Genomic DNA, 230,686 nt, shown 5'->3' with positions numbered 1-230,686 from the left:
TTGAGTTACCGCTTGGGTTTGACCCAATGAAGGGCGAAAGACTTCGGTCTTTCGCCCTTTTTATTTTCGGTCACATGGTGATTTTTAGAAATGCACGGCGCTGTAAGACGAGTGCTGACAGCACGATTATGGGAAGCAGCAGGCAGTAGACCACCAATGGCAGGGGGGTGCCCCCGTCAAACAAAACTACCACGCTGGTTCCTACAAGCCCCGTGATCAGACTTTGAATGCAGAAGTAGTAGGCTACAGCGGAGCCAGCCCTATCAGCAAAATCGGCGAGGGCGCCATTCGCTGTAACCGATCCCGTCAGCACGATGCCAGCAGCGATAATCCACATCGGCAAAACAAAGCTCGCAAATGATAGGGCGAAAAACAGCTGGCTGATAAAAAGCACAATCGCTCCGGTAATAATTGTCAGCATTCCTCGTATTAAACAGTCCGCAATGCCCCATCTGGCGACGACGTGTTTAACGAAATAGCCGGTAATGATCATCACGACTGCAACAGTTGCGAAGATAAGGCTGAAATGAATTTCGCTATACTTCGCATTGTTAATCAGAACTCTCGGCGCTGTTGAGAAGAATACAAAGAATGCTCCCATTGCTGCACTGAATCCCAGTGTATAGGTCCAGAATGTCAAACTGCCCAAGATGGGTAAGATCGACCTGTCCTTTGAGGATCGTTGAGGCGGGCTGGTTTCGTGCCACATGAAAACAGCCCTCAAGCCCGCAAATATTCCGATACAACCCAGTGCCAAGAATATAGCCCTCCAGCCGAGCATGTTCGCAATGAGGGCGCCTGCGATGGGACCAAGTGCCGGCACGAATGCGAGCATTGACGTAAACATCCCATAGATGATCGTGCTTTCCGGTCGTTCACCATAGACATCTCGAACCGTGGCAAATGTGGCGACCAATACCGCCGATGCGCCGATTGCCTGTAGAGTTCGAAACAGCAGGAAGGGCAGTGGCGTGGACGAGAGGGCGAGGCAAAATGATGCTCCGGTAAAAAGCAGGGCGCCTGTAAGCAGGATCGGCCGCCTGCCGATCCTGTCGGATAAAGGTCCGAACACGATTTGTCCAAGTCCTAAAAGAACCATGTAAAGACTAAGGGAGAGCTGGATGACGTTTGAAGTCGTTCCCAAATTTCTTGGCATTGCAGGAACGACGGGAAGGTAAATGTCCATTCCAAGTGAAGCCAGAATGTCAAATGGCACCATCAGCAGGAGGGTAGCCGGGAGCGAGTAAGCCCAAATTTGTCGTTTGATAGGCATGATTATATGTCCGCTAAATGAATTCATTTGGCGGCGTCTGCCTGCGATCAAAATGATGGATGGTCTGACAGATGCACCGCAACAACGAAAGGTTGCTGCGGCTTACTTGTCCGAGGTTTTCTGTGCACCCATTTGTGCTGCTCCAAAAGAGACGTGGTAGTCGCTATTTGACTAGCAGTCAGCGGTGTGAAGCGCAACCGGTGCGATATGGTATGCAACTATTTGCATAGCTATTATGCATATTTGAAGGTAGCAAAAATTTTAGGCTTTGCTATCTTGAACTTGTTGGGCTCTTTCCTCCCAGATATCCCAACGTCGAATGTACTGCACCTCCTCCCGCGGTACATTTACAATCAGGACCGCTGCACCTCCTCCCGCAGCGGTCCTTTTTTGTTTTAGCCTTCTTCAGAATCGCGTTTGCCAGGTTGCAGGCCTCTTGCGGCTTTTCTCAAATGCACGACTTCCCGCTCGCAAAGCTCATCTATTTTCTGGTGCATTAGTTCAATCTTCTCATGAAGAAGCTCAATTTCGAGCTCAGCCTTGATGTTGATCTTATAGTCGTTGGCGGCTTCTTTCCGGTCTATATCCTGTTGCCTGTTTTGGCTCATCATAATGAATGGTGCAGCATAAGCTGCCTGAAATGACAGAGCCAGATTGAGGAGGATAAAGGGGTAAGGATCCCACTCCCGCACATAGGCGGTAACGTTCAGCACAATCCAAAAGAACAATATTGTGGTCTGGATAATGATGAATTTCCATGAGCCCATGGTCGCAGCAACAGCATCCGCAATTCTTTGACCACGAGTAAGCTGGTCTTCTATTTCCGCCGGTTTGTGGCTTCGTATTCTGCGGCGAACCGTGCGTAGCTGCTGGAGCAGCTTCCGCTCGGCATCATGAAGGCCCTTCGTCACATCATCCGTTTCGGCCATCGCTTCTCTCCAAAGCGGCAATTTGTTTGCTCATATTGATGCCTGTCACGTGGAACCCACAGGCATCATAAAGATTTTTCGCACGAGGATTATTGGCGGCAACCCGTAATTTGATTTGCCGAACCCCCGCTTTTACCGCCTCATTTTCGAGAAGGCTTAGTGCTTGTTTACCGTGCCCCTTGCCCTGCTCGGATGGAAAAACGTAGAAGTCGCAAATATGAATCTCCCCCATTTTTGTATCTACTTTATACCAAAGATAACCCACGACACGTTCGGTGTTCGCTTGCAAATCGACGAGACAGACCAAACTGTGCCCGGGCGTATCAATGCCCTGTTCCAAATCGTGATTGATTTCATCGATAGCGCGATCTTTTGCAACAGAATGCTCAAGGCCATAATTGGCCGCAATCTCCGTCGCGTAGTCGGCGATGAAATAATCCAGAAAATCCGAATAGTCGTCCGCGCGCATTGGTTTAAACATAAGCATCGGCTGCTTCCTATTGCGTGTGCTAAGCGCTGTACGCGCAAGCGGATGGAACCGAAACGACGCACTTACGTTTATGGTTAATAAAAACGGAGGCTGATATGAAAGAACATAGCTGGTCTACCATAATCGGAATAGTTGCGGGCCTGTCGATAGGCGCAGGCATTGGCGAAACTGTTATGGGCAACATGTTGCTTGGGCTCCTCATTGGCTCGGCAATGGGAGCTTTCATCGGTTCAAATACCCACATTCATCGTAATTATTAACAAGTTCCATTCGCTCAGCTGTGCAACGCCCGCAGACGCGTTGTGTTCAACAGACCCTGTTCTTCAAGGACAGGATAGGCCATGGATGCGAGCAGCGAGTTAATCTGCTTGAGGTCTCGTATGGTGTCGAGATGAATTGAGCTGGTTTCCAGGCTACGGACTGTCCCTTCACGCAATCTACTGAAGTGGCGTTGACTGCTCTGCTTCTCCAGGTCACGCAGGTGGTCCTTTTCCAAAACCAGCTGATGTGCGGTTTCCCGATCGCGAGATACCAGCACATTGAAAGCCATACGGGCATTAACCAATACTTTTGCGTGGAAGTTGCTGAGTTCCAGCCAGCCTTCATCAGTAAATTTAAGTTTGCGATCCATTTTTTTCTGAACGAGGGCGAGCATATTGCGGACAATGATGTCGCCCACCTGTTCAAGCTTGACGCAGGCACCCAATAGTTCCTGAGCACGGGCCACCTCAAACTCGGACAGTTTTCTCGTTGTTAGTTTGGCCAGATAAAGTTTGATGGCTGCATGTTTGCGGTCCACCTTATCGTCAAGCATCGATAGTTCGTTGATGCGATCCTGTTCCGGGTTTTCATAAAGCGCGATAACGCCGCGAAGCATTATTTCCACAGTTTCGCAGACCATCACGGTTTCCCGGGTGGCATTTGTCAGTGCCAGGCTTGGTGTGTCCAACACGCTTTCATCCAAAGCACTGAGCTCTGCTTGAACAAGAGAGGGCGCTTGCTCGACAGGTGCGTTCAACGCAACAACCGCCTTGGTTACGCGTAAAACCAGTGCTGACAGAGGGACACCCGCCAGCAGAATGATGATATTGAACAAGATATGACCATTGATGACTTGGTCCGCCGGTGACGAGCCAAGGAAGGCAATAGAGGGTTTGAATGTCATGAAGAGAATGAGGATCACGATTGATCCAGCGCCCCGCATCAGCAGGTTTCCCATCGGCACGATCCGAGCCTGTGGGGCAGCTGATCGAGTGAGGAGGGGGGCAATGAACGATGACCCGAGATTTACGCCAAAGATCATCACAATTCCGAGCTCAGGTTGGATAAGACCCCGCGAGGCAAAGGTGACCAGCAAAAGCACGGCAGCAATGCTGGAGTGGAATAGCCAGGTCATGATCGCCGCAAGCAGAAATGCTGTAACCGGATCGGTGCTGAGATAACCAACAATAACGGGCAGCAAGTCGCTGTTGCGTAGCGGTTCGGTCGCTTGCCCTGTCATTTCCAGCGAAAGCACCAAAAGACCAATGCCAACAAGAATGCGGCCAATCTGCCGCCAATTGCTGCGCTCCGTGGACATGAAGATTACAGTGCCTGCGACAAGGCAGAGCGGTACCAGCAAGGTTAGGTCAAAGCTGAGAATCTTTACGACCAGAGCGGATCCGACCTCAGCGCCGCGAACGGCCATCAAGCCTGCAACGCCACTGACAAAGCCTGAACCGACGAAAGACCCGACAAGGAGGCTGACTGCTGTCGAACTCTGCAATGCGATTGAAAGCATCAAGCCCCAGAGAACAGCAAGAATGGGATTGTGAAGGACGCCGCGTAGACTTTGACGCATGCGCTCGCCATAGGCGCGCTCGACGCCTGTTCGAACCATTCGTGTTGCCCAGAGCAGGAGCGCTACAGCACCTGCCAAATGCAACAAAATTGCGGAACCGTTCACTTGCTACAATCCTGTCGTGTTGAGAGAAGCGAGAATAGCAACCATGCCAAGTTTGATTGCAATTTATTAATATAAGATATCACTCAAAAAGCGAAAAAAATATGTTCCGGCTAAGAAAAAATATGTCGTTCTTAGCACAAATACGCTGGCAGAAGATAATTCAGACCTGACACGCTGATAATTTGCCGGCTTTGTAAAAACCAAATCCCTTCATGCTTTGATCGAACAGTATGAGTCGGGGATGAAGTGCTTGAAGGCCTTTCATAGCAGTCTTATTTAAGGCACAATGAACCTGGACCTCAGACGTGAGTGTTGAGCACTCCATATCCCGCAGCAGAGTTTAATTTAGAACGAACATCCATATGCGATTTCCGCCATCTTTTCTCGACGAGATCAGGGAGCGTGTGCCGATATCCAGCGTCATCGGGACACGCGTTTCGTTTGATCGCAAGAAGACAAATGCCCAGAAAGGCGATTTCTGGGCCTGCTGTCCATTTCACGGCGAGAAATCACCTAGCTTTCACTGTGAGGATCGCAAAGGGCGGTATCATTGTTTCGGATGCGGGGTCACAGGCGATCATTTTCGTTTTCTGACTGAACTTGAGGGCCTGAGCTTTCCGGAAGCGGTCGAGCGTGTTGCGGATATGGCGGGTGTTCCCATGCCCGCGCGCGATGCCGAAATGGAGATACGCGAGGCAAAGCGCGCCACGCTCTATGATGTCATGGAAATGGCAACGAAGTTTTTCGAGGACCAGTTGCAAACGGCCGGTGGTGCAAAAGCGCGGGCTTATTTGCGCGATCGCGGGCTCAGCGCTGCAACGCAGCACTCTTACCGTCTCGGCTATGCACCGGAAAGCCGTAATGCCCTGAAAGAACATCTGGCCAGCAAAGGGGCTACAAAGGATCAGATAGAAGCCTGCGGCTTGGTGGTATATGGCGATGACAAGCCAGTTTCCTTTGATCGTTTTCGTGATCGCATCATGTTTCCGATTGAAGATTTACGGGGGCGTATCATTGCCTTTGGCGGGCGAGCGCTGGCTCCCAATGCCATCGCAAAATATATGAACTCCAATGAAACCGAGCTTTTCCACAAAGGAAAAATTCTGTTCAACGCATTGCGCGCCCGCAAGGCAGCACAGCCGCAAGCGGGACAGCCAGCCAAAGCTGTCATTGCGGTGGAAGGATATATGGATGTTATCGCCTTGGCGCAGGCGGGGTTCACACATGCGGTTGCGCCGTTGGGTACAGCGCTGACGGAGGATCAGCTGGGTCTTCTTTGGCGAATGTCACCCGAGCCCGTACTTTGTTTTGACGGCGACAGTGCCGGCATAAAGGCGGCGCATAGGGCAATCGACTTGGCTTTGCCGGTTTTGAAGCCGGGATATTCGCTCCGTTTTGCTGTGCTGCCAGAAGGCAAAGATCCCGATGACCTCGTTAAGTCGTCAGGGCCACAGGCTTTTCAGGAAGTCCTTAATGATGCCCGCCCCTTGGCGGACATGCTATGGAGTCGTGAGACATCAAGCGGTGTCTTTGATACGCCTGAACGTCGGGCCGAGCTTGAATCTCGCTTAAAACAGATGACTGCTTTGATTGCCGATGAGAATGTCCGGCGTCATTATGGCCAGGATGTACGTGAGCGAATCCAGCAGTTTTTCGGGCCTAACCAACGTAACAATGGTGAGCGCGGCAACAATCAGAATGCCTATGGTCAGCCCAGATATGGTTCTCGCGGAAAAGGTGCTGCCACCGGGCGGTTTGCTGTCAGTGATAATCTGACAAAGTCGGCATTGGGCGCTCGCTCGTCATCAAAGCTTCCTGTTAGAGAAACAGCTATTCTGATGACCTTGTTCAACCATCCCCGTCTGATTGAAGATGACTTTGAAACGGTTGTTGATCTTGAATTGGAGCATCCGGACCTGAAGCGTTTTCATGCTGCTATGCTCGATGCGATGGCGGAGCATCATGTCTCCAGTGGAACAGAGATGCGCAAGGCAATCGCGGATCAGGGATTGGCAACGCTGGTGGAGGCGCTTGAAGCTATTATCCGACGCAACCGTGAATGGTCTGCTTCTGCTGAAGCTGCAGAAGAGGACGCCAGAGAAGCTTTGCGGCAGGCGATCCACTTGCATCAGCGCGCTCGCGCACTACATAAAGAACTAGAATTGGCTCGGGTAGCTTTGGGTGCTGACGCGACCGAGGAAAACTTTAACAGGTTACTCGATATACAGAACGATATCCGTAACGCGCAGGCTACGGAGGCGCTGATCGAAGGGTTTGGAATCCCCTCTGGACGCTCCGCGAAGGGTTTTTGACCGAATTGATTCGCTTTTTTGACCCGAATCAGTTGAGTCGGGGTTGACGTGGGTCAATAATGACGGAATCAGATTGCGCAGAATTGTAGATATTGCGTTGATGTTTGTGGGTTTTGCAGAAATACCGGCAAATTCGACAAATATGCAGCGTGCTCGCCACCGGAATAACAGGGTTAATCCGCCATTAACAGGATTTCGGCTAGTCGATCATTTAATACCTTGATTGATGTAGGGGAACCGGTGCGCTGCTGCACTCGTTGTTCTCATGCATGAAAAAAGCGAACGTCGCTTGGAGATATAGAATATGGCAACGAAGGCAAAGGAAAATGAAGAAGTAGAAGTCGAGCGCGAAGGCGCGCCAGACGGTCCGCTTCTCGACCTTTCCGATGACGCTGTCAAGAAGATGATCAAGCTCGCTAAGAAGCGCGGCTATGTGACGATGGACGAACTCAATGCAGTTCTGCCATCCGAAGAGGTCACTTCAGAACAGATCGAAGACACAATGGCGATGCTCAGCGATATGGGCATCAATGTTGTTGAGGATGACGAGCAAGACGCGGACGCCGAAGAGGCGGATAATAGCGCCGATGATGAAAGCGATGCGCGCGAGCTCGCCGAGTCGACCGGTACGGCTGTCGCTCCGACTGTCACCAAGAAAGAACCAACTGACCGCACAGATGACCCTGTTCGCATGTATTTGCGTGAAATGGGCACTGTTGAGCTCTTGTCGCGTGAAGGCGAGATTGCGATCGCCAAGCGTATCGAGGCTGGTCGTGAGACTATGATCTCAGGCCTATGTGAAAGCCCGCTGACGTTTCAGGCGATCATCATCTGGCGCGAAGCGCTGAATGAATCGCAGATTCTTCTGCGCGAAATCATTGATCTGGAAACGACCTATGCTGGCCCTGAAGCCAAGCAGGCACCGGTAATTGAGCGCGTCGAAGAAGAAAGACCTGCTCCAGGAAATGATCGTTCGCGCAGCCGCCGCGATGATGACGACATTACAAATGTTGGTGGCGATACGCAGGTCGAAGACGACGATGATGAGGATGATGAGGCCAATCTGTCGCTTGCAGCGATGGAAGCCGAATTGCGTCCGCAGGTCATGGAAACCCTTGACGTTATTGCTGACACTTACAAAAAGCTTCGCAAGCTTCAGGATCAGCAAGTTGAAAATCGCCTTGCTGCATCGGGTTCGTTGTCACCAAGCCAGGAGCGCCGTTATAAGGAGCTCAAGGACCAGCTGATCAAGGCAGTGAAATCGCTGTCGCTGAACCAGAATCGTATTGAAGCTCTGGTGGCTCAACTTTATGACATCAACAAGCGTCTCGTGCAGAACGAGGGCCGGTTGTTGCGTCTTGCGGAGTCCTATGGCGTACGTCGTGAAGACTTTCTGAAAGAGTATCAGGGCAACGAACTTGATCCGAACTGGCTGAAAGCTGTTTCCAACCTGACGACACGCGGTTGGAAAGAGTTCACGAAGAACGAAAAAGAGACGATCAAAAATCTGCGTACCGAAATTCAGAATATGGCGCAGGAAACTGCAATTTCCATTTCGGAGTTCCGCCGCATCGTCAACCAGGTGCAAAAGGGTGAGCGCGAAGCCGCTCTTGCCAAGAAAGAAATGGTTGAGGCAAATCTGCGTCTCGTCATTTCCATCGCCAAGAAGTACACCAATCGCGGGTTGCAGTTCCTTGATCTTATTCAGGAAGGCAATATTGGTTTGATGAAAGCGGTCGATAAGTTTGAGTATCGCCGTGGGTACAAGTTCTCGACCTATGCGACATGGTGGATCAGGCAGGCGATTACCCGTTCTATTGCCGACCAGGCACGTACAATCCGTATTCCGGTGCACATGATTGAAACGATCAACAAGATCGTTCGTACGTCGCGCCAGATGCTGCACGAAATCGGCCGTGAACCGACACCGGAAGAATTGGCTGAAAAGCTGGCTATGCCACTTGAGAAGGTGCGCAAGGTCCTGAAGATTGCCAAGGAACCAATCTCGCTCGAAACACCGGTAGGTGATGAAGAAGATTCGCACCTCGGTGATTTCATCGAGGATAAGAATGCGCTTCTGCCTATCGATGCTGCGATTCAGGCGAACTTGCGCGATACCACTACGCGGGTGCTGGCATCACTGACACCGCGTGAAGAACGTGTCCTGCGTATGCGTTTCGGTATCGGCATGAATACGGATCATACGCTGGAAGAAGTTGGACAGCAGTTTTCGGTTACGCGTGAGCGCATTCGTCAGATCGAGGCCAAAGCATTGCGCAAGCTCAAGCATCCGAGCCGTTCGCGCAAGCTGCGCAGCTTCCTCGACAGCTAAGCGATCCTTATCTGCAAAAATAGAGAACGGGATGGGCGAAAACCCATCCCGTTTTGCATTAGCGGGTGGGCGAGTCACAGATAATGCTGACGATACGACGAACGACAGGCAGCACCATTAAAAGTGTTGGAAATGCAACAACCCACGACAAGGCCCAAGCTGTTACCCAATTGTAAGGCAGGTCGGCGTGAAGCCCGAGATTCTTTACTGTCGCAATGAATGACACCACTAAAGTCATGAGCACCGAGAGAATAAGCGGTGTAATGACAGCAATGTACTTCGCTGGCAACTTGCGACGAAAAGACAGTTTCTGATTATAGTTCATGGTTTTTCCGTAAGTATGCGGTCTCATGTGCAACGATCCTTGGCCGATAAAAGCCACGCCGGTTAGAGACCGGAGGAGATGCGTTGCCTGACGTAAGACGCTTACGGTAGGGCTGAAAGTTCAACCTACGCTTGTCCTTTACACGCGGCATAGACGTGTTGGCAATAAAAAAGCCCGGCTGACCGGGCTTTTTTGTTCAGAGCGATGGCTCGTGGGATTTTTTGTCGCCTTTATCCTTGACCATGAGTTTGTCGATATAGGCGAGGAACAAGGCCGAAAACACGAAGGCAAGGTGGATAATTGTGAACCACATCAGTTGTTCGTGGCTGTACTGCGTCAGGTTCAAGAATATCTGCAACAGATGGATCGATGAAATCGCCACGATGGTCGATGCGACTTTGATTTTAAGTGATCCAGCGTCGATTGTACCGAGCCAGTGCACTTCATCTGCTTGGTCGAACCGCGATACGAAATTTTCGTAACCGGAAATGATGACCATGACCACAAGACTTGCAACGAGGGCTGCATCGATAAGGCTGAGCATTTTGAGGATCGTGTCGGTTTCGTTCAGGATCATGACTTTGGAGACGAAATCGACGAGCTTCCCGGCAAAAGAAAAAGCATAGATCGCCAGTGCAATCGCCAGCCCGAGATAAAAGACGACCAGAAGCCAACGTGAAGCGAGGATGATGTTTTCGATAAAGATTTCTATGCGTTTCATTTGCTCATTCCGATAGAAGTACAGGTTCAAACAACAAATAACGAGCATCTGCGTGAACTCAAGGCGCAAACGCAAAAAACCCGGGCTTTTGCCCGGGTCCGATTGTTTCGAAAGGGATTAATTATTGCTTGCCATCGGGGCAACCAACGGCGTGATCCTGCGGATTGCAACACGGCGATTCTGTTGCTCAGGACCCTCTGATTTAATCTTCAGATAGTTCTCGCCATAACCTTGTGTGGCCATGTTCTCTGGCGGAATATCGAAGACATTGGTCAATGCCTGTGCGACTGATTCAGCCCGTTTATCCGACAGAACGAGATTGGCCTGATCCGAACCCACGGCATCCGTATGGCCTTCGATGAGGAATGTCTCTGCAGGATTCTTCTTCAATATCTGGGCCATGGCCTTCGCGACGCTTTCAATGCGCGCGATCTGATCTTCACCGATTTCGGCAGAACCGAAAGGAAAGGTGATGGTGTCGAGATCAACACGGCGTACTTTGTCGCGGATACGTGCAGAGCGCTTTACCTCGTCTATGGAATAGAGACGCTCGACACGTTCGACCGGAGGCTGAGTGAAGAATTCGTAGACTTCTTCCTCGGGCACTTCTTCCGCGTCCATAATGTATTCGCGTACAGGGATCGTGAGACGCAGGGGTGGCAGATCGTCACCCGGATCGCGCCACACGAGGCGTTCTTCGCGATCATAGTCGGGCGCGTAGCTAAGAACCACCTCACGCCCGTCAGGCATCAGCCGTGAGCGTTGGATCACATCTCCATACCGATTGCGAACCGTTATGATTTGGACGCCATTTTCACGAATAATGGTTTCTCGCGTGCGATTGCGCGGCAAGTCTTCGTAATACACGTCCTGTGCGTCCCGAGACATGCGGGGGCGATCCGAACTTTCAACGAAGATATTATTATTCACTTCGACAATCGTGCGATTATCAAACTGCTTGATAACCTGTACGTCATCGGGACGTTCATCCCGTCTAGGTTCCTTGGTGCGTACGCCTTTTTCTGTTCGTACTGGCTCGATCTTGACCGGAGCAAGTTCTTGCTGAACATCTGCGTCAGTTTTTGGCGGCGCGACGGGAGCAGTTTCCGGTGTTTGGCTGGCTGGCTGCTCCTGTGAAGCTTCGCCTGTCACTTGGCCCTGTTTGCTGCCCTTTTCTCCGCGACCGCCCTTCCGAGGCTTATCGCTATCGAGCACAGGTGCGGCATTTTCTGGAAGCGGTGATGCTTCCTGTTGTTCCGGTTTAGCTGCCTGTCCCGAAGGAGCTTCGGTAGTTCCATCGGCAGGCTTTGCATTTTGATCTGGCGTTACAGGCGTAGCCTCCTGCGAGGGTACTGCCGGAGTTTCGCCCGTAGGCTGGCTAGGCGTCGTTTCAACAGGAGATTTCTGTTCGACGGCTTCAGGTGAGGTTTGCTGGGCGGGCGTTTCCTTGGCTGCTTTGTCTGCAGCCTTCTTGGCTTCTTCGGCGGCCTGATCTGTTTGTTTCTCGGCAGCTTTCTGAGCACTGTCTGCTTTTTTCCGTGCTTCTTCTTCAGCTAATTTTTGAGCTTCTGCTGCCTTGTCAGTTTCTTGTTGAGCAGCTTTCTTAGCCTTTTCCGCTTCCTTGGCAGTTTCTTTCTCAGTTGCTTTGACCGCTTCAGATTCTTCTGCCGCCTTCGCGCGTGCAGCTTCTCCTACAGCTTTCTGCTCTTCGGCCGCCTTATCAGCTTCGGCCTGAGCATCGCGCTTAGCCTGTTCGGCATCCTTGGCAGCCTTCTTTTGTGCAGATTCGACGGCCGCAGCTTCATCAGCCGCCTTTTGTTTAGCCTCCGATTCGATTGCCTTTTGCTTCTCCGCAGCTTTGTCAGATTCGGCTTGGGCATCCCGTTGGGCTTGTTCTGCCTTGGCAGAGGCTTCCGCTTCGGCATCCTTTGCGGCCTGATCGGCTTGCTCTTTTGCCTGCTCTGCGGCCTGCTTTTGTGACTCGGCAGCTGCATCGGACTCTTCGGTCGCGCGCTGCTTGGCATCGTCTACTTGTTCCTCAACCGGGCGCTTTTTCTTGACAGGCTCTTCAGTTGTTTCAGCTTCAGGCTGTTGCTCTTCAACTTGAGCGAGCAACATTTGGGGATCATTGGTGTTCGATGAAATATACGGCCTGTTCAAAGCGGGTTGCTCCGCCATCGCATGCGGCGACGAAAAGAGAATTGCTGTTGAGGCGAAAAAAAGTGCTGTCCGTTTCATGTCCATCCCTGTCTCGCATTTCAAAAGCTTGAAACACGTCAAATGTTCTTAACCGCAACCTGTTCCCATTTTATGGCAACCTTTTGTGGCGCGATCATCGTTTTTCCGGCCATGGCGACCGAATTCGAAAGATGCAGCATTCCACTACCCGCCTGTATGCGGTGTGAAGGCGCTGTTCATCTTGCATTCATGGACAACTACCGGTCGCTACTATGGACGGGAGCATATCAGCGTTGTATTTGATGGTATGCCTAGCGAACCATTCTGGAAAACCAAAACACTTGATGAGCTTAATCGCGCTGAATGGGAAAGCCTCTGCGACGGTTGCGGCCGTTGTTGCCTTCACAAACTTGAAGATGAAGATACGGAAGAAATCTACTTCACGACAGTGGCGTGCACGCTGCTTGATGCGGGCACATGCCAATGTTCCGACTATGTTGATCGGAAAAAGAAGGTGCCCGACTGCGTGTTTCTGACGCCTGAAATTGTCAGGACTGTCGACTGGCTCCCTGAAACCTGTGGCTATCGGTTAATAGATGAGGGCCAGGATCTCTATTGGTGGCATCCCCTCGTCTCCGGTACCAGCGAGACTGTCCATGAAGCCGGAATCTCTGTTCGGGGCCAAGTAACGGCGTTCGATCATGATCTGAAATCTGACGAAGATTACTTTGAACATATGGTAAGAGTTGCCGGCAATTAACTATTTGTAACCTGGGAACAAAGTGGACTTGTTGGACCTTTATGGTGTGTCCGGTTTGACGGACTAAATGACAGGGAGAAACGTTCAATGGCTCGTGTTTCATTAAGAATCCTGGCACTCGGTGCCGCGATTGGTATCTCTTCCGTATTTGGGCTTGGGGTCGCGTCTGCTACGCCTTCGGTCCAAACACTCGGAATTGCGAATTCGGAAACCATCAATGTCAATCACCGGCCAGGACACTGGGGGCCGGGTTATCGGCGCGCCTGCACAGCTGGCCAAGCAGCAAGTAAAGCACGCCGTATGGGGCTGCGTAACCCGACGGTAACAGTGCGCAGAAACGTTTTACGAGTAACGGGCTGGAGATATGGCCATCGCAGCGCAGTGGTGTTTGCGAGAGCCAGAGGATGCCCGATTATCCGCTGATCAGCGATAAAATATAAAAAGGGTGCTTTGAAGCACCCTTTTTATTGCTGGCTGTGTAGATTGATCAGTTCTTTAGTTCAAAAGTAACATCCACAGTTACGTTGTAGGTGTTCTCGCCAGCAGCGACCGGGACAGAATCTGCAGCCATTGCCATCATCTTGCTTTGCGCCATTGGCATGGGACGAGGGTTTCGCGATTGCTCGCTAATCTGTACAATTTTGCCAAGTTCAACGCCCGCAGCTGTGCTGAGAGTTTTCGCTTTTGAAATAGCACTGGCAACGGCTTTTTTTCGTGCTTCTTCCAGGATCGCATCCGGCTTGTCGTTGGTGAATACGAGATTGCCACCCTGATTAACGCCAAGTGACACAGATTGGTCCAAAATTTCTCCAACCTTCTTCAAATCGCGGACACGCACAGAAAGCGAATTGGACACTGCATAGCCAACGATTTTTGGTGCTTCAGGCTGTTGTTTGCCGTCCTTGTTTTCCGGATAAACATAACGCGGTTCAATGTTGAAGCCGGAGGTCTGGAGATCGCGATCTGCGATTCCTGCCTTCTTCATTCCGTCCAGAACCTTGGCCATTGATTCATTGTTGGCTGTCAGCGCTTCCCGTGCCGTTGGTTTCTCCTCCATAACAACCAGCGAAAGAACCGCTGTGTCAGGTGCAATCGCAGCTTCGCCTTCGCCGGTTACGATGATGCGTGGGCGCGGAGTTTCATCCGCAAGAGCAGCAAAAGGAACAGCAATCATCGCAGTCGTTGCAAGGGCTAGGGTCAGGATTTTAGATGTCATGGATATCTCCCCAAATGACGTGAAGCTGCTGACTCGCAGGTCATTATGGGTGGATTAGGGCAAAAAGCAAAAAATCTCCGACTGCATAAAATGCATCCAAAAGCGTTGTTCGACGTTCCTGAACAACCAAAGGAGTGCATTATGACCGACGAAAGAGAGAAAATTAGCGGCAAACAGCCGGAAAAGCAGGAAAAGCCTGACAGAACACCAATCGAAACCCAGGATTGGGATGAGGTTGGTGTGACTGAAGTGCAGGCCGATGATGAGCTGGCAATACTGGGGGAGCGGCAAACCGAATCCGAAGATGCCGGCGATCTGTCCGAAGACGACGATGATAATCCATATCAGGAAAGCGATGCAGCTCTGCCTGATGACGAGGAGGAAGCTGAGATCGCATTTGATCCGGAGCGAGAGGGTCACCGGTTTGGTGACTAAACAGCAGTAACTTTGCTGGAAAGACAACGCCTCGTTAAGGGGCGTTTTCTTTTTCTACAGCATCGCAAGTTGTGGACATAGGTATTGACTAAGATACAAATGTTCATTACTCGATATGCAGTGCTGCCATGTCTTTCGGGTCGCGAGCAGCGTAATTCGACAATCAGTCAAGGAGTCCCGGGATGGCTTCCGCCAGAACGTCAAATGCCAAGCTCAAGGACGACGGCAGCAACCTTCCATTCGCCTTTCGGCACTACACGCCAGATCAGTTAAAGGAAGCCTTGCGCAAAATGTATCTGATACGCCGTTTTGAAGAGGGCGCTGAGGAATCGTACACACGCGGGCTGATCCACGGTACGATGCACCTTTCAATCGGTCAGGAGGCGAGTGCCGTCGGTATATCCATGCCGCTTGCCGAAAATGACATGATCACCTCTACACATCGTGGTCATGGTCATTGCATTGCCAAGGGCGCGGACGTTGCAAAAATGTTTGCTGAGTTCTTTGGCAAAGAAACCGGTTACTGCAAGGGGCGTGGTGGCTCCATGCATATTGCGGACGTTTCCAAAGGCAATCTTGGTGCAAATGGCATTGTCGGCGGAGGCATTCCTATCGCCGTGGGCGCAGCGCTGTCAGCCAAGAAACAGAAAAACGGTAAGGTCGTTGTTTCCTATTTCGGCGATGGTGCAAACAATGAGGGTGCCTTTCATGAGGCCCTCAACATGGCCTCGGTATGGAAGCTGCCTGTTGTTTTCGTCTGCGAGAATAATGGTTATGGCATGTCTACTTCCACCGCACGTTCTACTGCTGTCGCCAATGTGGCAGACCGGGCGGTCGCCTACAACATGCCGGGTGTAATCGTCGACGGTAATAATCTTTCAGACGTTGCCGAGGCCTCTCACAATGCAGTGGAGCGGGCGCGGCGCGGCGAAGGGCCCACTCTTGTCGAATGCAAGACCTATCGGCATCGCGGACATTCGAAAAGTGACCGCAACCGCTATCGTACCAAAGAGGAAATCGAGGAGTGGATCAGCAATCGTGACCCCATTCATCTATTTGAGGATCAATTGAAAGAGTTTGGTTTCCTTGATGACAACCAGATCGCTGACCTTCGCGATAGTGTAGCAAAGGAGATCGCCGACGCGATCGAATTTGCCAAGGACAGTCCATCACCGGACCTCAATAATCTCACGCGTGACGTATATACGGACTGATCACATGAATGAAGTAGTGCGCGAACTGAGCTATTCGCAGGCGATCCAGGAAGCGATGGCAATCGCCATGGAGGCTGATGACCGGGTGTTCCTTATGGGGGAGGATATAGGCGTCTATGGCGGCGCCTTTCAGGTAACCGGTGATCTGGTGCAACGTTTCGGCGAAGATCGCGTCATGGACACACCCATTTCAGAACTGGGTGGGGCGGGTGTTGCTGTGGGCGCTGCTCTGACAGGCATGCGGCCCATATTCGAGTTTCAGTTTTCTGATTTTGCCGCGCTGGCGATGGAACAGATCGTCAATCAAGCAGCGAAAATGCGCTATATGCTCGGCGGTGCGGTATCAGTTCCGCTGGTCATGCGGTTTCCTGCGGGCTCCGGCACGGGAGCGGCAGCACAACACAGCCAAAGCCTCGAAGCATGGTTCGGGCATGTCCCCGGATTGAAAGTTATCCAACCCTCGACACCCTATGATGCCAAGGGCATGCTTCTTGCTGCAATCGAGGATCCTGATCCTGTCATGATCTTCGAACATAAGCTTCTTTACAAGATGAAGGGGCCGGTTCCCGAGGGCCATTACATTGTCCCTATAGGCAAGGCAGCTACTGTGCGCGAAGGCACTGACCTCACGATTGTTGCGTCGGCGATCATGGTTCACAAGGCGCTTGAAGCGGCCCAGGAATTGGCCAAAGAAGGCATCAACGTTGAAGTCGTCGATTTACGAACTGTGCGTCCGATGGACAAGGACACCATTATTGCCAGCGTAAAGAAAACGTCGAAGCTCATGTGCGTATATGAGGGTGTGAAAACACTTGGCGTAGGTGCCGAGGTGAGCGCCATGATTGCCGAAAGTGAAGCATTTGACTATTTGGACGCGCCAATCGTTCGTCTTGGCGGCGCCGAAACTCCCATTCCTTATAATCCCGATTTGGAGAAGGCGACAGTTCCTCAAGTGCCCGGAATTATCCAGAGCGCGCGCGATCTCGTAAAAGGGGTGCGATAGGTTATGCCAGTCGAAGTTATCCTGCCAAAGGTCGATATGGATATGGAAAGCGGCCAAATTTCGCGATGGTATGCGAAGGAGGGGGACTCGATAACAAAAGGTCAATTGCTTTTTGAAATTGAGACTGACAAGGCGGCGATGGAAGTTGACGCGCCGGCATCCGGTGTTTTGCGTAATGTGACAGCACAGGAAGGATCCACCGTTCCTGTAGGACAAGCTGTTGGCTGGATATACGCTGAAGATGAAAGCTATGACGCGGCCATCGCTCCTGTAGAGACGGAAGTGCAAGCTACAGTGCCGCAGCAGCAACTAGAGGTAGTGTCGCAAGATGTTCCGGCGAAACCTACGGACGTGGCCTCTGCCTCACATGAAAACGACGGTATCCGCGCAACTCCTCTGGCCAGGCGCATTGCGCGCGAAGCAGGTGTCGATCTGGCCTCAATCGCCGGTTCCGGACCAAAAGGCCGAGTGCAAAAGAAAGACGTTGAACTGAAAACCTGCGTCAAGACACCTGCTGCCATGCCTAAAGCCAGCCAGACACAAGCCAGCAATGGAGATATGCTCAAGACCGCTTGGTTGCGGGAGGGCAAAGACAAGTCGCTTGCGCCGGTTGTGCTACTTCATGGCTTTGGCGCAGATATGAATAGCTGGCGACCGATGCTCGGCGGTGGCGGTATTGATAACCCAATTTTCGCCGTCGATCTGCCTGGTCATGGCGGGTCCACATGCTCTATTCCCGGCGAACTTGAAGCGATTGCCGAAATGGTTGAGCAGACCATTGCCGCGCAACATTCCGGACCACTCATACTCGTTGGGCATTCGTTCGGTGGAGCTATTGCTGCTCTGATTTCTGGTCGCGGAAATTTGGACGTTCAAGCTTTGGTCTTGATAGCGCCAGCTGGATTAGGCCCGGAGATCAATGGTTCATTCCTTGCTGGTTTCGTGCGCGCCCGGACTGAAGCCAGCTTGACTGCATGGATGAAGCAGCTGGTTGAAGATGAGAGCCTTCTAACCAAGCCCTTTGTTGCTGCAACTTTGCAACAGGCAGAGAACGATGATCTGCGTGAAGCGCAAAGGCTGATCAGTGACCGCTTTTTTGCCGACGGCACTCAGGTTTTCGACATAAGGCCGACCTTGAATCGTCTCTCTATTCCGGTCCGCATTATTTTCGGTGCTGCTGATCGTATCATTCCGGCAAGCCATGGCGCTGGCCTACCGGGCGAGATCGCTTTGCATATGTTTGGTCAAACAGGTCACATGCCGCAATTGGAGCGGCGTGAAGTTGTTATGCGCCTCCTGAAGGAAGTCAGCCAGTCGGTAAAATAGGATTGGCAGCCCTTTTACCGAGCGTGGCGCGCCGGATGGCGCTCCGTGCGGATGCGAGATTTGGTGTGATCCAATTGGGCTCGATGCCGATGAATTTGTCGAGAAAAGCAATCGCGTAATCGGGTATTTCAGCAACATTCTCGCGATAAGACCACCAAGTTCGTAAATCCTCGGCGCATTTGCTGGTCTCCGGTGCTGTGCCAAACTCCTGTTGGCAGATGGCGGCAATCGCACCCACGCAATAGTTTGTGTAGAGAAAGCCCTCTGGCCAAAACGCAACAATTTCGCGCATTTCCGGTTGTGACAGGGCATTTTCGCTCGTCTTTCCGGTGAGCTTTGCAGGCTCCTCTTTAATCAGTTCCTTAAGTGCGATACCTGCCGCGAAGATGATGAAGTCTTTCCGATCGATATCAGCGTATGATTTTTGCAATTCGACGGTTTCAATCCAGTTGAGAAAGGCTCGCGTCAATTTGGTATCGTCGATCGAAAAGTGATAGCCAAAATGCTGGGTGATAAGCGCAGCGTTTTTGCGAAAAGCCATGCGAAACCAGCGCAATTGACGCAGGCGATGCCGCAGGTCCGGCACATGGACAAGTTCATCCTTAAAAATAAAGCTCATTCCTGTTCACCTGCCTGCGTTTAGCTTGGACTTATGTATTATACATATTGACACTTTAAAGAACAAATGTTCTATTTTTTCTGTTCACTGTCGGTATTTTCGATCATCGCCATTCCCTTTTCAAAAACCCGTGACGGTTTTTCAGGTTATAGGCTAATCATAACACATCGTACGGTGAAACAGGGAGGAGAGTTGGTATGGTCATGTGGCAATGGGGGTTGCTCGCGCTCGGTCTTTTGTGGGCTTTGCAATCGCTGGGCGTCTGGTACCAGATGCGCCACTATACCGACGTCATGAAGGGGATCACGTCGAAGTATAATGATGGTTTTGTTGGAGCCGGCAATGTTCGCGGTCGCCTTGGCAAGGGCATGATCGTACTGATCGTAACAAATGCAGATCTGGCAATTCAACGATTTCTGGTCATGAGTGGCCGTTCGGTTTTTGCGAAGTTCAGGCGACGCCCCGAATTTGAAAATATGTCGATTGAGGCTTTGCGAACAAGTTCAATGATGACGACAGAGGAAGATCGTGCGCTCGCAAAAGCGACAGAAGTTGCGATAGCTCAGATCGATAGAGCAAAGGCTGAGCCGAAGAGTAAGGGTCTTACCGGTATAAAGGCTGTCAACGCATAGGGATGGTCACTTCGAGGGGGTGACCAAAAGGAGGAGGGAAACATGTCAATTCTAACAATTTTGGCACAGCATGCGGATATCGCCGCCCACCATATATCGGTGGCCGGGTCGATGGTATCGGATGCGGCCTTGCATGGGAAACATGCAATCGATCATGCGGGAAATGATCTTGTCATTCTTGCACAGTCAACCGGCGACATTTCCGTCGAAGAATTCAAGCAGAAGCTGCAGAATGTACAGCAAGAAGAGCAACTTGGCTGGCTGACAAGTATCGGTAAATATTTCATCGGTATTTTTCAAAAGGGTGGTGAGGTTTTCGCCGGTTTCGTGACCGGTATCATCCCTACTCTGGTCGTGCTGATGACGGCGTTCTATGCTCTGACGGAGCTAGTGGGAGAAGAGCGAGTCCACGGTATCGCACGTGGCGCTGGGCGTATCGCACTTACACGTTACACAATTCTGCCGCTCCTTTCGGTGTTTTTCCTTACCAATCCAATGGCCTATACGTTCGGCTCCTTCCTTGAGGAAAAGCATAAGCCTGCATTCTACGATGCGGCTGTTTCTTATGTGCATCCACCTCTTGGGCTTTTCCCGCATATCAACCCGGGCGAGTATTTCGTTTGGGGTGGTATTCTGGTGGCGCTTCTGGAGCTTGAGAAAAAAGGTGCTGTCCCCGCCGGCTATCACATCAACGTCGCGATCTGGTACGCGATTGTTGGACTGGTAGTCATTTTGCTGAAGGGCATGCTGACTGAGCGGATAACGGCCATCATGGCGCGCCGTCAGGGCATTGAGCTTTAGTCTGGGGGGAACAGATAATGTCAAAAACTTATACGCCAGTTAAAATCTCTCGCGGCAAGAACGGATGGGGCGGTCCACTCGTGATCCAGCTGACACCGGAGCGGAACAAAGTTGTTTCCGTTACCGGAGGTGGTATTCATCCAGTCGCAAGGCGAATTGCCGAGCTTACCGGTGGTGAGGCGGTTGACGGCTTCAAGGCCCCGCCCGTTGAAGGTGAAATGGGTGTTGTTGTTGTCGATTGCGGTGGTACGGCGCGTTGCGGCGTTTATCCTCGCAAGCGCATTCCGACGGTTAATCTGACATCGGTTGGGCAAGCTGGACCTTTGGCACAGTTCATAACCGAGGACATTTATGTATCGGGCGTGAAAGAAGCCGATATCGAGCTTGCGGACGGATCTCAGTCTAGCACGGTTGCAGGCGCATCAGCTTCACGATCAGCACCTCCGACGCCGGCAGAGCTTGCCGCTTCGATGGGGGCTTCTGATGCAGGACAGTCCAGCGAGGGCGGTCTAATTGGCCTGATCAGTGCTGTCGGTCGTGTGATGGGCCGTGTCGTTGGCATTTTCTTTAATGCCGGTCGCCGTACAATTGATCAGGTCGTTCGTAATGTTCTGCCTTTCATGGCGTTCGTTACCATGCTCATCGGCTTCATCCTCTATACCGGTATTGGCGATGTACTGGCACAGCCTATGGGCCCTCTTGCCAATAATATTGTTGGTTTGCTGATACTTTCCGCGATTTGCGGTTTGCCGTTCCTATCACCAATATTAGGGCCGGGCGCCGTTATCGCGCAGGTTATCGGGGTTGCAATTATCGGTCCACAGATCGCCAATGGCACTATATCGCCTGCGATGGCTCTGCCGGCGCTCTTTGCCTATAATACGCAAGTTGGCTGTGACTTCGTTCCGGTTGGCCTGGCGCTGGGTGAAGCCAAGCCAAAGACCATTGAAATTGGTGTCCCCGCTGTTCTGATCAGCCGCCAGATCATGGGACCCGTATCGGTGCTGATCGCTTGGGTCGTCAGCCTGATCGTATTTTAAACCAAAAGAAGAGATAGAGGTTCGCCATTATGTCAGTCCAATTCAAAACACGGATAACAGCCGTCGGGCCTGAAGTGGCGGATCTTGCGGAAGGAGGCGTCGTCATTCTTTTTGCCGACGGCGCTCCTCCCGAGCTTGCCGAGGTCTCCGTTCTCCATCTTGCGGAAACAGAGGCTTCTGATTCCAGTCCTCCCGTCGGCTCAGTCATTCAGATCGGCGATATCTCCGCCAAGATTACCGGAATGGGTGATTATGCATGGCAAAAGGTCAAGGAAATTGGCCATGTTGTTATTACTTTTAATGGCGCCAGCAAGGTGGAGCGACCTGGGGAAATTTGTGCTGCTGAAATATCAGCTGACAGGCTTGTAGCCGCCCTGAAAGTGGGAACCGTAATTACCATCGGTTGATTGCCGGAAAACACATCGAATACCGAAGAGAGAATTGAATGGAACGCTCGACTATCGTCCGGGTGCATGATGGATTGCATGCCCGACCAGCCACTCGATTTGTAAATCTTGCCAAAGGTTTCGAATGCGATATCGAATTGATCAAGGCTGACAAGTCGATCAATGCGAAAAGCTCAGTGAAGTTGATGCTGCTTGGCGTCAAGGAAAATGACGAGATAACTGTTCGTGCTACTGGAGCAGATGCGGCCGAGGCCATTGAGGCGCTTATCGGCTTTCTCGAAAATCCACACTCAGGCACATTTGAAATCAATACAGCCGAAAAAATCAAATCGGTTGAGGTCGCGCCGGTTGCAAACAACACCGTGTCGCACAGCCATCTGCGCGGTGTTGCGGCAAGTGAAGGCTTGGCAATCGGGAAGGCCTTTGGTTTTTTTCCGGCCGTAATTGATCAGGAAAACCGGACAATCACGAAAGACGCCATACCAGCCGAACTCGCCCGGTTGAACCAGGCTTTTGCAACAGTGCAGGATCGCATGAATGCATCGCTTGAAATTGGTAATCTTGCCGCAAGCGATAGAGGGATCATTGCGGCGCTAAAAGATATTGCTTGTGACCAAGATCTCGTCGACGGTGCCACAACACTTGTTGAAAGTGGAATGGATGCAATATCGGCCGTGATTGGCACGACATCCAGAATAGCCTCAGATTTTGCTGCTATCGATGATCCTTATTTGAACGCGCGCGCTGACGACATGAACGCTGTCGGCCGCCAGATATGCCTGGCTCTGCTTGGCCAAAACGATGTCAATTTGGACGCAATTCCAGAGGGATCAATCCTGATAGCCGAAGATATAGGGGCTTGGGATTTGGCGCGTGCGCCCTTGAAGCGCATTGCAGGTATTGTATGCGGCCGCGGAGGAGCTACTTCGCATGTGGCCATTATTGCGCGCGCTCACGGTGTTCCTGCGGTGCTCGGACTTGGATCGGATGTGCAACGACTAAGCAATATTGGCACCGTTGCAATCGATGGTAATAGCGGCGAAGTGTTTGAAGATCCGGATCAGGAGATTGTCGCAAGGTTTCAAAGAAAAATCGCAGAAGCTACAGCCGAGAAACATGCGCTGAGCGTCTTCAAAGACTTCATTCCCAAACGCGCAGATGGAACGATTATCGAAATTGCGGCTAATATAGGCTCGCTTGAGGAAATTGAAGCAGCGCAGGAAGCCGGTGCAATGGGTGTCGGGCTTTTCCGGACCGAGCTTTTGTTTATGCGGCACATGCATCTGCCATCAGAAGATTTTCAGATAGAAACCTATGCAGCGTTAGCCACTGCTTTTGCACCTTATCCGGTTATTGTCCGCACACTTGATATTGGCGGAGACAAGGCCGTTTCGGGCATTGATTTTCCTGACGAGGATAATCCATTTTTAGGATGGCGCGGAATTCGCATGTGTCTTGATCGGCCCGATGTGTTTAAACCCCAGCTGCGTGCGCTTTTGCGGGCTTCCGCGAAGGGAAATATCAAAGTCATGTTGCCAATGGTCTCAAGCATCGATGAGGTGCATGCCACGCGAGCGCTGATTGATGAGTGCATCGCTGAACTGAAGGCTGAGGGCCAGGAATATGCATTGTTTGATTTGGGAGTGATGATCGAGACGCCAGCCGCCGTATTGATCGCTCCGGCATTGGCACGCGAAGTGGCATTTTTCTCTATAGGGACGAATGATCTGACCCAATATATCATGGCTGCTGACCGTCTCAATCCCACGGTTGCCAAGTTGAATGATGTAACCCATCCGGCTGTCATGACCGCAATTGAGATGACAACCACCGCCGGTGTTCAGGCGGGCATAATGGTCGGAATGTGCGGTGAAGCAGCAGGCCGTCCTGATCTCATCCCGACTTTCATTAAAATGGGCCTAACCGAGCTGAGTATGAGTCCTGCGTCGATACAAAGGGCTAAAAAATGCGTACAGGACTTTGGTTAGCTTAAGGCAGGTGTGGTATCAGAAACGCGAACAGGTCGGATAATGCGTGAAGCTTATCCCGTGCCATTATAGCCTGTTCGAGTTTTTCGGGGCGAGCCTGTAAGGCCAATAAGGTTGTTTCTACCAACTTCTCCCCGTCGGGTTGATGATTTGAATATGTTGCCAGACCTATAGCTAAAGCGAGTGCAGAGAAGCACAAAAATGATCTCATTTGATCTGTCGCCTGCTGGGTGAACAGAGCGGTGCTCCGGTAGCGCGCGTGCAGTTCAATAGCCAATGCGGCGCATGCATTTGCAATCGCCTTCGGATCACCGCTTTTTGTTGCGGAAAGCAAGGTGGCATGCCGGCGAATCATGGTGGCATGGACGGATGCGAAGCCCGCTTCATGAACGAGCGCATTGGATTCATGGAGTGCCTTCAAAAGATATTTTGTCAGGTAATAAGCGTCGCGGCAGAACAATGCTTCGCCAGCATCGCCATTCTCAAAGAAGTAGGCGGCCAAGCTACGCGCCTCCGGAGCGCCCGAATGAGCAGTCGGATCGTGTGAAATTAACGAAATTGACACTGTTTCTGCTGATGTGAACGCCTTATCCAAAACGCGCGCGACCTTATCGAGCATGAATTCCGGGAGTTCTTGAGGCGTCAATTTCACATCTTGCCGGCTGGCTCTTATGAGATGGCGAACATCTCGGAGCCTGTCTTTAAGATTGACGACGAAATCGTTTTGAATGTCCCGTAGCATATTGGCAATCCCGCGCAGGAAAGTGGATAAGACTTTGTATCTTTTTTTCGTGGCTTGCTAAATAACATTCTGGTGGAGTTGTATAATAATGACCACGCAGGTGATTTGCCTGCAGGTATAGGGGGGAGATGATTGACCGATCGACGCAAGCGACCGAATAGTGCTGCCGGCAGCCCGAAAAAAGCAGCGCTCGATGTGGGCCAGCCTGATACAAAAATCAGCCGGATGCGCATGCGTGCTGCATGGATGTATTACATAGAACAGATGACGCAGAACGAGATTGCCGAGGTCCTCGGGGTTGGACGCGTGACAATTGTGCGCATGCTGGCAGAGGCGAGGGCGCGCAATGAGGTCAAAATCGGTATCCAGGGTTATCTTTCTGATCTCATCGCGTTGGAGCGCGAAGTAGAGCAGCAATTCGGCTTGGAGAAGGTGATTATCGCACCCTTGTCCCAAGCGGAAAGCGATCCGATACCTGCCATCAGCGCTGCAACTGGCGCATATCTATCCGATGTTGTCAGTAATGGCATGCGCGTGGGGGTGGGCTGGGGCCGCACATTGCTCAGCACGCTCTCATTCATTGAGGCGCGCGCGCTGGAAGACTTCACCGTGATCTCGCTTTTGGGTGGAATCAGCCAACCGCGCCGATTCAATCCGGCGGAATTTGCATGGCAATTCGCCCAGCTTTTTCAGGGTGAAGGCTATCTTATCCCCGCTCCGGCAATGGTGGACAGCATTGAAACCCGAACCGCGCTCATTGAGCGATGCGGATTGAAAAGCGTGTTCGAAATGGCGGAAGACCTGGATATGGTGCTGCTCAGCGTTGGCGCCATCGAAACTGCATCAAGCACACCTTATCGTATCGGGTTTCTCAATGAGGGGCATCAAGCCTCACTGGCTGAAAGAGGCGCGGTTGGCGATCTGTTATTCCATTTTTATGATAGGCAGGGAAATCTGGTCGATCACCCGGTTCATGATCTCGTCATGTCTGTCGGCATCGACACCATACAAAGGGTGCCAGTGCGCGTGCTTACATCGGGCGGGCGGGAAAAGATCAATGCGCTTCATGGAGCTATGAAGCTCATTCGGCCAACTGTATTTATCACCGATGAAGAAAGCGCCCGACAATTGCTTGCGCTGGCCGATGGCGAAACGGCGCGAACCGAAATTTCTGTTAGAAAAAGTTGAGGTAATTGGACTGTTTGGCAAGTCGGGGATTGCATTCAGGATTTTTCCCGTTATTGATCCCCGCACGGCTTGCGTGTCTTGCAACGCTGCCTCAGGTGGGGCCTGTAGCTCAATTGGTTAGAGCCGGCGGCTCATAACCGCTTGGTTGGGGGTTCAAGTCCTCCCGGGCCCACCATTTTTCCATTAGACAAGTGATTTCCATGGAATAGCGCTTTGGATTACCAAGCGTCGGCTTTGATCTTTTCAAAGCTCTCTCCCGCAACATCCGATTGATAAATTCTGCTCGGAGTTAGAGTCTTTCATCGCCTAAGTGTAATTCACACCCAACAAGTCTTTTAATGCCTTTATATGATGAGCGTTAGAGGGCAAATCTGGACAGTGGTGCCGTTTGGACACGTATTGATGGAGCGCATTCAAGCATTGATCCACCCACCTCCACAACACGCTCCGACTATGAGCATAATAGTTGGCGATTGCAGTCAGGGCTGGACGGCAAGCTGCATGAAACCGAATTCGGCATCTTGATGGGCGGTGTCACCGTCCATTACGGACAAGTTTCAACCAATGCTTCCTCAGTACTCGACGATGGTTCGATTGACACGGACGGATATGGCTTTGGCGGCACGCTGACCTGCTGGCGCAAAACGGCTTCTATGTTGATGGTCAGGTCCAAGTCACATGGTATGAAACCGACATTGGTTCCGATATGCTGGGACGCAGCCTGGCCAATGACAATGATGGTTTTGGTTACTCGCTAAGCCTCGAAACAGGCAAGCGGATTGCCCTTGATGGAAACTGGTCAGTCACGCCGCAGGCGCAGCTGGCATATTCCAACGTGGACTTTGACCGCTTTACCGACCCGTTTGGCGCTCGAGTCTCGATGGACAGAAGTGAGAGCCTTAAGGGGCGCGTCGGGGTTGCAGCTGAATATCAAAACGCTTGGCAGGATGGCGCGCAGTAATGTTTACGGCCTTGCCAATCTTTACCATGAGATCCTTGATGGATCGGATGTTGATGTGGCTGGTGTGAACTTTGCCAATGAAACAGATCGGACGTGGGGCGGCACCGGTGCTGGCGGTTCTTATAGCTGGGCCGATGACAAATATTCCATCTTCGGTGAGGTTTCGCTGAATACCAGCCTGAGCAATTTTGCCGACAGCTATAGCGTCAACGGAACAACAGGCTTCAGGGTGAAGTTCTGATTGCTTGATTTGAATAATGTTGGCGGGCCGGAGCAATTCGGCTCTTGAGCGTTGATTACCTATTGGCGTGGCGCATCTTTGAAGGCCTCAAAAATGCGCGTTGCCTATCTGAGAATTTTCACATATTGGACGGAGCATAATCAGCGCCGGTGCAATGAGGCAATAATGCAGGCTAGAAAGCGATCTTCAAGATTTGTGCTGCTAGAGGCATTATTCATGACCCTGCTTTTTGTTATCCTCGTTGCCATTGCATTTGGCGGGTTTTATTTCTTTATCGCCAATCCATATTATTTTACCTCCCCATCAATGTAGCTGATCACCGTTGCCATCATAGGAATTTGCAAGCGCGTGCCCGGCGATTTCAAATGCAGGTGATGAGCACATCTTGTCGCGTGTGCGCCATGATGGTTGCTGCACGCCTTTTGCCTGTTGATCAGCTTCTACACTGTATGCAGTATAGGCTTGAACAGGGAGGATAAGTGATGCCAATCGCCAAAAACACAATATGCATTTGGTACGACAAGGATGCTGAGGCTGCTGCACGCTTCTATGCAGAAATTTTCCCCGACAGTTCAGTTACAGCTATTCACCATGCTCCCGGTGACTTTCCGTCCGGTGAGAAGGGAGATGTACTGACTGTTGAATTCACTGTCGCTGGGATACCGTGCCTCGGTCTCAATGGTGGCCCGGCATTCAAACATAATGAAGCTTTCTCGTTTCAAATCGCTACGGATGATCAGGAAGAAACAGACCGTTATTGGAACGCAATAGTAGGGAATGGCGGACAAGAGAGCGCATGCGGATGGTGCAAGGACAAATGGGGCGTGTCATGGCAAATCACGCCACGAGTACTTACTGAAGCTTTGTTTGCCGGAGGCGATGGAGCTAAACGCGCATTTGCAGTGATGATGGACATGAAGAAAATCGACGTCGCCGCAATCGAAGCCGCCCGCCGAGGCTGATAAATAGGGCCGCAGCGGGCAGGAGCCGTCCTTTATGCTCAGGCAGTCATAAGACCACCGTTCGGCTTTGCTTTCATGATCCAGGGCATCACAGCAGCTGGATCTTCAAGGATTTTTGCCTTTCGCGCAAAGCCTTCGAATGCCGAGTGGGCCACACTTAACGGTTTGTGACCATCAAATGCTTCATGGCAGATTCGCGTCGCGGTTTCATGAATGAGGTCGCGATTTCTTTCCGGCCAATTGTCCAAAAATTCGATCGCCTCATTGAGGGTTACGATTTCTTGAACGATCATCGACCCATCTTTTACGAAGATCGGGCTTTCAAAATATAAGTTCATCAAGTCCTCCTGAATGGGAAACCGAGAGTTCGTGAGCTTTGACCTCAGGCTTTACCCAACCTTATGCGGCGACGCATACAGCCACCTTTGGCTTTGCGGAGGATTTGGGAGATCGTTTCAGGCGGTGCATAGTCTCGAGCCACCTGAGCCTTGATTTGTTTAAGGAGCTCCGGTGAAGCCACGCGATTAGTAGTTTTTAGAGTCAGTCCTTCCATGTTTTGCCACTCCCTGAAGAATAACAAACTGCACCCACGGATTAAGCGTGGTGTAGGTTTTGGGTTGTTTGGATGGCGTAAATTATAATTTTGAGAAGTAAGGGTTTCAAGACTTTTGTACAAATTTCATTTCCTATGCGGGCTGGAAAAACGGTTGCGTCGAAGTAACGAAAGAGGACAATCCTATTCGCCCCGTGTGTGGCATGTCGGAACCATAATCATTTTCGATGGTTCATCTTTCAAACGGAAGGAGGCAGTCATGACCGATACGCGCTCATCGAGCCATAATGTGAAAGAAACCGGGAAAGAGGCAAGGCAGGGCCCACTGGGCAAGCCGATATTGTATGTTTTAATAGGCGGGCTGCTTCTTGCATTGATTGCTTGGGGCGGTGCCGAATTGTTCGGAGAAGGTACTGACAACAGTGCAACTATAACCGAGCAAGAAAATCCTGCAGCCGGTCAGAATAAACCTTCCGATCAGGCAACACCTCCGTCTGGCGATCAACCCACCACCAATCCGCCAGCCGAAAATGCCAGGCCGCAGACCGGCACTGGTGGGGGAACGCAAGCAAACCCTCCAAGCGCCACGCCGCAGTGATGCTGAACAGATATGGATCTCGAAAGGAACATTACGTTGACAGAAAAATTGGGTAAGGATGACCCGAAAAAAGACGCCAAAGGTCAGTTTGCAAAAACTCGGCATGGCGCGAAAAATGATGGGGTCTCCAGCGCCAACCCGCGAATTATGTCCGGCAAGGAAGATGGTGATGCCACATTCAAATCAAGCGCAAAAGAAAACGAACGTGATCGGCAAGCGCCAGCTAAGTAGTCTCAAGCAGATGCTGTCAGATCCGTTCAGCCGGAACTGCATCAAGCTGGCGATGCAATCGCTAAAACGATTGCGATTATTAGCAATAAAGGTCCCATCCATTTGAAATGAGGAACGATGTTTGCAAGCCAAGCATTCTTGGCGCTTTGATCGGGAGTTGGAAATGAAAGATAACGGAAGCCCACACCCGTCATCCATAATCCGGCACAAAACATAATCACTTCGTCAATATAAGCGGCGATCATCAACTTGCCCTCTTTGTTACAGCGCAATCTAACCGTGTAGCCAAGTGGAAAACAAGAGGGTGCACGCCGGGGTTTGAAGGCAAGACTATTGGTTCAATTATCGTTATTGCCCGGATTGATCTAACGCATGCGGTGATGGTTGTTGCCCGGTCGTGCGATTTTCAAGCGGATTGATAATAATGAATGCAGCCGTCGCGATTACGACAACAGCGGCGCAGATCCAAGCTATTCTTGTTGTCACGTCCCGTCTCCTTTTCCTAACCTTACGTCGATTGCAACAGCGCGCTCCGGTCGGCGAGCCATGACCTGAATTTTGTTGAAGGAGCAAACCTCTTGAGTTGGAAACGGTTCCTGCAATGAATCAGTTCCCTTGGCTGCAACCCTTGCTCGATAAAAAGGTTGTAGTAGCTGGGAGGACTGATCATGGAACAGCCAGATCTGGTTTCGAAATACAGAGCTTCTTTGAAAGAAGGGGATGATGTGAAAATTCTCAGGCACGAGTTGGCCTCGGGTTGCCCAGACGATAGCAAGTGGAGGCAGGCGAAAGTCATTTCAAGTTCGGAAACAGCGCTAACAGTGGTTTATGATGATGGCAGTCAGGAGGTTGTCGAATGGAATTCAGGCCGTGTGCATTCCGCTGCCTGAAGGGAACAATTTTATGCTGATTTGAGCGTGATCTGCGTTCGCAAATTTAACCACGTCCTTCAACGTTACACTGTATTGTTGACATGGCTTCGGGATTGAGATTCGGACCTATCGGAGAAAACACTGTGCATCTGTGTGTGGATATGCAGTGCCTTTTTACAGGCTCGAGCCCTTGGGCGATGCCGTGGTTTGAGCGCGTTTTACCCAATGTGTGCCTGCTGGTTGAGAAGCGGCCTACTCATACAGTGTTTACGAGGTTCATACCTCCTTTATCGCCGGAAAATTCGGGCGGAGCTTGGGCTCGGTATTATAATAAATGGCGTTGCATGACGCTTGACCAGCTTCCTCCTGAAGATGTGAATCTGGTCGCTGAACTCGAATTATTTGTTCCGCCAGCGCGCGTCGTTGATAAGAGCGTTTACTCTCCTTGGCACTTTACCCAACTCCACCAGACGCTGCGGATGGCGAATGTCGATACGCTATTGATTTCGGGAGGAGAGACGGATGTCTGCGTCTTGGCAACTGTTCTTGGCGGCGTTGATCTGGGCTATAGGGTAATTCTGGTCAGTGACGCAGTTTGCAGCTCGTCGGATCAAGCTCACGATGCGATGCAGGGTTTTTATGCTGGACGGTTATCTCTTCAAGTCGAGACAGCAGAAACGCAGGTCATTTTAAGCAATTGGTGATGCTAATCCAAGCGTTCAATCTGTCCATCATTCATTTTGAAGACGCCGTCCTGACCGCCCTGCCGGTTGAAGTCCCGTTCCAACTCTTCCCACCGCCCAAGCAAAACCCCGCATGTGCTGCAATAGATTGGCGTGTCGCTTTGCACATCTTTCGGAATTTTCAGATAGATGGTGCCGCAGTCTTTACAGTCCAATTTATGATCCAGGCGTTCCATGATGTCACCTCCAAGCGGAGATTGCGCTTGGTTAAGAATGAAGTCTATAGGCAATCATGGCCGCTTTCTTGTACCACATCAATGCCATGTAAACCGGCATTTTTTTGAGGGACGACGCTGCCAATTATCTGCAGGCAAATGCTGGGGTTTCAGCTTTTTTCGCCTTTTGCCATGCGTTCTGCTGGCGTGCTGACGGCAGGATGACGATCACGTGTGTAGGTGTCTATCCTTTGAAGATCATCGTCAAACTTCACCCAGGGCAGATGCATGCTCCAATACCCGTGAACGGAGGGCGGAAACCTCTCGGGACGGTCAAAAAATCCTATTGTGAGGTAAAGTTCGTCGGCAATTCCGGTGTCTTGATATCCGATGGATGTGCCGCAACGTCCACAAAAACTACGCTCAATGCCAAGCGTTTTGGAAAAGGTTTTGAGTTCACCAGAAAGGAGTTGAAACTGCGATGGCCGATAACCAACCCATACAGTGAGTGGGCTGCCAATCGCCTTCCGGCAATCGTCATCGTGGTCGAAATTAACCCAGAAAGGCTCTCCCTTAAGTTCCGCTTTGATTTCTCCGCAAAAACACGAGCATGTTTCGATACGTTCACTCACGGCCCGACCTCTGTTTTTCAATCGATCAGCAACAGACATTACGCCAGAGCAGAGCTCAGCGAACGTGGTGAGTTTAATGTCGTTATTCCTGGTGTCTATACAGCCAAGAGCACTGCCATCACTGCAAAAGCTCCGAACAAAATCATGGAGCAGGTTATGCCGTTGGAAAGGTCACCATTTTGCTTTATGTGCCGCATCATATCGACTCCTCCTGAGCGAAACTGGATAATCCAGAATGTCCTCAAACGATCACGTGACTACCTTGGCTAGCGCCAATGTCGTTGGTCGATTTCATGATCCTGTTTCCGTTTGGCTGCAAAATACTGTTTTCGCGCTTCAGATACCGGAGACGCAACTATAATCATTTTATTAATCTTGTTCAATTTTTACGGGCCTAATACATCATCACATTTTGATGTGCGTCATGAAAGATCGTGATGCAGTTTAAGCCGCAGAGGTTTCAACAAGTCTAGGAAAGACCATTCGCATCAGTGCGCCGCGTCCGCCATGAAAGTTTGCGGGCGCGTCGAGCAGTTCCAGATGGCCACCATGGTCTTCAATGATCTTATTAACGATTGCCAGACCAAGTCCGGTGCCTTTTTCTCGGGTCGTAACGTATGGCTCAAGCAGTTGATGGCGGTTTTCCGCGGGTAATCCCTTGCCGTTGTCCAGCACTTCGACCACGATTGAGGCGCCGGAGCCCTTTGCACGAACAAGAATGTGTCCTTGATCAATGATGCCTTGCTCAAGTACCGCATCGATTGATTCAGATGCGTTCTTGATGATATTCCCGAAAGCTTGGCCGAGCAGGCGATTGTCGAAATTGCCAAGAAGCGGCTCATCGTCGAACTCATGCTCGAATGTGATGCGATTATTGCTGATTTCAACGAGGAACGAAGCGTCTTTAAGCACGTCTACTACATTTGTGGTGACGAATTCCGGTTTTGGCATTCGAGCAAAATCTGAAAACTCGTCAACCATACGGCCAATGTCACCAACCTGACGAATAATCGTGTCGGTGCATTGATCAAAAATTGCGCGATCTTCAACAATAACTCTACCATAGCGGCGGCGGATGCGTTCGGCAGACAATTGAATGGGGGTAAGCGGGTTTTTGATTTCGTGTGCGATACGTCGGGCCACATCTGCCCAGGCAGACGAACGATGGGCTGCTACGAGATCAGTTATGTCATCAACTGTAACGACATAAGAAGCGTTTTTGGCGTCGGCATCTTCGCGCGTTATTTGAACATTGAGCGAGCGGGCAATGCCATTGCGGGTAATGCTGATCTGTCTGCGGCTTGATGATCGATCGTTGATACCGGCCAGAGCAAAAATTTCGCTGATCTCCGGAAACACCGAGGTAAGCTGCTGACCGAGGGTTTCCGATACATTGATATCAAGCATGTTTTCAGCAGGGCGGTTCAAACCCGCAATTTCGCCATTTGCATTGACGCTGATAACACCGGCGGTGACGCCCGATAGCACCGCCTCCGTAAAACGCCTACGTTCGTCGATCTCATCCTTGGCTGACGTGAGATCATCGTGCTGGGTTTTTAGCTGTCCGACCATGTTGTTGAATGTCTGCGACAAAGCTCCAATATCGCCGTCGGAACCTTTTACAGGCACGGAAATATCGAAATTGCCAGTCGCCACCTCTTCTGCTGCGCTAATAAGGGCGCGGATCGGCTGCACGACACGATTTGCAACAGCGATACCTGTCCAGACAGCCGTCAATAGAAGCAACAAGGTTAGTTCGGTGTATAGGAGCGCATAGGCAATTTGTGTATTAGACCTGTTACTGGCAAGTAATTGATATTCCGTATTATTATCGTTCATAATACGCATATTGTTGAGGGCGGACGAGTCTACCGAGCGTATTGTGTAAAGGTAGAGATCAGGCAGAGCCTGCGTTTTGATCACAGCCCCTACAAGATTGGTTGATCCTGGCGGAATCAAAACTGGGCGATCACCGGCTGCACCGCTAATCGCTTTCAGGGGCACCGCCGGCAAGACCAAATCGTTGAACAATCGCGCGCTGACGACGACTTCTCCCGTGGATTTAACGAGTGAGGCACCCAGCAGATTATTGCGATCAGCGTCATATGTTAGCCAATCCGAAAAAGCGCCCCTATCAAGATTGTAGAGCAGCCTGCGCTGATCAAGTTCGATGACCATCGATAAGGTCGTGGACAAAAGGCTTTGGGCATTGTCTTCGGTATAAGACTGCGCAGCTTTGATCGACATGTCGATGATCTGATTATTCTCGGGATTAATCCAGGAATTCAGCCGGTTGTCGAGAACGATAAGCGAGAAGCAAGCAACTATAATTGATGGAATCGAGGCAATCAGAGCAAAGATAATAGTGATGCTGGTATGCAGGTCACGATTCTTCTCTTTGCTCTTGAAAAAAATCAGTTTTCTTAACGTTGCATAAGACAGATAAATGAGCACGAGAATTGATATAGCATTCGCCCCGACGATGACCTGCGTAACAGTCTTCGTCGGAGAAATTCCGGTTATACCCATCATGACGACAAAGGAGATGATCGTGGTCGCCAGAACCAAGAGCGTCATTCCTAACGCACCCTTGGGTAATACCTGCGGTTTCAATATGCTTTTGTCGCCCGGCATCCGTCAGCCTCTTTGTGCCGCTCAAATTTATCCGAGCGACGACATTTCGATTATCGCTCCCAGCTTCCCTTGTAAAGCAAGCTTCCTGCAGGACATTGCGCTATAGCGGCGAGAAAGGTTATTTCATGACCTCTCTCGCCCATCTGCCTAATGGAGAATTGCGTTGACAAGAAGAAGGGTTTTAACGTTTCCGGATGCTGGTTTGCGAGCGATTGCCAAGCCCGTGAAAGAGTTCAATCAACATTTGCAGGAATTGGCAGATGATCTCCTGCAGGCAATGCGAGCGGCACCTGGAATTGGTATTGCTGCCCCTCATATTGGTGTGCTGGAACGCGTTATTGCCATAGAGATTCCTGGAGGGGCGGGACCATCAATTTATGTTAATCCCATGGTGGAATGGTCGTCCAGCGAAACGGCGCGGTATGACGAAGGAAGCATTTCCATGCCGGGCGTCACGGAATCCATAGAGCGCCCTGCTGCAATCCGGATACGTTATCAGGACTTGTCGGGCCGCGAGCAAACGGAAGCCGCCGATGGTCTGCTTGCAGTTTGTCTGCAACATGAGATTGATCAACTCGATGGGATTTTCTGGATTTATCGATTATCCAAATTGCGACGGGATCGGATCGTCAAGCGCTTCGGTAAGATCGGAAACATTATAGAATAATTTTCTGGCACCGTGGCGATCTATTGGGTAGCTGATTTGATCTAGAACAATCTATCGGCGCAATCACATAGTATTATTCTTGACTGCACCTTTCTTCTTTAGGCAATGTGAGGTTGCAAAGTGGAAGTAGAGCCATGCCAATCAGCAAGTCGCGACAATCACCCTTCAATATAGCGAATGAAAGTGGTGGTGATCGTTTGCTTCAGATTGAAGCAGTCTATGACAGGGTGCCGGTCGGCCTTTGCTACCTCAATCAAGATGGATTGATTGTCACGATCAATGACCAACTGTCTCGCTTGCTAGGTGTGGAAAGCAAGATAGCTGTTGGCCGTAACATAGAGGACATTGTTCCACTCCACGCTCCGCTTTTGCGCAAAGGCTTGGCAGCGGCCAAGAGTGGAGAAGTCATTGCGGATGGTGAAGTCGAGATCGCTGAAGAAAGCTTCATGGTTTCTGCTGCTGCTGTGATGAATGATCTGGGCCAGTTTGCCGGTATTTCAGTTGCCTATACCAATATTACCGAATTACGCCGGGCCACCCGCAAGTTGCAGGAAACTGAACAGCGGACTGCCTATGCCCTTGAGAATGCCGGCCAATGGATATGGGATCTGAATATACCAGCCAACCAGGTGTGGCGCTCACCACAATATCGCATTCTACTCGGGCTTGACCCGAATGCGGCTGAAAAGCCAAGCGTTGGCTGGGACATTCTGCACCCGGACGACCGGGCACACACACTCCAGGCATTCGATGATGCACTCAGTGGCAAGAACCCGCTTTTTGAAGCAATCTATCGCGTAAAACGGCCTGATGGCGGCGATACTTGGATATTAAGTCGCGGCAAGATTGTTGAATATGACGCCAACGGTGCGCCGTTGCGCCTGCTGGCGACCAGTGTCGACATCAGCATGCAAAAGCGTATCGAAGAACAACTTTCGAGCACGGTCGAATTGAGATTGAAGCTCGAAGAGAAACTCTTGGCTGCTAATCGCAAGCTCAGGAATCTTTCTGAGCGCGATCATCTCACCAATTTGCCGAACAGACGAAAATTTGCTCATCTTTTGCGGCAAGCATTTGGACAGGCTCATGATGTCCACAAGGATCTCGCCGTGATAATGGTCGATATTGATCACTTCAAAACCTATAATGACTTTTACGGGCACCTCGCAGGCGATGACTGTCTTATTCATGTCGCTCGCAGCTTGAACAAGGTTGTAAAACAGACAAGCGGATCGCTGGCTCGTTTCGGGGGTGAAGAATTCGCCGCGCTCTTATCCGGTGTTTCCAAGCACGAGGTGATGAAAACCGCAACTCAGATGCTTAATTCCGTCACTGCAATGAAAATTAAACATGAGGCGAGCCCGAGTGGATTGGTATCGATTAGCCTCGGTATAGCGATACTTGACGAAAACAACAGAGCGGCAATCGCCGGGCCGGACGATCTTTTGAACCTGGCCGACACTGCACTCTACCAGTCCAAACGCAATGGACGTGGGAGAGTTAGTCTTTGGGGAGCATTCAGCTAACTTGCTGATGATTGCCTCGAACGGTTTTTCGCCAAACCAGGGGAGCATTGAAAGTCTGGGATTTGACGTTCTGGGTATCGGCGGCTTCGCTCAACCACAACAGGCTCGCCTGAACGATTTGATCAATCGGTTGAGTAAAAGTGGTCAGTTCATAGGAAGACCAGCTAGCTTGCTCAATGTCGTCGAAGCCGATCACGCAAAGATCTTCGGGTATCCGGACGCCAAAATCTTGCCTGGCACTATCTATAAATCCGAGCGCCATCAAATCATTGACACAAAAAACGGCATCCGGTCGGTCAACACTGGTTAGAAGGGAGTGCGCAGCATGCCTGCCACTCTCGTAAACCGTATTACCATGGCGGGTAACTGTCACATTGAGACCAAAACTTGCTGCCGCAGCCAGGAAGCCGTTTTCCCGGGCCATCAGGCTCGGCGTTCCCACTTCTGAGTTGACAAACGCAAGTGCACGGCAACCCGCTCTTAAAAAGGCATTTACAGCTACCTTGGCTGCCTGATGGTCGTTGAGATTGATGTGAAAAGGACCATTAATGTTATCGTCGCGATTGATGAGAACGATCCTCTGTCCGCTGTCGAGGCACAGCTTTGTGATCGCTTTGTCAGGAAGTCCCGAAAGCAATATTGAAGCATCAGCGCGATAGTTCAATGTTTGCCGTAAAGCTGCATCAACACCGCCGTCTGAACGATCGGTATTGATGAGCATTGATATTTTTCCGGCTTTTTGCAGTTCGTGAGAGAAAGCGCGAACGAGCCGTGCACGATATGGCGTGTCCATTTCAGATACGACGAGACAGACAATACCGCTTTCGCTGCGCATGAGGCCCCGCGCGAGCTGATTGACGTGGTATCCCAGAGTTTGAGCCGAATTCATGACGCGTTTGCGCGTATCTTCTGAAACGCTCGCGCCAGGCGTAAACGCGCGAGAAACTGCTGATCGCGATACGCCCGCATGACGTGCGACGTCATTAGCGCTGACAAATGACTTGCTCAAAAAGCCCTCCCTTTGCGTAATTTGCACACGCTTGCGTACAACATAACTGCATTCATATGCAAATTTATCGGAAGTATTCAAGTTCCTTACTTGACAACAGGACTTTGCATGTGAAACTTTTGCACACGCTTGCAAAATGCGTGCGGCATGGAGGTGCCGTGTTATCCAGGGAGGAATAATGATGCGTTCAGTGTTCGCAATTGCCGCTGCTTTTGCTTTTGGACTTCAGATGGTGCCGGGCGAAGCCAAGGCAGCTGGAAATCTCAATTTGATCTGCTCGGCCGATGTCGTTATCTGCGAAATGATGAAGGACAGGTTTGAGAAAGAAAAGGGGATTTCCGTGAATATGGTGAGACTCTCGTCTGGAGAGACCTATGCCAAAATCCGCGCAGAGGCGCGTAATCCAAAAACCGATATTTGGTGGGCAGGGACCGGTGATCCTCACCTTCAGGCTGCTTCCGAAGGCCTGACGCAGGAGTATAAATCTCCACTGCTGGACCAGTTGCAGGATTGGGCCAAAAAACAGGCTGAGAGCGCTGATTATAAAACAGTGGGCGTTTACGCCGGTGCGCTTGGCTGGGGATACAACACGGAAATCGTGAAAAAGAAGGGTCTCAAGGAAGCCAAATGCTGGGCTGATTTGGTTGATCCTGCCTTTAAGGGCGAAATTCAGATGGCAAACCCCAATTCCTCGGGTACGGCCTACACGGCCTTGGCATCTCTCGTGCAAATTATGGGAGAAGATAAAGCTTACGAATATTTGAAGCAGCTCAATGCCAATGTCTCACAATACACAAAATCCGGTTCGGCGCCGGTTAAGGCTGCGGCCCGCGGTGAGACTGCGCTCGGTATTGTGTTTATGCACGATGCTGTGGCGCAGATATCGGAAGGTTTTCCCATCAAGGCTGTCGCACCATGCGAGGGCACCGGCTATGAGATCGGCTCGATGTCGATCATCAAGGGGGCTCGCAACCTTGACGAAGCCAAGCAGTGGTATGATTGGGCCCTGAGTGCTGACACGCAATCGCACATGAAGGATGCAAAATCCTTCCAGCTGCCTTCGAACAAGAGTGCCGTCGTTCCGCCGGAAGCTCCGAAGTTTGAAGACATCAAGCTCATTGATTACGACTTCAAAACCTATGGTGATCCTGCCAAGCGCAAGGAATTGCTTGAGCGTTGGGATAAGGAAATCGGCGCAAGCGCTAATTGATTGTCTATTAATCTGGAGCATGCCCGGAGGGTTTCCGGGCATCTCTCGCCATATTTTTGAAGATAGCGCGCGGAAGGCCTTATGGAACGCAGTGACCGGAGATTGAACATCGCTCTCGGTATTGGGCTTACGGGTCTGATTCTATTGCCTTGGTATAAAGTTGAAACAGGTTTTTACGGGTTTGATTGGCTCGATGGTTTTCCAGCTAGTGCAGCAGGACCGGGGCTCGTCCAGATATTCGCCTATGGCCGATGGACTATCGCGATCATCGCGCTCATCTTTGCGGTTGGCCTTATTGCGCGAACCTTGACCGTGTCGAAACTTCGATCAAATCTTCTTGTTGCTGCTGGAGCCGCCGGTCTTATATTTCTGGTTCTTCAGGGGCTCGCTGTCGGTTTTACCGGGTGGACCTGGCTCATTAGCGAGCATTTGTTCGGTCCACTTTCTGATGGACAGCCATCGATGGGCGCCGGTGCCGGTCTGGTCGCCCTGTCTTTTGTATTGCTGTTCTCGTTCGGCCTTGCTGAAAGAGGCGTATTGAGAGGCGATGCGTTTGTTGTGGCATCCATCGCATTGCTCATTTTCCTGGTGGCAATTTTTGTCTTCTATCCGGTTGGAAGCATGCTTGTCGGAGCATTTCAAAGCTTTGACGGTTCATTTGACCCGTCCGGATTCATCCGCAACATTCAAGACCCATCAATCTGGAGTCTGGACTGCGTTATAGGGGGAAACCGCTGCGGCATCGCATGGCGCACGCTTCTGCTGGCGATACTGGCAGCATTTGGATCTACTTTGCTTGGGCTTTGTTTTGCGCTCGTTGCAACGCGTACGCGATTTCCCTTCAAAAAGGGCCTTCGTCTGCTGACTATTCTGCCGATCATCACGCCGCCCTTCGTCATCGGCCTTGCGTTGATTCTCCTCTTTGGTCGCGCAGGCGTTGTCACCCAACAGCTATCGAGCCTTTTCGGGATTGAGCCGGGCCGCTGGCTTTACGGTCTGACCGGGATATGGATCGCTCAGGTTTTGTCGTTCACGCCAATTTCATTTCTCGTTCTTATCGGTGTGGTCGAAGGCGTAAGCCCGTCGATGGAGGAAGCCTCGCAAACCCTTCGGGCAGATCGCTGGCGTACATTCTGGAAGGTGTCGCTTCCCTTGATGAAACCCGGCCTGGCAAATGCTTTCCTGATCGGCTTCATCGAAAGCATGGCCGATTTCGGCAATCCGCTTGTGCTCGGAGGCAGTCACGGCGTCCTTTCAACGGAGATATTCTTTGCTGTTGTCGGCTCGCAAAACGATCCGTCACGCGCCGCGGTACTCGCGATAATTCTTCTGTTCTTCACTCTGTCAGCCTTTCTGGCACAGCGCTTCTGGCTATCCGGCAAGAGTTTTGCAACGGTGACAGGGAAGGGTGATTCAGGTGCTCATATCGCCCTTCCAAAATCACTATCGATTGGTGTCCATGCGATTGTTATACCGTGGATCATTTTCACGCTCGTTATCTATGGGATGATCTTCTTTGGCGGTTTCGTGCGCACCTGGGGGCTTGATAATACGCTGACCTTTGAGCACTACCAGCGGGCCTTTTCATTCACTTTCGCTGATGGCGGAATCTCCTGGACTGGCGTCGCCTGGAACTCTTTCTGGACGACCATCAAGATCGCCTTGATCGCAGCGCCTTTAACAGCGGCTGTTGGCTTGCTGACGGCCTACCTCATCGTCCGGCAGCGTTTCGTTGGCAGAAACATCTTCGAATTTGCGCTTATGATGAGCTTTGCTATCCCGGGTACCGTTATAGGTATCAGCTACATTATGGCGTTTAATCTCCCTCCGCTGGAAATGACCGGAACCGCGCTGATACTGGTTGCGTGTTTTGTCTTCCGTAATATGCCGGTAGGTGTGCGGGGCGGTATTGCTGCCATGAGCCAGCTCGATAAGAGCCTCGATGAAGCCTCGCTGACCTTGCGCGCCGCCAGCTTCCGGACAATTCGCAAGGTGATTTTGCCCTTGCTGCGCCCAGCGATCGTTGCAGCGCTCGTCTATTCGTTTGTTCGGGCCATCACCTCGATTAGCGCGGTCATCTTCCTCGTCAGCGCTGAATACAATATGGCGACCGCCTATATTGTCGGCCTTGTCGAAAATGGTGAGTACGGCGTGGCGATTGCTTACTCTTCCATGCTCATCATTGTCATGATTGTTATCATCACCTGTTTCCAGCTTTTGGTGGGAGAGAGGAAATTGCGCCGCGAGAACCGTGTTGCAACTGCTTTCATACCATCTGCATCTCCAGAGAAGGCCGCGTAATGGCACCGAATGTTACAGGATCAGTTGTTTTCTCCAACGTCAAAAAGCAGTTTGGCACATTTACCGCCATACATGATCTGTCGCTCGACATAGAACCCGGAACCTTGGTCACCCTTCTCGGGCCGTCCGGTTGTGGCAAAACGACCACGCTGCGCATGCTTGCCGGTCTGGAGCATCCAACTGCCGGACGGATACTGATAGGCGGCAAGGATGTTACGATGCTCCCCGCAAACGAGCGGGACGTATCAATGGTGTTCCAGTCCTATGCGCTGTTTCCGCATATGTCAGTTCTGGAAAACGTGGCATACGGCCTTGAATCGTCAAAGATGAAAAAAGCGGAGGCGAGGGAACGGGCAGAAGAGGGGCTGAACCAGGTTGGACTTGCTGGCTATGGCCAAAGATTGCCGGCTGAGCTTTCTGGGGGGCAACAGCAACGCGTTGCGGTTGCCCGCGCTCTGGTTCTGGAACCACAAGTCTTGTTGCTGGATGAGCCACTATCCAATCTTGACGCACGGTTGCGCCGCCGCGTGAGAACAGAAATTCGCGAACTGCAACAACGCCTTGGCTTTACAGCCGTTTACGTAACACACGATCAGGAGGAGGCCTTGGCTGTATCCGATCGAATTATTGTGATGCAGAACGGCGTTGTGGCGCAGCAGGGTTCTCCGCGCGAACTTTACGAAGCACCTGTGTCTTCGTTCATTGCCGATTTCATAGGCGAAGCCAATGTTGTGCCTTGTGAAGTGCTTCGCACCGAAAATGGCCAAGCGATCGTACAAGTTGGAAAGCTTGAACATCGCGTTCCGGCTCGCAGTCATTCTGTGCCTGGTCCGGCCAAACTTGCGGTGAGGCCGAATGCCATCACTTTATCGGCTGCGGAGAATGCTGCGTTTCCCGGGAGAATCAAGTTTATGGCCTATCTTGGCGATCACGTGGAATACGAAGTCGAGACGGAATCTGGCACGCTCTTTGTCGTCGATCCGGCGGTAGATCAGCGCTTGGAACCAGGGACCAATATTAGCATCGGATTTCACCACCGTGGCATAGCACTCATCAATAGTTGAGCGACCACTATTTATATCAGGGGAACAGATAATGACATCGCATGCCGCCCATCTTGAAGACCGCTTGGATTTGGCCCGAAAGATGGCAGTTGAAGCCGGAGTGCTTGCACTGAAATATTTCAATGCGCGAGAACAGTTGATTGTCGAGACAAAAGCCGATCCTCAAGATGTGGTGTCCATCGCAGATCGGGAAGTAGAAGAGCTTATCCGGTCCCGGATTATCGGAAGCTTCCCCGATGACGCTATATTGGGCGAAGAATACGGTGTTAGCTCCGGTACATCTGACTATACGTGGGTTATCGATCCGATCGATGGTACCAGCCCATTCGTCAATGGCATGCCTAGCTGGTGTATTTCGATTGCTGCGCTCCACGGCGAAGAAATCGCCATCGGCGTAATCTATGTTCCATGCAATGACGAGCTATATGCGTCAGCGGTGGGAATGGGCGCGCGACTGAATGGCAAGCTGCTGACGCTTAATGGCGAGCGAACAATCCGTGACGCGGTCACAGGAATAGGTGCGAACCATCATGTGAGCCCGGCAAGTGTCGCTCTTATTGTCGAAAAGCTACTGGATGCTGGTGGAAACTTCATCCGTAACGGTTCTGGTGCGCTGATGCTCGCCTATGTGGCAGCCGGTAGACTGGTAGGCTATTACGAACCCTACATGCACGCTTGGGATTGTATGGCTGGATATTGTCTCGTTAAAGAGGCTGGTGGCTGGCATCATCCATTTCCGGTCAAGGGTGACGGGCTTACAAAGGGAGCGCCCGTCCTTGCCGCTGCCCTGGGCGCCGTTAATGATTTGCGGAAAATTGCAAACCTGTAAGCGATTCGACGCTCGTTAGTTTTCCTGAATGGAAATCCCGCTCTCATTGATCTTAAGCTCGATGCCATCGGGCTTTGACTCTTTGTCGTAAATGTAAAATCCCAAACCTGCGACCAGAACGATCAGCCCGCCGATGACCAGTAAAAGCATATTGCGATTCATGAATATTCCTTCCTGCCACAATTATAGATCATCCGACTGTTATGGTGGCAATAGCACCCGCCCTCAAATTTGAAAGCATGTCGCCATGAAGATGTGTTATTGGTCTGACATTAGGCAGGTGATACGCTCAAATAGGCACAAAAACCTCTTTAGATGAAGTAATTCTGCCTTCAAATTGAGCACGTTAAAAAAGTACGGTTTCATGATGCGCGCATGGGGCGCAAATCATTGACTTATCACGGCGAATAACATCGATTAATGTTGGTGTGTGGGTCACCGGTTTTGGAAAAGCTGGATATCATGAAGTTTGTGCGGGATTTACTTTGGGCGCCGACAATTGGCCTCTCTTGGCTTTGGGGATTGGGATTCTTTTATTCCATTCATGTCACGCTGACATATGGCTGGCTGGGCTTCTTTGGATTTGCAATAGCCAATGTCGGGGGGCTTTGGTTATTCGGTTATATTCTAGGGCGTACCAAACGCTCGCCGGACCAGATTATCAAAGATATTGAAGGCCGCTATGCGGGCGTTTTCCTCCTGTTTCAGATGGCCGCGCTGGTTGTAACAATCTTCGGATTTGTCGCCTATCTCTGGCAGCCCGTCGTTGGTGAAGGTTCCGGTCTTGGTGTTGCTCTTCTGCTCCTGTTTGCCTGCGCTATTGGCCATGCACTGAACTTGCAGCAATTGAAGTTGCTACACATTGTTTATACGGGGGTTGGTGTGACCGCCGGCATAGTGCTTTACTTGGGGCTGGCAAAAACCTCGTCTTATCCTGGCGTTCCATTGCAAAGTTTTGATGCGCGTTTCTATGGCCTGATTATGCCAACGCTGATCGGCTTTTTACTCGGGCCATGGTTGGATATACAGCATTGGCAACGTGCTGTGACTATCAAGCGCGAAGGCGGAAATGTTGGGCTCGCTTACGGCATGGGAGCCTTGCTCTTTTTTGGGTTTCTGTTTCTCAATGCACTTACGGCGTCAGCCGTAGGCCCTATTGGCAGCATTCTTTCCATTGATGGTTTGCCAAGCGCGCAAGGGGCAGTTTCAGCAGCAACGGTACTGGCTGCTGAAAATGGCCAGCCCTATCTTGCAGTGGCCTTCGTGATTTGGACAACGATAGCCATGGCGTCGACCGTTGACAGCTTTTACTGTGCAACTTCGTGGTTTTTGAAGGGAAAAAACCTGCGTAGTAACAGTCCGTTGCTTGCGCTCATTCCGGACAACATTGCGTCTTCACCGCTCTGGCTGCTGATTGGAGCAACATGGGTTTCCTATGCTGCCGTGCCAGCAAATTTTTCGCTGATGTATTTTATGATGCCGTTTGCGACACTGTTTGTCAGCGCGTCGGCAAATCTTGTTTGTGAGGCTTTGGGAGCGAAGGCGCGCTTCGATCCGGTTTTGAGTTTCATGATTGGATGTGGATCATCGTTGATTTTTGTAATTGGCTATGTCGAGCCAATTCCGGGTTTCTTGGTGATATCGCCATTCATTGGTCTTATCGGTGCTCTTCCAGTTATTATCGAGCTGGTCGGGCCGCGCTCTAAAGCCATCCCCGTGGACATTGTCGATCAACCCTTGCGTATGGCGATGTCTGCACCTTTGATGTCGTCGGGTAATGAAGAAACAACACCTTCACATGGCTTCGATGGGGAGTGGTTCGTTATGCAGCTTGTTCCGACCTACGATGATACCAACTCGGTCGGTAATGTGTATTTTGCAAATTATGTACGCTGGGTCGGCAAAGCGCGCGAGTTGTTTTTCAATGTCTGCATGCCGGATTTTGATCTTGCTACCACTCGCTTCTATATTCTTACCCGTTCCTTCACGCATGATTACCGGCGGGAGTCGAAAGAGTTCGAGCAGATCACTGTCAGGATCAAGATTGCTCGTCACAATCGAAAGTTCGTGACTTTAAGTCACGAGATTCACAGCCGTTCGCAAGGCCTTCTAGGGCATGGCGAGCAATCATTGATGTTTGTTGACAGGGACAATTATAACCCGCTCGACATACCCGGAGAGGTCATCAAGGGCTTTTTGGCATACTGGCCAAAAGACTCGCGTCTGTCACCTAGCTACCACCCGAAAACGATTGAACAGTCAAAGCGACAAGCCTGATATCGAGCGTGCCCAATCAGGATCGATCCATGTTACTCTAAGAAAAATTTGCTCTAGCTTGCGACCTGATATCTTTCGCGATCAAATTCGAGCAGGGCAAAGGTTTTCTCTACCGGCTCGGCTGGGCTGAAAAGGAAGCCTTGCACCTGATCGCAGCCCTCCTTTTGAAGGCATGCAAGTTGCTCGCGCGTCTCGACACCTTCAGCAGTAATCTTCATGCCCATGCTTGCCCCCAGACCCATGGCCGCTCTGATAATTGCCAAGCTACCGCGATTATGTGGAAGGTCGCGAACAAAAGACTGATCGATTTTGATTTTGTCGAACGGCATTTTTCGCAAGTAGCTCAGGCTGGAATATCCGGTACCAAAATCATCAAGCGCAACGCTGACACCCATGGCGCGGAACTGCCGGAGCAGCGAAATAGCAGCGACATTTGCTTCGAGAAATACGGATTCCGTGATTTCCAGTTCGAGCCTGCTGGGATTAAGTTTGTTCTTTGTCAGCGCATCGCGCACAATCGAGGCAAGATCGGAATGGCGAAACTGGATCGCCGAGATATTGATTGCCACATGGATATCGGCGGGCCAATCGACCGCTGTCCGGCACGCTTCCTGAATGATCCATTCCCCAAGCGGAATAATGTTACCGGTTTCCTCTGCTATGGGAATGAAGACCGTCGGCGAGATAAATCCGTGAACGGGATGCTTCCATCGCAACAGCGTTTCAAACCCGACAGTCTTGAGCGTTGAGGCCGAAACAATCGGCTGGAAGTGCAAGATGAATTCGTTACGGGCCAACGCACCGCGCAGGTCCATGGCGAGTGCACGCTTGGCTTCTATCCGAGCATCCATTTCGACTTCATAGAACCGATAGCTGTTACGCCCTTCATTCTTGGTACGGTAAAGCGCCAAATCTGCACAGCGCATAATATCATTGACGCTATCGGTCGGGGCAATCGCAATGCCAATGCTGATATGGATGTTGATCTGGATGCCGTCGATCCAAAATGGCTGCGAAATATTGTGTACCAGTTGATGGGCAAGTTCCGTTGCCGCGGCGTGGTCGGCGCCATTTGCCAATATGGCAAATTCGTCTCCCGACAAACGAGCAACGGTGTAGGTGGACGGCGAACTGCCCCGGAGACGGTCGGCGACCTGTTTCAGCAATTGATCGCCAATGCCGTGGCCGAAACTGTCATTAACGGTCTTGAATTCATCAAGATCTATACAGAACACAGCGAAGCTGCGCAGGCCGTGTTCCAGGTTCTTTGTCGCCTCACTCAATTGATCGTTGAACAATGTACGGTTGGGCAAATCAGTCAACACGTCATAGCGCGCCAGATAAGACAATTGGTCTTCGGATTGTTTTGCCGCAGTCACGTCCGACCCAACGCCGCGATATCCGACGAATTGGCCGGCATTATCGAAAATTGGTTTGCCCGTAAGCGACCACCAGCGCGTTTCGCCCTTGATATTCACCGGCAGGATATGGTTGCGGAAAGTTGTCCGGTTTTCGATTGCCTGCCAGATCGAACCGACCTTTATCGCTGCGTCTGCATGCGATTGGTCTATCTTGAAAAGCTGCGCGAAAGGCATGCCCTGCAGGTCGCGCATTGCTTTCGCGGAAATCTGAGCAAGGCGAGGCGATGTATGCTGTAGTTTGAGGTCAGCATCAGTTTCCCAGATCCAATCACTGGCATTTTCTTCAAAATCATAGAGTAGCAGGCTGATAACCTCTTTTTGCTGCTCCACCTTGATCTGATCGAGAGTTCTCATAACAATGAGATTGCTCATGTGAACAATGGTGAACAAAATGAAAAGCGCGTAGAAGGCCAGCAAAATTGCGATGAAAAGGAAAAAATCCTCGCCGGTGGAGGCTAATGCGAAAAAGGAGCCGGTGATGATCGTGCCGGAATAAGCGATCGCTGCAAGCGGCACGACGGCTACCCCAATGCCCGTCGCCATCAGACCCGCGGCGGTACAAGCTATGAGGAGCCGGTGATAGGCGTCGGCATCCAGGAAAAGCATCAGTGGTATGCTTCCAAGGCAAATGCCATAGAGAGCAGATACGATGATGAGGTACTTTATGGCATCAAAGCCCAGTTCCTTTACTTTCGGAACATTATACCATTGCCAGCAGGCAAATAGGGAAACGGCGGTCATGAAAGCGACGACCAACGCCAGGCCAGCCAAATAGGGGCGGGGGCCGAGGTCCCAGAAAACGTAAGTGACAACGAACACAACACACATTGCCACCAGAACTGTGAAAGGCGCCAGCCTGAGCGCAACGTCCATCTGCTCCGCGTAAACGCGCCGTTTTACAACGGGATTTATGTTTCCGCGCATGCCGAACATCGATCGGACAGCGTCAAAAGTATGGAAGCTTGACAGTCGCACGCGGAGCCTCGGCAAGATAAAACGGACCAGTCAGTCTTATCCGTTATGAGTTCTGTATTCGTTAAAATACTTCACATTCTTTATATTAGTTACCAATGTCTTTAAGGCAGAAAAATCTAGACAATTGAGGATAGATGTCAAGTGCAACATATGTATCATTGGTTGGAATCTAATTGTTGACTGCATATATCGGCAAAATAACAATTTATTATTTATTATCGTATACTTTCTGCGCAAAGTATAGTCTTTATAGAATTCACTCTTGTTTGACTTGTTGATAAGCGGAATTTGGCTTGAAGCATCCATCCCTTTAGGAAATGTGACGGCTCAAGCTGAAGTTTGGGGCTCAAATATTTGGCGTGGCATTGAGAATTGCCGTCAGTAAGCCAGGGAAAACGTTCTCCAGATCATGTGATCGAAGCTCGTTCATATGGGATGTCCCTTCGTTGCGGGTTTTTACAACGCCCGACTCCCGCAGAATACGGAAATGATGGGACATGCTTGACTTGGGGCGACCGCCATCAAGCGCTGCACATGTGGCTTCACCTTCACGGGCCAATTGCCGGACAATTGAAAGTCTAACCGGGTCGCTCAAAGCGTGAAGTACGGATTCGAGCCGAATATCCGACGAAGAAGGATGCACAAACTGTCTCATGATTCCTTGATAACACAAATTTTTGTGTATTGCTATTGTTCGAATAATATCGAACAATCGAACAATTGCAGTTGGAGAAAACCTATGACCACTCTTTTTGAGCCCTTTACCCTTAAGGGCGTCACGCTACGTAATCGCATCGCAGTATCACCAATGTGCCAATATTCCGCGGTCGACGGTGTAATCAATGATTGGCACCACGTACATTTGGGCGGTTTGGCCAGAGGAGGTGCTGGCCTTGTTATCGTGGAGGCTACGGCCGTCACTCCGGAAGGCCGGATTACTCCGGCTTGCTCTGGACTATGGAACGATACCCAAGCAGCAGAATTGGCTAAGGCGGTCAAAACGATCAAAGCGGCGGGAGCAGTTGCAGGTATACAGATCGGACATGCCGGACGTAAGGCAAGTGCAAATCGGCCATGGGAAGGTGACGATCACATCGCTTCCGATGATCCGCGCGGTTGGGAAATTATTGCGCCTTCCGCGATAGCTTATGGCGGCGGCTTATCGAAGGTGCCTCGGGAAATGACACTGGCCGAAATAGAAGGCATAAAAAATGCTTTCGTTGACAGTGCAACACGGGCTCTTGCGAGTGGCTTCGAGTGGTTGGAACTACATTTTGCGCATGGTTATCTTGCCCAAAGCTTCCTGTCCAAACATTCCAACCAACGTACAGATGCCTATGGCGGCAGTTTCGAAAACCGCTCGCGCTTTCTTCGTGAAACGCTGCAGGCAGTACGCAAGGTCTGGCCGCAGAACTTACCCCTGACAATGCGCCTTGGCGTGATTGAGTATGATGGCAATGATGAAGAAACAGTGGCGGAAGCAATCGAGCTGATAAAACTGCTAAAGGCCGATGGATTGGACTTCATCGACGTCAGTATGGGCTTCTCCGGTGGCAAAGCCAATATTCCTTGGGGCCCTGCTTTCCTTGGTCCTCTTGCTGCCCGTGTTAAAAATGAAACCGGCCTGCCGGCATCAACATCCTGGTACATCAGCACCCCGCAACAGGCGGAGGGTCTTTTGCGTGATGGATCGGTTGATCTTGTCATGCTTGGTCGCCCGCTGCTCGACGAGCCTCATTGGCCTTATCGCGCAGCCAAAGAACTTGGCGTTGAAAAGCCGTCATGGATTCTGCCACCAGCATATGCCCATTGGTTGGAGCGATACCGCGCTGCAGCATAATAAATTAGATAACAGCCTAATTGGCTACGATAGCCGCGATCTTTAGAACAAGATTCCGGCCCGCGTTAAATTTGAGAAATATCTTGCGTGTCGATTTCGGCAGGCATCACCTATGTTGATGGCAACGGCACATAGCTGCCATCAACAATCCGAAGTTGAAATGTTCATGTCTGTTGTCAAGGCCTATCGAAAATCGCAGATCGTCTATATAGACGGTCGCAAACAGACAACAGGGCGGTTGTGCGAGCGCCGCAAATGAATATGGCAGTTATGAATAAAACGGCACAAAGCCCCCTCGATCTGCGGCCAGGCGATGGATCGACCGCCAAGCCTATGGTTGAGTTTCAACAAGTATCAAAACGTTTTGGCGCTGGCAGTAGCGGAGCCGAGGTTGTTGCACTGGACAATGTCGACCTCATCGTTCCTCGTGGCTCAGTAACTGGCATCATCGGCCGTTCGGGGGCAGGTAAATCGACGCTTATCCGCTTGGTTAATGGTCTTGAAAAACCTACCTCCGGTCATGTCCTGGTTGATGGTACGGATGTAGCAGGTCTGGATGAAAAGAACCTTCGCTCCGTACGGCGCTCGATTGGCATGATTTTCCAGCACTTCAATCTTCTGTCTTCCCGGACTGCCTTTGATAATATTGCTTTGCCTTTGGAAATTGCCGGTATCGACAAGCAGACGATCGAGAAGAGGGTTACCCCTCTGCTTGATCTGGTCGGGCTTTCCGATAAACGTAACCGCTACCCGTCTGAACTGTCTGGCGGTCAAAAGCAGCGTATCGGTATTGCCCGCGCCTTGGCGACGGAACCCAAATTATTGCTTTCGGATGAGGCGACCTCGGCACTCGATCCGGAAACAACGCGCTCCATCCTCGCGCTTTTGACGAAAATCAATCGCGATCTGGGGCTTACAGTTCTTTTGATCACGCATGAAATGGAAGTGATCAAAACGATAGCCGCTCATGTGGCCGTTATTGATGGTGGCCGCATTGTCGAGCAGGGTGCAACATTCGATGTGTTCACCGGCCACAAGCATGAAACGACACGGGCACTTCTCGGCGGCTTGGCTGGAATGCATCTTCCCGAGTTTCTCACCAGCCGCATGACCAACGTTGCCACACCTGGCTCGCATACCATCTTACGAGTTATCTTTAAGGGGGAGAACGCAACGGAGCCTATGCTTGCGCGGCTTGGCAGTGATCTGGGTATTGAGGTCAATATCATGGCTGGAGCAGTCGACGAGATTGCAGGCAGACCCTTCGGCATGCTGGTTGTCTCGCTCTTGGCTGATCTGGAAAAAATAGATTTAGCACGCAATTTCCTCGCCGATCATGGTCTGTCATCGGAGGTGTTGGGCTATGTCCGCTGATATTCTGGCTCTTTTATTCAAGGCAACAGGACAGACACTGTACATGGTTGCCGTGGCCGGCCTGATAGGGTCGTTATTTGGCATTCCGCTTGGAGTTTTTCTGGCAACGAGCGGTCGCGGCGAACTATTTCCAGCTCCTTCAATAAACAAAGCGTTGGGACTTGTCGTCAACGCCACTCGGTCCACTCCGTTTATCATTTTGGTTGTAGCCATCATTCCATTCACGCGGGCTATTGCAGGCACCTCCATTGGTACAACCGCCGCGATTGTTCCGCTGACCATTGCAACGATACCCTTTATTGCCCGCTTGGTTGAAACGGCGATTCGTGAGGTCGATCCCGGTCTTACTGAAGCTGCGCGTGCTATGGGTGCTAGTCCGATGCAGATCGTTTTTAAGGTTCTGCTTGCCGAAGCCCGGCCCGGTATCGCTTCAGCCCTGACGCTTACGATCGTCAGCCTCATTGGCTATGCGGCCATGGTCGGCGCAATCGGCGGTGGCGGACTAGGCGATCTTGGTATCCGATATGGTTACCAACGTTTCATGCCGGATGTGATGGCCATCGTCGTGGTCGTCCTCATCGTGCTCGTGCAATTGGTGCAGAGCGCGGGTGACCGGCTAGCTCGTCAATTCGACAAGCGTAATCGACCAAAGTAATCATTCTTGAACAGGAGTATAAAATGCTGAAAAAGATTCTTGGCGTCGCCGCCTTGGCAATGAGCCTAAGCGCGACTGCGGCTTTGGCCGAAACAATCAAGATTGGTGTGACACCGGGCGAGCACGCGCAAATTCTGGAAAAGGTTGCGGAAGTTGCAAAGCCCAAGGGTCTTGATATCGAGATATTGGAATTTTCCGATTATGTCGTGCCAAACCAGGCACTGAACGATGGCGAGCTCGATGCCAACTCTTTCCAACATAAGCCATATCTCGACAATCAGATTGCAGATCGCAAATTCGACCTTGTTGACGTCGCTTACACGGTCAATTTTCCGATGGGCATCTATTCGAAAAAAGTGAAGAGTTTCGATGAGTTGGCGGACGGAGCTACAATTGCGATTCCGAACGATCCGACCAATGGCGGACGTGCTTTGCTTATTCTGGCTGACAAGGGTGCAATCAAGCTGAAAGACGGTGTGGGCTTGAAAGTTACTCCAGCCGATGTGACGGAAAACACCAAGAACTTTAAATTCGTTGAACTCGATGCTGCTCAACTGCCACGTTCAATTGATGACGTTGATGCAGCAGCAATCAATACCAATTACGCGCTTGAAGCCGGTCTTGATCCGATGAAGGATACGATCTTGAAAGAAGGCGAGAAGGCACCCTACATTAACCTGATTGCAGTCCGCACCGCGGATAAGGACAAGCCTTGGGTAAAGACCTTGGTCGAGTCCTATCACTCGGAGCCTGTAAAGCAGTTCATCTTGGACAAGTATAAGGGCGCTGCCGTTCCAAGCTGGTAATTAATATTGCCAGCCCGAATGAAAACCTCCCCCGTAAACGGGGGAGGTTTTTTGCTTTCAGATACGTTTTCCGGCCTCATTAAAGAGATGCAGCTTTTCCTTTGGAATTATCACGCGCAGATGATCGTCAGTCTGTGAGGTAGAGCGTCCGGACACACGGACAACGACACGTTCACCGCCAATAATGCCATAAACATAGCTCTCCGCGCCGATTGGTTCTACACCAAGAACCTTCAGATCAAGCGCCAAACCACCGATATGAGTGTTGGTTCCGGCTGATACTTCCAGATCTTCAGGACGGAAGCCGATGACAGCGCCCGATGTTGGAACCGCCAGACCTTGAGCACCAATACGCGTGCCATCCTTGAGGATGAGTCCCGAACCATCGGCCGTGACAGGGACGAGGTTCATGGGCGGCGCGCCAATAAAACTTGCGACGAAGGTGCTGGCCGGTTTCTCGTATATATCCAGCGGAGCTCCGATTTGCTCGACCGCACCGCCGTTCATGACTACGAGTATGTCTGCAAGCGTCATTGCTTCCAGCTGATCGTGGGTAACGTAAACGCTCGTCACGCCCAGTTGGCGTTGCAGGTTTTTAATTTCCACTCGCATCTGGCCACGCAGTTTTGCATCCAGATTGGAAAGCGGTTCGTCAAAGAGGAACACTTTCGGACTGCGTACAATGGCGCGCCCCATTGCGACACGCTGACGTTGGCCACCGGAAAGCTCCTTGGGGCGTCGCTCGAGAAGCTGAGTCAATTCAAGGATTTGTGCGGCGTCCCTAACGCGTTTGTCGATTTCGTCTTTAGGCATGCCGCGGTTACGCAGCCCGTATGCCATGTTATCGTAGACCTTCATATGCGGATAAAGCGCATAATTCTGAAAAACCATGGCGATGTCCCTTTCAGCGGGACCGAGATTATTAACGACTGTGCTATCGATTTTTACGGTGCCGTCCGTAATGGATTCCAAGCCGGCAATCATTCGAAGCAGAGTAGATTTTCCGCAGCCCGATGGACCGACCAGCACGCATAGCGCACCGTCATTGATAGAAATATTTACGCCCTTTACCGCTTCAACGGAGCTTCCATAGACTTTGCGGACATCGGTTAGTTCTACACTTGCCATATTATTTCTCCGTTTCAACCAGTCCGCGCACAAACCAGCGTTGCATCAAAACAACGACCAGAATTGGGGGCAGGATGGCGAGAATGCAGGTGACCATCACCAGATGCCATTGTGTGTTGGCGTCGGTGAAGTCGATCATTTTGCGCAGCCCAATGACGATGGTCGCCATATCGTTGCGATTGGTCATGAGCAATGGCCAGAGATATTGGGTCCAGCCATAGATGAAGAGGATGACGAACAGGGCCGCGATATTGGTCTTCGACAAGGGCAGCAGAATATCCTTGAAGAAGCGCCACGGGCCAGCCCCGTCCACGCGGGCTGCTTCAACCAGCTCGCCTGGAATTGTCATGAAGAATTGTCTGAACAAAAGTGTGGCCGTAGCCGAAGCCATGAGGGGAAGGATAAGGCCTGTATAGGTATCGATCAGTCCAAGGTCGACCATAATTTTGTAGGTGGGCAGAATGCGCACTTCGACGGGCAGCATCAGCGTTATAAAGATGAACCAGAAGAAAAACATGCGTCCCGGAAAGCGGAAAAATACGATCGCGTAGGCGGACAAGATGGAAATGATGATTTTGCCGATGGCAATGCCGAGCGCCATGACAAGCGTGTTGAGCAAAAGACGGTCAACGCCAACGCCGCCGATCTTGCCGATGCCACCGAAAAGAGCGCTGGAATAATTCTCCCAGAAATGACCTCCCGGCAACAACGATAGTGGCGGACGGATAATATCCTGCAATGTCTGGGTTGACGCTACAAAGGTGTAGTAGATTGGAAATGCAACGATCAAAATGCCGACAATCAAAATGATATGGGCGATGATGCGGCCTATGGGGTTGTTTTGAATCATGACTCTGGTTCCCCTCAGCCGTAATGGACTTTGCGCTCGACATAGCGGAATTGTACCGCTGTCATAGCAATGACAATTACCATCAGAATAACGGATTGCGCCGCCGAGTCGCCAAGGATCAGGTTGACGAACCCGTCATTGTAGACCTTGTAGACCAGAGTTTCTGTTGCTTTTCCCGGACCGCCCCCTGTAACGGCATGAATGATGCCGAACGTATCGAAGAAGGCGTAAACCGTATTAACGACCAGCAAGAAAAATGTCGTTGGCGCGAGAAGCGGGAATATAATGGTCCAAAAACGCTTTGTTTCTCCGGCGCCATCAATGGCCGCAGCTTCGATCAGCGATTTAGGAATGGACTGCAGGCCCGCAACGAAAAACAGGAAATTGTAGCTAATCTGTTTCCAAGAAGCGGCAGCAACGACAAGCACCATCGCCTGATCACTATTAAGCAGCGGATCCCAATTATATCCCGTCGAGCGAAGGAGATATGCCAATGTACCCATTGAGGGGTTGAATAGAAACAGCCAAAGCATGCCGGCAATCGCAGGAGCTACGGCATAGGGCCATATCAGCAGTGTCCGGTACACGCCTTTGCCACGTATGACTTTATCGGCCATCACCGCAAGCAACAGTGCAAAGGCCATGGCAATTAAGGCGGTGGCAATGGAGAATATCACAGTCACCTGAAGGGAGTTCAGATAATTGGGATCGTTCAGAACGCGTTTGAAATTGGCTAGCCCGACAAATTGCGTCGACAATCCAAATGGATCCTCCCGCAATACGGACTGCTGAATGGCTTGCGATGCAGGCCAGTAAAAAAAGACGGCCGTGATTGCCAACTGAGGTGCCAGCAGAAGGTAGGGCAGAAACTTGTTAGGAAAAGTGACACGCGTTGACGATGCCATGATGCCTCGCTTTAAACAAAGCCCGCCCGTATGAGATTATACGGGCGGGTATCTTTGACGGCTTAGTTACTGGCCAATGGCCTGCTTGATTGCTGCGTTGCCACGCTCAACGGCCTTATCAAGTGCCTGTTGAGCGGTCTGCTTGCCAGCGAGCATGTTCTCGTATTCTTCGTTCAGAATATCGCGAACCTGCGGCAGGTTTACGAGACGAACACCCTTTGAGTTTTCGGTCGGTGCCTTGCCCATCATCTGCTTGATCGGAATTTCACGAGCAGGATTCTTTTCATAGAATCCGGATTTCTTCGTGTCTTCATAAGCAGCCAGCGTAACTGGCAAATAGCCCGAAACCTGATGCAGCCTTGATTGGATTTCAGTCTTAGACAGGAAGTTGAAGAAGGCAGCCACACCTTTGTACTGTTCGTCTGATTTGCCGGCAAACACCCAGAGGCTCGCGCCGCCCGGTATGGTGTTTTGTGGTGCGTTTTTGGATTCCGGTTCATAAGGGAGCTGACCGGTACCATAATTCATGCCGGACTTGATGATGTCGCCAAGACCGCCCGACGAATCATTGTAAATGCCGCATTCACCAGACGTGAATAGCTGCTTGGCTTCAGATGTGCGTCCGCCATAACGGAACGTGCCATCTTTCGCCAGATCAGCAAGTTCCTGGAAATGCTTGACGAAAAGAGGCGAGTTGATCTTCAGCTCAACATCGACGCCGCCGATGCCATTTTCATTGCTGCCCCAGGAAATATCATTCCATGCAGCATAATTTTCTGTATGAATCCAAGTCATCCAAGCTGTTGTGTAACCACAATTAGCGGCGCCGCTTGTCTTGATTTTCTTCGCAGCTACCCAAACCTCTGGCCAAGTTTTTGGAGGAGTATTCTCATCCAAACCAGCCTTTTTGAATATATCTTTGTTGTAATAGAGGATTGGCGAAGAGCTGTTATAGGGGAATGACAGCATAGTGCCGTCCGGCTTTGAATAATAAGCCACGATGCCCGGCAGATAGAGGCTCTTGTCAAACTTGGTTTCGCCCATCGAAAGGATGTCGGCAACTGGTTTGATCGCGCCTTCCGCTCCCATCATAACGCCTGTACCGGCATCAAAAACCTGAAGGATATCTGGAGCTTGTTTTGCACGGAAGGCGGCAATGCCAGCATTGAGCGCTTCCGGATAGGTACCTTTGAACACAGGCACAACTTTGTATTCGCTTTGGCTTTCGTTGAACTCTTTTGTCAAAGCCTGCACGACTTCGCCGTTGGCGCCAGGCATTGCATGCCACCAGCTGATTTCGGTAACAGCAAACGATGCAGATGATGAGGCCAACAAAATGCCGAAGGCCACGGTGAGTTTGGTGCCGTGATTAGTCATTATAATCTCCCATAGTGAGGCGTCGTCTTTAGCGCGCTTGGGCTAAGTATCCTCATTATGTGACAGAGAAACAACAGTTATTTGACTTTGGGCAAATGATGCAGGTCAGCCTGTGGAAAAAATGCGCAGCTGTTCACTTTTTTGCTCTAAATCAGTGTGACACCGGCTTTGCGCATTGTGATGGTCATTGCTGCGAGCGAACCACCAAGATCGATCGCCCGGCAAGCGTCAAGTAAGACTTCTGCGGAAAATCCCTGGGCGGCGGCATCAAGGGCGGAGTAAGCCACACAATAATCTGTAGCGAGACCCACAAGCGTCACATGAGTGATTCCACGCTCTCGCAGATAACCAGCAAGGCCAGTTGGCGTCACATGGTCGTTCTCATAAAATGCCGAATAGCTGTCAATGTGCGGGCGAAAGCCTTTTCGAATGACAAGCTCGGCTTTTGTCCATTCCAGATCAGGATGAAAATCGGCGCCATTTGTGCCCTGTATGCAATGATCCGGCCAAAGAGTCTGCTCGCCGTAGGGCATGGCAATGGTTTCAAAGGGCGCTTTTCCCGGATGGCTTGATGCGAAGCTCGAATGAGCTGGTGTGTGCCAGTCCTGCGTCAGGATAACTCTGTCGAAGCGGAGTATCAGCTTGTTGATGATCGGAACAATTTCGTTGCCACCAGACACGGCTAGGGCACCGCCTTCGCAAAAATCGTTCTGAACATCGATGACGATCAATGCGTCCTTGGCCATGATGCACTCCTGTAGAATGGCGTGGAGTCTATGGTCAATTAGAGCCGGACGTCAACGCGCATAGTGAAGGTCGCCGCCAATCCAGACGTGATCAACGTCAAGATTTTCAGTTAAATGGACAATATTTGCCTCATAGCCCGGCAATAAGCGGCCATGAGTGTGATCAATGCGAATACTCTGGGCAGGATAAAGTGAGGCCATGCGCAATGATTCATCAAGCGTAAGCCCCAATTGCTGGTGCACGAAGCGAACGGCCGAGATCATGTCAAGATCGGCACCAGCAAGTGTGCCGTCTTCAAGCGTCAGGCGGCCACCGGCGCGCGTTATGGTTCTGCCGTTAAGGGTGAATGACGTGATATCCGTGCCTATTGTAGACATCGCATCAGTCACCAGAAATATCTTCGCCGGGCCTTGTTTGGCTCGCAGCGCAATCGACATGGACGCTTTGTCGACATGAAAACCATCGGCAATCAGTCCGGCTGACAATTCTCCCGATTGCAAAGTCGCACCCACAACGCCAGGGCTGCGATGGCCAAGCTGGCTCATTGCATTAAAAAGGTGTGTGACCATTGATGCGCCAGCCGCTTGCGCAGCCAAGGCTGTTTCATATGATGCCCCGCTGTGACCAAGGCTAACAATGACGCCTGCGTCGACCATTGCCTTGATTTTTTCCGGCGATACCGTTTCGGGGGCGACGGTGGTGAGAAGTACCGGAATCTCCTGAACAGCTTCGATAATTGCAATCAAATCTGCATCGTCCATAGGCCGGATCAGCTTGGGATCGTGCGTGCCTTTGTGGCTAACAGACAGATGAGGGCCTTCGAGGTGGAGACCAATAAACCCAGCGACTTTGTCCTGTGCCGCTGCTTTACTCGCCGCAATAGCCGCTGCCGTTGTTTCCGGGGTATCTGTAATCAGCGTTGGCAGCAGAGCCGTTGTGCCAAAAGCAAAATGTGCATCGCAGATGGTCCGGATAGCGTCGATACTCGGCCCGTCATTGAGCAATACCCCGCCACCGCCATTCACCTGAACGTCGATGAACCCGGGTACAAGTTTCCCCCCGTTCATCTCAACCCGGCGAATATCCGCAGTTAGAGCGCTTGTGGCTTCGATGCTTTTAACTGTGCCGTGTTCCACAACCAGTGCGGCGTTTTCGTGCCAGTTTTCTCCATCGAAAATGACGGCACCGGTAATGGCGTAGACGGTACTCATATGGTCTCCGTCACTTTTCGCAAGTGAGGCGGTTCATCGGGATTAAAGCCACGGCTACGGGCAAACCCTTCTACAAATGCGTAGAATGAAACGAGCAGCGCCAGCGGATCGGTGAGTGGATGCGACGTAGCGACAAAGGGCAGGGCCGTTGCCTTTGACGGCTTGTTTGATGTCAGGAAGACAGCAGCACCCTGATCGGCAAGACGATCGGCGGCATCGACGAGCGATGCTTCTGCGGCGTCCCTTGCGGCAAGCACCAAAACTGGAAAGCCTTTGCCGACAATAGCCTTTGGCCCATGCATCACTTCTGCGGCGCTGTATGATTCCGCGTGAACACCGCTGGTTTCCTTGAATTTCAAGGCAATCTCATTGGAAATGGCCAGAGAAGGTCCGCGCCCAAGAATAAAAAGCGAGTTTTCGTTTTCCAACGCCGCTGCGAATGGCGACCAGTCGCACATTACGGCCTTCGCCATTGCTGAGGGAAGGTCATCGATGGCAGCAAGCAGCTTTTGATCGTTGGTCCAATGCCCGATCAAAGCAAGGCCTGCAACTGCGGAACTCACGAAGGATTTTGTCGCCGCAACACTACGCTCTGGACCGGCAAGTATATCGATTGGCAGATCGCTTGCATTGGCAAGATCGGAATTAATTACATTTGTAATTGCGATGGTAAGTGCGCCGCTTTCGCGTGCTGCCTTTGTCATGCTGACAATATCGGGGCTCTTGCCGGATTGCGAGATGGACAAAGTGGCCGCGCTACCCAGTTTCAAGGTTATGCCATAAATGGAAGCGACCGATGGCCCAAGTGATGCAACTGGAATACCTGCCGTTAACTCGCTGGAATATTTCAGGAATGCCGTGACATGGTCTGACGACCCCCGTGCTATGGATGCCAGAAATGGTGGATTTTTTTCGCGCAGCTTTGCACCAGCTGCGGCAAGCGTGGCGCGGGAGCTATCCAGAAAACGAGTTGTCACGTCGGGAATCGACAATATCTCTTCCCGCATCAATGTTGCCTTGTTCAAAGTACTGCTCCTGATATTTCCGAACTGTCGCCGAGTTTCAGCTCAGCAACAAACTCATAGGCGTCTGCGCGATAAATGGACCGGGTGAACTCAATCACTTTTCCCGAATCAAGATAGGAGATTCGCTCAATATTCAAACTGGCCGAACCGGTAGGAACCTCAAGCAATTTTGCATCGTTCTCTTTAAGTATTGCCGCCGAGATACGCTGTATCGCACGAACGGGACGATTGCCGCGGGCGGCCAGCACTGCATAAAGCGACAGAGTAACCAGTTCCGGATTGGGTAAAACATGCACAGACAAAGCGGCTCTCTCGATTGCCATAGGCGTATCATTGGCAACACGCAGGCGGCTGATCCGGGATACTCTTTCGCCAGAAGTCAGACCCAGCGTCACCATTTCCTCAGGCGAGGGGACATAGATGCCACGATCAAGCCATGTCGAGCGAACAACCATGCCGCGCCGCGCCATATCTTCCGTAAATGATGTCAGATGTGTCAGCGATTGCTCCACCCGAGCAGAGCGAGGCGCGACGAATGTGCCGGAGCCGTGACGCTGTATGAGTAAACCATCACTCACCAAACCCTGAACCGCTTTGCGAACAGTTACGCGAGAAATATCGGCAATTGCGGCAAGCTCGCGTTCCGGCGGCAATGCGTCTCCGGGTTTCAGTAGGCCATCAAGCACGGCATTTTCAATTAGCCGCTGCAATTTTACATAAAGAGGGCCACCGGCAATCGATCCGTCATTGAGGGTCGGAAGAATATTAATCAGGCCGTCAGACATGAATACACTCCGCCGATTTTGAAGCGAAATTCAAAACTGCGAGTTGCACCGCTCCGGCAAGAGCGTCGTTCAGCGGTTTTTGTAGCTTCTCTTGATAACGCGTTGACAGGCGCTTTTCATAGAGCGGACCAAGGCCGCCCAGAAGGGAAAGGCGTGTCTGTCGTGCTGACATGATAGTGTCGAGGCCCTGCTCAATCTGGTCTATGGCGGTTTGTAGGATAGCAAGAGCAACCGCATCTTCGACGGCAGCATAGTCGAATATCATCGGCACGAGCGTTCCGAAGTCGCTCGGAGTTGCCGCATGCGCAAATCGTACAATGTTATGCGGGTTGTTTTCATAACGCTGCATGACGGCTTGTGTAAGTTCGGATGCAGGGCGGAAACGATCATATGCTAAAAGCGTTTCCTCGAGCAGATGTCGACCTAAACGTGCGCCGCCGCCGAGGTCGCCGACCTTGAATCCCCAACCGCCCGCGAACTGGACCTTATCTCCTTCGCGCGCAATAAAGAGCGAGCCCGTTCCCAGAATGACGACTGTACCGTCATTATTGCCTATTGCGCCCTGAAGCGCGATCAAGCCATCTGATAAAACCAATGCATCCTTGAACGGGAGTGAGGCTTTCAAGTTTGCAGCGTTGTCGCCAACATTTGCGCCGGCGAGCCCCAACACTGCGGACAGAGAACCTACGTGTGATTTATCGATGCCTGCGCTGGCAAATGCAGCATCAGTGGCGTCCATTATATTGCCGCGCGCCATATCCATATCGGTCATGACATTGGCGGCGCCGCTCTTGCCTATACCAAGGATGCGGCCGTTCAGATCAGCCAATGCCGCTCTGCAACCTGTTCCACCGCCATCGATTCCTAGGAGATAAGTCACGACAAATAGCCCTCCGTAAATAGAATACCAATAAAGTACCAATAGCCAAGCGTTAATTTACGTATTTTCAAATTTTTCTGTAATATATTGTTATATATGCATAAAATTACACCGATGCAAATGACTGCAGGATTTTTTTAAGATTTACTGGACAAGTGGTATTTTTTTGGCATTAATTATAAAAACGAGGAGAGCAGAGTGGAACCTAGCCGCACCGAGCAACGCAATGATAGAGCGACCGGTCTTGACGAGAAGTCGCCGGACGTTGTTGTACGTTTGCTGCTTGATGCGCAAATCGCTGCTGCAGAAGTCGTCGCTAATGCGTTGGATCCAATTGCGGAGGCGGCACAGATCGCTGCTGAAACCATTTCGGGTGGCGGCAGGTTGGTATATGCAGCTGCAGGAAGTTCAGGTCTCATGGCTCTGGCCGATGCGCTGGAAATTCCTGGCACCTATGGTATCGCCCCGGACAGGATTGTCATTCTGATCGCTGGAGGTATTGCCAGCCTTAATCGTCTTGCCGGAACCTATGAGGATGACGTTAGTCAAGCTGCCAAAGACATCGCCGAGGCAGATTTGAGGGCAGGCGATTGTCTGATAGCGGTGTCGGCAAGCGGTACAACGCCTTATGCTCTGGCAGCAATTGACGAAGCCAGGAAGCGCGGGCTTAAAATCATTTCGATTGCCAATAATCGTAACGCACCGATCTTTGACGGTGCTGATGTTGTCATTGCATTGGAAACTCCGGCGGAAATGGTCGCGGGTTCGACCAGGATGGGTGCCGGTACGGCGCAGAAAATCGCCCTTAATCTGTTATCTACCCTGATGGCGATCCATCTTGGGCATGTACATGACGGCTACATGGTCAATCTGGTGGCGGACAACATTAAATTGCGCGAGAGGGCGGTTCGGATTGTCTCGGCAATAAGTGTTTGCGATCCGGGTGAAGCTGCAAAATGGCTTGATGCAAGCGGAGGCTCAGTAAAAGAGGCGGTACTACTCGCTGCCGGCGCAAAAGATGCGAACAAAGCAACAAGAATTCTCGAAAGCAATCAACAGAGGCTTCGCCCGGCGCTTTCGGAACTGAAAGAGATCCTTGGGTCCCGCTAGGGGCCCGGGCTCTCATTAACGGCACTACTCATGAGGGTGCAACAGGAGACTAAAATGGGAAGCAAGACACTAAAATCACTGCTAATGGCGACAAGCATCCTGGCAACAGCCGGTTTTGCTCATGCCGCTGATACCGAGCTTACAATTGAAAGCTGGCGTACGGATGATCTTGCCATCTGGCAGGAAAAGCTGATCCCAGCGTTCGAAGCAAAGAATCCCGGCATCAAGGTTAAATTCGCGCCAACACCGCCCACCGAATATGATGCCGCCCTTGGTGCGCGTTTTGATGCAGGCAGCGCTGGCGATATCATCACTTGCCGTCCGTTTGACAAGTCGCTTGAACAGTTCAAACGCGGCAATCTCGCCAGCCTCACTGATCTCCCCGGCATGAAAAATTTCTCCGACGTTGCCAAGGCTGCGTGGACGACTGACGATGGCAAGGACGCATTCTGCGTACCGATGGCCTCGGTTATTCATGGGTTCATCTACAACAAGGATGCCTTTGATAAGCTTGGCATTGCTATTCCGACGACCGAAGCTGAATTCTTTGCAGCGCTAGACAAGATCAAGGCCGATGGCACCTATATTCCAATGGCAATGGGTACCAAAGACCTTTGGGAAGCCGCAACCATGGGCTACCAGAATATCGGCCCGACATATTGGAAGGGTGAAGAAGGCCGCGCCAAGCTGATTAAGGGCGAGGAAAAGCTGACGGACGCTCCTTGGGTCGAGCCTTACAAGGTTTTGCTGAAGTGGAAAGATTATCTGGGCGCCGGTTTTGAAGCTCAGACCTATCCGGACAGCCAGAATCTGTTCACCTTGGGTCGTGCTGCAATCTATCCAGCTGGTTCATGGGAAATTGGCCTTTTCAATACGCAGGCTCAGTTCAAAATGGGGGCATTCCCGCCACCCGTGAAAAATGCTGGCGATGCATGCTACATCTCGGATCATAACGATATTGGCGCGGGTCTGAACGCCAAGAGCAAACATCCGGAAGAAGCCAAGAAGTTCCTCGATTGGGTCGCTTCGCCCGAGTTCGCCGACATCTATGCCAATGCGCTGCCTGGCTTCTTCAGCCTGAACTCGACGCCGGTAAAGATGCAGGATCCATTGGCGCAGGAGTTCGTTTCCTGGCGCGAAAAGTGCAAGCCAACAATCCGTTCAACTTACCAGATATTGTCGCGCGGCACGCCTAACCTCGAAAACGAGACATGGGTAGAATCGGCTAACGTTATCAACGGTACCGACACGCCTGAAGCAGCAGCCAAGAAGCTGCAAGACGGTCTGGACAGCTGGTACAAGCCTGCCAAATAAGCACTTGATCATAAACGGGGCATCGCCTGATGCCCCGTTTATGCTTTGAGTAAAACGTCGATTATTCGACTTGATGGTTTTCCACGGCAGTCGCACGCCGTTTTATGATGCGGCCAAAACCAAAAGCAGGGGTTCTGTTATCCATGAGCACAGTCGAGCAAGCATCGGCCGACCGCGGCAACGATAAGCGTCCTTGGCGCTGGCACATATTGGTATTTTTGACACCAGCTTTGCTCGTCTACACGGCGGTGATGATCCTTCCGCTCATCGAAACACTGCGTCTTTCGCTGTTCAACGTCAAAGATGGCCAAAGCGTCTTTGTGGGCTTGGACAATTTTGCTGTGCTGTTTGGAGATCCGCGTTGGGCGGCAAGCTTCTGGAACGCACTGAAGAATAACTTCATCTTCTTTTTCATTCACATGGTCGTGCAAAATCCAATCGGGGTTGCATTGGCAGCGCTTCTATCCGTGCCAAAATTGCGCTTTGGTGCCTTCTATCGCACCGCTTTGTTTCTGCCGACGCTGCTTTCATTTGTCATTGTCGGGTTTATCTGGAAGCTCATTCTTTCACCGATATGGGGCGTCTCGCCATTCCTTTTGGATTTGATTGGCCTCAAATCACTTTTCTCGCCATGGCTCGGTAAGCCCGGTTCAGCATTGATTGCGGTGTCACTGATTTCAGTGTGGCAGTATGTCGGCATACCGATGATGTTGATTTACGCGGCGATGCTGAACATTCCGGACGAAGTTCTGGAAGCAGCAGAGTGCGACGGTGTTACCGGATGGAGCCAATTCTGGAAGATCAAGCTTCCGCTGATATTGCCCTCAATCGGCATCATCTCGATCCTTACTTTTGTGGGCAATTTCAACGCGTTCGATCTGGTTTATACCGTGCAAGGTGCACTGGCAGGGCCGGATGGAGCGACCGATATTCTCGGAACGTTGCTTTACCGTACATTCTTTGGCTTCCAGCTTCAGATCGGTGACAAGTCCATGGGCGCAACCATTGCGACGGTGATGTTCCTCATCATCCTCTCTGGCGTTTGCCTCTATCTGTTTGCCATTCAGCGGCGCATGCGCCGGTATCAGTTTTAGGATTACGATCATGGCAAAAACCACCACATCCCCAGTTCGGACCGGTCTCGTCCACCTCGCGTTGATAACTTACACGCTTATCGCGTTATTCCCCGTGTTCCTGACTGTCATCAATTCTTTCAAGGATCGCGCCTCTATTTTCCGCGATCCTCTGGGGCTACCTACTCCATCGGTTTTCAGTCTCGTTGGTTATGAAACAGTGCTGAAGCAAGGCGATTTCATACTCTATTTTCAAAACAGTTTTATCGTTACCGCTGTATCGATCTTTTTCGTTCTGCTGTTTGGTGCGATGGCTGCTTTTGCATTGTCGGAATATCGTTTCCGCGGCAATACCCTAATGGGACTTTATCTTGCACTTGGTATCATGATCCCGATTCGGCTGGGCACAGTAGCGATCCTGCAGGGGATGGTTGCTGCCGGTCTGGTCAACACGTTGACCGCGCTCATTCTGGTTTATACTGCACAGGGTCTTCCACTAGCCGTATTCATCCTTACTGAATTTATGCAAACGGTTTCCGATGATTTGAAGAATGCCGGACGTATCGACGGCCTTTCGGAATATTCCATATTCTTCCGTCTTGTTTTGCCGTTGATAAGGCCAGCCATGGCAACTGTCGCTGTCTTTACCATGATACCGATCTGGAACGATCTCTGGTTCCCGCTGATCCTTGCGCCCAGCGACGCGACCAAGACGATTACGCTTGGCAGTCAGGTCTTTATCGGTCAGTTCGTGACTAACTGGAATGCTGTTCTTGCTGCACTTACTCTGGCGATTGTGCCGGTGCTTGTCCTTTACCTTATCTTTTCGCGGCAGTTGATCCGCGGCATCACAGCAGGAGCCGTGAAATGAGCCAACAAAAGCCGATCCGCGTTCTTGTTGCCGGGCTTGGCAATATGGGCCGCAGTCATGCGCTCGCCTACCATAATAATCCGGGATTTGAGATCGTTGGGTTGGTAAACAGATCTGTCGTGCCCTTGCAGCCGGAACTTGAAGGGTACACGATTCACCAATCATTTGAGGCAGCCTTGGCGGAACTCAAACCGGAACTGGTGTCCATCAATACTTATTCCGACAGCCATGCAGACTATGCTGTGGCGGCAATGAAAGCGGGGGCGGATGTCTTCGTTGAAAAGCCATTGGCTACAACAGTTGCCGATGCGGAGCGTGTGGTAGCTGCCGCCAAGCAATATGGCCGTAAACTGGTGATTGGTTACATATTGCGCCACCATCCGTCATGGGTTCGGCTGATTGAAGAGGCCCGAAAACTCGGCGGACCTTATGTTTTCCGGATGAATCTCAATCAGCAATCCAGTGGTGCAACTTGGAACACGCATAAGGCGCTTATGCAGACAACGTCTCCAATTGTCGATTGCGGCGTGCACTACCTCGATGTGATGTTGCAAATCACCGATGCAAAGCCGGTTCAGGTACGCGGCATGGGCGTGCGGCTATCGGATGAGATTGCGCCAGACATGTACAATTATGGTCATCTCCAGGTTCTGTTCGATGATAGGACTGTGGGGTGGTATGAGGCCGGCTGGGGTCCGATGATTTCGGAAACCGCCTTCTTCGTGAAAGACGTCATATCTCCCAATGGTTGTGTCTCCATCGTGATGGATCAGAATGCCAAATCAGATGACATCGATTCCCATACCAAGACGTCAACGATAAAGTTGCACTCAGCAGCAATGGATGCAGATGGTCGTTTTACCAAGCAGGACGAATTGCTGAATATGGCTGGTGAGCCTGGCCATCAGGAGCTGTGCGATCTTGAGCAAGCCTATGTCCTCAAGGCAATCCGGGAAAATATTGATCTTACACGTCACATGCAGGATGCGGTGCGCTCTTTGAGCGTGTGTCTTGCAGCCGACGAAAGCGTTCGTACCGGTCAGCCAGTAAACCTATAAATTTATCCAAGAAACGGGAACAAGACATTGGGTTCTTTGAAGATCGAAAATATCGTTAAGTCTTTTGGCCATGTGGACGTACTGAAAGGTATTGACCTTGAGGTAGAGGACGGCGAGTTCGTCATTTTTGTCGGACCATCGGGCTGCGGTAAATCAACGCTGCTGCGTATCATCGCTGGTCTGGAAGACGCGACGGCTGGCGAAATTCTTATTGATGGCAAGAAGGTCAATAATACGCCGCCAGCCAAGCGGGGCATTGCGATGGTATTTCAGACCTATGCGCTTTATCCACATCTGTCGGTTCGCGACAATATGGGTCTTGGGTTGAAACAGGCCGGAAAACCCGCAGACGAAATAAAGGAGCGCACCAAAGTCGCATCCTCCATGTTGTCGCTTGACGATTATCTTGAGCGTCGTCCTTCAGAGCTTTCAGGCGGGCAACGCCAACGTGTTGCTATCGGGCGTGCCATAGTGCGCGAGCCCAAGCTGTTTCTTTTTGATGAGCCATTGTCAAATCTTGACGCGGCCCTACGCGTAAATACACGATTGGAGATCGCTCGACTTCATCGCCAACTTAAGGCGACCATGATCTATGTGACACATGATCAGGTTGAGGCAATGACGCTCGCCGATAAGATCGTCGTGCTGAACAAAGGTAAGATCGAGCAGGTAGGTTCGCCTATGGAGCTTTATAATGCTCCGCAGACCGTATTCGTTGCCGGCTTTATCGGATCGCCGCAGATGAACCTGATTGACGCGGCAAAGCTTGGCCATACCGATGCGAAAACTATTGGTATTCGCCCGGAGCATATTCAGGTCAGCAGCACATCTGGAGAATGGAAGGGCTCGGTCATCCATGTCGAACATTTGGGTGCTGATACAATCATCTATCTCCAAACGGACTTTGGACCTTTGACGGTCAGACTGTTCGGAGAGCATCAGTACGAAGTTGATGGCATTCTATATGCAACCCCAGATGCCGGGCGCACTTATCGCTTTGACAACGAAGGACAGGTCATCAAATCGTGACGATTCATGTCATGACATCATAGACTGTTTGGGTCATAGTCGCCGCCGCGCAGAGTCTCTTCGTGCGCGGCATACTTATTGACGAGAACAGGATCGATGTTATGGGCTATATCCCGGATTCCAAGCGCTACGACACTATGAAGTACAATCGCTGTGGTCGCAGCGGCCTAAGACTGCCAGCGATTTCTCTCGGCCTTTGGCACAATTTCGGCGATGACACACCCCATAATCTCAAACAGGCAATTTGCCGTCAGGCATTCGATCTCGGCATTACCCATTTCGATCTTGCCAATAATTACGGACCACCTCCCGGTTCTGCCGAGACAGCTTTTGGCGAAATCCTGCGTACGGATTTCAGAGCCCATCGCGATGAGTTGATTATCTCTTCCAAGGCAGGATATGGCATGTGGCCAGGCCCCTATGGCGAATGGGGTAGCCGGAAATATTTGATTGCCAGCTGCGACCAGAGCTTGAAGCGTCTGGGCCTCGACTATGTCGATATTTTCTACTCCCATCGTTTCGATCCAGATACGCCGCTTGAAGAAACGATGATGGCCTTGGACCATATTGTGCGGTCTGGCCGCGCTCAATATGTTGGGCTTTCCTCGTATAATTCTCATCGCACGCGCGAAGCGGCGGCCATTCTTGAAGAACTTGGCACACCTTGCCTTATTCACCAGCCAAGCTACTCCATGATTAACCGCTGGATCGAGGAAGATGGTTTGGTTGATACTTTGGAAGATCTGGGAATTGGCTCGATTGTATTTTCGCCGCTGGCTCAAGGAATGCTGACAGACAAATATCTCAAAGGTGTTCCTGAACAGAGTCGTGCTGCACAAGGAAAATCACTCAATCCTGAATTTCTTAGCGATCAGAATATCGCCAATATTCGCTCACTAAACGAGATTGCTTCGCGCCGCGAACAAACGCTCGCTCAAATGGCGTTGGCGTGGGTTTTGAGGAAAGGTCGTATTACGACGGCTTTGATTGGTGCGAGCAAGCCGCAGCAGGTCATTGATTGTGTAAAAGCGCTCGACAATCTTGAGTTCAGCGACGAGGAGTTGGCTCAGATTGATACCTATGCGAACGATGCCAATGTCAATCTTTGGGCTGCTTCGGCCGAACGCAAAGGGCCAGAGCGCAAGCCGGTCAAATTGGACTGACACGTCAGACAGAACAATGCTTCGGCGGCGGAGTAGGTCGCCAGGCATGTAAGCAATTGGCAGAACGCGCCAATTGTGCGAAACGTCTGCGCCAGAAACTGAACCTGCCAAAATGCGGAATGGAACTTTTCAATGAAGATTGCGATGATCGGGACCGGATATGTCGGTCTGGTGTCGGGAGTGTGCTTTGCCGAATTCGGCTTCTCTGTCACATGCGTTGATAAAAACCCGGCTATTGTCGAGCGCTTGCAGGCGGGCGAAGTTACCATTTTCGAACCTGGCCTCGATGAATTGCTTGCGCGCAATGCGCGCGACGGTCGGCTGACATTTACCACCGAACTCGCTGAGACAGTTGCAGATGCTGACGTGATATTCGTAGCGGTAGGTACGCCGTCCAGACGTGGCGATGGTGAGGCTGATCTGCAATATATTCATGCAGCGGCGGATGAGATCGCTGCGGCGATGAAGCCGAATGCCGTGATTGTCATCAAATCGACTGTGGTGGTCGGCACCAATGCCATCGTGCGCGACCGCATCTCCAAGGCCCGGCCCGGTGTGCCGTTTTCCATGGTGTCCAATCCGGAATTTCTTCGTGAAGGTTCAGCAGTTGAAGACTTTCTTCGACCGGATCGCGTCGTGGTTGGTGTTCATGACGATGCGGGAGCAGCTGCCATGAAGCGTGTTTACCGCCCGCTTTATCTGCGTGAGACGCCAATGATTGTGACCACTTTGGAAAACGCTGAAATCATCAAATATGCGGCCAATGCCTTTTTGGCCATGAAGGTCACCTTCATCAACGAAGTGGCAGACCTTTGCGAAAAGACAGGCGGAAATGTGCAGGATGTTGCCCGTGCCATCGGCATGGATAATCGCATCGGCTCAAAGTTCCTGCATGCCGGTCCGGGTTTCGGCGGTTCGTGTTTCCCGAAGGACACACGAGCTTACGCTGCAACGGGACGCAAGATGAATGCGCCTCAAACGCTGATCGAACAGGTTGTCACTGTCAATGAGCAGCGCAAACGGTCAATGGCTGAGCGGATTGTTGAAGCTGCGAAAAAGAGCGGGACCAAGTCGATTGCCGTTCTTGGCATCGCATTCAAGCCGAATACGGATGATATTCGTGAGTCTCCGGCTTTGGACATTATTCCAGCCCTGCAAAAGGCCGGTCTGACTGTGCGAGCGCATGATCCGGAAGCGCGTAGCGCTGCCGAACCTGTCCTGCCTGGCGTTGTCTGGGGGACCTCTGCCTATGATGCGATTGAAGGCGCCGGCATCACCGTCTTGCTGACAGAGTGGAACGCCTATCGCGCGCTCGATCTGAAAAAAGTCTCAGCATTGATGAGCGGCAATATTCTCTTCGACCTGCGTAATGTCTTTAATGAACAGGAACTCGAAGGCTCGGGCCTTGAATATTATTCAGTCGGCAGACCCCTTGTTGGGTAAGCCACCGCTTACACATCTTGAGTGAGTGCTCGCTTTTCATTGGCGATCAGCCAAAGGTTGCGGATATAGACAAATAAACCGAAGCCTTGGCCAGCTATGAATACAGGGTCCTTGCGGACGATCGCATAGACAAAAAGCAGCGCTCCGCCAAAAAGCGAAAAAAACCAGAAGGCTACAGGCATTACGCTTTTCTTTGCTTTTTCGGACGCGAGCCACTGGACGACGAAGCGCATGGTGAAACATCCCTGAGCGAAAAAGCCCAGCAAAATCCAGGCGTCAAACTGTTCGATAAAAACCGTATGCAGCCAATTGGAAAATGCTTCGGCCATTGCTGGTCTCCATATTATTCAGGGAGGGCTTTCCCTCTCACGCGGGCTCAATATCACTGAATGACGCTCTGCACCATTGGGATTATGTGCGGTTGCGGATGTCACTCAATGATTTGGCCGGAGTGATCGCTTCCGGGTCCAAACGAATTTCGATGATCGCAGGCTTTCCGCTTTGTACTGCGCGTTGCCAAGCCCCTTCAAACTCACTGGTAGCTTCCACGGTTTCGCCATGACCACCATAGGCTCTTGCCAGCATTGCGAAGTCAGGATTGGTCAGGTCCGTGCCTGACACACGTCCAGGATATTCGCGCTCCTGATGCATGCGGATAGTGCCATAGATGCCATTATTGATGACGAGAACAATAATGGGCAGGTTGTACTTCACCGCAGTGGCGAAGTCCTGACCGTTCATGAGAAAGCAGCCATCGCCGGCGAAACATACTACCATGCGTTCAGGATGAATTTGTTTCGCAGCAACCGCCGCGGGTAGGCCATAGCCCATTGATCCTGATGTAGGGGCGGCTTGCGTTGCGAAACGGCGAAAACGATGGAAGCGATGCAGCCAGGTCGCATAATTGCCGGCACCATTGGTCATGATCGCATCATCAGGCAATACTGTTTCAAGATAGGACATGATCGGTCCCATTGCGACTTTGCCCGGTCCGCTCTGTGGCGGCGTTGACCAGGCGAGATACGATTTATGCGCGATATCAGCTTGGTCCGGCCAATTAATATGGGATGGCGGGGCGAGATGTTCGACCACCTCAGCAAATGCGTCTGGCGCCGAATTGATCGAAAGAGCAGGCCGGTAAACCCGACCCAATTCATTTGCATCCGGATGGATATGGATGAGGGTTTGCTTGGGATACGGGCTGTCCATGAGTGTGTAGCCGGAAGAGGGCATTTCACCAAACCTTCCGCCTACAAGAAGTAAAACATCAGCTTCTTTCACCCGCTTGGCCAGCGCCGGATTAATGCCGATTCCGACATCGCCTGCATAGTTGGGATGTAGATTATCGAACAGCATCTGCCGCCTGAAGGAGCAACCCACGGGAAGGTGCCACTTCTCGGCAAAACGGGTGATTGATGCAACGGCATCTGCGCTCCAACGGGATCCCCCCAATATCATGAATGGTTTGGAAGCAGCCTGTAATATGTCGGCAAGCTTTTCTATGCTGGCGGCGGACGGGCCGGTTTCTACGGGTTGCCATGCTTGTGCCGTCACGGTTTCTACCATGTCCGTGAGCATATCTTCAGGCAAAGCAAGAACAACCGGGCCTGGCCGTCCGGAGGTCGCGACAGAAAATGCACGGGTTACGAATTCGGGAATACGCCGGGCATCATCAATCTCTGCGACCCATTTCGCTGTATCGGCAAAAAAGCGGCGGTACTCTACCTCCTGAAATGCCTCTCGTTCGCGGGCATCGCGCTGAACTTGCCCGATGAACAGGATCATTGGAGTTGAATCCTGCATGGCGATATGTATGCCGGGTGAAGCATTTGTCGCGCCAGGTCCGCGTGTGACAAAGCAAATTCCAGGCTTTCCTGTAAGCTTGCCCCAAGCCTCCGCCATCATGGCGGCCCCGCCTTCCGCGCGGCAGATCGTTATGCCAATCTTCGCGTCATAAAGCGCGTCCAACACAGCCAGATAGCTTTCACCCGGTACGCAAAAGAGACGCTCTGCACCATTTGCGGCCAAAGCTTCAACGATCAATTCACCGCCCGTCTTCATTCGGATGCATCCTTCAACTGTTGGAGTATATCGGCAGTGTGTTCGCCTAAGCGAGGCGAGGGCCGTGTGTAGGTCAATGGTGTTTGTGACATGATGATCGGCGTTCGCACAGAAGGGATAGAACTGCCATGGGAGTCTTCCAGGTCAAGTCGCAATTGCCGCGCCACGATCTGCGGATCGTCGAACATCTCACCAATCTTGTTGATCGGTCCCGCTGGCACCGCATTTTTGGCACAGGCGTTCAGCAGCTCAGCCCTGGTTCTTTTTGAGGTTTCCGTGCTGATGAGCGTTGTTAGTATCGTGCGATTTTCAAGTCTGGATCGGTTTGTGAGAAACCGCTCATCGCTCGCCCATTCCGGATGCTCGATGATTGAACAGAATCTGGCGAATTGCCCATCATTGCCGACAGCAAGGATCAGGTGTCCGTCAGATGTGGGAACAACCTCATAAGGGGAGATATTCGGGTGTGCATTGCCCATACGGTTCGGGCTTTTCCCCGTAGCCAGAAAATTCATTGCCTGATTGGCCATAACAGCTGACTGGACATCGAACAGCGCCATATCCACCATTTGACCTTGACCGGTCTTAGCGGCATGGGCAAGGGCGGCCTGAATGGCAATGACCGAATAGAGTCCGGTAAATACATCCGCGACTGCCAAACCTACTTTTTGAGGCTGGCCATCAGGGTCGCCCGTCACCGACATCAGGCCGGACATTCCCTGAATGATAAAGTCATAACCAGCCTGCGATGCATATGGGCCGGTCTGGCCGAAACCTGTTATTGAGCAGTAGACTAGTCTCGGGTTCTCAGTGCTTAGGCTGGCGTAATCCAGTCCGTATTTTGCCAGTCCGCCCACCTTGAAATTCTCAAGCACAACATCAGCTGTTCGGCAGAGCGCTTTTACGGTTTCTTGTCCCTCAGCGGTTGTAAAATCAACTGTGATGGAGCGCTTGCCTCGGTTGCAAGAGTGAAAATACGCTGCGGAAAGGTTCTCGCCTTCTGCGCTGGTGATGAAAGGGGGCCCCCAGCCGCGTGTCTCGTCGCCGCCGGAGGGATTTTCCACCTTTATGACATCGGCTCCAAGATCAGCGAGAACCTGTCCGGCCCATGGACCAGCCAGCACTCGGGCTAGTTCAATAACGCGTATGCCTTTAAGCGGGGCTGCCGCTTGCTCAGCAATCATCGGCTTGCCTTTGACGCTGTGCGGATGGCCCAATTGGCAAATTCGCTCATGATGAGTTCACGGTTGATTTCGTTAAGGCCCTCATGGCGCGTATCGGGATATATTTTGGTCGTAACGTCTATAAAGCCGAGCTTGCGCATTCTATGGTCCAGATGATTGACGGAAGTGCCTTGTGCTGTCGCCGGATCTTTGGCACCGCCAACGAGGTTGAAGGGTAGGTTGCGACGCAATTTACTCAACAAGCTATCCTTTGCTCCGGTGAATACCAAATCGAATGTATCACGCCACATGCTCACAGTAGGGCTCCAGCCGCAAAGGGGATCCTTCACGTACAAATCGACCTCAGCAGAATCCCGCGAGAGCCAGTCAAAATCCGTTCGCGGATTGGCTACACTGCGATTCCATTCCTGAAATGTAAGTTTTGGCAGCAGCATGCTTGGGACATCAGAACCTAAAAACATACGTTCAGCCAGCAATAGGCATTGGGCGAACCTTCCCAACATTCCGGCCGAAAAATTTGCGTTCCAGACTGCAGCCGCATCCACTTTTTCTTGATGTTTGAAAACGTAATTAAGCGCGACAAGTCCGCCGAGGGAGTGCCCGAAAATGATCAGGGGTAAATCCGGATAGCGTAGGCGCGCTTCATTGTTGACCGCATCAACATCGCGCAACACGGCGTCCATTCCATCTTTTGCAGCAAAGCGTCCCGCCGGTGCGTCTTGTGCTCTCGTCAGGCCATGCCCCCGATGATCATGTGCATAAATGTGAAAACCATGCTCGCTCAGAAATCCTGCAAAACGTTTGTAACGCAAAGAATGCTCGGCCACGCCGTGATTTATTTGAATGATCCCGCGAACCTGACCCTTTGCGGGCATGTGTCGTATTGCAAGAGCTGCACCAGTACTGGTGGTCAAAACGTCGGTATCATCAAAACTCATGGCAACCTCTTTGCGAGAAGCCCAGTTGAGAGGGTGCCGTAAAATTAGTCAATGTGGAAAACAATCTACAAACTATTCTTAATTTTGGACTATTGTGCTCAATTATTAGTCAGGCGATTTGGTGTGCAATTTTATTTTGCAAAACCCCTTGCAAACCCATTAAACTTGCCGCAGAACTTTAAACCAGAAGCATATGAGTTTCGCGGGCATTGCAATTTTTCGGTGTAATCGCGAATCGGATGATGTTGTCGCAATGACGAAACGTATTTCGTCTAGTTAGTTTACATGGCCGCTACTGGGAGAAGAGGACGCTTCCTGTTGCGGCACCAGAGGGGAAACCGGGTGACGGAAATATCCGCGCCCGGTTTCGCTCGTTTGGCGAAGGTCGAAAATCATGGGCATCCATTGCCACGGCTGAGGCTTTCGCCTACATACGGCGCAAATTCATTCAAAAGAAATCCCGAGCATCGGAGTGACGCGCGTTATGGCACGCCAATTCATCTATCACATGTCCGGCCTGAACAAGGCATATGGAACCAAGAAGGTTCTTGAGAATATCAACTTGTCCTTCTACCCAGACGCCAAGATTGGTATTCTGGGTCCAAATGGCGCCGGTAAGTCTACAGTTCTGAAAATCATGGCTGGTCTGGATAAGGAATATACAGGCGAGGCTTGGTTGGCGGATGGCGCTACCGTTGGCTATCTGGCGCAGGAACCTTATTTGGATCCAGCCAAGGACGTTATGGGCAATGTCATGGATGGCGTTGCCGACAAGAAGGCCATTCTCGATCGCTACAATGAATTGATGATGAATTACTCCGACGAGACCGCCGATGAAGGCGCCAAGTTACAGGATGTCATCGATTCTCAAAACCTCTGGGACCTTGAATCGCAAGTTGAGATGGCGATGGAAGCACTTCGTTGCCCACCCGGCGACAGCGAAGTAACCAATCTTTCCGGTGGTGAGCGCCGCCGTGTTGCTTTGTGCCGCTTGCTCCTGTCACAGCCTGACCTTCTTCTGCTCGACGAACCGACCAACCATTTGGACGCTGAAACGACCGCCTGGCTTGAAAAACATCTGCGCGAATATAAGGGCTCCGTGCTTCTGATTACGCATGATCGCTACTTCCTAGACAATGTGACCGGCTGGATTCTCGAACTCGACCGTGGGCGCGGCATTGCTTATGAAGGCAATTACTCTGCCTATCTTGGTGCCAAGTCCAAGCGCATGCTGCAGGAAGGCCGTGAAGATGACTCCCGTCAGAAAGCTCTCGAGCGCGAACGCGAGTGGATTTCCGCCAGCCCGAAAGCACGTCAGGCAAAATCGAAGGCACGTATCAAGGCCTATGATGCGCTCGTTGATGCCGCTAACGACCAGCGCCCCGGCGATGCCCAGATTCTGATACCGGCGGGTGAACGGCTGGGTCAGGTGGTTATCGAAGCCGAAAATCTCACCAAGTCTTTCGGTGATCGTGTGCTGATCGAAAACCTGACTTTCAAACTGCCACCCGGCGGTATTGTTGGCATTATTGGTCCGAACGGTGCGGGTAAAACCACTCTGTTCAAGATGATTACCGGTCAGGAAAAGCCGGATTCCGGCACTATTCGCGTCGGCGAGACTGTTAACCTCGGATATGTCGATCAGAGTCGCGATCACCTGAAAGCCGACAAGAATGTCTGGGAAGAAATTTCCGGCGGAACTGACATCATCAAGCTTGGCAAGCATGAGATGAACTCCCGCGCTTATGTTTCAGCATTCAACTTCAAGGGTACCGACCAGCAGCAGAAAGTTGGAAATCTTTCTGGTGGTCAGCGTAACCGCGTGCATCTGGCCAAGATGCTTCAGTCCGGTGGCAATGTTTTGCTCCTCGACGAACCGACAAACGATCTAGACACGGAAACCTTGGCAGCACTTGAAGATGCCTTGGAAAAATATGCAGGTTGCGCTGTGATCATCAGCCATGATCGCATGTTCCTTGACCGTCTCGCGACGCATATCCTGGCTTTCGAAGGCGATAGCCATGTCGAATGGTTTGAAGGCAATTTCGAAGATTATGAAAACGACAAGATTCGTCGTCTCGGTCCCGATAGCGTCAATCCAAAGCGTCCAAGCTACAAGCCTCTGACACGCTAAGTATAGATGGGGAACCGCAAGGTTCCCCGTTGTCTTTGCTGGTGTAATCGCCAGATAATTTGCCGCTTTTCTAAAGCAGGGAACTTTTTGGAGCAAATGATGACTGACCTGTTCGGTAATCGTGACGAAATAGTCCCTTCGCGTAAGGTCAGTGGTCGTGTGATCGGGCTATTTGAGGCACTCGACAGGGATTTTGTCACTTCTCCAACAGATTCACTGGAACTGACTTTTGACGGTATTGTCGGTGACTTTCACGCGGGTCAGACGCGTCGCTCTGGCGGACGTGAGCCTTGGTATCCGCGTGGCACCGAGATGCGCAACGAACGCCACCTTTCCATTCTAAGTGCCGACGAGCTTGACGAGATCGCAGCAGGCATGGGCTTGCCTCAGCTGAAAGCTGAATGGATCGGTGGAAACATGGTGATTTCCGGTATTCCATCCCTTTCGATGCTACCACCCAGATCGCTGATGTTTTTTGAAGGTGGCGTGACGTTGAAAGTCGATGGACAGAATGCGCCCTGCAAGATTGCTGGTCGTTCTATTGCTTCGCATGCGGGTACTCCTGACGAAACCACCACTGCATTGGATTTTGTACGCGTGTCCAAGCGCTCGCGGGGTATCGTCGCTTGGGTTGAAAAGCCCGGGATCATACGCGCCGGTGAAAAAGTTGATATTCGTATTCCCGAACAGTGGATTTACAGGGTCTAAGGCTTGCGCCAAGTGCCTTTTCATGGCGAATAGAAAACAGGTCCGGTGCCAGCAATTTAGACGATTGCGGAGAATCGGGAAGCCGGTGAAAATCCGGCACGTGCCCAGCGCTGTAAGGGGAATGACCGTGCATTATGCCACGGTGGCCGAGAGGCCACAGGAAGGCGCACGGTTCAGCTGAACCCAAGTCAGAAGACCGGCCGGACCCCATAGCCCAAGCTGCGCGGACGGCGGCGAGGGCCTCAAGCGTTGTTAGGAGCAAACAATGCACGAAGCTTTTGATAGTCCGGTTCCAGCGGGTGATTTTACTGACGATGAGCGTGCGGCCGTTTATAAGGCGATTTATACCCGGCGAGACGTCCGCGATCAGTTTTTGTCAAAACCGATCGCCTATGATGTTTTGATGCGATTGCTCGATGCGGCGCACCATGCTCCATCTGTAGGCTTCATGCAGCCTTGGAACTTCATCACAATTCGCGATATGGCCCGCAAGAGGCAAGTGCACCGCGCTTTCGCCAAAGCCAACGAGGAAGCCAAGGCCCTGTTTCAAGATGAACGCCGGGCGCTGTATGCCTCTCTCAAATTGGAAGGCATCCTTAAAGCGCCGGTCAATTTATGCATCACCTGCGACCGGACACGCGGTGGAACGGTCGTGCTCGGTCGCACCCACAACCGCCAGATGGATGTCTATAGCACCGTTTGTGCAGTCCAAAATTTGTGGCTTGCTGCCCGTGCTGAAGGTATTGGCGTTGGCTGGGTGAGCATCTATCACGACAATGACATGCGCCAAATATTAGGTATTCCGGATCACGTTGAGATTGTTGCCTATCTATGCCTGGGCTATGTCGACGAGCTTTTTGATGCACCGGAGCTGGAAAAAAAGGGCTGGCGCAAAAGAATCCAATTACAGGACCTTATTTTTGAAGAAGGCTGGGGCCAGCTCAGCTCAGATCTTCCTCATCCGGATCCAGAAGACGTGTCGCCCGCCATTCCGTCAGTTTGCGATTAATCGCATCAAGCACGAAGAAACGAGCGGACTCTTTGTCATAGCCTTCGTCGCGCAGCGCATCATAGTCTGTATGTTGATGCCGCACATGGGCAATAGCGGCCAACCATACGGCAATCGGCGGCGGCAAGGTCTTCATATGGGGCGCACCTGCGGCCGCGCGTATTGGTTCCGAATCGGAGTAGGGAACGGCGGGTAAAAGCAAGGTCAGCGCTTTGTTGATTGAACGCTGACGGTTCGTTCCTGCACTCATTGATGTCTTTCTAATTTGATTCTGGCGCCTATTTCAGACGCGGCAGAAATTGTCGTCAATGGCAAAAACCTCTTGCCAATCGTCGCCTCATGACATAAACATATCTTTATGTCTTTTGAGGATTGGTTATGGACCGGCACAATCTTAATCTCGACCTGATGGTTGATACGTTGAAAGCGGCAGCTGAGCCTAGTCGGCTACGCATTCTTGCTTTGTTGTCGCGTGGTGATCTAACCGTTTCCGACCTCACATCCATTTTAGGACAATCTCAGCCGCGAGTGTCACGACATCTGAAATTGCTCTTTGAAGCAAGTCTTATCAACCGCTATCAGGAAGGCTCCTGGGCCTATTTCCGTTTGGCGGAATCATTGATTGTGGGAGATATTGCCCGTTCCCTGCTAGATCGCCTGGATTGTTCTGATCCCCTGCTGGAGCGTGACCTTGAACGTCTTTCCTCTGTGAAGCTTCAGCGCCGTGAACGTGCGGCTGCCTATTTTAGCGCGAATGCTTCAAGCTGGGATGCTATCCGCTCGTTGCATGTTCCAGACGGCGCTGTGGAAGAGGCCCTTACCAAGATCATAGGTGCAAGACCGTTTCAAGCGATGCTCGACGTCGGTACGGGTACCGGGCGCCTGCTTGAGCTCTTTGCTCCGCTCTACTTGCGCGGTGTCGGTATCGATATCAATCGCGACATGTTGACGATTGCCCGGTCAAATCTTGAGAAGTCCGGCATTGCCAACGCGCAAGTCCGTCAAGGTGACGTCTATTCCTTGCCGGTAGACAGAGAGTCTTTCGATCTGGTGACAATCCATCAGGTCTTGCACTTCCTTGATAATCCGGCCGAGGCCATTCGTGAAGCTGCGCGTGCCTTGCGTCCTTCCGGCCGAATGTTGATCGTCGATTTTGCTCCACACGAACTTGAATTTCTACGCGACAGACATGCCCATTTGCGCCTCGGTTTTCATGACGGACAGATTAAAGACTGGCTGACGGAAGCCGGACTGACGCTGGAACAGAGCATGGAATTACAACCAAAAGATAAAGACAAACTGACTGTTAAATTGTGGCTGGCACGCGACCCACGCTTGCTAATTGCCGATCCTGTTTCAACCTCCCGCGTTACGGAGAGTGTCTAATGAGTTTTTTCCGCCAATCCCGCCGTGCCGATCTTGGTAGCAATATCAAGGTTTCATTCGAGTTCTTCCCGCCAAAGACCGAGGTGATGGAAGAGCGTCTCTGGGAGACTGTAACGCGTCTGGCTCCGCTTAATCCCGAATTTGTCTCTGTGACATATGGGGCAGGTGGCTCCACTCGTGAACGCACAGCCCGCACGATCAAGCGCATCTTAACCGAAACCGATGTGAATGCAGCGGCACATTTGACCTGTGTTGATGCCACGAAGGAAGAGGTGGACACGGTAATCCGCGAATTTGCCGCCATGGGTGTCAATCGCTTTGTCGCCTTGCGCGGCGATCCGGCAAGCGGCGTAGGTGCTCATTACAAACCGACACCGGGTGGGTATGAAAACGGTGCCGAACTTGTCGCTGGATTGAAAGCTTTCGCTGACTTCGATATTTCGGTGTCTGCATATCCCGAAAAGCATCCCGAGAGCCCGGATTTTGCTACCGACATCGATATGTTGAAGCGCAAGGTCGATAATGGCGCGACGCGTGCCATCACGCAGTTCTTTTTCGAGAACGACCAATATGAGCGCTATGTTGAAAAGGTGCGTCGTGCCGGAATCTATATTCCGATTTTGCCTGGCATACTTCCAATCCATAATTTCACCCAGGTTACCAATTTTTGCTCCAAAGCTGGTACTCACATACCTACATGGCTGGCAGAGCGGTTTGATGGATTGCAGAATGACGAGCAGACTCATGCTCTGGTAGCTTCAGCCGTCGCAGCGGAACAGGTTCTTGATCTGGTCGAACGTGGCGTGCAGGATTTCCATTTTTATACGATGAACAGGGCTGATCTCGCCTTTGCGATCTGCCATCTCATCGGTATTCGTCCGGAAGCTGTAGCACTCCAATCCAATCTGGCCGGTGCAGCAGCTTGATAACAGCTTGTAAAAGTGAAACGGCCCGGTTGCTATAACCGGGCCGTTTCTTTTGTTTCACTCACTTAACGGTCAGAGACCATATCCGTAGCGCTCATATTTCAATTCAAGGTATCAGTCCTACGACCATTGCACCAATAAATGCGAACGCTGCACAGATCATAAGGACATTCATCGATCGAGTTAGTCCCATCGCTTGTCTCCTGCAGTTAACCCCCATAACATAGCGCAAATTCGCCACAGAAAAAGCCCAAATATTACCGAACGATGACAAAGAGTGTAGAAATTTTTTCTACAGCAACGATAAGTTTTTGAAACTAAACGTATTTAAACGTTTGAAAATGTCGAAAAAATCGAAAAAATTCTTTGCTGGCGGTAAAATTTTGCAGTGCGATAAAATTATCGCAGTTCTCGTTAGCGTGTTGCTTTGCCACATTTCGAACAGGATTAAGCCTTGGAGTTTCGGGCTAACTACAGAAATTTTATGACAATTCTATCTATTCGGCTTTCTGGAAAGCGCTAGAATACGGCCATCAATGATCAGCAGGCCCAAAGCGATGAGGGCCATCCCGGCAATGTCTTGCGCCGCCAGTTTCTCGCTAAGAAAAATTGTTCCAAGTAAAACCGCGCTGACCGGAACAATTAGGGTGACGAGGGAGGCATTGGTTGCTCCCGAAGCTTTCACGATTGAAAAGAACAGGATATAGGCGAAAGCTGTCGATAGCAGCCCCAATCCGAGAATGGCGGACCAGACGCCCAGGCTAATCCCATCCAAATGCGGCATGCCGTCATGGAGGAGTACGACAGGGATCATGATAAGAGTGGATGCTGTCATCTGTCCGGTTGCCGTTACTGTTGGCGGGATGCCTTTAAAGCGTTTGGCCAGGATGCTCGCGAAGGCGTAGGATATAGTTGCGGTTATGACAGCAAGCTCGGCCCATAGCGGCCCGCCAAGGCCAGTCAAAATTCCAGGCCCGATCATGACCACAATACCCACGATACCCATGAAAATGCCGGCAAGCTTGGCTGCCGTAACCTTTTCGTCGGCGGTCAGTATGGTCGCCAATATGACCGTCCAGATAGGGGTCGTTGCATTGAAGATAGAGGCAAGACCAGCACCTAGCGCTGTTTGCCCGATGAAAAGCAAAGAAAAGGGAATGACATTGTTCAACAGGCCGAGTCCGGCAAAACCGAGCGCGTGGCGACGATAGTCCCAGAAATTAACACCGCGGCTTGCAAGATAAATATGCAGCGCCAGGGCTGCTATGACAACGCGAAACAACACCAGCGTGAGGGGTGGAACAACTTGTACAGCGATGCGCGCGAAGAAGAATGACCCACCCCAAATAGCACCTAGCAACAGCAATTGCAGCCAGACAAATCCGGACATGGAAAGGGGCGGCGGCACTTTGGCATCAGCTACGGACACGGCAATGACCCTTTCATGGTAAGCGGATTGCAAATCCTTAGCCATTTTATGGCGAGTCGCCACCCGATTCTTGCAACAAGTCGCGACTTTCATCCGTCACTTTCCCTTGCTAAGAGTCTGGAATGACGCAAGACACACAGATGCAACGATTCGCCACCGCCCGTGATGCAGCGCTCGAATTGCGCCCGGATCAACCGGTTTATTGCTTCAGGCCTCAGGTCCTCATCGAGGACGCTCATAACTTCATGAAGATGTTTCCGGGCGAGACCGCGTATGCGGTTAAAACCAATGGTGAAAACCTGGTACTGGAAACACTCGCCCGTAACGGTATCAATACGTTTGATGTAGCCTCGCCGGGAGAATTCGCGGCTGTTCGAAAAGTGGCGCCCAATGCGCATATGCTCTACATGCATCCGATCAAAGCGCAATCGGACATCCGTCTGGCGCTTGAAACCTACGGGATACGTATCCTTGCCGTAGACCATGAAGATGAGATCGCCAAGGTGACCCGCATTGTGCGGGCTTTGGATATCGATCCGGGCAGCATAACTCTCTACATTCGGTTGCAGACAAAGGGACATGCAGCATACGAGCTTTCAAAGAAATTCGGTGCTGCTCCGGCCCATGCCGTGGAATTGCTGCAGCGTTCAGAAAAAATTGGCTACAAAGTCGGCCTTTGCTTCCATGTTGGCAGTCAGATTGAAGATCCCGATACCTACGAACGCGCATTGCGCGCTGCCGATTGGGTCAGAAATCGCGCAGGAGTGACATTGGCAGGGCTTGATGTGGGCGGTGGTTTCCCGGCCGAGTATGGTCATGATCCCAAGCGCAAACAGGTCGAAATGCCCTCGCTCGGGCAATTAATGTCGCGTTTGCGCGGCGATATCAATGAATATGGTTTTGGAGATTTGCCGCTGGTTGCCGAACCTGGACGGGTTATTGTTGCGCGGGCCTTTTCGCTGATTGTTCGAGTGCTTCTGCGCAAAGGCAGACGGCTTTACATCAATGATGGTATCTGGGCATCGCTTTCGGATTCCTGGACTGGAAAAATCACTTTGCCAGCCCGGTTTATCCCAGACCCTGCCAAGAAACATCGCAATGGCAATCCTGAAACGATTGTGCCTTTCCGTGTTTGCGGGGCAACTTGCGATTCCGTTGATATTTTGTCCCGCCCATTCTGGCTGCCGGAAACCGTGGATACCGGCGACTGGATCGAGATTGGCAATATCGGTGCCTATTCTCTGTCGTTGCGTACCCGGTTTAACGGTTTCTACCCCGATACATTTGTCGAGGTGGAAACACCGTTTGAGGCGGGCGGACGGCCGGAAGGTTTTGCTTCGCTGGAGACGATGGAATACGCGTCACAAGACCTATAGCTTGTTCAGTAGTTCCGGTGTTGGCCAGGAATCGGCTGGCAGGCCTAGTCGCATTTGTTCCTCGCGAACGGCGTCGCGGGTAAGAATGCCGAACACGCCATCAATTTTCGGGCCCATATCGTGGCCGCGTGCTGCCAGCTTGTTTTGAAGTTCTTTCATCTGTTCAGGGTTGAGACCCTGTTCAGGTGTGGTTTGTTCCAGCGGACCGGCTCCAGCCAAGCGTGTGGCAAAGTAAGCGGCCGTGGTCGCGTAGATGATGGACTTATTCCATTCTACAAAGATATCGAAGTTTGAATAGGAAAGGAAAGCTGGACCCTTTCGGCCCATCGGCAATAATAGCGATGCGTCGCCATCATCCGGGCCAAGCGGCCCCTTTAGGCCGGTTACACCCCATTCAGCCCATTTGGAGTGTGGCAGACGATTGGTGCGGATGGCGTTCTCCCATGGGAGTTCTTTGGTGAGTTTGACCTCTTCGAGCCATGGCTCGCCTTTGCGCCAGCCAAGATCGCGCATAACACGGGCGGCGGTCATGATCGCATCGGGTGCGGAGCCTTTCAGGTCAACCTTGCCATCACCGTCGCCATCAACGCCACGCTCAAGATAATCGGTCGGCAACATCTGCATTTGGCCAATTTCGCCAGCCCACGCACCGGTCGTCTTTGCATCCACAACGCCGCTGTCAAATAGCTTGAGCAGTGCAATCAATTGCGGGCGGAAAAGTTCAGGCCTACGGCAGTCGAAGGATAGCGTCAGAAGGGCATTCAGCGTATCGAAATCGCCCTGGACGGCACCAAAATCCGTCTCGAGGCCCCAAAAGGCCGAAATCACAGGACCGGGGACACCATATTCGGCCTCGGCTTTGGCAAAAGTATCAGCATATTTCTTCAGATTGGCTGCGCCCTGTTTCAGGCGGTAATCAGCAACCATGCGAGATGAAAACGTCAAAAATGTCTGGCTGAAAACGCCCTGCGCACGGTCGCGTTCCAAAACCTTGTCGTCCATCGAAGCCTTGAAAAGCTCGCTGATGCCTTTATCGCTGACACCGGCTGCCTTTGCTTCGGCGATCAAGCCATTGAACCAGGGTTCAAGTTCGCCTCCACAGGCGGGTTTGGCGACAACAGGTTGAGCTGGTGCAACCTGATCCAGAGCTTGAGCACTGGAAATGGTAAGCAGACTTGCGGCGATGGCGATCGATATTTTATTCATTGGGAAATCTCGTTGATGACGGGCGCGCCAAGGCACGCACACTTTCCCTGCTAATGCACGATAACCGTCGTCAGGTGAAGTCACAGAATAGAGAGAACTGTTCGACTCAAAGCTTTATCGAACCTTGTTGCGCGCCAGCCACTGTTTCCATGCGCTTTCGCTGCCGGCAAAAACATTGATATCGGCATCTCCGCGTATGCCGGGGATGGAACCCGTTCCGGTATATTGCCAGAAGGTCCAAGGATGCGGTCCATATTTCTCATCAGGATGCCCCGCAACCGAGCGAAGCCAGAAAGGATAATCGGCGAGTTGGCGCAAATCATTGTCATCAAAGAAATCGACAGTGGTATAAATGATGGGGCGCTTGCCGTAGTGACGCTGTACGATGTCAATGAAGGTGCGCATCTCGCTGCGAACAATTGCTGCATTCGGTCTCAGCTTGCAGGTGGGTGATGCGGCGTTCCATTCCATATCCAGCACTGGCGGCAGGGCACCCGGGTCATTCGGCACATTGCGGATGAACCAACGGGCCTGATCGGCGGCAGAGCGGCAGAAATAGTAAAAATGGTAAGCACCACGCGGAACACCTGCAGCTCTTGCTGCTGCCCAATTTTCTGCAAAGCGGTCATCGACCCGGTCACCACCTTCCGTGGCCTTGATAAAGGCAAAAGAGATGCGGCTCGAGCGTGCAGTCTGCCAGTCTATGGTGGATTGATATTTGGAAACGTCCGTGCCGTGTATCGGATAATGCCAAGGTGTTTTTCCGGTCCATTCATGTGGATCGCTATCACCGTAGCGCGGTGCCTTGACATTGCCGGAGGGCGCATCCATCTGGCGTGTCGCGGATGGTTTCCTGGCGTCCTCAAAATTATAATCGACGGTCGTACAGCCGGTTAAAACGAGTGTCAACAAAGCGGCTGCAAGACGTTTCATATAAAATTTCCGCGGCTAGATCATTGTTCGGCATTGGTGCGATCTTACAGATGCACTATTATGCTTAACAGATCATGAGCGGTCGCGCTGACCCACGTGGGATCGAAATTACATACCGTTCCGGCGTATAGTCGTTATCCAGGCAAATCCGCGATAAAGCCGTTGTTTCTGCACTGTGGCATTGTTTTTCAATGCAATGGATTCGGCAATATCGAACAGATCATTGCGCGGCGTGACATGATACCAGTCCAGCCACTTATAGAGTGCTTTGCGGGAAACGGACGGCAGATCGGCCAGATCACCGAAGTCAACAATATGAAGAGAGCCGTGCGGAGCAAGGTGGCTGACCGCTTCATGCATTACCAACTGCCATTGCGGGATCATTGAAACGGCGTAGGAGATAAAAATTCGGTCAAAATGCCGACGCGCGAAAAGAGCTTGGGGATTAAAGTCGGCTGCGTCTGCATAGGCGAGCTTGGCCCGCTTACCAAGACCGGCTATCTCTATTTTCTTATGCGCGGTTGCGAGCATTTCGTTCGAAATATCAATGCCGTAGAGGGAAGTCTTTGGATAAGCCTCGCCAGCAAGAATCAAATTTCGGCCTGTTCCGCATCCAATCTCGAGGATCGAGCCGCGTTCTGGCGGATTGAGACCGGCAATCATGGGGTCGCGGCCCAGCAGATAATATTTGCGTGTCACATCGTAGAAATGGCGTTGATGCCGATAGACGCGATCCATAAGAGGACCATGTTCGATCTTCGTAAACATGATTCAGCCTCGGAATGTGTACAAATGAAATCCGCCATAAATAGAAGATCGGTCGCGCGCATGAAGCGTTTTCGACTGATCTTCCTCGTATTCCCACTGCGCTAGCGTTGCGTCATCGACACGGCCCGGCAAAAGAGAGGGCTCGGCGGCTGTGCGAAAGATTACCCGCGCGCCGGGAGCGGCTGTGCGGGTAATTTCAGTCCAAAGCTCATTGAGCTGCGTATCGTTCATCCAGTCTTGAGCATCCAGCAATATGAAGCGATCCACTGAGTTTTCAGGCTTTGCGCTCAGAAACTCCGTGTAGGACGCATTGACGACGCTCATTCGGCCGGCACGTTCACGCACTGCCGCAAAATTGTTGCGGGATAAATAAGGCGGTAGCGGACCGGTCTCCGCATTGTCGCTATAGCCGCGGCCAAAGGCTTGCCAAGCAAAATAGTTTTCTGAAAGCGGAAAACCGCAGGCGAGTTTTTCAAGGCGCCCACGCAATACCTCAGCCATATCGCCGTTTCCTGCAGTTGCAAGGGCATCATACTGCTGTGGTGGAATTCCGAGGCCAAAAAGCGAAGACTTCCGTGCGGTCGCCCAGCGGATCATGCGTTTGTCAAAGAGCGGGGCGAGGGCGGTGTCGAAATAAACCCGTTGTTCGGCAAGTGTCGATGCCTTCAGAATATCGCGCGGGTCAATACCGTAGAGTCTGGCAACGCGATGCCCCATGCCGATAAACAGGCCAAGCAGGCCATGGCGGTAAAGGTCGCGCGAAAAAATGGAGATACGCCGCCGGCCGGACACCATCCGCTTCTCCCAATAGGAGCGGCTGGTTGCATCAAGGTGCGGCCGGATGAAGCGTTCATAGGCCGTTAGATTGGATTTGCTGTCGGCAGTTCCATAGAACCGATAAAACGCATCGTAATTGGGAAGATTGACGACAGCAGCAAGCTTGAGGCGGTTGAAGGCAACGTGAGCCGTATTGAGATCAACGGCTTCAACACTGGCAGGATCAGCCGTCAAATAGGACATGGCATTACAGCCGCCGGATGCAATCGTAACAATTCGATGACCGGCACCAATCTGCAGGGCCTCCATATCAACTTCCGGATCTTCCCATATTTGCGGATAGACCAGTCCCTTGAAAACGTGAGCAAATAGTCTTTCAGACAATCCGGCGCGTGATAGAAGCCGGTTTTGCCGAACAGCCCTGTTCAGTTTTTCATTGCTGATATGCGAGCGAGGAGGCGGCGTATTTGCAGACTGTCGAGCAACTGGCATCCAAACGAATCCCCTTTATTGGAAATTCCTGCTCGCCTAGCACCCGCATGTAACAAGTTGGTGACGCCGCTGTGACGTAATGGATGAAGCTGATGACAATTTGATTCAAATTTTATTGATAAGTATTGGTTTTCGAATCTGATTCTTCCGCCTTGTGCTGGCGCTGTCAGCGTTGGGGCGGTTCAGTTCGTACCACCACCGACATTCCGGGGGCGAGATATTGTGCCAGGTCCTGTCCGGGATCGACTGATATGCGTACAGAGATACGTTGCGCGACCTTTGTAAAATTTCCGGTGGCGTTGTCAGGTTTGATTACGCTGAATTCAGAGCCGGCTGCCGGTGCAAATCGTTCAACCTTGCCGGACAGTCTTTTGCGATTGAGAGCGTCGACTGTGAACGTGATCGGCTGCCCCAGTGCAATATTGCTAAGCTGTGTTTCCTTGAAGTTTGCGATAATCCAGACTTCGCTGGGGACAATTGCCATGAGCTGCGTTCCGGCACTGACATATTGGCCGAGCTTGACACCAACTTCGCCAAGAGTGCCATCCCGTGGAGCTACAATTTTAGTGTTGGACAAATCGATATCAGCCAGTTCAACGGCTGCCTTTGCGCCTGCGACTGCTGCTTCCAACGAACCGCGACTGACCTTAATGGTTTCAAGATCCTGATTGGACACTTCCAGTGCTGCTTTGGCCTGAGTTACAGATGCCTGGGCTTGCTCCAATGCTGTTTCACTTTGCTCTGCGTCACTCTTTGTCAAAACACCCTGACGAGCCAATGGCTCGATGCGGGCCCAATTGGCCTGTGCTCGCCGCAATACAGCCTCGGCGCTGTCGAGTTGTGCCTGGCTGGATCCAATGCGTGCCTCGGCGGCACGTTGCTGCTGTGTTGAGTTGTCAAGAGCGGCTTGCTGACTGGCGAGAGTCGCTTTTGCCTGATCCAGTTTTTGCGCAAAAATCCGGTCGTCAATTTTGGCCAGAAGTTGGCCCTGTTTGACCTTGTTATAATCTTGAACCGGAACATCAACGATATAGCCGCTCAACTGCGGACTAATCAGAGTGACATAGCCCTTCACATAGGCATTTTCCGTTATCTCGATATCGCTCTGAAATGGTGGCAGGCGCCAAGCATAAAGCACAAGCACGAGCCCGGAAATTCCAATAAGGATGGCAATTATCGTTGCCGAATGGCGCATATATTTAGACATCATCTGATCAACTCGTTTGGATGGCGAGAACGGTTTCCCGGTTGCGGAAAAGTGCGCGCAGGGAGACGTGCGTTAAAAGAATAATGAGCGCGAAAAGCGAAATACCGGCAATGAGCAGAAACGCATCATTATAGGCGAGGATATTGGCTTCACGCGTCGTTTGTTGGGAAAGCAGCGCTATTCCTTCTGCGTTCAACAGGGTGCCGTCGGTAATCGATCGGCTATAACCCGCTGTCAGTTGCCCAACACGCTGAACCACAAGCGGATTAGATAGGACAATGCTTTCTGCCAGGATATTGGAATGGAATTTTTCGCGTATCGTTATGAACGTACCGAAAACCGCTTGCCCGAAAAGCCCCCCAAGACTTTGTGTGGCTAGAAACACGATAATGAAACTGAGAATGTAGTTTGGCCCGCGTTTCAACGCTGAACTTAGCCCGACGGACATGGCTGGCGGCAAGAAGAGAGCTGTGGCAGCGGCTATGCAAGCTTGACTCGCATACATTTGCGCTGGGCGCGTGAGGTTCGTTGATTGGCTGTCCATATAGGAGCCAGCAATAAGAAAGATCAAGGCAACGGCATGGATCGCAGGCACTCTTTCGGGTGTCATCACTGCGGCACATGAGAGGCCCGCTACAATCATTGCCGCCATGGAAACCATATAGATCATACTGATTTGATCGTTTAACAGGCCCAGATTTTGAAAGAAATTATTGGCGACGGTTGATTGTTCGGAGACGACAAGCCTGAAAAGCAGAATTGTTCCGGCGAAATGCACGATCTCCTTGCTGGCAATCCAGCGGATATCGAGGAGGGGTTTTTCCCGGTTGAGCTCAATAATGACCGCAGCCGTAATGGTGACGACTGCAATAGCCAGAAGCACACCAAGCCAAGGGGCTTCAAACCACCAATAGAGCCTACCGGTAACGAGCGTCACGGCGATACAACCGAAACCGATGGCTATCAAAAGGTAGCTGACAATATCCAGTTTCTCGATAACCTTTGCCCTTGGTATGGGCGTCAGAGGGAGAAGATAGATAACGCCAAATGCGATAAGGGCGAGAGAAATTTCGAACGTATATAATCCGCCCCACTGGCCGATATCCAACAGCGTGGGCGAAAGCAGGCGAGCCAGAGGCGAGGCCAGCGATATATTCGTTAGCACCAGACATATGGCTATTGTCATCTTGCGCGCCGGTGTGAACGCCTCAAGCATGTAAAGGAAGGCAAGACTCGACAATGGAGCTGCGGCAATGCCGCTGACAAAACGAATGATGATGGCCGATTGCAAATCTGTGACCACCAGATGCAGCAGCGATACAAGCACGAAAATTGCCAAGCTTAACTGGGCGAAATTTCGCAAGCCATACTGATTTCTGATCTTGATAAGTGCAATCGACAGGCTGACATTGGGTGCCATATAGGCAGCGATCAGCCAGGTGGTTTCGGTGTTTGTTGCACCGAGATAGCCCTGAATCTGCGGGATATTTGTAGCGATCAGATTCATTCCAAGGCCCTGCGTCATCGATAGCAGAGTTGACGCGCCAATATAGGCAGCCGAGCGGAGCGGATGCATAGGAACGGGCGCCGCAGGGGGAGGCGGTGCAGTTTTGATCGGATCATAACCGACAAACTCAGCTTCGGGGAGCATGTGGCTCAGTCCCTCTCGTCGAGTTCGTTGATATTGCGGTTAATTGACCGAAGGACATCTATTGTGTTCTGCAGGTCTTCGCTCTCGATACCCGCCAGGACATCAGCGCGCAGCTTTTGGGCAAGATCATTGACCTTTTTTGCTAATGTCCTGCCGGTCACTGTGATGTGAATTTCCTTGGCGCGCCGGTCCCCTTCTGCCTCTTTGCGTTGAATGAATCCCTGACTCTCAAGACCGTCAAGCAAGCGCACCATGGTGGGTGTTTCTATGTCCAGCTCTTCTGCAAGCTCCTTTTGATTGAGCACTGCAAGCCTGTCGAGCAGCAACAATGTCCGCGCTCTGGCTTGTGTCAGTCCTAATTCTTTCACACGCGAATCAAAATGCGTGCGCAGCTTTCGGCTGGCTCTGCCCAATTCGTCCACAAAAATGAAATGTAAGCCACGATGTGCCATAAGATAGCCGTATAATAAGTAGGTTGCTAATTATTAATGTGCGATATAACTCCAAACGGATTGGATTTCAAGGTCGTGTTAGCGTAGATCGAGACGCAGGAGTTCGTCCGTATAAGATTTGCCGTCGATACGCAGGGCATCCTTCTCCACGCCGAATACCTCAAAACCCAAGCTGAGATAGAGTGTGCGGGCTGTAATATTGGCAGCCATGACGGTCGCGTGTAATGTATCAACGTGATTTCGAGCGTAATCGATAACTGCCAGCGTCAGTCTTTTTCCGAGCTGATGCCCGCGCCATCTCTCATCCACATAAACACCCCAAAGCAAACCCTTGTGTTTTTGCTTTGTCTTGGAGTTTGCGGCAAAGCCTGCAACGCCGATCAGTTCACCTTCAGCAAATGCACCGAAAACGGCGTTTGGCAGAGCGTCAAGGCGGCAGCGAATTTCGGCCATGTCGAGATCGGCCTCTTCTTCATAGCTTGAGCCGAATGCTTCCGGCGCCGCTTGCAATCCATGTAAGCGCAGTCGCTGGAATTGCTCTGCATCCTTCCTGTTCAATACCCGGATCGAAATATTCATATTCGGACTCCAAATATCACATCATGACAGGCAGATGACGAATGTTGCCATGTTTACAAAGAGATATCCACATAAGAGTTGAATGAAAATGAAAATAGAACTCCATTCCGCCTTATTTCAGATAGAGTGGATTCGAGGGGCCACTTGAGTACCTAGGAGAGGATTAAAACACATGAAGAATAAATTTGTTATCGCCTTGGCAGCTGTATCGTTGTTTGCTTTGGCTGGCTGCGGTGAAAGCGAGCAGAAGACCGAAACGCCACCTGCTACAACTGAAGCACCGGCGCCAGCTCCAACAGCGGTTGAACCAGCAAAGCCAATGACTGCTCAAGACGCGATGAAGACCATTAAAGAGCAGGCTGCAACCATGACTGCTGAGCAAAAGCAGGCTGCCGTCGAAACCGCCCGCAAGGCAGCTGAAGAAGCCGCAAAAGCGGCGGGACAAACAGCCGATCAGGTTAAAGCCGCTGCCGACGCAGCTGAAAAAGCCATCAAGGATGCGCTTGGCGTTCAATAAAATTCAATTGGCAGGTACGGCAGGCCTCATGTTTGCCGTACCTGCGCCCATCTATGTCAAACAGTTTTGATGCGTAATTATCTCTCTCGCAATTGCGAAAAACTTTGAATAAAATAGAGCCATGTCTATTTGGCGCCGCATCAGCGATTTCATCACCACCACAGCAGTCGATGCATTCTCCAGCATTATCGAGGCTGTACGTACCGCATTTGAAGGCGATCCCGAAACGCGGCGACGCGTTGCGTTTTCGATAGCAATGATTGCCTTGTCGGCCAAAATGGCCAAGGCAGATGGCATTGTATCGCAAGCCGAGGTTAATGCGTTCCACGACATTTTTCATGTGCCTGAGCAGTATCAGGACCAAGTCACCAGATTATATAATCTGGCAAAGCAGGATGTCGCGGGTTACGAGGCCTACGCAACGCAGTTGGCTTCACTTTGCGGTTCCGGTCACCGGAACTGTCAAATGCTGGAAGATGTTCTTGATGGGCTTTTCCATATTGCCAAGGCCGATGGCGCATTGCACGACAAGGAATTGACATTTCTCGGCACGGTTGCGGAAATCTTTGCCCTTGATGAGGAAAAGTTTGACCGTGTCCTTGCGCGGCATGTCGGGCGTGGACAGGCAGACCCATATCTGGTCTTGGGTCTGGCGCGGAATGTAAATTTTGAGACTGCGCGCAAGCAGTATCGCGCGCTGGTTAGGGAAAATCATCCGGATATGTTGATTGCCCGCGGTGTGCCGGAAGAATTCATAGCTATCGCCAATCAACGTATAGCGGCTATCAATGCGGCTTGGGAACAAGTCGAAAAAGACCTGAAGGCATATGAACGCGTTTAAGCCCGATCATTTAAACGTGGCAGTTCACGCGTCGCCAAATTTCGGTCCCCGCAAGGATGGCAAGCGCCCGCATATTCTTATCCTGCATTATACTGGCATGGAGACGGGCGAAGCTGCCGAAAACTGGCTGGCAAACCCGGAAAGCGAAGTTTCCGCGCATTATGTCGTGCATGAAGACGGCAGGATCGTGCAATTGGTTTCCGAAAGTGAGCGCGCCTGGCATGCCGGAAAGGGCTCGTGGAAGGGCGAAACGGATATTAATTCTTGCTCAATCGGGATTGAAATCGTCAATGGCGGACCGCTACTTGGATTCCCGGTGTTTCCGGGCGAACAGATCGACGCGGTTATCGACCTTTGCAAAGGCATAATCTCGCGCAATGGAATTCGCCCTGAAAATGTCCTTGCTCATTCAGATGTCGCACCTGCACGCAAGATCGACCCCGGCGAGAAATTCCCTTGGCCAGTGCTATTTAATTCCGGCGTGGGGCATTGGGTTGATCCGGCTCCGGTGCGCGGTGGTCGGTTCTTTTCTGCTGGTGATCAAGGGCAGCCAGTGGAGGCTTTGCAGTCCATGCTGGCTCTTTATGGCTACGGCGTACCCATTGATGGGGTCTTCGGAAATGCGACCGAATTGAGTGTTTTGGCCTTCCAGCGCCACTTTCGGCCGGCAAAAGTGGACGGAGTCGCGGACATGTCAACCATTGAAACGCTGCACAAACTACTTTCTGCACTCCCGGCATTGTCAGCATAACGTATTGAACGTTAAAGCCTTTTCTGAGAGAAATTGTGCAATGCAGCATATATATTACAATGGGTTACACAAAGTTATTTGATGTATCAATATTCGGCTGCATTGGGCCGTCACATCCTAGCCCAGTGTTTCGGGCAGCCCATTTTGGATTTTTGGGCTCGGAACGTTCCCGGCGCGCATCTTTCGTGCGGCCCAAGAAATTAAACGGAAAACGATGACAAATAGATTTGGTATGATTTGCGCCCTTGTTGGGGCGGTGGCTTTGTTTGGTTCAAATTCAGCATTCAGTAAACCGGTCGAGGCCCAGCCGACAAACCTGGCCGATTATCTGAAGGCAAAGCGTGTTGAAGCCGATAAGAGAAAAACGACCGAAAAAACTGCAAAGAAGGTTGATGGAAAGAGCCAGGGCAAGAAGGTAAGTGCCAAGGTTTCATCCGGTAAAAAGGCTGCAGTAAAAACTCAGCGTATCTCAAAAAAGATTTCTGGTTCCAAGCGTCCGGTCGTTCAGGCAAAAGCCCGTTTCAAGACCACGACGGTAAACAACCGTATTGATACAATGACAACCGGCAGCATTGCATCTGCCGCCTCTGCTGGTGGTTCGACCAAATATTCCAGCATCATCTCTTCTTACGCAGCGTCTTACGGTGTTCCGATTGCACTTGCTCATGCGGTCGTCCGCGTGGAAAGCAACTACCGGGCTGACATGACTGGCCGTGCTGGTGAGGTTGGTTTGATGCAGATCAAATATTCGACGGCACAGGGCTTGGGCTACACAGGTAGCCGTCAGGCGCTCTATAATCCCGATACGAATATTCGTTGGGGTATGAAGTATCTTGCCGGAGCCCATAAGCTTGGCAATGGCACGACTTGCGGCACGATCCTGCGCTATAATGCAGGGCACGGCGCCACCCGGATGAATCCGATTTCGGCCAATTATTGTGCCAAGGTCAAACTGCAAATGGCGGCCAACTAAGCATTCGCTTGTTGCTTTGAGGAAGGCTGGATGACTATCCAGCCTTTTTTCATTTGCCTTTTCTGGAAGATAGGCATTTATACGGGCGCCAGCTGGCCGGGCAGCCGCGCATGTCATAAGCCGAAAGGCGGCATGTGAGGAAAGTCCGGGCTCCAGGGAAACACGGTGCCGGATAACGTCCGGCGGGGGCGACCCTAGGGAAAGTGCCACAGAAAGGAAACCGCCCCGTCTTTCGTTGTGCCGCGTCTATAATGGATGGGACACAAGGAATGACGGGGTAAGGGTGAAAGGGTGGGGTAAGAGCCCACCGCGCAACTGGTAACAGGGGCGGCAAGGCAAACCCCACCGGGAGCAAAACCGAATAGGGACGGCGTGCCTGACGAAAGTCAGGCGATCAGTTTCCGGGTCAGTCGTCCGGGTAGGTTGCAGGAGGCGGATGGCAACATCCGTCCAAGATGAATGGCTGCCGCGCCGGATGCAAATCCGGCCATACAGAACCCGGCTTACAGGCCAGCTGGCACTTTAAACTCTGCGATTATTTATCATTCTCCCCGTAAGGGAGGGGACTGGTTTGCGATTCCTAACGCTTCATTAAGCTTAATGATGGATAAATTCAGAATCGCCGGAAGTGTGCTTGGTTTTGCCAGCTACTTCCATCCTGTGTACTCTAATCCCATTGACGCCCATAGTGCCCCATGATATCGATTGATTTCATCAGTAGCGTTCAGTCGACACGGTGTTTCCCGACATTGGATCTTGCCATGCAGGGCCGGCATTTCGCCGGAGTTTCGACGCGCGCTTATGAGATTCTGTCTCCTCGGTTGCAGGGAGAGGCAGGGGCAGAACGATCAGAGACCCTTGAGGTCAGAACGGCGGGATTAAGCTTTGAACCGGTTCCTCGGGCATATGACGAACAGGATCGACGCAAAGGGGCGGGTTTCCGTTCCGGCTCAGTTTCGTCTGATTGTGCAGTCCGCCGGTCATACGGAGCTTTATGCCCTGCGCTCTCTTCATCTTCCTGCTCTGGATGTGGGCGGACCGGAACTGTTGACCCGATTCGACAAAAAGCTGGAAAGCGAAGATCCGTTTGCGGAGACAGCGGACGATATGTCGTTTTATCTTCACGCGGACGGCGGCTTCCTCAAATTGGACGCAGATGGGCGGATTACGGTGACGGATTTCCTGCGGGAACATACGGGCATCTCCACAGATGTGACCTTTGCGGGGGCGAATACGCATTTTCAAATGTGGCAGCCGGATCAATTCGAAGCGCATCGCAAAACAGTTCGGGCCCGGCTCGCGGAAAAACGCCGTCTGGAGGCGAATTGATGACCGGTTCTGACGCGGATAATGGCTCAAAAAACGCAGATGATCGTCATGTCCCGGTTCTGCTTGATGAAGTCATTGCTGCCTTGCAGCCGGATAAGGGCCAGCGAATTATCGATGGAACCTTTGGAGCTGGTGGTTACACCAAGCGTATTCTTGAAACGGGCGCTGACGTAACGGCAATTGATCGCGATCCTTCTGCGATCGAAGCTGGCCGTGCCCTGGAAAAAGACTACGCGGGAAGGCTGACCCTCGTTCAAGGCACTTTTTCGACGCTGGATCAGGTTGCCCTTCTGGGTGCTCCCGATGGCATTGTTCTTGATATCGGTGTTTCGTCCATGCAAATTGACGAAGCCGAGCGTGGCTTTTCTTTCCAAAAAGATGGACCACTCGATATGCGCATGTCGAGTTCGGGTCCGAGTGCTGCTGATGTGGTCAATCGTCTCAAAATTGGCGACCTCGCGCGCATTTTCAATTTTCTTGGGGAAGAGCGCAACGCGGGCCGTATCGCCCGTATGATCGACAAGCGGCGTGCGACGGAGCCGTTTCATCGTACCCGCGATCTGGCCAATGCAATCGAAGCTCTGGTTGGTCGAAATCCGAAAGTTCCGATTCATCCGGCGACGCGTGTCTTTCAGGCGCTGCGTATTTTTGTGAATGATGAGCTCGGCGAATTGGTGCGCGCATTGCATGCGGCTGAACGTGTGTTGAAGCCCGGCGGACGGCTCGTTGTTGTAACATTCCATTCGCTTGAAGATCGCATCGTTAAACGCTTCTTTGCAGATCGTTCAGGCGCAGGCGGCGGCTCGCGTCATTTGCCGCAGGTCGAGCAGCGCCGCGCCACATTTACCCCGGTTGGCAAGGGGATCGTTGCGCCGACAGAGGCGGAGGCGGCGCGCAATCCGCGGGCACGTTCCGCCAAGCTTCGCGCAGGCATCCGCACGGATAGTGCGCCGCTTGTCGAAGATCATGCGATTTATGGTTTGCCTAATCTGCCCATATTTCATGAAACCCAGTCTCAGAAGAAAATGGGGAGTTGACCAGTGCTGCGTACCTTCGACATCATTTTGATCGGGTTGATGATAGCGGCGGCGTCGATAACCTATAAGATCAAGCACGACGCCGAGAAGCAGATGAATCAAGTGACGAAGCTTGAGCGCATGATCTCGGATGAGAACGATACGATTGATCTCTTGAAGGCTGATTGGAGCTTGCTCACCCAGCCAAACCGTTTGCAAAAACTGATAGAGACCTTCCAGGGTCAGCTTGATCTTCAACTCGTTGAAGCCAATCAGATTATAGACATCAATGATCTGCCCCAACCAAAGCCGGTTGTTTTTGACTCTGTCGCAGACATCATCACCGAAGCCAGCGCCAAGGACTTGAAGCCGGATTCTACGTTGACCGGCAGCGTGGCAAAAAAGGCTAATCCCGCACCAAAAGGAGCTGCACAATAATGGCTGCTGTTTGGATCAAGCGGAAGAAGATCGATCTGGAGTCTGGAACTGCACCGGCCTTTGCCGTGGATGCAAAAAAGAAGAAATCAGGCAATCGCGCGCGCAACCGTGTTGTCATGGCCATTGCTTGCTTCATAGGCATATATAGCGTCATCGGCGGAAGACTGATCTATTACGGGATTCAGGAAGATACGACCGGATATAATGGCCCAACTGGTACGGTGCTGGCTGCGCGACCGGATATTCTTGATCGAAATGGCGAAGTCTTGGCAACCGATATCAAGACGAATTCGCTTTATGCTGAACCGAAGAAGATCATTGACCCTGATGAAGCCATTGAGCTGCTTTCGACAGTGCTTCCTGATCTCAATTTCGAGCAGACCTACAGCCGGCTGAAAAGCAAGGCAGGATTTGCCTGGTTGAAACGTGGCCTGACGCCACAGCAAAAGAGCCAGATCATGGCTCTGGGCATACCTGGCATCGGTTTTCGCACGGAGAAGGCACGGTTCTATCCAGGTGGTCCTACCGCTTCGCATATTCTCGGTCTCGTAAATATCGACAATCAGGGGATTGCCGGTATGGAGAAATATATCGACGAACATGGCCTGTCGGATCTGCGTGACGCAGGACTTGCAGACAGCCGGTCGCTTGAGCCCGTCAGGCTTTCGATTGATCTGCGTGTGCAGCATGTGGTGCGCGATGTGGTTGTTCAGGCCATGCAGAAATATAGCGCCATCGCCGCTGGTGCAGTCGTATTGAACGTCAAGACTGGCGAAGTTCTAGCCATGGCATCGGCCCCGGATTTTGACCCGAATAATCCATATAATGCTCTGGAAAAAGACCGGCTTAACCGCATGTCTGCCGGTGCCTTTGAGATGGGTTCGACAATCAAAAGCTTTACCACGGCAATGGCGCTGGATTCCGGCAAGGTCAATTTGCAAAGCACATTCGACGCGCGCCGCCCGATCACTATTGGCCGCCAGACGATCCGGGATTTCCATGGCAAGGGCCGGGTTCTTACCCTGCCTGAAGTGTTCATTTACTCATCCAATATCGGGTCGGCAAAAGAGGCCGATGTTGTTGGCATTGACGGTCATCGTGAGTTCCTGCACCGCATGGGCCTCCTTGACCGTATGGTGACAGAGCTGCCGGAAGTAGCCCGGCCAATGGAGCCAAAAGTCTGGAAGAAAGTGCATTCCATCACTATCGCATTCGGTCATGGTATGGCGACGACACCCTTGCAGACTGCGGTTGGAGCGGCTGCTCTCATGAATGGCGGTCGCCTGATGCCTCCGACATTCCTGCCGCGTACCATGGAAGAAGCCGATAAAGTCGCCAAACAGGTCGTGAGCGAAAAGACCAGCGAAGATATGCGTTATCTGTATCGCCTGAATGCTGAAAAAGGTTCCGGTGGTTCGGGTAATCGCGCAACGGTGCCTGGCTATCGCGTTGGCGGTAAAACCGGGACGGCGGAAAAAGTCGTCAATGGACGGTACTCCAAGGATGTCAGGTTCAACGCATTTGTCGCCGCATTTCCGATCGATAAGCCTGAATATGTAGTGTTGACGATTGTAGACGAGCCGAAGGCCGAGGCAGGTAAAATCGGCGCTACTGCCGGTTTCAATGCAGCGCCTATGGTTCAGGAAATCATCCGCCGTTCAGCCTCCTTCTTGGGCGTGCAGCCGGATTTCAATGAAGAACAAATATCTGCTCCAATGATGGTGAACTTTAACCAATAACACCCGGAAAACGAATCAATAAGAGACGTTTTTCAACCGAACTCATGGGAAAGAACAGGTTCCGGTCCGGCCATGAAATTGAAAGAATTGAACGGCATCCCTGCCTTGGCAATCTCCGAATTTGGGGAAAGAGCCATCACTGGTCTGACATCGGACTCCCGACAGGTTCAGAAGGGATACGTTTTTGCCGCCCTCAAAGGGGTAAAGGCTGACGGGATAGCCTATGCTCAGGATGCTGTAAAAAGAGGCGCGTCGGTTATCATCGCGTCGAGTGGCGCCAAGCTTGGAAATATTGGTGCGCCGATCATTTATGTTGACGATCCGCGCCGTACACTGGCGCTTGCCGCGGCGAGTTTTTATGGAAGCCAGCCTGATGTGATGGTCGCTATCACCGGGACGAGCGGGAAAACCTCTGTTGCCTCCTTTACGCGGCAGATCTGGGCGCAGGCAGGTTTCGCATCCGCCAGCATTGGCACTACAGGCGTCATCTCGCCGACACGCGATGATTATGGTTCTCTGACAACGCCGGATCCGGTTGAACTCCACAAGCTGTTGAGTGAACTTGTGGAGGAAGGCGTTACCCATGCGGCTATGGAAGCGTCATCTCACGGTCTCGATCAGCGCCGTCTTGACGGTGTAAAGCTCACAGCCGGTGCGTTCACCAATCTCGGCCGAGATCATATGGATTACCACCCCACGGTCGAAGAATATCACGCGGCCAAGCTGCGGCTTTTCACAGAACTCCTGCCGAAAGGTGCGCCCGCGGTCATTTTTGCCGACGATCCTTTTTCCAAGGCGACAATCGCCGCAGCGGCGGAAGCTGGCTGCAAAGTATTGACTGTCGGTCGCAAGGGCGAATTCATATCGCTGAAGCGGGTTGAACATGAACGTTTCCGCCAGCACGTTGAAGTGCATATTGCGGGCGAGATTTATGAAATAACATTGCCGCTCGCCGGTGATTTCCAGGTCGCCAATGGACTCGTTGCTGCGGGTCTTGCCATCGCAACGGGCGTTCCGGCAGCAGCGGCGATGCGTGGCCTTGAGCGCCTCAAGGGCGCTCCGGGACGGCTTGATCTGGTGGGAGCGACGGAAGAAGGCGCGCCCGCCTATGTTGATTATGCGCACAAGCCTGATGCGCTTGAAAATGTACTGACGTCAGTGCGCCCATTTACGACTGGCCGTGTTATCGTGGTCTTTGGTTGCGGTGGCGATCGTGACAAGGGCAAGCGTCCGATGATGGGCGAAATCGCTACGCGGTTAGCAGATGTCGTTATCATTACGGACGACAATCCACGCTCTGAAGTGCCCGCAACCATACGCGCCGAAATTCTCGCGGCTGCTCCCGGAGCCCGCGAGATCGGCGACCGGCGCGAAGCTATCCGCGAAGCCGTTGCAATGATGAAGTCGGGCGACACCTTGATCGTTGCGGGAAAAGGTCATGAAGAAGGCCAGACTGTCGGCGACGTCGTGCTGCCATTTTCGGACCACGTTGAAGTAGCTCAGGCATTGAAAGACCGTATACCACAGGAGGGCGGTATATGAGTCTTCTATGGTCTTCCGATGCCATGATCGCCGCCATGAATGGCAGGCCGGTCGGTAAACTTCCGGAGGGCATCACCGGCATTTCCATCGATACGCGGACATTGCGCGATGGCGAGGCGTTTTTCGCAATCAAAGGCGACGCCTTGGATGGTCATGACTATGCCACCGCCGCAGTTGCAGCGGGTGCGGCGCTTTTGGTCGTTGCAGAGGCCAAATTGCCTGCTCTTGGCAAGCTGAAAGCTCCTATGATTGTTGTGGACGATGTTTTGGCCGCCATGACGCGGCTTGGCATTGCCTCGCGCGAGCGCTCTCACGCACAGATTATTGCGGTAACTGGCTCTGTCGGCAAGACGACAACAAAAGAAGCACTGCGTCACGTTCTTTCCGAAGTCGGTAAGGTTCATGCCTCGGTTGCATCGTTCAATAATCATTGGGGCGTGCCCCTGACGCTTGCACGCATGCCGCAGGACACGGATTACGGCGTCTTCGAAATCGGAATGAACCATGCCGATGAGATCCGTCCGCTGGTTAAAATGGTGCGCCCGCACGTGGCGATCATTACATTGATTGCTCCGGCACATCTTGGCCATTTCAAAAACCTTCAGGAGATTGCGACAGCCAAGGCGGAAATTTTTGAGGGCCTGCTGCCCGGTGGCTATGCTTTGCTCAATCGCGACGACAAGCACTACAAGTTTCTGGAGAAACTTGCGCTTGAAGCCGGTGTCGAGCACATCAAATCCTTTGGTGAGAATGCCAGGGCTGATTATCGGCTGATGAAGCTCAAACTGCACGACGCCTGTTCGTGCATGACTGCGCGGCTTGCCGGCGAAGAGGTTGTCGCAAAAGTTGGCGCACCTGGCCGCCACATCGTTCAGAACGTTCTGGCGGTGCTCGGTGCTGCACATCTCACAGGCGCTGATATGGCCAAGGTTGCCCTGGCGCTTTCATCGCTTCGCGCTGAAAGCGGACGTGGTGAGAGACACACGCTTGAGATCGCAAAGGGCACATTTACGCTAATTGACGAGAGCTATAATGCAAATCCCGCATCAATGCGCGCAGCTGTCGAACTTCTCGCGTCTGCAACCCCGACAGGCAAAGGGCGCCGTATTGCCGTTCTAGGCGATATGCTGGAACTGGGAAAACAATCGCCCAGGCTGCATGCCGAGCTGTCGTCAGTTATTGCGGCAAACAATATCAACATGGTTTTTCTCGGCGGACCGGAGATGGCGGCGCTGAAAGCAGCCATGCCGGTTGAAATTCGTGCCGAATACAGGCAGAGCGTGGAAGAGTTGCAACCGCAATTGCTGAATACGATCAGAGCTGGTGACGTGATCATGATCAAGTCGTCCAAGGGGACCGGCTTCTCCCAGATCGTCAAAACGCTCTTGCAGAAATATAACACCGCCGAACCTCTCGCTCCTGCCGAGTGAGCCTGCGGGGGATGGGGAAAGGGCACTAATCAATGCTTTATTATCTTGCCGGCCTGGCGGAACAGCTACAGTTTCTCAACGTGTTTCGTTATATCACGTTCAGGACCGGCGGGGCGCTGATTACCTCCGCGCTCATTGTTTTCCTTTTCGGGCCACGGATCATTGATTCCTTGCGCGTCCGTCAAGGTCGCGGCCAGCCAATACGCGCAGATGGCCCACAGACCCACTTCAAGAAGGCCGGTACGCCAACAATGGGCGGACTGATGATTATGACTGGCATTATCATTTCATCATTACTCTGGGCCAACTGGTCCAATATTTATGTATGGGTTGTGCTGCTCGTCGCCTTGGGTTTCGGTGCAATCGGCTTCTATGATGATTATCTGAAGGTCAGCAAGCAGGCGTCCAAGGGTTTTTCCGCCCGCGCGCGTCTTGGCATCGAATTCCTTATTGCAGCCATTGCCGGTCTGACGATCATGTGGGCAGGGCAGGAGCCTTTCTCCTCGTCACTCACATTTCCTTTCGCCAAAGAGTTTATACTCAACCTTGGAATTTTCTTCGTTCCGTTTGCAGCCTTCGTCATGGTTGGCGCGGGCAATGCAGTGAATTTCACCGACGGTCTTGATGGTCTGGCAACAGTTCCGGTCATGATTGCTGCTGCCTCCTTCGGCGTCATTGCCTATCTGGCGGGTAACGCGATTTTCGCGGACTATCTGCAGATTCACTTCACTCCCGGCACGGGTGAACTCGCCGTCGTGCTCGGTTCTGTAATCGGAGCGGGGCTCGGCTTCCTCTGGTTCAACGCGCCGCCTGCTGCGATTTTCATGGGTGATACAGGTTCGCTGGCCCTTGGCGGATTGATCGGCGCTGTCGCTGTCGCTACCAAGCACGAGATCGTGCTTGCCATTATCGGCGGCGTTTTCGTCATGGAAGCCATGTCCGTGATCATCCAGGTTGCCTCGTTCAAAATGACGGGAAAACGGGTTTTCCTTATGGCGCCGATCCATCACCATTTTGAAAAGAAGGGCTGGACCGAAAGTCAGGTCGTGATCCGTTTCTGGATCATTGCCGTGATCCTCGCGCTCATCGGTCTTTCAACTCTGAAACTGAGGTAGGGCTGCAAGTATGATATCTGCCCACTCCATGAAGGACAAAACCGTCGCGCTCTTTGGGCTCGGCGGTTCGGGCATTGCAACGGCCCAAGCCATTATTGTTGGTGGTGCGAGGGTTATTGCATGGGACGATAATCCTGACAGCGTAATGCGCGCCCAAGCCGCAGGCGTTACAACCTCTGATTTGCGTAACGTCGATTGGAAACAGTTTTCCTCTTTTGTCTTGTCCCCAGGGGTCCCATTGACCCATCCGCGTCCGCATTGGAGCGTTGATCTTGCGCGGGCAACCGGGGTCGAGATTATCGGTGACATAGAATTATTCGTGCGGGAGCGTAATCTTGTCCTCGCGGATAGCCCGGGTGCGGAGATACCGTTTATCGCCATCACCGGCACGAATGGGAAATCCACTACTACTGCTCTTATCGCCCACATCATCAAATCATCGGGCCGTGACGTGCAACTTGGCGGCAATATCGGCACAGCAATCATGACGCTGGATCAACCGGAAAACGGGCGTATCTATGTGGTTGAATGTTCTTCATACCAGATCGATCTGGCGCCTTCGATCAATCCGACTGCGGGTATTTTATTGAACCTTACACCGGATCATCTGGATCGCCACGGCACCATGCAGCACTATGCCGAGATCAAGGAAAGACTGGTGGCGGGAAGCCAAACCGCGATTATTGGCGTTGATGACAGTTTTTGCGCTGCAATTGCCGACAGGCTGGAACGCGCTGGAAAACGTGTCGCGCGGCTTTCCAAGCGTATGCCCATAGCGGAAGGTTATTTTGCTGAAGGAAGCCAGTTGTTCCATGCCCATGACGGTGTGACGACAGCAATTGCTTCGCTTGAAGGGATAGGGTCGCTGCGCGGCGAGCACAATGCGCAAAATGCTCTTGCAGCTTTTGCCGCGTGCCGTGCGGCTGGTCTGTCGGCTGAAGAGATCAATGCTGGTCTGAGAACGTTTCCTGGTCTTGCTCATCGCATGGAGCAGGTGGCCAAGCTGGGCTCGACACTCTTCGTCAACGACTCCAAGGCGACAAATGCCGAAGCTGCAGCGCCTGCATTGTCATCCTTTCCACGTATTTACTGGATCGCCGGTGGGCTGCCTAAAGAAGGCGGCATCGCTTCGCTCTCGGGTTTCTTTCCGCGTATCGCTAAAGCCTATCTCATCGGCGAAGCTGCCCCGCAATTCGCGGCAACCCTTGGTGATACCGCACCTTATGAGATTTCCGGTACAATTGACGTTGCCGTTCGACATGCTGCATTGGACGCGAGCAAAGACGAAGCCGGCGAGCCCGTGGTTCTGCTGTCTCCTGCCTGCGCCAGCTTCGATCAGTTTCAGAATTTTGAAAAACGCGGTGAAGCTTTCCGCTCTGCCGTTCTTGCGCTTCAGGGCGCATCACCTATTGGGGGTCTGTAATGGTAAGTCGCATTGACCGTGGTCCCGTTGCTGAGTGGTGGTGGACGATTGATCGCTTTCTTCTGGCTGCATGTCTGAGCCTGATGGGCCTTGGCATTTTGTTGTCTTTTGCCGCAAGTCCCGCTGTTGCCGAACGCATCGGGCTTGAGAGCTTTTATTTCGTCAAGCACCAGTCCATGTTCATGGTTCCGGCTGTGATCGTCATGTTTGCGGTATCGTTCATGGCGCCAAGAACGATTAGGCGATTTGCGATCATCCTGCTCGCCGGTGCGATATTTGCCATGGTGCTTGCCCTGTTTTTCGGCATTGAAGTCAAAGGCGCGCGCCGCTGGATTTCGCTCGCGGGTATATCGGTGCAGCCGTCCGAGTTCATGAAACCGGCATTTGTGATCGTTTGTGCCTGGCTTTTTGCCGAAAACGAACGCCGCAAGGATATCCCCGGCAATTTCTTTTCGATGGTTCTGTTCGGCGTTGTTGCTGCCTTGCTGATTGCTCAGCCCGATCTTGGTCAAACGATCCTGACTGCGGGTACATGGGGTGCCATGTTCTTCATGGCTGGTGTTCCGTGGATATGGATCATTGCTTTGGGCGGTCTTGGTGTGGCCGGGTTCTTCGGCGCTTATACGGTTTTTCCGCACGTTGCCGGCCGTATTGACCGCTTCATGACGGGCGAGGGCGACACGTTTCAGGTTGATGCCGGACGTGAAGCCATTATCCGCGGCGGCTGGCTCGGCCAGGGCCCAGGTGAAGGAACCATCAAGCGTATCATTCCGGACAGTCACACCGACTTCATTTTCTCGGTGACTGCCGAAGAATATGGAATCGCGCTCTGTCTCTTGATCGTTTTGATTTTCGCTTTCATCGTTATTCGCGGTCTGTCGATAGCCTTGAAGGAGCGTGATGACTTTACACGTCTTGCTGTGTCCGGGCTGGTGATCCTGTTTGGTTTTCAGTCCATTATCAATATTTCGGTCAATCTTCATCTTATGCCTGCCAAGGGTATGACGCTGCCATTTATCTCCTATGGCGGTTCTTCGCTTATCTCCGTGGCGATCTCGACCGGATTATTGCTGGCTTTGACCAGGCGCAGGCCCGAGGGTCGCCGCTCCGCAACTTTGGGAAATTCGCAGAGACCTGCCATGATGGGTGCAGGATAGCCAATGACCAAGGGAGTTATTTTTCTTGCCGCCGGTGGTACCGGCGGCCATCTTTTTCCGGCTGAATCGCTAGCTCACGATCTGATCGAAAGAGGTTGGGATATTCATCTTGCCACTGATGATCGTGCGCAGCGTTTTATCGGCCATTTTCCGGCAAGTCAGATTCATGTTGTTCGTTCCGCGACAATTGGCGGGCGAAACCCGATCGCTTTGGCGCAAACATTCTGGAAGCTTTGGCTTGGCAACCTTGATTCCCGCAGATTGTTTCGCTCTTTAAAGCCCAAGCTTGTTGCCGGTTTTGGTGGCTATCCGACATTGCCGCCACTTTACGCTGCAACCGCGCTGAAAATTCCGACGCTCATTCATGAGCAAAATGCCGTGATGGGCCGTGCCAACAAAGCGCTTGCCACGCGCGTCGATGCCATCGCCGGAGGGTTCCTCCCCGATCACGGTGGGGCTTTTTCAAGCAAGACAATTGTTACTGGAAATCCTGTGCGCCCTGCCGTGCTCGCGGAGGTAGGCAAGCCATACAAGGCATCGCAGGCACATCAGCCATTTCACTTTCTGGTTTTTGGTGGCAGCCAAGGTGCCCAGTATTTTTCGACGGCGATACCGGCAGCTATAAGTTTGCTTGCGCCGGATTTGCGGGCTCGCCTTGTCTTGACCCAGCAGGCCCGCCCGGAAGATGAGGCACAGCTTCGCGCCGCCTATCAGCATGCGGGGATCAAGGCTGATGTGGCGGTGTTTTTCACCGATATGGCACGCCGCATATCAGAATCGCACTTTGTTCTGTCCCGGTCTGGTGCTTCCACTGTTTCCGAAATCGCCGCTATCGGGCGGCCAGCCATCCTGGTGCCATTCCCGCACGCGCTCGATCACGATCAAGCCGCCAACGCGGCTGCGCTGCAGGCGGCAGGCGGAGCCGACGTCATCAAGCAGTCGGACCTTTCGCCGGAGCGTATTGCAGCGATCCTCACCAGCGCCATGAATGAACCGACGCGTCTGGCATTTATTGCCGAAAAGGCACGTTCAACAGGCAAACCGGACGCGGCAAGGTTGCTTGGCGATCTCGCAGAGGCTATTGCAACCGGCCAAAGCGTCGAAGAATTCAAAAAAGGAGTGCGTCCATGAAGATGCCGCTCAATATAGGTCTGGTCCATTTTATCGGTATCGGTGGTATCGGCATGAGTGGTATTGCCGAAGTGCTGCATAACCTTGGCTACAAGGTTCAAGGATCCGATCAGGCAGACAGCGCCAATGTGCAGCGTTTGCGTGAGAAGGGCATAGAGATATTCATCGGTCACGCAGCGCCCAATATCGGCGATGCAGAAGTCGTCGTGGTTTCGACAGCTATCAAAAAATCCAATCCTGAACTCATGGCGGCGCGCGAGAAATTATTGCCGATTGTCCGCCGTGCAGAGATGCTGGCCGAGTTGATGCGGTTCCGTCAGGCCGTAGCTATCGGCGGCACCCATGGCAAGACGACTACAACTTCAATGGTGGCAACGCTGCTTGATGCCGGCAAGCTCGATCCAACGGTGATCAATGGTGGTATCATCAACGCCTATGGTACTAATGCGCGCATGGGTGCTGGCGACTGGATGGTCGTCGAGGCTGATGAAAGCGATGGCACATTCCTGAAATTGCCGGCAGACATTGCAGTTGTCACTAATATCGATCCAGAACATCTTGATCATTACGGCACATTCGATCGGGTGCGTGAAGCATTTCGCCAATTTGTTGAAAATGTTCCGTTTTATGGCTTCGGCGTCATGTGTCTTGACCATCCGGAAGTTCAGTCTCTTGTCTCGCGTATCGAGGACCGGCGTGTTATCACCTATGGTGAAAATCCACAGGCCGATGTTCGCTTTGTCAATCTGGTTGTCGATGGCGCGAGTTCACGTTTCGATGTGCATATCGCCAAACGCAAAACCGGCGAAGTAACCGAGATCACGGGACTACATTTGCCCATGCCGGGCAGGCACAATGTATCAAACGCCACGGCGGCTATTGCTGTGGCACATGAACTGGGCATTTCATCGGCTGATATTAAAAAGGGCCTGTCATCATTCGGCGGTGTAAAACGGCGCTTCACGCATACCGGTTCCTGGAATGGCGTCGACATTTTTGATGATTATGGTCACCATCCGGTCGAAATCAAAGCGGTGCTGAAAGCCGCACGCGATTCCGCCAAGGGCCGCGTTATCGCTATTGTCCAGCCGCATCGTTTCACACGGCTTGCCAGTTTGTTCGATGAATTTGCATCATGCTTCAACGATGCCGATACAGTTATCGTCGCTCCGGTTTATACCGCTGGCGAAGATCCTATCGAGGGCGTTACATCGGAAACATTGGTTTCGCGGATCAAGACAGCAGCGCACAGAGACGCGCGCTACATCAATGGCTCGCAGGAAATTGCTCCGTTGATCGCTGATATCGCCAAGCCGGGCGACTTTGTGATCTTTCTTGGGGCTGGCAACATCACACAATGGGCCTATGCCTTGCCAAAAGAACTGGCGGCGCTCTAGATTTGGCAGTTGCCCTTGAGAGGGTAGAGCTGCTGAAAGGATAAAATGTCTTCACTTGTTGATGGAGAAGCCCTGCTTTCGAAGCTGGGAGACCGTTTTGCTGGTTTGCGTGGACGGCTTACGCCCAATATGGGCATGGAGAAAGTGACCTGGTTTCGCGCAGGCGGGCCCGCTGAAGTCATGTTTCAACCCGCCGACGAAGAAGATTTGGCAGCGTTCCTGAAAGCAGTTCCAGAAGAATATCCGATTCTGACCGTGGGCATCGGCTCAAATTTGCTCGTGCGGGATGGTGGCATTCCGGGTTTCGTTGTGCGCCTTTCGGCAAAAGGTTTTGGTGAAGTAGAGCGCGTGGGCGAAACGCAACTGCGTGCCGGTACGGCGACGCCTGACAAGCGTGTCGCCTCTGCCGCTTTGGACGCGGGCATTGCCGGGTTCCATTTTTATCACGGCATACCCGGCGGAATTGGCGGCGCGCTGCGTATGAATGCCGGCGCCAATGGCGTTGAGACCCGTGAGCGTGTGGTTGAGGTGAGGGCGCTGGATCGCAAGGGCGAGTTGCATATCCTTTCCAATGCCGACATGGGTTATGCCTATCGTCATTCCGGTGCCGCCAGTGATCTGATTTTTACCTCTGCTCTTTTCGAAGGAATGCCGGGTGAGCGGCCGGAAATTCAGGCCGCGATGGATGCCGTCCAGCATCATCGTGAAACCGTGCAGCCAATTCGAGAAAAAACGGGCGGCTCTACGTTCAAAAACCCTGAGGGCTCATCTGCCTGGAAGGAAATTGATGCGGCAGGCGGTCGTGGCTTGAGGATTGGCGGCGCTCAAATGTCGCCGATGCATTGCAATTTCATGATTAATACCGGTACGGCCAATGGCTATGAGCTGGAGACCTTAGGCGAAACGATCCGTTCGCGTGTCCTCCAAAACTCCGGAATTCGCCTGCACTGGGAAATAAAGCGGCTTGGTCTTTTCCGTCCGGGTCAGGAAGTGCACGAATTCATGGGGCAACTGCTCTAGCCTGCACACATATTGTGCGTGGTTCGACAGAGCTCACAATAAGGAAGGTGGTTGGATTGCATATTAGTCGCTGCCAACCTCGCAGGATATAAACCTCCTGCAAATAATAACCTCCCTCATGGTGAGCTCGCGCGGCCGGAATTGCGCTCCTGACACATTTTTTTACACGAAATATCATTGTTGAATCATTGGGGACTTGTCAGCGAATCAACTCTCTGATTCTTTAGGGGCAAGCGTTAACTGATTTGAGTCGGCTGGTTCTGCCAGTCTTGGGTATCTGCGGTCCTGGCCGCCGGATGTGCGACGACTCATGCCTTTTTCCGCCCGCGCATGGCTGCGAGAATTTCGTGGGTTTTTAGTTTCCGGTCATGCGTCAGATGGGGATGTGTTTGAGGGGATGCCTTAATGGCGAAAAAGCATGTTGCGGTGCTGATGGGCGGATTTTCTTCGGAACGTCCCGTTTCGCTGTCGTCAGGCAATTCCTGCGCCGATGCCTTGGAGGCTGAGGGCTACACAGTCACCCGTGTAGATGTATCCCGCGATATCGCCAATGTTCTGCAAGAACTTAAGCCCGATGTTGTGTTCAACGCCCTTCATGGCCCGTTTGGCGAGGATGGTACCATTCAGGGCATCCTCGAATATCTACAGATTCCCTATACCCATTCGGGGGTGCTTGCTTCCGCTCTGGCGATGAACAAGGAGCAGGCAAAAATCGTTGCCAAAGCCGCGGGTGTGCCTGTAGCTGAAGCGAAGGTGATGGATCGCTCCGAATTCACAGCCAAGCATCCGATGAAGCCGCCTTATGTCATCAAGCCAGTGAGCGAGGGGTCGAGCTTTGGCGTCGTTATCGTCAAGGAAGATCAGTCGCATCCGCCGCAGGTCGTTACCTCCGATGAATGGAAATTTGGCGGCTCGGTGATGGTCGAGCGCTACATTCACGGGCGTGAGTTGACATGCGCGGTGATGGGCGATGTTGCCATTGGGGTCTGTGAAATCATCCCGGTTGGGCACCAGTTCTACGATTATGATTCAAAATATGTTGCAGGCGGATCAAATCATGTGGTTCCCGCAAAAATTTCACTAAAAATTTACCAAAAAATACAAACACTGTCTCTCAAGGCGCATCAGGCAATTGGATGTAAAGGGATCAGCCGGTCGGACTTTCGTTACGACGACCGGTTTTCCGAAGATGGCGAGCTTATTTGGCTGGAGGTGAACACTCAGCCAGGCATGACTCCCACATCACTTGTACCTGATATCGCCAAAGCTGCGGGGCATACCTTCGGTGAATTGTTGAGTTGGATGGTGGAGGACGCATCGTGTTTGCGTTGAAGGGCAAAAATACGCACCGCCTCGGTGCTGCGCCGATGTCTTCGGACAGGTCGGTGGCTTTTGGCCGTTTTCGCATGGTCCTGCCAAAGTTTCTTCGCAAGCCCGTCCGTGTTTTCTTGCGGGTGGTAGATGGGGAAGTTTCTGTCCCGAATCATATTGGCACAATCGGAGCGGTCGCTTTCCTTGCATTGACCGGAGCCTATGGCGCGATCTTGGGTGGTCATGCGCCGGAAGTCGTCAAGGTTACGACATCCACGTTCGGCTTTGCCATCGAAGATGTAAAAGTTGTCGGCAATAAAGAAACATCCGAGATCGATATTCTCGGTGCACTTGGCCTTGACGGCGAAACATCACTGGTCGGTTTGAGCGCTTCTGATGCGCAGGCAGCTGTCGCTGGCCTTCCTTGGGTTGAGAGCGTGGATGTTTTCAAGGTCTACCCGAATACAATCCAGATCTCGATCCATGAGCGCACGGCATTGGCTGTCTGGCAGAATGGTACGGAACTGAACGTTATTGATGCCGATGGGCGGATCATTGTTCCTTTCACCGGCGGACGCAGTGCGCTCTTGCCGTTGGTCATCGGCGCGGGTGCTGATCAGCAGGTAAAACTTCTGATGGCGCAGATGGCTGCCTATCCGAAGATTGCCCAGGATGTTCGAGCCTATGCTCGTGTGGGTGATCGCCGCTGGGATCTCGTTCTCAAAAATGGCGTAACGCTCATGCTGCCTGAGCACGGCGTTTCTGAGGCCTTGGCCGATATTGCGGGCATGGAAGCAAAGGCAGGTCTGTTGTCTCGCGACATTGCCTCTGTCGATTTGCGGTTGGATGACCGCGTTGTTGTAAAGCTGACACCGGAAGCCATGGTGCAGCGTGTTGAGTATCTGAAGGCGCGCGATAAGGCGCCCAAGCGTTCGGAGAAGCGTGTATGAGTATTCTGAACGGAAAAAGCGCATCATCAGGAACGTCTTCCGCAAAACGGACGCGTTCCTTGACGGTTTTGGACATAGGTTCGAGCAAGGTGTGCTGCATCATTGCTCGTCTGCGTCCGCGCGAGGAAAGTGCGCATTTGCCGGGTCGCACACATCGCATTGAAGTTTTGGGTATCGGCCATCAGAAGTCGCGTGGCATCAAGTCTGGCGTCATTGTCAATCTTGACGCCGCAGAGCAGGCTATCCGCCTCGCTGTCGATGCGGCGGAGCGTATGGCTGGCCTGACGGTCGATTCGATGATCGTCAATATCTCGGCGGGGCGCCTGAAGAGCGAAAGCTTTTCAGCAAGCATCAATCTTGGCGGTCATGAGGTCGATCAGGCTGATATTCGCCGCGTGCTTGCTGCCGGTGCCAAGCAGGCTTTGGCAACAGAGCGTCATCTCGTTCACTCGCTGCCGATCGCTTACGGGCTTGATGGCGAGCGCGGTATCCGTGATCCGCTTGGCATGATTGGCGATACTCTTGGCGTTGATATGCATGTTCTGACCGCAGATGCGGCTCCACTGCGCAATCTTGAGCTTTGCGTCAATCGCTGCCATCTGTCCGTCGAGGCAATGATCGCCACGCCCTATGCAAGCGGTCTTTCTGCTCTTGTTGATGATGAAGCAGAGATGGGCGCTGCCTGCATCGATATGGGTGGCGGCACAACGACGATTTCGGTCTTCTCTGAAGGCAAATTCATTCATGCTGATGCAATCGCCATTGGCGGCAATCACGTGACCATGGATGTGGCTCGTGGCTTGTCGGCGCATATGGATGATGCTGAGCGCTTGAAGGTCATGCATGGTTCGGCGCTTCCAAGCGCTGCCGACGACCGTGATCTCATCAGCGTTTCGCCGCTTGGCAATGATGCCCGCGATGTTCCCAATCAATATCCGCGCGCAGTTTTGACGCGCATCATTCGTGCCCGTGTTGAAGAGACACTGGAACTGGCGCGCGACCGCCTCAATCAATCCGGTTACGGCCAGATTGTCGGCAAGCGCGTCGTTCTGACGGGCGGTGCAAGTCAGTTGGCCGGGCTGCCCGAAGTGGCCCGCCGTATTCTGGCTCGCAATGTACGAATTGGCCGTCCCCTGGGCGTTACGGGTCTTCCCGAAGCGGCAAAGGGTCCGGCTTTTTCTGCAGCGGTTGGTCTTCTGATCTATCCGCAGGTAGCAGGTATTGAAGAGCGTTCTGTAAAGGCCGGTTCATCATCGCTGATGACAGGTACGGGTGGGCGTTTTCAGCGTATCGGCCAGTGGCTGAAAGAGAGTTTTTAATTAATCGGGGAAACCCAAAAGAAATTACCGCAGCGGCGACGCGGTAAAGACAAAAAGGAACGGACAAATGAGCATCAATCTGCAAAAGCCGGACATTACCGAGCTTAAGCCCCGGATCACCGTTTTCGGTGTTGGCGGCGGCGGCGGCAATGCGGTCAATAACATGATCAATGCCGGCTTGCGCGGTGTTGAATTCGTTGTAGCAAATACAGACGCACAGGCATTGGCGCAGTCCAAGGCGGAGCGCCTGGTTCAGCTCGGCGCTTCGGTTACCGAGGGGCTGGGTGCCGGTTCGCAGCCGGAAGTTGGCCGCGCTGCCGCTGAAGAGTGCATTGACGAGATCAATGATCATCTTCAGGGTACGCATATGTGCTTTGTTACTGCCGGTATGGGCGGCGGTACCGGTACTGGCGCTGCCCCTGTCGTAGCTCGCGCTGCGCGGGAAAAAGGCATTCTGACGGTTGGTGTTGTTACCAAGCCGTTCCATTTCGAAGGTCAGCGCCGTATGCGCACCGCAGATATGGGCATCGAAGATCTGCAGAAGAATGTCGACACATTGATTGTCATTCCGAACCAGAACCTCTTCCGCATTGCCAATGACAAGACGACTTTCGCCGATGCTTTCGCGATGGCCGATCAGGTTCTTTATTCTGGCGTTGCTTGCATCACCGATTTGATGGTCAAGGAAGGCCTGATCAATCTCGACTTTGCTGACGTCCGTTCTGTCATGCGCGAAATGGGCAAGGCAATGATGGGCACAGGCGAAGCCTCCGGCGATGGCCGCGCAATGGCCGCTGCTGAAGCTGCGATTGCCAACCCGCTTCTGGACGAGACGTCCATGCGTGGTGCCAAGGGCTTGCTCATCTCGATCACCGGTGGTCGCGACATGACCCTGTTTGAGGTTGATGAAGCTGCAACTCGTATCCGCGAAGAAGTTGATCAGGATGCCAATATCATCCTCGGCGCTACTTTCGATGAAAGCCTTGAAGGCATTATCCGCGTTTCGGTTGTTGCCACTGGCATCGACAAGCAGGTTGGAGATGCGGCGCCAGCGCCGATCGAGTTTCGCCAGCCGCTAAAGCCAATGCCAAAGCCGGCACCACAAGTAGTGGCCAAGGTTGAAACAGTGGCTCGTCCGCCTGTTCAGCAGTCGGTATCACCGGTCGCCGAGGCGGTGCGCAATGCAGGGCTTGATGTAGCGCAGCACGCACCACAGCCTGTCCAGCAGGAATTCCGTCCGCAGAGCCGCATTTTCCAGGCTCCTGCTCCGGAAGTATTTGATGCACCAGTCGCAGCAGCACCACAGGCGCCAGTCTATCAGCCAGCACCTCAGCCTGCACCGCAAATGGCTGAACCTACACCGCAGCCAGTTGCACCACGCATGCCGAATGTTGCTGATTTCCCGCCGCTGGTTCAGGCTGAACTCAACGCCCGTGATATGGGGTCGCGTGACCATTCCCGTGATCAGGCTGCTCACGAAGCCCACGAAGACCGTGGCCCGATGGGTCTGCTCAAACGCCTTACCGCTGGTCTGACACGCCGCGAAGATGAGACTGCTCGTCTCGAGCCAGCTCAGCCTCGCGAACCAGCAATGCGCCCGGCAGAACCACGCCGTCCGCTTTCGCAAGATGCTTCCATTTATGCGCCTCGTCGTGGACAGCTTGACGAACAGGGCCGCGTACAGCCGCAGGCGCGTCAGTCTTCGGAAGACGATCAGTTGGAAATTCCCGCATTCCTTCGCCGTCAGGCCAACTGATCTGACTGCAGTCATCTTCAAAACTCAAATTCCGCCATTGTCTCAATGGCGGAATTTTTCGTTTAATTCATTGAAAAATACTATAAACGACTTAGCTGATAGCCAGGCGCCGCACAGATGCGATGGATGACTACGAGGGTTTGTATTGCAGGATTTCCAGACCACGATTGCGAAACGCATTTCTGTCTCGGGCGCAGGTGTACATAGCGGCGCCCCGGTCACGCTTTCCTTTTTGCCTGCGGCAGTCAACACGGGCATTGTTTTCAATGTGGTTGACAGCGCAGGTGTCCGCCACCCAATCAAAGCGCTGGTTTCGGAAGTTGGCGCAACAGACCTTTCGACCCAGTTGGCAAATGCTGAAGGTATCACCATCAGCACCATTGAGCACGTGATGGCGGCCATTGCAGGTTCTGGCATTGATAATATGGTGCTCGAGATTGATGGTCCAGAAGTGCCCATCTTCGATGGATCATCAGCCGCTTTTCTGGAAGCCTTTGATGAAGCGGGGTTGAGCCAACAGTCGGCCAAGCGCCGCTATATCCGCATTCTTAAATCTTCGCGCGTAGAATCCGGCGCATCATGGGCGGAGTTCATTCCTTACGAAGGCACACGTTATGAAGTCGAAATTGACTTTGAAACGCCTGTCATAGGTCGTCAGAAGTTCGCGGGCGACATGGATGACGCGGTGTTCCGCAAAGAGATATCGCGCGCGCGCACATTTGGATTCATGCGGGACGTAGAAAGACTCTGGGCCGCTGGCCTCGCGCTTGGATCATCGCTTGATAACTCCTTGGTCATTGGTGACGACAATACCGTCATCAACCCCGGTGGATTGCGGTATCCGGATGAGTTTGTTCGCCATAAGACATTGGATGCGATCGGAGATCTATCGCTGGCGGGCGCACCCTTTATTGGCTGTTTCCGCTCCTATCGAGGCGGGCATCGTCTCAACGCGAGCGCTGTGCGTGCTTTGCTCGCCGACCCGTCGGCTTTTGAGATTATAGAGATGCAGCACAGCGGTCCTGTGGGTGCAAGCAAGGCAGTCAGTGCTGCTTCAACCGTATAAATCATTTTTTTTGCGGTATTGAGTTGATGGATTGCAGCAGAATGGCCGCAAGGCGGGCTGTGGCTGGCTCAGGCTGCGCCTCTGACCGATGAAGCATCAAGCCGAGCGAGGGCAGGGATGGCAGCCCGTCCTCCTGCGGTCCCAGACGCTGTACCGTTGTTGGTAGTCCAAATGGCGTTCGTATCGTCACGCCCAGACCTGCAGCCGTTGCGGCCCACAATCCGGTCAGGCTTGGGCTGATAAATGACAAACGCCAGGGAATGCCGGCGCGATCCAGAGCGTTGACAGCGGCCGTGCGCAAAAGACATGGTGCTTCCAGCGAAATTAAAGGTAAGGGATCTCCGCCATTCTGCCAGTTTCTGGATTCTCCAGCCGGACCTATCCAGCACATTGGCACATCCAGGACATGTTCGTAATGCGGTGTTGTAGAGGCCCCGCTGCTCCATGCCAGCGCGAGATCAAGACGCCCTGATGTAATCCGATCAAGCAGGTCGGCATTTCGCGTTACGCGCGCTTCAATGCGCACTTTAGGATGTGCTCGGGCAAATTGGCCAAGAACGTCGGTCAACAGGCTTTCGCCGAAATCCTCCTGTAGGCCAAGCCTCACCCAGCCTTCGAGTTCACTTCCATGGACAGCCGTGATTGCCTCATCATTCAGATCAAGCATGCGGCGCGCATAACCGAGCATGGTTTCGCCAGCTTCGGTTAGGGCAAGTCCACGACCGGCTTTAACGAAGATGGCTGTCTCGGCTTGTTGTTCGAGCTTCTTTAGCTGAGCGCTGACTGCTGATGTCGAACGGCCAAGGCGCTCCGCTGCCTTGGCAAAACTGCCCAACTCCATCCCGGTAGAGAAGGTCCGCAGCACGTCCAGATCAAGTGTGATCTTTCTCATTTGAAACAATCCACATTTTTAGGACTATTAGTCCTGAATAATCTGATTTTCAGGATCATTGTGGGAGCTTATTGATATGGCGTCAAGCAATTCATGAAAGGAAGTCAAATGCCCTTTACCCGCATCTCCCTGCTGGAAGGTAAATCTCCTGAGTACCTCAAGGCGCTGTCGGACAGTTTCCATCAGGCAATGGTCGAAACATTCAACGTTCCCCTGACTGATAAATTTCAGGCCATTCATCAGCACCGGCCAAACGAACTCATCATTGATCCAACTTACTTCAGCGATGGTCGCTCGGATGATTTCGTTATCTTTACAATAACGATTGGCAAGCCGCGCGATACAGATACCAAGCAAGCTTTCTACAAGCGCGTCGTCGAGCTTCTGGGTAAGTCGCCCGGTATTCGGCCGCAAGACATTATGATTGTGGTCAGCACATCGACACGCGACGAGTGGTCATTCAGCAATGGCGATACGCAAATGGTTGAGCCAGCTTGAGCGAGGTTAGCGAGATTATGAACAGTCCAAAGCGCTGCCCGCAGCAAATGACCGTTCGTCGGGCAGGCCAATCCATCGCACCGGCCCCCGCCAATATTTCCACGGCTCCCTTCTGGGCACAGATGTTGCTGGAAAGCGATGTGGATGGCGAAAATAATGTCATGCAAGCCTATGTCGAACCTGGTGTCATCACCAATTGGCACACACATCCTCGCGGACAGTTCCTCTATGTTCTGTCCGGCGTTGGGTTTGCCCAGTGCGACGGCGGTCCCATGGTTGAATTGCGCGCGGGAGATTGTGTCTGGTTTGCGCCGGATGAGCGCCATTGGCACGGAGCAAGTCCGACCAGCACTTTTTGCTACATCAGCATTCAAGCAACCCAGGATGGGACCGCTGTATCCTGGCTTGAACCCGTTATTCGCGAGGAGGCCGCGCAATGATTGCGATGCAGTATAGTTTTACGCTGCCTGCCGATTACGACATGGGCATTATCGATCGGCGCATCGCAGAAAAGGGGCCCTTGCTGGATAATTTCCCCAATCTTGCATTCAAGGCCTATCTGACAGCGCGACGCGACGACGAACGACAAATTCGTGAAAACCTCTATGCCCCGTTTTATGTGTGGCGGCACGAAGCTGGATTGAACGATTTTGTTTGCGGCAATGGCTTTGATGCGGTCAGCCGGTCATTCGGGCGGCCAAGCATTAAGACATGGATGATATGGCAGGCAGAAATATCAGCTGCCATATCATCGGCTGCTTTCGCCACAAGGGAAATACAGCCGATAGAACCCTTTTCATCGCTTGCGGATTTGCGATGCCGCGAAGCAGAAAAGGCTTTGGCCGATGTTGAAAAGGGCGGAGCGCTCGCTGCGGTTTCGGCTTTTGACCCTACTTGCTGGACGCAGATACGTTTTCGATTATGGAAAGAAGAGCCGAAATCAACAATAAAATCAGGCTTTCAAGCCTATAAAGTCGGTCATCTTTCTCTGCCAAAGGTCGACTAATTCCCGCTCCGCCACAAATTTGGACGATTGCATGGCAATAACATTGCTGATTCCTGTCGCTTGTGGTTTATGAACGCCCAACCGACGGTAAGATTGTCTATGTCTAGAGCATGGCGCGAAAACGTGATATCGGGTTTCGCGACAATGCTCTTAAATTATAATGTGGGGCCGGAGACAGCATGGCGAATAGCAGAACGCTTATCAGCGCAAGGTTTGGAAACGCAGGGTTTGGCGGAAAGGTCCGTGCAGCTCTTCTTCTTTTTCCGATTGCCGGCGCTGTTGCAATCTCGGGTTGCGCATCCAAGGACGATGATCTTGATCTTTCTGCCTATGTGGACACGATTGAGCCTGCCGATGTGCTTTACAATCAGGCTCTGGCAAATTTGAATTCGGGTCGCCTTGATGAGGCAGCCAAGAAGTTTGATGCGGTCGACCGTCAGCATCCTTACTCTGAATTTGCACGTAAATCTCTGGTCATGGGCGCGTTCGCTAATTACCGCAGCGGTAAATATGACGATGCCATCGCCATGACGAAGCGTTATATTGCCCTTTACCCGACGCAGCCCGAAGCTGCATATGCTTATTATATAACCGGCCTTTCCTATTACCGGCAAATTCCGGACATTACGCGCGAGCAGAGCATGACCCGCAGGTCGATTGCCGCGTTTCAAGAGGTCGTGCAAACCTATCCTGACTCTGAATATGTTGAAGACTCAAAAGCAAAGATCCGTTTCGGCCGCGATCAGCTCGCAGGCAAGGAAATGCAGGTCGGCCGCTACTATCTGGAGCGCAAGGATTACCTCGCATCGATCAAGCGTTTCCGTGGTGTCGTTGAACAATATTCCAATACCCGTCACATCGAAGAAGCGCTCGCGCGTCTCGTTGAAGCCTATTACGCGCTCGGCTTGACGAGCGAAGCCCAAGCTGCTGCTGCCGTTCTTGGTCAGAATTATCCTGACAGCGATTGGTACAAGGACAGCTACAAGCTGCTGCAAAGCGGTGGTCTCGAGCCGCGTGAAAATGCAGGCTCATGGCTTTCGAAAGCGGCTACAGCAATTACTGGCGGCAAAGAAGGCGCTTAAACTAGAACTCAACCTGAGCCATCATGCTTTCGCATCTGTCGATCCGCGATATTGTCCTGATTGAACGGCTCGACATCGAGTTCGGCGAAGGTCTGTCCGTGCTTACGGGTGAAACTGGCGCCGGCAAGTCCATCCTGCTTGATGCCTTGTCACTGGCGCTCGGCGCACGGGGCGATGCGTCTTTGGTCAGGCACGGTGCCGAGCAGGGGCAGGTTACCGCAGTTTTTGACGTCGCGGGCAGTCATCCGGCTCGTCTGCTTTTGCGTGAAAATGACATTGACGATGATGGCGATATTATTTTGCGGCGCGTGCAGAATGCGGATGGTCGTAGCCGGGTTTTTATCAATGATCAGGCCGCCAGCGTTACCATGCTCAAAGAGCTTGGGCGGCGGTTGGTCGAAATTCATGGCCAGCATGATGATCGCGCGCTGATCGATATCGATATTCATCGCACATTGCTTGATGCCTTCGGTGCTTTGGAAACAAAAGCAAATCTGGTCCGGTCGCTGCACAAGAAATGGCGCGAGGCCGAACATGCTCTGGTTCGCCATCGGGCCAAGGTTGAGGCAGCGGCACGTGAAGCCGACTATCTGCGTGCTTCGGTGGAGGAGCTTTCCAAGCTCGATCCGGAACCGCAGGAAGAGGAGATGCTGGCGATAAAGCGCACAGAAATGATGCGCTCGGAAAAAATTGCCGGTGATGTCAATGAGGCCAATGATATTTTGTCAGGCAATGCCTCGCCGGTACCATCGCTTGCCAGTCTTGTTCGGCGGCTTGAGCGTAAAGTACCCGAAGCGCCGCATTTGCTTGAACCAGTCGTCAAAGCCATTGATGAAGCGCTGAATTTTCTGGCCGAAGCGCAAAATGGTATTGAGCAAGCAATTCGCGCGATCGACTTCGACCCGCGTGTTCTGGAGCAGACGGAAGAACGCCTGTTTGCGCTGCGTGGTGCGGCGCGTAAATATTCGGTGGCAGTGGATGATCTATCGGCACTGCGGGATCGCATGGACGGAGATCTTGCCGATATTGACGCCGGAGCCGAACGTCTGGCAGCACTGGAAAAAGAAACCCTTGCGGCACGGGATGCCTTTGATGAAGCTGCCCTGTCGCTCTCCGCTCACCGTCATGAAACAGCCGAACATCTAAAACAGGCCGTCATGGCCGAGCTTCCCGCGCTCAAGCTTGAACGGGCGGAGTTCATTGTCGAGATGACGACGGATGTGAATAATCGCACAGCAGATGGAATTGATACGGTTGAATATTGGGTGCGAACCAATCCTGGCACGCGCGCAGGGCCAATGATGAAGGTTGCATCGGGCGGCGAGCTTTCACGCTTTCTGCTTGCGCTCAAAGTGGCGCTGGCAGATCGCGGATCAGCTCCAACACTGGTTTTTGACGAGATTGATACGGGTGTTGGCGGTGCCGTAGCCGATGCAATCGGCCAGCGGCTTCGGCGCTTGTCCGGCAATGTGCAGGTACTGTCGGTCACTCATGCGCCGCAAGTTGCAGCTCGGGCCCAAACACATTTTCTCATCGCCAAATCCTCTGCGGGTAATGATCGCGTGGCTACATCGATCCGGGCAATGGAAACGGATGATCGTCAGGAAGAAATTGCGCGCATGTTGGCCGGTGCAAGTGTCACCGATGAGGCGCGTGCTGCCGCGGTGCGATTGCTTCGGGAAAACGCTGCTTAGTTCAACGCTAAAATATAAGGATAGATACGCCCGGCGATCTAGACAGTGCCAATTTGGGGTTTTTCGGCTAATCTCCCGCCGAATCCAGCAGTAGGCAAATCATGGCAGATAAAGCAGTAGAAAAACTGACCGAAGCGGAAGCAGTCGAGGAACTTGGTCGGCTTGCGGCGGAGATTGCTCAACACGATTATCGTTATAACACCGAAGATGCACCGATAATTTCTGATGCCGAGTACGATGCCCTGCGTCGGCGCAATCTGGCTATTGAGCAACGCTTTCCGCAACTGAAACGCGAAGATTCACCATCCAACAAGGTTGGCGCCAGTGTTTCGGAGAAGTTCGGCAAGGTCACCCATTCCATCCCGATGCTGTCGCTGGACAATGCATTTCATGACAGCGACGTGGAGGATTTCGTAGGTCGTATCCGTCGCTTTTTAAAACTGGGTACCAATGCGAGCGTGGCTATTACTGCCGAACCAAAAATTGACGGGTTGTCGCTCTCTCTGCGCTACGAGCTGGGCCGGCTGGTAACTGCCGCCACTCGCGGTGATGGAGCGACTGGCGAGAATGTCACGCTGAATGCGCGTACAGTTGCCAGCATTCCCAATGTGCTTGATGGAAATCCGCCCGAGGTGCTCGAAGTGCGCGGTGAGGTTTATATGAGCCATGCCGATTTTGCAGCTTTGAACGAGCGCCAGGCCAAGGATGGCAAACAGATCTTTGCCAATCCGCGCAACGCCGCTGCCGGCTCGTTGCGCCAGCTGGATTCCACCATTACCGCCTCGCGGCCTCTACAGTTCTTTGCCTATGCATGGGGTGAGGTGAGCGAAATGCCTGCTTCCACACAAATGGGCATGGTGGAGGCTTTCAAATCCTATGGTTTTCGCGTGAACCCGCTGATGCAGCGTTTCGAAAGCGTTGAAGGCCTGGTCAAACATTATCACCAGATTGAAGAGCAACGCGCGCTCCTCGGCTATGACATTGATGGCGTGGTCTACAAGGTCGATGATTTAGCGCTACAGCAGCGTCTCGGTTTCGTCTCACGCAGTCCGCGCTGGGCAATTGCGCATAAATTTCCAGCTGAACGCGCCATGACGATTTTGCGCGGTATCGATATTCAGGTGGGTCGCACAGGCGCTCTGACGCCTGTTGCCAGACTTGAGCCTGTTACAGTTGGCGGCGTTGTGGTGACGAATGTCACACTGCATAATGAAGACTACATCAAAGGCATCGGCCAGAACGGCCAACCGATCCGTGAAGGTCGCGATCTGCGCGTCGGCGATACGGTGGTGGTGCAGCGCGCAGGCGATGTCATCCCGCAGATCGTTGACATCGTGGCGGATAAGCCCCGCGGAAGCACGCCCTATATATTCCCTCACACATGCCCGGCGTGCGATTCCCATGCAGTGCGCGAAGAGGGGGAGGCCGTGCGCCGCTGCACCGGCGGATTGATCTGCCCTGCACAGGCCGTCGAACGCCTCCGTCATTTCGTTCAGCGCAATGCATTCGACATTGAAGGTCTTGGTGAAAAACAGGTCGAATTTTTCTTCAAGTCGGATGATCCGGCGCTGCATATCGGCACGCCCGCCGACATTTTCACTCTAAAGAAACGCCAGGCAGGCTCGTTGGCCAAGCTTGAAAATATTGATGGTTTTGGCGCAACTTCAGTCAAGAAACTCTACGATGCCATCGACGAGCGTCGTGAGGTTTCGCTCAGCCGCTTTATCTTCGGTCTTGGTATTCGTCATGTGGGCGAAGTGAATGCCAAGCGGCTGGCAAAGGCTTATCGCTCCTATGAGGCGCTTGCCAATGCCGCAATCGCAGCCGTTCCCCCGAAGGACAAAGGGGACAAGGGTAATGATGCCTGGCGGGAATTGAACGATGTTGAAGGCATTGGCAGTATTGTCGCGGAGGCGCTGGTCGATTTTTATGCGGAGCAGCACAATCGCGATGCGCTTGCAGCGCTCCTCAATGAAGTCACGCCTCTTGATGAGGAAGTGCGTATCGTCAGCGACTCGCCCGTGGAGGGAAAAACTATTGTGTTTACCGGCTCATTGGAGCGCATGTCCCGTGATGAAGCTAAAGCTATGGCAGAGCGTTATGGCGCCAAGACCGCAGGCTCCGTTTCAAAGAAAACCGATCTTGTTGTTGCCGGTCCGGGCGCGGGTTCGAAACTGACACAGGCACAGGCATTGGGCATTGAAGTCATTGATGAAGACGCATGGTTTGAACTGGTGGGCGCATGAGCGAGACTGTTTTCAAGGGATTTGGCGACAAAGCACTGCCTTTTCTCAAGGCGTTGGATTTTCATCAGAATCGCGAATGGTTTCTGGAAAACAAGGATCTGTTTGAGGCACATCTTTACGAGCCTTTGGGAGATCTCGTCGATGATCTGATTGTGCGGTTTGAAAAAGCCGGACTGCCATTTAAAGGAGATCGCAAAAAATCGCAGTTCCGCATCAAGCGCGATACGCGCTTTGCCAAGGATAAAAGCCCCTATAACCGGCATCTTTCAGCACTGCTTTCTCCTGATGGAAGCAAATGGAGCGAGAGCGGTTGTTTCTACGTGTGTGTCGGTCTCGAAGAATACAGGGGTTGCTACGCCGCCGTCGCGTTCTGGCAGGGAAAGCCCGAGCTTTTACTTGCGATGCGCAAGGCAATCGTCGCCAAACCGGAAAAATATCGAGCAATGGTCAAAGCCCTTGCCAGTAATGGTTTGGAGCTTCGGGATATTGACCGTCTGAAGCGCACCCCCCGTGGGTTTGAGGAGGTGACGGATGCCGATCTTATTGAAGCATTGCGCAACCGGCATTTCATGGTGCGCCATACGATTGAACCTGCGAGAATTACATCTCCGGAGCTGGCGGGTGACCTGTTTGATTTTGCATTGCGCGCCAAGCCGCTTATTGATTGGGGCAGGGCAATTCAAGGCACGCTCCCTGCTTAAAAAGCTTGTTGCAGTTAGCAATTGTGTCCTTCTTGTCACATATGTCTCCTCGCTGAAACATATGGAAATATTCTGTGCAATTAATCTTGACTTAAATGGTAAAGTTTAAGTAGCTAGCGCCAGTTGCACGTAATTGCGTGCATTATTCGCTCAGCAAGCCACCGACATCTCGCGATCGCCTATCGCAGGTCCAGCCAGCCAAGCATTCTCTCGCGGGGACTTGTTATGGTTTTGGGTAAGATTCTGTTTGCACGCCTTATGTGTGGTAGCGCCGGTACGATTTTGGCGCTTGGATTGGGCTCGGGGATTGCGGCGGCGCAGACCGCTCCTGCTGATGGCGAGAATATCACGCTTGCACCCATCGTTCTTAAAAACAAACCGGGCGGCGACGAAGCGACTGTCCTGACAAATACAGTTGACCGCGAAGTTATCCAAAACCGTATGGTCCAAGACTTTGAAGACCTCGGCCGACGGGTTGATGCAGGTGTTAATTACAATTCTACCTCCAAGAGTATCAACCTCCGCGGGCTGGATCAGAATCGCGTATTGACCACCCTTGATGGAATTCGTGTGCCATGGATTTCCGATCCACGCAGCACGCAAGGCGGGCTGGATACGTTCGGCTTTGACGGCCTTTCCAAGATCAACATCACCAAGGGTACCGATTCCAGCCGTTATGGCTCTGGCGCACTTGGTGGGGTTATCCAGATACACACGCTGGACCCTGCCGATATTATTGGTGAGGGAAAGAATTGGGGTGTCTGGACCAAGGGCACCTATGATGATTCAAGCCGCAGCTGGCGGACAAATATTGCGGCTGCAACGCGCATCAATGACACTGAGTTGCTTGTTCAGGGCGGCTACACGACAGGTCATGAAAAGGACCGCATGGGTGATATTGGCGGTTACGGCGCCGGACGCACAGAGCCGAATCCTCTCGACGTCGACCAACGCAATTTGCTGGTAAAGCTCTATCAGAACGTCGAGGGTGGCCATCGTTTTGGTTTGACTGGAGAAATCTCCAATCGCGAACAGGACGGCGAGAACTTCATTGGCACAACGTCTTCCTATGAGCGTGGGAAATTCCAGTCGGGCGAAGAGTCAGAGCGTATCCGCATTTCGGGCAGCTATGATTATGTCGCGCCGGATAAAACCGGCTGGCTCGATGAGGCGCACGCCATCGCTTACTGGACCCGGCAGACTCTGAATAATACCACTGATGCAATTCGCCTGCGGGACAGCAGAGCGTCCATCATACCGCGTGATCCTTTCCGCTATGGCTATCCTTTCGGCATCTATAAGCGCGACAATGAGTTGGAGCTTGACGCTTACGGCTTTACCGGCAATGCGAGCAAGACTGTCGAGATTGGCAGCATTGAGCACAAGTTCCGTATTGGAGCGGAAATTTACCGCCAGGATCTCCATCAATATTCAGCGGGTGTGGACAATTGTCCGGATGTTGATTGGACAAGAATTCCCTCACCATTCGGCCCGCAATCGTGCAAAATGCTGCACTCGAATGCGTCCGATATGCCTGATGTGGAAACAACTGGATTTGGCCTCTATGTCGAGGACGATATCGAGCTTCTTGACGGCAAGCTAACGCTGACGCCGGGTGGTCGTTTTGACTGGTATGAGCACAGCCCGCAGTCGACAGCAGCTTACGAGAGAGGGCCGAATTATGATGGCGGCTTGCCTGCGTCAAACAGCGATTCCCGCTTCACGCCCAAGCTTCGTGCGACATGGCACGCAAATAATAATCTCGATTTCTATGCTCAATGGGCGCAGGGCTTCCGCATGCCCTCGGCGATGGAGCTTTACCAGAATTATGGCGCTCCCGGTTCCTATGCGAGAATCGGTAATCCGGACCTGAAGGCAGAGACCAGCAATGGTTTCGAAATTGGTACCAAATATGATGATGGCACCTATGCGCTGTCAGCCAGCATATTCAACAATTACTATCGCAACTTCATCCATGACGTGACCATCGCACCTCCGGGTGGCGAGTATCCGGTTGGCGGTATTACGGGCTACGAGAACCTTAGCCGCGTACAGATTTATGGTGCGGAACTGAGTGGGCGCGTGAACTTCGCTAATAATTGGACGACATGGACATCCATTGCGTTTGTTGAAGGCAAGGACACGAAGACAGATGAGTATCTGAACTCTATTCCACCAATCCGCGCCATTGTTGGTCTTGGCTATGCGGCTGATAGCTGGGGCGCCGACGTGTCCCTGACCATGGCTGCCAGACGCGACAAGGTAAGCCAGGGTGGTTTTGTTGCCCCAGGTTATGGCATTGTCGATACAACTGCCTATTGGGAGCCGAAATTTGCCAAAGGCATGAAGCTGCAAGTTGGTGTATTCAACGTATTCGACAAGAAATATTGGTCCGCAACCGACGTACCAGACAGCATCAACCTTGCTATAGCAGACCGCTATTCCGAAGTTGGCCGTAGCTTCCGTGTGTCGCTGACACAGAAATTCTGATTAAAATTGGCATGGCTCCCTGCCCAGGCGGGGAGCCGTACCGCATAATTAAGCTACTCCAGCCATTCAGTGATGAACACTTCATTGGCGTGAATATCGATCGTTTCCAGCGCGCCTGGTCCCAGATTTTTGAAATTGTGCGGCGTGTTCGCCGGACACACCACGATTTGCCCTTCCTCGGCATCGATTATTTCCTGGCCCACCGTGAAGCGCGCCCGCCCTCTGCGTATGATGAAGGTTTCAGTATAGGGGTGTTTATGCAGTCGTGGTCCGGCGCCGACGCGTTCCTGATTGTTGAATATAATCGACACATTGGTGCCATAGGGCTTGCCGGTAATTTCCCCATGCCAGCTTAGCGGGAGATCTTCCCAAACTTCCCTATTAATAATATGCGCCATGATTTCTCCTCCGCTCTTCAACTGGAAATCTAAAGAGCTGAGACATCACCGACAAGATGCGACCGTGTCTGAGATTGATGATAGCCATCAACAAAACTAACGTGACAGAATAAGCTCGGTGGCCTAGATGGGGGACATGGATGAACATATATATCAGCAGAAGCCATCGCAGGCTGTTCCAGTGAGCAAAAGCACGCAATTTTGGGAAGGGTTTGCCAAAGGGCTGCCGATCATGATTGCGGCCGCGCCATTCGGGGTATTGTTTGGTGCACTTGCGATTGATCAGGGCTTTTCCCTGTTCGAAACTGTACTTATGAGTGCTGCCATATTTGGCGGTGCCAGCCAAATGGTCGGAATTGAGCTGTTTGGACAGCATATCCCTGCTTGGCTCATCGTCTTTTCCATCTTCGCGGTCAATTTCCGACATGTTCTTTATTCGGCAGCGGTTGGCCGTCGTATCGGACATTTCAAGCCATTAGAAGCAATGCTCAGCTATTTTTTGCTGACTGATCCGCAATATGCTGAAACCGAAAAGCGTGCAGAGTCCGGAAAGCCGGTAACCTTCATCTGGTATCTCGGCGTTGCTACACCGATCTATGTAATGTGGGTCGTTGAGGCTTTTATTGGCGGGCTTTTTGGTAATCTCATTGCGGATACGCATGCGCTGGGTATCGATATGCTGCTTCCCATTTATTTCCTTGGGTTGGTGATGGGGTTCCGCAAACGGACCAATTGGGGGCCGATTGTCATTACCAGTGCCATTGCATCAATCATTGCCGCAAAGACCATTGGATCGCCCTGGCATGTCAGCATAGGTGCCGTCGCGGGTATCCTCATAGCGGTCATTCTTGCCAAGCCTGAGCCGGCAAAGGAAAAACGCTGATGTCATCGATTTTCTGGATCATTATTGCGGGCGCGGTTGCCACTTTTCTAACCCGCATAGGCGGCCATCTCGTGCTTTCGCGCTTTGAGCGGGTGCATCCACGCGTTGAAGTCGCGTTGAATGCAGTGCCGGCAGCGGTCTTGACGACGCTGGTTGCGCCCGCCGCGGCCAATGCCGATTGGCGAGGCCTTGTGGCACTTGCCATTGCCGGACTTGTGTCACTGCGCTTCAATGCGCTGACCATGTTTTTGATTGGCGCAGCAGTCATCATCCTGCTGCGCCAGTTTACCTGAATTATCCTTCGTGGCCGAATGGTTCTGTCGCATTGACGAGCCATTCGCGCGCTTCACCGCTGGTGTGAGGCAGTAATTTTTCCCGGACCTTGGCATGGTAGGCATCAAGCCATACCAGTTCTTCGCGAACAAGCAGGCTTGTATCGATGAGCCGCTTGTCGATGGGGCACAGGGTAATTGTCTCAAACCCCATCATCGGCAAATCGCCACCTTCAGGCACTTGTGGCTCCGTAACAATCAGCAGATTTTCTGTGCGTATGCCATAGCCACCCGGCTTGTAATATCCAGGTTCATTGGAAAGAATCATGCCCGGCAAGAGTTCCTGTGTGCCCCGCTTCGAAATATTTTGCGGGCCTTCATGCACGGAGAGGAAAGAGCCGACACCGTGCCCTGTGCCGTGGCCGTAATCATAGCCCTGTTTCCACAAAGCAATGCGGGCAAGAACGTCAATGTCCATGCCGCGCGTTCCTTTCGGAAAACGTGCGGTTGAAATGGCAATCATGCCCTTCAAAACCAGTGTGAACTTCTTTTTCATATCCGCTGTTGGCGTGCCAACCGGCAATGTCCGGGTAATGTCGGTTGTACCATCGCGATACTGGCCGCCACTATCAATCAAATAGAGCTCCCCATCCTGCAGCTTGCGGTTTGACTCCGTGTTGACGCGATAATGCGCAAATGCGCCATTTGGGCCAGCACCGGAAATGCTGTCGAATGACAGATTTTCGAGCGGCATCTGGAAGCCTTGAGCAATCTCGTGGCGCGTTTCTTCGAGTTTGGTCGCAGCGTCGATTTCGTCAATCGTGCCCGGTGCTTGATGGTCAATCCATGACAGGAAGGACACCATGGCCACGCCGTCACGCTCATGCGATTTGCGTGCGCCTTCCAGCTCGGTTTTGTTTTTAGTGGCACGCGGCAGGCGCGCGGGGTCGAGACCTTCGACGATTTTGCCGCCAGCTTTTTCGATGATCAGCCGCAGCTTTTCCGCTGCCAGCGCCGGATCGAGCATGACAGTGTGACCCTGTGCAGCAAAATCGGCAACGTCATTATCGAGCGTTGACGGCGCGCGCAATGTGGCGAGCTGGGTCAAATAGGCTTCTGTTTCCATTGGCAGCTTGCGCTTGTCGATGAAAAGCAAGGGCTCGCCATTTGCGGGGATGAGTGCAAAGGCCAAGGGCAAAGGCGTATTGCTCACATCATTGCCGCGAATGTTGAACGCCCACGCAATGGAGGATGGGTCTGTCAAAATGGTTGCATCCGCTTTGGCTTTGCCGACAGCATCCGCCAATTCCTGCAGTTTCACCTTGGCAAGCTTGCCGGCATATTTTTCCGGCTGGATCGTCACTGCTTCAAGCGGCGGGGCAGGCTGATCGTCCCAGATAAGATCGACAAGATTATCCTTTACGGCGACGAGGCTGCCGCCATTTTTCTCCAGCGCTTCGCGCAAGGCTTTTGTTTCGCTGATTGTGTGCAGCCATGGATCAAAGCCGATGGTCAGCGGACGCTCAATACTGCGCAGCCAGACCGCAGGCGGCGTATCGATAAGGCTTTCAATCGTAAAGACGGAAGGGTCGGTTTGATCTGCCGCCTGTAAAGTGTAACGCCCATCGACGAAAAGATGCGCCTTGTTCTTCAACACCAGAACAACGCCCGCAGAACCGGTAAAGCCCGTCAGCCAAGCCAGACGTTGCGCGCGGGCAGGGACATATTCACCCTGATGCTCGTCTGCACGGGGCACCAGAAAACCATCCAGCTTCAAGCCTTCGAGTTCAGCTCGTAATTTTGCAACACGCGGTGCGCCGGTAGCAGGATTGCTGGACACCTCAAACGACTGGAACATGATGATATCGACCTCTTTTGTTTGGGTCGAAACCTATCTTCCCCGTTTGCTCTGCGCAATGGAGCATTGAATTTAGCAACCGGTTTAATCGCTCGAGGTGTTTTAGTCTTTGAGTTCAAGCGGAAAGGGTGTGGGCTCCCAGTATTTTCGATATTTGAGACTTTTAATAGTTATAGCCTCTAATTCATGTAAGATTTTTGCCAATTCACGCCGGTCGCCTGCAATCAAAGCGGGATAAAATGTCGGGTTCCAGTACATCATGTCTTTGCGAAGCTCGCCCTGTCGGTAGTCCGGTCCATCCATAATGCGTATAGCTTCTTCAAAGTCACCAAGAGCCGTAGCCATCATCAAGCGGGCATAATACTTAAATTCAAATGGTGTAAAATTATTCTCGTTCCGAGAAGCGAATTCGACCACTTCCTCCAGTTTTGTTATTTTGCGCAAAGGCACCAAGGCATCTTCAATGACACTCAGCATGATTTCCATATTTTCGGGGTTGTCAAAATGCCAGCCGCCAAAGAATGGCTTGATATCCATCTTGATAATAGCTTGTGCCCGCTCGTTGGTATCACCTTTAAGGTTGGAAAAAATTGGGTGAATAAGTCTTGTATTGCCCCAGCCATAGTGAAATCGGTCGATGCCCATAAAAATTATACCAACATCGATTGTTGGCGCAAAGATTTTTGGATTTCCGCTGCGAGCCAGATATACGCCACGGGTGAAGTGATTGATCGGCGTAAGTACGAGATGACGCCCTGCCAACGCCAGATCTGAATGGCGCTGGAGAAGCGGTTTAAGGGCCTGACGTACTTGTGCAACTGTCGTCATTCGAATGGTTTTATCCCACTTCATTCTTCAACAGCGTATGGATCGCAGTGCCGAAGAGCCAAAATTGGAGAGGGGGCCTGCGGTTCTGGCAGCCTTGTCCAACAATTGTTGAACAGTCAAAAAAATTTGGACAGTATTATATGACCTCTGCTCGGGAAAGTGCACCACTGCAGTTTTAACTACAGCCTTTTCTTTGGTATAGGAGCGAGCACGTGATGAAATGATTGGCACAAATCTGGTATCAATGCCAATATCCGCGACAAGTTCATTGTGCTGGCGAATTTGCATGCGGGGAAAGGTATTAAGTGGAGCCAGCCGCATATGTTTAAGATTGGCGCTATCTGCTGCGACTTGGTTTCTGAGGTGGTGGATTTCAGTCAGATAGGGAAATAATGCGCTCATGAAATAAATCCTCGTTAAAGCTATATATTCCTATAGCGAGATAAAGCTGTCAATTATACCAAAGAAGCATTTAGCCCATGGGTTAGTAAGTTGCGCGCGCTTTCAAATGCAGCGTTACCCAGCCTTCGCGGCGGAGGGTCTTCACGTGGAAAAGCCCCTGCACACGATAGGCGGCGAGTACTTTTTCGCGTTGGGTTTCCAGAATACCCGAAAGGATCAGCGAGCCGCCCCAGCCAAGATGTTTGCGCATTTCGGGCGCGAGCATCATCAATGGCCGTGCCAGAATATTGGCGACAATCAGGTCGAAGGGCGCCGAACCGCGCATCGCCGGATGATGGAAGCCGGTAGCTGTTTCGGTGCGAACCCGCGAAGCAACACCGTTCTTCACCACGTTTTCCCGTGCAACAGCAACAGCGACAGGATCGATATCTGTCGCCAGAACGGGAATAGGCGCGAGCTTTGCAATGCCGATGGCCAGAACCGCACTTCCTGTTCCCAGATCAAGCGCATTGCGTGGGTGTTCGCGGCGGATCACTTCGCCGATCATATCAAGACAGCCGGATGTCGTGCCGTGGTGGCCGGTACCAAAGGCCTGCCCGGCATCGATTTCAATGCCGAGATCATTGATACGGCGCTTGTGGCGGTCATGTGAGCCATGCACAAAGAATCGCCCGGCGCGCACCGGCTTCAAGCCTTCCAGCGAATGCGCAACCCAATCAATATCAGGTACCTGTTCGCGCTCGACGGGCCAATTCTTGCCAACGGTGTCGATCATGCGAGTTTCAATTTCTTCCGGTTCAAACGTATAGACCGAAACTTCATATATCTCGCGATCCTCATCGATCTCCGCTGAGGAGATCGGCAGGCCATCATCTTCGAAAGCATTTTCCAGCAAGATAAACAGCCGCTCGGCTTCGGCCTTGCCGGCAGTAATGAAAAGGCGGGTCTGGGTCGTCATGGGCGTTTGCTTTCGGAAAGGCATGTGTCGGCTACCCCTATCAGGATTTTCGCCATAGGCAACGGTGCATCATTTGTGCAAAAGAATTGCACTGACCTGATCCGGGAAACCGCAATGACTGAAACTGATGATCCTCGCCTTCTCAACCCGCAACCGCGCATCCATCCGAGCGCGCATCTGAAGGGCGTCAAGCTTGGCAAATATGCAGAAGTGGGCGAGCGCGTCATCCTACGCGACGTTACCATGGGGGATTTTTCCTATATTGAGCGTCACAGTGAGGGCATATATGCCGATATTGGCCGGTTCTGCTCCATTGCTCCCAATGTGCGTATCAACGCTCTCGAACATCCTATGGAGCGGGTGACAACCCATAAAATCAGCTATCGTCCCAATGAGTTTTTCAAATTTCAGGGCATAGACGCTGATTTTCGTGCGCGCAGACAAGGAAAGCGCGTCAGCATTGGTCATGATGTATGGATCGGTCATGGCGCGGTTATCATGCCAGCAATTACTATTGGTCATGGCGCGGTCATTGGTGCCAATGCCGTCGTTACCAAAGATGTCGCGCCCTATATGATCGTAGCTGGTAATCCTGCAAGGCCCATTCGACCGCGCTTTTCACAAGAGATAACCATCCGCCTGATCAAGCTTGCCTGGTGGGATTGGCCGCATACGGTTCTGTTTGATGCAATTGCTGATATCCAGTCACTGAGCATCGAGGATTTTCTTGCCAAGTGGGAACGTTAGCAGTCCATCCTCGTTCTGGTTGCATTCCACCTGCTCAGTCCCCAACTGAGGCTTATGAGTTCTGCCACAATTTTCTGGAGATTTCGATGAAGCGTAGTCTTGCTGCCCTGGCTCTTTTGGCCGCCTCTATATTGCCCTCCCATGCGGAAGAGGTGGGTAAAGTCGGCGTCGATTGGCTGGGCAATGATATTGTCATTGATGCTGTGACGGATCCGAAAGTGCAGGGCGTTACCTGCCATCTCGCCTCGTTCTCACGCGGCGTCATTGATCGGCTGCAAAAGGGTAACTGGTTCGAAGATCCGTCCAATGCTTCTATTTCATGCCAGCAGACTGGTCCGGTCGTGATCGGTGATATTGAACTGGATGAGGGCGGCGAACGCGTGTTTTCGGAGCGCACCAGCCTGATCTGGAAGAAGCTCATTATCACCCGCATTTATGACAAGGCGAACAACACACTGATTTATCTGGCTCATGCCAGTCAGGTTCAGGATGGTTCGGCCAAAACATCCATATCCACAATCCCGCTATTTGCAGGCAATGCTACCTGGACAAAGGGCAAGCCGGAATAATCAGAAAACCTGAAAGGTGCCGCTACAAGCGGCATCTTTTTCATTGACGAATAGGAATTAAAACTTATTATATGGATACTTATATTGTTTTGAGGAATTTTTTCATGAATTTCGCGGTTAAAAGCCACAGACTACATGTCGGATCCAGTGCGATTCCCTTCATCCCATCGCCCAATATTGGTGGGCAGCTTTCCCCGAAATTTCTGATCATTCACTATACGGCCAGCGGTCCTGACTCGGATATTGCCAACTATTTCGCTAGAAAATCGGCCAAGGTTTCGGCCCATATGGTTATCCGTCGTGACGGGACTGTAAAGCAATGTGTTCCTTTCAATAGGGTAGCGTGGCACGCGGGCAAGAGCCAATGGACGGGAAAAAATAGCGTGCTCTATTCCGGCTTGAACAATTCCTCGATCGGCATGGAAATGGAAAATTGGGGGCCACTCAAGAAAATTGAGGACCGCTGGATTTCATGGACGGGCGTTGATGTTGTTCATTCCAATATTATCGAGGCGCGCCACAAATTCGGTGTGCCGGATTGTGGTTGGGAAGTTTTTACCAAGGCGCAGATTGAAACAGCGCAAGCGGCAGCGCGGGCAATATGCGCCGCCTATAAGATCGAAGATATTATAGGCCATGACGATATTGCTCCCGGTCGCAAATCAGACCCCGGACCCGCTTGGGACATGGCAGCGTTCAGGGAGAGGGTAATGTCTAAGACTATGTGATTAGTGGTGCATTAATTTTATATATGTCACTTTGGCAAAATTTCTATCTTTTGAGGTATTTTTAAATGTCGCAAAAACCATTTGGAAGTTCTGGAACAGTAAAGAAACTTGAAACTGTAGCTGGCTATGCCAGTTTTTTCACGAAGGCTTTGCCAAGTTACTTCAACCTTCACTATCTAGATGCATTTGCCGGCACAGGAGAGATACCCTATTCCTCGGACTTGCCACTTATTGCAGGTACCCAAGATATTGATAATGTTATAATGGGCTCAGCTCGCAGAGCATTAAGTATAAGTCGCCCATTTGATCGATACGTGTTTGCAGATTTAAAACGAAAAAACGCTGTGTCTCTACGTGATCTGCAGAGTGAATTTGTATCACTGGCAAATCGCATTGATATTCAGCAGGGCGATGCTAATGAGGTGACATTAAAATTTTGCGAGTCTTTAGAAAGGAACGATCGTGCACTAGTATTTCTAGATCCTTTCGGCAATCAGGTTAATTGGAATACTCTTGAGGCCATTGCCGCAACGAGAAAGATTGACCTTTGGTATCTCTTTCCAGCAGGTTTGGGGGTTGCGCGGCAGATAAAAAATGCTGGCGATATAGTATCGGATGCTGAAGCCTCACTTGATCGCATGTTCGGAGGAGGGGAGTGGCGTGAAGAGTGTGTGGCTTTAGAGACCAAACCAGATCTTTTTTCCGACGATTTGACAGTCACTAGGAAGATCGCCACAGCAGAAGGAATCACTCGCTATATGATTAAAAAAATGGGAATGATATTTGGTGGTGGTGTTTCGCAAAGTTGGCTGCCGCTTGGGCGGGATGGTCGACATAATTTCTCACTGTTGTTTGCTTGCTCAAATCCCGCCAGTACAGCAAAGGGCCTCGCTCAGAAAGTAGCTCACGAAATCATGACGAGGAAGTAATGGCTGGCCTATCAGATATAGAATGGACCGACGCAACTTGGAATCCTGTTTCGGGTTGCACTATTATTTCCCCTGGTTGCACAAATTGTTATGCCATGAGGATGGCTGCACGTCTGGAATCCATGGGCCATGGGCACTATAAGGGCACAACTCGAAAGAGCGGAAAACGCTCGGTATGGACAGGTAAAGTAATTCTCAATGAACGAATGCTTACTGCACCACGATCGTGGAACAAACCGCGAATGATATTTGTAAATTCGATGTCAGATTTGTTTCAAGATGGTGTGCCCGCTGATTTTATTGAGAGAGTATGGGATGTTATGGCCGATGCGCATTGGCATATATTCCAGATACTAACGAAACGACCCGATAACATGGCGCGAATCCTGAGCGAACGCGAGTTGCCGATACTCGAGAATGTTTGGCTTGGAACGTCTGTAGAGAATGGAAAGTATTTACATAGGATCGACAGTCTGCGCAAAGCCCCTGCAGCGGTGAGGTTTATTTCGTTTGAGCCGCTATTGGGAAGTGTCAAAGGAGCAGATCTGACCGAGATAGATTGGGCCATCGTTGGAGGAGAATCGGGACCAGGCGCTCGCCCAATGGATATTGACTGGGTGGATGAAATCAAAACGTCTTGTGATAGCTTCGGAACTGCTTTCTTCTTCAAACAATGGGGGGGCGTGAATAAAAAGAAGACGGGGCGACTTTATAAGGGAAAAACATGGGATGAAATGCCCAATGTTCTTTGTGCGGGATAACCGTTCAAATCCCCTTCACGAAACTATCCAGCACGCGTTTTTGTCCGGCCTTGTCGAAGTCGATCGTCAGCTTGTTGCCTTCGATGGATGAGACATTGCCATTGCCGAATTTGATATGGAATACACGGTCGCCAACATCGAAATTTGATGGCGTTTCACTGACGGATTTGGCGACGAGTTCGCCATCAATCATGCGTCCTTTAACCGAGCCGCGCCCTGCGCCATGGCCGGAATCCGTCTCGCCATAGCCTATGCGCTCCACACGTGCGCCTGACCGCGAGCCCCAATTATTGCGTGTTGCGTCTGAGCGGTTCTGCTGGGCTCTTTGCCAACCGGGCGTTGAGTAGCTGTTTTCAAAAGGATCGGCGCGATCAAAGCGCGATTGGCCGTAGCCGCCGCGCCCGCCATATCCACCATAGCTATCGCCACCGGCGATTACTTCAACATGCGCTTCGGGGAGTTCTTCAAGGAAGCGGGAAGGGATGGTGGATTGCCACAGACCATGGATACGGCGGTTGGAAACAAACCAGATATGCAGGTTTTTCTTGGCGCGCGTCAGGCCGACATAGGCAAGACGGCGCTCTTCTTCCAGCCCGGAGCGTCCCCCTTCATCCAGCGCACGCTGATGCGGAAACAGACCCTCCTCCCAGCCGGGAAGAATGACCGTTTCAAATTCCAGCCCCTTTGCCGAGTGCAGTGTCATGATGTTTACAGCATCAAGATTTTCGTTCTGCTCAGCATCCATGACCAGCGCGACATGCTCAAGGAAAGAGCGCAGTGATTCATATTCTTCCATAGAGCGGATAAGCTCTTTAAGGTTTTCGAGGCGACCCGGCGCTTCGGCTGAGCGGTCTGCCTGCCACATGGCGGTATAACCGGATTCGTCGAGAATCTTTTCCGCCAGTTCCGTGTGGGGTACGGAATCAATTTGCGACTGCCAACGCCGGAAATTTTCCACCACTTCGCGTAAAGCCGAGCGCGGTTTGGGCTTCAACTCCTCAGTTTCAACAAGATCTGCGGCTGCATCAAGCATGCCGATGTCCTTGGCGCGGGCATAATCATGCACCTGCCGGATTGCAGCTTCGCCAAGACCGCGCTTGGGATTATTGATAATGCGCTCCAGCGCCAGATCGTCGGAACCCTGCGCAACAACGCGGAAATAGGCCAGCGCATCGCGTATTTCCATGCGCTCGTAAAAGCGTGGACCACCGACAACGCGGTAATTCAGACCTAGCGTGACAAAGCGGTCTTCAAACTCGCGCATCTGAAAGGAAGCGCGCACAAGAATGGCAATATCATTGAGATTGTGGCCTTTGCGCTGCGCTTGTTCGATCTCTTCGCCGACTGCCCGAGCCTCTTCCTCGGAATCCCAGCCGGCATGCACATTGACCTTGGCATCTTCCGGGTTTGGGGCATCGGTGAAAAGCGTTTTGCCAAGCCGTCCCTCATTATGGGAAATGAGATGTGATGCGGTGCCAAGAATATGCGCGGTAGAGCGATAATTGCGCTCCAACCGGATCACGACTGCGCCCGGGAAATCCTTTTCGAAGCGTAGAATATTGTCTACCTCTGCCCCGCGCCAGCCATAGATCGACTGGTCATCATCGCCGACACAGCAGACATTCTTCGAACCCTGCGCGATCAGGCGCAGCCACATATATTGCGCGGTATTGGTGTCTTGATACTCGTCGACGAGAATATAGCGGAACTTGGCGTGATATTCCTTGAGGATATCGGGATAGGCGCGGAACATCCGGATTGGATGGCATAGCAAATCGCCAAAATCGCAGGCATTCAATGTTTTCAGACGGTTCTGGTAGGCGGTGTAAAGTTCTCGGCCCTTACCATTGGCAAACGACCGGGCATCGCCTTCAGCAATTTCGGAAGGTCCGAGCCCTTTGTTCTTCCAGCCATCAATCATCAATGCAAATTGTTTGGCGGGCCAGCGCTTGTCGTCCAGCCCTTCCGCCTGAATGATCTGCTTGATCAGCCTTATGACATCATCCGTATCCAGAATGGTGAAATCGGAGCGCAACCCCACGAGTTCCGCATGGCGGCGCAATAGCTTGACGCCGATGGAGTGGAACGTGCCGAGCCATGGCATGCCTTCGACAGCACCGCCGACGAGAACGCCAATGCGCTCCTTCATCTCGCGTGCTGCTTTATTCGTGAAGGTGACGGCGAGTATCTGGCTTGGCCAAGCTTTGCCGAGCGAAAGGATATGCGCAATACGGGAAGTCAGAACCCGTGTTTTGCCAGTGCCAGCACCAGCCAGAACGAGTACAGGCCCTTCGGTGGTTTCAACCGCCAGTCGCTGTTCGGGGTTAAGTCCATTGAGATAAGGTGGTGCACTACGCGCCTGCATGGCGCGTGCAGCTATGCCCGAAGGCTGGCGGGGCGCATCAGGTTCGTCGAAAAACGGAATATCGTCAGGTAATCCAGACATTTGAACCCAATGTAGTGATTCGGTACCGAAAAACCAGAAAAATGCGATACAAAAAGAGAACAATTGCAATTAGCCCCCCACTTTCAATTGAAGTGGGCGGTTGAAATATCAAGTCAGGATATTGCGTCACTCGATTTATGAGCCTACCCATTTTGATTAATGACTCGTGACTTCAAGGTTTTGACAGCCGATGGCAACATTCGTCGCCTCATGTCAGGATCATCTGGTTTTGATTGAGATCGGAAAGGGACTTTCCTCATGGCAATCACTCTCACGGCACTCATTTTCCTTCTCATTGGCGCGGCTCTTGGCGTCGGCGGTGTATGGCTCGCTGTCCTGGGCGGCAGTTGGTATTATATCATTGCTGCGCTTGCGTTCCTTGTGGTTGCTTTTCTGCTCTTCCGTAGGCGGTTATCCGCTCTGCTGCTTTATGCTCTGCTGGTGGTAGGAACGCTTGGCTGGGCCATTTGGGAAATCGGCTTCGACTGGTGGCAGCTTGCGCCACGCGGCGGCGTCATCATGATCCTTGGCCTGTGGCTGCTCACACCATGGATCAGACGGGGCTTGAATTCATCTGCAAGCGGTTCTGGTTCTTCCTCCGCTGTTCCGGCTCTGTCGTTGTCCGTTGCTGTCGTTGTGGCGCTGGTTGTCGCAGGCTATTCGATGACCCAGGATCCTTTGCAAATTACGGGTGAATTGAGCAGGGAAATTGTCTCGGATACTGTCGATCTGGGCGGCAATATGCCGGAGGGCGATTGGCACCAATATGGGCGTACGCCCTATGGTCAGCGTTATTCACCGTTGAAGCAGATCACCACCGAAAACGTTGACAAGCTGCAAGTCGCCTGGACCTATCAAACTGGCGACGTCAAGTTGCCGGAAGATGTTGGCGAGACGACTTATCAGGTAACGCCGCTCAAGGTTCGCGATACACTTTTTATCTGCACGCCGCACAATTGGGCCATCGCGCTTGATGCGGCAACAGGCAAGGAAAAGTGGAAGTTTGATTCCAATTCCGGCATGAATCCCGATCGTCAGCACCAGACCTGCCGCGGTGTTTCCTATTATGCCGATCCTGCTGCCACGCCAGGCCAGCCTTGTGCCGAACGCGTCTATCTGCCGACGTCCGACGCGCGTTTGATTGCGCTTGATGCGGCCAATGGCCAGATTTGTTCGTCCTTTGCTGACAAGGGCACGCTGCATCTTGAAAAAGGCATGCCCTATAACCCCGCAGGCTATTACTATTCCACATCGCCGCCCGTTGTTGCGGCGGGAAAGATCATAATCGGTGGCGCGGTCAATGATAATTATTCGACGAAGGAACAGTCCGGTGTCATCCGCGCTTTCGATATCAATACTGGCGCGCTTGTGTGGAACTGGGATTCCGGCAATCCGGATGTAACGACACCTTTGCCGGATGGACAGACCTACACGCATAATTCTCCCAATAGCTGGTCTGTTTCCAGTGCCGATGAAAAGCTTGGTCTGATCTATGTACCTCTTGGAAATCAGACACCTGACCAGCTTGGTGCTGGGCGCTCCGCAAATGTGGAGAAATTCTCGTCCTCAATCGTTGCGCTTGATCTTAATACCGGTCAGATGCGCTGGGTGCGCCAGACTGTCCATCATGATCTTTGGGACATGGATGTTCCTGCACAACCAACGCTGGTTGATATCAATACGGTCAATGGCACAGTGCCGGGACTGGTAGGACCAACCAAGCAGGGCGATCTCTATGTTCTCGACCGCCGTACGGGCGAGCCGATCATTCCGATCAAGGAAATTCCCGCGCCGACAGGCGCTATCGAGGGTGACTTTACCTCTCCCACGCAGCCGATTTCGGACCTGACATTCTCGCCGCCACCTTTGACGGGCAAGGATATGTGGGGCGTGTCCATGTTCGACCAGCTCGTCTGCCGGATCGAATTCCTGAAATTGCGGTATGAAGGGCGCTATACTCCGCCATCATTGCAAGGATCACTCGTCTATCCGGGTAATTTTGGCGTGTTCAACTGGGGCGGCGTCGCAGTTGACCCGGAACGGCAGATCATGTTCGGCATGCCGACATATCTTGCCTTTACCTCGCGTCTTGTGCCACGCGCCGATGTGCCTCCGCCCGGCGTTGGCACCAAGGGTAGCGAGCAGGGGCTTAACCGCAATGAGGGCGCTCCTTACGCGGTGGTGATGGGTCCATTTGTTTCACCGCTTGGCCTGCCTTGCCAGTCGCCGCCATGGGGCTATGTCGCCGGTGCCGATCTGCGCACGGGCAAGATCGCTTGGAAGCACCGCAATGGCACTGTGCGGGATTCCTCGCCAGTGCCATTGCCATTCAAGGTTGGGGTGCCGGGCATTGGCGGTCCGATCATCACAGCCGGTGGCGTTGCGTTTCTCGGGGCCGCGGTTGATGATTATCTGCGCGCCTATAACGTGACTGATGGCAAGCAGCTTTGGGAGGCTCGCCTTCCTGCCGGTGGCCAGTCAACGCCGATGACCTTCTCCTTGGATGATGGCAAGCAATATGTGGTCATTGTTGCGGGTGGCCATGGTTCGGTCGGCACAAAGCCGGGGGATTATGTCATCGCCTATACTCTGCCAAAATGAGTGTGAGGCGAATGGTCGATTAATCCCAGCGAGAAGCCTTTTCGTGAGTAGCTGGGAAAGACGGGAACCACGCGAAACATTCGTGCAGATATGATCAAATTTTAGCGCGCGGTAGTTTCAAGGGACTGTTGGTCTTGATTGTGCGAATGGCAAAGTTTGAGCGAATGTCCGATATGCCGGGCAGGACCAGCAGTTTTTCCGTAAGAAACCGCTCATAGGCGGAGAGATCTTCCACCACCACCTCAGCAAGAAAATCCGCGGTTCCTGAAATAAGGAACGCGCCGGTCACTTCCGGCATGGCGATCAAAGCCGCTTGCTGAAGTTCGGAGTTTGCCTTGCTGTGCTGTCCCACCTTTATTTCCACGAAGACGGTCAGTCCAAGCCCGACTTCCTTGCGATCAATATCGGCGCGGTAACCTCGAATGACGCCGGACTTTTCCAGATTTCGGATGCGCCGCAGGCAAGGAGAAGGTGACAGATTCACCTTTTCTGCAATCTCGACATTTGTGGCCCGCGCATCGCCTTGCAGTGCCTCAAGAATACCAATATCGAATTTATCAAGATTTGGCATATTCTGCCTTTAACAAAGTTGAATCTTATCGAAAGTAGCTGAAATCATAGGTTAAGTGGCATCAACTTGCAAGGACATGCCAGAGGCATTCGCTCTATATTGCTCCCATGGAAACACATTCAGACTAATCTGAAAGGATATTTCAATGGTTGCGATCTCACCCGAAATCAACAAATCTGCCTCTCTGGCTCCCGGTTATGCCGGCGCTTTGGTTACGGTCTTCATCTGGGCAACGTGGATCATTGCCACCCGCCATTCCAGCGGTACGCATCTTGGTACTATCGATCTTGGGCTCATTCGTTACGGTCTTCCCGCGCTGGTGCTGGCGCCGGTCTGGCTGAAGACGGGCTTGCTGCCCCGCAATGTTCCCTTGGCGTTGCTCGCAATCATGGTTTGTGGCGCGGGCGTATTGTTCTTCCAGATCACCACCTTCGCCATTCATTCGACGCCCGCCGCCGCCGTAGGCGTGCTGCTCGGCGGTTCAATGCCCCTTGCAGCCGCACTGATCGGGGTTGTCCTGTTCGGCGAACGCCCGGATGCTGCACGCTGGCTCGGCCTTGCTGCCATTGTTGCCGGGCTTGCCATTCTGCTGACGCTAGCCATCGGCAGCCATCAGATTTCATGGGTAAGCTTTGTGTTTCTGCCATTCGGCGCATTGCTATGGGCTGGTTATACCCACGCTTTCAAGCGTTCAGGTCTGACTGCTCTGCAGGGTGGCGCTTTGATTGCTGTCTGGTCATTCATCATCCATCTGGTGCTGGCTGCTTTTTTCGGCACAACGATCATGGATGTACCGCTGTCTGAAATCGGCTTGCAGTTTTTGAGCCAGGGTGTGCTCTCCGGGCTGGCTGCTATGCTTGCCTACGGAATAGCCGTTCGCTCGCTTGGTGGCAGTCAGGCTGCCGCGTTCAGCGCGCTCACTCCGGTGCTTGCTGCTGTGGGTGGCTCCATCTTCCTTGACGAGGCGCTCGGTGTCTGGGAAATTGCGGCAGCAATTATCACGGGACTTGGTGTTGCTCTTTCTACCGGCATCCTGTCGCATCGTGTCAGGACTTGATTGGAGGAGGGCGGCTCATTTCCTCTAAAAGGATTGTAAAATGAGCGAACCAACAAAGCATCCGAATATTACACAGGCGATGGTCGACGCGTTTGATGAGTATACTCACCTGACGCTCGACCGCCGCTCTTTCATGGACAAGCTCACAAAGCTTGCAGGTTCGGGCGCTGCTGCGGCAGTTATTGCTCCCATGCTCGCAGCAAATTCTGCTCAGGCTGCAATCATCTCACCGGAAGACAAACGGCTCTTCACCAAAGATCTCGTATTTGCAGGGCCTTCCGGCGATATCAAGGCCTATCTGGCTGTTCCTGCCGATGCGTCTGGTAAGCTTCCAGCAGTTGTCGTCATCCACGAGAATCGCGGGTTAAACGGCCATATTCGCGACGTTGCCCGGCGTATGGCCCTTGAAGGTTTTGTGGCAATGGCGCCGGATCTTCTGTCATCAGCGGGCGGGACGCCCGAGGACGAGGAAAAAGCCCGTGGCATGATAAGCGCGCTCGATTCAAAAACCGCGATTGCAGAGGGCGTCGCCTCTCTGGACTATCTTGCCAAAATCAAATCATCGAATGGCAAGGTTGGCGCTGTTGGTTTCTGCTGGGGAGGTGGCATGGTCAACGATCTTGCTGTCAATGCGCCACAGCTTGGGGCAGGCGTAGCCTATTATGGTCGTCAGCCGAAATCGGAAGACGTGGCAAAGATCAAAGCCCCCCTGCTTTTGCAATATGCGGGTCTCGATTCACGGATTAATGCCGGAATTGAGGATTACAGGAAAGCGCTTGAAGCCAATGGAAAGACCTTTGAGATTCATGTCTATGAAGGTGCGAACCATGCTTTTAACAACGACACCTCTGCTGCGCGCTACGACAAGAAGACTGCCGATCTTGCATGGAGCCGCACGGTTGAGTTTTTCAAGAAGAATTTGAGCTGAGAGCAATTCAACGCAGCTATACGAATGGTCGACCGGACTTGCGAAACCAATCGCTTGCCGGATCGTTCTGTGCTTACTATTTGTGCGTTAATAAAACAGGATTTGATAAATGCAGTTTGTTGGACGGGTCTTCGGCCTCTTGTTTGTTTTGTTGGTGATCGCCCAACCCGGATTTGCGCAAGAAGCGGTTTTTCCAAGTGGATCAGGTATTGGCTTGGTTCCGCCAGCCGGTTTGGTACCATCTTCCAGTTTCAGCGGTTTCGAAGACCCAGCCAAGGGCACATCTATCGTCGTGACCGAACTTCCCGTTGATGCCTATGCCACAATCGCTGCGGGGTTTAATCGGGAAGGCCTACTGGCTACGGGTATAGAAACCATATCCGGGCCTGAGGAATGGTCGGTGCAGGGCGCTGTTGTTTCAAAACTGATCCGCGCCAGTCAGGTGGCAGCTGGCGTCAAATATCGCAAGTGGATTGTGCTTGTCGGTGCCGAAAGCACAACTGCAATGGTGACAGTCCAGATACCGGATGGTGCCAAAGGTGCGTTGTCGGATGCCGATGTGGAAAAAGCTCTGCGTACTTTGGTTGTTCGCGCGCCCGCAAGCTTGCCGGACCAGATTGCGTCTTTGCCCTTCAAAGTTGCAGATACGTCCGGTTTTCGCCCCGTGCGTGTTATTGCCGGAGCCACCTTGCTTTTGACCGAGGGGCCAAATGATGTTGCCATCAACTCGATGCAACCAATGGTGATTATTGCTTCAAACCTGAATACAGCGCCTGAGGCCGCCACGCGGCTGGAGTTTTCGAAAAAGGCCTTCGCATCGCTAACCGGAATCAAGGATGTCCAGTCCGATAACGAGACAAGCAGCGAGGTCGATGGCGCGGAATGGATCGAAATCGATGGAACAGCGACAGATTCCGCCAGCGGCGATGCGCTTTACGTGGCCCAGATCGCGCGGTTTGAAACCAATCGCTATGTGCGCGCCATCCTCATCGTCAATGCTACGGAAAAGAGCAAATATGCTGACCGCTTCCGGAAGCTAGCCAAGTCCATGACGATCAACTAAAATCGGCTATGGATAAAAGTTACCGACTCACCAAGGAAGAAATACGGCCACTGATACGCAATTATGGTGGTTGCATTGCGACTGACACGATAACGATTGACGGCTATCCAGTGCGTTTCATGTATCGCGAAGATCCTGATAATGATCTTGATAGTGGTTGGCGCTTCCTCTCCGGCTTTGAGAGCGACGACTATATGGAAGATCCCGAGAATAGTGGCATCTTCGACGTTAATACCATCGCAAACTATGATCCGAGTATTATTCCTCTTCTGGATTCGCCTGTTGGCAGTGTTTTTGAAAAAACTGGTGAGCAGGAACGCTTCGTTGCAGTAACCGACTGGTCACCCGGTGAAGACGATGATGATGATGATGATGATGACGAAGATTAAGGCGCGGAAGAACTGACGCCTGCGGCCTTTCGTGTAACGCAGAGTTACAACTAGACAAGGCCCGTGTATTGCCTAAAAATACCGTTCTGAAGAGAATCCAACAAAAGGCTGGAAACTGGAATGGCATTGGCAGACGCAGGTGCATTGCTGCGCAACGAAAACGGTATTGCAACCGTAGTATCCATCCTCAAAAAGCGCTTCGGCGATAATGCCCAAGGCGGAAAATCCATCCGCGAGCAGCACGCCCATACCACAAGTTATGTGCCTAATCAGGCACCTGATCTGGTTGTATTTGCCGAGTCTATCGAAGACGTGCAGGAGGTCGTCCGCCTCTGCGGCGAATGGCAGGTGCCTGTTATCGCATTTGGAACTGGAACTTCGCTCGAAGGCCAGGTGAATGCGCCGGCCGGTGGCATATCAATCGATCTTTCGCGGATGAACCGTATTCTCAAAGTCTATAATGACGATTTGAATGTCGTTATAGAGCCGGGCGTCACACGCAAAGAGTTGAACGAGTATCTGCGTGATACTGGTCTGTTCTTTCCTATTGATCCTGGTGCAAATGCTAGCCTTGGGGGCATGGCTGCAACCCGCGCGTCAGGAACAAACGCTGTCCGCTACGGTACGATGCGGGAAAATGTCTTGGCTCTTAAGGCCGTGATGCCGGACGGCAGGCTTATTACAACGTCGAAGCGGGTGAAAAAGACGTCTGCCGGTTACGATCTGACGAGGCTTTTGATTGGTTCTGAGGGAACGCTTGGTATTATCGTTGAGCTGACGTTGAAATTATACGGCATCCCACAGGCCATTTCGGGCGGCATTTGCGCTTTTCCTGATCTGGAAAGCGCCTGCAATACGGTTATTGAGACGATCCAGATGGGCATTCCCGTTGCACGCATCGAACTTGTCAATGAGCTCGAAATGACGGCAATGATTGCCTACTCCAAGCTGGATTATGATCCTGCGCCTTATCTGTTCCTAGAGTTTCACGGCAGCGAGACGAGTGTGGCGGAGCAGGCGGAGTTGTTTGGAGAGATTGCAGCTGCCAATGGCGGCGGCGAATTCAAGTGGACTGCTAATGTTGAGGAGCGGGAAAAACTTTGGGCCGCCCGGCATAATTCCTACTTTGCCTGCATGACATTGGCGCCCGGCAAGCAATCGCTGTCCACTGATGTCTGCGTGCCAATTTCTCGTCTGGCCGAATGCATCGTCGAAACCGAAAAGGATATTGAGAAGAGCGGCTTGATTGCACCTATCGTCGGTCATGCTGGTGATGGCAATTTCCATGTTCTTGTGCTTTTCGATGAGAAGAATCCAGCTGAAATCGAAAATGTGGAGGCATTTGTGGAGCGCCTCAATCTTCGTGCTATCGCGATGGATGGAACGTGCACCGGCGAACATGGGATCGGGCAGGGGAAGATAAAATTTCTTCGCGCTGAACTCGGCGGTGCCGTTGATGTCATGGAAACGATCAAGCGGGCTATCGATCCGGGGAATATCATGAATCCCGGCAAGATCTTACGCCTTTAGGTTCGCATTTTGATTCCGGGTGTTAAAGCATGGTGTAAGCATTGCAAATCGCGCATAGAAACGGTCATGTCTCGGCACTGCCATAAAGTCGTTTCTATGGTGATTGGCGCGAACCTATCGGAGTAAGACACTGGCACGTTTGTTTGTTTTCATCGGCGGATTGTTGGTACTGCTGCTGACCGCAGCGCTGGTTGTGCCATATTTCGTCGACTGGGCCGGCTATCGCTCTTCGTTCGAACGTGAAGCATCCACATTGCTTGGCCGTCCCGTGACTGTTGCCGGAAGCGCGAGTGCGCGGCTTTTGCCGTTCCCATCCGTTACCTTTTCGGATGTTCGTGTCGGTGACCCGGGCGTTGAACCGGTAATGACCATCGAGAAATTCTCCATGGATGCGGAGCTTGCTCCCTTTCTGCGCGGTGAGATTCTCATATTTGACATGCGGCTGGAAAAACCGGCTGCGACAGTGCGGATAAGTGAAGGGGGCGTAGTCGATTGGGCAATCCGGCCGCGCACTCCTTTCCAGAAAACGCAGGTCAAGCTGGAGAATTTGCGGATCAACAGTGGTTCGCTGATCATTCGCGATGCTTCGACGGGGACAACGCGCTCAATCTCCGATTTGAATGCCACCATGTCTGCTGACGATCTTTCCGGGCCATGGAAATTCGACGGGAACTTGTTCTTCAACGGCAAAAAAATCTCCGTTTCCTCTTCGACCGGCGCATTGAAACCGGACGGATCGTTGCAAATGCACGCGCGTGTCATTCCGGACAATATTCCGGCTGCGATGGAAACGGACGGCCAGATAACGCTCGATCAGGGTGCGTTGAAATATGCCGGCCGCATCGACATTCGTTCTCGCGACGAAGTCGCTGATAAATCAGGAGAAAAAGCAGGATCGGCAGACAAGCCGCTGCTCTCCAGTCTTCGCCTGTCCGGACAATTTGAAGCCGATCATGCCAGGATAACCATACCGGAGTTTCATATGGAGCAGGGGCCGGTGGCGGACCCCTATGTGGTCAATGGCAACGCCCATTTTGACTATGGCGATAATCCGCGATTTGAGGTGAAAGCCGATGGTCAGCAAGTAACATTCGGCAATCAGGAGGCAGAGCAGGCAAACGCCAAAGCAAACCCTGAAACCGCGGCTCAGCGCCTTGGTATATTCCGGCGTTTGATGGATCAGCTTCCTGTGCCGACCATGCCCGGAAGAATAGATTTGAAACTGCCTGCTATCGTTGCCGGCGATACGACAATTCGTTCGGTAACGATTGATGCAGCACCCGCAGCCGGTAATTGGGTAATAAATCAGCTCAAGGCGGAATTGCCAGGACGTACGCAATTTGAAGCAAAAGGCGTCTTGCAGGTTGGCGATAATTTCGGCTTCGATGGCAAATTGCTTGTCGCATCGCGCCAACCTTCCGGACTTGCCGTCTGGCTGACAAACACAGTGGACGATTCCATTCGCCGTATTCGCGGTGCCGGTTTCTCGGGCGATGTGAGCCTGCATGATGAATTGCAGAAGGTCGATAATCTTGAGCTTGCGCTCGGCGGTGCCTCGTTGAAGGGAACGCTGGTTCGTAGCGCCAAGGGCGATTCACTGCCGCTGACGCAATTGAAACTGGAAGGCGGCGCGCTCGATGCAGATGCGCTGGAGGCTTTCGCGGCATTGTTCAGCAGCAATGCATCAAATGGCAGTTCCGCTATATTAAACGGGCAGGACCTTGATGTTGACCTGAAAGCGGGACCGGTCGCCCATGGCGGATTTGTCGCTGAAACGGTGGATACGGCGTTCCGTCTGCGCGAAGGTGTGTTCGATATTGATCGCCTGACTATTGGCAGTGTCGCTGGCACCACGATCACCGCCACCGGCAAGCTGGAGCCCTTCAAGACGGAGCCATCAGGGTCGGTTGACGCAACATTGCTGTCGGATGACATGGCGCCCTTTGTCGATGCGCTTGCACAGCGTTTCCCGGACTTCCCGTTTCTCGTTGCCATGAAGGAGCGGTCATCACGCTTCCCAGGTCTTTTCGAGGATACGCAGATGAGTGTCCTCGCCAATACGCTGCATGGAAAGTCTGGAACAAATGAGTTTTCCTTGAGTGCCGCGGGAAAGTCGGGTGGGATGAACATCACTCTTTCCGGCACAAGCACCATGAATGAGGAGCAATTGCGCACACTCGAACTGACCATGAATGCGCGTACCGATCATGCCGAAGGGCTGATGGCCTTTATTGGCTTGCCAGCATTGCCGCTTGGTCTTGCCGGAGAGTTGGAAGCCGATATCGCCCTTAAAGGAAATCAGAATGCCGGATTTCAGACGCAGCTCGCTTTGAAAGCGCCGGACGGTCGCGCATTACTGGATGGTAGTTTCCGCTATGCGGATGGTAGCCTGAACGGGGAGGGACGGGCATCGCTCAAGAGTAGCGATATCGATGCCTATCTCGCAACGGCAGGCTATTCCGTGCCAGGCTTCGGGAACGGCACGCCGATTGATGCAGCCAGCAGCTTTTCCCTTAACAATGGCAAACTCATGCTGCCCGATCTGAGCGGGCAGGTGAACGACACAAAAATTGGAGGGCACATCGGCTTCGTGCTCGACAATGGCGTGCCAAATGCGCAAGGCGATCTCACGCTCGCTCAGATTAATCTTGATGCCGTCACGCAATTTGTTCTTGGCACAGGCAGTACGGATGGCGATGGCAAGTCGCAGTGGCCGCAACAACCATTTCTTGCCAGCCCGCTTTTCCCGATGGGCTTTGACCTCAAATTGCGCGCAGAAACTGCCGATACGGGGATTATAGGCGAGATAGGCAATTTTCAAACCAGTGCTACGCTGAAAGACGGTGCTTTGCGCCTTGATGATGTCAAGGGTGACCTTTTCGGCGGCAAATTGGCTGGCATGTTCGAGCTTCGCAATACAAGCGGTACCGGCTTGGCGACGGGCCAGTTCACGCTTGATCAAGCGGGCATTGACGAACTCTATCAACCGGAAACGGCTATTGCTGCTGTTCAAGGCAAGGCAAAAATTTCGGCGTCCGTCAATGCAACGGGCACGTCGATGGCAGAATTGGTCAAATCCATCGCTGGCTCTGGGGTCGTGGCGGTAAGCGATCTTACGATCAACGCGCTTAATCCGGCAGCGTTGGTGCCGATTTTGGCGGATGTCGACGCCATGGAAGGGCCCGTTACAACCGCCACCATCGATGCGATCATTGGTAAATATCTGAATGCCGGAGCGTTGAAGGCAACTGCCTCTGAAATTCCCTATACGATTGCCGGAGGAGTGGCGCGCACATCGACATTCCAGTTAAACAATGGGGATGCCCGGCTTTTTGCTGATTTGCGGATAAATTTCCCGGAAATGATGGTGGCTTCCCAAGGCAAACTGACATTTGAGCCCGGAAAGACCGTTGTCGTCGGTGCCGATCCCGTAGTCGAGTTTACGCTGGATGGCCCATGGCATGGCCCTGCGGTCACCTTTAATCGCCAACCGCTTGAGCAGTTCCTGACCCAGCGCGCGCTGGAGCGCGAGCAGCAGCGAGTGGAAACACTGCAGGCATCGCTGGTGGAAAAGCAGCGTTTGCGTCGCGAGACGCAGTTATTTCAGGCGCTTGCGGAAGAGCGGGTGAGGGTCGCGCGCCTCAAGGTTGAGCAGGAAGCGCGCGAGGCGGCGGAAAGAAAAGCGGCCGAGGAAGCAGCGCGCAAAGCTCTTGAGAACCCACCTGCCGCCCCTCCGCCAGCGCAGCCGCAAGGCGCCATTGACCGGCAGTCGCTCGATGAGTTTTTGCAAACCATCGAGCCGAATGCCGTTCCTCAGTGATCTTTACTCGCCCCTAAAAGCCGCTTCCAGCTTGCTGATGTCGAGCTTGTGCATTTGCAGGAGTGCTCCCAAAAGGCGGTCAACCTTTGTCTGGTCCTTGTCTTGCATCATTTGACCAAGCACCGAAGGCACGATCTGCCATGACAGGCCAAACTTGTCCTTTACCCAGCCGCATGGGCCGATTTCACCGCCATTTGCAGTCAACTTCTCGGTGAGCTCATCTATTTCAGCTTGGGATCCGCAATCGATTATAAGAGAGATGGCCTCGTTGAATTTGAATTCCGGACCGCCATTCAGCGCCAGATATTCCTGACCGGCGATTTCAAATCGAGCGGTCAGCAAAGACCCTTCCGGTCCCATGCCGCCTTTGCCCCAATAGCTCTTTTCCAGAATCTTTCCATTTTCAAAGATGGAAAAATAGAACTCCATCGCTTCTTCGGCATTGCCTTCGAACCACAAGCATGGAGTAATTTTTTGTTTGATTGGCATGTCATTCCCTTTCATTGCGATTTGAACTGCCTGAAAGACGAAGGAAGACTGACCAATCCTACATGATGCCGGAATTATTTTTGCGTAGACATGCCGCCACTTTGCACCCAAGCCAATACGTATAATCGCAATGCGGATGAAAGGCTGGAGTCGCGATCCCGATCGTTGTCGACCTGTGCGATAAGTGCCGCCAGCGTCATTTGGCGGGTTTGTGCAATGGAGGTGATAATTTCATAAAAGGGATCTTCGAGCGAAAAGCTGGTGCGGTGCCCGTGAATTGTCACCGAGCGCTTCTGGACAAGACTCACTTGTCGTCCAAGGGCTTTTCCAGCCGGCTATCGTCCAAAAACCGCTCTGCTTTAGCGGTTAATGCAGTTTCGAACTTCTTCTCAGTCTTGGTGCGCCCGAACAAGATGCGGTTCTGAGCCGCAACCTGTTCTCCAGCATCTTTGGCTTTGCGTTTCCTGACCTGCCGCAGGTTGACGATCTCGGCCATGGAGGTCGTTATTTCTTCTTGCGGAAGGAGTCGAGCGATACCACCGAAGCAGAAGCTTTCTCGCCATTATCGTCTGAGCTTGCATCGGCTGCCGCTTCCGACTTTCCGGATGGCTTGGCCGGTTTCTTGGCGGATTTTGCCGGAGGCTTTGGCTTGGCGCTGGTCGAAGCGAGCTTGGGACCGTCAGCAATGTCGGTTGGCGCTATGCTGGTGATACCCTGGTCATTGTCGCCAACGGTTTCTTCAACCTCCACATCGAACTCCAGCTCGAAGTTTACAGAAGGGTCATAGAAACCGCGAATCGCGGAGAATGGCACGACGAGTTTCTCCGGCACATCGCCAAACGATAGGCCGACTTCAAGATGGGTGTCTGTGACCTGCATGTCCCAGAATTGATGTTGAAGGACAATCGTCATCTGTTCCGGATATTTTTCGTGAAGCCGCGTCGAAATACGCACGCCGGGTGCGCCGGTCAAAAAGGTGACGAAAAAATGGTGGTTGCCCGGCAGGCCTGCTTTGGCAACTTCGCCTAGCACTTTACGGATAACGCCGCGAAGCGCTTCCTGGGCAAGTATATCGTAACGGATCATATCTTGTGGCATGCACTCTTATCCCATGGATTCCCCCCTGCCTGTCAAGCGGAGATAGAAATCGTATCCGACCATTATGGCGCATCGCTAATGCATTTGCGACCGATTGTCAGCAATGGGTGCAAATATATCCAGCAAACAGGATATCGATGTCTGTGAAGCGCATTATCAAGAGTATTTGCGGCAAATTTTACAGCGGCTTGGCGTCAGACAACCAAGGACCACAATAAATGAGCAAATTGTACTTTGCTGGTAGACGCTTTCGCAATTCAAATGTGGAAGTCAGCTGACAGCCATCAGGACAGGAGCCGGTTGGCTGCTGGTTTCCTGTACGCGCGGACCATAGGCTCGCAAAAAAGTTTCAACCGCATTTTTGGCAGCGGTCTGCAGTTCTTCTTCTGTCGGTTTGCCACCAAACAGATAAATCATTTGGAGATCGGCATTCACCAGCGCCAGAAATTGGCGGGCGGCAAGGTCAAAATCATCGATTCGCAATGCACCCTTGTGGGCGAGCTTTGCAAACAGCGCGCCAAGCGTCGTGCTTATTTTGCATGGACCGTGCTGGCGCCATCCTTCGAACAAATGCGGATATCTCTCGCCCTCGGACTGGACAAGCCTGCGTAGGAACTTTCCGTCATCGTTGCACAGGCAATTTTTTGTCAGCCTTATGGCGAAATCGGCCAAATCTTGTTGCAGATGATCGGGCTTGTCGGGAAAGGTCGAAAGTGTAGAGAAAAGCATGGCGTTTGCCCGCTCCATAACATCTTCGATCACTGCGACAAACAGCGTTTCTTTTTCGCGGTAGTGGTTATATATTGTCTGGCGCGAGACGCATGCTTCAATCGCAATTTCATCAATACTGGCTCCGGAAAAGCCTTCCCGGCAAAAAACATTTGCTGCGGCATCCAGAATAGACACACGTTTTGAACATTGACCGCGTTGTGTGGGACCGGTGTCTTTGCGTGCAGTTGATGGTCGGCTTAAAGCCATCGCGTGATTTTTCATAGGCCCAAGATAATGCGTCTTGACGTGTTAGACAATAGTGTCTAATTTTACACCTGTGTCCAAATATATTGACGCAGTATTTTCCATGAGCGCCATGCTCCTCCCAAGCAGACGCCTTCATGTTTAGCGCAGTGCCCAAAACCGGATTTCTGGCTGTCCGGGGGAAGCTGCGAAGAAATTTCGGATAGGGCAGGGTGTTTCATCAAATTGAGACGGCCCTGCTCTATCAAGACCGTTCAATTCGTAAATGCAACGCGCTCCTGTGCCGCGATTGCTTGAAAGAGCATCACCATGAAGTCCTCCTTCCTACGTTATGCAATCATCCTTGGATTGCTGTCGGCCATCGGTCCTTTTGCGATCGATATGTATTTGCCTGCGCTTCCATTCATCGGTGCCGATCTGGCGGCGGGTGAAAATGCCGTGCAAATGAGTCTTTTGGCCTTTTTCCTGTCCTTTGCCCTCTTCCAGATCGTCTATGGTCCGCTCTCGGATATGTGGGGTCGCAAGCTACCTCTCTATATGGGGATCGGTCTGTTTACGGTAGCCAGTATTGGCTGCGCCCTGGCAACAAATATTGAGACGCTGGTCGCATTCCGCTTCCTGCAGGGAATTGGCGGTGCAGCAGGTATGGTCATTCCACGCGCTGTTGTACGTGACATGCATACTGGCGTTCAGGCCGCTCGCCTTATGTCGCTGCTGATGCTGGTGTTCAGCATTTCTCCTATTCTAGCGCCGTTGACAGGCAGTGCGGTTATTCACTTTTTTGGATGGCGCGGCGTATTCTGGGCCGTAATGATTGCCGCCCTTATCGGTCTGGTTTTGCTGTCAACACAGCTTGAAGAAACCCGGCCAAAGGAAGCGCGTGCGGAAAGTAGCTTGCGTAGTGCGCTCACTGCTTACGGAATTCTGCTGCGTGATCGCAACTTTATGGTCTTGTCGATGATTGGCGGTTTTGGCATTGCGAGCTTCCTCGTCTATCTTGCCAACTCGCCTTTCGTCTTGATTGACCACTACGGCCTGACACCAACGCAATATAGTATTGCTTTCTCGATCAACGCGGTTTCGTTTTTCACCGTGTCGCAATTGACCGGTTGGCTTGGCAGCCGCTTTGGTCTGGTGCGTGTCATGCGTATGGCAGTTACGGGCTTTGGCATAACATTGGCCGCCATGGTTGTTGTCATGGGCGCCGGCTTTGATCAATTGCCGGTTCTGGCTGCATTCCTCTTTGTCGGCTATGGCTTCCTCGGCCTTGTTATCCCGACAACCGGTGTTCTTGCATTGGAAGAGCACGGAGAAATTGCCGGTTCCGCGTCGGCTCTGTTGGGTACTTTGCAGTTCGTGATATCGATCATCGCCATGATTGTTGCGGCGCTTTTCTTCACAGGCAAGCCACTGCCGATGGCCGCCGGTATTGCCATGTGCGCCGTGATAGCTTTCGCCGTCACACAACTGACGATCGGCCGCCGTCCTGTTGAAGTCGGTGCTGCTGCCGAGTAATTCTGAGTTTCAGATCTGCAAAAAGGCCCGGATGCAAATCCGGGCCTTTTTCATGATAGGTGCTCAAGGATAAAGTCGGCCCGGTGACTGGCTGGCAATCGAGGCACTTCGATCAGGTCATAGCCAAAATGCCCATAGGCTTTCACCATGGCATGATAGGTCCGGACAGCCTCCGCAAATGTTTGTTTGCGTTCCCTATCTTGCTCAAAGATCTCTTCCCAAGGGGGCAGTATGAAAGCCAGCGGGTTATACCGGTATTGTTCGGCAGCGTTTTGAACATGTGCGGGCACCGCAAGCTGCGATAGTTGCAGATATCCTGCGATGTCCGGGATGCCGCGATCGAAAAAGATCATCCCATCTACTTCTTGTGCAATCTCGTAAGATCGCAGTTCCCAACAAAGCATCAGTTCGGAGAAAAGGGCAGGGTCTTTCCAAGGAAGCGCTGGTCCTTCAATGCTTGTTTGCTGCTGGATAATCGCTCGCCCAGCTTCGACCGAGGCAGCGTGACCGCGTTGTTTCAGCTCTTCAATGAGAGTTGTTTTTCCTGAGCCCGGGCCGCCTGTGAGGACGACAAACCTTTCATTTAGAATGTGCATGGATAGCTCCTGCTGACGCGCGCTCACGGCTATCAGCTTCATAGATTTACGAACAGCAGACGCGGAACGCCACTAGCTTTAAGGGAATTTGGGGGGGAGGGTTTTGGCGCTTGATCAGCGAACCATGTGAATGATTTAACCAACCATATCGAAGAAACTCAAGCGATTTTCATTGTCCGGAGGATTTTTTATAGCTCGCATCAGTTAGCTGGATGGGTTTGGCTCCATTTGCTGGCACGCCGCTGCAAATGGGCTGCGCGAGAATTTCAGCCAGTACAGAACGCTCATTATTGGCGGCCCTGTTGAAATAGTGCCGGACATGCTCTGCCGCGAAAGCTGAGCCCACAATCACGGTGATGGACGCGATGGCATAGGCAAGGAGGCGCAGCCGCCGGGCGAGAATGTTTTTCAAACTCGCCCGGGTTGCGGTTGCCATTGCGATGCACAGTGCAATGAGTGTGCAGCACATGGTGCAAAGTCAGCTATGTGTCGAACAAGCGCATGCAGCGGCTTGCTCGTGGATTGGCGCCGGCGGATTGCTGGTCCGGCCATTGGTGTTTTTCAGCCGCGCCCAATCGCCAAGATTGAAATGCGGACCATTTTCATTGCGGCCCTTTGGCATGATGTCGAAATAGGCGTAGACACCAAGGAATTGCTCATCACCGCGGCCAAATGCTGAATAGGTATGATAGATCTGGCCGTCTTCATCCTTGTAGAACACGCTGCCGCCCGACAAATCGTCGATCCCCGGGTCGCCATATTCATAATTGTAGAATGCCGTGCCTTTCTCTCTTTCCTCCGCAGTAAATGAAACGTCAAAATCATAGTTGAAGTCGTTATTGAAAGACGACACCCAGGGAAAGTTCCAGCCCATGGATTTACGGGCAGCTTCGATTTCAGCAATTGGCGCCCGCGCAATGGCGACATAAGACACGTCATTATTTGCCAAATGCCGTAAAATGCCTTCCACGTGATCCACAACGAGGCCGCAACCGAAACATGGTTTTTCCTGACCGGGTGCCAACATGAAATGCTTGATGAAAAGCTGGCTGTGTCCGTTGAACAAATCAGAGAGCGTTACCTTTCCTGAAGGGCTATCAAAGACATAATCCTTTTCGATTTTTACCCAAGGCAGCGCGCGTTTTTCCGCACTCATGCGCTCTTGCGCTTTGGTAAAGGCTTTTTCTTTTTCGAGCAGTGCAGTGCGCGCTTCGAGCCATTGTTCTCGTGATACGATCTGGTGTTGCATGATCATCTCCTGTTGCTGTTGCTTCGTCGCTGCTGATTTCAGGCGAGCAGTTCTTCCAGCCTGTCGAAGGCGCTGTTCCAACCCTGCCGGTGGCCTTCACAATTTTCCACTGTGTCGAACTCGGACTGTTGAAACTGCATTTTGGTCTTGCCGGCCAAGTCTTCGAAATCGATTTTGACAAGCGTTTCCCTGCCTGCTTTTCCGTCTTCCTGATCCCATGCAAATGTGAAGACGAGCCGTTCGTCTGGTACGACCTCATGATAGATTCCGCCGTGCCAAAGTTCTTCGCCATTTGCCGCCGAGTCCAGGCATGCCCGCCATTTGCCACCGGGGCGAACATCCGCTTCCACGAAACTTGCGGGATAGTCCCGGGGCCCAAGCCATTGCAGCATTCGTTTCGGGTCGGTGAACGCCTTGAAAACTACGGAACGTGGGGCATTGAAAACCCGATTGATAGTCAGGACGCGCCCGGCAACAGTGTTTGCTATTTCGGCACTATTGTTCTGAATCATTTTTCTTGTCCTCCACCTGTAGCTCTTCCAGATATTCTTCCAACCGGTCGAAGCTGTTTTCCCAGAAGCGTTTATAATGTTCGATCCAGGTCTCGACTTCCTTCAGCGGTGCAGCATTGAGGCTGCATGGCCGCCACTGCGCTTCCCGGCCACGAATGACCAGGCCTGCGCGTTCCAAAACCTTCAGATGTTTTGAAATAGCGGGGCCTGACATTTCGAAAGGTTCTGCCAGTTCCGTTACCGAAGTTGTTCCGAGTGAAAGCCGCGCAAGAATCGCCCGGCGGGTAGGGTCGGCCAGCGCAGAAAAAATATTGTCGAGGCGGTCAGTTTGCATTGCTGTAGAACCATTCGGTTATTTAACTTAATGGTTATATACGCCTGACAAACGCGATCGTCAAGCAGGAGTTTGCAAGCGCAAAGGCAGCAGGAGGTCACAACGCAGAAATGCGAAGGAGTGTTTTAAAGATTTTGAAGGAGAGGAAGTGGAGGTTTCTGTTGCCAGGTACCTCCGAACCCCGCCTAGAAGTGCGAACCCCTAGGACTTGATTTGAAGCTATAGCACTGCATTAAGCAGCGATACGTGCTTCCGCATAGTTGTCGTTTGCAACTACTGAGTTAGCCCGATAACGGTGGTACAATGCCGGGCAAAAGTTCGATCTTTACACCCTTGTCGATCCTATTTCGCCCCCGCCACAAGGCAGCGTTGTTCTGCTGCATTGTGGTGGAGGCGCCGGGTACCGCCCCCGGGTCCAATGGGCTTATTTCATCGTCCGTTTATCACCATAGCTGGCCGAAGCCAGCGGAACGTATATAGGTGTGCCGCATAATTAAATCAACGCGCAAATCATTGATTTTCCGGTTGATGCAAGTGTAGCGGCGACTGCTCGGTTCCCTTATAAGCAGAGCCAACAGTCACCAGAAAGCGGTCAGATCATGCAGACGTTGAAAATATCCACGCTTACAATATGCGGTATCGATGAACTTCCCGGCCAAAGGGAGCGCGGCGTCAGCCATGTGCTTTCAATCGTTGATCCCGACTGGCCAGAGCTGGAAGCGTTTCAGTCCTATGGTGTCCATGACCGCACAATCCTGCAATTTCACGACATTATCGACCCTGCGCCAGATCGTGTTCTACCTCAGCAACATCATGTGACGGAAATACTCAACTTCGGCTCTCGCCTTCTTCAATCGGCAGAAGATCGCGTTGAGGGCCACCTGCTTGTGCATTGCCATATGGGCGTTTCACGCTCGACTGCCGCTATGCTGACGCTTATGGCGCAAGCCAGTCCGGATGAGGCTGAAGATCGGCTTTTCGAGAGACTGCGAACAATCCGGCCTCAGGCCTGGCCGAACTCATTGATGGTTGGCTATGCCGATGAACAATTGGGCCGTAAAGGCAGGCTGGTTTCCGAATTGCACCGCCACTATGCAGTCCAGCTGAAGCGCGATGCAATGTTCGAAGAGTTGATGACACGCATTGGTCGCACACGTGAGTTGGAAATGGGCAGATCGGCGGCCTGATAGAGCTCTGTACGCTTACTCAGGGACAAGGCCGTCAAAGACTTCCAGCATAGCATCGGCAATGGCCTTGCCCAGCGCTGCTCCGGACTCTTTCAATCCGGCCTCATCCATATCGCGCGCGGCGAGGGCAAGAGCGGACCCTTCGGATCGCACTATCTCCTGCGCGCGCTCAATCGCCCACATGGCAAAATCGCTGCGCGTCGTAATTTCCACAGTATCCATGGCGGTGCCTTCCTGTCATTTGATGCCGCTGTACTATCCTTTGGCGGACGATTTCGAAAGCGGTTTCGCGATAAAGCCTGACATCGGACGAGCCAAAGAGTGATTGACTTGGGGGTATTGCTGAGGAATGTTCCTTTTGTCTAGCGTGGACATTGGCCAGCCTGTTTTCCGCAACGCGCCATGTCTTCATTGTCAGGGGAGGTTGCAATGCAGCGCATTGGGCCTAGCAATCAGGAGATTTTTACATGAGTGACTATCTAACCGATGTCCGTCATTATGATGCTGCGGCTGATGAAGCTGTCGTTGCAAAGATCGTCAAACATCTCGGCATTGCTCTACGCAACCGGGATTCATCACTGGTATCCTGTTCTGATCCTGAAGAATTGGCGCGCGTTCGCACCAATTGGGTGGAAAAGAAGCTTGGCCTGACAGATGTGGCCAAAGCCGATGCCGCAATCGAGTCCGTATGCGCAACAATGAAGGACGACCGTACCAAGAGCCGCGTTACATTTTACTATCTGACCGCTAAGGCTCTTGGAGCGTTGGGTAGCATCTGATCTTCGCCTCAAAAGAGAAAGCCTTGTGGGAATCCGCAGGGCTTTTCTGTTTGCAGTGCTGTGGATCACGCACAAGTTTTACTATTTAGTCAGTCGAATCTGCTAAAGAGAAACGATGCGCACTTATCTTGATCTTCTACAGCACGTCCTTGACAACGGTGCCGACCGTGGTGATCGCACGGGCACGGGCACGCGTTCGGTTTTCGGCTATCAAATGCGATTTGATCTGGCCGCAGGGTTTCCCGTTCTCACCACGAAGAAACTGCATCTCAAGTCGATTATCCACGAGTTGTTGTGGTTCCTGAAAGGCGACACCAACATTGCCTATCTGCGTGATAATGGCGTAACGATTTGGGACGAATGGGCTGACGAAAACGGCGATCTCGGCCCCGTCTATGGCTATCAATGGCGCTCATGGCCGACACCGGATGGCGGGCATATTGATCAGATTGCCGGGCTACTGAGTGCCATACGGAACAACCCCAATTCACGGCGTCTGATCGTTTCGGCATGGAATCCCGCGCTTGTAGACGAGATGGCGCTGCCGCCATGCCACTGCCTGTTCCAGTTTTATGTGTCTGATGGCAAACTGTCCTGCCAGCTTTACCAACGATCCGCCGATATTTTTCTGGGCGTTCCGTTCAACATCGCCTCTTATGCGCTGTTGACGATGATGATTGCTCAGGTGACAGGTTTGAAACCGGGTGATTTTGTTCACACGCTTGGCGATGCGCATCTTTATGCAAACCATTTCGAGCAGGCGCGATTACAACTTGCGCGCAAGCCGGGTCCATTGCCTATTATGCAGATCAATCCTGATGTGACTGATCTCTTTGCTTTTAAATATGATAATTTCCGTCTCGTTGATTACGTCGCTGAGCCGGCCATTAAGGCGCCCATCGCCGTCTAGAGCGATTCATGACATCGTTTTAGTTGAAAATGCTCTGGACCATCTTCGCGGAGAGTGAAAATGACTGTCAGATTGTCTCTCGTCGCTCTTCAGACATTGCTGCTTCTGGTTTCATCGCCAGGTCTGGCTAATGATACAACCGCATCGGTAGGAACTGGCGGTCTGATCTACACGCGCAATTCAATCATTTCCATGGAACAGGAAGACCTGTTCATTTCGGAAAACGAGATACGCGTCGATTATGTGTTCAGAAACAATTCGGATGGCGATGTGGAGAACATTATTGCTTTCCCCATGCCTGATCTCGAACCCCGTTACGAATCCGATATTGCCATTCCGGATATGGGCTCGGACAATTTTCTGGACTTTACAGTCGCCATTGATGGCAAGCCGATCAAGCCCGAGCTGCAACAGCGTGGCCTGGCCGGCGGTCTTGATGTTACTGACGCCCTCATTTCGAGTGCAATTCCAGTGTCACCGCAAAATGCTTCGGTCCAAGCGGCGATTGACAAGTTGGATACCGCCACAAAACAGGATTGGCTGAAACGCGGTATTCTCCAAAATAGTGATGATTCTGAATTTGCACCGGGCTGGTTGCTCAAGTCGACCTATTGGTGGGTGGGCCATTTTCCGGCAGGAAAGGATGTGCGTGTATCGCATCGCTACAAGCCCAGTGTCGGCGGAACTGTCAGCCTGAATTTTGATCCCGATGATAACAGTACCCATGGCCCCAATTTTGACCACGCGCAGAAGTATTGCCGTGACAAGAGCTTCAATCAAAGCGTTGCAAAAATCGTCAAGAAGGCTGGGCCCGAGCGAACCGTGCTCTATGAAAACTGGATATCATATATCCTTACCACAGGTGGTAATTGGGCAGGCCCTATCAAGAAGTTCAAACTTACGATCGATAAGGGCGACACAGAGAATCTGATCAGTTTTTGTGGGCAGAATGTCAGAAAAACCGGTCCCACAACCTTTGAGATGACTGCTGAAGATTTCTGGCCCGAGCGCGATTTGGAAATACTGCTTCTGAAGAGGAATAAGTCTGAATGATCAGCTTTGTAGTTGCCATTGCGCAGAATGGTGTGATTGGACGGGATAATGATCTGCCATGGCGATTATCTTCGGATTTGAAGCGGTTCAAGGCGATTACCATGGGCAAACCCATCATCATGGGTCGCAAGACATGGGATTCGCTTGGCAAGCCTTTGCCGGGACGCACAAATATCGTCATTACGCGCGATCCAGCTTTCAATGTCGAGGGGGTAGTCTCGGCCAGGTCCGTTGACGAAGCGCTGCTGATTGCGGGCAGCCACGCGGGCGCTGATCAGGTCAATGAGATTTGCATTATCGGCGGCGGCGAGATATTCCGGCAATGCCTCAACCGTGCTGACAGGTTGTATGTGACATGGGTGCTAGCGAGCGTGGAAGGCGATGTCCATTTTCCCGAGATCGATCCTGCCATCTGGTCGGAATCGTCCAGCGAAGAATTTCCCGCTGGGGAAAAAGACAACTATCCGACACGCTATATCGTCTACGAGCGTCGCCATTAAGCTTGCCGACACGCCGCATATTATGAAAATATTGTGATAACTGACGATAATTGTTTGGTTTTTCAGCAAAAGGCTCAGAAAAGCATCGGTGTGCGTTGAAAGCCAACCTCGCCATCCCTATAAACGGGATGTTGAGCTACTGCGTCCCGTGTCAGAATGGCGACGCAAAGGTCTCAGTAGAGCGTTAAAATAGCGCATGGCCCATTCTAAAAATCGATTCCGGTTTTTAGGGGCATGTGCTGCGAGGGGTAGCCACAGGGTGGTGATTTTCGTTCAAATTAAGAGGTAGGAATGCCCTGGAGTAATCAGAACGGTGGCGGCGGCCCTTGGGGCGGTGGCGGTAATAATAATGGCGGTGGTGGTGGCCCTTGGGGTCAAAAACCACAAGGTGGCGGTGGAGGCAAGACGCCTCCGGACCTCGAAGACATTTTCCGCCGCGGTCAAGACCGTCTGCGGCAAGCAATCCCCGGTGGCACCGGCGGTAGTCCAGCTATCTGGGGCCTGATCGGACTTGCCCTTGTGGCTTTCTGGGTGTTCCAGTCTGTTTATACTGTTCAGCCAGACGAACGTGCAGTCGAACTGCGTTTTGGTAAACCGAAGACCGATATTTCCGAGCCTGGCTTGCATTTCCACTTCTGGCCAATCGAATCCTACGAAAAGGTGGAGATTGTTGAAAAGCAGAAGAATATTGGCGGACAAGGTACACGCGGCGCCAAGGAAGGCCTGATGCTTTCGGGTGACCAGAACATCGTCGATGTTCAGTTCTCGGTGCTTTATCGTGTTTCCGATCCGGTTTCCTATCTGTTCAAGGTCGAAAATCCGGAAAATCTGGTACAGCAGGTTTCTGAAAGCGCTATGCGCGAGATTGTTGGCCGCAGTCCAGCTCAGGATATTTTCCGTGATAATCGCGCAGGCATTGCCAACGACGTGCGCAACATTATCCAGAAAACGCTTGATGAATATGGCGCTGGCATTGCTATCAATGCTCTTTCAATTGAAGATGCAGCTCCACCGCGCGAAGTTGCAGACGCCTTCGACGAAGTTCAGCGTGCTGAACAGGACGAAGATCGTTTCGTTGAGGAATCCAATCAATATTCCAACCAGAAGCTTGGTCAGGCTCGCGGTGAGGGCGCGCAGATTCGTGAAGATGCTGCGGCTTATAAAAACCGTATCGTTCAGGAAGCAGCGGGTGAGGCCCAGCGCTTTACCTCAGTCTACGATGAATATGTCAAGGCGCCGGAAGTTACCCGTAAGCGTCTTTTCCTTGAAACCATGGAGCGTGTGCTGAAAGACTCTACCAAGGTCATTGTTGATCAGAACGGGCAGGGCGTTGTTCCCTATCTACCATTGCCGGAACTGAGCAAACAGGCGAAACCCGCGACCGGAGGAGCACAGTGATGAACCAGAATCGTCTCCCGATTTATGTCGGTGTAATCCTCTTCGCTGCGCTTCTTGTTTATGCGTCAATCTTTGTTGTACGCGCTGGTCAGCAGGCCATCGTTCTGCGCTTCGGTGAAATTGTCGATGTGGAATCCGAGCCCGGTATCTATTTCAAAATGCCTTTCGGCTTTCTTGAAGCAGATAATGTTCAGATGATCGAAAATCGTGCTCTCAGCTTTGAACTCGATAATATCCGTGTTCAGGTTTCGGGCGGCAAGTTCTACGAAGTCGATGCCTTCCTCGTCTATCGCATCACCGATCCTCGTAAATTCCGTCAGACCGTTTCGGGCGACGTGACTCTGGCGGAAGCCCGCCTACGCACGCGTCTTGATGCAGCCCTGCGTGGCGTTTACGGCTTGCGCGGCTTTGAAGCTGCTTTGTCGGATGAACGTGCAGGCATGATGCTTGAGGTGCGTGAACAATTGCGTCCTGACTCTGAATCGCTTGGATTGCAGATCACCGATGTACGTATTCGCCGTACGGATCTAACTCAAGAAGTATCCCAGCAGACCTTTGCCCGTATGAGCGCCGAGCGTCTTGCTGAAGCTGAACGTCTGCGTGCGCGTGGCCGTGAAGCTGCACAGCGGATTAAGGCGATTGCCGATCGTCAGGTGGTTGAGATCGTTGCCGAAGCCCGCAAGGAATCGGAAATTATCCGCGGTCAGGGTGAAGGCGAACGCAGCCGTATCTTCGCGGATGTATTCTCGAAAGATCCCGATTTCTTTGCTTTCTATAGGTCAATGTCGGCCTATGGCACTGCACTGGAAAACACCGGAACGACGATGGTACTTTCACCTAACTCCGAGTTTTTCCGTTACTTCCAGGATGCTGGTGGAGCATTGCCGCCAGTTAGCGGTTCCGCACCGCCTGCGCCTGCTGCAACAACACCTGCCCCTCAATAGGGGGCAGGATCGGCTGATGACTGATTTTTTGGATGCCGTCGGACTGTTCCTTGTTTTTGAAGGATTGCTCTACGGGTGTTTTCCAATCGTAGCCAAACGGGTTGCTCGCGATGTCAGCGAGCAACCCGATGGTTTCCTGCGTGTAGCTGGCGTTGCATCGATTGCAATTGGCGTGGCCGTTGTTTGGCTGGTCCGCGGTTAGAGCTAGATATTGCTGTCGATCTCAATCAGCAAATCTTGAGTTGAACTCCAACCAAATAAACGCTGAAATAGCTAGGGCAGGTTTTGTTTATAGAGAGTCATTCTGCGGGTCAGGCAGTTCGTTCGATGGAACCACATCGACCTCGCTGCCTTCCGCGTGGATTGTCTCGTTATCCGTGAAACAGAATTGGCTCTATATAAATAAAATTTGCTCTGTCCGGCCATACTTTCGACCATAGTGGTGGTTCTGCTGGCCTGAAATATTCCGACCTTATTGAAAAGGCCTGTTGTCATGGTTTCTAGCACTGCCCGCAAAGCACTCCGTTCTGCTACAGCCGCAATTGCATTGACTGCCTTGGCAGCCACCGGATTTCCACCGGCACTCGTCACGGTGGCAAATGCGCAGACGCAGGCGCCAACTGTTCCCAATAGTGCGCAGCCAAGAGCGCAGGGCCCGGCTTCTGTGGCCGATCTTGCCGAGGGTCTCCTGGGCGCTGTGGTGAATATTTCCACATCGCAGACCGTTAAGGGACAGGACGGGGATTCTGGTCCGATCCCGATGCCGAAAGTTCCCGAGGGCTCGCCCTTTCAGGAATTCTTCAATGACTATTTCGGTAAGCAACAACCGGGGCAAAACAATCCATCCCGTCAGGTGCAGTCATTGGGTTCAGGTTTCGTCGTTGATGCCCAAGAGGGCATTATCGTAACCAATAATCATGTGATCGCTGATGCAGACGAAATCGAGGTCAACTTTAGTGATGGCTCGAAACTGAAAGCCGAATTGGTCGGTAAAGATACCAAGACGGACCTTGCCGTTCTCAAGGTTGATCCGAAGAAGCACAAGCTTGTTGCTGTGAAATTTGGCGATTCTTCGAAAACGCGCATTGGCGATTGGGTTATGGCAATCGGTAATCCCTTTGGTTTCGGTGGCACTGTGACAGTCGGAATTGTTTCTGCACGCAACCGCGATATTAATTCTGGCCCCTATGACAATTTTATCCAGACCGATGCAGCGATCAATCGCGGTAATTCCGGCGGGCCGCTGTTTGATATGTATGGACAGGTCATCGGTATCAATACCGCGATTATCTCGCCTACCGGTGGCTCAATTGGTATCGGCTTTGCCATTCCTGCCGAATTGGCGTCCGGCGTGATTGCCCAATTGCGGGAATTTGGTGAAACTCGTCGCGGCTGGCTGGGTGTGCGTATTCAACCCGTGACGGACGATATTGCGGAAAGTCTGGGGATGACCACCAGCAAGGGTGCATTGGTTGCCGGTATCATCGATGGCGGTCCTGTCGCCAACGGCTCCATCCTTGCAGGTGATGTGATTATTCGCTTCGATGGCAAAGAAGTGGCAACTGTCAAAGATCTGCCGCGCGTTGTTGCTGAAAGCCCCGTAGGCAAGGAAGTGGATGTCGTCGTTGTTCGCAAGGGCAAGGAGCAGACAGTAAAGGTCACGCTTGGTCGTCTGGAAGACAGTGAACAAGCTCCCAAGAAACCTGTTGATTCTGATCAGGATGAAGACGGCGCCATTCAGGGCGTTGATGTCTTGGGGATGACCTTGGGTGTGCTGGACGAAGATACCCGCAAGTCATTCGGGATCTCCAAAGAAGTCGAAGGCGTGCTCGTAACAGAAGTCCAGGATGACTCGGTTGCAGGCAATAAGCGGATACAAGCGGGGGATGTAATTGTCGATATTGCACAGGAGACAGTTTCGACTCCGGAGGATGTTGCAGCACGTATTGAAAAACTGCGCGATGAGGGCCGCAAGAATGCGCTCCTCATGCTCGCATCCAAGACGGGCGAGTTGCGATTTGTAACTTTGCAAATGGACTGAGCACTGGGAAGCGCAATCTGCGTACGAAAGTGCCCTGATCGGTCGAGGTTTTTACCGATACAGGTTCATTTCGAAGCATAATTCCTGAAAGTTGCTGAAAAATGCTCGATTTTTGCTGAAATTTTTCTACCAGAGCGTGAAAAATAGTTGCGGGTAGGCGAGTGCGCTTAGATAAGGAAGTCGGACTTTCGGTAGCCTTGAATATAGAGCAGAGCGGTCAAATCCCCGTGGTCGATTCGAATCTTGGCCTGTTCGGCAACTACTGGTTTAGCATGAAGAGCGACACCAGTTCCTGCAAGTTGCAACATATCAAGATCATTAGCGCCATCGCCCACTGCGATCGCTTCTTCCGGCGCAAAGCCAAAACGCTCGCAAATGCTGCTTAATGCCGCCACCTTCGCAGCGCGGCCAAGAATGGGTTCCTGGACTTTGCCTGTTAGCGTTTCTCCATTGTCTATCAATATGTTAGCACTATTTTCGTTAAACCCGATCATCTCGGCGATACGTTGTGTGAATACGGTAAAGCCGCCGGAAACGAGAGCGGTGTAGGCGCCGTGTTTCTTCATGGTTCTGACAAGTTCCGGTCCGCCCGGCATCAGTGTAATCCGGCTTGCGATCACTTTATCGATGACCGAATATGACAGGCCCTCCAGTAGGGCAACGCGCTCCCGCAATGCCGGTTCGAACTCGATTTCGCCATTCATGGCTCGCGCGGTGATTGCCGCTACCTCATCGCGCAACCCGGCTTCCTCGGCCAGTTCATCAATACACTCCTGCTGAATCATGGTTGAATCCATGTCTGCAATCAGAATTTTTTTGCGCCTGCCATCCTGATTTTGAATAACAATATCAATGGGTTCTCCGTCCAGCGCGCGAGCAAGTAGGCCTCTGGCTTCGTCGAGGTCGCTGGTGTCTTTCAAGGTGATGTCACAGGCAATTCCATCGGCCAGCCAATAAAGACCTGTTGCATTGACTGCAGCCGAGGCTTTAATCCCCAATGATGGTGTAAGATTGGATGCGGCAGGATTTGCAATGAGCGTAGCCATTAGAGGCATGGGGCGATTTCCATTTGGGCAGTGATTTGAACAGACAGATAATCCTGATAGCCGGACCAACGGCCAGCGGCAAGTCAGCGCTCGCGCTTCGTTTAGCCGAAGAATTGAATGGCGTAATCATCAATACGGATTCCATGCAAGTTTACAATGTGCTGGAACAGCTGACCGCGCGTCCGGGCAAAGCTGAGTTGGAGCGAGTGCCTCATTATCTTTATGGACACGTCTCGCCCTCCCTAGCCTATTCGACAGGGCGCTGGTTTTCCGATGTCGAGGGACTTTTGAAGTCTCCGGAACTCTTTGAAAAGACTTTGATTTTTGCTGGCGGTACCGGGCTTTACTTTCGTGCACTCCTCGGCGGTCTTTCAACGATGCCGGCTATCCCAGAGGCTGTCCGCTCTTTTTGGCGCAAGCAGGATGGTGAACTGGGAGCGGAAAAACTCCATGAAATGCTGGTGCTGAAAGACCCTTTGGCTGCCGCATCACTTCGCCCGACGGATAGTCAGCGAATTGTTCGTGCGCTTGAAGTTTTCGATACTTCAGGCCGCTCCATCATTGAATGGCAGAAGGAAACTGGCCGGGCGTTGATTAATGCTGCAACTGCCAGAAAGATCATTATTGAACCGGATCGGCAGTGGCTAGGTTCGCGTATTGCCAAGCGTTTTGAAGCAATGATGGAAGAGGGGGCTATCGAGGAGGTCAAGTCCTTGTTATCGCTTGGACTTTCACAAGAACTGCCAGCCATGCGCGCCATTGGCGTTAAGGAAATAGCAGAAGTATTGGCCGGAAGAATAAGAGCCGAGCAAGCTGCGGAACTTGCGACAATTGCCACGCGGCAATATGCAAAACGGCAAATGACCTGGTTTCGCAATCAACTTGGCGACGATTGGGAAAGAGTGCCATATCCCTGATTTATCAGGTTTTATCGTTGCGGAATGTTCGGATCAGATCGCTTGCGCGAAAGCCTTCAACAGTGGGCTGGCTTTGTTCCGTCCGCACGACCGGTTCCGTACTGCGCCATTGAATCTTTTCCGGCTGCGGTTTGGGTGCGGCGAAGGGGGACTCAAATGTTTGAAATGCCGAGTCTATATCGTCTTTCGCCATGCCGTCAGCGGCATTGAGCTGGCGCATTCGTATTAGCACGCTATCAAGACTCAAGTGCTGACTGTCTGGTTTTGCCAATTCTTGCTTCTTCGTCATATTTGCCGCAGGAAGGTCTTCCGGGGCTATTGTCTCGAATATCATACGCATCGGCGTGGGAACTGCTTCACCAAAGGCAATGGCCTCACGATTTGCGATTGATGACAGAAAGCCGACTGTACTTTGTGAAGCGCCGGTGATTGCGCCACGAATAATTTCCTGATCGCGTTCGTTTCCCAGCCGCATGGCGAAAACAGTACTGCATTGCGATAGAATCGTGGAATCGAGTTCTCCCGGACGTTGCGTGATCACACCTAGATAAACCCCATATTTTCGGCCTTCCTTTGCTATACGGGCGATCGCTTGCCGGGTGGGCAAAAATCCGGCGTCCGGGTTTGCTGGAATGTAGCGATGCGCCTCTTCGCACACGACCAATGTCTGCAGGGTGCCATCGCTTGAAACAGCCAGATCAAAGGCCATTCGGCACAATACGGACGCAACAGAGTTCACGACTTCTGATGGCAATCCGGCCAGCTGAAAAACGCAGATAGGTTTATCATTTGCCGGTATGCGGAAAATATGACTGATGGTCTGCCGCATAGTGTCCATTGTCGTTGGGGCGGTAAACATGAACCGATAACGGGGGTCAGCGATCAATGCCTGAAGACGTTGTTTCAGAGCCTTCATGACTGGCCTATCGGTCTTGCCTTCAAGTTGGCCAATGCGTTCATCAATCAACTTGATTAGGTCAGCTATTCGATAGGGTGCCGGCGTATCAGCCGTCATCGATGTGTAATCCCGGTCTCTTTTTAGGAGTGAAGGAGCTACGGGTTGCTCTGAATTTGCAAATTGTTCCTTGGCCATGGGGATCAAATCCCTCAAGGCATCTACTTCACCGGCGATGACAGGGCGTCCCCGGAATACGGCCTCCGCAAACTCTTCGAGTTTGAACAACCAGTAGGGCATATCAAACGTATTATGGTCTATTGAGATTGCATTTTTGGGAAATGCGCTGGCAAATTCATTATGTGGATCAAGGATCAGGATTCGAAGTTCTGGGCGCTGCTTGATGATTTTGCGCAAAAGAAGCGAAACTGCGCTCGATTTTCCGACGCCTGTGCTGCCAAGAACGGCAAAGTGGCGGGTAATCAAACTTTCGATGGAAATCAGGGCAGGGATCGATGCGTTCTGCGATAGATGTCCTATTGAAACTGCATTCTTGAGACTTGCGGTGTAAATCGTGGCCAGATCAGTCGCGCGAATACGATGCGCTATCGCCCCCATATGAGGATAGTTTGCGATGCCCGACGAAAACGTCAGTTTGTCATTTGCATCCGTGTTGACCTGTCCGACAAGTTCGACGTGCACATGCACATCCTGATCTGAACCTGAAACCCATCGGGTTTCAGGCAAGTCAACTTTGAATATCAGCCCGACTATCCGGGCGTTGTCGACTTGAATGGAGATAAGTTGCCCGACGGTCCAGTAATCGTCGGAAGCACTTATTGATGGACCTGTTTGGGCATAAATGACAGCTGTCCGGCCATTGCATTCGATAATATGACCATCGGCTCTGTTGCGAACAAATGGCCGCGGTTCTCCGGTAGGCATGGCTTCAGCGCTCATCGGCTGTTTATCCCAATTAGATTGCCCGTCGGATGACACAGGCCACATGGCTATTTTGCATGCAAGGAATTGAAAATACCTTAGCGACCCAATGCTAAATCGCCATGACCGCAATCACCTGGCTTGATTTGCACTTTGCCGGTTGACGGATTGAAATCACTAAATTATCGTCCGCGACCATGAAAACAGTTCTTATTGTCGTGGGACCGCGTATGGGCAGGGTGTTGTAAGCACCCGGCGAAAGCTCCCATGCGCGAAACACAGGCTCCCTCGGGGGCCTTTTTTATTTTCTACATCTCAGTTAAACGAAAGCACCTTCTGAAAGGCTTTGCGCCGCAGAATAGACGGGAAGAGACCGATGACAGCAGATAAACAGGATAGCAGTAAAACTTCGCAACGACGTGAGATGACTGGCGCCGAAATGGTCGTGCAGGCTCTTATCGATCAGGGCGTGACCGATATTTTCGGATATCCCGGTGGTGCTGTGCTTCCGATCTATGATGAACTCTTTCAGCAGGACAAGATCAACCACATTCTTGTTCGCCATGAGCAGGGCGCTGGTCATGCGGCTGAAGGATATGCTCGTTCCACCGGCAAAGTCGGTGTCATGCTGGTTACTTCCGGTCCAGGTGCAACCAACGCCGTTACCCCACTTCAAGATGCGTTAATGGATTCAATTCCGCTTGTTTGCATCAGCGGACAGGTTCCAACCAGCTTGATCGGATCAGATGCTTTTCAAGAATGTGATACCGTTGGGATTACGCGTCCTTGCACCAAACATAACTGGCTGGTGAAGGACGTAAACGATCTCTCCCGTATATTGCACGAAGCGTTTCACATCGCTCGTACCGGACGTCCTGGTCCAGTTCTGGTTGATGTTCCCAAGGACGTTCAGTTCGCTACGGGCATTTATACACCTCCTGAAACCAGTCCGCGGACCAGTTATCGTCCTACCATCCAGGCAGACCTCGAAGCCGTAAAGCAGGCTGTAGCGCTGATGCTGACGGCAAAGCGCCCGGTGATTTATTCGGGTGGTGGCGTCATCAACTCCGGTGATGAAGCAAGCAAATTGTTGCGCGAGTTGGTACAGCTGACGAATTTCCCCATCACATCGACATTGATGGGGCTTGGTGCTTATCCGGCTTCGGGCAAGAATTGGCTGGGAATGCTCGGCATGCATGGCACGTATGAAGCCAATATGACCATGCATGACTGTGATGTCATGGTGAACGTTGGTGCACGTTTTGATGACCGCATTACAGGGCGCCTGAGCGGATTCTCACCAAATTCGAAAAAGATTCACATCGACATCGATCCATCGTCAATCAACAAAGCCGTTCGGGTCGATATTCCAGTGATAGGTGACGTTGCCTCGGTGCTTGAGGATATGATCCGCTTATTGCGTGCTTCATCCACCAAACCCGACGCGAAGGCGATTGATGATTGGTGGCTGCAGATTGACAAGTGGCGTAGCCGGAAATCCTTGTCTTATACCCGCAACAAGGACGTTATCATGCCGCAATACGCGCTTGAACGCCTCTATGCTCTGACCAAGGATCGCGACACCTACATTACGACGGAAGTCGGACAACATCAGATGTGGGCGGCGCAGTTCTACGGCTTTGAAAAGCCAAACCGCTGGATGACATCCGGTGGGCTTGGCACGATGGGATATGGTTTGCCGGCGGCGCTGGGGGTGCAGATCGCCCATCCTGACTCGTTGGTTATCGATATTGCTGGCGATGCGTCTGTGCAGATGACCATGCAGGAAATGAGCGCGGCAGTTCAATATGAGGCGCCGATCAAGATCTTCATCTTGAACAACCAATATATGGGTATGGTTCGTCAGTGGCAGCAATTGCTGCACGGCAATCGCTTGTCGCATTCCTACACAGAAGCATTGCCGGACTTTGTCAAATTGGCGGAAGCTTATGGTGGCCATGGTATTCGTTGTGAAAAGCCTGGCGATCTCGACGACGCTATTCAGGAAATGATTGATGTCAAAAAGCCTGTGCTTTTCGATTGCCGCGTTGCCAATCTGGCAAATTGCTTCCCGATGATACCATCAGGCAAAGCCCACAATGAGATGCTTCTGCCTGACGAAGCCACCGATGAAGCCGTTGCAAACGCTATTGATGCCAAGGGCAGACAGCTCGTTTAAGAACCCGGAGAAATAGAATGAACGCTCAAAATCTAGCCTCCGGCTCGGCATATTTCATCGCCAAGGAGACTGAACTACCTGTTACGACTGTCTTGTCCGTCCTTGTGGATAATGAACCTGGTGTACTCGCACGCGTCATCGGTCTCTTTTCCGGACGGGGCTACAATATCGAAAGCCTGACGGTTTCCGAAACGGAGCATGAGCAACATCTGTCACGCATCACCATTGTGACACGAGGGACGCCGCATATTCTTGACCAGATACGCCATCAGCTAGAGCGCATCGTGCCGGTGCACCGTGTTGTGGACCTCTCTGTCCGTGCTGATGAACTCGGCCAAGCAGGGCCAATCCAGCGCGAACTGGCACTGGTCAAGGTTGCTGGGCTTGGCGAGCACCGAAATGAAGCATTACGTCTTGCAGATGCTTTTCATGCAAAAGTTGCTGATGCCACAACCGAGCACTTCATTTTTGAAATCACCGGCAAAGGTTCGAAAATCGATCAGTTTATTGCGATCATGAAGCCGCTTGGTCTTGTTGAAATCTGCCGGACCGGTGTTGCTGCAATGAACCGTGGTCCTTTGGGAATGTGATCTGTCAGAGGATCAATTCTCTTTTTGTCAGGGGTAAATTGTATCCCTGACAAGTTGGATATTGAGCGGTGGCAGGCCAGATCTTAATGTTGGATTTTCATTGACTGGTTCTTAAATGGCGCTCGATGTTTTCCTGACACTACTTCTTTTTGCTTTCGTGACCTCGATAACGCCGGGACCGAACAATTTAATGCTGCTGACCTCAGGCGTTAATTTCGGTTTCAGGCGATCCATTCCGCATATGTTCGGCATTGGCTCTGGCTTCTTCACCCTATTGATTGGTGTAGGCTGCGGGCTTGGCGCACTAATTGAAGCCATGCCTGTGCTTTATACCGTCCTGAAATTCGCAGGCGGAGCCTATCTTCTTTATCTTGCTTATAAAATTGCGATGTCTCGCTCCATAAGCAATGTTGATAGCAGGGCTCGGCCAATGACGTTTGTGGAAGCGGCAGCCTTTCAATGGATCAACCCCAAGGCGTGGGTGATGGCCGTTACAGCCATGGCGACCTATACCTCGCCGGATGCCTATTTCACGACGATGATGATAGTCGGCATAGCCTTTGCTGTCGTCAATATACCATCTGTATCGAGCTGGGCCGCATTTGGCCAGATCATGCGCGGATGGCTTGCCGATCCAGTAAGACTCAAATGGTTCAATATCATTATGGCCGTTCTCTTGGTGGCAAGTCTTTGGCCTATGTTGAAGTGATCTTGCATCTAAGGCTTTAGGTGCATAGGATTTTGCCATGCCACATGATCACGACGACCATCACCATGATAATGAGCTTGACCCCATGGCTGCGCGAGTGCGTGCGCTGGAAACGATCCTGACCGAAAAGGGTTTGATCGATCCCTTGGCGATAGATGCCATAGTCGAGACTTATGAAACCAAGATCGGCCCAAGAAATGGCGCCAAGGTAGTAGCAAAAGCGTGGAGCGATCCTGAATTTTCAGACTGGCTCCAGCGGGACGCTACGGCGGCTATCGCTTCACTTGGATTCACCGGTCGGCAAGGCGAGCATATGCAGGCTGTATTCAATACGGCCGATACACATAATCTTGTCGTTTGCACACTTTGCTCTTGTTATCCGTGGTCAGTGCTTGGATTACCTCCAGTCTGGTACAAATCGCCACCTTATCGATCACAAGCCGTGATCGACCCTCGCGGTGTTCTCGCCGAATTTGATCTGGTTCTGCCTCAAACCACCCAGATACGGGTGTGGGATTCAACCGCTGAGCTGCGCTACCTGGTGGTGCCACTGCGCCCTGAAGGTTCCCATGACCTGAATGATGAGCAACTGGCCGCTCTCGTTACGCGGGATTCAATGATCGGGACCGGACTGCCTTTGACGCCGGGGCATACATGAACGGGCCGCACGATCTTGGCGGGCAGATGGGATTTGGTCCCGTTGCCCCTGAAGTCAACGAGCCATTGTTTCATGCAGAATGGGAAAAAAGGGCGTTAGGCATCACGCTTGCTGCGGGTGGCATGGGGCATTGGAACATTGATGAAAGCCGTCATGCTCGAGAAAGCCTGCATCCAGCCGATTATTATTCGTCATCCTACTATGAAATTTGGATCAAGGCTTTGGAAGTTCTCCTGGAACGACATGGGTTCGTTTCAGATGACGAATTGAGAATGGCGCGGTTTTTAACAAAGAGCGCGACTCCAAAACGTGTCTTATTAGCAGAAAGCGTACCCTCCGTGCTCGCTAAAGGTGGTCCATGCGACAGGGAGATGAAGTCCGAGCCTCGTTTCCAAGCGGGTGATCGAGTGCGAACCCGTAATCTAAATCCTAAGACTCATACGCGCCTACCACGCTATGCGCGGGGCAAGACCGGTATCATCGAAGCTGTTCGCGATGGTTTCGTGTTTCCTGACACGAACGCGCATGGCCAAGGGGAAAACCCTCAATATGTCTATACCGTCGTGTTTCAAGCTTCAGAAATTTGGGGTGTTGCCGCAGATCCTTTGTTGACCATCAGTATTGACGCTTGGGAGGATTATATTGAGCTTGCATGATCTGATCGGTAATTCCGCCGCCCCTGGAGGAGAAGCAACGGTTTTTGCGCAACCTTGGCAGGCAGAAGCATTTGCAATGGTGGTCGCGCTACATGAGCGTGGATTGTTCAGCTGGGCCGAGTGGGCACAGGCTTTATCGTCCCAACTAAAACAGTCGGACGAGCTGGAAGACCCTAGCGACTATTATCAATGCTGGCTTGCTGCGTTGGAATCGCTCATAACGGAAAAGAAGGTTGCGCCAAAAGCGGATATAGATTTGCTGACGCGTGCCTGGCAACGCGCTGCCTTGGCAACGCCTCATGGGCAGCCTATCAGGCTGGAAAATGATCCTGATCGGGTATGAAAACTATGCTGACAGTATTGCGAAGTATTTCTGTTCTTGCTGCCCTTGTTGGAGGACTTGTGGTAACGCAGGCCCTTGCACAGGCAGATATTTGGCCTACGCCTAATGAGGAAGAGCTCCGTAAGATCGTCACAGGGGCAACGCTTACCGGCGAAGTCAAAGCGCAGCCGCCCTTTAATTTCAGCGAATATCTTGGCGCTGACGGCACATCACGCGGCAAGATGATCGAATGCTGCAAGCCCGACGAGCTCGCAACAAAGGGCATGTCATATTCGGGGGAGTGGGCGCTGGACCAAGGTAGCCTATGTTTCACTTATGAAGGTGAGGAAAAGAAAATTTGCTGGAAGTTGCAGGTCAAGGGCGACCGTTTTCGTATGTTGGACCAGCAATTTGGCCTTGCCGGCGAAGGACAGATCCGTTCCGGGAACCCTGATAATCTATAGTCTAATAGCCTTTGTCAGCATTTTCCTTGCCCTTTGATTACGAATCCTGTCTCTCAGGATCATGCAACTGTCATCACAACAGGATGAGGCCTTACAGGCCGTCTCAAAATGGCTGAAGGGCGGACGGAGTCCGATTTTCAGGCTGTTTGGCTATGCCGGCACCGGCAAAACAACACTTGCGCGTTATTTTGCGGAACATATCGAAGGCGATGTTCAATTTGCTGCGTTTACGGGCAAAGCTGCGCAGGTTTTGCGTTCCAAGGGCGCCAAGAACGCGCGCACGCTGCATTCGCTTATCTATAGGCCGCGCGGTGAAGAGGCTGTCGAAAACGAAACGACAGGCAAAACCAGCATTGCGCCAACCTTTTCTCTTAACAGGCAAAGTCCCGTAGCAAAGGCAAAATTGATTGTTGTTGATGAATGCTCGATGGTTGATGAGCAGTTGGGACGGGATCTGATGAGTTTCGGAACGCCAATTCTTGTATTGGGCGATCCGGGACAGCTGCCGCCAATATCCGGAGGCGGGTTCTTCACGGAACATGAGCCTGACTTTTTATTGAGTGAGATTCATCGGCAAGCGCGTGACAATCCAATTTTGCGGTTGGCCTTGGACGTTCGTGAGGGGCGCGAATTTGAATTTGGCGATTATGGTGCCGCCAAGGTGATTTCCAAGTCAGAGGTTACTCAAGAGCTGGTGCTGGGGGCAGATCAAGTTCTCGTGGGTACGAACCGAACCCGCAAACGATATAATCAGCGCTTGCGAGAGCTCAAGGGATTTTCGGCTGCCTTTCCGCAGGCAGGTGATAAGCTGGTCTGCTTGCGTAACGATCCAGCCAAGGGGCTTCTCAATGGTTCGCTATGGAAGGTGATGACCTCTTCACGCGAAACAGTAAAACCTGGTATCAACTTGCTGATCGCACCGGAAGATGAAGAGCCAGGACGGGGTGTCGCGAAAATAAAATTGCTGAAAGCGCAGTTTGACGATCCCGATGTAGAGATACCGTGGCAAACAAAGAAGCGTTTCGATGATTTCGATTATGGCTACGCGTTGACTACTCATAAGGCACAGGGTTCGCAGTGGAACGAAGTTGTGCTGTTTGACGAGAGCTATGCATTTCGAGACACGCGGGATCGCTGGCTTTATACGGCCATCACCCGTGCAGCCGAGCGCTTGACTGTTGTCCGATAAAATTCAGGTGGTTAAGTTGAGGGTTTGCGCTGCCGACGCAAAGATAAGCATGTCTAGCGTCTCCAAACTCATGTACAACAAAATCCAAATACACTGCTCCGGATATTTTCATGACCGCATCTTTGTCTGTTAATCTAAACGCAATTGCTATGTTGCGGAACCGCCGTGATCTGCCTTGGCCAAATGTCATCGGTATCGGCCGTATAGCATTGGCTGCGGGGGCTTCCGGACTGACGGTGCATCCCCGGCCCGATGAACGGCATATCCGGTTTGCCGACCTTCCGGAAATTCGTGCCCTCATTGATGATGAGTTTCCTGAAGCAGAGTTCAATATTGAGGGTTATCCAACCAGTGAATTTCTCGAACTGGTTACCAGGAATGAACCAGAACAGGTGACGCTGGTGCCGGATGATCCAGCCCAATCGACGTCCGATCATGGTTGGGACTTGGAGCGCAACGCAGAATTTCTGACGCCTATTATTCGGGATTTGAAAAACCGCGGCATGCGAGTCTCCCTTTTTGTTGATCCGGATCCGGAGACGCCGCTGGCCGCAAAAGAACTTGGCGCTGATCGAATTGAACTTTACACTGGCCCTTATGGCTCAATGTATGATGATCCAAACGGCGCGCTAATTGAACTTGAGAAGCTGGGCGTTACGGCATCTGCAGCAGCGAAAGCGGGTATTGCGGTGAATGCCGGACATGATCTGACGGTAGCAAATTTACCTGCGCTGGTGAAGAAAGTGCCAAAACTTGCCGAAGTTTCCATTGGTCACGGCCTCACAGCGGATGCTTTAATACATGGGATGGCGGGCTCTGTGGAAAGATTTCTCAATGCGCTCAAGGTATAATGCTTTGATTTAGCATGCTAATCTGCTGTCATGCATTTTTGCATAACGCAAAGGATGAGATATGTTAAAATGGCGATTGATATTGCGGTGCAACACGACTAACTCGTCCGCCCACGCTGTAGGAGCGAGGGAAAACTTTTATGAATGACCAGCAAGCGGTCGGCGATGATTGCGATAACGGTTCGGTAAGTTACGAGCCAGAACCGCATCACAAGGAAGCCTTTCCAGTTCTCGTTCTGGGCGCGCTTGGTGTTGTCTATGGCGATATCGGAACCAGCCCGATCTATGCTTTTCGCGAAGCGTTGCATGCTGCCTCCCTTGATGGCAGCTTGAGCCGTACTGACGTGCTCGGCGTCGTATCCATGATTTTTTGGGCATTGACGGTCATTGTTACCATCAAGTACGTCACCTTCGTATTGCGCGCAGATAATGACGGCGAAGGCGGTATCCTATCCTTAATGGCCCTGGCCCGGTCCAGCTTTAAATCACGGCCGCAACTTATCTTGGGGCTTGGTATCATTGGCGCTTCCCTGTTTTATGGGGATGCCGTGATAACGCCTGCGATCTCTGTTCTCTCGGCCGTCGAGGGACTTGAGATAGTAACGCCAACATTAAAACCATTTATCGTCCCGATAACGATTGTCATCCTCCTAACCTTGTTCTCCATCCAAAGGTTTGGGACAGCGAGCGTAGCAAAGATATTTGGACCGATTACGTTGATCTGGTTTCTTGCAATCGGTTTTTTCGGCCTGCTGCACATTGCCGACGATCTCAGCATTTTTGCGGCTGTTAACCCATACTATGCGTTCGAATATATCATGGACAATCCGGGTACCGCTTTCTCCACCATTGGAACTGTGTTCCTTGCCGTGACGGGTGCGGAAGCGCTTTATGCCGATCTTGGCCACTTTGGACGCAAACCGATTGCTACCGCGTGGATGTGGGTTGTTTTCCCGTGTTTGCTGCTCAATTACTTTGGGCAGGGCGCCTTCATCCTCGCTTATCCGGATGAAGCAAAAAATCCATTCTTCGAGATGTTCCCGCATTGGGCACTCTTACCGATGGTTGTGTTGGCGACTATGGCCACTGTTATCGCCAGCCAGGCTGTTATTTCGGGCGCATATTCATTGTCCCGTCAGGCTGTGCAGTTGAACCTTCTACCGCGCCTGAATATCGAGCACACGTCAGAGAAACAGTCAGGCCAAGTCTACCTGCCAAAGGTCAACGCACTTCTCGGTATTGTTGTTATACTGCTTGTTTTGGGCTTCGAGCGCTCTTCAAATCTGGCATCCGCATACGGTATTGCCGTTACTGGAAATATGCTAGTAACGACAATCCTGCTTTTCATTGTCATGACCCGCATCTGGAAATGGAGTTTGTGGTTGGCAACCAGCCTGACCGCGTGTTTCCTCATCATCGACCTTGTTTTTGTAAGCGCCAATTTGATTAAGGTCGTAGATGGAGGCTGGGCGTCTTTGGTCGTTGCTTTCCTGGTTGTTCTTATCATGTTTACCTGGGTTCGCGGCAGCCGGAAGCTCTTCGAGAAAACTCGCAAGGGCGAAGTTCCGCTGGCTTTGATCTCAAAGAAAATGGCTGAAAATCCGCCTACCCTGGTCCCGGGCACTGCGGTTTTCCTGACTGGCGATCCGAAAAGCACGCCAACAGCGCTCATGCACAGTCTTAAGCACTACAAGGTTTTGCATCAGAACAATGTGATCCTGACCGTAATCACCGCTCCATCGCCTTTGGTGAAAAAGAGTGAGCGGGTGCGGATAGAACCTATCAACGACCTGTTCATGCGGGTAACCTTGACGTTCGGCTATATGGAGCGACCAAACATTCCCAGGACGCTCGCGATTTGTCGTAAGCAAGGATGGAAGTTCGATATTATGACGACTTCATTCTTCCTGTCCCGGCGGTCCTTGAAGGCTTCGGCGCGCTCTGAAATGCCACGCTGGCAGGACCGTCTTTTCATTGCTCTGGCAAGAAGCGCCAGCGATGCGACTGAATATTTTCAGATACCAACAGGACGCGTCGTCGAGATTGGAACGCAGGTCAATATTTAGCCCGCATTAGCAAACTGGTCCGCATGAAAAAATTACAGGTCGCTATTGTTGGCGCAGGACCGGCTGGATTGGCCGCCGCGCTCTACCTTAAGCGTTCGGACAATCATGTTACATTGTTTGAACGGTTTGAATCGGCTTCTGCGGTTGGTTCAGGTCTTATCCTTCAACCCACGGGACTGACGGTTCTTGACGATCTCGGGTTGTTTGAGATGATTCGGGGTTTGGGTAGTCGCATCGACAGACTTTATGGTGCGGATGCACATTCTGGCCGCACTGTTCTTGACGTGAGATACTCTGCGCTTAAGGGTGGGCGTTATGGCATTGCGGTTCACCGGGCGGCTTTGTTTGGTGTGCTTTACGATGCAGTGCTACGCGAAGCTATCGATATTGAGACGAATATTGATGTTGTTTCAATGGAAGTCGGAGCTGGTTCCGCTTGGCTCATAACGGATACTGGCCGCCGCGTCGGGGCCTTTGATCTGATTGTTGATGCCAGCGGATCGAGATCGAAAATAAATAAATTTGCATACAAGAGCCGCGACCCGAAGCCGCTGGCTTATGGGGCTTATTGGGCCTCGCTCAAATGGCATCCGAATGCCTTTGATGAGCGTTCGCTGCAACAGCGTTATCGCAAAGCAGGAATAATGATTGGCGTGCTGCCGATAGGCAAAGCAAGCGTTGCTGGCGAGAAGAGCGCTGCCTTCTTCTGGAGTACCAAGCCAGACGAAGACGCAAAATTGCGTAGTGCCGGAATGACGCAATGGAAAGACAATATATTGTCACTTTGGCCGGAATGTTCGGTTTATCTCGACCAGATCGGCAGCTTCGATGATATGGCATTGGCGCGTTATGGCCATCATACACTCCCTTTCCCAATCGGGCGTCACCTTTCGGTTATTGGCGATGCAGCACATTCGACGAGTCCCCAATTGGGGCAGGGTGCAAATATGGCTTTGCTGGATGCCAAGGCTCTCGCTCATGCGCTGCATTCTTCATCAGACCTTGCAACAGCATTGTCGCTATATGCATCGTCGCGACGTGGGCATATACGGAGTTTCCAAGCGTTGTCGCGCGCATTCACGCCATTTTATCAATCAGACTCCAGAATATTGCCCTTCATCCGTGACCGCTTGGTACCAATAATTTCTGGCATTCCGCCAGCGCCGCAATTATTGGCAGCAATGGTTTCAGGCACGCTGATAGATCCATTTGGACCGATCGGATTGCGTGAGAAAGTCTGGAGCTGAATTTTCGGCCTAACGCTTGTCAAACCCTGGGACATGTATTAAAAGCCAAACCGTAACGTACGGTACGGTACGGTTGGAGGATGTGTTGAAAGCAGAACTGGAAATCAGCGAAACGGCATTAACGGAACGTCAGAAAGACGTCCTTGATGCTGCGCTCGCGCTTCTGGTTGAAGCTGGCGACAAACTCACAATGACAAGCGTGGCGCGCCGTGCAAGCTGTTCGAAAGAAAGCTTATACAAATGGTTTGGCGACCGCGATGGCTTGCTGACGGCTACGGTCCAGTGGCAAGCCTCCAAGGTCAGGGGAGTCCCCGTCAGCCGCAATGCATTTGATCGCGATGCGCTGGTAGCTGGTTTGGAGCGTTTCGCGGCCGATTGGCTGCGGGTCTTGTCGGGTAAAATCTCAGTTGCATTGAACCGCGTTGCTGTCACGCATGCCGGCACAGACAAGCACGGACTTGGTCGCGATCTTGGCGGTATCGTTCTGGAGAATGGTCCATTTGCCATGGCTCGCAGGCTCGAGCCCGTTCTGCTGCTTGGGCGGGAAGCAGGGTTGCTTAAGTTCGAACAGACCGATGAGGCATTCCGTACATTTTTTGGTCTGGTGGTTCGCGATGTGCAAATTCGTCTGCTGCTAGGAGATCGCTTCGAGTTGGGCGAGGCAGCTATTGAGCGTGACGCAAAACGGGCCACTGAACAATTTCTGGTTCTATACAAACCTTGAGAAAAACCGGTCAAGCGACTGGAAAACAATACTGATTGAAACATAGGAAGGAATAACAAAATGCGCGTATATTATGATCGTGATGCGGACATCAATCTTATCAAGTCGAAGAAGGTCGCCATCATCGGCTACGGTTCGCAGGGGCGTGCGCATGCGCTCAATCTGAAGGATTCCGGTGCAAAGGATGTGCGCATTGCTCTGCGTCCCGGTTCAGCAACAGCGAAAAAGGCTGAAGCGGACGGATTTCAGGTCGTCAGCGTTGCCGAGGCAGCCAAATGGGCCGACCTTATGATGATGGCAACGCCTGATGAATTGCAGGCCGATATCTACAAGGACCATATCGCCGATAACATCCGCGATGGCGCTGCGATCGCTTTTGCTCATGGTCTTAACGTTCACTTCGGTCTCATTGAGCCGAAGAAGACTGTTGACGTTGTTATGATCGCGCCAAAGGGCCCCGGCCACACGGTTCGTGGTGAGTATCAGAAGGGCGGTGGCGTACCATGCCTCATCGCTATTCATCAGGATGCATCCGGCAACGCACATGATCTCGCTCTATCCTACGCTTGTGGCGTTGGTGGCGGTCGTTCGGGCGTTATCGAAACCAATTTCCGTGAAGAATGCGAAACCGATCTGTTCGGTGAACAGGTTGTTCTGTGCGGCGGTCTCGTTGAGCTGATCCGCGCTGGTTTCGAAACATTGGTTGAAGGTGGTTATGCGCCTGAAATGGCCTATTTTGAGTGCTTGCACGAAGTAAAGCTTATCGTTGATTTGATCTATGAAGGCGGTATCGCCAACATGAATTATTCGATCTCGAACACTGCAGAGTGGGGTGAGTATGTATCCGGCCCACGCATCATCACGGCTGAGACAAAAGCAGAGATGAAGCGCGTTCTGACCGACATTCAGACCGGCAAGTTCACTTCCGATTGGATGCAGGAATATAAGGCCGGCGCATCGCGCTTCAAGGCCATCCGTCGCAACAATGACAAACACCAGATCGAAGAAGTTGGTGAGAAGCTGCGCGGCATGATGCCTTGGATCGGTAGCAACAAGCTGGTCGATAAGGCAAAGAACTAAGAAGATCAGAACATAATTTTAAAAGCCACCGGCGAAACCCGGTGGCTTTTTTGTGTCTTTAGATCCGGCGAAGCCACTGAATTTACATTACAAATTGCATCGTTCTCGCGGACGGTTATATGGCTTATAGGTATTGTCGAAAGCTCGATAGGACTGATAGGCCGCGCGACATTTCTCAGCCTGCGTAGGACCGTTATTTCCGGTCGGTCGGTTAGCTCGTCCATTGTAGCAGTTTCCTGTCGAACAATCCCGCAGACTATCCCGATACGGACTATTATTGCGCAGGATCGTTGGGGATCGCGGCACCACATCAAGCCCTCGCGGAGCCGGTCGATATGTCTGGATTTCTCGCGCGAAAGCAGTCGGCATCTGGCCGACCATTTCTAAAACCAGAAGAGCCAGCGCCATCTTAAGAAATTTCATTGTTTCAAGCTTCCGGTTATTCATAGGGTTGATATAGGCGCTTGTGATGCCAATCGCTACTGGCAGCAACGGGGTAATGCGGGTAGGCTATGAGCGCATAGAGCGTCATTGATCTTAATCCAGAGTATTTGCATGTCAGTTCGCATTGCTACCTTCAACGTTGAAAATCTGATGAATCGCTTCGACTTTTCCGGTTTCAAAAATAATCTTAACAAAGACAGAGCCTTGCAGCTCTTTCAGATAGATGATGAGGCGCAATACCGGCAACTCGAACAGGCTCGAGCTATTGCTTATGCCGATGACACACGCCAGCTGACCGCATTGGCGATCGCCGAAACTCACGCGGATATTCTTTGCCTCCAGGAGGTGGACAATATCGGCGCGCTGAATGCTTTCGAATTCGGCTATTTGTTCAAGATGGTGGGTGAGGGCTATCGCCACAAATATATGGTCGAAGGAAATGACAGCCGTGGCATCGACGTTGCTGTCCTGATGCGAGATCAGACACGTGACGGTTTACCGATCGAATTTGTTGCGATGACGAGTCATGCCCATCTCACATATAATGATTTTGGTATTTATAGCGCTGACCTGGCGTTATTGGGTATCGAATCCTACCAGCGAATATTCAAGCGTGACTGCCTAGAGATCGACGTGCGCATCGGTGGAAAGCCGTTGACGCTTTTTGTCAGTCATTTCAAATCCATGGGCACGCCTCGCAACGGCATGGATGGGCGGGCTGCTTCCATGCCCGTCCGAGTTGCGGAGGCAAAGGCCGTGCGCCGTATCATCGAAGACAAATTTGCCAGCAGTGGGGGATCAGCTGATAAGAGCTGGGTCATCTGTGGTGATTTCAATGATTATCGAGAGCGTGTTCTTATCAAGGGGGACACGCTGGTTGGGTACATGTTCGAGCCGGTTAAAGAGATGGAAAGCAGTCTTAACATCCTGCTTGAGGGTGGCTTTTGTGAAAATCTGGTAGAAAGACGCCCCGAAATGGATCGCTGGACGCTTTATCACACGCGAGGACCCAATGAACGGCACTTGTGCCAGCTTGATTATATCTTGGCGTCACCGTCCTTGGCGCAGAATAACATGCAAGCTGTTCCCGACATCATCAGACAAGGACAGCCATTCCGGGCAGTATTCCCACCTGATCAAAAGTTTGAACGTTTTCCTCGTATTGGCTGGGATCGCCCCAAGGCCAGCGATCATTGTCCTGTCGTAGTTACGTTTGACATGGTTTGAACAATGAAAGCCTCTCCCGAGAAGACGGTGATTGAGCTCAAACATGCCGCGATACGGATAGAAAGTGGCTCGCTAACCTATGAATTAGAAAACAAGTCTGAAATTGGGGCAAATTGGGAAGAGGAAATTAGAGCCAATCCTACTCTTTTCAATGGCGATTTCTTTATGGCTGAGCAGGCTCACGTCAACGGTGATGCCTTCGAAGCGGTCTATAAACGCACGCGTTTCAAAACGATGATGCACTGGAAGAAGAATCGGACATCACTGAAGCCTTGGCACGTTTATGCAGTAGGCGTGATCGTCTCTAACGACAATAAGCTGATCGCCGGTCGAATGGCCAGTTCAACGGCGGCGGCAGGGCGTGTCTATTTTCCGGCCGGTTCCTTTGATGAAGGTGATGTGCGCAACGAAATTATTGATATTGAAGGGAATATGAGGCGTGAGGTTTTGGAGGAGACTGCTATTGATTTAGCGGATGCTCAGGGCTTTGACAGCAATATTTATCTCGTTACCGCGGATCGCAGCATTGCATTGTTTCGTCGCTATTATTTTGATTTGTGTTCCCAAGAATTGTTGACGCGCATACGTCGCCATATCACTGCAGAACTCATTTCGGAGCTCGACGATGTTGTTGCAGTGGCTTCATCGGCTGATATGACCGATACAACACCCGTTACATTCCGCGCGTTCGGCGACTGGCATTTCAGCCAAATGTAACCGTTACAAGGTTTGACTTGCGCCCCTTTAGGGTTGGTCTATTTTTCATCAAATTGAAAAAGGGGCAACGCCCATGACATTCCGCCGTTATGAAATATATGATGTCTTTACTTCCGAGGTCCTGAAAGGGAATCCATTGGCAATCGTTCACGATTCGCAGGGCCTTGATGATGAGGCGATGCAGCGTATCGCCCGTGAGTTCAACCTGTCGGAAACAGTTTTCGTGCTGCCGGCGAAAAACGCCGCTCATACAGCATGGGTTCGCATTTTTACGCCGGATTATGAGATGCCGTTCGCCGGGCATCCTACGGTTGGGACAGCTGTGTCACTTGCGCAAAATCGTTTTGGTGAAGTTGAAAACGATCAAGATGCGCTTATTATTTTGGAAGAGCAGGTTGGAGCTGTTCGGTGCGGCGTAAGACTGGGAAAACACGGGGCTTTTGCGGAATTTGACCTCCCTAAATTGCCGCAACGGGTAGACTACAACTACGACAAGGTTGCCATAGCGCGGGCACTGCGGTTAGAGCGCGACGAGATTGGTTTTGAAAACCATGTTCCCAGCATTTGGGATGCCGGTGTACCATTTTTACTTGTGCCGATACGTGGTCTTGCATCAGCTGCTCGAATACGGATCGATCAGGCTGCAATGCAGCGGATAGCACCCCGAATTGGCCATAGGCAATTGCCGGTTTATGCTTACTGCCGTGAAACCGTAGGGCATGAGAACGATTTTCATTCGCGTATGTTTGTCAGTGACGAAGGAACTTATGAAGACCCTGCAACCGGCTCAGCGACAGCTGCGTTTGCCGGTGCAATTCACTTGTTCGATGAACCGCTTGATGGCGTACAGCGATTTTCTGTTGAACAAGGCTATGAGATGGGCCGGCTGTCGAAACTTGAGCTAGAACTCGATATTAAGGATAAGGCAATCATAAGCGCACGAATCGGTGGCGCGGCGATCAAGGTGGCAGAGGGCAAGTTGTTTGTCTGAGAGCGAAAATTTCATCTTCTTGCCGATCAGCGCGATAAAGTTTGGTGAAGGGCTGGACAGGCAAGATTTGCCCCGTTATAGAGCGCTCACTGTCGTCGCGGAAGCGGCTGACGGGCACATAGCTCAGTTGGTAGAGCAGCTGACTCTTAATCAGCGGGTCGTAGGTTCGATCCCTACTGTGCCCACCATTTTTCTGAAACGAGGGCCGTATGGCCCTTTTTTCTTGCACCAAGCAAGCCTCGGCTTGTCCGAAACCTTCCACAGGAGATTTTCATGAGCGTTCGTCGTATTGAAGCAGGCCCTCGCATGAGCCAGGCCGTGATCCATGGTAATACAGTCTATCTGGCCGGTCAGGTAGGTGGTCCGGGCAAGAGCGTAACAGAACAGACTAAAGACGTCCTGGCCTCGGTTGATCGTTTGCTCAAAGAGGCAGGTACAGATAAGTCGAAGTTGTTGCAGGCCATCATCTGGCTTGATGACATGAAGGACTTTGGCGAAATGAATGCAGTATGGGATGCATGGGTTGATCCGGCCAATGCTCCAGCACGCGCGACAGGTGAAGCCAAGCTTGCAACACCGGAATATAAGGTTGAAATCATCATCACGGCTGCAATCTAAAGATTGCGTATCCAAGTTTAATTGCTTGGGTGCACTGGATTTTTGGCGCGGGAATGAATAAAGTCCGCGCTTCTCCGGATTGCCGTTGTGGCAATTCTTCAAACGCTTGTCTGATTGTGGCCAGTTTTGGTACTGCAAGACGAGGCAAGCATGGGTAAGGAAAACGATTGCAAGTTCTCGTCCGTGATAACAATGTTGAACAAGCCCTACGGGTCTTGAAGAAAAAGATGCAGCGCGAAGGTCTATTTCGCGAAATGAAGGCCCGTCAGGCTTTCGAGAAGCCTTCTGAACGTCGTGTTCGCGAAAAAGCAGAAGCCGTTAGCCGCGCCCGCAAGGCCGCCCGCAAGCAGGCTCAACGCGAAGGCTTGTTGCCTGGACCAAAGAAAAAAGAACGTGTTGCACGCCCTGGCGCGCCAGCAGGTAACGACTATAATAATAATCGCTAATATCTGACGGGCTTTAACGCCCTTCATTGTGACGACAAACCCGCATGGCCAAATCGCTATAGCGGGTTTCGTTTTTTGTGGGACTACGCAGACATTCCGGGCAGTTTCAAAAAAGTGCCTTCTTGTGCGATGGGTCAATGTCTTTACTTATCGACTATCGCAGTTTTGGAGATATGATACTATGGCACTCAGGCTCAATATTATAATCGCAAGCACGCGGCCCGGGCGTGGTGGTCCTGCTGTAGCAAAGTGGTTCAACGAATTCGCCAAGCAGGATGGCAAGTTCGACCCTGTGCTTATCGATTTGGCTGATTTCAAGTTGCCGGTCTATGACGAACCGAATCATCCCCGCATGAAAAAATACGAACATCCGCATACAAAGAAGTGGAGTGAGGCGATTGAGCCGGCCGACGCTTACATCTTTGTCATGCCTGAATATGACTACAACGCGCCACCTTCGCTCATCAATGCCTTGGTCTATTTATGGAATGAGTGGAACTACAAACCTGTAAGCTTTGTAAGTTATGGCGGTGTTTCCGGTGGTTTGCGTGCTACCGAATCGGTCAAAGGGTTGATCTCGGCACTCCGTATGGTTTCGCTTGCAGAAAGCGTTCCCATTCCTTCGTACCAGCAGTTTATCAACGATGATGGCGTGTTCACGCCAAATGAACTGATAACTACCAGCGCCAGCACGGTTTTGACTGAACTTGCAAAATGGGCAGGTGCTCTGAAACCGCTTCGCGCTTCGTAATTTTATGAAGCGCTTGACAGCAATACGTCAGGCGGTTCACTTTAGGCCATTCACCAGGGGAGTCCCGACAAGGGGCTGAGATACTGCTTCAGGCATAGCCAAGCGCAGTGACCCGTTGAACCTGATCCAGTTCACACTGGCGTAGGGACGGTGCAAAGGTTATCGCGCATAGTGCATTCGCACTGAATCCATGATTGGATTCGCGAGGCTTCTTTCATCCTTCCGGCTCAGAACTGGGTTTCCTGCAATAACGCAAAGGAACCTGACGATGACTGCTGTAACAAAAATTACCGAGGCCCCGAAAGTTTCAACCGGGCCGCTTCCCGCGTCAATCAAGATTTATAAACCAGGGCAGATACATGCTGATATTCGCGTTCCCTTGCGCGAAATTGCGGTTCATCCCACCGCTGGTGAGCCAAACCTTGCGGTTTACGATTCATCCGGTCCCTACACTGACGCAACTGCAAGTATCGATATCAATAAAGGGATCGCACGTGTTCGTGAGGCATGGAAAATCGGTCAACAGGCCGATAGCTATTCCTATAAGGGGCGAATAATCCAGTCAGCTGACAATGGCTTCGCCACGGGCGAGCGGCTTACAAGAGAATTTCCTGTTCAATATCAGCCACGCCGCGCTTACGACGGAAAAGCGATTACGCAGCTTGCTTACGCCCGCGCGGGAATTATTACGCCTGAAATGGAATATGTCGCCATAAGGGAGAATCTCGGTCGGGAAGCCGCACGGAACCAAGTTCGGGATGGCGAGTCATTCGGTGCATCGTTACCGGATCATGTGACACCGGAATTCGTACGGGAGGAAATCGCCAGGGGGCGGGCCATCATACCTGCCAATATCAATCATCCTGAGCTTGAGCCTATGATCATAGGTCGGAATTTCCTCGTGAAGATCAATGCCAATATCGGTAATTCCGCCGTCACATCGTCGATGGAGGAGGAAGTCGAAAAGATGGTTTGGGCTATCCGCTGGGGTGGCGATACGGTGATGGACTTGTCGACCGGGCGCAACATCCACAATATTCGCGAGTGGATTATCCGTAATTCGCCGGTTCCCATCGGAACTGTCCCGCTATATCAGGCGCTGGAGAAGGTTGGCGGTATCGCTGAAGATCTGACTTGGGAAGTTTACAGAGATACGCTGATCGAACAGGCAGAGCAGGGCGTCGACTACTTTACTATTCATGCCGGTGTCCGACTGCATTATATTCCACTGACGGTTAATCGTGTCACGGGCATCGTCTCGCGAGGCGGTTCAATCATGGCAAAGTGGTGCCTGCATCATCACCGGGAAAGCTTTCTTTATGAGCATTTCGAGGAAATCTGCGATATTTGCCGTGCTTATGATGTCAGTTTTTCACTCGGTGACGGATTGCGACCCGGTTCAATAGCCGATGCAAACGACGCGGCGCAGTTTGCTGAGCTTGAAACATTGGGTGAACTGACTCAGATCGCTTGGGCCAGAGATTGCCAGGTTATGATCGAAGGTCCCGGTCATGTGCCGATGCACAAGATCAAAGAGAATATGGACAAGCAGCTTGCTGTTTGCGGAGAGGCACCATTCTACACGCTTGGACCGCTGACGACAGACATTGCTCCCGGCTACGATCATATTACCTCTGGCATCGGTGCTGCAATGATCGGCTGGTTTGGCACGGCGATGCTTTGTTATGTTACGCCTAAAGAACATCTGGGATTGCCCAATCGAGACGACGTAAAGGTCGGCGTTATTACCTACAAGATTGCTGCACATGCGGCGGATTTGGCCAAGGGGCATCCGGCGGCGAAGCTTCGAGATGATGCTCTATCCCGTGCGCGCTTTGAGTTTCGCTGGGAGGACCAGTTTAATCTCTCTCTGGATCCTGAGACGGCGAGACTCTACCACGATGAGACCTTGCCGAAAGAAGCGCATAAGGTTGCGCATTTTTGCTCAATGTGCGGGCCGAAGTTTTGCTCAATGCGCATTTCACACGACATTCGTGCGGAGGCTCAAAAAGAAGGCATGGCAGCGATGGCGGAGAAATTCCGCACAGGCGGCGAGCTCTATATGCCGCTCAATGCCGGGGAATGAGGTGAATATTCTGGTGAAAGGGGCCGGCGTTGCCGGCCTCACAGTTGCTTATGAGCTTCGAGCACGTGGAGCCGAAGTGACGATACTAGACCCCTTTGGCGGCGAAAATTCTGCAGCCTCCTGGTATGCCGGTGGCATGCTCGCACCTTGGTGTGAGCGCGAAAGCGCTGAACAGGCTGTCATTGATCTTGGAATGAACGCGGCCAATTGGTGGGAGTCTGTAATTCCCGGATCCGTGAGTCGCAAGGGAACGCTGGTGGTGGCCACACCGCGGGATGTAAAAGAACTGGAGCGCTTTGGCGCGCGGACGTCGGGCTTTGTGCGCATTGGTGAGGAAGCAATTTCGCTGTTGGAGCCCGATCTTGGCGAGGCGGCTTTCCGCAAGGGATTGTTCTTTGAAAGTGAGGCGCATCTGGCGCCACGTCAGGTTCTAACGGAATTAAAGGCAAAACTCGTTGGGTTAGGCGCCCGCTGCGAAACTGGGACGAGCGCCGCTGAAATTTCCAGCTTTGAATGGGTTATCGATTGTACTGGAATCGCGTCTCCAGATATTGATTTGCGGGGCGTGCGTGGCGAAATGCTCATCTTGCGCAGCAAAGACATATCACTGTCACGACCCATACGGCTTATTCACCCGCGGTTCCCGCTTTATATTGTGCCCCGACCGGACCACACTTTCATGGTGGGCGCGACAATGATTGAGAGCGATGCAAATGGACCGGTAACGGCGCGCTCAATGATGGAATTGTTGAACGCTGCCTACAGTGTTCACCCGGCATTTGGTGAAGCCGAAATTATCGAAACCGGAACAGGCGTTCGCCCAGCCTACCCAAATAATCTGCCGCGCGTGGTTAAAACGGGCAATTGCATCAGCATTAACGGACTTTATCGACACGGTTTTCTGCTTGCGCCAGCGATGGCAAAGCAGGCTGCCGACATGATCCTGAAAGAAAGGAGTATACGCCATGAAACTCACCGTGAACGGACAAGCGCATGATGTCTCGGCGCAAACTCTTGAAGCGCTGTTGTTAGAGCTTGAATTTGAGGGTGAATGGCTCGCAACAGCAGTCAATAGTGAGCTTGTACGAGCAAACGAGCGGCAGAATCACACTCTAAAGAATGGTGATCGCATCGAAATTTTGACCCCGAAGCAGGGTGGGTGAAATGTTGAAACTTTATGGCGCCGAAATATCGTCTCGCCTTTTGCTTGGTACGGCGCAGTATCCATCTCCTGCAATTCTTATAGATGCGATTAAAGCTTCAGGAACAGAGATCATAACCGTGTCGTTGCGCCGCGAAATGGCTGGCACGAAAACTGGCGACGGATTTTGGTCCTTGCTTCGTTCCTTGGAATTGCGTGTGTTGCCTAATACAGCCGGGTGTCACACAGTGAAAGAAGCTGTGCTGACTGCGCATATGGCGCGTGACGTTTTTTCTACAGACTGGATCAAGCTTGAAGTCATCGGCAACCACGACACTCTACAACCCGATGTTTTCGCTTTGGTAGAAGCCGCAAGGATTTTGAGCGAAGATGGCTTCAAGGTGTTTCCCTATACAACTGATGACCTCGTCATCGCTGAACGGTTGCTGGAAGCGGGCTGCGATGTTCTCATGCCGTGGTGCGCACCTATTGGTTCAGCCATGGGACCGCTCAATTTGCATGCATTGCGCTCGATACGCGGGCATTTCCCTGAGGTTCCGATTATTATCGATGCTGGCTTGGGTCGGCCGTCGCATGCAGCGGCTGTGATGGAATTGGGATTTGATGCGGTCCTTCTCAATACAGCGGTAGCCAAGGCAGGCAATCCGCCAGCAATGGCACAGGCTTTTGCCAAAGCTGTTGAGGCTGGCCATCAAGCTTATCAAGCGGTCGTGCTGGAGCCGCGCGATATGGCTGTGCCGTCAACGCCTGTAATAGGCAAGGCTGTATTTACATAGGGAGATTACCTGGCCTTTGTAGCAATAACATCGAGCCATTCCGTCGGCTCATTATCGTAACCACTTCCCATATAATTCTTGATCTCGACCAAAGACCAGCTTGAGCCATAAGCCTGCCTAAGCCATTCAGGGGAGGGGTAGTTATAATAACGGCCAAACTTGTCGCGCCCTTCCTGCTTTCCAGCCTTGTAACTGGCATAAAACAAACCGCCTGATTTAAGCGCTCGCTCGATACGCTGAAGAATAGCGGCAAGGTTTGGTCGCGGAACATGTAAAAGACAGGCGTTGGCCCACACAGCATCAAATTTGCTGCGATCCTTGATTTGATCGAACTTCAATACTTTTGCAGGAACGCCCAGACGTTTCTCAGCTTGATAGGCAAGTTCTGGGCTGCCATCGGTAGGTGTAACGTCAAAGCCTAGAGCGAGCATGCGGGCACTGTCATCGCCGCCGCCGCAACCAAGTTCTAGAATGGAGCAATTGCGAGTAAGACGAATAAGAAAGGAATCCAATCGTTCGTATGATCTATGTTCAATGCGATTGGCATAGGTCTCAGCTTCTTCTGAATAAAATCGAAGAGTATCTTGATCTTCAGCGACCACCACATCGTCCTTTTATATATCAAGAATGGCGGGTATTTTCCCCTTTTCGCCATAGATCAGACAATCGGCAATGGTCGTTTTGTCGAGTACCCCGCGTGTTACATTCGCAACTTCGTTGAAAACATGGCGGATTTCACAGGTATCTTCATCGCTGCAGTCCTCGCAGCGCCGGTAGGCAATTTTACTCAAACACGGAAGGGACGCTATGGGACCGTCTATCAGGCGCAGAATTTCGCCGAAAGTAATGTCGTCCGCACCTTTCAGAAGAAGATAGCCACCCATCTTGCCTCTTCGGCTCATGACAATGCCTTCACGCTTTAGGTCTAGCAAAATCTGTTCGAGAAATTTCTTTGGAATATTTTGCTCTTCTGCAATATCCGAAATGAATAAAGCTTTTTCAGAGTCGGCGCGTGCGAGGACGACAAGCGCGCGGAGAGCATATTTGGCTTTTTGCGATATCATTCTTCTTAGCCTACAACCTTCTGGGTGCAGTCATAGCCCTTCGATAAACATTTCCTAGTATAAAAACGTAAAAAATGTGAGTTTTTTTGCGGCGCCCGAATGTCTCAATAATGGCACGTAATGCTCTGAAAAATAATAATTCATTAAGGTTTTTGCTTTGGAAAATACCTTTGTGAAGCCATTTTGATACACGATTAAATCAGTCGTGATTATTGACAAACAATTTCAAGGCGTCATCATTGTCGTTCTATTGCCCGTCAATGGTAAGCCACTTTACAGCCGAGTTATTTTTGGAGGTCGCAATGTATAGTGAAGTCTCAAACATCTTCAATCGAGCGGAGCGTTTATGGCGTGAGGTATTCACGTCTGATAACATCAAATTCGATGCTCGTAATTCTGAGAATTGCGCCGATGATAAAGCTCCTGTGAAGAAGCGGCGCAACTCGGGCGAGGAAGATTTTCTGTGGTGCTGGCAGCATCGTGGTTTTTGGTAAACCGACAGCCTGAGACCCGAAGTATATCAATTAATGCGGGCGACCTGGAGCATCGCCGTCGTTTGCCCTGATTTTCCCAGTTCATAGTATTTTGTTTCTATTATTTGCGGTTCCTTGGAAAGGTAACCCTTCCTTCCGCCCGTTTTTACCGACAGTCTTAGAATAATTGTCCGTGAAGCCGGAGAGCAGGCGGATTGGGTGTGGCTTGAAAAGTAGATTGGGCGATTATCGCCTCCGACTGGGAGAATTTCATGAAAAAATTGGTTGCTTTTGCGGCTTTGGCGCTGAGCTTTGCTTTAACTCCTGCACAAGCGGCAGAAGAGCCTACGGAAATTCTCAATGTCTCTTACGATATCTCCCGTGAACTTTACGAGCAGATCAACAAAGCTTTTAGCGCTGCTTACAAGGTACAGGTCGGTAAGGACATTACGGTAAACCAGTCGCATGCGGGCTCATCGAAGCAGGCGCGCTCCATTCTTGAAGGCCTTGAGGCTGACGTTGTAACGTTCAATCAGGTGACCGACGTGCAAGTGTTGCACGATAAGGGAAATTTGATCCCAGCCGATTGGCAATCACGCCTTCCCAACAATTCATCGCCATATTATTCCCTTCCTGCTTTTCTCGTGCGGGCCGGTAATCCAAAGAATATCAAGAACTGGGATGATCTTGTTCGTGATGATGTAAAGGTTGTTTTCCCCAATCCGAAAACATCCGGTAATGGTCGGTATACTTACTTGGCCGCCTATGCCTATGCGCTTGAGGCAAACAATAAGGATCAAGCAAAGGCTCAAGAATTCGCGAAAAAGTTGCTCTCCAATGTTCCGGTGTTTGACACTGGCGGTCGCGCTGCCACCACAACTTTCGCTGAACGCGGGATTGGCGACGTGCTCATCACGTTCGAGGCAGAGGTGCTGGGCACTCGAAAGCAGCTTGGCGAAGACAAGTACGAAGCGGTCATTCCACCGGTAAGCTTGTTAGCTGAGTTTCCAGTATCTGTAGTCGATAAAGTTGCGGATAAGCGCGGATCACGTGCAATTGCTGAAAGCTATCTGAAATTCCTTTACACCTCGGAAGGCCAGGACATCCTCGCGCAGAATTATAACCGTGTGCATGATGAAGCAGTCAAAGCCAAATATGCCTCGCAGTTTCCAGAAACCCGTCTTTTGACTGTCGAGGATGTGTTCGGAGGCTGGAACAATGTCACCACAGATCATCTGGCTGAAGGTGGTATTCTTGATAAGGTATTCACCAAGCGCTGAATCAAAGGTAAATCTCTATACAGACGGCGCGGCAGCCAATCCGCGTCGTTTTTCGTTGCAACAGATCACTTGCGTTAAAGTCTGGATGAATTAAGAACCTCGTATGTCATTGTTTTCCAAGTCCAGTCAGCGCGGAATTTTGCCCGGTTTCGGTCTCACTCTTGGAGTGACGTTATTTTATTTTACGTTGATTGTGGCTCTGCCATTGCTGGCAATGCTGTACAAATCCTTCAATCTGGGTTGGGCGGATTTCTGGAGTATCATCTCTTCTGAACGGGCCGTCGCAACCTATCGCATAACAGTCAGTGCAGCTTTGTTGGCCACCTTGCTGAATGCGCTTTTTGGGATGCTCCTAGCGTGGGTATTGGTGCGTTACGAGTTTCCCGGAAAACGACTTCTTGATGCGGTGGTCGACTTGCCTTTCGCTTTGCCCACGGCCGTTGCTGGGTTGGCATTGGTCACCGTATTTTCCGCCAATGGCTGGTTCGGACGGTATTTGGAGCCGCTGGGTATCAAAATCGCATATGCACCTTTGGGAATTGCGCTCGCGATGATGTTTACCAGCATTCCCTTCGTTGTCCGGACGGTTCAGCCCGTTTTGGAAGATGTGGCAACAGATGTAGAAGAGGCTGGCCGCTCTTTGGGTGCCACAAACTGGCAGATATTCGCAAACATTATCTGGCCCGCCATTTTTCCGGCATTTGTCGCTGGTTGCAGCCTTTCATTTGCAAGAAGCTTGGGAGAGTTTGGTGCCATCGTCTTTATTTCGGGCAATTTGCCGTTTGAAACAGAAGTAATGTCTCTTCTCGTCTTTATCCGGCTTGATGAATATGACTATCCCGCAGCTGCAGCCATAGCGACAGTTATGTTGGTCATAGCGTTCGTCATGCTTTTCGTAACAAACTCAATACAGGCCTGGCAGCTGAAATATGCAGAACGTAACTAATCTTGCTGCGCCCGTCGGGAGCCTGAAGCCGTCATCGCGACACGGCAAAAAGCCCGTGCGATTGTCCCAGCGGCTTTTGGTAATTTCCGCGATTTTGCTGTCTATATTGCTTATCGGCATACCGCTGCTCGTTATTTTCACCTACGCATTTCGGGAGGGTATGACGGTTTATTTGACTCAGATAAGCCAACCCGCAACTCTGCACGCGATTTGGCTAACTGTCTTGACCGCGATCGTCGTAGTGCCGATCAACATGGTGTTCGGGATTTGCGTGGCATGGTTGGTTACGCGCTTTAGATTTCCCGGACGAGGGTTGTTGATTACATTTATCGAGATACCTTTTTCGGTCTCGCCAATCGTTGCGGGTGTGACCTATCTCTTCCTATATGGGAGTCAGGGCCTGCTTGGACCGTTGTTGGAGAACTACGACATAAAAATTATGTTTACGGTTCCCGCCATCTTTTTGGTCAGCCTTTTCGTTACAAGCCCATTCGTTGCACGCGAGCTTATTCCCCTGATGCAGGCTCAAGGTAGCGAAGATGAGGAGGCAGCAATCACCCTTGGCGCCAATGGCTTGCAAACATTCTTTTACGTTACATTGCCGAATATTCGTTGGGCTCTTCTTTACGGTGCGGTGCTATGCAATGCTCGCGTGATGGGCGAGTTTGGTGCCGTTTCAGTTGTTTCCGGCGCCATTCGGGGGCAAACCAACACTCTGCCTTTGCAAATTGAGCTGCTATTCAATGACTATAATGTCACTGGTGCATTTGCAGCCTCATCTACATTGGCGCTGATTGCTGTCGTGACATTAGTTCTCAAATATCTGCTTGAACGCAAGCAATTGGCTTAGGCAGCGCGTTGTGCGCGAAAACTCTGGTGAGGCCTGCGCATTGAATCTGCCAGGACATGTCCTTCTGGCCACGAGCCGAAACCGCTTTCAACATTAATATGCCCTGAATTACCCATATCGACGAAACCGGAACCCCAGATATTCGCTAGTGCCTGTGCTTTATTGAAAGACATATAAGGATCGTCACGGCTTGCCACGACCACAGAAGGGAAGCTCAGTTTATGGCGCGGCAAGGGCGCGAAACTTGCAAACTTTTTATCCCAAGCGGCCATACGCTCTGCGTCTGCAGGTGCCACGAGCACAGCGCCCGCTACATGCGCAGCTGAAGGCCTGCTCGCAAGGTGAGCCACCAAAATAGATCCTAGACTATGGGCCACAAGAATGGCACTGGGCGTTTCGGCAAGAGCGGCCTCCAATACATGAAGCCATTGGGATAGATCCGGATTGTCCCAGTCATCCTGTTCAAGGAGCTGCGATGTCTCATCCTCAAGCAACCACTGGCGTTGCCAATGGCCATTTTCGGAGCCGCGGTATCCCGGAATAATCAATGTTGTCATTGTGGCACTCCACGTTGAAGTCTGCCTTCAAAATAGAGTGGGGCGCTGTGCTCTTGAAGAAACTGCGCACCAATTTGTGGCTTATCTGGAAAATATTTCCTACGTGAAATCGCTCAACCTGAAAATGGTCCGATGTTCATTCTTCTTTCTTATACCAGCGCAGGAGCAATTGCGAACGTTCGAAGACGAGCACAACCACCAGCGAAAGAGCAAATGGAATCAACAAGTAGAACAGACGGAATATGATGAGAGCGGCAAGCACGTCGGCTTGATTCATGTCCGGGAGGCCCGTCAGAAAGACGAGTTCAAGCACGCCTAATCCGCCCGGTGCATGCGATATCAGTGCGGCAGAAAAGGATACAAGAAATATGCCAAGGATAATCATAAATCCGGGATTTCCGGCTTCTGGCAATGTGAAATAAATAATTGCAGCCGCGCCGATGAGCTCCAGTGGTCCTACGATTAATTGTTGCGCGACAACAGTCAGCCGGGGATATTCAAGGGTAAACTGGCGAATGCGTAGCGGCTTAAAGTGCAGCCAGCTGCCGAAAGCGTAAAGCAAGATAAGTGACAGCGAACCAAGACCGAGAATATAACTTAGTGAAAGCGGTAATTCCGAATTGAACCGCTGTAGAATTTCCGGCTCAATTAGAAGCACGATGGCGCTCAAACTCATAACGCCAACTAGAAAAGTGAATGAGCAAAAGGCAATCAGGAGCGCTATTTCCGGCCCGCTCATCCCTTGCGAGGAATAAGCGCGGTACCGGACGACCGCGCCCGAAAGCACGGAAGCACCTATATTATGGGATAGGGCGTAGGTCGTGAACGAACAAAGGGCTATAAACACCCATGAAATCTTGCGGCGAAGGTGCAAAAGCGCGATGCGGTCGTAACCAGCAAGGGCGGCATAGGCCACTAGCGACGCTAGAGCAGCCAGTACCCAACGATGCATCGATATAGCTTTAAGGCTGTCGACCACATCATCCAGCGAAATACTACGCAACTCCTTGTAAAGAAGCCATGCAGATATGCCGACTGCGGCCAACCCTACGACCGGCCAAATGTAATCTTTAAGTTTCATTGTCTTTCCTGCCCGGCCTTCGTAATCATCATTCTTTTAGTTTTAGGTTTCGGTCAGTGGTCCCTCTGGCTTTGGCTCATCCAAACTCAGTATATGCGAAACAATTCCCCGCGCTATCTCGCGTTCTCCCATGATCACGGCGTCAGCACCCAGATCCTGCAAATGCTGAACCTCCGCATCGGAATGAGCGCGGGCAAGTATGCTGATAACTGGATTGGCGGCGCGGGCTTTGACTACGATTTGTCCTGCCTCGAACGCATTCGGGATAGCGAGAATAAGCTGCCGTGCACCGGCTAGATTGGCAGCAGCGAGAATATCACCATTTGCAGCATTCCCGACGATTGTTTCAATGTTATCGTCCCGCAATTTGGCAACTGTCTTGTCGGCGTCTTCTATAACAAGGAATGGCTTTCCTACCTCTTTCAGCGCATCTCCGACCAGACTGCCAACTCGCCCATAACCAACCAGCACAGCGTGGTTGGTAAGCAATGTGGGACGAATTTCCTCTACATCCGTTTCGTCTGCTTTCGGAGTATCCGCCTCCGCCGCCGGTTCTGTAGCTGCGGGCGCTCGCTTTTCTAACCAAGGTTTTACGTAGGTTACCCCTGCAAAAACCAACGGATTCACGAGAATTGAAAGAATGGCGCCGCCAAGAATGAGGTCGCGCCCTTCCTCTGGAAGCATGCCCAGACCGACACCGAGTTCCGCCAGAATAAAGGAGAATTCGCCAATCTGGGCGAGACTGGCAGAGATGATAAGCGCAGTTCCGGTTGGATAGCCAAATGCAAGCACGATGAAGAAGGCAGCCAGCGATTTGCCTATGACAATGATCGCCAGCGTTGCAAGAAGCGGCAGGGGGTCGTTTATAATTGTCATCGGATCGAACAGCATTCCGACCGAAACAAAGAACAAAACCGCGAAAGCATCGCGTAGCGGCAGCGATTCCTCAGCGGCCCGGTGGCTCAGTTCAGATTCGCTCATGATCATGCCGGCGAAGAACGCACCCAGTGCAAATGATACGCCAAAGAGTTTTGCTGCGCCAAAAGCCACGCCAAGTGCAATTGCTAAAACTGCAAGCCGGAAAAGTTCGCGTGAGCCGGTGTGGGCAATGGCATGGAGGGTCCATGGAATAACGCGACGGCCCACAATCAGCATAACGGCAACGAACGCCGCAACTTTACCGAGTGTCAGGGCGATCACGCCGCCAATGCCGAGATTGAAATAGGCTGCTATGGGATCGCTATTGGCGTGAATTGGCCCGCTGGGCGTGTCGCCGCCATTAAGTGCACCAGCAATTGCAGGCAGCAGAACAAGCGCCAACACCATGGCGAGATCTTCAACGATAAGCCAGCCGACAGCAATGCGACCGCGTTCTGTCTCAATGAGCCGGCGCTCTTGCATTGCGCGAAGGAGAACAACAGTACTGGCAACAGATAGGGCCAGACCAAAAACAAATCCGGCTTGAAGGCTCCATCCGAGAATCCAGGCAAGTCCCAGTCCGAGAAGCGTTGCGGCCAGAATTTGGACAATGGCACCGGGAATGGCGATCGCTCGCACGGAAAGAAGATCTTTAAGAGAGAAGTGCAGCCCGACACCGAACATCAACAGAATAACGCCGATTTCGGCGAGTTCGGCTGCCAAATCTTGATCGGCAACAAAACCGGGAGTGTGTGAACCAGCGAGAACACCGGCAACAAGGTAACCGACAAGGGGAGGGATACGCAGACGGTTGGCAATCGCACCGAAAATAAAGGCTAGCACAAGGCCTATGACGATGGTCGCAATCAGCGGCGTTTCATGAGGCATATGTCGGCTTCTCCCCCTTGAGGTTTGTTAATGGAAGACACTCGTATCAATCGATGGATCGTTGTTTGTAACAGTATTGCCTACCGGGTCCGGCTTGCAAACCGTTTTCGTTGTTTTGCGGCGCAGGAAAGGCGATTTTTTCCATGCGCCGCAAATATTTAGCGACAAATATTAAATTGCGCGCTTTCAGCCTTGGGTGACTGCCTTGTCAGTAGAACCGATGCGATGGGCATGGTTCTTTTCCCACCATGTCCCGAGAAGGAGCAAGATTGGCGCTGCGATAAACAGCGATGAACTCGTTGCGATAATGACGCCAAACAACATAGGGAGCGCGAAGTTCTCTACTGCTTTTCCGCCCCAGATTGCCATTGGTAGCATGGCGAGGAAGACGGTCAAGGACGTGTAGATACAACGCGCCAAGGTCTGGTTGATCGACAGATCGATGATCTGACGTAGAGGCATCTTTTTGTGGATGCGCAAATTTTCGCGCATTCGATCATAGACGACCACCTTATCGTTCACGGAATAACCGATAATCGTCAACAATGCCGCGATGGCTGTTAGGTTGAAATCGAGACCCAGCAGGGCAAAGAAGCCGACTGTTTTCGTTGTGTCGAGGATCAGGGTCGCAATGGCGCCCAAGGCAAAGTGCCATTCAAAACGCCACCAAATGTAAAGCAGCATTGCAAGGCTGGCTAGAACAACCGCGATAATACCTGAACGCGCCAGTTCTCCACTGACTTTCGGTCCAACAACTTCGGAACGCTCAATCTTTACACCCGGATCAAGCTCTTCAACAGCAGCTTTGACCTTTGTTACAGCTGCAGTCTGCGCCTCTTCGCCACCTTCCTGACGCTGCACGCGGATCAGGACCTGGCTATCGCCGCCAGCTTGCTGCAATGCGACTTCACCGAGTCCCAATCCTTCCAGCTTTTCGCGCATCGAAGCGAGTTCCGCTGGTTTGGATGTGGTGACTTCGACCTGGATACCACCCTTGAAGTCGATACCATAATTGAGGCCGGGATGGATAAACAGAATGATGGATGCGATGGAGAGAAAGATAGAAACACCAATGCCGAAGAATCGAGCATTCATGAAAGAGATATTGGTGTTTTCTGGCACAAGCTTGAACAGGTGCTCGATGTGAATTGTCTTCATCTTGCGGCGGCGAACGATAGCCATCGTGATGATGCGAACCACCGTAACCGCTGTGAACATGGACACGAGCGCGCCAATGATCATTGTAATTGCAAAACCGCGTACAGGCCCGGTGCCGAAAAGGAACAGGAGGAAGGTTGCGATAAGATGCGTGGCATTGGCATCAATAATGGTCGAATAGGCAAGCTTAAAGCCACGATCCACTGCGGCCATCGCGCCTATGCCTTTGCGCGCCTCCTCACGGATACGCTCGTTGATAAGGATGTTTGCGTCGACCGCAAAGCCGATACCAAGGATGATAGCGGCGATACCGGGGAGTGTAAGCGTTGCACCGATCAAGCTCAGAATTCCGAATGTCAGAATAACATTCAGTGCAAGAGCAAAATTGGCGATCAGACCCCAGCCACTATAAAGAATGAAGATAAAGCCGACGACAAGCGCAAAGCCAATCAAACCGGTCAAAAGGCCCATCTTGATGACGTCGCCGCCAAGATCCGGACCAACAGTTCGTTCTTCAATGACGGTCAGAGGTGCAGGCAGAGCGCCGGCGCGAAGAAGAGCGGCAGTAGTAACAGTGTCCTGAACGGTGAAATTGCCGGTTATTTGGCCTGAACCGCCGGTGATCGGTACCTGAATGACAGGCGCTGTCAGGACTTTCCCGTCAAGTACAATCGCGAAGGGGCGGCCGACATTCTGGCTTGTTATCTCGGCAAATTGACGGGCGCCAATATTGTCAAACCGAAAGGATATGATCGGCTGGTTGGTCTGCTGATCAAAAGCGGCGCGTGCGTCCGTGAGGCGTTCACCGCTAAGTGCAACGCGATCTTCGACGGGATAAGTCACGCCCGGCTCTTTAGCGTCAGGAAGAATGGAAACGCCCGGGGGAGGTGCTTCCCCTGTGTTGCGGTCGGCAACCATATGGAACGTCATTTTGGCAGTGCTGCCGAGCAGCGCGCGCAATTGGCTTGGATCCTGTAGCCCTGGAAGCTGGACAACGATACGGTCTGAACCGACGCGCTGGATGGATGGTTCGGCAACGCCGACCTGGTCAACACGTCGACGAACGATCTCCAAGCTCTGGGTCAGCGCATTGTCGAGCTTATCCTTCATGCCCGCATCAGTAAGCGTGAGGCGGATTTGGTTGTCATTGGTTGCGATATCAATGTCGCTAACCGGCGCCGCAAATCCGATCTGCGCAACCTGTGTCGTCAGCTCGCGAAGTGCTGTCGTCGCGGCATCACGCTGTGCAGGATCGGTGATTGTAACGACAACGCTGTCGCCAGCGATCCGAACAGATTGTGGTTGAATTTTTGCTGTGCGCAAACGACCGCGGGCATCATCCAGGATGGAACGAATGCGATCCTTTTTCAGCGCGGCAGCGTCGACTTCCAGGACAAGATAGGAGCCGCCGCGAAGATCGAGACCGAGCGCAACCTGTTTTTTAGGAAGCCAGTTCGGCATCGCATCAAGCTGTGCCTTGGTGAACATATTAGGGAAGGCAAGAACAATGCCCGCAAGGATAATAAAAATATAGGTCCAAAGAACCCATCTAGAAGTGCGCATATCTGTGTTCCATTACGAAAAGCGGGGCACGCTGCCTTGACTGACGGCTGCCGGAATTTGGTTCATCATTTCCCTGATGAGAAACGGAGATATCAAGCGGTGAGCGGCGGCGCTCTAGCGCTGAAAAATGAATGATAATCCAGTATTCGACTGGACCCAAGCTGTTCTGGCTCTGCCACAACTTTTTGAACTATAACGAGTTGCGATTCTCCGGGCAAAAGTCCGTCTTGTGATCCGGCGTCAGCGTGCAATCCGCTTTTTATCTTCAGATGCAGCGTTTCGAGAGCAACGACCCGCAACGGTCGCTGGGCTGGCACGGATGAGCTATCAACTTCACGAGCGATTCGTGTCGTGTTCTTTATGGGGGTGCGAATATCCGTTGATGAGATATTTGCATCGCGATCGACCACACAGCCAGCACCAAATGTCGCGCTAAGAGTGGAGAGAATCCAGAAAATAGAAATCAGGAGCGGAGCAGTGCCGCGTGTTCCCGTCTTCCTATTTCCAAACAAATTCATGGTTTATCCCGTAAAAACAGAGCGGGGTGCAAAGCACCTCGCTGCGTCCTTCTTTATGAAGTCTGACTCCCCGAGTCACTTAAAATCGTCGTGTAATGTGTAAATGCCAGCAAAATATGGCGTTCAGCAGGAAACGGGTGGAAGAATATCCACAATGCGGCACGCTGCTCCCGGATAAGAACTGAGGAGATTTACGTGTTACATAAATTAGATACTTCCAAAATAAACTGGGCCGCGGCCGAAACTGAACTCGATGATTTCGGCTGCGCGCTGCTGCCCGGTCTGCTGTCTCAAGCAGAAACCCGACAGATCGCCATCGCATATAAAGATGATAACCAGTTCCGGAAGCGCATTGTCATGGCGCGACATGGCTTTGGGCGTGGCGAGTATAAATATTACAACTACCCGCTACCGGATGTCATCCAGGAACTGCGCTCCACGCTTTATCCACCGTTGGCAAAAATCGCAAATCGTTGGAACGAATGGATGGGCATCGACATTCGCTATCCCGATCAGCACAAGGCCTTTGTTGAAAGATGCCATGCGGCTGGGCAAGACCGCCCCACGCCACTTCTTCTGCAGTATCGCGAAGGCGACTATAATTGCATGCATCAGGATATTTATGGTGAACACACTTTTCCGCTACAGGTTGCGATTCTATTGTCACAACCTTGGGATGATTTCAGCGGAGGCGAGTTCGTTCTGACCGAGCAGCGCCCACGGATGCAATCGCGTGCTGAAGTCGTTTCTCTTAAACAGGGCGATGCGGTGATCTTTCCGGTCAGTCAACGCCCGGTGAAAGGCTCGCGAGGATATTACCGCGTGAATATGCGTCACGGCGTAAGCCGTTTGCGTTGGGGACAGCGGAATACGTTAGGGATTATTTTCCACGATTCCCGATAGCCGGACCTGTTGCATCGGCTCGCGAACGACCGCATTGTAGCGCGGTATGGGACGTGTGGGGTGTCGATGGATTATCTGATTTTCTGGGAATGGCTCAGTTTTGCTGCCCGTTGGCTACATGTGATCACAGCCATTGCGTGGATAGGGTCGTCATTCTATTTCATTGCTCTTGATCTTGGTCTGCGACGCCACGCCAATCTGCCCCAAGGGGTAAATGGTGAAGAATGGCAGGTCCATGGCGGTGGCTTCTATCACATTCAAAAGTACATGGTCGCGCCGCCCAATATGCCTGAGCATCTGATCTGGTTCAAATGGGAATCCTATGCCACTTGGCTCTCTGGATTTACACTGCTTTGCATCGTTTATTATGCGGGTGCCGATCTTTATTTGATCGATCCCAATGTCTTGGACGTGTCGACGCCCGTCGCGATTTTAATATCCCTTGTTTCGCTTTTTATCGGCTGGCTGATTTATGATCTACTGTGCCGTTCTCCGCTTGCCTCCAACGATACCGCACTGATGATCGTTCTTTATGGGGTGATCGTTTTTATGGCTTGGGGTTACACGCATCTCTTTACCGGACGGGCTGCTTTTCTACATCTCGGCGCTTTCACCGCGACAATTATGTCAGGCAATGTTTTTCTGTTGATTATCCCTAATCAGAAAATCGTTGTTGCTGATCTCATCGCTGGAAAGACACCTGATCCAAAGCTTGGGAAACAAGCAAAACAGCGATCAACACACAATAATTATCTGACGCTCCCAGTCATTTTCCTGATGCTGTCCAATCACTACCCCCTTGCGCATTCCACGCAGTTTAATTGGGTTATTGCCGCGTTGATCTTCATCATGGGTGTTCTTATCCGGCATTATTTCAATTCCAAACATGCGGGAAAGGGCAATCCGCATTGGACGTGGCTTGCAACAACCATTCTTTTCATAATTGTCATCTGGCTGTCGACTGTGCCCAAAGTGCTGACTGGAGAGGAAAAGGTTTCTCGCGCTGCTCAACCATTTCTTGCAGCACGTAATTTCGAGCACGTTCGGGATACTGTCATGGGACGTTGTTCAATGTGCCATGCCGCAGAGCCGTCTTGGGAAGGTATTATGCTGCCCCCAAAGGGCGTGCGCCTCGACACAGCCGAACTGATCGCGACCCATGCCAACGAGATTTACATTCAGGCCGGGGTGAGCCATGCAATGCCTCCCGGTAATCTGACCCGGATAACCGATGATGAACGTGCGCAAATCGTTGCGTGGTATCGTGATGGAACATTGAGAAAACCGGCAAATGACTGAAATATTGCTCCGCGGACGGGTCCTGACTTTCCACGATGAACCTTTGGAAGGCGAAGCCAGCACGGATACGTACGCATATATAGAAGACGGTGGTCTGCTGATACGAAATGGCAAAATAGTTGCACTGGACGACTATTCAGCTTTGCGGGCAGGCGAGGGACGAAATGTCGAAGTCGTAGACCATCACCCGCATCTTATCGTGCCAGGTTTTATTGATTGCCATATTCATTATCCCCAGATGCAGGTGATAGGATCCTATGCCGGGGCATTATTAGAATGGCTCGATAAATATACCTTTGTCGAGGAGCAAAAATTTGCAAATCAAGGACATCCGGAACGAATAGCCTCCGCTTTTTTTGATGAGCTAATCCGGCATGGGACGTCGACTGCCGCCGCCTATTGTTCTGTGCATAAAGCGTCCGTCCAAGCCTTCTTTACTGAGGCGCATAAGCGCAATATGCGTATGGTCGCGGGCAAGGTGATGATGGATCGCAATGCGCCATCAGGTCTGCTGGATACGCCGCAGTCGGGTTATGACGAGACCAAGGCTCTGATCAATGAGTGGCATGGGAAGGGTCGTCAGCTTTACGCTATAACGCCACGGTTCGCACCGACATCGACACCCGAACAGCTCGAGATGAGTGGCGCGCTGGTGCGTGAATTTCCGCAACTGCACGTGCAGACGCATTTGTGCGAAAATATGGCTGAGATCGCTTTCGTTGCAGAGCTCTTCCCCTGGAGCCGTGATTATACCAATGTTTACGAACATTACGGGTTGCTTGGTTCCAAGACATTGCTTGGTCACTGCATTCACCTGACCGATGCCGAGATTGGTGCCATCGCCAATAGCAAATCAGTTGCAGTCTTCTGCCCAACCTCAAATCTCTTTATTGGTAGCGGGCTTTTCGATCTTGGCCGATTGAAAAAATCAAATGTCCGGAATGCACTCGCCACGGACGTTGGAGGAGGTACATCCTATTCGATGCTACGCACAATGGATGAGGGCTATAAGATACTAAACATCCAAGGGCAGCGGTATCATCCGCTCAGATCCTTCTATCAGGCGACGCTTGGCAACGCTCGTGCTTTATCTTTGGACGGTGTTATCGGATCATTCAAACCTGGTGCGGAGGCTGATTGCGTTGTTCTTGACGCACGCGCCACATCCGCCATGCGCGTGCGGATGGAGACGATCGAGACGTTGGTCGAAGAGCTGATGTTGTTGCAAACGATGGGTGACGACAGAAGTGTTGCAGAAGTCTACGTAACAGGAAAAGCATCCAAAAGCACGTTGACCTAGGAACGAAGCTTGGTGTCGGACGTTTCGAACGAGCACTGCATTGTTCGGGAATTTTCATGACAACACAGCATCGGCGTTTGAGAACCGGCCAGCCAATCTGGTTGGGTAAACCCGCAACAGGCGTGAAATTTGATGCTTTAATGGATGATATCAGTGTCGATATCGCCGTTATCGGTGCGGGGATAAGCGGTGCACTTATAGCCGAGAATCTTACGGAGGCTGGCTATAGTGTGGCAATTTTCGATCGTCGCAAACCAGTGATGGGTTCGACACCGGCGAGCACAGCCTTGTTACAATTCGAGATTGATATGCCGTTGCATAAATTGGCAAAGCGCATCGGCCTAAATAACGCCGAACGCGCATGGCGATGCTCGAAACTGGCGGTCGATGCGATGCGAGAGCGAACTCGAAATTTGGGCATTTCGTGTGAAATGAAGAATAGGGATTCGCTTTACATCGCTGGTGATGTGCTGGATGCGAAGGGGCTGCATCGGGAATTTCTTGCCCGCCAGCGAGCAGGTATTGAGACGACATTCCTCTCCCAAGCTGACCTTCAGACAAGATTTGGAATAGACCGTGAGGCAGCACTTATGAGCTTTGATAATATCGAGGCTAACCCCCGTAAGCTTGCCCTTGGCTACTTGAAAAAGGCAATTGATAGGGGAGCTCACATTTATGCTCCTGTTGAAGTGGCAAATGTTGAGCCAAGATCGCGCGATGTTCTGGCGACAACCGTTGAAGGTCGGAAAATCCGCTGCAAATATCTTGTATCAGCGACCGGCTATGAACTACCCGCGCACATACCAAAAAAAGGACACCGTATTATTTCGACATGGGCACTTGCGACTGTGCCGCAACCTGAAAGGCTATGGCCAGAACGCTGCCTCATTTGGGAGGCTTCCGATCCCTATCTTTACATGCGGACGACGCAGGACGGACGAATTATAGTTGGGGGTGAAGATGAGGAATTCGAAGACGAGAGAAAACGTGATGCCAAGCTCTCATCCAAAACTCATACTCTATTGACTAAACTCAAAAAGATGTTTCCCAAATCAATAGCCGAAGCCGATTACGCTTGGACAGGAAGTTTTGGCTCAAGCACTACCGGATTGCCCTTTATTGGCGCAATTCCCGGAATGGATCGATGCTATGCAGTTCTCGGATATGGCGGTAACGGCATCACATTTTCCATGGTTGCATCACAGGTCATCCGCGGGCTGATAAGCGGAGATGGTCACCCCGACGAAGATGTCTTTGCATTCAAATAAGACTATTCCACACGATAGCCGACCTCTTCGGCTGCGTGCCCAAGGGTTAACCAGAAGGAACGCGCAAAAGAGCGGAAAACGTAAAGATCAAAACTATTTTCGTCTATACGTTGGATCAGAGTATGAATGTCGTGATGTAATGTTGCCCGGCCGGTTCCGACAGGAAAAGCATGTTCGGAGAAATCCAGTGCAAACAGCTTGGCTAGCACCCATTCCACGCGCGATCCGCTTATACGAATAACCGTACGCCCATGCGTTAACGCAACGATTGTTCCAAGATCGGTCGAAATGGCAGCGCGTAATCGCTGCTCAAGATCTGGAGTTGCTCCCGTAACCATGAAACGTCCTGGCGCAAAACCAAAAACAGATTTTTCGCCAGCAACCCGGCCATGCCCGGGCTTATTTTGAACGATAACACCGGTCGCACTGCCAATTGCCGTTAAAACCGTTGGAATGGTGTTGTTCCAGGCGGTCACCTGAATGAGAGAAATGTTGGTCCGCTCATGCAATGTTATGCCAACGCCGCCGGCAGCATTGCCATGATCTCCCGGGATAAACGTGACCCCAAGCGGTGATTGAAGATCAACCATGCATCCGACTCCCATCCTTGTCGAACATGTGGTGGCTCACGATCTCGACCGCGCCGTGCTTGTCGCGCAGGAGATCGGTAGCGAAGGCTCGTTTTCCGATCATCGATGTTCCATGTTTGACCAGTGCTAATGCGATGTATTTGCCCAACGCCGGCGAATAACACGCAGCCGTTACGTGACCGAAGCTGTCGGCGGGTTCGCGGGGTGTCTTATCTGACACAATGTGACTGCCCCCGTTGATTGATTGATTATCGAGCGAAATAAGACCGACAAGTGATAACCGATGCTCGTCTTTCAGGCCGGGTCGATTAATCATGGCCGAGCCAATATAGGTTTTTTTCTTTGAGAGCATCCAGCCAAGATGAAGATCATGTGCTGTGGTTCGCCCATCGATCTCCGCCCCCGTCACGTGACCCTTTTCGATACGCAATGTTCCAAGTGCTTCCAATCCATAGGGGACAATGTCGAATTGTTTACCCGCAGCTATAAGCGCCTCCCAAATACGCGTTCCATGCCCAGCGCCAGAATAAACTTCGTAAGCCAGTTCCCCAGAGAACGACAGACGGCAGATCATCACCGGAATATCGGCAATGCGACCATAAACAATACCCATAAATGGCAAGGCCGTATTGTCCACTTTGGTTCCGGTAACGCATGTTTCGAGCACGGAACGCGATTTGGGGCCTGAAATAGCGGCTCCAGCCCAAACGTCGGTTACGGATGTGAGATGGACACGCAGTTCCGGCCATACGCAGTCGAGATAATATTCCAGATGTTGCATGACCGGACCGGCATTGGCCGTCGTGGTTGTCATCAAAAATTGGGTTTCGCCAAGACGCCAGGTGGTGCCGTCATCAAAAACGATACCATCCTCACGCAGCATGAGACCGTAGCGCGCCTTTCCGACAGGAAGCGTCGAGAACATATTGGTATAAACACGGTCGAGAAATTCCGCCGCGTCGGGCCCCTGAATATCGATCTTGCCCAATGTAGATACATCGACAATGCCAACGCCCTCACGCACGGCGCGGGCTTCGCGCGTATATGCCTGCTCAATGGTTTCGCCGTGGCTACCATAGATCATGGGACGATGCCAAAGGCCGGCTTCGTAGGTCTTGGCGCCATTCGAGATGTGCCAATCATGCATTGGAGTCAGCCGATGGGGGCGCAGATCACCATAGCGCTCTCCAGCGATGGCGCCCATGGACACAGGCGTAAATGGCGCACGAAATCTCGTAGTGCCAGCATCAGGAATTGAGATGCCGCGAATGTCGGCCATGATGGCAAGGCCGGGCACATTTGAAGTCTTGCCCTGATCTGTTGCCATGCCAAGAGTGGTATAGCGTTTGAGATGCTCAACCGAATGAAAACCTTCGCGATAGGCGAGGCGAATATCACTTGCGGTTACGTCATGCTGAAAATCGACAAAAGCTTTCTGCGATTTTCCGGCTGGTTCGATCTCAAAGACTGGTGCAGGAGAACTATCCAGCATGGGTGCTTCCACACTCGGCAGAACAAGTCTGCTTTTGGCCGAGCCCTTGGTGGCCGCATCTGAAAGAACGCTGATTGTATCCATGTAGCCAGCAGCTGACCCGGTGACGACCCAGTTCTGGTTGGGTTCTGGCGCGAGGAAAGCTTGTAAATCCTCATCCCACTCGGGTTTTCCACCGGCTTGGCTAGCAAGGTGAATGACCGGCGACCACCCACCGGATACACCCAGACAGTCAGTTTTTATCTCCCGTGGAGCACCAGATATCCGTCCTGTCGTCATATTGAAATGCTGGACAGTTATAGCGCTTAAGGATTTTCCAGCATGGGTGCCGGTGACGGCCGATCCGAGTAGCAATTCAGCACCGAGAATATTGGCAATATCCCTGCAAGCGCCAGATATGTCGGGACGGACGTCGACAATAGTGGTTACTGCAATGCCAGCCAGTGACAATGTTCGCGCTGCGTCATAGGCGCTGTCATTATTGGTGAAGAAGGCAACGTTCTTTCCCGCCGCCACGCCATACTCGACAGCAAAGCGGCGTACAGCGTCGGCCAGCATGACTCCGGGACAATCATTGCCGGGGAAAACGATTGGACGTTCGAACGCGCCTGTTGCGAGAATGGTTTTACCCGCGCGAATTACCCAATGACGTTGGCGCGGTTGTCCCTTGGTCCGGTTTGGCTTGTGATCAGAAACGCGCTGGACAGCTGTTAAAACGTTTCCGTCATAATATCCCCAGACAGAGGTGCGGGTCAGAAAGCGAACGTTCGGGAGATTTGCAAGGGCCTCGGCTTTTTCGCGTGCCCAAACTGCCGGATTACGTCCGTCAATGATTTCGCCGGAAGCTAATAGAGAGCCACCAGCGACAGGTCGCTCTTCCGCAATAATAACCCGTGCTCCGGTTGCGGCTGCGGCTTCAGCGGCGATAAGGCCTGCGGGGCCGCTCCCTACTACAAGCACATCGCAAAATGCATTCATTCGCTCGTAGCGGTCTGGATCAGCGGCGATGCCTGCTTTTCCAAGCCCCGCCGCGCGCCGGATAAACCGTTCGCAAAACATCCAGAAGCGAGTGCTTTTCAACGGGCCAATCGCCGGGCCCATAAAGGTTTTATAGTAGAAACCTGCTGAGAGAAGCGGGCCTGCCAGCTGGTTGACGGCCATCAGATCATGTTCAAGCGACGGAAAACGGTTCTGGCTTTGAACGGCAAGGCCATCAAAAATTTCCAGCTCGGTGGCTCGCACATTAGGCTCGCGAACATCGCCTGAAATGATTGTGACCAGCGCATTAGGTTCATCACTGCCTGCTGCAAGTAGGCCGCGCGGACGGTGATATTTGAAAGAGCGTCCGAAAAGCGTCACGCCATTGGCAAGCAATGCCGAAGCGAGCGTGTCACCTGGATGGCCGCTATAGGCCCTGCCGTCGAATGTAAATCCAACGGATTTAGCGCGCTCAATCTGCCCGCCATTTGGAAGTCGCGAACTTGTCATCACTGGTCTCCCGCGTGTTTACTGTCGCGTGCAAAGCCAACCGATGAAATCGAATGGGTCGACATATCGCGGGTAACGACCAGATGCTGACGGCAACCGCCCATATGCAGCCAGAATTCGCGATGGGATTTTGCCGGATTGGAACGATCGTAAATATAAGCATTCCATAGGTTCTGGTCTGTCGAACTTGGATCAGGCCTCTTGCGGGTCGCGTCGCCCTGATAGGTAAACTCAATAACGTCGCGCGGACCACAATAGGGGCATTTGATAATCATTGTTTCATGTCCGATAAGCGAATCGCTGGAGTTATTATTATGATGGTGGCGTGAATCGCGTACAAACAGAAGACAGGATATGTAGGCTTTTGCAAAGACGCGAACCGCGGTTTTAACAATATGCTATTGTCAGCCGGGTACAATCATCAGTATAGCGGCGATGACTGTCATGGAACCGACCCCGTTTTTCTTGATCACGCCTTGATTGTGCCGAGAAGAGGGGGCAAGTCGACAATGAAACTCCCCCTGCATGGATTTGAACCTGTGATTTCTTCATTTCGGCAAATTATTCTCGCCTTCGCAATGTTTCTGGCCGTCGCCTTACAAACACATTCGACGTGGGCCCAGACTGCTGAGCAGCCAGTCGCCGCTGCTAGTTCTGGCATTGTTGCCGAACAGCGTCCCCTCATCGATGATCTAAAAAAGCAGATCTCCGGTTATCAGCAGAAGTTCAAGGACAAAGCAGATGCAGATGCTGCACTGGCCGATCTACGTCTTGACTTGGAAGCGACGGCAAAAAAGCTTCTCGAGATCGGCGTATCATTTCGTCCTCGATTGACTGAAATCAACTCGCGTTTGGAACAATTGGGTCAGCCTCCCGCACAAGGGCAACCGGCCGAGGCGCAGATTGTCACTGACGAGCGGACAAGACTGACAACCGAAAAAGCGGAAATCAATGCTGTTCTTGGAGAAACCGAGGATCAGTTGATCGCCGTTAACAAAATGGTTGATGCTATCAGCGATGCCAGGCGGGAGCTGTTTGCGAACACACTGTCTCAACGCGTCGATATAAATTATTCGCTGGGGAGTGAAGTGGCGGAAGCTTACGGCCGCGAACTGCAAACGATGAACCAGCGCATATCATCATGGTGGCGTTTTGTTATCGCATTCAAATGGCAATCCATGCTGGCGGCGGCAGCAATGGCTGCCGTAACAGCATTGGTGCTGTTGATTGGCGGGCAGCGAGTCTTGGGTCATCTTTATTTGCGCGATGCAACGGTTGAGGCTCCCTCATATCTTAGCCGGTTGGCAGTGGCATTCTGGTCAACCCTTATGCGCTCGCTAACCGTTGTGGTTTTCCTTGCCACCACCTATTTCTTTCTCGACTATTTCAATGTCCTCAGAGAAGATATTGCTTCTCTTTTCTACACTTTATTCAGCGTTATCGGGATCGTCTATTTTGTTCATGCCTTGGCTCAGGCGGTTATCTGTCCGGGCGCGCCCAATTGGCGGCTTGTGCGGGTTGCTCCTCGGCCCGGCCGCATATTGATGGTTCTCATTACGGCAACCGCCACCATCACGGGCTTGGATTATCTGGCGGACACAATTAACCAGATCGCAACATCGCCTTTGTCACTGACAGTGGCCAAAAGCCTCTTTGCCACAATATTGGTTGGTCTTCTCATTTTTTCGATCGCCTTGCTAAAACCGCTGGAAGATCAGGAAACGGGTAAGGTCAAGCCATGGCCCAAGACGATAAGCTACTCTCTATACATTATCGCATTATTGCCGGTGGTTGCTGCCCTGCTTGGTTATATCGGGCTTGCGCGCTTTGTTTCGCAGCAAGTCGTTATAAATGGTGCAGTCGTTGTTACAATGTATCTCGGCTTTCTGACCGCTCGGGCCGTGTCAGACGAAAATGCTCTATCAAGCACAGTGTTTGGTAGGGCTATTCAAGCCCGTTTTGGTATGGATGAAACAACGCTGGACCAGCTTGGGCTTGCAGCCAGTATTGTTATTTATGTGTTTGTCCTTCTGTTGGGCATACCGGTTATATTGCTGTTGTGGGGCTTCCAGTGGAGCGAAATGACGGCCTGGTTCCTCAATGTCGCCACTGGCTTTCAGATCGGATCAGTCAACATCTCACTTGTGGCGATTGCCATAGGCATTTTGCTGTTTGCAATGTTCTATGCCTTCACGCGTTGGTTTCAGGGATGGCTCGATACAAAAGTCATGGCGCGTGGCAAGCTCGATTCCGGCGTGCGCAATTCCATCCGCACCGCAGTTGGTTATCTGGGCCTGGGTATAGCAGGTGTAATTGGTATTTCAGCCGCTGGTATCAATCTATCAAGTCTCGCTCTGGTTGCTGGTGGTCTATCACTGGGTATCGGTTTTGGTATGCAGGCGATCGTGTCCAACTTCGTTTCCGGTCTTATCCTTCTGGCCGAGCGTCCGTTCAAAGTAGGAGACTGGATCGAAACGGCCGGCGTTGGCGGTATTGTGAAGAAGATCAGCGTGCGCGCAACCGAGGTGGAAACCTTCCAGCGCCAGTCAATAATTATCCCGAACTCTTCGTTTATTAACGGCAATGTCGGCAACTGGACCCATCGCAACAAATTGGGCCGTGTCGAAATTTCGGTTGGCGTTTCCTACAAGTCGGACCCTAAACGCGTTTATGATGTGTTGATGGAAATCGCACGGGCACAACCTCTCGTGCTCAAAAACCCCGAACCGTTCGTAGCCTTCAAGGCATTAACACCTTCTACGATGGATTTTGAACTGCGCGTTCATCTTGCCGATCTGTCAAACTCCGGCACCGTTCAGAACGATATCCGGTTCGCGATGATTGATCGTTTTGCCGAGGAGGGGATAGAAATTCCCTACCCGGCACGAGACGTGAAGCTCAATCTGGAAGAGGCAGATGTTCTGATTGAAGCATTGACCAGCAGGATCAAGGCCGAGATCACGTCTGAGGGCAAGAAGCCGAAACCCAAACCTGTTTAGACCTTGGCAGAATGAAGGCAAAATAACGGAGTGTTCAGTTGCCGTTCAGTTTGTTGCCGCTATAACTGTTTGTGAAAGAGTAAGTTTGACTCTTGGTAACAGGGACGGTGGTAACACTGGAATGGATATGAACAAGGTTGCTATTGCTATTCTTATGAGTGCCATCTCTGCCGGGTCGGCTTTTGCCGCCAGTATCACAAATGGCGATTCATCTGCTCAGACAATTGTTGTCACGGAAGGTTCGAGCAAGACCGAGCTTCAGGTGGGAGCTGGCGAGACTGTCGATTTTTGCAGCAATGGTTGCTTTGTTACATTTTCCAATGGCGACCGTGAGGCATTGACCGGCGGTGAAACCGTCGAGATCAAAGGCGGCAAAGCCACCATCAAGTAGATTTTACAAATCAGATAACTATTTTATAGGCCGGCTGAATCCTTCAGCCGGTTTTTTTAATTGTTGATTTACTGTCGCTATTACTTTCCCCGAAGAACTCGCCCCTGCTAGATAAGTTCATTGTTCATTTTATCTTTTACGGTAAGCACTGCACCAATGAATAATGTAAATGTCCCGCACGTGCAGGACTCCAGGGATTTGTCGTGATAGATTCTCCTTCGAGTAACAAAGTTTTGGACTTGGTCGTAGACCTTGATGGCACGCTGATAGCGACCGATCTTCTTTGGGAAAGTGTGTTTCAGTTACTGAAGAAAAATATGCTCTACATTTTTCTTTTGCCGGTTTGGTTACTCAAAGGGAAAGCAAATCTAAAACATCAGATATCGCAGTGCGTTACTATTGATCCCTCAACATTGCCTTATCGATCTGAGTTTGTTGAATATCTGAGGCAGGAACGCGATCAAGGGCGCAGACTGGTGCTCGCCACCGGTTCGGCACGCAGCTTCGCAGACAGTATCGCTGGGCATCTTGGGATATTCGATGCAGTTTATGCGACCGATGAAAACCGCAACCTGACGGCACACAAAGCAGCGTTTCTGTTGGAAACCTACGATAATGTGAAGTTCGCTTATGCCGGAAACAGTCGTGCTGACCTGCCGGTGTTCGATGCAGCGAGCGAGGTCATCGTGGTCGCCCCGGATCGGGCAGCACGCAAATGGCAACAAACGCATTCTACCCGGCTCTTCGAAGCACCCAAAACCAACTTCAAAATATTCCTGAAGATGCTTCGGGTCCACCAATGGATGAAGAACACGCTGATATTTGTTCCGGCCATTTTAGACCATATGTTGATGGAATGGCAGGTAATCGTAAATTCCATCTTTGCGTTCTTTGCGTTTTCCGCGGCAGCCTCGGCAATCTACATTATCAATGACTTGTTCGATCTTCCGCTTGACCGACAGCATGCCCGCAAGAAGAACCGTGCTTTCGCCAGCGGTGCTTTTTCTATTCGTTTCGGCCTTGTTGTTGCTGCGTCGCTTCTCCTGATAGCGGGGTTGCTCGTATCGCAACTGCACTGGACTTTTGGTGCCGTGCTAGCAGGTTATCTGATCACGACCACGGCCTATTCAATCTCAATAAAACGAATGTTGCTGGTGGATGTTTTTACCCTCGCAGGGCTATATACCTTGCGTATTCTTGCGGGTGCAGCGGCCAATCAGACTGAGGGCTCGTTCTGGTTGTTGGCATTTTCATCATTCTTCTTTTTGTCGCTGGCACTGGTGAAGCGATATGTGGAACTAAAAAACTCTGTCGTTGAGGAGAATAATCGCATTGCGGGCAGGGGATACCGGCGCGCTGATCGTGAAGTTATTGCTCAATGCGGAATCGCTTCGGCATTCGCTGCGGCCCTCGTTCTGGCGCTGTATGTGGACAGTGACGCCGTCGTAAGTCTTTACGCTTATCCATGGATGATCTGGCCGCTGTGCCCAATCGTACTCTACCTCAACATTCGCATCTGGATATTGGCATATAGAGGTGAAATGCATGATGACCCGGTTGTGTTTATCATATCGGATTGGCGCAGCCAGGTCGTAATAGCTATTGGAGCTGCTCTCCTTCTTTATGGCGGTATGCGCTCGTGACTGGAAATTATAACAGTTTTGGGTTGATCGACAGACGTCAACGTGTGGCTATTCCGCTTGAGCAAGCTCGAGAGCTTTTTGAAAACCAGCGTTATGACCCGGGCGGTTTTCTGGCGTTTGGCAATGGAAAGTCTTACGGCGACTCCTGCCATAATGATCAAGGAACGCTGATCGATATGCGTGGCAGCGATAAACTCATTGAGTTTGACGCCAACACTGGTCGTCTGACGGCGCAAGCCGGAATAACGCTTTCCAGCATCATAAGCATCGGAGCAAAGCACGGCTATTTCCTGCCGGTTACGCCGGGCACGCGCTTTGTAACATTGGGCGGTGCGATAGCCAACGACGTCCACGGCAAAAATCATCACCGGCGTGGAACATTTGGCTGTCATGTTGAGCGCTTTGAGCTTCTCAGGTCAGATGGTTCCACGATTACATGCTCGCCCGAAACGAATTCCCGGCTTTTCGAGGCCACAATCGGTGGTCTGGGCCTGACTGGCGTCATTCTTGCTGCGACAGTTCAGCTTATGAAGGTCGGGTCTCTGGATGTCCTTGAACGTATCCGCCCCTTTAGGAGTTTGGGAGAGTATTTCAGCCTTGCCGTTCAGGCCGACGCGGACAATGAATATTCTGTAGCCTGGGTTGATCAGCTGGCATCTGGTGCTGATGCTGGCAGAGGCGTCCTCATAAGTGGTAATCATGCTGACAATGGCAATTTCGCGGTGAGTACAAAACCCGGCCGGTTGAATGTACCATTCGACCTCCCGATCTCCGCGTTGAATTACCCCAGCCTAAAGCTGTTCAATGCCGCTTATTATAATCTGAAGGGCCGCCAACAGAAGTTACATCTGAGTGGCTATCAGGACTTCTTTTATCCGCTTGATCAGGTTTTAAATTGGAACAGGCTGTACGGCAAAGCCGGTCTCTTTCAGCATCAAAGTGTCATTCCTGAAGCCGCGGCACCATCCGTAATACCAAGCATGCTAAAAGCCACGCGCGATGCCGGGCAAAGCTCTTTTCTCACGGTGCTGAAAAGGTTCGGTGATATTCAATCCCCTGGAATCCTTTCCTTTCCTCAAGCGGGCTACACTCTCACCGTGGATTTCCCCAATCGCGGTCGCCGCACGCTTGGCTTGCTGGCTGAACTTGACCGGATGACAATTGCCAGTGGGGGGCGGGTCAATCCTTATAAGGACCAACGAATGAGCGCTGCGGTTTTCAAAGCCAGCTTTCCGCGCTGGAAGGAACTTGATCAGGAGCGGGACCCAGAAATCAATTCGAACTTTTGGCAGCGAACTGCCTTGGCTGGAGCAATGTGATGAAAGCATCAAACTTTAATAATGTGCTTGGTGTGTTCTCAAGACAGGATTGTTATCGATCGGGGGACATAAGGGGACATTTCAATGACTAAGTATATCCCGTTCATTCTGTTTACGGTGATGACAAACGCGGCTGCCCAGGTCCTGCTAAAATATGGAATGATAAGCTTGGGACCAATCAGCTTCAGTGCCGACACGATTATCCAACGCGTCTTTCAGATTGTATTCAATCCGTGGGTATTTGCCGGGCTTTTCATGTTTGTCATTTCCATGGCGTCCCATCTCTTTGTGCTTTCAAAGGTTGATCTTTCCTACGCTTATCCATTTCTAAGCCTTGCTTACGTCGTCGTGGCGGTCATCGCCTGGGCGCTGTTCAAGGAAGAGCTTGGAGCATACAAGCTTGCGGGAATTGCATTCATTATGGTGGGCACAATCCTTATCGCACAAGGCGGGCACGAGAGCGGATCGGCACTGGATGCTGAGAAATCGTCAACGCTAAACACACCATCATAAGTGGAACCGAGGCATGAGACATATTATTTTTGGTGGTGACGGGTTTGTCGGGCGGCATCTCGCACCAAAGCTTGCGGCCGAAGGCGAAGAGGTGCTTGTCGCCGATATCGTTAAGAGCAGCCTGCCACATTACGGCGACGTCCAGTTCGTGCAATGCGATGTCACAGACACCAGTGCAATTGCCAACGTCGGAATTAAAGCTGATGACATGGTGTACAACCTGTCAGCGAAAATGCTGTCGCCGTTACAGGTCAGGGCAAAGCGACATGATTTCTTTTTCCCTGTAAACTATTACGGGACCGAAAATATCATCAAGGCTTTGGATAAGGCTGGCGCCAACAAGCTGGTGCACTACACGACGGATATGATTTACGGCCATACATATGTTTGGCCACAAACCGAGGAACATCCGGCTGCTCCACTTGGTGAATACGGATTGTCAAAGTGGAAGACAGAGGAACTGGCGACCGAGTGGCGCAAGCGTGGGATGAACATCTCCTTGTTTCGGCCCCGCTTGATTATCGGTCCCGGGCGACTTGGTATCCTGGAAAAGCTCTTCAAGCTGGTGGATTACAATCTGCCTATCCCAATGATCGGTTCTGGCAAAAACCCTTATCAGTTCATTTCCGTGTTTGATTGCGCGGATGCGGCCTATGCAGGTTGGAAGGCAGGTGTTCCAAACGAAGCTTATAATCTTGGTTCACTCAACCCGCCACCGGTTCGCAAGCTTCTGGGCGATCTTGTGAGGTTCGCTGATTCTAAATCATTGCTTGTGCCGACACCGGCTTGGGCGGTGAAACGCACGCTGGATTTTTTCGACATGATCAACATGCCCATCATGGATCCCGAGCAATATCTGATCGCTGATGAAATGTGCGTGCTTGATGTTTCGAAGGCGGAAAGACAATTGGGTTGGATTCCAAAGCATCGGGACGAAGACATGCTGATTGCGGCCTATAAAGAGTACCGGCTGGTCAAAGAAGGCAAAGCGCCAATGGCAGCGCATTAACGGGGAATGGCGATGAGTAACGTTCAAGAAATGACAAAAGCCGATACGTCGGTTATCCGGCCGAACCTGTTGTCAGTCGATGATGCCAAGGCAATGACTTTGCCACGCATGACAGAAATCTTCACAAAGCATCTCAATCCGGGACAACTTCACTTCATGAAGTTGCTTGGCTTTCACAAGATCAAGATCGAACGGGCTGAGGGGATGTATTATTACGATCAGAACGGGCGAGCGATCCTCGATTTTTTCGGAGGATTCGGATCGCTTGCATTCGGTCACAACCACCCGAAGATCGTGGAAGCACGCAAAAAATTTCAAGATGAGAAGCGGCAGGAAATTGCAATCGCCTTCATGTCGCAATATGCCAGCGCGCTCGCTCATAATCTGGCAGCATGTTCGCCCGGCGATCTGGATATGGTATTTCTGGGCTCGTCTGGCTCTGAAGCGATGGAAGCGGCCATCAAGGTTGCCGAGCGTGCGGCAGGCCCAAAGAAACCCAAGATTGTTTATGCCGAAAACTCGTTTCACGGCAAGACCAAGGGCGTTCTGTCTATTACGGACGGTTCGCTTTACCGTGGCGAATTCAAGCTGGTTGACAATACGATCCGCGTGCCCTTCGGCGATATCAATGCCGTAGAAAATGCTTTCAAGTCGGATCCGGAGATTGGCGTCATTGTTCTGGAGACGATTCAGGGCGGCGGCGGCATTATTCAGGCTCCGAACGAATATTGGCAAAAACTACGAGCGCTTTGCGATCAATATGGCGTACTTTGGGTTGCCGACGAAGTTCAGTGTGGTTTTGGCCGATCCGGCAAATTCTATGCTTTTGAACATGCCGGCGTGGTTCCGGATGTCACCGCATTGGCCAAGTCGCTGGGTGGAGGCAAGGCGGCGGTCGGGGCGATGATCGCCCGGCGCGATGTCTATATGAAAGCCTATGGCACGCCGAAGACCGCTATGATCCATGCCATGGCCACTTTCGGAGGTATCGGGGAAGCATGCGTAACTTCGATCGAAGCGATAAATATTCTCTACGATGATAATCTGATCGCCAATTCAGCAGCGACGGGCGCTTATCTCCTGAGTAAGCTTGAAGAGTTGAAAGCAAAGCATCCAGCTATGATCAAGGATGTGCGCGGCAAGGGCCTTATGGTTGGCCTGGAGTTCCATGACTTCTCCAAAACCGTTCCCATGGTGTTGCGCCCGGTATTGGCCGTACTCGATGATAAGCTTAAAGGTTCGCTTCCTGGCTTTATCGGAAGTCATTTACTGCGCGACCATGGCGTGCTGGTTGCCTTCACCGAGTACAATCGCAATGTTGTCCGACTGGAACCTCCATTGATCTGTGAGCGCGAACATGTCGATGAATTCATCAAGGCACTGGATGAGGTTCTTTCGCGTGGGATTGTGCGGATTGTGAAGGACTTCGTGAAAGCCCAAGTGAAATAGCCGCCGCGATAATTCTTTAGGGAAGCCGGCTTTGTCCGGCTTTTTCTATTGGGTTGGTAACCTCATTCCTGATCTGAGCAAGAGATCCCAACACTCGTTGAGTTTGATGATTGTCCGATCGTCCAGCGCTTTGGCGTAGATGTCTTGTAGATGACGCCGCGCTGTTGTTGTCGGGCAAGTCGGCCGTAGTACACCGTCTGTGGCGCGCACAGAAGCTTCTACCAACGGCGTGAGCGTCCCGACTGTGCGGAATGGATCTGCACCAATTTGAATATGCCGCGTGGCATCCCGATCCAATATCCAGGGAAATGGATCAGTGAAATCAAGGTTCATCAAGCTATTGAGACGTATATTGTTTGTAGTCTCAAATTGCTTGATGGCTTTAACCGCATGGTCGACCGATAAAAGCCAGTACATCTGATAGTCAAGCTCGGCATAGAACCGCCAGCTGGGCAATTGCCCTTCATCAGCTAGCTGCTGATAGGACTTCACGTTTTGCGTATAATGGTCTTCCAGCAGTAGAGCTCGGTCCATTATATCTGCACGCGTCGAAACCAGTCCCATTGTTTTTAATTCGGATACTGGGGCAGGGATATAATTGGGGGCAACGGCGACAAAACGCAAAGTGCCGTGGATGACCTTCGTTACCGTGGGAATGGCAGTGAAGGCGATAAGGCAAAAGATGATTAGCCGTTTTTTTTCGTCAAATGCCGTCGACTTGTAAATTATCGACAGCAAAACCGGCCAAAGGAAGATAAACTCCTGGCTGCCCGTGTTTTGCGTCTCAAGGAATGTCCCTGCAACCATTAAGACGCTGACCCATAGCCAATCCCGGTCGAGAAAAGAACTGCTTTTCTGCGACATTGTTGTTTGGGAATGGCCGCGCCAATCAAGCCAAAACAAAAAGATGATCAGACCGGCTGCAGCAATTATAACGTCGAGTTTATTCGAAAAGACCGTCAGAAAACGTGAAATCAATAGTCCTTCGTTCAAACTGACCAGCGCAATGATGTTTGCGATATAGGATGAGACCATTCCGTTATTGAGCTCAAGTCCCGCTAAGACAATCATAAAAACCGCGAGTGCCAGAATTACATGGCGTAGCAGGAAACGGCCTGTAAGTACGGCAAAAAGGCCAATCATTCCCCCCGCAAGAAATCCCGTGATCTTCGTGAAAAAAAGCGCAAGCATCGCCAGCGCCGCAATAATTGCTAAGGCGCGACCTCTAGGCAAAAATATAAGCGCGCTTGTTAAGATGTAGAGAAATAAAGAGGTGTGGCGATTGTAGATGCCAAACCCACTCACGCCTGGATAGGAATGAAAGGCTTGGGTATTCATAGGACAAAGCGCAAAAATCAGAAAAGGTATTAGGATAGCCATCGCTAATTTGCGATTGTCTTTATCTACCACGGCAATAACTGCCGCCATCAGCGGCATTGCTGATATCAGAACAGACCATTGTGCCAGCAATGTCGGTTGCCCAGAGGGAAAAAGCGTTTGCAACCAATAAAACTGATAATATTCCATAGCGCCGACGGGGGCTTGAAAATCGACGGCGGGAATTTGTCCGAGCTTCAACCGCTGTGCTGCGTCCAGATATATGTAGGTATCCCAGTACATCGGGCCGATGGGAATAATGAGCGGTAAGCTCAGTAGAACGCAGAGAACCAGTGCAGTTAGAAACAGCAAACTCAATGGCGAAAAAAACCACGTAACCGATTGTTTCCTGCCCGTTGTCAAATCCACCATTTGCTTTCGCTTCAGTTCGTTCACTTTTTACAATTGATGATCAGGATCGCGTCAATTTTGCCCGGCAGCTTTGTCGCAAAGGCTTGCAAATGGATCACGGTCCCTTCGCCTTTGCTCATCTTGTCCAAACGAAAAAGCCTTGTACCATTTCACCGGGACTAACAGCTTATGACCCTACCCTTCAGTTCTCCATATTGCGTTAAATTGTAAGGCTGATCTTCAAGTTTTTTAGTTAAGGCAGGCAGTGTTTACTATGCGTCGCGCCATGTTTTGGGCATGTCGCAAACAGGCCTTAGCAATGGACACGCAGAACGGCATAGTGCAAAAAATCATAGATGCCGTTCGAACCCCTCGATCGATACCAAAGGATGTTTAGAAATGAAAACTGAGGCGCGTGTTGTCGTTATCGGCGGAGGTGTAGTGGGTGTTTCAACACTTTATCACTTGGCCAAAAAAGGCTGGAGCGACGTTGTCCTGATCGAACGGAAAGAACTGACTTCCGGGTCCACCTGGCACGCGGCTGGCCTGCTTCCGCTCTTTAACATGAGCTATTCAGTAGGCCAAATCCACAAGTACTCAGTAAAATTCTATCAGGAGCTGCAGGAAGAAACCGGTATGAATGTCGGTTTTACCAATTGCAGCAATATTCGTCTTGCCCGTACCAAGGATCGCTGGGACGAGTATATGTATTATGCCGGTGTCGCTGAGACGATCGGAGTACCGGTGAAGCTACTGACACCGGATCAGGTAAAGGAAATTTGGCCTCTCGCGGAGATGGACGGAATTTTGGGCGCGATTCAGCATCCCGAAGATGGATATATTCAACCGGCTGATCTGACACAGGCGCTTGCCAAAGGCGCACGCGATCGCGGTGCAACGATCTATCGTTATACAACTGTGCTTGGCATCGAACAGTTGCCGTCCGATAAATGGCTGGTAAAGACCGATAAAGGCGATATTACCGCGGATCACGTTGTGTCCGCCACCGGTAATTTTGCTCGAAAGACCGGCAAAATGGTGGGGCTCGATGTGCCGGTTATTCCGGTCGAGCACCAATACATTGTTACAGAGCCTCATCCCGCTATCGTTGAACGCAAAGCAAAAGGCTTGCCGGAGATGGGCGTTCTGCGCGAAAGTGATAGTTCCTGGTATATGCGCGAAGAAAATGGCGGGCTTTTGCTTGGGCCATATGAGCGCGGCGCTCCGGTCTGCTATGTCGATGGACCTTCAGATGGCAGCGAATACGAGCTTTTCCAGGAAGATTTGGACAGGCTCGAGCCTTACATTGAAACAGCCATTGCGCGGGTTCCCGCCTTTGGCGAAGTTGGCATCAAGAAGGTCTATAATGGTGCTATTGCTTATACGCCAGATGGTTCGCCGATCATTGGACCTGCGCCTCGCCTGAAAAATTTCTGGCTCAATGAAGGTCATTCCTTTGGCGTGACTGCGGCTGGCGGCGCTGGCTGGCAGTTGGCAGAATGGATTGTGGAAGGCGAACCCTCGATCGATATGATGGGCGTCGATCCAAGACGCTTTGGACCCTACGCAACTGAGGGTTACCTCAAAGAAAAGAACGAAGAGGCCTATGCGGAAGTCTTCTCGGTTCATTATCCGGATGAAGAACGCGGTGCAGCGCGCCCCTTGAAGCGCTCGCCAACATATGAGCGCCAGAAGGAATTGGGTGCTGTGTTCGGGACTGTCTATGGTTGGGAACGCGCCAACTGGTTTGCACCGATAGAATATGAACTGGACGTCGCAAAGCTGGACAAGCCGGACGTCCTGATGAATCACAATCATCCCAAGCCGGTAAACGGCAAAGTAAAGGAATTGTGGTCATTTCGCCGTTCGAATTACTTCGAACATGTTGGCCTCGAGATCAAGAACGTTACCAGCAATGTCGGCCTGCTCGATATGTCGGCGTTCGCTAAAATGGAAGTGTCGGGTCCTGGTGCACGCCAATGGCTTGATTCAATTCTGGCGAACCGCATCCCCAAAAAACAGGGACGCATCGCACTTTGCCATCTTCTGACGAAGCAGGGTGGCGTTCGCTCTGAGTTCACGGTCTATGAGTGGGTGCCTGGCAAATTCTATTTGGTCTCTGCCGGGGCATATGAGAACCACGATCATGATTATCTCTATAAGCTATTGCCGACCGATGGCTCAGTATCGCTACGTCCCATCACGTCGACCTACGGGGTTTTGGTTCTTGCTGGACCAAACAGCCGCAAGGTGCTTGAGAAGCTGACACGTGCAGATCTTTCCAATGAAGCATTCCCTTGGCTGTCCGGTAAAGAAATAAGCGTAGGCACTGCGACTGCTCATGCCCTCCGAGTTAATTTCGTCGGCGAGCTGGGATGGGAATTGCATCACCCCATCGAACAGCAGAGCGCCATATACGAAATGTTGCTTGAAGCCGGCGCAGAGTTTGGCATCAAGCCATTTGGCATCCGTGCCATGACTGCAATGGCCGTTGAGAAGTCCTACCGTCTCATCCCACGCGAACTATCCATTGAGTATAATGCCTTTGAAAGTGGACTTGACCGGTTTGTTCATCCGAACAAGGGTGACTTTATTGGTCGCGACGCTGTCGTGAAGGCACGTGAAGACGGCTTGAAATGGAACTTCGTTACCTTGGAGGTGCATGTACCTGGCGTATCCGATGTCGACGCAAGGGGCAGTGAACCAATTTACTCCAAAGGCGAACTCGTTGGACGTGCAACTCACGGTACTTACGGCTGGCGCTTAGGTAAAAGTCTTGCGCTGGCAATGGTAAAGCCGGAATATTCGGCTTTGGGTACAGAACTCGAAATCAAGATTCTCGGTAAGACTCACAAGGCTACGGTCATTCCGGAATCACCTTTCGACACTGAAAATGAACGACTGAAGGCTTAGTAACCTTCGTTGGAAAATAAAAATGGCGCCGTTTGGCGCCATTTTTCTTTTGTGTTCATTCAACTGCGCGTGAACGAGTACAAACCCGCTTTGCGTTATTTCATTTTGCGGTACACTTTCCATATGTCATCACAAAAGAAAGCTCTTTGCGGTTTTCTGATACTGGCGGCGCTCTTGGCCAGTTCCTTGGCGCGCTCACAATCAAACGAAATTGATGTGGATGTAGAGCTTGTTCTTGCGGTTGACGCATCGCGCTCGATGCAAAGTTTTGAGCAAAAAATTCAGAGAGATGGTTACGTTGCGGCTTTTCGGCAAAGAGACGTGGTTCGCGCCATTCAGGAGGGCGTTCATGGCAAGGTTGCGATTACCTATGTCGAATGGGCAGGCTCGACAATGCAACGGGTCATCGTTCCATGGATGGTGGTGGACAGTACAGAATCTGCTGAAAAGTTCGCATCCCTACTTGCAGCGCCTATCCCAACAACACAAAGCAGGACGTCTATCTCAGGCGTCATCGACTTTGGCGCCACCCTTTTCGATGATAACGGTTTTAAAGGGTTGCGCCGTGTCATCGATGTTTCTGGAGATGGTGCAAACAATAATGGACGCCCCGTACTTGAAGCCAGAAATGATGCGACCGCAAAGGGTGTAACGATAAATGGATTGCCCCTTATGACCCGGGGCGATTTTTACTCCGATTGGGCCGTCGAGGATTTGGATGTCTATTACACAAACTGTGTCATTGGCGGGCCCGGTGCATTCATGATTCCCGTCAATTCGTGGGATCAATTTCCTGAGGCGGTAAGACGCAAGCTTGTCCTCGAATTAGCGGGAGGTGCATTCGATGTGCACAAGGTGGATTATCGCTCATCAGATATGCCTCCTATCTCGGTTGTACAGAACAAGCGGGAATACGACTGTTTGTCCGGAGAGCGAATATGGCAAAAGAGGATGCAGGACTGGGAGTCCCGCTAACCTGACTAGGCAGCCATAAGCTGCTTGCGATCAGCGCGCTCCTGTTGTGGCGAGCGCCCATATAGTTCGCGATAGCATTTTGAAAAGTGTGAGGCGGAAACAAATCCGCAAGCTACCGCGACTTCAACAATGGGCATTGACGATTGGATCAACAGATGGCGTGCACGATCAAGCCGGATTTCCAGATAGTAGCGAGCAGGGGAACGCCCCATTTCCTGGCGGAACAAGCGTTCAATCTGGCGGCGAGACAGGCCGACATGATCGGCAATTTCTATCAATGAAAGTGGCTCGGAAAGTCGCGCTTCCATCAGCTCGATAATCGTAAGCACTTTTGAATTTTGTACACCTAGCCGCGCACGGAGAGGCAGACGTTGGCGGTCATGCGGACTGCGGACTCGATCGGTTAGAGCCTGCTCGCAAACGCGGTTGACGATATTATCGCCAAAATCATCACCAATAAGTTTGAGCATCATGTCGAGCGCAGCAGTGCCCCCGGCACAGGTGTAAATATTGCCATCGACCTCAAAAAGATCGGCATAAACATCAGCTTTAGGAAAGGCTTCCGCAAAGCCGGGCAGGTTTTCCCAGTGAATGGCACAGCGCTTGCCTGAGAGCAGGCCAGCCGCAGCCAGTATATGCGCACCTGTACATAGTCCACCGACCGCGACGCCGCGGTTGAATTCCTCGCGAAGCCAGGCAAAAACGGACTTGTTCTGGAACTTTTCAACGTGAACGCCCGAGCAAACAAAGACCATTGATGGACGGTCTTCGCCGGTCAAGTAACGCCGCTCATCTTCAAGCGAGGAATTGGCGGCGCATTCAACGCCATTTGATGCTGTTACCGGCTTTGCATCCACCGATGCGAGGCGCCAACGATATGCCTCATATCCCAACATGCGATTGGCAATACGCAAAGGCTCAATCGCAGTCGCAAATGCGATCATAGAGAAATTCGGAACCAGAAAAAATACGAAAGAGCGCTTGGTGAGACCGACTTGATCCATGTTGACCTATGTTCCCGTATCTGGCTTTAAGGCCATGTCGCACCTGAACCAGCATGTTCCGGCGGCGGGCGTGGTCTTTAGAGCTTTTTTTCAGATACAACCATAGAACTATTCTAAATGGAAGGGCTTGGCCCTGTGTCGCAAAAGCGCAGGTGTAACTAATATTAAAGGGAGCAGATAGTTCGTTATCTGCTCCCTTTTTTGAATTGGCTTCGCATTTAATTTGGCCGGCGTTTCATTTCATTGCATTCCTGCACCTGACGCTCGTACAGATCAGGCCAGCCAATATCTTGCCGAATACCTTCGGGCAGTGAATCAAGTGCACTTTCCGTAGCGTGAAATCTGCGGTTGCGAATAACGGAATCGCGTGCATTTAAAACAGCTCGCGCCAAGCCGTGTACGTGCTCGTTAATGGAAGCTGCAATACGCTCGGAAAATCCAATCTCGCCCTTATTATAGCCTTCGTCACAAATACTCATCTTCGTTCTCCTTTTTGAAAAGAAAGGTGCTTCATACTTACCTTTCGATACGCTTGACTATCGGCGCTATTTGATATTCAATCAAACGAAATTAGAGAATGGTATAATTAAGAAAAATTGATCTGTGAGGATGTGACATGTCAGCACCAATGCATCACCCGATTCCGATCCTGGATCTGGACGTATTGCGCACATTTGCAATGATTGCCGAAACTGGCAGCTTTTCCAGCGCTGCCAATGCAGTCTTCCGCACCCCTTCCGCAGTTTCGATGCAAATCAAGAAGCTGGAAGAGGTGCTCGGCCACGTTCTGCTGGAACGTGACGCGCGATCAGTAAAGCTGACCCCAAGTGGCGAGATATTGCTGGGTTATGCCAAGCGCATGCTCTCACTGAACCGCGAAACAGTTGCAAAATTTATTGCTCCGACAGTTTCTGGTGTTGTGCGGCTTGGAGCACCGGATGATGTTGGAGAAAGAGTGCTCCCGTTTGTTTTAAAGAGGTTTGCTGAGTCGCACCCGGATGTGACAGTCGACGTGGTTATCGATCAGAGCAACAACCTACGGAAGCGCCTTGATGAGCAGCGTCTCGACGTGACCTTGGTCAATGTCAATGAGACATTGGCGAAGCATGATGAAATTGAAGTTCTCATGACTGAAAAGATTATCTGGGCCGGAGCCAAGTGCGGTAATGCCCACGAACGCAGTCCACTGCCGTTGTCGATGTGGGAGGAGGGCTGCATCTGGCGTGCCAACGCCATTGAGGCATTGGAGAGCATGGGCCGCGATTATCGCGTCGCTTATATGAGCGCACATACGATGGGCCAGCGCGCAGCCATCGTTGCCGATTTAGCGGTCGCACCATTCTCGAAGTTTCTTCTGGATGACAATATGGTTCAACTTGGACCAGAGCACGGATTACCCGAGCTTGGTGAATCAAAGCTTGGTATGCTCGTCACCAAGAATGCCGGTGCCCACATTAAAGCAGTAGCTCAACATCTTCGCGTCTATTTCGAAGGGTATGAACGTACTGGCAAACTTACCTGCTGAGGCAATAGTTTTTCAAAGCTCTAACGAGATCCGGGCAAGTCTGCTTTTGCGAGGCGGTTTCAAAACCAAGCCGCCTTGCCGATTCACTGACAATGGGCCGGGAAACCGCGCAAGATGAATGTATTTCTGCAAAGGGAATGCGATCAAGGAGCATCTCGGCATTGTCGATGTTGACGCCCGATCCGGGCATGATTTGTATCCGTCCGTCAGCAAGCTCAAACGTTTGCTGCAGATCATCAACACCTTCGCGAGAAGTTGGCGCGCGTCCGGAGGTGAGGATTCTTTCAAATCCGAGATCGACTGCCATATTAATGGCATCTTCAAGGTCTGGCACGAGGTCAAATGCACGATGCAACGTAACACCCAGTCCGCTGCATTGCCGGATTAGCCGTCCAAGCGTCTTGTGATCCAACTCGCCGCTGATCAGGTTTGCGCCAAAAACAACACCTGAAAGACCGCTCGCACGAATAACATCGATTTCGCGAAGCATTGCATCGACATCAGTTTCGTTGAAAACGAAGTTTCCTGGACGGGGCCGGATCATCGCGTAGATAGGTATTGATGATGCAGCAGCTTGACCGATCAGGCCGGGAGTTGGCGTCAAGCCACCGAGCTCGAGTGCGGAACAGAGTTCCACGCGGTCAGCGCCACCCTTTATTGCCGCTGCCAACCCTTCAGGACTATCCACGCAAACTTCAAGTAAAACAGTCATTTAGGCAGTTCCATCAATCCTAGAACTCCAGCGCCGATCAAGCCGGGTTCAATCTTAAGTTCTGCCGGAATTACCAGCGGCCTGTCAGTCCGTCTTAAGATACGGCGGCGAACTGCTTCGTCCAGTTTGCCGATCAGGGAGCGGGAATTAGCGAGTCCTCCGCCAACTGGTACAATAGAGGCTCCGACTATGTTGAGTGTCATTGCCAATGGTGCGCTTACAATATCAACATAAACGTCAATCGTTCGAGCTGCTGCCTCGTCACCAGCATCCCAAGCTGCAATAATCTCTGTGCTGGCAAGCGAAACACCGTGAATATGTGCATGGAGCCGTTCCATGCCGCGAGCCGCTCCTACTGCATCAACGCAGCCAATCTGACCGCAACCGCATGCATAACGAGGTATGGCAATGGGCGGGTTGCCTGCAAGTGTCGCCGAAACAGGACCATGGCCCCATTCGCCTGCAAAACCTCCAGTCCCCTCGTGAATTTTGCCGTTTATAACCAGGCCACCGCCAACGCCTGTTCCCAGAATGATGCCGAAGACAACCCGATGATTGCGTCCAGCACCGACGACAGCTTCGGACAATGCAAAACAGTCAGCATCGTTTGCCACAAGCACTGGCCGTTTCAGTTTCTCACTAAGGTCCGCAACCAACCGGCGGCCATTTATACATGGGATATTGGCACAAGTGATCACGCCAGTGTCAGAGTCGACAACTCCCGCGATTGATATAGATATCAGACTTGTCGGAGCCACGCCGCCATCAGCTGCAATTTTTTCTATTGCCATGGCAAATAGATCGAAGTCGTGCAGGGGAGTAGCAACCTTGGACAAAGGGCGAATATCTTCTGGCGAATAGGCTATCGCACCCTTGATGGCTGAGCCACCAATATCAAAACACGCTATCATAGGTGGTAATTTCCGGAATCACTCATATGAGGTTGTTTGATAGCGGAAATTACGAAAGTAACAAAGCTAATCACGTGATCGGCGGGCAGCGCGATCCTCACGTGAACGGCGACGCGGCGTGGCGTCACCTGCAATGCCATCCTCGCTGACATTTTTGCGTGGAGGCAAGGTAACGGCTTTGGACAGTCTTGGGAAAGGATCGACCTTGTTCGGCATCGCCATTGCATAAACGAAATGTTCTTGGAACTTCGGTTCAAGAGCCGTTTCAATTTTCTCGATGCGAGTAACAGTGTCCTCGATTTCGCGGCGATAGTTACGGTTTAGCAGAGCCATGCGTGCGCCGGTACCCGCCGCGTTACCCACGGCTTGAACCTTGTCCAAATCGCAATCAGGGATCAGACCGAGAACCATGGCGTATTTCGGATCGATAAACGAGCCAAAGGCACCGGCAAACCGTATTT

General features: G+C 51.9%; 219 protein-coding genes, 2 tRNA genes, 2 other RNA genes, 1 pseudogene and 2 riboswitches (1 of these 226 only partly in view). Of the genes and pseudogenes, 144 read left to right on the top strand and 80 right to left on the bottom strand.

Annotated features, from left to right (window positions below; translation table 11 throughout):
* Positions 1–70: 70 nt before the first annotated feature.
* The 3 genes from cml to V9K95_RS04355 all read right to left on the bottom strand — a co-directional run bounded on the left by cml (position 71) and on the right by V9K95_RS04355 (position 2,689).
* Positions 71–1,273, bottom strand: a complete 1,203-nt coding sequence (gene cml, locus V9K95_RS04365) for a CmlA/FloR family chloramphenicol efflux MFS transporter (RefSeq protein ID WP_336439733.1) — start codon at positions 1,271–1,273, stop codon at positions 71–73.
* Positions 1,274–1,668: 395 nt separating this feature from the next.
* Positions 1,669–2,202: a DUF1003 domain-containing protein gene (locus V9K95_RS04360; protein WP_115052462.1), complete on the bottom strand. Its 534-nt coding sequence runs from the start codon at positions 2,200–2,202 to the stop codon at positions 1,669–1,671.
* Positions 2,186–2,689, bottom strand: a complete 504-nt coding sequence (locus V9K95_RS04355; RefSeq protein ID WP_336439734.1) for a GNAT family N-acetyltransferase — start codon at positions 2,687–2,689, stop codon at positions 2,186–2,188. Before V9K95_RS04355 ends, V9K95_RS04360 begins: the two co-directional genes overlap by 17 nt.
* A gap of 98 nt (positions 2,690–2,787) precedes the next feature.
* Here V9K95_RS04355 and V9K95_RS04350 point away from each other — a divergent pair, with 98 nt between their 5' ends.
* Positions 2,788–2,952: a hypothetical protein gene (locus V9K95_RS04350; RefSeq protein WP_162802461.1), complete on the top strand. Its 165-nt coding sequence runs from the start codon at positions 2,788–2,790 to the stop codon at positions 2,950–2,952.
* Positions 2,953–2,966: 14 nt separating this feature from the next.
* On the opposite strand, the gene V9K95_RS04345 is transcribed toward V9K95_RS04350, so the two are convergent.
* Positions 2,967–4,637 (bottom strand): Na/Pi cotransporter family protein, encoded by a 1,671-nt coding sequence (locus V9K95_RS04345; protein WP_115052464.1) that lies wholly within the window; start codon positions 4,635–4,637, stop codon positions 2,967–2,969.
* A 362-nt stretch (positions 4,638–4,999) separates the two neighbouring features.
* Between V9K95_RS04345 and dnaG the strand changes: the two genes are divergently transcribed.
* Positions 5,000–6,949, top strand: a complete 1,950-nt coding sequence (gene dnaG, locus V9K95_RS04340) for a DNA primase (RefSeq protein WP_336439735.1) — start codon at positions 5,000–5,002, stop codon at positions 6,947–6,949.
* A 304-nt stretch (positions 6,950–7,253) separates the two neighbouring features.
* On the top strand, positions 7,254–9,281 hold the full coding sequence (gene rpoD / locus V9K95_RS04335) for an RNA polymerase sigma factor RpoD (RefSeq protein ID WP_115052466.1): 2,028 nt from the start codon (positions 7,254–7,256) through the stop codon (positions 9,279–9,281).
* Between the two features lie 58 nt (positions 9,282–9,339).
* Here the strand turns inward: rpoD and V9K95_RS04330 are convergent, their stop codons facing one another.
* The 3 genes from V9K95_RS04330 to V9K95_RS04320 form a co-directional block, all read right to left on the bottom strand.
* Positions 9,340–9,633, bottom strand: coding sequence for a DUF2798 domain-containing protein (locus V9K95_RS04330; protein ID WP_307279401.1), 294 nt, complete (start codon positions 9,631–9,633; stop codon positions 9,340–9,342).
* 169 nt (positions 9,634–9,802) lie between these two features.
* Positions 9,803–10,327, bottom strand: a complete 525-nt coding sequence (locus tag V9K95_RS04325) for a TIGR00645 family protein (RefSeq protein WP_336439736.1) — start codon at positions 10,325–10,327, stop codon at positions 9,803–9,805.
* A 117-nt stretch (positions 10,328–10,444) separates the two neighbouring features.
* Entirely contained in the window at positions 10,445–12,565 is a 2,121-nt protein-coding gene (locus tag V9K95_RS04320) for an OmpA family protein (protein WP_336439737.1), read from the bottom strand.
* Positions 12,566–12,812: 247 nt separating this feature from the next.
* On the opposite strand from V9K95_RS04320, the gene V9K95_RS04315 reads away from it, so the two are divergent.
* Entirely contained in the window at positions 12,813–13,265 is a 453-nt protein-coding gene (locus V9K95_RS04315) for a YcgN family cysteine cluster protein (RefSeq protein ID WP_307286183.1), read from the top strand.
* 487 nt (positions 13,266–13,752) lie between these two features.
* Here the strand turns inward: V9K95_RS04315 and V9K95_RS04310 are convergent, their stop codons facing one another.
* Positions 13,753–14,481 carry an SIMPL domain-containing protein gene (locus V9K95_RS04310; RefSeq protein WP_336439738.1) on the bottom strand — a complete coding sequence of 243 codons (729 nt, stop codon included), beginning with the start codon at positions 14,479–14,481 and terminating at the stop codon, positions 13,753–13,755.
* Between the two features lie 141 nt (positions 14,482–14,622).
* Here V9K95_RS04310 and V9K95_RS04305 point away from each other — a divergent pair, with 141 nt between their 5' ends.
* From V9K95_RS04305 to V9K95_RS04290, 4 genes are all read left to right on the top strand, one after another.
* The gene (locus V9K95_RS04305; RefSeq protein ID WP_336439739.1) at positions 14,623–14,916 is read left to right on the top strand and encodes a hypothetical protein; all 294 of its coding nucleotides are present in this window, start codon (positions 14,623–14,625) and stop codon (positions 14,914–14,916) included.
* A gap of 182 nt (positions 14,917–15,098) precedes the next feature.
* Positions 15,099–16,130, top strand: a complete 1,032-nt coding sequence (locus V9K95_RS04300) for a thiamine pyrophosphate-dependent dehydrogenase E1 component subunit alpha (protein WP_336439740.1) — start codon at positions 15,099–15,101, stop codon at positions 16,128–16,130.
* A gap of 4 nt (positions 16,131–16,134) precedes the next feature.
* Positions 16,135–17,133: an alpha-ketoacid dehydrogenase subunit beta gene (locus V9K95_RS04295; RefSeq protein WP_336439741.1), complete on the top strand. Its 999-nt coding sequence runs from the start codon at positions 16,135–16,137 to the stop codon at positions 17,131–17,133.
* Between the two features lie 3 nt (positions 17,134–17,136).
* Positions 17,137–18,459: an acetoin dehydrogenase dihydrolipoyllysine-residue acetyltransferase subunit gene (locus V9K95_RS04290; RefSeq protein WP_336439742.1), complete on the top strand. Its 1,323-nt coding sequence runs from the start codon at positions 17,137–17,139 to the stop codon at positions 18,457–18,459.
* Here V9K95_RS04290 and V9K95_RS04285 read toward each other — a convergent pair.
* Positions 18,440–19,078, bottom strand: coding sequence for a hypothetical protein (locus V9K95_RS04285; protein ID WP_336439743.1), 639 nt, complete (start codon positions 19,076–19,078; stop codon positions 18,440–18,442). The genes V9K95_RS04290 and V9K95_RS04285 overlap by 20 nt on opposite strands.
* 197 nt (positions 19,079–19,275) lie before the next feature.
* On the opposite strand from V9K95_RS04285, the gene V9K95_RS04280 reads away from it, so the two are divergent.
* Genes V9K95_RS04280 through ptsP form a run of 5 tightly spaced genes read left to right on the top strand, consistent with a single transcriptional unit; the run spans position 19,276 to position 23,946 of the window.
* Positions 19,276–19,710, top strand: a complete 435-nt coding sequence (locus V9K95_RS04280) for a transcriptional regulator GutM (protein ID WP_336439744.1) — start codon at positions 19,276–19,278, stop codon at positions 19,708–19,710.
* Positions 19,711–19,752: 42 nt separating this feature from the next.
* Positions 19,753–20,511 carry a PTS glucitol/sorbitol transporter subunit IIC gene (srlA, locus tag V9K95_RS04275; RefSeq protein ID WP_115052477.1) on the top strand — a complete coding sequence of 253 codons (759 nt, stop codon included), beginning with the start codon at positions 19,753–19,755 and terminating at the stop codon, positions 20,509–20,511.
* 17 nt (positions 20,512–20,528) lie between these two features.
* Positions 20,529–21,551: a PTS glucitol/sorbitol transporter subunit IIB gene (gene srlE, locus V9K95_RS04270; RefSeq protein ID WP_115052478.1), complete on the top strand. Its 1,023-nt coding sequence runs from the start codon at positions 20,529–20,531 to the stop codon at positions 21,549–21,551.
* 29 nt (positions 21,552–21,580) lie between these two features.
* Positions 21,581–21,958: a PTS glucitol/sorbitol transporter subunit IIA gene (locus V9K95_RS04265; protein ID WP_115052479.1), complete on the top strand. Its 378-nt coding sequence runs from the start codon at positions 21,581–21,583 to the stop codon at positions 21,956–21,958.
* 38 nt (positions 21,959–21,996) lie between these two features.
* Positions 21,997–23,946 (top strand): phosphoenolpyruvate--protein phosphotransferase, encoded by a 1,950-nt coding sequence (gene ptsP / locus V9K95_RS04260; RefSeq protein ID WP_336439745.1) that lies wholly within the window; start codon positions 21,997–21,999, stop codon positions 23,944–23,946.
* Between the two features lies 1 nt (position 23,947).
* Here ptsP and V9K95_RS04255 read toward each other — a convergent pair whose 3' ends face one another.
* Positions 23,948–24,688 carry a hypothetical protein gene (locus V9K95_RS04255; protein ID WP_336439746.1) on the bottom strand — a complete coding sequence of 247 codons (741 nt, stop codon included), beginning with the start codon at positions 24,686–24,688 and terminating at the stop codon, positions 23,948–23,950.
* 132 nt (positions 24,689–24,820) lie between these two features.
* On the opposite strand from V9K95_RS04255, the gene V9K95_RS04250 reads away from it, so the two are divergent.
* From V9K95_RS04250 to V9K95_RS04225, 5 genes and pseudogenes are all read left to right on the top strand, one after another.
* The gene (locus V9K95_RS04250; protein ID WP_370878725.1) at positions 24,821–25,876 is read left to right on the top strand and encodes a sugar-binding transcriptional regulator; all 1,056 of its coding nucleotides are present in this window, start codon (positions 24,821–24,823) and stop codon (positions 25,874–25,876) included.
* Positions 25,877–25,974: 98 nt separating this feature from the next.
* Positions 25,975–26,051 (top strand) — tRNA-Ile (locus V9K95_RS04245).
* A gap of 196 nt (positions 26,052–26,247) precedes the next feature.
* A pseudogene (locus V9K95_RS23670) lies at positions 26,248–26,837 on the top strand (autotransporter outer membrane beta-barrel domain-containing protein).
* Positions 26,794–27,078, top strand: coding sequence for an autotransporter outer membrane beta-barrel domain-containing protein (locus V9K95_RS04230; protein WP_336439747.1), 285 nt, complete (start codon positions 26,794–26,796; stop codon positions 27,076–27,078). The pseudogene V9K95_RS23670 and the gene V9K95_RS04230 overlap by 44 nt, the downstream one beginning before the upstream one ends.
* A gap of 488 nt (positions 27,079–27,566) precedes the next feature.
* Positions 27,567–28,040, top strand: coding sequence for a VOC family protein (locus V9K95_RS04225; RefSeq protein ID WP_115053233.1), 474 nt, complete (start codon positions 27,567–27,569; stop codon positions 28,038–28,040).
* Between the two features lie 38 nt (positions 28,041–28,078).
* On the opposite strand, the gene V9K95_RS04220 is transcribed toward V9K95_RS04225, so the two are convergent.
* A complete protein-coding gene (locus V9K95_RS04220) occupies positions 28,079–28,378 on the bottom strand; it encodes a DUF982 domain-containing protein (protein ID WP_336439748.1) in 300 nt (99 codons plus the stop codon).
* A 474-nt stretch (positions 28,379–28,852) separates the two neighbouring features.
* Between V9K95_RS04220 and V9K95_RS04215 the strand changes: the two genes are divergently transcribed.
* Together V9K95_RS04215 and V9K95_RS04210 are read left to right on the top strand one after the other, a co-directional pair.
* Positions 28,853–29,191 carry a hypothetical protein gene (locus tag V9K95_RS04215; RefSeq protein ID WP_162802466.1) on the top strand — a complete coding sequence of 113 codons (339 nt, stop codon included), beginning with the start codon at positions 28,853–28,855 and terminating at the stop codon, positions 29,189–29,191.
* Positions 29,192–29,227: 36 nt separating this feature from the next.
* Positions 29,228–29,422: a hypothetical protein gene (locus V9K95_RS04210; protein WP_336439749.1), complete on the top strand. Its 195-nt coding sequence runs from the start codon at positions 29,228–29,230 to the stop codon at positions 29,420–29,422.
* Positions 29,423–29,463: 41 nt separating this feature from the next.
* Here the strand turns inward: V9K95_RS04210 and V9K95_RS04205 are convergent, their stop codons facing one another.
* On the bottom strand, positions 29,464–29,667 hold the full coding sequence (locus V9K95_RS04205; RefSeq protein WP_115052487.1) for a hypothetical protein: 204 nt from the start codon (positions 29,665–29,667) through the stop codon (positions 29,464–29,466).
* Between the two features lie 423 nt (positions 29,668–30,090).
* Here V9K95_RS04205 and V9K95_RS04200 point away from each other — a divergent pair, with 423 nt between their 5' ends.
* Together V9K95_RS04200 and V9K95_RS04195 are read left to right on the top strand one after the other, a co-directional pair.
* On the top strand, positions 30,091–30,312 hold the full coding sequence (locus V9K95_RS04200; RefSeq protein WP_336439750.1) for a hypothetical protein: 222 nt from the start codon (positions 30,091–30,093) through the stop codon (positions 30,310–30,312).
* 83 nt (positions 30,313–30,395) lie between these two features.
* On the top strand, positions 30,396–30,998 hold the full coding sequence (locus V9K95_RS04195) for an isochorismatase family protein (RefSeq protein WP_115052489.1): 603 nt from the start codon (positions 30,396–30,398) through the stop codon (positions 30,996–30,998).
* Positions 30,999–31,000: 2 nt separating this feature from the next.
* On the opposite strand, the gene V9K95_RS04190 is transcribed toward V9K95_RS04195, so the two are convergent.
* The 3 genes from V9K95_RS04190 to V9K95_RS04180 form a co-directional block, all read right to left on the bottom strand.
* A complete protein-coding gene (locus V9K95_RS04190) occupies positions 31,001–31,213 on the bottom strand; it encodes a hypothetical protein (protein ID WP_307279341.1) in 213 nt (70 codons plus the stop codon).
* 149 nt (positions 31,214–31,362) lie between these two features.
* Positions 31,363–31,863 carry a GFA family protein gene (locus V9K95_RS04185; RefSeq protein ID WP_336439751.1) on the bottom strand — a complete coding sequence of 167 codons (501 nt, stop codon included), beginning with the start codon at positions 31,861–31,863 and terminating at the stop codon, positions 31,363–31,365.
* 405 nt (positions 31,864–32,268) lie between these two features.
* Positions 32,269–34,401: a sensor histidine kinase gene (locus V9K95_RS04180; protein ID WP_336439752.1), complete on the bottom strand. Its 2,133-nt coding sequence runs from the start codon at positions 34,399–34,401 to the stop codon at positions 32,269–32,271.
* 220 nt (positions 34,402–34,621) lie between these two features.
* Between V9K95_RS04180 and V9K95_RS04175 the strand changes: the two genes are divergently transcribed.
* Complete coding sequence (locus V9K95_RS04175; protein ID WP_336439753.1) at positions 34,622–35,125, top strand: peptide deformylase; 504 nt, start codon at positions 34,622–34,624, stop codon at positions 35,123–35,125.
* A gap of 134 nt (positions 35,126–35,259) precedes the next feature.
* Positions 35,260–36,651, top strand: coding sequence for a GGDEF domain-containing protein (locus V9K95_RS04170; RefSeq protein ID WP_336439754.1), 1,392 nt, complete (start codon positions 35,260–35,262; stop codon positions 36,649–36,651).
* Here V9K95_RS04170 and V9K95_RS04165 read toward each other — a convergent pair.
* Positions 36,644–37,660, bottom strand: coding sequence for a LacI family DNA-binding transcriptional regulator (locus V9K95_RS04165; protein ID WP_336439755.1), 1,017 nt, complete (start codon positions 37,658–37,660; stop codon positions 36,644–36,646). The two genes, V9K95_RS04170 and V9K95_RS04165, sit on opposite strands and share 8 nt — an antisense overlap.
* A 181-nt stretch (positions 37,661–37,841) precedes the next feature.
* Here V9K95_RS04165 and V9K95_RS04160 point away from each other — a divergent pair, with 181 nt between their 5' ends.
* The 4 genes from V9K95_RS04160 (at position 37,842) to V9K95_RS04145 (ending at position 43,064) form a co-directional block, all read left to right on the top strand.
* Positions 37,842–38,870 (top strand): ABC transporter substrate-binding protein, encoded by a 1,029-nt coding sequence (locus V9K95_RS04160; RefSeq protein ID WP_307286174.1) that lies wholly within the window; start codon positions 37,842–37,844, stop codon positions 38,868–38,870.
* A gap of 81 nt (positions 38,871–38,951) precedes the next feature.
* The gene (locus V9K95_RS04155) at positions 38,952–41,171 is read left to right on the top strand and encodes an ABC transporter permease (RefSeq protein ID WP_336439756.1); all 2,220 of its coding nucleotides are present in this window, start codon (positions 38,952–38,954) and stop codon (positions 41,169–41,171) included.
* Entirely contained in the window at positions 41,171–42,235 is a 1,065-nt protein-coding gene (locus V9K95_RS04150) for an ABC transporter ATP-binding protein (protein ID WP_307279318.1), read from the top strand. The genes V9K95_RS04155 and V9K95_RS04150 overlap by 1 nt, the downstream gene beginning before the upstream one ends.
* Before the next feature lie 31 nt (positions 42,236–42,266).
* On the top strand, positions 42,267–43,064 hold the full coding sequence (locus V9K95_RS04145) for an inositol monophosphatase family protein (RefSeq protein WP_336439757.1): 798 nt from the start codon (positions 42,267–42,269) through the stop codon (positions 43,062–43,064).
* Positions 43,065–43,079: 15 nt separating this feature from the next.
* On the opposite strand, the gene V9K95_RS04140 is transcribed toward V9K95_RS04145, so the two are convergent.
* Positions 43,080–43,226: a hypothetical protein gene (locus tag V9K95_RS04140; RefSeq protein ID WP_307279315.1), complete on the bottom strand. Its 147-nt coding sequence runs from the start codon at positions 43,224–43,226 to the stop codon at positions 43,080–43,082.
* 300 nt (positions 43,227–43,526) lie between these two features.
* On the opposite strand from V9K95_RS04140, the gene V9K95_RS04135 reads away from it, so the two are divergent.
* Positions 43,527–45,341 (top strand): acyl-CoA thioesterase, encoded by a 1,815-nt coding sequence (locus V9K95_RS04135; protein ID WP_307279312.1) that lies wholly within the window; start codon positions 43,527–43,529, stop codon positions 45,339–45,341.
* Between the two features lie 53 nt (positions 45,342–45,394).
* Here the strand turns inward: V9K95_RS04135 and V9K95_RS04130 are convergent, their stop codons facing one another.
* Together V9K95_RS04130 and V9K95_RS04125 are read right to left on the bottom strand one after the other, a co-directional pair.
* Positions 45,395–47,686, bottom strand: a complete 2,292-nt coding sequence (locus tag V9K95_RS04130) for a putative bifunctional diguanylate cyclase/phosphodiesterase (protein WP_337345093.1) — start codon at positions 47,684–47,686, stop codon at positions 45,395–45,397.
* Positions 47,687–48,083: 397 nt separating this feature from the next.
* Positions 48,084–48,392, bottom strand: a complete 309-nt coding sequence (locus V9K95_RS04125; RefSeq protein ID WP_115052498.1) for an ArsR/SmtB family transcription factor — start codon at positions 48,390–48,392, stop codon at positions 48,084–48,086.
* Positions 48,393–48,476: 84 nt separating this feature from the next.
* Between V9K95_RS04125 and V9K95_RS04120 the strand changes: the two genes are divergently transcribed.
* The 4 genes from V9K95_RS04120 to V9K95_RS04105 all read left to right on the top strand — a co-directional run bounded on the left by V9K95_RS04120 (position 48,477) and on the right by V9K95_RS04105 (position 52,412).
* On the top strand, positions 48,477–49,577 hold the full coding sequence (locus tag V9K95_RS04120; protein WP_115052499.1) for an NADH:flavin oxidoreductase/NADH oxidase: 1,101 nt from the start codon (positions 48,477–48,479) through the stop codon (positions 49,575–49,577).
* Positions 49,578–49,910: 333 nt separating this feature from the next.
* Complete coding sequence (locus tag V9K95_RS04115) at positions 49,911–50,951, top strand: methionine ABC transporter ATP-binding protein (RefSeq protein WP_336440193.1); 1,041 nt, start codon at positions 49,911–49,913, stop codon at positions 50,949–50,951.
* Entirely contained in the window at positions 50,941–51,606 is a 666-nt protein-coding gene (locus V9K95_RS04110; protein WP_115052501.1) for a methionine ABC transporter permease, read from the top strand. Before V9K95_RS04115 ends, V9K95_RS04110 begins: the two co-directional genes overlap by 11 nt.
* 23 nt (positions 51,607–51,629) lie before the next feature.
* Positions 51,630–52,412 carry a MetQ/NlpA family ABC transporter substrate-binding protein gene (locus V9K95_RS04105; RefSeq protein ID WP_442958519.1) on the top strand — a complete coding sequence of 261 codons (783 nt, stop codon included), beginning with the start codon at positions 51,630–51,632 and terminating at the stop codon, positions 52,410–52,412.
* Between the two features lie 57 nt (positions 52,413–52,469).
* Here the strand turns inward: V9K95_RS04105 and ugpC are convergent, their stop codons facing one another.
* The 9 genes from ugpC to V9K95_RS04060 form a co-directional block, all read right to left on the bottom strand.
* Positions 52,470–53,540, bottom strand: coding sequence for a sn-glycerol-3-phosphate ABC transporter ATP-binding protein UgpC (gene ugpC, locus V9K95_RS04100; RefSeq protein ID WP_336439758.1), 1,071 nt, complete (start codon positions 53,538–53,540; stop codon positions 52,470–52,472).
* 1 nt (position 53,541) lies between these two features.
* Positions 53,542–54,390 carry a sn-glycerol-3-phosphate ABC transporter permease UgpE gene (gene ugpE / locus V9K95_RS04095; protein WP_115052503.1) on the bottom strand — a complete coding sequence of 283 codons (849 nt, stop codon included), beginning with the start codon at positions 54,388–54,390 and terminating at the stop codon, positions 53,542–53,544.
* 14 nt (positions 54,391–54,404) lie between these two features.
* Complete coding sequence (gene ugpA, locus V9K95_RS04090) at positions 54,405–55,295, bottom strand: sn-glycerol-3-phosphate ABC transporter permease UgpA (protein WP_115052504.1); 891 nt, start codon at positions 55,293–55,295, stop codon at positions 54,405–54,407.
* 66 nt (positions 55,296–55,361) lie between these two features.
* Entirely contained in the window at positions 55,362–56,672 is a 1,311-nt protein-coding gene (ugpB, locus tag V9K95_RS04085; RefSeq protein ID WP_336439759.1) for a sn-glycerol-3-phosphate ABC transporter substrate-binding protein UgpB, read from the bottom strand.
* 146 nt (positions 56,673–56,818) lie between these two features.
* Positions 56,819–57,418, bottom strand: coding sequence for a bifunctional nicotinamidase/pyrazinamidase (pncA, locus tag V9K95_RS04080; protein WP_336439760.1), 600 nt, complete (start codon positions 57,416–57,418; stop codon positions 56,819–56,821).
* A gap of 51 nt (positions 57,419–57,469) precedes the next feature.
* Positions 57,470–58,630 carry an N-acetylglucosamine-6-phosphate deacetylase gene (gene nagA, locus V9K95_RS04075; protein WP_336439761.1) on the bottom strand — a complete coding sequence of 387 codons (1,161 nt, stop codon included), beginning with the start codon at positions 58,628–58,630 and terminating at the stop codon, positions 57,470–57,472.
* Complete coding sequence (locus V9K95_RS04070; RefSeq protein WP_336440194.1) at positions 58,627–59,637, bottom strand: SIS domain-containing protein; 1,011 nt, start codon at positions 59,635–59,637, stop codon at positions 58,627–58,629. Before V9K95_RS04070 ends, nagA begins: the two co-directional genes overlap by 4 nt.
* 14 nt (positions 59,638–59,651) lie before the next feature.
* Positions 59,652–60,440, bottom strand: a complete 789-nt coding sequence (locus V9K95_RS04065; protein ID WP_336439762.1) for a GntR family transcriptional regulator — start codon at positions 60,438–60,440, stop codon at positions 59,652–59,654.
* On the bottom strand, positions 60,433–61,320 hold the full coding sequence (locus V9K95_RS04060) for a BadF/BadG/BcrA/BcrD ATPase family protein (RefSeq protein WP_336439763.1): 888 nt from the start codon (positions 61,318–61,320) through the stop codon (positions 60,433–60,435). Before V9K95_RS04060 ends, V9K95_RS04065 begins: the two co-directional genes overlap by 8 nt.
* Before the next feature lie 198 nt (positions 61,321–61,518).
* On the opposite strand from V9K95_RS04060, the gene V9K95_RS04055 reads away from it, so the two are divergent.
* The 8 genes from V9K95_RS04055 to V9K95_RS04020 all read left to right on the top strand — a co-directional run bounded on the left by V9K95_RS04055 (position 61,519) and on the right by V9K95_RS04020 (position 70,381).
* Positions 61,519–62,430, top strand: a complete 912-nt coding sequence (locus V9K95_RS04055) for an N-acetylmuramic acid 6-phosphate etherase (protein ID WP_336439764.1) — start codon at positions 61,519–61,521, stop codon at positions 62,428–62,430.
* A 54-nt stretch (positions 62,431–62,484) separates the two neighbouring features.
* Positions 62,485–63,744, top strand: coding sequence for an ABC transporter substrate-binding protein (locus V9K95_RS04050; protein ID WP_336439765.1), 1,260 nt, complete (start codon positions 62,485–62,487; stop codon positions 63,742–63,744).
* Positions 63,745–63,887: 143 nt separating this feature from the next.
* The gene (locus tag V9K95_RS04045; RefSeq protein ID WP_336439766.1) at positions 63,888–64,838 is read left to right on the top strand and encodes a carbohydrate ABC transporter permease; all 951 of its coding nucleotides are present in this window, start codon (positions 63,888–63,890) and stop codon (positions 64,836–64,838) included.
* A gap of 10 nt (positions 64,839–64,848) precedes the next feature.
* On the top strand, positions 64,849–65,688 hold the full coding sequence (locus tag V9K95_RS04040; RefSeq protein ID WP_115052512.1) for an ABC transporter permease subunit: 840 nt from the start codon (positions 64,849–64,851) through the stop codon (positions 65,686–65,688).
* Positions 65,685–66,746 (top strand): Gfo/Idh/MocA family protein, encoded by a 1,062-nt coding sequence (locus V9K95_RS04035; RefSeq protein WP_336439767.1) that lies wholly within the window; start codon positions 65,685–65,687, stop codon positions 66,744–66,746. Before V9K95_RS04040 ends, V9K95_RS04035 begins: the two co-directional genes overlap by 4 nt.
* Positions 66,747–66,773: 27 nt before the next feature.
* Entirely contained in the window at positions 66,774–67,775 is a 1,002-nt protein-coding gene (locus V9K95_RS04030) for an ABC transporter ATP-binding protein (protein ID WP_115052514.1), read from the top strand.
* 101 nt (positions 67,776–67,876) lie between these two features.
* Positions 67,877–68,938, top strand: a complete 1,062-nt coding sequence (gene mgrA / locus V9K95_RS04025; protein ID WP_336440195.1) for an L-glyceraldehyde 3-phosphate reductase — start codon at positions 67,877–67,879, stop codon at positions 68,936–68,938.
* Positions 68,939–69,070: 132 nt separating this feature from the next.
* Positions 69,071–70,381 carry a UDP-glucose dehydrogenase family protein gene (locus tag V9K95_RS04020; RefSeq protein ID WP_336439768.1) on the top strand — a complete coding sequence of 437 codons (1,311 nt, stop codon included), beginning with the start codon at positions 69,071–69,073 and terminating at the stop codon, positions 70,379–70,381.
* A gap of 8 nt (positions 70,382–70,389) precedes the next feature.
* Here V9K95_RS04020 and V9K95_RS04015 read toward each other — a convergent pair whose 3' ends face one another.
* The 4 genes from V9K95_RS04015 to V9K95_RS04000 all read right to left on the bottom strand — a co-directional run bounded on the left by V9K95_RS04015 (position 70,390) and on the right by V9K95_RS04000 (position 74,564).
* Positions 70,390–70,710, bottom strand: a complete 321-nt coding sequence (locus tag V9K95_RS04015) for a lipid-A-disaccharide synthase N-terminal domain-containing protein (protein ID WP_115052516.1) — start codon at positions 70,708–70,710, stop codon at positions 70,390–70,392.
* Between the two features lie 82 nt (positions 70,711–70,792).
* Complete coding sequence (locus V9K95_RS04010; RefSeq protein WP_336439769.1) at positions 70,793–72,442, bottom strand: thiamine pyrophosphate-binding protein; 1,650 nt, start codon at positions 72,440–72,442, stop codon at positions 70,793–70,795.
* A complete protein-coding gene (locus tag V9K95_RS04005; RefSeq protein WP_115052518.1) occupies positions 72,439–73,626 on the bottom strand; it encodes a CaiB/BaiF CoA transferase family protein in 1,188 nt (395 codons plus the stop codon). The genes V9K95_RS04010 and V9K95_RS04005 overlap by 4 nt, the downstream gene beginning before the upstream one ends.
* Complete coding sequence (locus V9K95_RS04000; protein ID WP_307279250.1) at positions 73,623–74,564, bottom strand: alpha/beta fold hydrolase; 942 nt, start codon at positions 74,562–74,564, stop codon at positions 73,623–73,625. The genes V9K95_RS04005 and V9K95_RS04000 overlap by 4 nt, the downstream gene beginning before the upstream one ends.
* A gap of 484 nt (positions 74,565–75,048) precedes the next feature.
* On the opposite strand from V9K95_RS04000, the gene ettA reads away from it, so the two are divergent.
* From ettA to bluB, 3 genes are all read left to right on the top strand, one after another.
* Entirely contained in the window at positions 75,049–76,698 is a 1,650-nt protein-coding gene (gene ettA / locus V9K95_RS03995) for an energy-dependent translational throttle protein EttA (protein ID WP_115052520.1), read from the top strand.
* Between the two features lie 99 nt (positions 76,699–76,797).
* Positions 76,798–77,406, top strand: coding sequence for an MOSC domain-containing protein (locus tag V9K95_RS03990; RefSeq protein ID WP_336439770.1), 609 nt, complete (start codon positions 76,798–76,800; stop codon positions 77,404–77,406).
* Positions 77,407–77,432: 26 nt separating this feature from the next.
* A riboswitch (cobalamin riboswitch) is annotated at positions 77,433–77,625 on the top strand.
* 46 nt (positions 77,626–77,671) lie between these two features.
* Complete coding sequence (gene bluB / locus V9K95_RS03985) at positions 77,672–78,415, top strand: 5,6-dimethylbenzimidazole synthase (RefSeq protein ID WP_115052522.1); 744 nt, start codon at positions 77,672–77,674, stop codon at positions 78,413–78,415.
* On the opposite strand, the gene V9K95_RS03980 is transcribed toward bluB, so the two are convergent.
* A complete protein-coding gene (locus V9K95_RS03980; protein ID WP_115052523.1) occupies positions 78,348–78,665 on the bottom strand; it encodes a DUF2293 domain-containing protein in 318 nt (105 codons plus the stop codon). The two genes, bluB and V9K95_RS03980, sit on opposite strands and share 68 nt — an antisense overlap.
* A 128-nt stretch (positions 78,666–78,793) precedes the next feature.
* On the opposite strand from V9K95_RS03980, the gene V9K95_RS03975 reads away from it, so the two are divergent.
* Positions 78,794–79,801 (top strand): ArsR/SmtB family transcription factor, encoded by a 1,008-nt coding sequence (locus tag V9K95_RS03975; RefSeq protein ID WP_115052524.1) that lies wholly within the window; start codon positions 78,794–78,796, stop codon positions 79,799–79,801.
* Positions 79,801–80,727: a methylenetetrahydrofolate reductase [NAD(P)H] gene (gene metF, locus V9K95_RS03970; protein ID WP_115052525.1), complete on the top strand. Its 927-nt coding sequence runs from the start codon at positions 79,801–79,803 to the stop codon at positions 80,725–80,727. Before V9K95_RS03975 ends, metF begins: the two co-directional genes overlap by 1 nt.
* Positions 80,728–81,220: 493 nt before the next feature.
* On the opposite strand, the gene V9K95_RS03965 is transcribed toward metF, so the two are convergent.
* The gene (locus V9K95_RS03965) at positions 81,221–82,156 is read right to left on the bottom strand and encodes a DMT family transporter (protein WP_435530151.1); all 936 of its coding nucleotides are present in this window, start codon (positions 82,154–82,156) and stop codon (positions 81,221–81,223) included.
* A gap of 140 nt (positions 82,157–82,296) precedes the next feature.
* On the opposite strand from V9K95_RS03965, the gene V9K95_RS03960 reads away from it, so the two are divergent.
* Positions 82,297–83,532: an alanine racemase gene (locus V9K95_RS03960; RefSeq protein WP_115052526.1), complete on the top strand. Its 1,236-nt coding sequence runs from the start codon at positions 82,297–82,299 to the stop codon at positions 83,530–83,532.
* On the opposite strand, the gene V9K95_RS03955 is transcribed toward V9K95_RS03960, so the two are convergent.
* The 8 genes from V9K95_RS03955 to V9K95_RS03920 form a co-directional block, all read right to left on the bottom strand.
* Entirely contained in the window at positions 83,527–84,738 is a 1,212-nt protein-coding gene (locus tag V9K95_RS03955; RefSeq protein ID WP_307279239.1) for a lytic murein transglycosylase, read from the bottom strand. The two genes, V9K95_RS03960 and V9K95_RS03955, sit on opposite strands and share 6 nt — an antisense overlap.
* A gap of 114 nt (positions 84,739–84,852) precedes the next feature.
* The gene (locus V9K95_RS03950; RefSeq protein WP_336439771.1) at positions 84,853–85,671 is read right to left on the bottom strand and encodes a glycoside hydrolase family 25 protein; all 819 of its coding nucleotides are present in this window, start codon (positions 85,669–85,671) and stop codon (positions 84,853–84,855) included.
* Positions 85,672–85,779: 108 nt separating this feature from the next.
* The gene (locus tag V9K95_RS03945) at positions 85,780–86,439 is read right to left on the bottom strand and encodes a class I SAM-dependent methyltransferase (protein WP_307279235.1); all 660 of its coding nucleotides are present in this window, start codon (positions 86,437–86,439) and stop codon (positions 85,780–85,782) included.
* 3 nt (positions 86,440–86,442) lie between these two features.
* Positions 86,443–87,708: a DUF3419 family protein gene (locus V9K95_RS03940; RefSeq protein WP_336439772.1), complete on the bottom strand. Its 1,266-nt coding sequence runs from the start codon at positions 87,706–87,708 to the stop codon at positions 86,443–86,445.
* Between the two features lie 166 nt (positions 87,709–87,874).
* Entirely contained in the window at positions 87,875–88,915 is a 1,041-nt protein-coding gene (locus V9K95_RS03935; protein ID WP_336440197.1) for an HlyD family secretion protein, read from the bottom strand.
* A gap of 7 nt (positions 88,916–88,922) precedes the next feature.
* Positions 88,923–90,566, bottom strand: a complete 1,644-nt coding sequence (locus tag V9K95_RS03930) for an MFS transporter (RefSeq protein ID WP_435530150.1) — start codon at positions 90,564–90,566, stop codon at positions 88,923–88,925.
* Between the two features lie 5 nt (positions 90,567–90,571).
* Entirely contained in the window at positions 90,572–91,018 is a 447-nt protein-coding gene (locus V9K95_RS03925; protein ID WP_115052533.1) for a MarR family transcriptional regulator, read from the bottom strand.
* Positions 91,019–91,096: 78 nt separating this feature from the next.
* Positions 91,097–91,597: a GNAT family N-acetyltransferase gene (locus V9K95_RS03920; RefSeq protein ID WP_307279226.1), complete on the bottom strand. Its 501-nt coding sequence runs from the start codon at positions 91,595–91,597 to the stop codon at positions 91,097–91,099.
* Positions 91,598–91,769: 172 nt separating this feature from the next.
* Here V9K95_RS03920 and V9K95_RS03915 point away from each other — a divergent pair, with 172 nt between their 5' ends.
* The 22 genes from V9K95_RS03915 (at position 91,770) to lpxC (ending at position 115,818) form a co-directional block, all read left to right on the top strand.
* On the top strand, positions 91,770–92,114 hold the full coding sequence (locus V9K95_RS03915; RefSeq protein ID WP_336439773.1) for an antifreeze protein: 345 nt from the start codon (positions 91,770–91,772) through the stop codon (positions 92,112–92,114).
* A 121-nt stretch (positions 92,115–92,235) separates the two neighbouring features.
* On the top strand, positions 92,236–92,955 hold the full coding sequence (locus V9K95_RS03910) for a J domain-containing protein (protein ID WP_115052536.1): 720 nt from the start codon (positions 92,236–92,238) through the stop codon (positions 92,953–92,955).
* A complete protein-coding gene (locus V9K95_RS03905; protein WP_115052537.1) occupies positions 92,942–93,706 on the top strand; it encodes an N-acetylmuramoyl-L-alanine amidase in 765 nt (254 codons plus the stop codon). Before V9K95_RS03910 ends, V9K95_RS03905 begins: the two co-directional genes overlap by 14 nt.
* A 214-nt stretch (positions 93,707–93,920) precedes the next feature.
* Positions 93,921–94,679 (top strand): lytic transglycosylase domain-containing protein, encoded by a 759-nt coding sequence (locus V9K95_RS03900; protein WP_336439774.1) that lies wholly within the window; start codon positions 93,921–93,923, stop codon positions 94,677–94,679.
* Positions 94,680–94,767: 88 nt separating this feature from the next.
* Positions 94,768–95,201: RNase P RNA component class A (rnpB, locus tag V9K95_RS03895), an RNA gene on the top strand.
* 363 nt (positions 95,202–95,564) lie between these two features.
* Positions 95,565–96,008, top strand: coding sequence for a division/cell wall cluster transcriptional repressor MraZ (gene mraZ / locus V9K95_RS03890; protein ID WP_115052539.1), 444 nt, complete (start codon positions 95,565–95,567; stop codon positions 96,006–96,008).
* On the top strand, positions 96,008–97,045 hold the full coding sequence (rsmH, locus tag V9K95_RS03885) for a 16S rRNA (cytosine(1402)-N(4))-methyltransferase RsmH (protein WP_115052540.1): 1,038 nt from the start codon (positions 96,008–96,010) through the stop codon (positions 97,043–97,045). Before mraZ ends, rsmH begins: the two co-directional genes overlap by 1 nt.
* 3 nt (positions 97,046–97,048) lie before the next feature.
* Positions 97,049–97,462 (top strand): cell division protein FtsL, encoded by a 414-nt coding sequence (gene ftsL / locus V9K95_RS03880; protein WP_115052541.1) that lies wholly within the window; start codon positions 97,049–97,051, stop codon positions 97,460–97,462.
* Positions 97,462–99,201 (top strand): peptidoglycan D,D-transpeptidase FtsI family protein, encoded by a 1,740-nt coding sequence (locus V9K95_RS03875; protein WP_440805677.1) that lies wholly within the window; start codon positions 97,462–97,464, stop codon positions 99,199–99,201. Before ftsL ends, V9K95_RS03875 begins: the two co-directional genes overlap by 1 nt.
* Before the next feature lie 72 nt (positions 99,202–99,273).
* Positions 99,274–100,743 carry a UDP-N-acetylmuramoyl-L-alanyl-D-glutamate--2,6-diaminopimelate ligase gene (locus tag V9K95_RS03870; RefSeq protein ID WP_336439775.1) on the top strand — a complete coding sequence of 490 codons (1,470 nt, stop codon included), beginning with the start codon at positions 99,274–99,276 and terminating at the stop codon, positions 100,741–100,743.
* Complete coding sequence (locus V9K95_RS03865) at positions 100,740–102,173, top strand: UDP-N-acetylmuramoylalanyl-D-glutamyl-2,6-diaminopimelate--D-alanyl-D-alanine ligase (protein ID WP_115052544.1); 1,434 nt, start codon at positions 100,740–100,742, stop codon at positions 102,171–102,173. The genes V9K95_RS03870 and V9K95_RS03865 overlap by 4 nt, the downstream gene beginning before the upstream one ends.
* A gap of 32 nt (positions 102,174–102,205) precedes the next feature.
* Positions 102,206–103,288 (top strand): phospho-N-acetylmuramoyl-pentapeptide-transferase, encoded by a 1,083-nt coding sequence (gene mraY / locus V9K95_RS03860; RefSeq protein ID WP_115052545.1) that lies wholly within the window; start codon positions 102,206–102,208, stop codon positions 103,286–103,288.
* A 10-nt stretch (positions 103,289–103,298) separates the two neighbouring features.
* Positions 103,299–104,711 carry a UDP-N-acetylmuramoyl-L-alanine--D-glutamate ligase gene (gene murD / locus V9K95_RS03855; protein WP_336439776.1) on the top strand — a complete coding sequence of 471 codons (1,413 nt, stop codon included), beginning with the start codon at positions 103,299–103,301 and terminating at the stop codon, positions 104,709–104,711.
* Positions 104,711–105,868, top strand: a complete 1,158-nt coding sequence (gene ftsW / locus V9K95_RS03850; RefSeq protein WP_307279196.1) for a putative lipid II flippase FtsW — start codon at positions 104,711–104,713, stop codon at positions 105,866–105,868. The genes murD and ftsW overlap by 1 nt, the downstream gene beginning before the upstream one ends.
* Before the next feature lie 3 nt (positions 105,869–105,871).
* Positions 105,872–106,999, top strand: a complete 1,128-nt coding sequence (murG, locus tag V9K95_RS03845) for an undecaprenyldiphospho-muramoylpentapeptide beta-N-acetylglucosaminyltransferase (RefSeq protein WP_336439777.1) — start codon at positions 105,872–105,874, stop codon at positions 106,997–106,999.
* On the top strand, positions 106,996–108,396 hold the full coding sequence (gene murC, locus V9K95_RS03840) for a UDP-N-acetylmuramate--L-alanine ligase (protein WP_336439778.1): 1,401 nt from the start codon (positions 106,996–106,998) through the stop codon (positions 108,394–108,396). Before murG ends, murC begins: the two co-directional genes overlap by 4 nt.
* A gap of 45 nt (positions 108,397–108,441) precedes the next feature.
* Complete coding sequence (gene murB, locus V9K95_RS03835) at positions 108,442–109,416, top strand: UDP-N-acetylmuramate dehydrogenase (RefSeq protein ID WP_115052550.1); 975 nt, start codon at positions 108,442–108,444, stop codon at positions 109,414–109,416.
* Between the two features lie 405 nt (positions 109,417–109,821).
* Positions 109,822–110,748 (top strand): D-alanine--D-alanine ligase, encoded by a 927-nt coding sequence (locus V9K95_RS03830; RefSeq protein WP_336439779.1) that lies wholly within the window; start codon positions 109,822–109,824, stop codon positions 110,746–110,748.
* The gene (locus V9K95_RS03825) at positions 110,736–111,677 is read left to right on the top strand and encodes an FtsQ-type POTRA domain-containing protein (RefSeq protein ID WP_115052552.1); all 942 of its coding nucleotides are present in this window, start codon (positions 110,736–110,738) and stop codon (positions 111,675–111,677) included. Before V9K95_RS03830 ends, V9K95_RS03825 begins: the two co-directional genes overlap by 13 nt.
* Positions 111,674–112,996, top strand: a complete 1,323-nt coding sequence (gene ftsA / locus V9K95_RS03820) for a cell division protein FtsA (RefSeq protein WP_115052553.1) — start codon at positions 111,674–111,676, stop codon at positions 112,994–112,996. Before V9K95_RS03825 ends, ftsA begins: the two co-directional genes overlap by 4 nt.
* 67 nt (positions 112,997–113,063) lie before the next feature.
* Positions 113,064–114,752: a cell division protein FtsZ gene (gene ftsZ / locus V9K95_RS03815; RefSeq protein WP_336439780.1), complete on the top strand. Its 1,689-nt coding sequence runs from the start codon at positions 113,064–113,066 to the stop codon at positions 114,750–114,752.
* Positions 114,753–114,897: 145 nt separating this feature from the next.
* Entirely contained in the window at positions 114,898–115,818 is a 921-nt protein-coding gene (gene lpxC, locus V9K95_RS03810; RefSeq protein ID WP_336439781.1) for a UDP-3-O-acyl-N-acetylglucosamine deacetylase, read from the top strand.
* Position 115,819: 1 nt separating this feature from the next.
* Here the strand turns inward: lpxC and V9K95_RS03805 are convergent, their stop codons facing one another.
* Positions 115,820–116,710, bottom strand: coding sequence for a LysR substrate-binding domain-containing protein (locus V9K95_RS03805; protein ID WP_307279170.1), 891 nt, complete (start codon positions 116,708–116,710; stop codon positions 115,820–115,822).
* A gap of 108 nt (positions 116,711–116,818) precedes the next feature.
* Between V9K95_RS03805 and V9K95_RS03800 the strand changes: the two genes are divergently transcribed.
* From V9K95_RS03800 to V9K95_RS03765, 8 genes are all read left to right on the top strand, one after another.
* A complete protein-coding gene (locus V9K95_RS03800; protein WP_336439782.1) occupies positions 116,819–117,208 on the top strand; it encodes a tautomerase family protein in 390 nt (129 codons plus the stop codon).
* Between the two features lie 17 nt (positions 117,209–117,225).
* A complete protein-coding gene (locus V9K95_RS03795) occupies positions 117,226–117,648 on the top strand; it encodes a cupin domain-containing protein (RefSeq protein WP_115052558.1) in 423 nt (140 codons plus the stop codon).
* Positions 117,645–118,214 (top strand): DUF4865 family protein, encoded by a 570-nt coding sequence (locus V9K95_RS03790; protein ID WP_336439783.1) that lies wholly within the window; start codon positions 117,645–117,647, stop codon positions 118,212–118,214. Before V9K95_RS03795 ends, V9K95_RS03790 begins: the two co-directional genes overlap by 4 nt.
* A gap of 179 nt (positions 118,215–118,393) precedes the next feature.
* Complete coding sequence (locus V9K95_RS03785) at positions 118,394–119,296, top strand: outer membrane protein assembly factor BamD (RefSeq protein ID WP_115052560.1); 903 nt, start codon at positions 118,394–118,396, stop codon at positions 119,294–119,296.
* 23 nt (positions 119,297–119,319) lie between these two features.
* Complete coding sequence (gene recN / locus V9K95_RS03780) at positions 119,320–120,990, top strand: DNA repair protein RecN (protein ID WP_115052561.1); 1,671 nt, start codon at positions 119,320–119,322, stop codon at positions 120,988–120,990.
* Between the two features lie 101 nt (positions 120,991–121,091).
* Positions 121,092–123,236 carry an NAD-dependent DNA ligase LigA gene (gene ligA / locus V9K95_RS03775; protein ID WP_336439784.1) on the top strand — a complete coding sequence of 715 codons (2,145 nt, stop codon included), beginning with the start codon at positions 121,092–121,094 and terminating at the stop codon, positions 123,234–123,236.
* The gene (locus V9K95_RS03770) at positions 123,233–123,937 is read left to right on the top strand and encodes a DUF2461 domain-containing protein (protein WP_336439785.1); all 705 of its coding nucleotides are present in this window, start codon (positions 123,233–123,235) and stop codon (positions 123,935–123,937) included. The genes ligA and V9K95_RS03770 overlap by 4 nt, the downstream gene beginning before the upstream one ends.
* A 225-nt stretch (positions 123,938–124,162) precedes the next feature.
* The gene (locus V9K95_RS03765) at positions 124,163–126,427 is read left to right on the top strand and encodes a TonB-dependent hemoglobin/transferrin/lactoferrin family receptor (RefSeq protein WP_336439786.1); all 2,265 of its coding nucleotides are present in this window, start codon (positions 124,163–124,165) and stop codon (positions 126,425–126,427) included.
* A 53-nt stretch (positions 126,428–126,480) separates the two neighbouring features.
* Here the strand turns inward: V9K95_RS03765 and V9K95_RS03760 are convergent, their stop codons facing one another.
* On the bottom strand, positions 126,481–126,825 hold the full coding sequence (locus V9K95_RS03760; RefSeq protein ID WP_336439787.1) for a cupin domain-containing protein: 345 nt from the start codon (positions 126,823–126,825) through the stop codon (positions 126,481–126,483).
* 136 nt (positions 126,826–126,961) lie between these two features.
* Between V9K95_RS03760 and V9K95_RS03755 the strand changes: the two genes are divergently transcribed.
* Positions 126,962–127,708: an AzlC family ABC transporter permease gene (locus V9K95_RS03755; RefSeq protein ID WP_336439788.1), complete on the top strand. Its 747-nt coding sequence runs from the start codon at positions 126,962–126,964 to the stop codon at positions 127,706–127,708.
* Entirely contained in the window at positions 127,708–128,001 is a 294-nt protein-coding gene (locus tag V9K95_RS03750) for an AzlD family protein (RefSeq protein ID WP_307279148.1), read from the top strand. The genes V9K95_RS03755 and V9K95_RS03750 overlap by 1 nt, the downstream gene beginning before the upstream one ends.
* Before the next feature lies 1 nt (position 128,002).
* On the opposite strand, the gene V9K95_RS03745 is transcribed toward V9K95_RS03750, so the two are convergent.
* From V9K95_RS03745 to V9K95_RS03730, 4 genes are all read right to left on the bottom strand, one after another.
* Positions 128,003–129,841: an aminopeptidase P family protein gene (locus tag V9K95_RS03745; protein ID WP_336440200.1), complete on the bottom strand. Its 1,839-nt coding sequence runs from the start codon at positions 129,839–129,841 to the stop codon at positions 128,003–128,005.
* A 99-nt stretch (positions 129,842–129,940) separates the two neighbouring features.
* On the bottom strand, positions 129,941–130,666 hold the full coding sequence (locus V9K95_RS03740; protein WP_336439789.1) for a hypothetical protein: 726 nt from the start codon (positions 130,664–130,666) through the stop codon (positions 129,941–129,943).
* Positions 130,667–130,693: 27 nt separating this feature from the next.
* On the bottom strand, positions 130,694–131,068 hold the full coding sequence (locus V9K95_RS03735; protein ID WP_336439790.1) for a hypothetical protein: 375 nt from the start codon (positions 131,066–131,068) through the stop codon (positions 130,694–130,696).
* Between the two features lie 82 nt (positions 131,069–131,150).
* Positions 131,151–132,026 (bottom strand): 50S ribosomal protein L11 methyltransferase, encoded by an 876-nt coding sequence (locus tag V9K95_RS03730; RefSeq protein ID WP_115053243.1) that lies wholly within the window; start codon positions 132,024–132,026, stop codon positions 131,151–131,153.
* Between the two features lie 114 nt (positions 132,027–132,140).
* On the opposite strand from V9K95_RS03730, the gene V9K95_RS03725 reads away from it, so the two are divergent.
* The 5 genes from V9K95_RS03725 to V9K95_RS03705 all read left to right on the top strand — a co-directional run bounded on the left by V9K95_RS03725 (position 132,141) and on the right by V9K95_RS03705 (position 135,760).
* A complete protein-coding gene (locus V9K95_RS03725) occupies positions 132,141–132,773 on the top strand; it encodes a DapH/DapD/GlmU-related protein (protein ID WP_336439791.1) in 633 nt (210 codons plus the stop codon).
* An 86-nt stretch (positions 132,774–132,859) separates the two neighbouring features.
* A complete protein-coding gene (locus V9K95_RS03720; protein WP_115052571.1) occupies positions 132,860–133,342 on the top strand; it encodes a CreA family protein in 483 nt (160 codons plus the stop codon).
* A gap of 104 nt (positions 133,343–133,446) precedes the next feature.
* Positions 133,447–134,070, top strand: coding sequence for an N-acetylmuramoyl-L-alanine amidase (locus V9K95_RS03715; RefSeq protein WP_336439792.1), 624 nt, complete (start codon positions 133,447–133,449; stop codon positions 134,068–134,070).
* 65 nt (positions 134,071–134,135) lie between these two features.
* Positions 134,136–134,999, top strand: a complete 864-nt coding sequence (gene tcmP / locus V9K95_RS03710) for a three-Cys-motif partner protein TcmP (RefSeq protein ID WP_336439793.1) — start codon at positions 134,136–134,138, stop codon at positions 134,997–134,999.
* Positions 134,999–135,760, top strand: coding sequence for a DUF5131 family protein (locus V9K95_RS03705; RefSeq protein WP_336439794.1), 762 nt, complete (start codon positions 134,999–135,001; stop codon positions 135,758–135,760). The genes tcmP and V9K95_RS03705 overlap by 1 nt, the downstream gene beginning before the upstream one ends.
* 4 nt (positions 135,761–135,764) lie before the next feature.
* On the opposite strand, the gene V9K95_RS03700 is transcribed toward V9K95_RS03705, so the two are convergent.
* The gene (locus tag V9K95_RS03700) at positions 135,765–138,206 is read right to left on the bottom strand and encodes an ATP-dependent helicase (protein WP_115053246.1); all 2,442 of its coding nucleotides are present in this window, start codon (positions 138,204–138,206) and stop codon (positions 135,765–135,767) included.
* Between the two features lie 258 nt (positions 138,207–138,464).
* Here V9K95_RS03700 and V9K95_RS03695 point away from each other — a divergent pair, with 258 nt between their 5' ends.
* Positions 138,465–140,807 (top strand): glucose/quinate/shikimate family membrane-bound PQQ-dependent dehydrogenase, encoded by a 2,343-nt coding sequence (locus V9K95_RS03695; RefSeq protein ID WP_336439795.1) that lies wholly within the window; start codon positions 138,465–138,467, stop codon positions 140,805–140,807.
* Between the two features lie 94 nt (positions 140,808–140,901).
* On the opposite strand, the gene V9K95_RS03690 is transcribed toward V9K95_RS03695, so the two are convergent.
* On the bottom strand, positions 140,902–141,378 hold the full coding sequence (locus tag V9K95_RS03690; protein ID WP_336439796.1) for an Lrp/AsnC family transcriptional regulator: 477 nt from the start codon (positions 141,376–141,378) through the stop codon (positions 140,902–140,904).
* Between the two features lie 145 nt (positions 141,379–141,523).
* Between V9K95_RS03690 and V9K95_RS03685 the strand changes: the two genes are divergently transcribed.
* The 6 genes from V9K95_RS03685 (at position 141,524) to V9K95_RS03660 (ending at position 150,165) form a co-directional block, all read left to right on the top strand.
* A complete protein-coding gene (locus V9K95_RS03685; RefSeq protein ID WP_336439797.1) occupies positions 141,524–142,435 on the top strand; it encodes a DMT family transporter in 912 nt (303 codons plus the stop codon).
* A 40-nt stretch (positions 142,436–142,475) separates the two neighbouring features.
* Positions 142,476–143,363 (top strand): dienelactone hydrolase family protein, encoded by an 888-nt coding sequence (locus tag V9K95_RS03680; protein ID WP_336439798.1) that lies wholly within the window; start codon positions 142,476–142,478, stop codon positions 143,361–143,363.
* A 109-nt stretch (positions 143,364–143,472) separates the two neighbouring features.
* Positions 143,473–144,426: a hypothetical protein gene (locus V9K95_RS03675; protein WP_115052579.1), complete on the top strand. Its 954-nt coding sequence runs from the start codon at positions 143,473–143,475 to the stop codon at positions 144,424–144,426.
* A gap of 8 nt (positions 144,427–144,434) precedes the next feature.
* Positions 144,435–144,815 (top strand): DUF2185 domain-containing protein, encoded by a 381-nt coding sequence (locus V9K95_RS03670; RefSeq protein ID WP_307279108.1) that lies wholly within the window; start codon positions 144,435–144,437, stop codon positions 144,813–144,815.
* Between the two features lie 120 nt (positions 144,816–144,935).
* The gene (locus tag V9K95_RS03665) at positions 144,936–146,345 is read left to right on the top strand and encodes an FAD-binding oxidoreductase (protein WP_115052581.1); all 1,410 of its coding nucleotides are present in this window, start codon (positions 144,936–144,938) and stop codon (positions 146,343–146,345) included.
* A 103-nt stretch (positions 146,346–146,448) separates the two neighbouring features.
* Positions 146,449–150,165, top strand: coding sequence for an AsmA family protein (locus V9K95_RS03660; protein ID WP_336439799.1), 3,717 nt, complete (start codon positions 146,449–146,451; stop codon positions 150,163–150,165).
* A gap of 3 nt (positions 150,166–150,168) precedes the next feature.
* Here V9K95_RS03660 and V9K95_RS03655 read toward each other — a convergent pair whose 3' ends face one another.
* The 5 genes from V9K95_RS03655 to V9K95_RS03635 all read right to left on the bottom strand — a co-directional run bounded on the left by V9K95_RS03655 (position 150,169) and on the right by V9K95_RS03635 (position 152,730).
* Positions 150,169–150,654: a VOC family protein gene (locus V9K95_RS03655; protein WP_115053247.1), complete on the bottom strand. Its 486-nt coding sequence runs from the start codon at positions 150,652–150,654 to the stop codon at positions 150,169–150,171.
* Positions 150,655–150,728: 74 nt separating this feature from the next.
* Positions 150,729–150,962 carry a ribbon-helix-helix domain-containing protein gene (locus V9K95_RS03650; RefSeq protein WP_336439800.1) on the bottom strand — a complete coding sequence of 78 codons (234 nt, stop codon included), beginning with the start codon at positions 150,960–150,962 and terminating at the stop codon, positions 150,729–150,731.
* Positions 150,959–151,150: a DUF4169 family protein gene (locus V9K95_RS03645; protein ID WP_336439801.1), complete on the bottom strand. Its 192-nt coding sequence runs from the start codon at positions 151,148–151,150 to the stop codon at positions 150,959–150,961. Before V9K95_RS03645 ends, V9K95_RS03650 begins: the two co-directional genes overlap by 4 nt.
* An 8-nt stretch (positions 151,151–151,158) precedes the next feature.
* Positions 151,159–151,752, bottom strand: coding sequence for an SspB family protein (locus tag V9K95_RS03640; protein WP_336439802.1), 594 nt, complete (start codon positions 151,750–151,752; stop codon positions 151,159–151,161).
* A 270-nt stretch (positions 151,753–152,022) separates the two neighbouring features.
* Positions 152,023–152,730 (bottom strand): TetR/AcrR family transcriptional regulator, encoded by a 708-nt coding sequence (locus tag V9K95_RS03635; protein WP_307279091.1) that lies wholly within the window; start codon positions 152,728–152,730, stop codon positions 152,023–152,025.
* A gap of 306 nt (positions 152,731–153,036) precedes the next feature.
* On the opposite strand from V9K95_RS03635, the gene V9K95_RS03630 reads away from it, so the two are divergent.
* On the top strand, positions 153,037–154,242 hold the full coding sequence (locus V9K95_RS03630) for a Bcr/CflA family efflux MFS transporter (protein WP_115052587.1): 1,206 nt from the start codon (positions 153,037–153,039) through the stop codon (positions 154,240–154,242).
* Positions 154,243–154,292: 50 nt separating this feature from the next.
* On the opposite strand, the gene V9K95_RS03625 is transcribed toward V9K95_RS03630, so the two are convergent.
* From V9K95_RS03625 to ssrA, 6 genes are all read right to left on the bottom strand, one after another.
* Positions 154,293–154,838 (bottom strand): AAA family ATPase, encoded by a 546-nt coding sequence (locus V9K95_RS03625; RefSeq protein WP_307279085.1) that lies wholly within the window; start codon positions 154,836–154,838, stop codon positions 154,293–154,295.
* 169 nt (positions 154,839–155,007) lie between these two features.
* Positions 155,008–155,274, bottom strand: coding sequence for a hypothetical protein (locus V9K95_RS03620; RefSeq protein ID WP_307279082.1), 267 nt, complete (start codon positions 155,272–155,274; stop codon positions 155,008–155,010).
* A gap of 42 nt (positions 155,275–155,316) precedes the next feature.
* The gene (locus V9K95_RS03615) at positions 155,317–156,087 is read right to left on the bottom strand and encodes a DUF899 family protein (RefSeq protein ID WP_115052589.1); all 771 of its coding nucleotides are present in this window, start codon (positions 156,085–156,087) and stop codon (positions 155,317–155,319) included.
* Positions 156,088–156,125: 38 nt separating this feature from the next.
* Positions 156,126–156,599, bottom strand: coding sequence for an SRPBCC family protein (locus V9K95_RS03610; protein WP_115052590.1), 474 nt, complete (start codon positions 156,597–156,599; stop codon positions 156,126–156,128).
* Positions 156,583–156,933 (bottom strand): ArsR/SmtB family transcription factor, encoded by a 351-nt coding sequence (locus V9K95_RS03605; protein WP_115052591.1) that lies wholly within the window; start codon positions 156,931–156,933, stop codon positions 156,583–156,585. The genes V9K95_RS03610 and V9K95_RS03605 overlap by 17 nt, the downstream gene beginning before the upstream one ends.
* Positions 156,934–157,080: 147 nt before the next feature.
* Positions 157,081–157,439, bottom strand: a transfer-messenger RNA (tmRNA) gene (gene ssrA, locus V9K95_RS03600).
* Between the two features lie 93 nt (positions 157,440–157,532).
* On the opposite strand from ssrA, the gene V9K95_RS03595 reads away from it, so the two are divergent.
* The gene (locus V9K95_RS03595; protein ID WP_115053249.1) at positions 157,533–158,120 is read left to right on the top strand and encodes a tyrosine phosphatase family protein; all 588 of its coding nucleotides are present in this window, start codon (positions 157,533–157,535) and stop codon (positions 158,118–158,120) included.
* A 15-nt stretch (positions 158,121–158,135) separates the two neighbouring features.
* Here V9K95_RS03595 and V9K95_RS03590 read toward each other — a convergent pair whose 3' ends face one another.
* Positions 158,136–158,342, bottom strand: coding sequence for a hypothetical protein (locus tag V9K95_RS03590; RefSeq protein WP_115052592.1), 207 nt, complete (start codon positions 158,340–158,342; stop codon positions 158,136–158,138).
* Between the two features lie 245 nt (positions 158,343–158,587).
* Between V9K95_RS03590 and V9K95_RS03585 the strand changes: the two genes are divergently transcribed.
* From V9K95_RS03585 to V9K95_RS03550, 8 genes are all read left to right on the top strand, one after another.
* Positions 158,588–158,899 (top strand): DUF2853 family protein, encoded by a 312-nt coding sequence (locus V9K95_RS03585; RefSeq protein WP_115052593.1) that lies wholly within the window; start codon positions 158,588–158,590, stop codon positions 158,897–158,899.
* Between the two features lie 115 nt (positions 158,900–159,014).
* Entirely contained in the window at positions 159,015–159,809 is a 795-nt protein-coding gene (locus V9K95_RS03580; protein ID WP_336439803.1) for a thymidylate synthase, read from the top strand.
* A gap of 60 nt (positions 159,810–159,869) precedes the next feature.
* A complete protein-coding gene (locus V9K95_RS03575) occupies positions 159,870–160,862 on the top strand; it encodes a DUF4424 domain-containing protein (RefSeq protein WP_336439804.1) in 993 nt (330 codons plus the stop codon).
* Complete coding sequence (locus V9K95_RS03570; protein ID WP_336439805.1) at positions 160,859–161,362, top strand: dihydrofolate reductase; 504 nt, start codon at positions 160,859–160,861, stop codon at positions 161,360–161,362. Before V9K95_RS03575 ends, V9K95_RS03570 begins: the two co-directional genes overlap by 4 nt.
* 291 nt (positions 161,363–161,653) lie before the next feature.
* Positions 161,654–162,760 carry an FtsH protease activity modulator HflK gene (gene hflK / locus V9K95_RS03565; RefSeq protein ID WP_115052597.1) on the top strand — a complete coding sequence of 369 codons (1,107 nt, stop codon included), beginning with the start codon at positions 161,654–161,656 and terminating at the stop codon, positions 162,758–162,760.
* The gene (gene hflC / locus V9K95_RS03560) at positions 162,760–163,704 is read left to right on the top strand and encodes a protease modulator HflC (protein ID WP_336439806.1); all 945 of its coding nucleotides are present in this window, start codon (positions 162,760–162,762) and stop codon (positions 163,702–163,704) included. The genes hflK and hflC overlap by 1 nt, the downstream gene beginning before the upstream one ends.
* A gap of 16 nt (positions 163,705–163,720) precedes the next feature.
* The gene (locus V9K95_RS03555; RefSeq protein ID WP_115052599.1) at positions 163,721–163,906 is read left to right on the top strand and encodes a DUF2065 domain-containing protein; all 186 of its coding nucleotides are present in this window, start codon (positions 163,721–163,723) and stop codon (positions 163,904–163,906) included.
* A 345-nt stretch (positions 163,907–164,251) separates the two neighbouring features.
* The gene (locus tag V9K95_RS03550) at positions 164,252–165,745 is read left to right on the top strand and encodes a DegQ family serine endoprotease (RefSeq protein WP_370878872.1); all 1,494 of its coding nucleotides are present in this window, start codon (positions 164,252–164,254) and stop codon (positions 165,743–165,745) included.
* A 167-nt stretch (positions 165,746–165,912) separates the two neighbouring features.
* On the opposite strand, the gene serB is transcribed toward V9K95_RS03550, so the two are convergent.
* Positions 165,913–166,800, bottom strand: a complete 888-nt coding sequence (serB, locus tag V9K95_RS03545; protein ID WP_336439807.1) for a phosphoserine phosphatase SerB — start codon at positions 166,798–166,800, stop codon at positions 165,913–165,915.
* A gap of 14 nt (positions 166,801–166,814) precedes the next feature.
* Here serB and miaA point away from each other — a divergent pair, with 14 nt between their 5' ends.
* Entirely contained in the window at positions 166,815–167,708 is an 894-nt protein-coding gene (gene miaA / locus V9K95_RS03540; RefSeq protein WP_370878831.1) for a tRNA (adenosine(37)-N6)-dimethylallyltransferase MiaA, read from the top strand.
* A gap of 4 nt (positions 167,709–167,712) precedes the next feature.
* Here the strand turns inward: miaA and V9K95_RS03535 are convergent, their stop codons facing one another.
* Positions 167,713–169,563, bottom strand: coding sequence for an ATP-binding protein (locus tag V9K95_RS03535; RefSeq protein ID WP_336439808.1), 1,851 nt, complete (start codon positions 169,561–169,563; stop codon positions 167,713–167,715).
* Between the two features lie 358 nt (positions 169,564–169,921).
* Between V9K95_RS03535 and V9K95_RS03530 the strand changes: the two genes are divergently transcribed.
* From V9K95_RS03530 to V9K95_RS03415, 24 genes are all read left to right on the top strand, one after another.
* Entirely contained in the window at positions 169,922–171,724 is a 1,803-nt protein-coding gene (locus tag V9K95_RS03530; RefSeq protein ID WP_115052603.1) for an acetolactate synthase 3 large subunit, read from the top strand.
* Between the two features lie 17 nt (positions 171,725–171,741).
* Positions 171,742–172,314, top strand: coding sequence for an acetolactate synthase small subunit (gene ilvN, locus V9K95_RS03525; RefSeq protein WP_115052604.1), 573 nt, complete (start codon positions 171,742–171,744; stop codon positions 172,312–172,314).
* A gap of 115 nt (positions 172,315–172,429) precedes the next feature.
* Complete coding sequence (locus V9K95_RS03520; RefSeq protein WP_115052605.1) at positions 172,430–173,023, top strand: LysE family translocator; 594 nt, start codon at positions 172,430–172,432, stop codon at positions 173,021–173,023.
* Between the two features lie 37 nt (positions 173,024–173,060).
* The gene (gene nthA, locus V9K95_RS03515) at positions 173,061–173,681 is read left to right on the top strand and encodes a nitrile hydratase subunit alpha (RefSeq protein WP_336439809.1); all 621 of its coding nucleotides are present in this window, start codon (positions 173,061–173,063) and stop codon (positions 173,679–173,681) included.
* The gene (gene nthB / locus V9K95_RS03510; RefSeq protein ID WP_336439810.1) at positions 173,678–174,337 is read left to right on the top strand and encodes a nitrile hydratase subunit beta; all 660 of its coding nucleotides are present in this window, start codon (positions 173,678–173,680) and stop codon (positions 174,335–174,337) included. Before nthA ends, nthB begins: the two co-directional genes overlap by 4 nt.
* Positions 174,324–174,680 carry a nitrile hydratase accessory protein gene (locus V9K95_RS03505; protein WP_336439811.1) on the top strand — a complete coding sequence of 119 codons (357 nt, stop codon included), beginning with the start codon at positions 174,324–174,326 and terminating at the stop codon, positions 174,678–174,680. Before nthB ends, V9K95_RS03505 begins: the two co-directional genes overlap by 14 nt.
* The gene (locus V9K95_RS03500) at positions 174,677–175,123 is read left to right on the top strand and encodes a hypothetical protein (RefSeq protein ID WP_115052608.1); all 447 of its coding nucleotides are present in this window, start codon (positions 174,677–174,679) and stop codon (positions 175,121–175,123) included. The genes V9K95_RS03505 and V9K95_RS03500 overlap by 4 nt, the downstream gene beginning before the upstream one ends.
* Positions 175,124–175,184: 61 nt before the next feature.
* Positions 175,185–176,312 (top strand): ATP-dependent DNA helicase, encoded by a 1,128-nt coding sequence (locus tag V9K95_RS03495; RefSeq protein ID WP_336439812.1) that lies wholly within the window; start codon positions 175,185–175,187, stop codon positions 176,310–176,312.
* A gap of 110 nt (positions 176,313–176,422) precedes the next feature.
* Positions 176,423–177,163, top strand: a complete 741-nt coding sequence (locus tag V9K95_RS03490) for a pyridoxine 5'-phosphate synthase (RefSeq protein ID WP_115052610.1) — start codon at positions 176,423–176,425, stop codon at positions 177,161–177,163.
* Positions 177,164–177,303: 140 nt separating this feature from the next.
* A complete protein-coding gene (locus tag V9K95_RS03485) occupies positions 177,304–179,229 on the top strand; it encodes a potassium transporter Kup (protein WP_336439813.1) in 1,926 nt (641 codons plus the stop codon).
* 23 nt (positions 179,230–179,252) lie between these two features.
* Positions 179,253–180,476, top strand: a complete 1,224-nt coding sequence (locus V9K95_RS03480; RefSeq protein WP_336439814.1) for an FAD-dependent oxidoreductase — start codon at positions 179,253–179,255, stop codon at positions 180,474–180,476.
* Positions 180,477–180,561: 85 nt separating this feature from the next.
* The gene (locus tag V9K95_RS03475) at positions 180,562–181,200 is read left to right on the top strand and encodes a TetR/AcrR family transcriptional regulator C-terminal domain-containing protein (RefSeq protein ID WP_115052613.1); all 639 of its coding nucleotides are present in this window, start codon (positions 180,562–180,564) and stop codon (positions 181,198–181,200) included.
* Positions 181,201–181,260: 60 nt separating this feature from the next.
* Positions 181,261–182,280, top strand: a complete 1,020-nt coding sequence (gene ilvC / locus V9K95_RS03470) for a ketol-acid reductoisomerase (protein ID WP_113097408.1) — start codon at positions 181,261–181,263, stop codon at positions 182,278–182,280.
* Positions 182,281–182,835: 555 nt separating this feature from the next.
* Complete coding sequence (locus tag V9K95_RS03465; RefSeq protein WP_336439815.1) at positions 182,836–183,951, top strand: endonuclease/exonuclease/phosphatase family protein; 1,116 nt, start codon at positions 182,836–182,838, stop codon at positions 183,949–183,951.
* 3 nt (positions 183,952–183,954) lie between these two features.
* A complete protein-coding gene (locus V9K95_RS03460; RefSeq protein ID WP_115052615.1) occupies positions 183,955–184,668 on the top strand; it encodes an NUDIX hydrolase in 714 nt (237 codons plus the stop codon).
* Positions 184,669–184,720: 52 nt separating this feature from the next.
* Positions 184,721–185,659, top strand: coding sequence for a PhzF family phenazine biosynthesis protein (locus tag V9K95_RS03455; RefSeq protein WP_336440201.1), 939 nt, complete (start codon positions 184,721–184,723; stop codon positions 185,657–185,659).
* A 112-nt stretch (positions 185,660–185,771) separates the two neighbouring features.
* Positions 185,772–185,847 (top strand) — tRNA-Lys (locus V9K95_RS03450).
* A gap of 85 nt (positions 185,848–185,932) precedes the next feature.
* Positions 185,933–186,277 carry a RidA family protein gene (locus V9K95_RS03445; protein ID WP_008123603.1) on the top strand — a complete coding sequence of 115 codons (345 nt, stop codon included), beginning with the start codon at positions 185,933–185,935 and terminating at the stop codon, positions 186,275–186,277.
* A 167-nt stretch (positions 186,278–186,444) separates the two neighbouring features.
* The gene (rpsU, locus tag V9K95_RS03440; RefSeq protein WP_115052617.1) at positions 186,445–186,723 is read left to right on the top strand and encodes a 30S ribosomal protein S21; all 279 of its coding nucleotides are present in this window, start codon (positions 186,445–186,447) and stop codon (positions 186,721–186,723) included.
* 181 nt (positions 186,724–186,904) lie between these two features.
* Positions 186,905–187,474: an NAD(P)H-dependent oxidoreductase gene (locus V9K95_RS03435; RefSeq protein ID WP_115052618.1), complete on the top strand. Its 570-nt coding sequence runs from the start codon at positions 186,905–186,907 to the stop codon at positions 187,472–187,474.
* A 45-nt stretch (positions 187,475–187,519) separates the two neighbouring features.
* Positions 187,520–187,640, top strand: a riboswitch (TPP riboswitch).
* Between the two features lie 102 nt (positions 187,641–187,742).
* Positions 187,743–189,560: a phosphomethylpyrimidine synthase ThiC gene (thiC, locus tag V9K95_RS03430; protein WP_336439816.1), complete on the top strand. Its 1,818-nt coding sequence runs from the start codon at positions 187,743–187,745 to the stop codon at positions 189,558–189,560.
* 1 nt (position 189,561) lies between these two features.
* Complete coding sequence (gene thiO, locus V9K95_RS03425) at positions 189,562–190,557, top strand: glycine oxidase ThiO (protein WP_336439817.1); 996 nt, start codon at positions 189,562–189,564, stop codon at positions 190,555–190,557.
* On the top strand, positions 190,526–190,723 hold the full coding sequence (thiS, locus tag V9K95_RS03420) for a sulfur carrier protein ThiS (protein ID WP_115052620.1): 198 nt from the start codon (positions 190,526–190,528) through the stop codon (positions 190,721–190,723). The genes thiO and thiS overlap by 32 nt, the downstream gene beginning before the upstream one ends.
* Position 190,724: 1 nt before the next feature.
* Positions 190,725–191,498, top strand: coding sequence for a thiazole synthase (locus V9K95_RS03415; protein ID WP_336439818.1), 774 nt, complete (start codon positions 190,725–190,727; stop codon positions 191,496–191,498).
* Positions 191,499–191,503: 5 nt separating this feature from the next.
* Here the strand turns inward: V9K95_RS03415 and V9K95_RS03410 are convergent, their stop codons facing one another.
* Positions 191,504–192,100 carry a class I SAM-dependent methyltransferase gene (locus V9K95_RS03410; protein ID WP_115053253.1) on the bottom strand — a complete coding sequence of 199 codons (597 nt, stop codon included), beginning with the start codon at positions 192,098–192,100 and terminating at the stop codon, positions 191,504–191,506.
* A gap of 12 nt (positions 192,101–192,112) precedes the next feature.
* Positions 192,113–192,562, bottom strand: coding sequence for an RrF2 family transcriptional regulator (locus V9K95_RS03405; protein WP_336439819.1), 450 nt, complete (start codon positions 192,560–192,562; stop codon positions 192,113–192,115).
* Positions 192,563–192,864: 302 nt separating this feature from the next.
* On the opposite strand from V9K95_RS03405, the gene V9K95_RS03400 reads away from it, so the two are divergent.
* The 4 genes from V9K95_RS03400 to cysW all read left to right on the top strand — a co-directional run bounded on the left by V9K95_RS03400 (position 192,865) and on the right by cysW (position 196,111).
* The gene (locus tag V9K95_RS03400; protein WP_115052623.1) at positions 192,865–193,056 is read left to right on the top strand and encodes a hypothetical protein; all 192 of its coding nucleotides are present in this window, start codon (positions 192,865–192,867) and stop codon (positions 193,054–193,056) included.
* A 251-nt stretch (positions 193,057–193,307) separates the two neighbouring features.
* Positions 193,308–194,315, top strand: a complete 1,008-nt coding sequence (locus V9K95_RS03395) for a sulfate ABC transporter substrate-binding protein (RefSeq protein ID WP_336439820.1) — start codon at positions 193,308–193,310, stop codon at positions 194,313–194,315.
* A 103-nt stretch (positions 194,316–194,418) separates the two neighbouring features.
* A complete protein-coding gene (gene cysT / locus V9K95_RS03390; RefSeq protein ID WP_115052625.1) occupies positions 194,419–195,261 on the top strand; it encodes a sulfate ABC transporter permease subunit CysT in 843 nt (280 codons plus the stop codon).
* On the top strand, positions 195,245–196,111 hold the full coding sequence (cysW, locus tag V9K95_RS03385; RefSeq protein WP_336439821.1) for a sulfate ABC transporter permease subunit CysW: 867 nt from the start codon (positions 195,245–195,247) through the stop codon (positions 196,109–196,111). The genes cysT and cysW overlap by 17 nt, the downstream gene beginning before the upstream one ends.
* Here the strand turns inward: cysW and V9K95_RS03380 are convergent.
* The 5 genes from V9K95_RS03380 to V9K95_RS03360 all read right to left on the bottom strand — a co-directional run bounded on the left by V9K95_RS03380 (position 196,108) and on the right by V9K95_RS03360 (position 202,794).
* Positions 196,108–196,668, bottom strand: coding sequence for an RBBP9/YdeN family alpha/beta hydrolase (locus V9K95_RS03380; RefSeq protein ID WP_336439822.1), 561 nt, complete (start codon positions 196,666–196,668; stop codon positions 196,108–196,110). The two genes, cysW and V9K95_RS03380, sit on opposite strands and share 4 nt — an antisense overlap.
* Before the next feature lie 136 nt (positions 196,669–196,804).
* The gene (locus tag V9K95_RS03375) at positions 196,805–197,749 is read right to left on the bottom strand and encodes a lysylphosphatidylglycerol synthase domain-containing protein (RefSeq protein WP_115052627.1); all 945 of its coding nucleotides are present in this window, start codon (positions 197,747–197,749) and stop codon (positions 196,805–196,807) included.
* A gap of 42 nt (positions 197,750–197,791) precedes the next feature.
* Positions 197,792–199,555, bottom strand: a complete 1,764-nt coding sequence (gene ybaL, locus V9K95_RS03370; RefSeq protein ID WP_336439823.1) for a YbaL family putative K(+) efflux transporter — start codon at positions 199,553–199,555, stop codon at positions 197,792–197,794.
* A 186-nt stretch (positions 199,556–199,741) separates the two neighbouring features.
* Entirely contained in the window at positions 199,742–202,276 is a 2,535-nt protein-coding gene (gene secD, locus V9K95_RS03365) for a protein translocase subunit SecD (protein WP_115052629.1), read from the bottom strand.
* A gap of 92 nt (positions 202,277–202,368) precedes the next feature.
* Positions 202,369–202,794: a hypothetical protein gene (locus tag V9K95_RS03360; RefSeq protein WP_307286033.1), complete on the bottom strand. Its 426-nt coding sequence runs from the start codon at positions 202,792–202,794 to the stop codon at positions 202,369–202,371.
* A gap of 195 nt (positions 202,795–202,989) precedes the next feature.
* On the opposite strand from V9K95_RS03360, the gene V9K95_RS03355 reads away from it, so the two are divergent.
* The 4 genes from V9K95_RS03355 (at position 202,990) to V9K95_RS03340 (ending at position 207,564) form a co-directional block, all read left to right on the top strand.
* Complete coding sequence (locus V9K95_RS03355) at positions 202,990–203,697, top strand: 2OG-Fe(II) oxygenase (RefSeq protein ID WP_115052631.1); 708 nt, start codon at positions 202,990–202,992, stop codon at positions 203,695–203,697.
* Positions 203,698–203,763: 66 nt separating this feature from the next.
* Complete coding sequence (locus V9K95_RS03350; protein ID WP_336439824.1) at positions 203,764–204,996, top strand: urate hydroxylase PuuD; 1,233 nt, start codon at positions 203,764–203,766, stop codon at positions 204,994–204,996.
* Positions 204,989–206,296, top strand: a complete 1,308-nt coding sequence (gene guaD / locus V9K95_RS03345) for a guanine deaminase (protein WP_336439825.1) — start codon at positions 204,989–204,991, stop codon at positions 206,294–206,296. The genes V9K95_RS03350 and guaD overlap by 8 nt, the downstream gene beginning before the upstream one ends.
* A gap of 56 nt (positions 206,297–206,352) precedes the next feature.
* The gene (locus V9K95_RS03340; RefSeq protein WP_336439826.1) at positions 206,353–207,564 is read left to right on the top strand and encodes an NAD(P)/FAD-dependent oxidoreductase; all 1,212 of its coding nucleotides are present in this window, start codon (positions 206,353–206,355) and stop codon (positions 207,562–207,564) included.
* Positions 207,565–207,566: 2 nt separating this feature from the next.
* On the opposite strand, the gene V9K95_RS03335 is transcribed toward V9K95_RS03340, so the two are convergent.
* The 3 genes from V9K95_RS03335 to V9K95_RS03325 are packed head-to-tail and all read right to left on the bottom strand — an operon-like array spanning position 207,567 to position 211,409.
* Entirely contained in the window at positions 207,567–208,154 is a 588-nt protein-coding gene (locus tag V9K95_RS03335) for a sarcosine oxidase subunit gamma family protein (RefSeq protein ID WP_115052635.1), read from the bottom strand.
* Entirely contained in the window at positions 208,147–211,134 is a 2,988-nt protein-coding gene (locus V9K95_RS03330; RefSeq protein WP_336439827.1) for a sarcosine oxidase subunit alpha family protein, read from the bottom strand. The genes V9K95_RS03335 and V9K95_RS03330 overlap by 8 nt, the downstream gene beginning before the upstream one ends.
* Complete coding sequence (locus V9K95_RS03325; RefSeq protein ID WP_336439828.1) at positions 211,134–211,409, bottom strand: sarcosine oxidase subunit delta; 276 nt, start codon at positions 211,407–211,409, stop codon at positions 211,134–211,136. Before V9K95_RS03325 ends, V9K95_RS03330 begins: the two co-directional genes overlap by 1 nt.
* A 234-nt stretch (positions 211,410–211,643) precedes the next feature.
* Between V9K95_RS03325 and V9K95_RS03320 the strand changes: the two genes are divergently transcribed.
* From V9K95_RS03320 to V9K95_RS03290, 7 genes are all read left to right on the top strand, one after another.
* A complete protein-coding gene (locus tag V9K95_RS03320) occupies positions 211,644–214,133 on the top strand; it encodes a mechanosensitive ion channel family protein (protein WP_336439829.1) in 2,490 nt (829 codons plus the stop codon).
* 127 nt (positions 214,134–214,260) lie between these two features.
* Positions 214,261–214,524, top strand: a complete 264-nt coding sequence (locus V9K95_RS03315) for a hypothetical protein (protein ID WP_115052638.1) — start codon at positions 214,261–214,263, stop codon at positions 214,522–214,524.
* A 206-nt stretch (positions 214,525–214,730) separates the two neighbouring features.
* On the top strand, positions 214,731–216,167 hold the full coding sequence (locus V9K95_RS03310; protein WP_442958533.1) for a UbiA family prenyltransferase: 1,437 nt from the start codon (positions 214,731–214,733) through the stop codon (positions 216,165–216,167).
* Positions 216,164–217,486, top strand: a complete 1,323-nt coding sequence (locus V9K95_RS03305) for an FAD-binding oxidoreductase (RefSeq protein ID WP_336439831.1) — start codon at positions 216,164–216,166, stop codon at positions 217,484–217,486. Before V9K95_RS03310 ends, V9K95_RS03305 begins: the two co-directional genes overlap by 4 nt.
* A gap of 84 nt (positions 217,487–217,570) precedes the next feature.
* On the top strand, positions 217,571–217,999 hold the full coding sequence (locus V9K95_RS03300; RefSeq protein ID WP_115052641.1) for an EamA family transporter: 429 nt from the start codon (positions 217,571–217,573) through the stop codon (positions 217,997–217,999).
* 13 nt (positions 218,000–218,012) lie between these two features.
* Positions 218,013–219,008 (top strand): NAD-dependent epimerase/dehydratase family protein, encoded by a 996-nt coding sequence (locus tag V9K95_RS03295; protein WP_307285998.1) that lies wholly within the window; start codon positions 218,013–218,015, stop codon positions 219,006–219,008.
* A 12-nt stretch (positions 219,009–219,020) separates the two neighbouring features.
* Positions 219,021–220,457, top strand: coding sequence for an aspartate aminotransferase family protein (locus V9K95_RS03290; protein WP_336439832.1), 1,437 nt, complete (start codon positions 219,021–219,023; stop codon positions 220,455–220,457).
* 45 nt (positions 220,458–220,502) lie between these two features.
* On the opposite strand, the gene V9K95_RS03285 is transcribed toward V9K95_RS03290, so the two are convergent.
* Complete coding sequence (locus V9K95_RS03285) at positions 220,503–222,206, bottom strand: hypothetical protein (protein ID WP_336439833.1); 1,704 nt, start codon at positions 222,204–222,206, stop codon at positions 220,503–220,505.
* 378 nt (positions 222,207–222,584) lie between these two features.
* On the opposite strand from V9K95_RS03285, the gene V9K95_RS03280 reads away from it, so the two are divergent.
* Both V9K95_RS03280 and V9K95_RS03275 read left to right on the top strand, forming a co-directional pair.
* Positions 222,585–225,098: a GcvT family protein gene (locus tag V9K95_RS03280; RefSeq protein WP_307285992.1), complete on the top strand. Its 2,514-nt coding sequence runs from the start codon at positions 222,585–222,587 to the stop codon at positions 225,096–225,098.
* Positions 225,099–225,221: 123 nt separating this feature from the next.
* Positions 225,222–226,073: a DUF1194 domain-containing protein gene (locus tag V9K95_RS03275; RefSeq protein ID WP_115053258.1), complete on the top strand. Its 852-nt coding sequence runs from the start codon at positions 225,222–225,224 to the stop codon at positions 226,071–226,073.
* A gap of 5 nt (positions 226,074–226,078) precedes the next feature.
* On the opposite strand, the gene V9K95_RS03270 is transcribed toward V9K95_RS03275, so the two are convergent.
* On the bottom strand, positions 226,079–227,077 hold the full coding sequence (locus V9K95_RS03270) for a GlxA family transcriptional regulator (RefSeq protein ID WP_115052644.1): 999 nt from the start codon (positions 227,075–227,077) through the stop codon (positions 226,079–226,081).
* Positions 227,078–227,295: 218 nt separating this feature from the next.
* Positions 227,296–227,556, bottom strand: a complete 261-nt coding sequence (locus V9K95_RS03265; RefSeq protein WP_115052645.1) for a hypothetical protein — start codon at positions 227,554–227,556, stop codon at positions 227,296–227,298.
* A gap of 137 nt (positions 227,557–227,693) precedes the next feature.
* Here V9K95_RS03265 and V9K95_RS03260 point away from each other — a divergent pair, with 137 nt between their 5' ends.
* Positions 227,694–228,602 carry a LysR family transcriptional regulator gene (locus V9K95_RS03260; RefSeq protein ID WP_115052646.1) on the top strand — a complete coding sequence of 303 codons (909 nt, stop codon included), beginning with the start codon at positions 227,694–227,696 and terminating at the stop codon, positions 228,600–228,602.
* Here V9K95_RS03260 and V9K95_RS03255 read toward each other — a convergent pair.
* The 3 genes from V9K95_RS03255 to V9K95_RS03245 form a co-directional block, all read right to left on the bottom strand.
* Entirely contained in the window at positions 228,592–229,314 is a 723-nt protein-coding gene (locus V9K95_RS03255) for a copper homeostasis protein CutC (RefSeq protein WP_336439834.1), read from the bottom strand. The genes V9K95_RS03260 and V9K95_RS03255 overlap by 11 nt on opposite strands.
* The gene (locus V9K95_RS03250; RefSeq protein ID WP_115052648.1) at positions 229,311–230,225 is read right to left on the bottom strand and encodes an ROK family protein; all 915 of its coding nucleotides are present in this window, start codon (positions 230,223–230,225) and stop codon (positions 229,311–229,313) included. The genes V9K95_RS03255 and V9K95_RS03250 overlap by 4 nt, the downstream gene beginning before the upstream one ends.
* A gap of 66 nt (positions 230,226–230,291) precedes the next feature.
* Positions 230,292–230,686, bottom strand: partial view of an ASKHA domain-containing protein gene (locus V9K95_RS03245; RefSeq protein ID WP_336440202.1) — the 3' portion only. It continues 1,633 nt past the right edge of the window; the window shows 395 of its 2,028 coding nt (coding positions 1,634–2,028); its start codon lies off the right edge, out of view; the stop codon is at positions 230,292–230,294.

The sequence above is a fragment of the Phyllobacterium sp. CCNWLW183 genome (assembly GCF_037203775.1).
Taxonomy (GTDB): Bacteria; Pseudomonadota; Alphaproteobacteria; order Rhizobiales; family Rhizobiaceae; genus Phyllobacterium; species Phyllobacterium ifriqiyense.
The sequence above is the reverse complement of the archived record's forward strand: the minus strand, read 5'-3'. Positions and strand labels throughout refer to the sequence as shown.

Excerpts from the sequence above, each read along its gene's own strand:
- V9K95_RS03270 (WP_115052644.1), bottom strand. The coding sequence starts at position 227,077 with ATGGATCAAGTCGGTCTCACCAAGCGCTCTTTCGTATTTTTTCTGGTT.
- V9K95_RS03790 (WP_336439783.1), top strand. The coding sequence starts at position 117,645 with ATGATTGCGATGCAGTATAGTTTTACGCTGCCTGCCGATTACGACATG.
- V9K95_RS04310 (WP_336439738.1), bottom strand. The coding sequence starts at position 14,481 with ATGACATCTAAAATCCTGACCCTAGCCCTTGCAACGACTGCGATGATT.
- V9K95_RS03925 (WP_115052533.1), bottom strand. The coding sequence starts at position 91,018 with ATGGCACATCGTGGCTTACATTTCATTTTTGTGGACGAATTGGGCAGA.
- V9K95_RS03755 (WP_336439788.1), top strand. The coding sequence starts at position 126,962 with ATGGATGAACATATATATCAGCAGAAGCCATCGCAGGCTGTTCCAGTG.
- ptsP (WP_336439745.1), top strand. The coding sequence starts at position 21,997 with ATGGAACGCTCGACTATCGTCCGGGTGCATGATGGATTGCATGCCCGA.
- V9K95_RS03930 (WP_435530150.1), bottom strand. The coding sequence starts at position 90,566 with ATGCTCCCCGAAGCTGAGTTTGTCGGTTATGATCCGATCAAAACTGCA.
- V9K95_RS04145 (WP_336439757.1), top strand. The coding sequence starts at position 42,267 with ATGACATCGCATGCCGCCCATCTTGAAGACCGCTTGGATTTGGCCCGA.
- V9K95_RS04155 (WP_336439756.1), top strand. The coding sequence starts at position 38,952 with ATGGAACGCAGTGACCGGAGATTGAACATCGCTCTCGGTATTGGGCTT.
- V9K95_RS04070 (WP_336440194.1), bottom strand. The coding sequence starts at position 59,637 with ATGCGGGAAGAGATATTGTCGATTCCCGACGTGACAACTCGTTTTCTG.
- dnaG (WP_336439735.1), top strand. The coding sequence starts at position 5,000 with ATGCGATTTCCGCCATCTTTTCTCGACGAGATCAGGGAGCGTGTGCCG.
- V9K95_RS03415 (WP_336439818.1), top strand. The coding sequence starts at position 190,725 with ATGTTGAAACTTTATGGCGCCGAAATATCGTCTCGCCTTTTGCTTGGT.
- murG (WP_336439777.1), top strand. The coding sequence starts at position 105,872 with ATGACCAAGGGAGTTATTTTTCTTGCCGCCGGTGGTACCGGCGGCCAT.
- pncA (WP_336439760.1), bottom strand. The coding sequence starts at position 57,418 with ATGGCCAAGGACGCATTGATCGTCATCGATGTTCAGAACGATTTTTGC.
- cml (WP_336439733.1), bottom strand. The coding sequence starts at position 1,273 with ATGCCTATCAAACGACAAATTTGGGCTTACTCGCTCCCGGCTACCCTC.
- V9K95_RS04005 (WP_115052518.1), bottom strand. The coding sequence starts at position 73,626 with ATGATTGCTGAGCAAGCGGCAGCCCCGCTTAAAGGCATACGCGTTATT.
- V9K95_RS03765 (WP_336439786.1), top strand. The coding sequence starts at position 124,163 with ATGGTTTTGGGTAAGATTCTGTTTGCACGCCTTATGTGTGGTAGCGCC.
- V9K95_RS03405 (WP_336439819.1), bottom strand. The coding sequence starts at position 192,562 with ATGATATCGCAAAAAGCCAAATATGCTCTCCGCGCGCTTGTCGTCCTC.
- V9K95_RS03325 (WP_336439828.1), bottom strand. The coding sequence starts at position 211,409 with ATGATTATCAAATGCCCCTATTGTGGTCCGCGCGACGTTATTGAGTTT.
- V9K95_RS04255 (WP_336439746.1), bottom strand. The coding sequence starts at position 24,688 with ATGCTACGGGACATTCAAAACGATTTCGTCGTCAATCTTAAAGACAGG.
- rsmH (WP_115052540.1), top strand. The coding sequence starts at position 96,008 with ATGACCGGTTCTGACGCGGATAATGGCTCAAAAAACGCAGATGATCGT.
- V9K95_RS04280 (WP_336439744.1), top strand. The coding sequence starts at position 19,276 with ATGGTCATGTGGCAATGGGGGTTGCTCGCGCTCGGTCTTTTGTGGGCT.
- V9K95_RS03285 (WP_336439833.1), bottom strand. The coding sequence starts at position 222,206 with ATGGTGGATTTGACAACGGGCAGGAAACAATCGGTTACGTGGTTTTTT.
- V9K95_RS03280 (WP_307285992.1), top strand. The coding sequence starts at position 222,585 with ATGAAAACTGAGGCGCGTGTTGTCGTTATCGGCGGAGGTGTAGTGGGT.
- V9K95_RS03315 (WP_115052638.1), top strand. The coding sequence starts at position 214,261 with ATGAACAAGGTTGCTATTGCTATTCTTATGAGTGCCATCTCTGCCGGG.
- V9K95_RS03915 (WP_336439773.1), top strand. The coding sequence starts at position 91,770 with ATGAAGAATAAATTTGTTATCGCCTTGGCAGCTGTATCGTTGTTTGCT.
- V9K95_RS03910 (WP_115052536.1), top strand. The coding sequence starts at position 92,236 with ATGTCTATTTGGCGCCGCATCAGCGATTTCATCACCACCACAGCAGTC.
- serB (WP_336439807.1), bottom strand. The coding sequence starts at position 166,800 with ATGCCTCTAATGGCTACGCTCATTGCAAATCCTGCCGCATCCAATCTT.
- V9K95_RS03945 (WP_307279235.1), bottom strand. The coding sequence starts at position 86,439 with ATGTTTACGAAGATCGAACATGGTCCTCTTATGGATCGCGTCTATCGG.
- V9K95_RS03445 (WP_008123603.1), top strand. The coding sequence starts at position 185,933 with ATGAGCGTTCGTCGTATTGAAGCAGGCCCTCGCATGAGCCAGGCCGTG.
- V9K95_RS03715 (WP_336439792.1), top strand. The coding sequence starts at position 133,447 with ATGAATTTCGCGGTTAAAAGCCACAGACTACATGTCGGATCCAGTGCG.
- V9K95_RS03805 (WP_307279170.1), bottom strand. The coding sequence starts at position 116,710 with ATGAGAAAGATCACACTTGATCTGGACGTGCTGCGGACCTTCTCTACC.
- V9K95_RS03570 (WP_336439805.1), top strand. The coding sequence starts at position 160,859 with ATGATCAGCTTTGTAGTTGCCATTGCGCAGAATGGTGTGATTGGACGG.
- V9K95_RS03740 (WP_336439789.1), bottom strand. The coding sequence starts at position 130,666 with ATGACGACAGTTGCACAAGTACGTCAGGCCCTTAAACCGCTTCTCCAG.
- V9K95_RS03535 (WP_336439808.1), bottom strand. The coding sequence starts at position 169,563 with ATGAGCGCTGAAGCCATGCCTACCGGAGAACCGCGGCCATTTGTTCGC.
- ybaL (WP_336439823.1), bottom strand. The coding sequence starts at position 199,555 with ATGCCTCATGAAACGCCGCTGATTGCGACCATCGTCATAGGCCTTGTG.
- V9K95_RS03595 (WP_115053249.1), top strand. The coding sequence starts at position 157,533 with ATGCAGACGTTGAAAATATCCACGCTTACAATATGCGGTATCGATGAA.
- V9K95_RS03610 (WP_115052590.1), bottom strand. The coding sequence starts at position 156,599 with ATGATTCAGAACAATAGTGCCGAAATAGCAAACACTGTTGCCGGGCGC.
- V9K95_RS04330 (WP_307279401.1), bottom strand. The coding sequence starts at position 9,633 with ATGAGACCGCATACTTACGGAAAAACCATGAACTATAATCAGAAACTG.
- mgrA (WP_336440195.1), top strand. The coding sequence starts at position 67,877 with ATGGGCTATATCCCGGATTCCAAGCGCTACGACACTATGAAGTACAAT.
- V9K95_RS03685 (WP_336439797.1), top strand. The coding sequence starts at position 141,524 with ATGGTTGCGATCTCACCCGAAATCAACAAATCTGCCTCTCTGGCTCCC.
- V9K95_RS04205 (WP_115052487.1), bottom strand. The coding sequence starts at position 29,667 with ATGATCGCCGCTTATATTGACGAAGTGATTATGTTTTGTGCCGGATTA.
- V9K95_RS03395 (WP_336439820.1), top strand. The coding sequence starts at position 193,308 with ATGAAAAAATTGGTTGCTTTTGCGGCTTTGGCGCTGAGCTTTGCTTTA.
- V9K95_RS03495 (WP_336439812.1), top strand. The coding sequence starts at position 175,185 with ATGCAACTGTCATCACAACAGGATGAGGCCTTACAGGCCGTCTCAAAA.
- V9K95_RS03750 (WP_307279148.1), top strand. The coding sequence starts at position 127,708 with ATGTCATCGATTTTCTGGATCATTATTGCGGGCGCGGTTGCCACTTTT.
- V9K95_RS03770 (WP_336439785.1), top strand. The coding sequence starts at position 123,233 with ATGAGCGAGACTGTTTTCAAGGGATTTGGCGACAAAGCACTGCCTTTT.
- V9K95_RS04320 (WP_336439737.1), bottom strand. The coding sequence starts at position 12,565 with ATGAAACGGACAGCACTTTTTTTCGCCTCAACAGCAATTCTCTTTTCG.
- V9K95_RS03695 (WP_336439795.1), top strand. The coding sequence starts at position 138,465 with ATGGCAATCACTCTCACGGCACTCATTTTCCTTCTCATTGGCGCGGCT.
- V9K95_RS04360 (WP_115052462.1), bottom strand. The coding sequence starts at position 2,202 with ATGGCCGAAACGGATGATGTGACGAAGGGCCTTCATGATGCCGAGCGG.
- cysW (WP_336439821.1), top strand. The coding sequence starts at position 195,245 with ATGCAGAACGTAACTAATCTTGCTGCGCCCGTCGGGAGCCTGAAGCCG.
- ettA (WP_115052520.1), top strand. The coding sequence starts at position 75,049 with ATGGCACGCCAATTCATCTATCACATGTCCGGCCTGAACAAGGCATAT.
- V9K95_RS03680 (WP_336439798.1), top strand. The coding sequence starts at position 142,476 with ATGAGCGAACCAACAAAGCATCCGAATATTACACAGGCGATGGTCGAC.
- murC (WP_336439778.1), top strand. The coding sequence starts at position 106,996 with ATGAAGATGCCGCTCAATATAGGTCTGGTCCATTTTATCGGTATCGGT.
- V9K95_RS04150 (WP_307279318.1), top strand. The coding sequence starts at position 41,171 with ATGGCACCGAATGTTACAGGATCAGTTGTTTTCTCCAACGTCAAAAAG.
- V9K95_RS03640 (WP_336439802.1), bottom strand. The coding sequence starts at position 151,752 with ATGCCACAAGATATGATCCGTTACGATATACTTGCCCAGGAAGCGCTT.
- V9K95_RS04010 (WP_336439769.1), bottom strand. The coding sequence starts at position 72,442 with ATGAAGACGGGCGGTGAATTGATCGTTGAAGCTTTGGCCGCAAATGGT.
- V9K95_RS03980 (WP_115052523.1), bottom strand. The coding sequence starts at position 78,665 with ATGAGTGCAGGAACGAACCGTCAGCGTTCAATCAACAAAGCGCTGACC.
- tcmP (WP_336439793.1), top strand. The coding sequence starts at position 134,136 with ATGTCGCAAAAACCATTTGGAAGTTCTGGAACAGTAAAGAAACTTGAA.
- V9K95_RS04110 (WP_115052501.1), top strand. The coding sequence starts at position 50,941 with ATGTCCGCTGATATTCTGGCTCTTTTATTCAAGGCAACAGGACAGACA.
- nthA (WP_336439809.1), top strand. The coding sequence starts at position 173,061 with ATGCCACATGATCACGACGACCATCACCATGATAATGAGCTTGACCCC.
- V9K95_RS04290 (WP_336439742.1), top strand. The coding sequence starts at position 17,137 with ATGCCAGTCGAAGTTATCCTGCCAAAGGTCGATATGGATATGGAAAGC.
- V9K95_RS03620 (WP_307279082.1), bottom strand. The coding sequence starts at position 155,274 with ATGGCAACCGCAACCCGGGCGAGTTTGAAAAACATTCTCGCCCGGCGG.
- V9K95_RS04050 (WP_336439765.1), top strand. The coding sequence starts at position 62,485 with ATGGGAAGCAAGACACTAAAATCACTGCTAATGGCGACAAGCATCCTG.
- V9K95_RS04180 (WP_336439752.1), bottom strand. The coding sequence starts at position 34,401 with ATGACGCTCTTGGTTCTGGCGACCACGATCATCTCCTTTGTCGTCATG.
- nagA (WP_336439761.1), bottom strand. The coding sequence starts at position 58,630 with ATGAGTACCGTCTACGCCATTACCGGTGCCGTCATTTTCGATGGAGAA.
- V9K95_RS03375 (WP_115052627.1), bottom strand. The coding sequence starts at position 197,749 with ATGAAACTTAAAGATTACATTTGGCCGGTCGTAGGGTTGGCCGCAGTC.
- V9K95_RS03380 (WP_336439822.1), bottom strand. The coding sequence starts at position 196,668 with ATGACAACATTGATTATTCCGGGATACCGCGGCTCCGAAAATGGCCAT.
- V9K95_RS03865 (WP_115052544.1), top strand. The coding sequence starts at position 100,740 with ATGAGTCTTCTATGGTCTTCCGATGCCATGATCGCCGCCATGAATGGC.
- V9K95_RS03340 (WP_336439826.1), top strand. The coding sequence starts at position 206,353 with ATGACAACACAGCATCGGCGTTTGAGAACCGGCCAGCCAATCTGGTTG.
- V9K95_RS03735 (WP_336439790.1), bottom strand. The coding sequence starts at position 131,068 with ATGAGCGCATTATTTCCCTATCTGACTGAAATCCACCACCTCAGAAAC.
- ilvC (WP_113097408.1), top strand. The coding sequence starts at position 181,261 with ATGCGCGTATATTATGATCGTGATGCGGACATCAATCTTATCAAGTCG.
- V9K95_RS03630 (WP_115052587.1), top strand. The coding sequence starts at position 153,037 with ATGAAGTCCTCCTTCCTACGTTATGCAATCATCCTTGGATTGCTGTCG.
- V9K95_RS03255 (WP_336439834.1), bottom strand. The coding sequence starts at position 229,314 with ATGACTGTTTTACTTGAAGTTTGCGTGGATAGTCCTGAAGGGTTGGCA.
- V9K95_RS04000 (WP_307279250.1), bottom strand. The coding sequence starts at position 74,564 with ATGAGTTTTGATGATACCGACGTTTTGACCACCAGTACTGGTGCAGCT.
- V9K95_RS03905 (WP_115052537.1), top strand. The coding sequence starts at position 92,942 with ATGAACGCGTTTAAGCCCGATCATTTAAACGTGGCAGTTCACGCGTCG.
- ugpE (WP_115052503.1), bottom strand. The coding sequence starts at position 54,390 with ATGATTCAAAACAACCCCATAGGCCGCATCATCGCCCATATCATTTTG.
- V9K95_RS03250 (WP_115052648.1), bottom strand. The coding sequence starts at position 230,225 with ATGATAGCGTGTTTTGATATTGGTGGCTCAGCCATCAAGGGTGCGATA.
- V9K95_RS03645 (WP_336439801.1), bottom strand. The coding sequence starts at position 151,150 with ATGGCCGAGATCGTCAACCTGCGGCAGGTCAGGAAACGCAAAGCCAAA.
- V9K95_RS04105 (WP_442958519.1), top strand. The coding sequence starts at position 51,630 with ATGCTGAAAAAGATTCTTGGCGTCGCCGCCTTGGCAATGAGCCTAAGC.
- V9K95_RS04190 (WP_307279341.1), bottom strand. The coding sequence starts at position 31,213 with ATGGAACGCCTGGATCATAAATTGGACTGTAAAGACTGCGGCACCATC.
- V9K95_RS03960 (WP_115052526.1), top strand. The coding sequence starts at position 82,297 with ATGCAACGATTCGCCACCGCCCGTGATGCAGCGCTCGAATTGCGCCCG.
- V9K95_RS04065 (WP_336439762.1), bottom strand. The coding sequence starts at position 60,440 with ATGTCTGACGGCCTGATTAATATTCTTCCGACCCTCAATGACGGATCG.
- V9K95_RS03480 (WP_336439814.1), top strand. The coding sequence starts at position 179,253 with ATGAAAAAATTACAGGTCGCTATTGTTGGCGCAGGACCGGCTGGATTG.
- V9K95_RS03675 (WP_115052579.1), top strand. The coding sequence starts at position 143,473 with ATGCAGTTTGTTGGACGGGTCTTCGGCCTCTTGTTTGTTTTGTTGGTG.
- V9K95_RS03590 (WP_115052592.1), bottom strand. The coding sequence starts at position 158,342 with ATGGATACTGTGGAAATTACGACGCGCAGCGATTTTGCCATGTGGGCG.
- V9K95_RS03900 (WP_336439774.1), top strand. The coding sequence starts at position 93,921 with ATGACAAATAGATTTGGTATGATTTGCGCCCTTGTTGGGGCGGTGGCT.
- V9K95_RS03655 (WP_115053247.1), bottom strand. The coding sequence starts at position 150,654 with ATGCCAATCAAACAAAAAATTACTCCATGCTTGTGGTTCGAAGGCAAT.
- V9K95_RS04355 (WP_336439734.1), bottom strand. The coding sequence starts at position 2,689 with ATGCTTATGTTTAAACCAATGCGCGCGGACGACTATTCGGATTTTCTG.
- V9K95_RS03990 (WP_336439770.1), top strand. The coding sequence starts at position 76,798 with ATGACTGACCTGTTCGGTAATCGTGACGAAATAGTCCCTTCGCGTAAG.
- V9K95_RS03520 (WP_115052605.1), top strand. The coding sequence starts at position 172,430 with ATGGCGCTCGATGTTTTCCTGACACTACTTCTTTTTGCTTTCGTGACC.
- thiS (WP_115052620.1), top strand. The coding sequence starts at position 190,526 with ATGAAACTCACCGTGAACGGACAAGCGCATGATGTCTCGGCGCAAACT.
- rpoD (WP_115052466.1), top strand. The coding sequence starts at position 7,254 with ATGGCAACGAAGGCAAAGGAAAATGAAGAAGTAGAAGTCGAGCGCGAA.
- secD (WP_115052629.1), bottom strand. The coding sequence starts at position 202,276 with ATGCGCACTTCTAGATGGGTTCTTTGGACCTATATTTTTATTATCCTT.
- V9K95_RS04015 (WP_115052516.1), bottom strand. The coding sequence starts at position 70,710 with ATGGCCGAAGCATTTTCCAATTGGCTGCATACGGTTTTTATCGAACAG.
- V9K95_RS03575 (WP_336439804.1), top strand. The coding sequence starts at position 159,870 with ATGACTGTCAGATTGTCTCTCGTCGCTCTTCAGACATTGCTGCTTCTG.
- V9K95_RS03635 (WP_307279091.1), bottom strand. The coding sequence starts at position 152,730 with ATGGCTTTAAGCCGACCATCAACTGCACGCAAAGACACCGGTCCCACA.
- nthB (WP_336439810.1), top strand. The coding sequence starts at position 173,678 with ATGAACGGGCCGCACGATCTTGGCGGGCAGATGGGATTTGGTCCCGTT.
- V9K95_RS03935 (WP_336440197.1), bottom strand. The coding sequence starts at position 88,915 with ATGTCTAAATATATGCGCCATTCGGCAACGATAATTGCCATCCTTATT.
- V9K95_RS03920 (WP_307279226.1), bottom strand. The coding sequence starts at position 91,597 with ATGAATATTTCGATCCGGGTATTGAACAGGAAGGATGCAGAGCAATTC.
- V9K95_RS03940 (WP_336439772.1), bottom strand. The coding sequence starts at position 87,708 with ATGCCAGTTGCTCGACAGTCTGCAAATACGCCGCCTCCTCGCTCGCAT.
- ftsZ (WP_336439780.1), top strand. The coding sequence starts at position 113,064 with ATGAGCATCAATCTGCAAAAGCCGGACATTACCGAGCTTAAGCCCCGG.
- V9K95_RS03320 (WP_336439829.1), top strand. The coding sequence starts at position 211,644 with ATGAAACTCCCCCTGCATGGATTTGAACCTGTGATTTCTTCATTTCGG.
- V9K95_RS03300 (WP_115052641.1), top strand. The coding sequence starts at position 217,571 with ATGACTAAGTATATCCCGTTCATTCTGTTTACGGTGATGACAAACGCG.
- V9K95_RS03730 (WP_115053243.1), bottom strand. The coding sequence starts at position 132,026 with ATGACGACCCAGACCCGCCTTTTCATTACTGCCGGCAAGGCCGAAGCC.
- ligA (WP_336439784.1), top strand. The coding sequence starts at position 121,092 with ATGGCAGATAAAGCAGTAGAAAAACTGACCGAAGCGGAAGCAGTCGAG.
- V9K95_RS03465 (WP_336439815.1), top strand. The coding sequence starts at position 182,836 with ATGTCAGTTCGCATTGCTACCTTCAACGTTGAAAATCTGATGAATCGC.
- V9K95_RS03760 (WP_336439787.1), bottom strand. The coding sequence starts at position 126,825 with ATGGCGCATATTATTAATAGGGAAGTTTGGGAAGATCTCCCGCTAAGC.
- V9K95_RS04125 (WP_115052498.1), bottom strand. The coding sequence starts at position 48,392 with ATGAGACAGTTTGTGCATCCTTCTTCGTCGGATATTCGGCTCGAATCC.
- guaD (WP_336439825.1), top strand. The coding sequence starts at position 204,989 with ATGACTGAAATATTGCTCCGCGGACGGGTCCTGACTTTCCACGATGAA.
- hflC (WP_336439806.1), top strand. The coding sequence starts at position 162,760 with ATGAACCAGAATCGTCTCCCGATTTATGTCGGTGTAATCCTCTTCGCT.
- recN (WP_115052561.1), top strand. The coding sequence starts at position 119,320 with ATGCTTTCGCATCTGTCGATCCGCGATATTGTCCTGATTGAACGGCTC.
- V9K95_RS04115 (WP_336440193.1), top strand. The coding sequence starts at position 49,911 with ATGGTTGAGTTTCAACAAGTATCAAAACGTTTTGGCGCTGGCAGTAGC.
- V9K95_RS03275 (WP_115053258.1), top strand. The coding sequence starts at position 225,222 with ATGTCATCACAAAAGAAAGCTCTTTGCGGTTTTCTGATACTGGCGGCG.
- srlE (WP_115052478.1), top strand. The coding sequence starts at position 20,529 with ATGTCAAAAACTTATACGCCAGTTAAAATCTCTCGCGGCAAGAACGGA.
- V9K95_RS03290 (WP_336439832.1), top strand. The coding sequence starts at position 219,021 with ATGAGTAACGTTCAAGAAATGACAAAAGCCGATACGTCGGTTATCCGG.
- V9K95_RS04325 (WP_336439736.1), bottom strand. The coding sequence starts at position 10,327 with ATGAAACGCATAGAAATCTTTATCGAAAACATCATCCTCGCTTCACGT.
- V9K95_RS04265 (WP_115052479.1), top strand. The coding sequence starts at position 21,581 with ATGTCAGTCCAATTCAAAACACGGATAACAGCCGTCGGGCCTGAAGTG.
- ugpC (WP_336439758.1), bottom strand. The coding sequence starts at position 53,540 with ATGGCAAGTGTAGAACTAACCGATGTCCGCAAAGTCTATGGAAGCTCC.
- V9K95_RS03795 (WP_115052558.1), top strand. The coding sequence starts at position 117,226 with ATGAACAGTCCAAAGCGCTGCCCGCAGCAAATGACCGTTCGTCGGGCA.
- V9K95_RS03785 (WP_115052560.1), top strand. The coding sequence starts at position 118,394 with ATGGCGAATAGCAGAACGCTTATCAGCGCAAGGTTTGGAAACGCAGGG.
- V9K95_RS03330 (WP_336439827.1), bottom strand. The coding sequence starts at position 211,134 with ATGACAAGTTCGCGACTTCCAAATGGCGGGCAGATTGAGCGCGCTAAA.
- V9K95_RS03460 (WP_115052615.1), top strand. The coding sequence starts at position 183,955 with ATGAAAGCCTCTCCCGAGAAGACGGTGATTGAGCTCAAACATGCCGCG.
- V9K95_RS04220 (WP_336439748.1), bottom strand. The coding sequence starts at position 28,378 with ATGAACTTATATTTTGAAAGCCCGATCTTCGTAAAAGATGGGTCGATG.
- V9K95_RS03605 (WP_115052591.1), bottom strand. The coding sequence starts at position 156,933 with ATGCAAACTGACCGCCTCGACAATATTTTTTCTGCGCTGGCCGACCCT.
- V9K95_RS03260 (WP_115052646.1), top strand. The coding sequence starts at position 227,694 with ATGTCAGCACCAATGCATCACCCGATTCCGATCCTGGATCTGGACGTA.
- V9K95_RS04170 (WP_336439754.1), top strand. The coding sequence starts at position 35,260 with ATGCCAATCAGCAAGTCGCGACAATCACCCTTCAATATAGCGAATGAA.
- V9K95_RS03670 (WP_307279108.1), top strand. The coding sequence starts at position 144,435 with ATGGATAAAAGTTACCGACTCACCAAGGAAGAAATACGGCCACTGATA.
- V9K95_RS04120 (WP_115052499.1), top strand. The coding sequence starts at position 48,477 with ATGACCACTCTTTTTGAGCCCTTTACCCTTAAGGGCGTCACGCTACGT.
- V9K95_RS04215 (WP_162802466.1), top strand. The coding sequence starts at position 28,853 with ATGACCGATACGCGCTCATCGAGCCATAATGTGAAAGAAACCGGGAAA.
- V9K95_RS03955 (WP_307279239.1), bottom strand. The coding sequence starts at position 84,738 with ATGAATAAAATATCGATCGCCATCGCCGCAAGTCTGCTTACCATTTCC.
- V9K95_RS03585 (WP_115052593.1), top strand. The coding sequence starts at position 158,588 with ATGAGTGACTATCTAACCGATGTCCGTCATTATGATGCTGCGGCTGAT.
- murD (WP_336439776.1), top strand. The coding sequence starts at position 103,299 with ATGATATCTGCCCACTCCATGAAGGACAAAACCGTCGCGCTCTTTGGG.
- V9K95_RS03870 (WP_336439775.1), top strand. The coding sequence starts at position 99,274 with ATGAAATTGAAAGAATTGAACGGCATCCCTGCCTTGGCAATCTCCGAA.
- V9K95_RS03500 (WP_115052608.1), top strand. The coding sequence starts at position 174,677 with ATGAAAACTATGCTGACAGTATTGCGAAGTATTTCTGTTCTTGCTGCC.
- metF (WP_115052525.1), top strand. The coding sequence starts at position 79,801 with ATGAGTTTTTTCCGCCAATCCCGCCGTGCCGATCTTGGTAGCAATATC.
- V9K95_RS03485 (WP_336439813.1), top strand. The coding sequence starts at position 177,304 with ATGAATGACCAGCAAGCGGTCGGCGATGATTGCGATAACGGTTCGGTA.
- V9K95_RS04160 (WP_307286174.1), top strand. The coding sequence starts at position 37,842 with ATGCGTTCAGTGTTCGCAATTGCCGCTGCTTTTGCTTTTGGACTTCAG.
- V9K95_RS03265 (WP_115052645.1), bottom strand. The coding sequence starts at position 227,556 with ATGAGTATTTGTGACGAAGGCTATAATAAGGGCGAGATTGGATTTTCC.
- V9K95_RS03490 (WP_115052610.1), top strand. The coding sequence starts at position 176,423 with ATGACCGCATCTTTGTCTGTTAATCTAAACGCAATTGCTATGTTGCGG.
- srlA (WP_115052477.1), top strand. The coding sequence starts at position 19,753 with ATGTCAATTCTAACAATTTTGGCACAGCATGCGGATATCGCCGCCCAC.
- V9K95_RS04020 (WP_336439768.1), top strand. The coding sequence starts at position 69,071 with ATGAAGATTGCGATGATCGGGACCGGATATGTCGGTCTGGTGTCGGGA.
- V9K95_RS03555 (WP_115052599.1), top strand. The coding sequence starts at position 163,721 with ATGACTGATTTTTTGGATGCCGTCGGACTGTTCCTTGTTTTTGAAGGA.
- V9K95_RS03360 (WP_307286033.1), bottom strand. The coding sequence starts at position 202,794 with ATGAATTTGTTTGGAAATAGGAAGACGGGAACACGCGGCACTGCTCCG.
- V9K95_RS03335 (WP_115052635.1), bottom strand. The coding sequence starts at position 208,154 with ATGGTTGATCTTCAATCACCGCTTGGGGTCACGTTTATCCCGGGAGAT.
- V9K95_RS03690 (WP_336439796.1), bottom strand. The coding sequence starts at position 141,378 with ATGCCAAATCTTGATAAATTCGATATTGGTATTCTTGAGGCACTGCAA.
- thiC (WP_336439816.1), top strand. The coding sequence starts at position 187,743 with ATGACTGCTGTAACAAAAATTACCGAGGCCCCGAAAGTTTCAACCGGG.
- V9K95_RS03625 (WP_307279085.1), bottom strand. The coding sequence starts at position 154,838 with ATGCACATTCTAAATGAAAGGTTTGTCGTCCTCACAGGCGGCCCGGGC.
- V9K95_RS03295 (WP_307285998.1), top strand. The coding sequence starts at position 218,013 with ATGAGACATATTATTTTTGGTGGTGACGGGTTTGTCGGGCGGCATCTC.
- V9K95_RS04200 (WP_336439750.1), top strand. The coding sequence starts at position 30,091 with ATGGAACAGCCAGATCTGGTTTCGAAATACAGAGCTTCTTTGAAAGAA.
- V9K95_RS04300 (WP_336439740.1), top strand. The coding sequence starts at position 15,099 with ATGGCTTCCGCCAGAACGTCAAATGCCAAGCTCAAGGACGACGGCAGC.
- hflK (WP_115052597.1), top strand. The coding sequence starts at position 161,654 with ATGCCCTGGAGTAATCAGAACGGTGGCGGCGGCCCTTGGGGCGGTGGC.
- V9K95_RS03950 (WP_336439771.1), bottom strand. The coding sequence starts at position 85,671 with ATGAAACGTCTTGCAGCCGCTTTGTTGACACTCGTTTTAACCGGCTGT.
- V9K95_RS04045 (WP_336439766.1), top strand. The coding sequence starts at position 63,888 with ATGAGCACAGTCGAGCAAGCATCGGCCGACCGCGGCAACGATAAGCGT.
- V9K95_RS04130 (WP_337345093.1), bottom strand. The coding sequence starts at position 47,686 with ATGCGCGGAAACATAAATCCCGTTGTAAAACGGCGCGTTTACGCGGAG.
- V9K95_RS04295 (WP_336439741.1), top strand. The coding sequence starts at position 16,135 with ATGAATGAAGTAGTGCGCGAACTGAGCTATTCGCAGGCGATCCAGGAA.
- ugpA (WP_115052504.1), bottom strand. The coding sequence starts at position 55,295 with ATGGCATCGTCAACGCGTGTCACTTTTCCTAACAAGTTTCTGCCCTAC.
- V9K95_RS03720 (WP_115052571.1), top strand. The coding sequence starts at position 132,860 with ATGAAGCGTAGTCTTGCTGCCCTGGCTCTTTTGGCCGCCTCTATATTG.
- V9K95_RS03615 (WP_115052589.1), bottom strand. The coding sequence starts at position 156,087 with ATGCAACACCAGATCGTATCACGAGAACAATGGCTCGAAGCGCGCACT.
- V9K95_RS03705 (WP_336439794.1), top strand. The coding sequence starts at position 134,999 with ATGGCTGGCCTATCAGATATAGAATGGACCGACGCAACTTGGAATCCT.
- V9K95_RS03830 (WP_336439779.1), top strand. The coding sequence starts at position 109,822 with ATGGCGAAAAAGCATGTTGCGGTGCTGATGGGCGGATTTTCTTCGGAA.
- V9K95_RS04185 (WP_336439751.1), bottom strand. The coding sequence starts at position 31,863 with ATGTCTGTTGCTGATCGATTGAAAAACAGAGGTCGGGCCGTGAGTGAA.
- mraY (WP_115052545.1), top strand. The coding sequence starts at position 102,206 with ATGCTTTATTATCTTGCCGGCCTGGCGGAACAGCTACAGTTTCTCAAC.
- V9K95_RS03580 (WP_336439803.1), top strand. The coding sequence starts at position 159,015 with ATGCGCACTTATCTTGATCTTCTACAGCACGTCCTTGACAACGGTGCC.
- V9K95_RS03975 (WP_115052524.1), top strand. The coding sequence starts at position 78,794 with ATGGACCGGCACAATCTTAATCTCGACCTGATGGTTGATACGTTGAAA.
- V9K95_RS04195 (WP_115052489.1), top strand. The coding sequence starts at position 30,396 with ATGGCTTCGGGATTGAGATTCGGACCTATCGGAGAAAACACTGTGCAT.
- ilvN (WP_115052604.1), top strand. The coding sequence starts at position 171,742 with ATGAACGCTCAAAATCTAGCCTCCGGCTCGGCATATTTCATCGCCAAG.
- ftsW (WP_307279196.1), top strand. The coding sequence starts at position 104,711 with ATGGTAAGTCGCATTGACCGTGGTCCCGTTGCTGAGTGGTGGTGGACG.
- bluB (WP_115052522.1), top strand. The coding sequence starts at position 77,672 with ATGCACGAAGCTTTTGATAGTCCGGTTCCAGCGGGTGATTTTACTGAC.
- cysT (WP_115052625.1), top strand. The coding sequence starts at position 194,419 with ATGTCATTGTTTTCCAAGTCCAGTCAGCGCGGAATTTTGCCCGGTTTC.
- V9K95_RS03435 (WP_115052618.1), top strand. The coding sequence starts at position 186,905 with ATGGCACTCAGGCTCAATATTATAATCGCAAGCACGCGGCCCGGGCGT.
- V9K95_RS04350 (WP_162802461.1), top strand. The coding sequence starts at position 2,788 with ATGAAAGAACATAGCTGGTCTACCATAATCGGAATAGTTGCGGGCCTG.
- V9K95_RS03875 (WP_440805677.1), top strand. The coding sequence starts at position 97,462 with ATGGCTGCTGTTTGGATCAAGCGGAAGAAGATCGATCTGGAGTCTGGA.
- V9K95_RS04135 (WP_307279312.1), top strand. The coding sequence starts at position 43,527 with ATGAAGTTTGTGCGGGATTTACTTTGGGCGCCGACAATTGGCCTCTCT.
- ftsA (WP_115052553.1), top strand. The coding sequence starts at position 111,674 with ATGAGTATTCTGAACGGAAAAAGCGCATCATCAGGAACGTCTTCCGCA.
- V9K95_RS03665 (WP_115052581.1), top strand. The coding sequence starts at position 144,936 with ATGGCATTGGCAGACGCAGGTGCATTGCTGCGCAACGAAAACGGTATT.
- V9K95_RS03400 (WP_115052623.1), top strand. The coding sequence starts at position 192,865 with ATGTATAGTGAAGTCTCAAACATCTTCAATCGAGCGGAGCGTTTATGG.
- V9K95_RS03800 (WP_336439782.1), top strand. The coding sequence starts at position 116,819 with ATGCCCTTTACCCGCATCTCCCTGCTGGAAGGTAAATCTCCTGAGTAC.
- V9K95_RS04285 (WP_336439743.1), bottom strand. The coding sequence starts at position 19,078 with ATGAGCTTTATTTTTAAGGATGAACTTGTCCATGTGCCGGACCTGCGG.
- V9K95_RS03700 (WP_115053246.1), bottom strand. The coding sequence starts at position 138,206 with ATGTCTGGATTACCTGACGATATTCCGTTTTTCGACGAACCTGATGCG.
- V9K95_RS04140 (WP_307279315.1), bottom strand. The coding sequence starts at position 43,226 with ATGAATCGCAATATGCTTTTACTGGTCATCGGCGGGCTGATCGTTCTG.
- V9K95_RS03350 (WP_336439824.1), top strand. The coding sequence starts at position 203,764 with ATGGATTATCTGATTTTCTGGGAATGGCTCAGTTTTGCTGCCCGTTGG.
- V9K95_RS04305 (WP_336439739.1), top strand. The coding sequence starts at position 14,623 with ATGACCGACGAAAGAGAGAAAATTAGCGGCAAACAGCCGGAAAAGCAG.
- V9K95_RS04035 (WP_336439767.1), top strand. The coding sequence starts at position 65,685 with ATGAGCCAACAAAAGCCGATCCGCGTTCTTGTTGCCGGGCTTGGCAAT.
- V9K95_RS03725 (WP_336439791.1), top strand. The coding sequence starts at position 132,141 with ATGACTGAAACTGATGATCCTCGCCTTCTCAACCCGCAACCGCGCATC.
- ugpB (WP_336439759.1), bottom strand. The coding sequence starts at position 56,672 with ATGACTAATCACGGCACCAAACTCACCGTGGCCTTCGGCATTTTGTTG.
- V9K95_RS04040 (WP_115052512.1), top strand. The coding sequence starts at position 64,849 with ATGGCAAAAACCACCACATCCCCAGTTCGGACCGGTCTCGTCCACCTC.
- V9K95_RS03530 (WP_115052603.1), top strand. The coding sequence starts at position 169,922 with ATGACAGCAGATAAACAGGATAGCAGTAAAACTTCGCAACGACGTGAG.
- V9K95_RS04315 (WP_307286183.1), top strand. The coding sequence starts at position 12,813 with ATGCCTAGCGAACCATTCTGGAAAACCAAAACACTTGATGAGCTTAAT.
- murB (WP_115052550.1), top strand. The coding sequence starts at position 108,442 with ATGTCTTCACTTGTTGATGGAGAAGCCCTGCTTTCGAAGCTGGGAGAC.